Source organism: Pelistega sp. MC2 (assembly GCF_900099475.1).
In the GTDB taxonomy this organism is placed as follows: Bacteria; Pseudomonadota; Gammaproteobacteria; order Burkholderiales; family Burkholderiaceae_B; genus Taylorella; species Taylorella indica.
The window spans coordinates 385,034-615,719 of sequence record NZ_LT628275.1 but is presented as its reverse complement, the minus strand read 5'-3'; the positions used below and the strand labels follow the sequence as shown (position 1 = coordinate 615,719).

Genomic DNA, 230,686 nt, shown 5'->3' with positions numbered 1-230,686 from the left:
ATCCAACATTAAATCGCCAATCACTAGAATTTTTTTTTGTTTAATTTGTTCTAATGGATAAACACTCATGATAATTCCTCAAGACGCTTAGGTGCATAGGTCTCCCAAAGATTACACCCTGGACATTGCCAATAAAATGCCCTTGCTTGGAAACCACAATGACTGCAAGCATAACGATCTAAGCGCTGTGTATGTTTATTAATCATTTTTTTTAGCAAATCAATATCTAATTCTGCTAATACTTGTTTTTTTTCAGAATCTTCTGCTTTCAGCTCTGCTTCCAATAATTTATCTAAGCCTAATAAGGAAGGTGATAATAACAACGATTCACGAGCAAAATCCCATGCTGGTGTAGCACCTACATGATTTCTTAATGCCTTAAACACCACATTAAACAAGTCAAGGGAAGGATATTGACGATAATGTTTTTGTAGTAAATCAATCGCCTGCTTAATTTCATTAGATTGAGCATAATTATCCAATAAGGATTGAGCTATTAATCCTGCATATTCAGGTGCTAAAGTAAGAATAGTCTCTAATTGGGCCCTAGCCTCTGAGAGATTACCTGCAAGTGTAGCCAACTTTGCCTGCAACATGATAATCCTTGCTCTAGTAGCTGTAGAGTGGAAACTCGCTTCTTTTTCTAACTGAACCAAAGCATTTTCCGCTTGCTCAATCTCACTTTGTGCCACTTCTATTTTAGGAGATTTGCTAGACAAAGCTTGCTCAGCTAACTCACAATAATAATGTACTACTTGAGGTATGGGCTCTGCCAATAGCCCCTGTAATTGTTTGACTGTTTCAATTGCCTTAGGCCAGTCATGTGCTGCTTCATAAATCCTAATTAATGATCGCGTTGCCGCTAACACATGAGGCCCGTCAGAAATACTTTTAAATGCTACTTCGGCACGATCAAACATGCCTGCTTTCAAATAATCTTGCGCCAATTCAAAACGAGCTTGCTCTTGATCTTTGGCAGGCAGATCAGCACGATTTAAGAGACTTTGATGAACACGAATTGCCCTATCAATTTCCCCTCTACGTCGAAACAAACTCCCCAAGGCAAAGTGCAATTCAGTAGTTTCCGTATCTAATTTGGCTACCTCAACAAAAGCATCAATTGCCTTATCATGATCCTCATTTAATAAGAAATTCAATCCTTTGAAATATGAATTAGGCAAATGTTTAGACTCACTAACCATCTGACGTAAATCATAACGCGACGAAAACCATCCCAATCCAAAAACGATAGGAACAATAATTAACCACCAATTTTCAAAATCCAAAATATCACCTCAATCGCTTAGCGATTAGCTACAAAACCATCTGGAGGCACGACTGCTGTAACCGCCGTATTTGATTGACTTACATGCTGAACATTTTGCAAATTAGTTTGTAAATCTTGTACTTCACCTTTTAGACGACTAATTTCTCGACTACGGGTAAAACGGGTAGGTAAAGAAAGTAGATACATATAAAGTGCACCTAAAATAAAACTACCTAAAATTACTAAGATTAGGGGAATATCAATTGCCCAACTACCATAAAAACTCACGACGACAGTTTGCGTATTTTTGGTCGCAAATAAAACGATAAGTATAAAAACAACTAAACGTAGAGCCCAAATAATGTAGCGCATACAAAATCCTCTTTTTAAGAATTATTTTATTGTATAAGATTTTAACAAATATATCATTAGTGCAATGTCAAAAAACGTAGGCAAATAAAGAGTGACCACCCCTTCCGGTGATTTATTAGTGGGTGAGGTTATGCTGATAGCCTATCTACCGATAATATTTTTACTGCATTAAATGATGATGGCTTTCTCTGAAATCTTTAGACTGCTAAATTTCCACATACTAGCCTAGGAAATACAACAGACATGAAAAAACCCGAATATTCATCAATATCCGGGTTTGGTATTAAAGACAGCTCAAAGATAGTCCTAAGCGATAAAATCCATTAAGGTTATCCCTTGCTCTTAAATACAAAATCCACTCTTTCTCGTAACTCCTTACCTGCTTTGAAGTGAGGTACACGTTTTCCAGGTACTTCCACTTGCTCACCAGTTTTAGGGTTACGTCCTACACGTGGGGCACGTTGCGATAAAGAAAAGCTACCAAAACCTCTAATTTCAATACGCTGTCCCTGACTTAATGAGTCAGTCATCGCATCTAGCATTGTTTTGACGGCTAAATCCATATCGCGCACAGCGAGTTGTGGATAACTCGCTGCTAGGGCCTCAATAAGCTCTGATTTTGTCACAATTATTCGTCTTTAGCTTGATCTAATTTTGCTTTTAATAAAGCACCTAAATTAGTTGTACCAGAAGATGCTGCTGCATCATTTAGGCTTTCTAATTTATCTGCTGTTTCAGCATTATCACGAGCTTTAACAGATAATTGAATAGAGCGCGCTTTACGATCGATGTTTAAAATCATCGCTTCTACTTTATCGCCCTCTTTAAGAACTGTTGTAGCATCCTCAACACGACCTGAAGAGATTTCAGAAGCGCGTAAGTAACCATCAACATCAACGTCTAATGTAACAACAGCGCCTTTAGGTTCAACTGATTTAACCACACCAGATACTAAAGCACCTTTGTCGTTTGCCGCTGCATAGTTAGTGAATGGATCACCTTCTAGTTGTTTAACACCTAAAGAGATACGTTCTTTTTCAGTATTAATATCTAATACAACAGCCTCAATTTCATCGCCTTTTTTGTAGTTGCGAACTACTTCTTCACCTGGCTCATTCCAAGATAAGTCAGATAGGTGAACTAGACCATCAATACCACCATCTAAGCCGATAAATACACCGAAGTCAGTAATTGATTTGATGGCGCCTTTAATTTTGTCGCCTTTTTTGTAGTTATTAGCAAACTCTTCCCAAGGATTAGCACGAGTTTGTTTCATACCTAAAGAAATACGACGACGTTCTTCATCAATTTCTAATACAGAAACTTCAACTTCTTCACCTAGGCTAACAACTTTACGAGGATCAACGTTTTTGTTTGTCCAATCCATTTCAGAAACGTGAACTAAACCTTCGATACCTGTTTCAACTTCAACGAATGCACCGTAGTCAGTTAAGTTAGTTACTTTACCGAATAAACGAGTACCTTCTGGGTAGCGACGAGCTAAACCAACCCATGGATCTTCGCCTAATTGTTTAACGCCTAAAGAAACACGGTTCTTGTCTTGATCAAACTTAAGAACTTTAGCTTCAACTTCTTGACCAACTGTTAATACTTCTGATGGATGACGAACACGACGCCATGCCATATCAGTGATATGTAATAGACCGTCAATACCACCTAAATCAACGAATGCACCGTAGTCAGTGATATTTTTAACCACACCAGTAACCACAGAACCTTCTTGAAGATTGTCTAGAAGTTTTTGACGCTCTTCACCCATATTGTCTTCAAGCACTGAACGACGAGATAAAACAACGTTATTACGCTTACGATCAAGCTTAATAACTTTAAATTCCATTGTTTTACCTTCGTATGGTGTTGTGTCTTTTACTGGACGTACGTCAACCAAAGAACCTGGTAAGAAAGCACGGATACCGTTAGTCATAACAGTTAAACCACCTTTTACTTTACCAGTAATAGTACCTGTAATCATTTCGCCTGACTCAAGCGCTTTTTCTAATGATAACCAAGCAGATAAACGTTTTGCACGATCACGAGATAGAATTGTGTCGCCATAACCGTTTTCTAAAGAATCAATGGCTACTGATACGAAGTCACCAGCTTGAACTTCGATTTCGCCTTGATCGTTTAAGAATTCTTCACGAGGAATGTAAGACTCTGATTTTAAACCAGCGTTTACAACAACGAAATTGTGCTCAACACGTACAACTTCGGCTGAAATCACCTCACCTGATTTCATATCTTGATTTTTAACACTTTCAGAAAATAAGTCTGCAAAGCTTTCGCCACCTAAGGCGTCTTGTAAATTGATAGTTGACATTAAAAATATCCAACAGCATATGCTGTAAAAACACACCAACCATTGCATAATATCAAAAACGATAAGGCAATTATCAGTGGAGTTAAACAATACTCCCATCATCTATTACGTTTAGACAATGAAAGACCAATCCCTCTTTTAGAGGTAACTGTTGATTTTATATAAAAAAACTTGACAATTCAAGTGGTTATAAAAAGAATACTAAAAATATAAGTAACCTATTGACTATTCATACATAGCTTTTAGCACATACAGTACATTTACCAATCTTTTGCTACAATTCCAACATAAGTTAAAACCGACTAGAACAAATGAACTCGACTATCAAAGAAGCAAAGCCCTTTTTGAAATGGGCTGGTGGTAAGACACAATTAATTTCTGAAATTGCCAAGCTTATCCCTCAATCACTGACAGAGAAGCCTTTCACTTTTATCGAACCATTTGTAGGTAGTGGTGCTGTTTTATTTTGGATAATTAATAATTTCTCCAATCTCAAAAAAGCTATCATTAATGACATTAATACAGACCTAACTAATGTCTATGAAGTTATTAAACACACCCCACTACCTCTTATTGAAAGTCTACAAAAACACCAAGACTCATTTATCCTACTAGAAAAAACTGAGTCTAAAAAAGAATATTATTATGCTCAGCGGGAGCGTTATAACTCTCGCCAAGAAGATGCTATAGAACATGCTGCTTTATTTATCTTTCTAAATAAGACGTGCTTTAACGGACTTTATCGTGTTAATCGTAATAATGGATTTAATGTTCCTATGGGTGATTATCGTAACCCCACTATCTGCGATAGAGATAATCTCTTAGCTGTACATAATGCTCTTCAAAAAGTAGAAATTCTGAATGGTAGTTATGTGGATACACTGTCACGCATTGATGACAAGAATAATTTATTCTATCTAGATCCCCCATATAAACCATTGAGTACTACTTCAAGTTTTAATGCTTATGCAAAAGATGAATTTGATGATAATGCACAAATTCGTTTAGCTAATTTTTGCCATAAATTAAACTCTTTGGGACATCTATGGATTTTAAGTAACTCGGATCCTAAGAATTCAGATAGCGAAAATAACTTTTTTGATGATCTATATAGTAACTATCATATTCAACGAGTTGAAGCAACTAGAGCCATTAACTCCAAAGCATCAAAACGAGGAAAACTTAATGAGCTTCTCATTACTAATCAAATAATGGAGACAATGGAATGAAAAAAGAGTTCCCTGCTTTTATCTCTACATTTTCAGAAACTAATGCAACCCTTGGCTACTTTACCGATTTCGATAAAGTTAAAGAGAATGTAAAAAAAATTGAATTACATCTTAATCAACTAAACTACCTCTTAGGAAAAGAAAACTTAAACCAGGAGGTTCATTATCTATATGCTAGTAATCCAAAATGTTTTGAGGCGCTAGATATTCTTATTGCTGTTCGTCGTGAAGAAAAGAAGAAAACCCTCAACAATCAAGGACAGGCTGTAGAAGTTAGTTCCTATTTAACCTCGCCCGATATGATAATTGAATTTCTTGAAGAAACAGGTTTAGCAGGTATTTTTAAAGATCGAACCATTACAAACCTTGTTGATTACGTTTTTGGTATAGAAGTAGGCTTAGATACTAATACTCGCAAAAATCGAGGTGGAAAAAACATGTCCACATCTGTCTCTCTTCTTTTTGATAATGCAAATGTTTTTTATAGAAAAGAAGTTCGCAATACCACATTCCCTGAAATTATTAGTCTTGGGGCTGATGTTAAACAATTTGATTTTGTCATTAGAACACAAAAGAAAACTTATCTCATTGAGACCAACTATTACAACAGCGGTGGTTCAAAGCTTAATGAAGTAGCGCGTGCTTATTCAGATGTTGCCCCTAAAATCAACCAATATCCAAACTTTGAATTTATTTGGATTACGGATGGTCAGGGTTGGAATACGGCAAAAAATAAATTAGAAGAAGCCTATAATCTCATTCCATCAGTCTATAGCTTAGCTACTCTTCCTGATTTTATTAGCCAACTACAATCCGAAGGAATTATTACTAACTGGTAATGATTAACGTATCTATGCTAATACCATATTTCTCAGCAAAAGATAAAAAATTCTATCTTCTTCATGGCGATACAATGAAGGTATTACCACAGCTCAATCATAAATTCGATATGGTTTTTGCTGACCCACCCTATTTTTTATCTAATGATGGTTTGTCTATACAAAATGGTCAAATTGTTAGTGTCAATAAAGGAAATTGGGATAGATCACAAGGTTTCGATTTTATCAACCAATTTAATCGAGAATGGTTAAGCTTAGTCCGTAAAAACATGAAAGATGATGCAACGATTTGGATTAGTGGCACCATGCATAATATTTTTTCAGTGGGTCAAGTGCTAACTGAATTAGGGTTCAAAATTCTCAACATCATCACCTGGGAAAAAACTAACCCCCCTCCTAATTTTTCTTGTCGTTATTTTACCTATTCTACCGAACAAATTATTTGGGCAAGAAAATCCGAAAAAATACCACATTACTATAACTATGAGTTAATGAAACAACTCAATGGTAATAAACAAATGCGTGATGTCTGGACTTTACCTGCTATTGCTCCATGGGAAAAATCTTGTGGAAAACATCCTACTCAAAAGCCATTATCAGTCCTTACACGCCTGATCCTTGCATCAACTAAACCGAGCGCATGGGTTCTTGATCCTTTTACAGGTAGCTCAACAACTGGAATTGCCGCTAACTTAGCTAATCGTCGTTTTATAGGAATTGAACAAGAAATTGAGTTTTTAAAAATTAGTCAGGCAAGAAAAATAGAAATCGAAGACCCTTTGATTCAAGAGCAATATAAACAAAAAATTAAAGGATTTAACACAAAGAATGAACTTACCGATTATTTAATTAAAGAACCAAATACACTTTCAGATTTGAACAACTTTATATATGAGATTTAAAAAATAAGCTTATGGAAAGACTAGAAGCCATTGAAAAACTAAAACTTTTAACTGGTAAATCGTTGCAAGAATTAGCTAATGAACATGATATTACTATTATTAACCAAAATGGTCGTGTCAATAAAGGTTGGGCTGGACATGCAATAGAACGCTATTTAGAATTACCGTTAAACTCTGCTCAAGCTCCAAATTTTGGATCATGGGAATTAAAAACCATTCCTCTTCAATATCGCAACGGGCGACTCACTATCAAAGAAACTATGGCTATTACAATGATAGATCCTATCAATATTTGCCAAAAAGAGTTTGAAAATAGTCACCTATTATCTAAACTTAAGAAAGCCGTTATTGTTACGAGAATTGTAGGTCAAACTTACCAGGATTCTAGTGTTGTACACGATATTATAGAAGTGAATATTAATGAAGATACAGAACTCTATCAAATCATCAAAGCTGACTATAATCTAGTCAGAGAGGCTTTACTTAATAACAATAAGAACTTGAATTGTCTAAGTGGAAGAATGGGGCAATATATTCAACCTCGGACAAAAGGTAGTGGACATGGCTCCAATTCTCGTGCTTTCTATGCTCGAAAAATACTGCTACAGCAACTGATTAATCAAAATCAGTCATAATATAACGTTCATCTATATCCTAGCTAATTCATAAAAAGACTCTCTTACCTTGATGCACTTAACTGCTGTAGAAAATTTATTACTAGAAACTCACCCTTTCCCACTCACCTAGAACCCTATCCACCACTTCTTGAATTCCCATATAACTAGAATCAATCACCACAGCATCCTCTGCTGGTTTTAGTGGGGCTACTGCTCTATTCATGTCTTGTTCATCACGACGTTTGAGGTCTACCAAAATTTCATCAAAGTTCGCTTCAATACCTTTATCCACCAATTGTTTATAACGGCGGTTGGCGCGTTCATTGACATCAGCCACAAGGAAAATTTTCAAGGGTGCTTGAGGAAATACCACCGTACCCATATCGCGACCGTCAGCGACCAATCCAGCGACGCCATGGATAAAGTTACGTTGTCGATCTAATAATGCTTGGCGTAAGGTTGGATAGGTTGCGATTTTTGATGCCATTTTGCCTGTAGACTCTAGGCGCAAAATATCACTGACTTCAACACCGTCTACAAAAACTTCACTCGTTTTAAACTGAATATCCAAATCGGATACTACTGCTGCCACTGCTCCCTCATCTTCTGGATTAATACCTTTTGTCTGTACAGCATAGGCACTAATACGATATAAGGCACCAGAATCTAAAATTGCCCATCCTAGTTTTTTTGCCACTAATGCACTTATTGTGCCTTTACCAGAAGCACTTGGGCCATCAATAGTAATTAAATTCATGCTACCAACCCTTTATAAACGTCAAAATACGTTGGGAATGTTTTTGCCACACAGTTTGGATCCATAATACGCACACCAACAGGACCAAATACCGCCAGTGAAAAACACATTGCCATACGATGATCATCATATGTATCTATACTCGCTGTACGCCAGTGTTTTGGTGGTTCAATACGTAGCCAATCAGAACCTGACGATACGATTGCGCCTAGTTTTTCTAACTCTTTATGCATTGCCTCAATACGATCAGTTTCTTTGACTCGCCAACTAGCAATATTCCGTAAAGTACATGGACCATCAGCATATAATGCAAGCACTGCCGCTGTCATTGCGGCATCTGGGATTAAATTAAAATCCATATCAAAGGCCTTTAACAGCCCTTTATGTCCACGAACTTCTATACTGTTATCTTGTAGTTGAATATCAGCCCCCATATGCACTAATACATCAGCAAATTTGATATCGCCTTGTATACTAGATTTACCTACACCATTAATACGAATAGGTCCACCACCAACAAGTCCCAATGCCATAAAATAGGATGCTGATGACGCATCACCCTCTACAGCAAGATGGGAAATAGCCTGATATTTAGCATCCTTTGCAACAATAAAATGACTCCAATTATTGTTTTCAACTTTTACGCCAAAACGCTCCATCAGATTTAAAGTAATCGCAATATAAGGTTTAGAGATCAACTCTCCTTTAACCTTAATTTGGATATCTTGTTGGGTTTTACGAGTTATTAATGGTGAGACTAATAATAATGCTGTTAAGAATTGGCTCGACACTGAACCTTCTATCTCAATTGGAGCAGAAACGTTTAAATTTGAAGTATTAATTTGTAAGGGTGGATAGCCATCATTAAGCTTATATTCAATATTGCAACCAATGCTTTGAAGCGTCTCCACTAAATCTTTAATAGGACGTTCGTGCATTCTAGGAACACCATGTAAATAATAATCGCCCCCCATCACTGCCAATGCTGCCGTAAGCGGTCTAAAAGCCGTACCTGCATTTCCTAAGAAAATATCTGCTTTTGTTTGAGGAAATTGTGAATGATCAAATGCATTAATCCCCTCAACTTCATACTCGTCATGATTAAGTTGAACAATACGAACTCCTAACGTTTTTAATGCAGCAAGCATTACATCTGTATCATCTGACTTAAGTACACCTGTCAGACGTGTCTTACCTTCAGCTAAAGCCGCTAAGAGCAATACTCTATTTGAAATGCTTTTAGAACCAGGCAACGTCACCTCTCCTTTTGCCTGATTCACTTGATTCAAATCTAGATAATCATCAGCCATTTTCCCTCTCCCTTCATTCACGCCTTCTTTAATTCTTTATGACTTTCCAATTTTGTCTTGCCTTTGCGGCGACAGAAAGCCATTGATAGAGCTGTTCAGCATCTTTATTTTCTAATAACTGCTTAAAATAATTAAATTCTTTTTCAAAATCTCGCATCTGCGAAAGCATGGCTTCTTGATTACTTAAAAAAATATCACGCCACATTTCCGGAGAACCTGCCGCAATGCGAGTAAAATCTCTAAAACCAGTACCACCCATATTCAATGCTTGTTTACGAATAGGATCTGACTCCATAAATGACATATAACAAGCCGCTAAGAAATGGGGAAAATGGCTAACTGCCGCATAGATATCATCATGGTCTTTAGCTTGTTTTAATAACTGTACCGTTGCCCCACAACTTTCCCATAAAGATTGAATTAATGCTACCGATTCAGATGAATTCTCTGGTAACGGTGTAATAATGACGTTTTTATCCTGAAATAAATCAGAAATCGCCGCTGTTGGTCCCGATGCATGAGAACCTGCAATAGGATGTGCCGGTATAAATTGATGAATTTTATTGTCAAAAACCTTGCGTGCAATTTCAATAATTTTGGCCTTGGTACTCCCTACATCACTAACTATCGTATTGGCAGGCAATAAGGGGGCTAATACATTAGCGATTCCCTCAAATGCATTAACAGGCGCTGCTATCACTATCACATCAGCAAGCGTAGCCATCTCAGCAATTGTGACGACTTCATCAATAATACCCAACGCCTTAGCTAGACCCAGACTATTATCATCTTTTCCTGCACCAAGTACTTTCTCTACGAGTCCTTGGCGTTTCAATGCTAATGCAAAAGATCCACCAATTAAACCAACGCCAATAATACCTAGAGTTTTAATTTTTTTCACTCTCACTAGTCTACTCGCTTACTGCATAGGGTATGAGCCTAAAATTTTAAAGAAAGCTGATTGTTCTTTTAATTCATTAAGCGCTAACGAAACTGACTCATCATTTTGATGGCCTAAAACATCCACATAGAAATAATATTCCCATTGCCCTGTACGTGCGGGTCTAGACTCAAAACGAGTCATAGAAACACCATGTTTAGCAAATGGCGAAATCATATCGTAGACAGCACCTGCGCGGTTAGGTACAGCAAAGATTAAACTTGTCTGGTCTTTACCACTTGGTAACGCCTCAATCTTACCAATAGCTAAAAAGCGCGTTTTGTTATTGGCATCATCTTGAATGCCTTCTGTGACAACAGTTAAACCATAAATACGAGCAGCTTGCATCCCCGCAATTGCCAAGCACGATTCATCTTCAGCAGCAATTTTAGCTGCTTCCGAATTACTTGCTGCTGGCACACGCTCTAGATGAGGATAATTCACCATCAACCATTGATGACACTGTGCCAAGGCTTGCGGATGACCTAATAAACGATTAACTTTAGATAAATCTCCCGTTTTATGTAATAAGCAATGACGAATTGGTAATGTTCTTTCACCATGTACTTTTAACATACTACTCAATAATAAATCTTGAGTACGGTTAACAGCACCCTCGGTGGAGTTCTCGACAGGTACCATCCCAACATTTGCACGCCCTGTTTCAACTGCTCTAAATACTTCATCAAAAGACACACAAGGTAATTTTTGAATAGCATGGCCATAATATTCCAATGCTGCTTGTTCAGAAAAAGAACCTTCTGGCCCAAGATACGCTACCACCAAACCTCTTTCTAACCCTCTACAAGCAGAAATAATTTCCGTCCAAACAGCACCCACCGCATCAGAAGGGAAAAGTTTTGACTTATTCGCTTCTTGTAATCGTCGAATAATTTGTGCTTCTCTCTCAGGCTTTAAAATGGTTTCGGTTTCTCCAAAAGTCTGTTTCACCTCTCCCACACTAACGGCCAATTGCGCTCTTTCGTTGAGTAAGGTTAATAATTGCTCATCTACAGCATCAATGCGCTGACGCAAAGGCAGTAATGCTTCTTGTAAAGTTTTAGCCATGTGATTGCTCAAATTCTTTTAAAAATTCAACTAACGCACGTACGCCGTCTATAGGCATAGCATTATAAATAGAAGCTCTCATGCCTCCAACTGATTTATGCCCTTTGAGACCAAGTAGCCCTCTTTGCTTTGCTTGTGCTAAAAATTCTGTATTTAAATTATCATCGGATAACACAAATGGTACATTCATAAGCGAACGATTTGCAGGATAAATCTTATTGTGATAAAAATCACTTTGATCCAATGCCGCATACAATAGTGCTGCTTTTTCTTGGTTACGTTTTTCTATAGTCGCTAAACCACCTTGTTTTAACAGCCACTTAAATACTAACCCACAAATATAAATACTATATGTCGGTGGTGTATTAAAACGAGACCTTTCTGCCGCCACATTAGCATAATCAAAGGCTGATGGACAATGTGGCATCGCTTTACCTAACAAATCACGCTTAACAATAGTTACCGTCACACCTGCGGGACCAGCATTTTTTTGTGCACCCGCATAAATTAAACCAGTCTTGGTGACATCAAACGGACGTGATAAAAAATGAGACGACATATCTAAGGCAAGAGGTACCTCAGGTGCACCAATTGCTTGCATATCAGGCAAATCAAATAACTCTAAACCACCAATAGTCTCATTAGTACAAATATGGAGATAAGAAGATGCTGGATTCACTTTCCAGTCAGAATAATCGGGAAACCAACAAAATTTACCATATACTTTTCCATCAATTTCTTTTTCTTCTTGGCTTGAAGCAGCAATATTGACGTCGCCATATCGAACAGCTTCTTTATATGATTTTTGTGACCAGCTGCCCATCACCGCGTAATCTGCTGTTTTCGCCTCTCTTGTCCACAATAGATTCATTGGAACAATCGCATTTTCAGCCGTTGCCCCACCCTGCATAAACATGACAGCATAATCATCAGGAATAGATAATAACGCTCTCAAGTCATCCTCTGCTTCATCACAAATTTGAGTAAATTCTGCTCCGCGATGACTCATTTCCATCACAGACATCCCACTACCATGCCAATCCAACATTTCTGCAGCAGCTTGCTCTAATACCTCAGTAGGTAATTTTGATGGACCAGCAGAAAAATTCCATACTGTCATAGACATTCCTTCTTTAAATTTAAAATGGGTGAAAAATATTCACCCATTTCTGATTATTAATAAACCTTCATTTTTAATGTTAATGTGCAGTTTTTCAAGCGTAATTCAAACAAACTTAATACATTACAATTCATTGTGAAAACCTGCACACCAAAAACACCACATTATCAATCAATATCACTAGCATTTTCTTCTGCTGATGGGTCGCTAGTATCAGCTTTTGATGCCAACTCCACCTCTTCATCAGTCTCATCATCTGCATCGGATTCAGCTACTCGACGAATACCTGAAAGCACAGTGCCCTCATCAACCCTGATTAAAGTCACACCTTGAGTGGCACGGCCCATTTCACGAATTTGGTCGACTTTGGTACGAACTAATACACCACCAGTAGTAATTAACATAATTTCATCACTTGGCTCAACCAGAACAGCAGCAACAACCTTACCATTGCGTTCAGATGTTTGAATGGCAATCATACCTTTTGTGCCTCGGCTATGACGCGTGTATTCAGTAATTGATGTACGCTTACCGAAACCATTTTCAGTTGCTGTCAAGACACTTTGTTCTTCATCACCAGCGACTAATAATGAAATAACTGATTGTCCCTCTTCAAGGTTCATCCCTCTGACACCTCTAGCCGTACGTCCCATCGAACGCACATCGTTTTCATCAAAGCGAACTGCTTTTCCTGCATCAGAGAACAACATTACGTCATGTTTGCCGTCAGTCAACTCAGCGCCGATGAGGTAATCTCCCTCATCTAAATTCACTGCAATAATACCGGCTTTACGTGGATTAGAAAAATCTGATAGTGGTGTTTTCTTAACAGTACCTTGTGCTGTTGCCATAAACACATATTGATTATCAGAAAACTCTTTAACCGCTAAGACAACAGTAATTCGCTCACCTTCTTGTAAGTTAAATAAATTCACAATTGGTTTACCACGCGAGTTACGTGTACCTTGTGGAACTTCCCAAACTTTTAACCAATATACTCTACCATGGTTAGAGAAGCATAGTAAGTAGTCATGAGTATTAGCAATAAAGAGCTGATTAATCCAATCATCCTCTTTCATAGCTGTTGCTTGTTTACCCCTGCCACCACGTTTTTGCGCACGGTATTCAGATAACGGTTGACTCTTAATATAGCCGCTATTAGACATAGTTACGACCATATCTGTTGGCGTAATCAAATCTTCTGTATCTAAATCACCACCATGTAAATCAATAGAAGAACGACGCACATCCTTAACTTTGTCAGAAAACTCTGCTTTAATTTGTAAAAGCTCTTCTGTAATAATTGTAGTAACTCGTTGTGGATTAGCTAAAATATCTAGAAAATCAGAAATGGCTTTCATTGACTCTTCATATTCATTGATAATTTTATCTTGCTCTAATCCTGTTAAGCGACTCAAACTCATCGCTAAAATGGCATTTGTTTGCTCACGGCTAAGTTGATATAAACCACTTGTTACTTGTAAACCAAACTCTTTACCTAAATTTTCTGGCTTAAAGGCAATCATGCCACCTAATGTATTTTCTTGATCAACTCGTTCAAGTAAACCTCTCACCAATGCTGAATCCCATTGACGTTCCATTAAACGCTCTCTTGCCATATCTACATTAGCAGACGAGCGAATAATAGCAATAAAGTCATCAATATTAGCTAAAGCTACCGCTAAACCCTCTAGAATATGCCCACGGTTTCTCGCTTGTCGTAGACGATAAACAGTTCGGCGAGTCACTACTTCACGGCGATGCTCTAAGAAATACTCAACTAATTGTTTTAAGTTTAATAATCTAGGCTGACCATCAACTAGTGCCACCAAGTTCATACCAAAGGTATCTTGTAATTGCGTATGCTTAAAGAGATTATTTAATACAACCTCTGGTACTTCACCACGTTTCAATTCAATTACAACACGCATACCTTTTTGGTCAGACTCATCACGTATATCAGCAATACCTTCAATACGTTTTTCACTTACCAATTCAGCAATTTTGACTTGCAACGCTGTTTTATTTACTTGATAAGGTAACTCATCAATAATAATAGCTTGACGGTTAACCTTCTCTAAATCCTCAAAATGCGTACGAGCTCTCATGACCACCCGGCCACGTCCAGTACGATACCCTTCCCTTACACCTTGGATACCATAAATAATGCCACCTGTAGGAAAGTCTGGTGCTGGAATAAGCTCAATCAAATCATCGACCGTGCACATAGGATTCCGCAAACAATATAAACACCCATCAATTACTTCAGCTAAATTATGAGGAGGAATATTAGTTGCCATCCCAACGGCAATACCAGAACTACCATTAACTAAAAGATTAGGTAAACGTGTTGGTAATAATTTTGGCTCTTGCTCACTACCGTCGTAGTTAGGTCCAAAATCAACGGTTTCTTCTTCGATATCTTCTAGCAATTGATGAGCAATTTTAGATAAACGAATCTCGGTATAACGCATTGCTGCAGCACCATCACCGTCTACCGAACCAAAGTTACCTTGGCCATCAACAAGCATATAGCGTAAAGAAAAATCTTGTGCCATACGCACAATAGTGTCATAAACAGCTTGGTCACCATGAGGATGGTATTTACCGATAACATCACCCACAATACGTGCTGATTTTTTGTAGGCACTATTCCAACTATTGTTAAGTTCATTCATCGCATAAAGAACGCGACGATGTACAGGCTTCAAACCATCACGGACATCAGGCAATGCACGCCCCACAATAACACTCATGGAATAGCTTAAATAGCTACGGCGCATTTCTTCTTCTAGTGAAATAGGCAAGGTTTCTTTTGCAAATGAATCCAAGTTACTCATTTATCATTAATTCCTATATGGTAAAACGGAGTTTTACATGGTAATTAGTCATAGCTTTCGATTTTAACACCGTTCCATCAGCATAATGGGGGTAGACTACGATAATCAAAAAATTAGCCTAACGCCTCTTTAACCCCCTTACTGAGAATCTCCAAAAAAATTGCAATGCACAATTTTTTTGTCCTTTTAAGAAAAAACATTTAACTAAAATCCTTTAATTAGGCTTTGAACAAAATCAACTCATAAGCAACCAACTTCTAGAAATCACTTTAGCATTTCATTTATCATTTGTTGCTATGATACAACAAGTATGGTATAAAAACCACAATCTCATAAATTCATTCGAAAAACTAGCATTAATACTCAACAAAAACCCTAGAAATCACTTAATATAAACAAGAGAACACAGGGAATATGAACAAAAGTTTTGAAACAAGCCGAAAGGATTGTTATACTAACCCTGATTTCCATTCTGCGGCGTTATCGCTGCGAGTCAATTTTTTAGCTATTTAGCTCATCGAGGAGAAATATGAACAAGCCCTCTAAATTCGCATTAGCAATCGCCGTTGCTTTATCTGCATCTGCTGGCGTTGCTTCAGCTCAAACAATCGACAACTGGGTTAACCCTTACGGTCTAACTTGGATGAACGGTACAAATGAACATTGCTGGCGTAATAACTTCTGGACACCAGCTACTGCAGCACAAGGTTGTGGTGCAGCAGCTCCAGCTGCTCCAGAAGTAACTGCTAACAAAGTAACTTTCAATGCCGATACATTCTTCGACTTTGACCGTGCTACTTTAAAACCAGAAGGTCGTAACATTCTTGACCAAGTTGCTGCTCAAGTTCAACAACTTAACCTAGAATCATTAATCGCTGTTGGTCATACTGACTCAATTGGTTCTGATGCATACAACCAACGCTTATCTGAGCGTCGTGCTGCCGCTGTTAAGAACTATTTGGTATCTAAAGGTGTTCCAGCTGATCAAATCATCGCGTCTGGTCGTGGTGAGACTCAACCTGTAGCTGACAATGCTACTCGTGAAGGTCGCGCTAAAAACCGTCGCGTAGAAATCGAAATCGTAGGTTCTCCACGTCAATAATCTTTTTTAGATTATTTCGGTTTCTCAAGACCCCTATCAAAGGGGTCTTTTTTTATGCCTATCCGATTTATGCTAAAATCCTCGTATTGATTAAATGACACTTAAAGAGCAAATGCTATGCAAGAAAATAATGTAAATCCCGCCGAAATTGATAAATTTAGTGCACTTGCTTCTAAATGGTGGGATCCCGACAGTGAATTTAAACCTCTACACGAAATCAATCCTTTACGTTTACAATGGATTGAAGAACAAGTTGGTGGTAACTTAACTGGTCTACGAATTGTAGATATTGGTTGTGGTGGTGGTATTCTTGCCGAAAGCATGGCCAAAAAAGGGGCTCAAGTATCTGGTATTGATCTTGCCCAAAAATCCCTTACCGTCGCTAAACTTCATGGTCTTGAAAGTGGTATTAAAGTTGATTACCAATGTATTAGTGCAGAAGATTTTGCTGCACAACATGCTGGAGAATTTGATGTAGTGACATGTATGGAAATGCTAGAGCATGTGCCTAATCCTGCGTCCATTATTCATGCTTGTTATCAGTTAGTTAAACCTGGTGGTTATGTCATCTTTTCAACCATCAATCGCAACCCTAAATCTTATGCGTTAGCCATCGTAGCCGCAGAGTACATTATGAACATGGTTCCTAAAGGCACCCACCATTATGAAGGCTTCCTAAAGCCCAGTGAAGTTATGCGTGCTGCTCGACAAAGCGGTCTCTATCTGCAGGAACTCAAAGGTTTAGAATATAACCCTTTACGCAAAGTGTATTTTTTATCTAACGATACCAGCGTTAACTATATGCTTTCTACTAGAAAATGATAAAAACTGTTTTTTTTGATTTTGATGGCACTTTAGCAGATACAGCACAAGACTTAGTACAAGCTGCCAATAAACAGCGGATTCGTGCAGGTCTGCTGTCTCTACCTTTTGAGAGTTTGCGTGGTTATGCCTCACAAGGATCACCCGGATTACTCAAAGCAGCATTGAATTTGTCTACTGAGGATGCTAACTATCCTAGTATCAAAGAGCAATTTTTAGCTGACTACTTTGACTGCATGACTGATAAAACGGTGCTATTTGAAGGAATTGCGGAATTACTTGATACATTAGAATTACAGCAAATAAGCTGGGGAATTGTTACCAATAAAGCCGAAAACTTATCTTTTCCTATTTTTGACTATCTTGGTCTAACTCACCGTAGTATTGCCAATATCTGTGGTGATACAGCTGCTCGCCCCAAACCTTATCCTGATCCATTATTACTAGCCGCACAAAAAGCACAAGTTAGCCCTCATGAGTGTATATATGTAGGTGATGATGAAAGAGATATTATCGCAGGCAAAGCAGCTGGTATGAAAACAATTGCTGTCGGTTATGGCTATGGCCCTGATTTAAAAACAATTAGCCAATGGAATGCTGATAAAGTAGTAACCAGTCCATGTGAACTATGGGATACTATCAATACTCTAAGATAAAAAGATACAAAAAAGGCAGCCGAAGCTGCCTTGATTCGTTCTGTTGCCAAGTGAATCACACTCCTAGCGGCCTGTTATTAGGCGGCTAATGCGTAACTTTCATCGTTTGCATTTATAAGTTTTGCTTGATTTACGGTCATCGCCTACCGGCTGCCAATCTTCCTATTTACCCCTGTCGAAACCAATACGTCCCCATCAGTAAGATACTGTACCAATACCCTATTGGTGGAGACGGCGGGAGTTGAACCCGCGTCCAGAAATCCGTCAGTCGACTAGATATACAGCTTAGTGTTTATTCTAACACATATTTAGCTAACTGCGAATATTTTTTACTAATTTCTCCTTCCATTTGCATCAGCTCCATCCACTTTTCTCGTCCAATTAATTGTAATCGTTGAATATTTTTCTCGAAGATAGTTTCTGGGTTAGGGAATTGTGCCACTGCCCTATCAATGCTATTTTCACGTAATAAATGCAAAATAGGATACGGCGAACGGTTGGTATAATTCCTAAATCATCTTTTTGTGTTCCTGCAAATTGATAATCAGGATGAAAATCAGCTATTTGGAAAATACCTATTAAATTCATTGACTCAAGGACTGAATCCATTACCCCTAAATAGTCATTAAAGGCAAGGTAATCTTGGAGTAACTGTGGCAATACTATCAATGTTGTATCTGTAATCGTATCAGGTGTGTTATACAGATACAATAATTCTTCTTGGACAAACTGAGGTAATCCTTCTAGGTCATCATCATAAATAACTATTCTTACCTGATTTTTAATATATACACTTTTTGCAAAAGGACATAAATTTAAACCAATCACGATATTTTCCAACCATTGCCTGGTCAATTGTTCTATTTGTTCGATTTGTGAAGACGATAAATATTGCATACGAAACTGTCTGAAGCTAACGAGCCTAATTAAAGATTGTCAATTGTATTTTTATTCATTCATCTTTAAGGTAAAATGAACGAACTATTTTACTATGTTTAGATATATGAACACGGCATTTATTATTCCAACAGCAATTAGCGATTCTTCAGTTCCTATGCATGCTACTGAGCAATGCTTACAAACAATCAAAAGCATTGAAGCGCTTCCTACTCTCTGTGGAATTGGCATTGTCGAGTATTCTGCCCAACCTATATTGGCAGAATTTCAAGAAAAGCTCTTAGATCGTACTAGCTTCATTGCTGCCTATCAGCGTGATGATAAAATCAATGCCTTAGCGAACTCTATCACCCCTCTTCAATCTACAACGTTAAGCCATATTGCCGGGTTAGCATGGTTCTTTGGTGTTTGTGCCGTCAACAATATTTTCCCTCAAAAGACTCAAATTATTGTCATTGAGCCCGGGATGACTATTGATCAAACAATTTTTGAACAAATCACATCCCTTCAACATCAAGATAAATATATTTTTGCTCCACCCAAGTCTTCTACTTTAAGTAAAGATCAAACTGGTGGTATTTTCCTACAACTCAATACACAAATTTGGAGTTTGACTAGCGATAAATTAGAAGACATAGCTGACGTATTGAATAAATCAGTGCATTATACCTACGAACGATTGCTAGAACATGGTCATGCAGACCTATCACATACCTTATTTAAATTCATTAATTCAAGTGATATTTTCTTTTTAAAACAACTTGAACAATCGTAACTCATTCTCGAATGCTAACGTCCAATCAGGTATTTTTTTTGCCAATAGCGTGGCCAATTTTGTATTACTCAAAATAGCATACCGTGGACGTTCAGCGACCTGATATTTTTCTTGCTGTAACTTAGCATAATCACGACTAGAAATAGGCTCTATACTCGCTAATGTTAGCTCCGGATATTGTTTAGACATCATCAATCTAATCTTTAAAGCAAACTCATACCATGACGTATAACCACTCGGTACGACATGATAAATGCCTTGTTGCTGTGCCTGTAATAACTGTAAGGTATATCTACTTACAAATGTCGCACTCGTTGGTACACCCCATTGATCATCTACCACAAAAACATGTTGCTTGTAACGTAAAAGATGAGCCATCGTTAAAACAAAGTTAGGAGAATATTGACTGTATAACCAACTAGTTCGAATAATTAAAAACTCACAGCCACTTTGTTGGATATACTGTTCAGCTAAGGATTTAGTGTACCCATAATAATTCATGGGCTGATGGGGGTAACTTTCTATCAGCGGCTCTCTAGATAGACCTGACATCACATAATCTGTCGAAAAATGACAGAGCCTGGCATGATTCTGTGCTGCCCACTCTGCCATCACTTTCACAGCTTCTGCATTCACTACGTTGGCCTTCTCACGATCTATTTCAGCCTTATCTACATTAGTATATGCCGCTGCATTGATAATCAACGATGGCTGATGTTGATTTAATACTTGGCATAATTGTGCTAAATCAGCAATATTCAGACCATCAGTAACAGAGGGTCCAGGATAATTAATTAAGGGTTTGTCCAAACGCAAACAGTCAAGTGAATATTCACTTGACTGTTCTTGATAGTGAGCAATTAAAGTCTTCCCTAATTGCCCATTAGATCCAAATAACAGAGCCTTAGCCACCATTCCTTATTTTTGCTGTAAGCTAACTAAGTCAGCGGCAATATTGGCAGACTCTTTGGCAATCGTATCAAGATTTTCTTTGCGCTTTTTCTCATCTTCCAATTCTTCTTTGAGATTGCCCTCACCCATAGCTAAACCATCATCTAATTTGAATGTAGCCAAATCACTCTCACCCAACGCTTTACGACGCTTCTCGAAATCTTGATATGTTTCGTTCATTTTTTTACGTTCATTTTCACGTTGTTTTAAGTTTAAAGAATAAGTTTTACGTTGAGAAAGTTTTAACGCATAGTCAGTCTCATCGGTCATTAACTGCCAACTATCTGATGCTTTCACTCGTTTTTCATGCTTTGAAGCTAACTCTTTTAGCTGAGTACTTAACCAGCCAGCTGGTTTGTATTCTGCTTTTTCAATTTTTGTCCACGGCATAGCATTATCATAACTTGATTCACCCAGTTCTTTTGGATCAAATCCAGACGGGAATTGGATATCTGGTGTAACCCCTTTTACTTGAGTTGAACTACCATTAACACGGAAAAATTTCTGAATAGTCCATTTCAATGCACCTAGAGACTCACCTGCTTCCGGTTTTTTTAAGAAATCTGATAATGGACGGAACGTCTGAACAGTTCCTTTACCCCATGTTGGATCACCGACAACAAGACCACGGCCATAATCTTGTATTGCTGCGGCAAAAATTTCTGACGCTGAAGCAGAGATACGATTAACAATTACAACCACTGGTTTATCCCAGATCTTCTCAACTTGGCTATCCACGTTTGAAACACTACCATCTGCTGAACGTACCTGTACAACATTTTGATGATGGCCTAAAAATAATCCACTTAAATTAGCTGCTTCATTTAAAGAACCGCCGCCATTACCACGCAGGTCGAGTACAACCGCTTCAACATTTTGTTTATGATAATCTTCAAGAATCTTATTTACATCACGAGTAACGCTTTTATAATCTGAGATCCCCTTAGATCTACCCTCAAAGTCCTCATAAAACGAGGGAACAGTGATAATACCTATCTTACGTTTAACATTGTCAACATTAGTTTCGTAAATTTTTGAGCGCGCAGCTTGGTCTTCCATCGTAACTTTTTCACGAACAATTCGAATTGTTCTATGTTTACCATCTAACCCACCGTCAGCAGGAATCACTTCGATACGAACTACGCTACCTCGCTTACCACGAATTTTTTTAACAATATCATCTAATCGCAGATCAACGACATCCTCCATAGGCCCGTTTTCACCTTGACCCACCGCTACAATACGATCACCAGGTTGCAACTGTCCTCCTCGTGCCGCAGGACCTCCAGCAACAACCTCACGAATTTGTCCATACTCATCACGTTTTTGTAAAACAGCACCAATACCCTCTACTGATAAACTCAATTGAACATCAAAATTCTTAGCAGAGGTTGGACTGTAATAACTTGTATGTGGATCCGTACTATCCGTATAAGCATTTAAAAACATCTCTGCGACATCTTCACTTTTCATACGAACGATTTGGTTTCTATTATTGGTATAACGTTTACGCAATGTTTCACGAATCTTATCGTCATCCATATTAGCTAGTTTCAGACGTAAGAAATCATTTTTCACCCGGCGACGCCATAAATCATTTGCTTCATCATCAGTCTTAGGCCATTGTGCTGTTTTACGACGATCTACATTAAACTCTTCCTGAACCGTAAAATCAAACGGTTTATCTAATAACCCAATTGCATATTTATATCGTTTATCAGCAACTTCACGATAACGACTATAAACATTAAAGGCAAAACGCAGATCACCCTCTAAGAGCAAACGATTAATTAAAGACTGACCCGGTTTAAAATACTCTAAATCCTGTGAGGTAAAAAACATTTTTTGAGGATCTAGCGCCTTAAAATAAGCATCATAAACCTCATGACCCATTTTGACGTCAAGAGGTCTTTTGTCATATTCAAATCTGGTTAGCACATTAGCAACAATGACTGAAGCACGTGCAAAGTTAATCTCTGGCTTCAGTGGTGGGAAATCTTGATTTTTACCCGTAGAATTATTCTCTATTGATTTTGCATCCGCTTTTGTAAGTACAACAGACGAAGCTTGAGGATTGTGGATAGAATCAACATCTACTGCTTTATCAGCATAAACACAACCTGTCATTAAGGAAAACGAAAGTGCAAATACTAAATTTTTTAACTTCGTTTGTGGTCTATTCATTATTAAAAGCCTTCAAAAAAATTCTTTATCGTTAACTCGTCATTTTATCCGTTATTTGAAACAGATAGCTAAAATTAATCTCATATTCTATTCTTTTTTAGAATAACCACGAATGAAAACTATTAAAATAGATAGAATTACTTATTACTACTGATTTCTTTGAACAATGAAATTCTTAAATACGCTATTAATCTCTGGATTTTCTACATTGCTAACTCAAGTGGTTTTTGCCCAAGATGCCCAATTTCAACAATGTTTAGCAGGACTTGAGAGTCAAGCGATACGATCAGGTGTATCTAGCAATACTTTTAGAGAAAATACTCGCCATTTAGTACCAGATACCTCTTTACTCGAAAAACTTAATTATCAACCAGAGTTCCGTACACCTATTTGGGACTACATAATGTCTTTGGTCGATGAGGAGCGTGTCGCTGATGGGCGAGCACAAATGCTTACCCACCAAAAAACCCTTAATCGGATTGCCCAACAGTATGGCATAGATCCAGCCGTAGTGGTCGCAGTCTGGGGCGTTGAAAGTAATTTTGGTAAAAATCAAGGAAAATATTCTCTTGTAAATGCACTTGGCACATTAAGCTGCATGGGAAGACGCCAAGAATTTTTCCGCAAAGAATTCTTTGCTACATTAAGAATTATCCAGTCGGGCGATATTGCTGCTGATCGTTTAAACGGCTCTTGGGCCGGTGCCTTTGGTCATACTCAATTTATGCCAACTACGTTTGAGCGTTTAGCCGTAGACTTTGACAATGATGGACGCCGTGATTTAATTGATAACTCGGTAGATGCTTTAGGTTCAACAGCCAATTATTTGAAGAAAAATGGTTGGGTGACCGGGCAGCCTTGGGGGTTTGAAGTCAAACTCTCTACCAACATCACTGGTGCTGGTGAAAGCCGAACTAACAAAAAACCAATCAGTTATTGGCAAAGCATAGGCGTAACACGTGTGGATGGCTCTCCTCTAACCGACACAGTGAATGCTAACCAAAAAGCTGGCTTATTAATGCCTGCTGGACGCCAAGGACCAACATTTCTTGTATTCAAAAATTTTGATGTTATCTATAGCTACAATGCCGCTGAAAGCTATGCCTTAGCTATCGCTCATTTAGCAGATCGCATCAAAGGTCAAAAACCTTTTGTTACCCCTTGGCCTACTGATGATTTAGGTCTTTCTCGAGAAGAGCGCAAAGTCCTACAGCAGCGGCTAATTGATAAAGGATATAACATTGGTGAAGTAGATGGCTTACTCGGAGGAAAAACCAAAGAAGCTATTAAACAGGAGCAAGCACGCCTAGGAATGCCGGTAGATGGTAGAGCGGGTCAAAAACTACTTAAGGCATTACAAAAATAATTTATCATGGCAGAACAAACTCTCGTTACTCTAAGCAATATTCAATTGGCCTTTGGACACCATGCCTTACTAGACCATGCTAATTTCAGCATACAAGCTGGCGAACGCATTGGTTTAATTGGACGCAATGGTGCGGGTAAATCCTCTTTACTCAAAATTATTGATGGTCGCATCCAGGCAGATGATGGAGAAGTCGCCCGCATCAGTTCACTCCATGTGATAACTGTTATTCAAGAGCCTGAGCTAGATGAAAACAAAACTATTTTTGAAAATCTAGTAAGTGATTATCTTGAAAAAGAAGACTGGGGAAGACCCGCTCGTGCACAAGCAATGATGGATAAACTCAAGCTACAAGGTAACAATCTAACCACGGGCTTATCAGGAGGAACTCGTAAGCGTATTGCTCTCGCGCAAGCCATATTACAAAACCCTGATTTATTATTACTTGACGAACCCACCAATCACTTAGACTTTGAGGGTATTTTATGGCTAGAAGAGTTAATCAACAATAGCTCTTGTGCCTGCCTCATTATCACTCATGATAGACTCTTTCTAGATGAAGTAACCACCAGAATTGTAGAACTTGATCGTGGTATATTGCATAGTTTCCCTGGTAATTTTTCACAATGGCAAACCCAAAAAGCTGCTTGGTTAGCTGCTGAGCAGCTACAAAATGAACGCTTTGATAAATTTCTTGCACAAGAAGAAGTGTGGATTCGCAAAGGTGTTGAAGCAAGACGCACACGAAATGAAGGACGTGTCAAACGCCTAGAATCATTACGAAAAGAACGTGCTGCTCGTAGAGAACGTATCGGCAATGTGAACTTTGCTATTGATACTGGTGAGCGTTCAGGTAAACTGGTTGCTGAGCTCAACGATATTAGTCATTCGTTTGGCGACAAAGTCATCATCAGCCACTACTCTACTACTATTATGCGTGGAGATAGAATTGGGCTTATAGGACCCAATGGTGCTGGTAAAACTACACTATTAAAAATTATTCTAGGTGAAATTAAGCCAAATGAAGGTGACGTTAAATTAGGTACAAATTTAAACATTGCCTATTTTGATCAAATGCGTGAGCAATTAGATGAAAATGCACCTCTGACAGATGTCATTAATCCAGGTAGTGAATGGATTGAAATCGGTCAAACTCGCAAACATGTCATGAGTTACCTTGGTGATTTTTTGTTCTCTCCTGCTCGTGCACAGTCACCCGTGAGTAGCCTTTCTGGTGGTGAAAGAGCACGTTTGCTATTAGCACGCCTTTTTGCTCGACCTGCCAATGTTTTAGTCATGGATGAACCCACTAATGACTTAGATATTGAAACATTGGAATTACTTGAAGAGTTACTCCAAAACTTTGATGGGACAGTATTATTAGTTAGTCATGATCGTAGCTTTTTAGACAATGTCATTACCCAAACAATCGCGTATGAGGGAAATGGTAAATGGCGGGACTATGTGGGTGGATATGAAGATTGGTTACAACAACGCCCTCGTAATATAGACAGTACTGTATTAACGTCACCAACACCATCTTCAGATAATGCCAATGCAACAAAATTGGTCAATACGACTCCAAATGAGAAAACAGAGCGTAATAAAAGTTCTAGTAAGTCAAAACTTAGTCCGTGGGAAGCCAAAGAACTAGAGAATATTCCAGAAAAAATTTCTGTATTAGAGGCGAAACAAGCCGAACTCACTGAAAAACTCTCTTCCCCAGAACTCTACCAATCCGGCAACGCTCAATTATTGGAGGTTCAATCAGCTATTAGTGAAGTAGAAGAACAGCTAATGTCACTATTTGAGCGTTGGGAATTATTAGAGAGTAAAGTGAAGTAAATGCGTTGAAACATATAGCAGACTAGCCGGAGTTATATTACTACGGCTAATAGTCTAGGATTAGATAAAAACAAGTATAATTTATCCGGTAATTGAGGAAGGATTACACAAAATAAAGTGTGTAAAAAGTGTGTAAAATCTTTAAATTTTTAGGTTAAAACCTTTTTATTTTTGTGGAGCAAGATTTTATTATTCTTGATTTTAATAGTGTTTTTGGTGGCTCTTCCCCGATTCGAACGGGGGACCTGCGGATTATGATTCCGTCGCTCTAACCGACTGAGCTAAAGAGCCACTTGCTAAAACAAGAATATAACTATAAAACGCATTGATTTATTTGTCAATTCAATATTTAATATTAGTTGAAAAAAAGCTTAATTAGCTATTCTCGTTGTAAAAAAATAACAACAAAAACTTAGTATTCTTAGGAAATGACGGCTACCTGAGGATATTTAGAGATTTTTATAAGCACCTACTCTATGTCCTTATCGCCACATTCTTTGTGGTTTTGAACACTATCGGATTCTGGCTCTAATAGAAAACGAAAATCATCTCGTTCTTCCTCAACACTAGTAAATAAATCTATTAATGTTTCAAAAAGCTCATTCCCCAATAGGTAACGGCTCTCTGTCGCATCAAACCACTGAATCGTAATAGGGCCTGGTAAATCAGTACTGAGAAAATCATATAGAGCATCTAAGTTTTTAGAGAAATAACTTGGAAGCTCAACAGCTTGATCCAAGGCAGTATAAATATCATCTATGCGTTGAATATTCTTTAACTCTATTTGCATGCTGGCACCTGATAAAAACTTTCATAATGGTCAATTGTCACGTAACGCTCACCTTCTCGATTAAAAACTATGCGCTTGGCATTACGCTTTTTGCCTCTATAATCTAAATCAGCTTCTTGCCATTGACCTAAAGGTAACCGTTTTTCAAAATTACCAAACTTATCTCCACCAATAGATTTACCTCTTAACTCATCAATTTTATTAAACTCCATACCCGGTCTCCAACCAAACTCATTGGCACGTTTTTTGGTAATAAAATAATTGGGTAATTGATTATTAGCATTTAATGAACGGATAATATCGACCAACTGATCAACATTAATTTGTCCCTTTAGCTTCTCTTTATTAAATTTCTCAATCACTACTTCGCAAGATGAGGAAGAGGACTGATTGAGTACTGATACATCTTGGCTAGATGGTTTCTTAGCAAGTGACCATGCCACTCCACTCTGTAGAACACTTAAAGACATCAGTGATACAAAAATCACATTACGAACAGTTAACATTATCGCTAGCTCCTCACAAAACTTTTTTATTGTAATATGAAAAAGTATACTGAATTTTCTTTGAACGTGACACAACGAAACAAACTTTTCTATAGTAGTAAATGAAAAAATTTTAATTTCACTAGCGTGTTTTTATTTAACCATGTAAACTTAATGAATAAGTATTATTAAGGTTACAAATAATGAAAGCAATTATTAAAGTTCTCATGGTGCTAGGTATTTTAGGGCTCGTGACTTTCGGTGCTTGGAAAGTATTAGATTCCACTTTATTCGCTGAGGAAGACACTGATACCTCTACACCAGCAATTACCGCTGATGCCAATATTAATAATGAAGCACAAAATAAGCCTAAAACTATGTCAAAAGATGAGGCATTTTCTCAAACATCTGACGATGATAATGGAAACGATACTAACGAGCAGCTCACATGTGAAGCCGCTAATGATACGATTCAAAAGCTATACGATATGCGTATGAAAGATAAACCCGTGTCTGACGCATTGACATATATTGAGGATGAAGCAACCATTCCAGAACAATATCTTGAGGCTTTTAAAACATTCTCCAATCTGTTATGGTCAACATCAAAGGATCACATCAAACCTTTATCAGAGTTACGTGAACAGTTTTCCGAAAAATGTTTAAATGCTGAAAAATAGCTAATAAATAACTATTTTTCTCTTGACCTTTCAAAACTATAAATCCCTCGATAGTATAAACACTCCGAGGGATTTATCTATTATTGATTATATCTTATGAAGGTAATGGAGAACTTTACGCCTTAGCGTATCACTAGATAAATAGATATCTTATCCTTGCTATTCCCCATCCGTAACTTGTTCATAACAAACAAAACCATTAACTAGCCGTAACCCCTTCTTCTGAAGTCTGAAGATGCTCAGAAGCAGTCGCTGTAGGACTTGCATTGGCTGGTCTATACACCTGATTTAAACTTTCCATTAATGCTTCAGTAGTCAATTCAGGCTGGAATGATTTAGCTGTCGCTGCAGGCCAAGCCACTTCATATAATCGGAAAGTATAATTACCTTTTAGTAAATCGTTTTCTTTAATTTCAGGATAAATAGCTGATAGCAATCTAACCTCTGTTGGCGAAATTCGTCGCGCAATATGATGCGCTTTCAACTGATTAGGATGACTTAACCCTGCTGCACCAACTAATTCGGCTAATGCATGCATCGTATTTTTGTGATAGTTATAAACGCGAGAGGATTTATTATCTACATCTAAACCACGTTGGCGCTTAGGATCTTGTGTAGCCACACCCGCTGGGCATTTGTCAGTATGACATACTTGCGCTTGAATACAACCAACAGCAAACATATAGCCACGGCCAGCATTACACCAATCCGCCCCTAATGAAAGCATACGGGCGATATCAAAAGCAGACGTAATTTTACCTGCTGCACCAATTTTAATATGCTTTCTTAATCCAACGCCTACTAACGTATTATGCACTAATCGCAAGGCTTCACGTAGCGGTGTCCCCACGTGATCAGTAAACTCTACTGGTGCCGCACCCGTTCCCCCTTCTGCGCCATCAACAACGATAAAGTCTGGATAAATACCTGTTTCTAGCATCGCTTTAGCAATCGCAAAAAACTCCCATGCATGCCCCACACAAATCTTAAAACCAGTTGGTTTACCACCAGATAAATCACGCATACGTTTGATAAACTCCAACATACCTATTGGATTATCAAATTCTGGATGAGTTGGCGGAGAGTTACAATCCACACCAATAGGAATACCTCGAGCTTCTGCAATCTCAGCAGTCACTTTTGCGGCAGGTAAAATACCGCCATGCCCCGGCTTAGCACCTTGTGAAATTTTTAATTCAATCATTTTCACATTAGGCATACGAGCTTTTTCAGCAAATTTTTCATCACTGAAACGACCGTCATCATTACGACAGCCAAAATAACCTGAGCCAATATTCCAAATTAGATCACCACCTTTCATATGATACTTACTGATACCACCCTCACCCGTATCATGAGCAAAATGTCCTCTTTGTGCACCAATATTTAGTGCTGAAATAGCATTAGCAGATAAAGCACCAAAACTCATCGCTGAAATATTGAATAATGAAATACTATAAGGTTGTGTACATTGCGGACCACCTACCGTTGTTCTAAAGTCAGTATCGCTGATATGGTAAGGATGCATAGAATGGTTAATCCATTCGTAATCTTTTTCATAAACATCTTTAATCGTACCAAATGGGCGTTTATCCACTTGTTGTTTAGCCCGTTGATAGACAATAGATCGTTGCAGTCTCGAAAAAGGTAAATTATCGGTATCACTTTCAATAAAATATTGTCGAATTTCAGGACGAATATTTTCAAATAAAAAACGTAGATTACCAATCACAGGATAATTACGACGAATTGAATGTCTTGTTTGTTTTATATCATATATACCAAGAATGCTTAATGCCAAACTAGGAATAAAAAGCCACAACCATCCTGCATCAACAAACAGTAAAAAGAAGGAAAGTACACACAATACTAGTATCAAGACAAAAACAAGATTTCGGGTGAAAAAAGGAATTCGCATAAATTGTCTCTAATTTAATTTATTTGATTTGATTAATACGCAATCATACCACTATAACAATAACATACCTATAGTAAGTAAAGAAAAAGCTTCAGGAAACACTTCCTGAAGCTTTTATACGAATCTAAAAAATCTAATTATTTAGATGTAGTTGTTCTACCAGCTACAGCATCAACAATGCTAGTTGCTACTTTTTCGTCACGCACTGGAACGTATAAGTAATTTTCTTGTGCAAAAGCACCAACAGCAGCTAATTGACCGTCAACAGTTGTTACGTAGTTTTGACCTTTTGGTGTTGCTTTTAATGCAGCTAAACCATCTTTGTTCAATGCTAAACGTACGAAAGAACGACCTTGGTTATCTTTAACACTTTCCAAAGCAGTTAATTGGTTACGAGTAATAATTGGTTTAGTTGTGTTAACGTAAATAGTTTGTTTATCAGTAATTTTAACTGCTTGGTAACCTTTTACCGCTTTTTGGCTAGCTAAGAAGACGTCAATAGAAGCTTGTTTTGCAGGAGTAACTGCATCAGCTACTGCACCAGCAGCATTTGATACTGTATTAGCTGTAGCATTAGCTGCATCTTTTACAGTTGAACAACCGGCTAAAATAACTGCTAAAGGTAATACAGCAACAGCTAATTTGCGAGATAATTTCATATTTCTTCCTTTATAAATATAATTAACGATAATTATATTATATCAAAATAAAGTATAAATGCACGCCCCACTATGCATAAGAATTGTTAAGTCGTGCATTCTATATTTCAAATTATTACACAGCCTCAGCTGTGAATTTAATTATTTTTTACGTAATAAATCAGCTAAATCACGCGCATCATTTAAAGATTTCATTGGAATTAGTAATACGCCGTCTTGTAATTTTGCGTCTGCATTGTTCACTTTGGCAAATACTGAGTTATTTAAACTAGCTAATACTGTATTAGCCATATTAGCTCTTAATGCACTAGATAAACGAGCATTAGCTGCATCAGTTAAACGAACACCTAAAGCAGGCTCACCAGCAACTGTTTTTGCAACGAATGCATTACGTACATCTGCATTGCTAACAATAGCACCAGAAGTGTAGTAAGTTACGTTGTCAGACATTACTTCTACTGTAGCAGCAGGAGTTTCTGCTACTGCTTTTGATTTTTTAGATTTTTTTGTTTTTTTAGCAGCTTTTGCAACTGTTTTTTGTGTAGAACCTACATAAAGGTTAAATGACTTAGCGTGTGCTGCCTCTTTAGCTAACGCATCTCTTAATGTAGTATCAGTTTTAGCTACTGTTGTTGTAGTAGATGAAGAACCACCTGTAGCAAAACATGCTGTTAATGCTAAAGCTAATGTTGAGCTAACTAAAATACGAGTAATTTTCATTATGCCTAATCCTCAGAAAATAATAAAACAAGCTTACTATATAGAATTTACTTGAAATAGTCACTAAAAATCTTTGTTTTTTAAAAGAAAAAATGTAAATTTTGGTAAAATGACCAAGTTTTTAGTGATAATAACCTGGACATTTATCAATTTGACTCAAATCAATTGTCTGTGCCCCAGGTTGTAAGTTGATTTTTTTAGCCAATAAACCACCATATTCAATCGGTCCGCTTCTAGGTGCTTCATCTAACCAATAGATACGAGTTGATAAATAGTATTCTCCCGAAGGGACATTAGGAAATGCAAACTGACCATAATTATTGGTTTTCGTTTGAATCAATGCTTGTTGATATAAGGCATCTGGTTGCCCTTTTAACACTTTGCCATGACGACACACTTCAGTAAACCATTGCGTACTAGCTTTAGAGACGGGATTTAACACAACATCAATAAAACCACCTACTCTTTCTTGAAAACTCCTGTTATCACGTAAATACGCTCGACCAACTAAATGTGAAATTCCCGTATGACCACCTATATCATTAGGATTAAATGGAACTCGTTCAACTTCTGTGCGTTTTGGATGAGAAATTTGTCCATAACGATACTCAGTCACTGTACCACACGCAGTTAGCACCATCGCTAAAAGACTAATGAATCCCAAACGTAAATGCTTCAACGTCATTTATGATTCTTCCTTTGCAAATAGAAATAGGCAGCTTTAAATAAAAGCTGCCTATAAAATAATTTAGAACTACATTGGATATTATATAACCCGTATTTTATTAACAAATTTCAAAGAGGTTAAATATCCGTAAACTATTTCATAAGTTGATTGATTATATCACTTACCCTATAGAATATAGACCAATTACTTTACAATAATTAACTACCGTCTACCTCGTCCAAAAATAAACGAAAGAACAGCTACAATTAAAAACACGACAAATAAAATTTTTGCAATACTTGCAGCAGTCCCCGCAATTCCACCAAAACCTAATACGGCAGCAATTAAAGCAATCACTAAAAATACGACAGCATAATGTAACATATCAGCTCCTTTTCTTTAATTTATATAAGTCTCTTTCATTGTAAAGAATATGATAAATAAAGATATACGTATTCACGTATTTTTTGTATGTATTTGCTGGACAGTGTAAAAATATATTACAAAACAAAAGCCACTATAGGAACAACCATAGTGGCCTGAGAGTCTTTATCAACTATCTCTGACAGTTTTTACTTAATTGATTTAGCTAACTTATGAGCATGTCCAATATAAGAGCGTGGTGTCATTTTGAGTAGGCGTTGTTTAGCGTCTTTTGGCAAATCTAGATTCGCAATAAACTCTCTTAAAGCCTCTTCTGTAATCCCACGACCGCGAGTTAATGCTTTCAATTGTTCATATGGCTGTGGTAAACCATAACGACGCATAACTGTTTGCACTGGCTCTGCTAAAACTTCCCAACAGCTATCAATATCAGCATCAATAGCGGCAGCATTTAATTCTAGCTTACCAAGACCTTTTAAGTGTGAATCCCAAGCAACCAAACAGTAACCGAGTGCAACACCTAAATTTCGCAATACAGTAGAGTCTGTCAAATCACGTTGCCAACGAGAAACAGGCAATTTCTCTGACAAATGACGTAATACCGCATTAGCTAAGCCAATATTTCCCTCTGAGTTTTCAAAATCAATCGGATTTACTTTATGAGGCATCGTTGAAGAACCTACCTCGCCTTCTTTAAGTTTTTGCTTGAAATAACCTAACGAAATATAAGCCCAAATATCACGATTAAGATCTAATAAAATAGTATTTGCTCGAGCAATAGCATCAAAAAGTGCTGCCATCCAATCATGAGGCTCAATTTGAATCGTATATTCATTTTGCTTTAAGCCCAAACCTTTTAACACGTTTTTACTAAAGCTTGCCCAATTAATATCTGGATAAGCACTTAAGTGGGCATTATAGTTACCTGTGGCACCATTCATTTTCGCCAACGCTTCTACTTTACGAATCGCTTCTATGGCATTTTTTAAACGCGCTGCCACATTAGCAAACTCTTTACCCATAGTACTTGGGCTTGCGGGCTGACCATGCGTGCGAGATAGTAAAGGCTGATTAGCATATTGTTTTGCATAAGTAATCAACTTCGCCAAAATTTCTTCTAATTTAGGCAATACAACTTGGTCACGTACTCTTGTTAGCATCAACGCATGAGACGTGTTATTAATATCTTCTGAAGTACATGCAAAATGGATAAATTCAGCCGCTTTAGCCAATGCTTTATCATTTGCAATCTTTTCTTTTAAAAAATACTCAACCGCCTTAACGTCATGATTAGTCGTACGCTCAATTTCTTTGATACGTTGAGCATCTTGTTCTGAGAATTGACTAACAATTTTATTAAGTACCTGTTTTGATTTGGCACTAAATTTAGGCAATTCAGGTAAACCTGCCTCAGACAAAGCGATTAACCAATTGATTTCTACCTCAACGCGGTGAGCCATAAATCCTGCTTCAGATAGAAAAGGACGTAACTCATCACAACGAGAGGCATAACGTCCATCTAGGGGAGACACAGCATTAAGCGCTGTCAATTCTTTTGCAATTTTCATCATGTTATCTAATTTCAACTATTAATAAATAATTCCTCCACCCAAGCAAATATCGCCGTCATACAATACAGCTGATTGCCCCGGTGTGACTGCCCATTGAGCTTGCTCAAAAGCCAACGTAAATTTTTTATCATCCGCACTAACTAGCTGGCACTGAGCATCTTGCTGTCTATAACGTGTTTTTGCACCATAATTACCTAAAGCAGGTGTATAACCAGCAATCCAACTCGCATCTTCTGCTTCCAATTCCGGTTTCAATAACCATGGGTGATCATGACCACTAACCACGTATAACACATTATTCTTAAGATCTTTATGTGCAACATACCATGCATCTGCTGTACCGTCATCAGCCTGATAACCTTTGACGCCACCAATGCCTAAACCTTTACGTTGCCCTAAGGTATAAAAAGCTAAGCCTGTATGTTGACCAATTTCTTTTCCTTCATCTGTCAAAATAGGACCTGGCTTAGTAGGCAAATAGCGATTTAAAAACTCTCTAAACGGTCTCTCCCCAATAAAACAAATCCCAGTCGAGTCTTTCTTCGTAGCATTGGGTAACTTCAATTGTTGTGCAATTTTTCTGACTTCAGTTTTACAAATTTCACCAAGAGGAAAAATCGCTTTACTCAACTGGGCTTGGTTTAATCGATGCAAGAAATAACTTTGATCTTTAAGCGGATCCAAACCCTTTAATAACTGATATTCGGTATTGCCATTAACCTCAATGGAGCGTACTCTGGCATAATGCCCTGTGGCGATAAAATCAGCGCCAAGCGTCATCGCATGGTCCAAAAATGCCTTAAATTTAATTTCTGCATTACACAATACATCTGGATTAGGTGTTCGTCCAGCAGAGTATTCTCGTAAAAATTCTGCAAATACTCTATCTTTATACTCAGCAGAAAAATTAACTGCCTCAATATCAATCCCTAATACATCTGCTACGCTTGCCGCATCAATCCAATCTTGTCGCGTTGAACAGTACTCTGAGTCATCATCGTCTTCCCAATTTTTCATAAACAGACCAACAACATCATAGCCTTGCTCTTTGAGCAACCAAGCACTCACCGACGAGTCAACACCGCCAGACAGACCAATCACAACACGAGGTTTTTTTAAAGTAGTATTCATAATGACGTATTGTAACCGATTTCCCTATGACACACGCCCTTTACAGCAATGCAAATACAAACTCTTTTAAAGCCAAAAATAAAGAGATTAAATGCAGTGTATACACTTAATCTCTTAAAAAATGTGGTTAAGAATTGCTTTTTTCGCTTGTTCTAATTATCTCAAGAATACTTATGCTGATAATTGTTAAGCAGATAGCTTCTGGCGACGATTTTCAACAGCTTTCGCCAGACGTGCTAACACTTGCTCAGTTGTTGACCAATCAATACAACCATCAGTAATACTTTGACCATAAACAAGTGCTTGCCCTTCAACATAATCCTGACGACCAGCAACCAAATGAGATTCAATCATCACACCAAAAATACGCTTATCACCCGCCTCCATTTGTTGTGCTACATCTTCCATCACTAGTGGTTGGTTTTCTGGTTTCTTACTGCTATTAGCATGACTAGCGTCAATCATAATTTTAGGCGTTAATCCCGCTTTTTCTAAGTCAGTACTCGCTGCTTGGACAAACTCGGCTTGATAATTTGGTGTTTTACCACCGCGTAGAATAATATGACAATCGTGATTACCTTTGGTTTTTACAATCGCTGAATGCCCCCCCTTAGTCACCGACAAAAAATGATGGGGTGAAGAAGCTGCCTTAATGGCATCAATCGCAATTTTAGTATTGCCATCTGTTCCATTTTTAAAGCCTACCGGACAAGATAGTCCTGAAGCCAATTCTCGATGCACTTGACTTTCTGTTGTACGTGCACCAATAGCGCCCCATGAAACTAAATCAGCAATATACTGTGGCGTAATCATATCAAGGTATTCACAACCTGCTGGCAATCCTTTTTCATTAATACTTAACAATAATTCACGCGCAATGCGTAAACCCTTATTAATATTAAAACTATGATCTAAATCTGGATCATTAATCAAACCTTTCCAACCTACTGTTGTACGTGGTTTTTCAAAGTAAACACGCATAACTACTTCTAATTGATCTTTATACTTTTCACGCAGTACTTGTAAGCGATCAGCATACTCCAGTGCGGCTTTCGTATCATGGATAGAGCAAGGTCCAACAACCACTACCAAACGATCATCTTGATCAGTCAGAATATTATGAATAGCTTGTCTAGCATCATGTACGACATTTGAAACTCTGATAGAAATAGGAAATTCACGCATCAGGTGAGATGGTGGACTTAACTCTCTAATTTCATGAATACGAATATCATCGGTATTGTATGACACGTTAATTTCTCCTATTTATTACATTAGTTAACTACTTAAAACATAAATTAAAAAAGCCACCTAGTTTTTTAGGCGGCTTCTGGATGGCATTTTGATTAGCTACACAGTATCCTTCTCTCCGCTCTAAGGCTTTGAAAATCCAAAAAAATAAAAATAAGATACTGTTTTCATTAGCATATTCATGTTTTCTATGCTAACACAACTATTGTCAGAACCTAAAGAATTTTGGCTTTTGCTTTTACTTCGTTGTTTCATTGCTACATTTAAACTAAAAAGTCCGTTTAGCCGCACCTGATAATTCTTGTAAATAAGCCAAATCTAACAAGACCCAGTCTTTTCTTTTACCTTCAATATAGTTTTTTTGTTGCCACTCACCAAGCAACCTATTCAACGTTTCTGCACGAATCCCTAACTGTGCAGCTAATTGCCTTTGCGTTACTGGAATACTAACCTTTTGCTGATTTCCTTGTTTTTTATTTAATTCAACAAAGTAATGCGCTAATCGCTCTTGTGCAGAACTTGACGTTAACCAATGTACTTGATTAAGTTGCTGATAAACATTAACACTCAAGCCAGATAATAATCGAATAGCCAATTCGGGGTAGTCATAACAAGCCTGATGTAAGGATTGGCGATTCAAACAATACAAATACGCATCATTTCTTGCTCTCGCATTCATTGGGTATTTACCATGCTGCATAAACATAGCTGCATGAGCAATTAATTGGCCCTTACCAAAAATATTGAAGACCCTTTCATCACCTTCTATAGAATACCGAAACATTTCTATTTCACCCTCTGCCACCAACATATATTGCTCAGCAGCATCGCCCTCATTAAACAAAATATCGCCAGCAACAACATTGACATATTTGGCTTCTTGAGTCACAACATCATATAAGCCATCCGGGAAATTCGCAAATAATGGATGTTGTTTAAATAAAGAAATTAAATCTGTTTTATCAGTGACTGGGTATAAATTGATTTTTATCATTTGTAAATAATTTTGTTAATGACAAAATTAACTTGGGGATAAGTATCTATTGCAACAGCGATATTATATTTTATGTTACTCACTATCTGCAATGTGATATTTAATTCCTTAACTAATAATAACTTTATAACTTTTTGGTATCGCAATGGGTCTACTATGATTTACCCTCTTCTACTCATTTTGCATTTATTATGTGCCTTTATTTTTATCGGTACTGTTTTCTTTGAAGTGCTATTTTTACGAAAAATTAGCAAGCAAATCACGCCAGAAATAATGCAACCCGTCAGTAAAGCTATTGGTGGTCGAGCAAAAGAATTAATCCCGTGGGTGCTACTTATTTTATTCAGTACGGGATTGAGTATGGCATGGTTTCATAGAGAAGCTTTAGCTCATCCTTTTCTATCCAGTTTTGGCTTACTTTTAAGTATAAAAATACTCTTAGCCACCAGTATACTTTTTCACTTTATTACGGCCATGACATTACGAAAAAAAGGGAAACTTCAAGGTAAAGTTTCCCGCTTCATTCATACTAGTATCTTTTGCCATATGATTGTATTAGTCATTTTAGCGAAAGCCATGTTCTACATTCATTGGTAAAAGAGTAATAATATCCTAAATTTATGCTTGCGTACCACCCACAGTCAACCCATCGATACGAATCGTTGGCATGCCAACACCGACTGGTACACTTTGTCCATCCTTACCGCATGTGCCAACGCCTGAATCCAAGGATAAATCATTACCTATCATTGCCACTTTATTCATTGTTTCGGGACCATTACCAATTAAAGTTGCTCCCTTAATTGGGTAAGTAATTTTACCATTTTCAATCATGTATGCCTCTGACGCAGAGAATACAAATTTCCCACTAGTAATATCAACCTGACCGCCAGAAAAATTCGCCGCAAAAATACCTTTCTTTACAGAGGAAATAATTTCTTCTGGTGCTTTATCACCACCAAGCATAAACGTATTAGTCATGCGTGGCATAGGTAAATGTGCATAGGATTCCCGTCGACCATTACCTGTTATTGCCGTTTTCATCAGGCGAGCATTCATAGTATCCTGCATATAACCACGTAAAATACCATCTTCGATTAATACGTTACGTTGCGTTGGATTGCCTTCGTCGTCAATATTCAATGAACCACGTCGATCCGGAATAGTCCCATCATCAATGACGGTTACTCCTTTTGAAGCAACTCGTTCACCTACACGACCAGAGAAAATACTTGAGCCTTTGCGATTAAAGTCACCTTCTAAACCATGACCCACAGCTTCATGCAATAAAATACCAGGCCAGCCAGCCCCCAACACCACCATCATTTCACCAGCAGGAGCCGCTTTGGCATTTAAATTAGTTAACCCCTCTTTGACTGCTTTATCGACATAGCTTTGTAAGAGGTCTTCTGTAAAATAATTTAACCCATAACGACCACCGCCACCTGTATGACCGACCTCACGACGTCCTTCTCGTTCTACAATAACAGTTAAAGATAATCGAACTAACGGTCTAATATCTGCTTGCAAACGGCCATCTGAACCCACAATTAGCACTACATCATACTCAGCACTTAATCCAGCCATCACCTGTGATACGGCAGGATCAGCCGCTCTTGCTAATTGTTCAACTCTTTCAAGTAAGGCAACTTTCTCAACAGTATCCACACTTCCCAATGGATCAATAGGAGCATAGAGCTGATGTGGCGCTACAGCTTTTGATTTAATTTTAGTCTTACCTTCGCCCTGTCTTGCAATAGTCTTTACTGTACTCGCTGCATCCAGTAGCGCTTTTGATGAAATATCATCAGAGTAAGCAAAAGCTGTTTTATCACCAGACACAGCTCTAACCCCAACTCCTTGAGAAATATTAAAACTACCCGTTTTAACAATACCTTCTTCTAATCCCCAACTTTCACTACGCGTATACTGAAAATATAAATCAGCATAATCAACTTTATGTGTGAAAATTTCCCCAAGTGCCTTAGCCAAATGCTCTTCGTGTAAGCCATATGGCTCTAATAACAACGATTGAGCGTGATTTAATGCTTTTGCTTTATCTATTAATGTCATATAGTTAGCTTATATAAATTATTTCTTATTCGGATCGTATTTAACAGGTTTTTGTTGCTCAATACTTTTATCAATATCAAATTCTACATGTCTTACTTGACCATTATCACCTGGGAAATTATCAAAAACAGATGCCGCTAAATATGGAAAGACTTGCATCAAACTCGCTTTATTCGAATCAGCTAAAGCAGTAGCCTGATAAATAGGATTACCACTTTTAGATTTGATCTCTAACGCAAGGGTATAACGGTTAAACTGTACAGGATAAGTTGCCACTCTTGGTGCATAGCCAATATTAAAACCACCAAACATGCTATTACTATATCCCCAGCCATAATCACCAAAACCAAAGCCAAAGCTTGGATAAATGACTGGCTCATCATAATACTCTTGTACAAGCTTTTCTTTAAGCTCCGTATTAAGTTTGAAATCAACAATATATTGTGCTTGTGCTCTTGTTGTAGCTGGTACCAAACCTGTTTTCCACATTTCTTTGGCGATAGCATCAGCATAAGTTTTATACTCTAAATTTTTGCTACTATCTTGAGCAAATACATATTTTTTACCCGTAGCATCACTAGGCCAGTTCTGGAAAGAATTAAGCTTTGTAGTGAATGTATTGGTAGACGAACAAGCCGCCAAGCCAATAGTAGATAAAAATGTAGTTAGTTTTAACGTTTTAGCAAAAAACGACATAATCGTCTCCTGTCAGAAAAACAGCTTGAAACAAACTCTCGCTGCGATTACCCTATAATATTACCTGTTTTTCTTTCTGAGCTCATCAAAATGTCAACTCTATCCAAAACCATTTACCGAAAAGATTACAAACCATTTCCCTTTACTATCCATCAAGTTAATCTACACTTTTATCTAGAAGAACAACAAACAAAAGTAACAAATACTCTTATTGTAGAAGCTAAGGAAACTAAGCAACCTTTATGTCTAAATGGAGAGGATATTGAATTAGTCTCCATTCACATTGATGATCAACCTCATACTGACTATGAGTATAAGGATAATTTGCTCTTTATAAATACCCCCTTAACAAAATTTAAACTTACAATTGTTTCTATCTGCAACCCTAGTGCTAATAGCACCTTAATGGGGTTATATGTATCTGGCAAAAGTTTCTTTACTCAATGTGAGGCCGAAGGTTTTCGCCGTATCACATTCTTCCCTGACAGACCTGATGTCATGAGTGAATACTTTGTCACATTAAATGCTGATAAGACTCGTTTTCCAATGTTATTGTCTAATGGCAATTTACTTGAACAAAAAGACTTAGAAAATAATCGCCATGAAGCAAAATGGCATGATCCCTTTAAAAAACCGTGTTATTTATTTGCTCTTGTCGCTGGTGATTTTGATGTGCGAGAGAAAACGAGTACAACACGCTCAGGGCGTGAGGTATTACTACAAGTATATAGCGACAAAGGTAGTGGTGAGCAAACCTTATGGGCGCTTGATAGCCTAGAACGTGCTATGTTTTGGGATGAAAAGCGGTTTGGCTTAGAGCTTGATTTAAACCGTTTTATGATTGTCGTGGTACGTGACTTTAATATGGGTGCGATGGAAAATAAAGGGTTAAATATTTTTAATGCCTCTTATGTTCTTGCAGACCCAGAAACAGCAACAGATACAAACTACACAGGAATTGAAGCCGTTGTAGGGCATGAATATTTCCATAACTGGACAGGTAATAGAGTCACTTGTCGAGACTGGTTCCAACTAAGTCTAAAAGAAGGTTTAACAGTTTTTAGAGATCAAGAATTTACAGCTGACATGATGGCTAGAAATCTTCCTGAACAAGCTGCTCTAAGCGCACGTGCAGTTAAACGTATCGACGATGTAACACGTTTACGCACAGCACAATTCCCTGAGGATGCTGGTCCAATGGCTCACCCTATTCGCCCAGACAGTTATCAGGAGATTGGTAATTTCTATACATCAACTGTCTACGAAAAAGGTGCAGAAATTATTCGTATGCAACATACTCTGTTAGGTGAACAAGGCTTCCGCACAGGGATGGATGAGTATTTCAGACGCCATGATGGACAAGCGGTGACTTGTGATGACTTTGTCAATGCGATGGAAAGTATTTATACCAAGCAATACCCACAAAAAGACTTTGCTGTGTTTCGTCATTGGTACTCTCAAGCGGGTACACCCAGAGTGAAAGTAGAGATAATCTATGATGAAGTGAAACAAACTTGTGCTGTCACCCTAACACAATCATGTGAAAAAGTAGGTGTTGAAAAACTACATCCTGAATTAGAGAAAAAGCCTTTCTTCATTCCTTTCCACATTGGTATGATAGATGCCGAAGGAAATAGCATTGCTTTAGATGTTAGCTCATTAGAAAATGTGACAACTACAATTAATGACGGCGTCATTTTAGAGCTTAAAGAGCCTTCCCAGACTTGGATATTTCAGCGTATCTCCAGACGTCCTTTCTTATCTTTATTGAGAGACTTTTCTGCACCTGTCTACGTGGACTATGACTATAGCATTGAAGAACTAGCTATTCTATGTGCTCATGATAAGAATCCATTTGCACGTTGGGAAGCCGCACAAGAATTGTCTTCCAGAGAAATTCTACGACTATGCCAAGTATTCGAACATGATGAACCAGCCTCCCTAAATCCAATCATTCTAGATGTATGGAAACATAATTTAACAGATCGTTCTTTGGACTCTGGTTACCGTGCATGGTTATTAACACTTCCTGCAGAAAAAATTCTATTTGAAAAATTATCACCTATTACGCCTTTATCGCTCTATCAAGCACGTGAGTTTGTCCGTCAAACGCTAGGATCTGCACATGAAAAATTATGGCTAGAGACTTATCAGCAAAATCACCACCAAGGTGAATATAGCCCTGATCCAATTAGTGCAGGTCAACGTAGTTTAAAAAACCTTGCCCTTGCTTATTTAATCAGTAGCCAATCCAAACAAGGGATTAAGCTTGCTCTGCAACAATATCAGTCTGCCCAAAATATGACGGATCGCATGGGTGCATTGTCCCCATTACTAAACTACGCACCAAGAGAAATCAGCCAACCGCTATCTCAAGACTTCAATCAACGTTTCCAAGATAATCCTTTAGTCATGGATAAATGGTTTACCTTAGAGGCATTAGCAGCAAAAGATTTACAGCAAATTAATGGCTTAATGCAAACACCATTATTTACACTACGTAACCCAAATCGTGCGCGTGCCCTATTATTCCAGTTCTGCATTAATAACACTTTAGTGTTCCATGCCAAAGATGGCAGTGCTTATCAGTTCTGGGCTGATAAAGTATGTGAGCTTGATCGTTTAAATCCAGAAGTAGCCGCTCGTTTTGCAAGAATTATGGACAACTGGCAACGTTATGCCAGTCCTAATAAAGAATTTATGCAAAAGGCATTACAAACAGTGGCACAATATCCTAAACTATCAAAAAATACGACTGAAATTGTTAGTAAAGCATTAAATATTTAATTATTAGTTGGAGAATTTTTCGTGAATAAAACCTTAACCCAATATTTGGTTGAGCAACAACGTCAAAATAAGCTGATCCCTTCTGAAGTACGTTTATTAATAGAAGTAATTGCTCGTGCTTGTAAACGTATCGGTCATACCGTCGGAAAAGGTGCTCTTGGAGGAGTCCTTGGAAATCAAGGGACAGAAAATGTACAAGGTGAAGCTCAAAAAAAATTAGATGTGATTTCTAATGAAATTCTTTTGGAAGCTAATGAATGGGGCGGGCAACTTGCTGCTATGGCATCAGAAGAGATGGAAACAATTCATAAAATCCCCAATCGTTATCCAAAAGGTGAATATCTACTATTATTTGATCCATTAGATGGTTCTTCTAATATTGACGTCAATGTTTCTATCGGCACTATTTTTTCAATTTTAAAAGCGCCTGAAAATGCTACTGGTCGTGAAATTACTGAAGAAGATTTTTTACAACCAGGCAGCAAACAAGTTGCTGCTGGTTATGCCCTCTATGGCCCTCAAACCTTATTGGTGTTAACTATTGGTAACGGTGTAGTCGTGTTCACACTGGATCGTGAACTAGGTTCATGGCTACTGACACAGGAAAATGTACGTATTCCAGAAGATACTAAAGAGTTTTCTATTAATATGTCCAATAGCCGTCACTGGGATCAACCTATCCAACACTATATTCAAGATTGTTTAGCAGGATCTACTGGTCCTAGAGGTAAAGATTTTAATATGCGTTGGGTAGCCTCAATGGTTGCAGAAGTACACCGTATTTTACAACGTGGCGGTATTTTTCTATATCCTTGGGACAAACGTGATCCAAGTAAACCAGGTAAACTTCGCCTCATGTATGAAGCTAACCCAATGAGTATGTTAATTGAACAAGCTGGTGGTGCTGCTGTTGATACTGTTAACCGCATTTTGGATATACAACCTAGCCAAATCCACCAACGTGTAAGTGTGATTTTAGGCTCAAAAAATGAAGTAGAAACTGTTAAAAAATACTTTCAATAAGTAGAAAACTTTTTTCTCTTTCACTACACACCCTGAGCATCTCTCCAATAGAGCTCAGGGTATTTTTTATCTAATTTCATCCTACCTGTATCTAAAAAAAATGACTATTCTTTCTTCTTTATTTAGATTTTAAGTATTAATAAATCACGCACCAACTGTTATTCATCTTATTACTGCATGGTAAAAAATTTTATATTTAAACTAACAAAATAACAACAAGAACTAGTAATGGCGCATATCTTAAGAAAACATGTATGTTATGATACCTAGCATAAGAGGCAAATTTTACACATTTTATTTGGAGTTTTATCTTAAAAAAATACCTATTATTTCATTTTTAAAATTTATCACTATGGACGCTCTTTTCTTTTGACATCATGAGCCATATCCATAGTGCTTTCAAAATTTATTTTTTAAGGATTAAACATGTTAAAACGTATTAGTTTGTCAATTTGCAGTGCTCTACTGTTATTTTCTAGTTCTCAAGTTTCCGCACACAACGCATGGGTAGCCCAACAGCAAGATAAATGGGTAGTCATCTATGGACATGGTGCAAGCAATTATGCATATAAACCTGAACAAGTGACACAAATCAAAGGAATTGGTGGAGATAAAACTGTCGATTTAACTCGCAAAAATTATGAGGACTTTGTGAGTTTTGATCCAGCAAAATTAGGTATGGTTGCTATCACTCTTCACGGTGGTTACTGGGCTGTATTGAAAAATGGAGAATGGGTCCAAAAAGCCAAAGCCGACTCACACGTAGACGGTGACGTCAAGTTCACAACAGAGTCAGTCAAATATGCTGTTTCTGTTATGGATAATTCTATTATGCCAAAAGCCGTAGGCTATCCATTGGAAATCGTACCAGAAAAGAACCCTGCGTCCCTGCATCAAGGAGATAACGTTACTGTAACAGTCCTTTTAGACGGGAAACCATTAGCAGGTGCCAAAGTCATTAATGATTATATCGGTGCGGACGATAATGCTCGTAAAGAAACTGATGCAAATGGTAAAGTGAATTTAAGCATTCGTAATGCAGGTTTAAATGTTTTTGAGGTGAGTTATCGTATTGATCATCCCACAAAAAAAGCTGATAAGCTTTCTTTAGGTGCAACATATTCATTTAGAACCCATACCCATCATCACTAATAGCAATTTGATATCTAAATAATTTACCCACCTTATCTATCGGGTAAATGAAAGAGGACTGCTTTCACAAATAAAAGCAGTCCTTAATTTACTGAGGAACTTTATTCCACTGTTAATACTGTTGCTCCTGTCGTTTTTCTAGCGGCTAGGTCACGGTGCGCTTGTGCTACATCATGTAAAGGATAACGCTGTTCAATAAGGATTTTAATATCACCAGCTAAAACATGGGTAAATAACTCATCCGCCGCTTTTTGCATTTTTTCTAAGGTATTCACATGAGTACCTAAGGTTGGGCGAGTGACATATAACGATCCCTTACTCGCCAAAATACCTAGGTTTACTCCCTCTACAGCACCTGAGGCATTGCCATAGCTGACCAATAAACCTCGAGGTCTTAGACAATCCAAAGAAGTCTCAAAAGTATCTTTCCCTACACCGTCATACACTACAGGTAACTTTTCACCATTTGTCAATTCCTTAACTCTCTCAACAACATTTTCTTTTGTATAGTTAATTGTTTCCCAAGCACCCATTTGTTTAGCTAAAGCCGCTTTTTCATCGCTTGACACCGTACCAATCAGTTTTACACCTAAAGCCTTTGCCCATTGGCACGCAATTAATCCCACACCGCCTGCTGCCGCATGTAATAAAACTGTTTCTCCTGCTTTTAATGGATAGGTTTGACGGAATAAATACTGTACAGTTAAGCCTTTCAACATCATCGCTGCACCTTCCTCAAAACTAATCTCATCAGGTAATTTCACCACTTGCTTTGCTGGTACATTCCGTACATAAGCATAAGCACCCAAAGGACTTTGTCCATAAGCGACACGATCACCTTCTTTGAGATGACTGACGCCCTCTCCTACCGCCACAACAATACCTGCCCCTTCAAATCCCAAACCATGAGGGAGTGGAGCTTGATATAAACCTGTACGATAATAAATATCAATAAAATTTAACCCAATAGCCTTTTGCTGAATCTGTACTTCACCTGCTGCTGGTTTATTCAAAGAAACCTCTTCAAATTTCATTTGATCCACATTACCATGAGCATAAACTAGAATAGCTTTTGTTAAGATAGTCATTAAATTCTCCTTCCTGAATACTCTCATTGTAGCGAAAATTTGGTAATAAGCGTACAATATAAGTATCTGCCTAGGCAACATCTGATTTTCAATACTATTAATACTATTTCATCATGCAAGAATTTTATAATCACAAAAAAAATCCAGAGCATATTGAACGTGCATTCGATAATATTGGTTATTTAATCAAGTTACTAAATGAATCTATGACCAATAGCATAGAACAGTATATGCAGGAGTTTGAATTAACCGCCTCACAATGGCATCCTATTGTGTTGATTGGTCTAGGTAAAGCCGATACTCCAGCAGAAATTGCTCGTCTAGTTGATGTAGATACTGGTGCGATGACTAGAACCTTAGATAGACTAGAAAAAAAAGAATTTATTTATCGCGAACGTAGTAAAACTGATAGACGAGTAATTCATATTAAGATCACTCCTAAAGGTTATCGTGTCACGGATAAACTCATGCCTGCCGTAGCTGAGGTCTTGAATCAGTCACTTAAAGGATTTTCTTATGAGGAATTCGTATTGTTCAGAAGTTTATTACTACGTCTACTGAGTAATATTGATCCAGAAAAAGTCACTCAAATTCGTCATATGGATGAATAGGAATAAAAAATCTGCACCTTACTTGGTTGAATAGTAATCCAACTTTTGTGGTGCAGAACATTTCTAAAGTGAGGCTTCTTACGCTAATGACTATAAAAAAATCACTCTCTTGAGACTTATTAAAAACTATCTTGGTTAACATTAAATTCTGTCGCAGACGACACAGACTTAGTTGTTGCAACATTACTTTCCTGCAATGCTTTACGGCTTAGAATCGTTAAATGATCATTAATTTTGAACATAACCACCATTAATTCACAATAAATACGACCAATAATAACACCAGCAAGTAAAGCAACTAAACCACCAAAAAATTGTCCCTTCATTACACCAGAAATAAAAGCAATCACTGAGCCAAGTAAAATTAGCCAATAAATAAATGTAATAACTTTCGGAAACAAAAACTTATCAAAATAGAATAAATCTCGAAAATTCATAATATAGTGTTCCTTTGAAAAATTCACTCATCATAGTGAGTAATAAAATTATGTAGAAAAACTGTAACAAACTAATATGTATTTTTTATGACAATCCATATATCAAAAGAACACTACCAGTACGAGTTCTCTTAGCGTTTACCTATCAAAGAACCTAGAACACCTCTGATTAATTGACGTGTCATACTACGTGCTTGCTGTTTAACCATTTGCTGCACAATACCGTCTTTGCGCCCTCCTCGAGGCCCTGTACTCCCTATCATCATATCTTTAACAGCTCCCCAAATACCATCATCTTGGGCGTTAGTTTGTGACACTGTTTTGCCCATAGCTTGATTCCCTTTATCAGATACTCGTTTTTGCAATACTTCAAACGCTGACTCTCGATCAATCACACGGTCATATTTTCCACTAAACATAGATTGAGCTCTAATCGTTTGACGTTCTGCTTCTGTTGCTGGTCCAATACGACTCGCAGGTGGCATCATCCATACTCGTTGTGTAATAGAAGGAGAGCCTTTTTCATCTAAACAAGACACTAATGCCTCTCCCACTCCTAGCTCAGTAATCGCCGTTGCAATATTCAAATCAGGGTTAGGTCGCATAGTATCAGCCACTGTTTTAACGGCTTTTTGATCACGTGGAGTAAAGGCTCTTAATGCATGTTGAATACGGTTACCTAATTGCCCTAATACTGTATCAGGGATATCAATAGGATTTTGAGTGACAAAGTAAACACCCACACCTTTTGAACGTATTAATCGCACAATTTGTTCAATACGCTCAAGCAATACCGTTGGTGCATCATTAAATAGTAAATGCGCTTCATCAAAAAAGAAGACAAATTTTGGTTTTTCTAAGTCGCCTACTTCAGGTAGTAACTCATATAACTCTGCTAATAACCAAAGCAAGAATACTGAATATAATTTTGGCGATTGCATTAATTTATCTGCTGCCAAAATATTGATATAACCTTGACCATTGCTATCTACTCGCATTAAATCAAAAATATCTAGCATTGGTTCACCAAAAAATTGATCTGCTCCTTGACTCTCTATTGTTAATAATGCACGTTGAATAGCCCCTACCGAAGCCGCTGAGACATTACCATAAGTTTGACGTAATTCAGCAGCTCGTTCTGAAACATGCTGTAGCATTGCACGTAAGTCTTTTAAATCTAAAATAAGTTGACCTTCATCATCTGCCACTTTAAAGACTAGATTTAATACACCTGTCTGTGTCTCATTTAAGTTCAACACACGCGATAATAATAATGGTCCCATATCACTAATTGTTGCCCGAATAGGATGGCCTTGCTCTCCAAAGACATCCCACAATACAGTAGGACAACCAGCAAAATTTGGCATAGGTAAATTATATTTTTTTAGACGCTCCTCAAATTTAGGATTTGATGCCCCAGGCTGAGAAATACCAGTAAGATCCCCTTTTACGTCTGCCATAAACACAGGCACTCCTAGTTGAGAAAACGCCTGCGCCATTACTTGCAAAGAAACTGTTTTCCCTGTACCAGTTGCTCCTGTAATACAACCGTGACGATTCGCTAATTTAGGTAATAAAAATACGTCTTGTTGAGCATTTCTTGCTAAAAGAATAGGATTTGCCATAAAAAATACCTTTGAGAGAGAGGAAATGAATAATTAATCACATTCATTAAAACTATTTAGCCTATATTCTATAAAAGAAATCATAAGTCTTGGTAAAATTACACTTTTCCTTAATGTTATTTAAAGTTTTTAGTGCAACAATTTTTGACTAAAAACATTATTCCAATAATTTTTATTTAAAGAGTATTAATATGGCCGGTCATAGTAAATGGGCAAATATTCAACACCGCAAAGGTCGCCAAGATGCAAAGCGTGGCAAAATTTGGACAAAAATCATTCGCGAAATTCAGGTTGCGGCTAGAGCTGGCGGGGGTGATTTAAATGCCAATCCCTCGTTACGTTTAGCATGGGATAAAGCGATGGCAGCAAATATGCCAAAAGATAATATTATGCGTGCAATTCAGCGTGGTGCTGGTGGTGCTGACGGTGAAAACTATGAAAGCATTCGTTATGAAGGCTATGGTCCAGCAGGAGCAGCCGTGATTATTGATTGTATGACAGATAACCGTACTCGTACCGTTTCTGACGTGCGTCATGCCCTAAGCAAGTTTGGCGGTAATCTTGGTCAAGATGGATCTGTTGCATTCATGTTTAAACATTGTGGTCAATTTATTTATGCACCAGGTAGTGACGAAGATAAAATCATGGAAATTGCCTTAGAGGCTGGTGCAGAAGACATTATTACTGATGAAGAAGGTGTTATTGAAGTAATTTGTGCACCGAGTGACTATACACAAGTGCGTGACGCCTTACATGAGGCTGGATTAGTGCCAGAAGTAGAAGCTATTGTCATGAAACCACTAAATGAAACAGTACTTGAAGGTGATGATGCCATCAAGATGCGGAAAATCCTAGATATGCTTGAGGGTTTAGACGATGTTCAAGAAGTACATACCACAGCTGTATTTGATGAAGCAGATTAATCAATCATTTAAATAGAGAGTAACACATGAAAGTATTGGTTGTTGGAAGTGGTGGTCGAGAACATGCCATCGCATGGCGTCTATCCCAGTCACCAAAAGTTTCTGAGGTTTTTGTCGCACCTGGCAATGGGGGAACAGCCTTAGAGAAAAATCTAACGAATATTCCTCTAACAAAAAAAGAGGATTTACTAAAATTTGCCCAAGAGCACCAAATTGCACTGACAGTAGTAGGTCCAGAGGCTCCATTGGCAGATGGTATTGTAGATTTATTCCGCGCCCACCAATTAGCGATTTTTGGGCCTACTAAAGCCGCAGCTCAATTAGAAAGCTCAAAGGATTTTGCTAAAGCATTTATGGTTCGCCACCATATTCCAACAGCAGCTTATGCAACCTTTACCAATGCAGAACAAGCACATGCTTATATTGATCAACAAGGCGCACCTATCGTGATTAAAGCAGATGGCCTTGCGGCAGGCAAAGGTGTTGTAGTAGCTGAAACACTTGAACAAGCTCATCAAGCCGTTGCCGATATGCTAGGTGATGGTAAATTAGGTGATGCGGGTGCTAGAGTAGTCATTGAAGGTTTCTTACATGGAGAAGAAGCAAGCTTTATTGTGATGGTAGATGGTAAAAATGTTTTACCTTTAGCGAGTAGCCAAGACCATAAACGACAACTTGATAATGATCAAGGCCCTAATACAGGCGGTATGGGCGCCTACTCTCCCGCCCCTATCGTAACCCCTGTTTTACACGATCGTATTATGAAAGAGGTCATTTATCCTACCGTACAAGGCATGGCGGATGATGGGATTAACTACACTGGCTTCTTATACGCAGGACTAATGATTGATGACGGTGATGACGAAACACGCCCTATCAAAGTATTAGAATTTAATTGCCGCATGGGTGATCCAGAAACACAACCCATTATGATGCGTATCAAAAATGACTTCGTAGAAGTTGTGCAGAAAGCGACTGTGGGTCAATTAGATCAAGCTCATATTGACTGGGATCCTCGTACTACGTTAGGTGTTGTTATGGCAGCAGAACACTATCCAGCCACACCTCGTACAGGCGATATTATTACAGGAATCCCTGCCTCTACTCCAGACTGCGTGACTTTCCATGCAGGTACTCGTCTGGAAAATGGCAATATCCTTACCAGTGGTGGTCGTGTTTTATGTGTAACAGCAATTGGCGATACCGTTCAACAAGCACGTGCAACAGCTTATAACACTGTCGAACAAATTAAGTTTGACGGCGCACAATACCGCCATGATATTGCTTGGCGTGCATTAAAAGGTTAAGTGTCATTGATGCACAAAAAGAAAATTGGCTTATTTGGTGGAAGTTTTAATCCCTTCCACTTAGCACACTTACGTCTCGCTCTCACCGCCTTAGAGGAATTGTCTTTAGACGAAGTACAGCTTATTCCTGCAGGACAACCTTGGCAAAAACAACCTTTATCCGTTAATGCGGAGCATCGGCTTAAGATGTTAAAATTAGCGATTAAGGATTATCCTAAAATTAGAATTAATACCATCGAACTTGAGCGAGAAGGACCTAGTTATACTATAGATACTGTAAGTAGCCTACCTAAACAACACAATTATTATTGGTTAATGGGCAGCGATCAATTGAATAATTTTGCTACATGGAACGACTGGCAATCTATTTTACTCTATGTACAATTAGTGATTGTCAAACGCCCACATTATGATATAAGCCCTCCCCCTGAATTGCTTAATGAACTTAAAAAAATCAATAAATCATTGATTTTTATGAATTTTGATGAAATAGATTTATCATCAACAGAAATAAGGCATAAAATAAACCAAGGGGAAGATGTATCTAACCTCATTGAGGCAAAAGTCTATCAATACATTAAACAGCACGGTCTATACCGTTAATTAATACTCTATGAATATTCAAAAACTACAACGTATTGTCATTGATGCTTTAGAAGACGTTAAAGCTCAAGATATTAAAATATTTAACACAACACATCTCACGAGTCTATTTGATCGTGTGATTATCGCTAGTGGTACATCTAATCGTCAAACTCGAGCATTGGCTCGTAGCGTGATTGATGCAGTTAGAGAGCACAAGATTGATATTGTTGCACTAGAAGGTGAGGAAAGCGGTGAATGGGTACTGCTAGATATTGGTGATATTGTCATTCACTGTATGCAACCTGCTATTCGGGCTTACTATGACTTAGAGTCAGTATGGGGAGGGAAACCTGTTCGTGTAAAACTTCTACCTCAATCAACTCAACCCATATCTCCTCATAGCTTTTATGATGAACAAGAGATTGAAAACGAAGACTAATAGCACAATAGTAGTAGAGTAGGCGATGAAAATTTATATTATTGCCGTTGGTAATCGAATGCCTAAGTGGGTCGAAGACGCATGGGATGACTACGTTAAACGTATGCCAAATGATTGTTGTATCGAGCTCAAAGAAATAAAACCTGAACCTAGGACGTCTGGCAAAACACCCGCTCAAATGATGCAAGCTGAAGCCAAGCGAATTGATGCTGCAATTCCGACACAAGCATTACGCATTATCTTAGATGAACACGGCAAAGATATCACTACGGTTCAACTTGCTAAACACTTTGAACAATGGAAAACAAGTGGTAATGATATTGCTATTGTGATTGGTGGGCCTGATGGTTTAGATAGCCAAATCAAATCGTCTGCCCATACCTTGCTGAGGCTATCTTCATTAACATTACCTCACCCTATGGTGAGAGTTTTGTTAGCAGAGCAACTCTACCGTGCATGGAGTATTACAGTCAATCACCCCTATCATCGTGCATAAATACCTATCATAAGCTCTTACTTTAAAATCAGTTTATATGAAAACAAATTCGCTTAACCACTCTCCTTTTCCCACTATCTATTTAGCCTCTGCGAGCCCAAGACGTCATGAAATTCTTAATCAAATAGGCATAACACATGAGGTATTAAAAGTACCTTCACCACCGGGCGAAGATGAACCTCAGCACGAAGGAGAACGTGCAGAAATTTATGTTCAACGAACTGCCCTTGAAAAAGCACAACGTGCTCAACAGTTTATCCAAACTCAAGAAATGTGGGTACGCCCAATTCTAGCTGCTGACACTGCCGTTATTCTAGATGGACAGGTATTAGGTAAACCTAACGATGCCTTTGATGCGACCAAAATACTATCAAAATTATCAAATAAAGTTCACGAAGTACATACCGCTATTGTCTTATCTTATCGTGATAAGGTCTATACGGATGTATCCATTACCAAAGTTTATATGCGTGCCATCACTATGGGCGATTTACAAATGTATATTGAAAGTGGTGAATACGAAGGTAAGGCTGGTGCTTATGGTATCCAAGGACTAGCCTCGATTTTTATTGAAAAAATTGAGGGCAGTTATAGTGGCGTAATGGGTCTACCCATTTTTGAAACTTGGCGTTTACTCAAAAATCTACACTAGGTATATTAAAAAGATTACCTAGCTATTTATTAGCCAAAAGAGCATAGTAAAAAAGGAAGATAGTCACTAGCTTCCTTTTTTATTTCTAACTAATCTACTTAATAAGCATTCAATAATTCATAGAACAGCTATATCACTAGTATCCTATTTATACGACACTATACTGCATCAGCTTGATTCTCTGGCAATGCTTTTACAAAAGCCTCTTCTTTAAGACACGCATTATAGATACGTTGAATGGTAGGAAATGGCTTTAAATCCATACCAGCTTGAAGAGCATTATAAACTTGAGGAATCAAATAAATATCAGCCAAAGAAATCTCATCCCCCTGACAAAAGATACCTGTTTCAATACTTGATGCTAAGATTTTTTCAATTGAACTAAAACCCTCTTGCATCCAATGAATATGCCATTCATTAACTTGTTCGTCAGAAAAGCCCGATTTTGTAGATAAATACTCACGAACTCTTAGGCTATTCAATGGATGAATTTCACATGCAACAGCCTGTGCAATAGAACGGGCACGAGCCCTATCAGCAAATGTCTTAGGTAAAATAGCAGGCTCTGGATATCGTTCATCTAAATATTCAATAATAGCTAAAGATTGTCCAACACTCACCATATCATCTACAAAGAAAGGCACTAATGCCATTGGATTGATGCTTTTATAAGAATCTGTTTTATGCTCTGCTCTTCTGAGCTGAATAGGAATAGATTCATAATTAATTTTCTTTAGGTTTAAAGCAATTCTCACTCTAAATGCAGCCGAACTTCTAAAAAAGTTATATAGTGTTGACATAGTCCTCTATCCCTCTAATTTTTTACGTGATAATTCTTTAGGCAAAGGAAAAGCCACATTTTCCTCAATACCAGCTATTTTACGCACAGATAATGCACCAAGTTCTTTTAGGCGATTAACCACATTTTGTACTAATACTTCAGGAGCAGAGGCACCAGCAGTAATACCAATAGAACGTTTACCTTCAATCCATTCTGGTTTAATCATTGCAGGATCATCCACCAAATATGATGGACAACTTAAGCGCTCAGCCACTTCTCTTAAACGATTAGAGTTAGAACTATTAACACTACCTACAACAAAGAATACATCACACTGTGGTGCGATTAGCTTTACTGCATCTTGCCTATTTTGCGTAGCATAACAAATATCCCCTTTTTTCGGTGCCACAATATTAGGAAAACGCTCATGCAACGCTCGTGTTACTACAGCAGCATCATCCACTGATAATGTCGTTTGAGTAACATACGCTACATTATCTGGGTTCTGTACCTGTAGATTTTCAACATCCTCTATCGTTTCTACTAAATACATGCGACCAAGTGCTTGTCCAAGCGTACCCTCCACTTCTGGATGTCCCTTATGACCAATCATAATAATTTCATGACCTGCCTCATGCATTTTTTTGACCTCAACATGCACTTTAGTCACTAATGGACATGTAGCATCAAATACTTTTAATCCTCTTTTCTCTGCTTCATCTCTAACTGAAAGCGATACGCCATGAGCTGAAAATACAACGATACTTCCCTTTGGTACCTCATCTAATTCAGCGACAAAAATCGCTCCCTTATCGCGCAATGATTGAACAACAAAACGGTTATGTACAATCTCATGACGCACATAAATAGGAGCCCCATACAACTCAAGTGCGCGCTCTACTATATCAATCGCACGATCCACGCCTGCGCAAAAACCTCGTGGCTCCGCTAACAAAATTTCAGCATTTTGCCCCATTAAAGTACCCCAATAATAGACACATCAACTTGCAAATCTACTCCAGCCAGTGGATGATTAAAATCAAAAACAGCATTATCGCCTTCAAATCGCTTGAATAATCCTGAAAATTTCCCACCATTAGGGGCAGTAAACTCAACTAAATCATTTTCTTCAAACGTAGCATTTTCACCTGCATTTTCTGCCAGCATTTTTTTAGTCACTGCTTGAACCAGCTCAGGGTTACGCTCACCAAAAGCATTAGCAGCCTCTAAGTAATAGGTAAATGATTCTCCCTCTTGCCTTCCAAGTAGAGGTTTTTCCAATGATTCTGGCCATTGACCAATACCTAACTGTAAAGTAGCTGGTTTACCGTCATAGGTATCAATAAAAATCGACCCCTTGCCTTGTCCTGAATTTAGACTAATCCGATAGTTCAAAGTTAAAAACGAATCAGGGTGGACAAATTTCTGCATAGTACTATTTTTTTCACTCATTTTCAGGCACGCTTATTATCTATTAATGATTAAAAGAGTATTGTAACGATTATGGACATTTCACGCATGGATTCTCAACAACTACGCCCAAGAGAACGTTTATTAAAACATGGACCTAAAATTCTCACCACATCAGAATTATTAGCTATTATTCTTAATACAGGCACCAAAGGCAATGATGTCATTACTTTTTGTCAGCAATTATTAAGTAATTTCGGTGGCATTCGCGCTCTTCTTAATACAACTAATGAAGAACTACAGCTTGTCAAAGGACTAGGTAATACTAAAATTGCTCAATTACTTGCTTTAAAAGAGTTAGCAGCCCGATCTCTAGAAGAGCCTTTGCGTGAAAAAACTATCTTGCACCAATCAACAATTGTAAAAAAATACTGCATCCACAATTTGGGTCATCTGGAAATTGAGCATTGTCATGCTTTAATGTTAAATAAGGCATTCAAACTTATGCATACTGAAACTGTAGCTCAAGGAACCATTGATCAAGCACAGATTTATCCTCGAGAAATGGTCAAACTAGCTCTGCGTTTTAATGCTTCCTATATTATTCTGGCGCATAATCATCCTTCTGGAAATTTAACTCCCAGTGATGCTGATATCCAAATCACCAGCATCTTAAAAGATGCTTTAGCGTTATTAAACATTAAACTTCTCGACCACCTCATTATTGCGAATGGACAAGCCATCTCAATGGCAGAACAGGGATTAATGTAGGCGTGTCTGGCATAAAATTAATAAAGAGTCTCGTACAATTACGACAATTGCCTTGGAAGGATCTTAGCAATATAAGCACTAAAAAGTCACCAATATGACATTTACTCTACTATAAATATGCTAAATCTACTACTTCCTACAATATTCTTTGCTTAGGCCTACTACATATGAAAAGTGACGTGACAATAATTTTTAACCCTGGCGAACTCAAAAATTATGAAATCTTTCATAAAGATTTTAGTGACTCCGCACAAGAAGCGGCACGTGAGTGGATTGTGAATAAATGGGTAGAGTTAGAATGTGAGCCTACTCGTCAAAGTGGTAAAGTGCTTCTACTAGATCGCATCCTAAGCGTTGCAGATGAGCTAGGTTACTACTGGTTTGATGAGCATCCAGATCAAGCAGAAGAGTTTGCAAGACAATGCTCTCTTGCACTAGACTCACCCGTTGTTATTATTGATATTCCAGGTGCTTCTATTAGTTCTAACTAATAAGGCTTGTGGCTACAATACAACTAAAAAATGTCTTTTTTTAGATTTTTTAGCCAGAAACAGTTATATAAGGGGTTGAATTCGTTATAATTTTGAATTCAATCTTGGATACGTTGCTGAAAATTAGTTTTTAGCTGGCGACCCACTATATCTTTAAGGACAAATCATGAAAGAAGGCATTCACCCAGAATACCGCGAAGTTGTATTTTTAGATCAACAAACTGGTAATAACTACATCATTCGCTCTACAGTACAAACTCGTGAAACAATTGAATTAGATGGCAAAACATACCCACTATTCAAATGTGACGTAACAGCAGAATCTCACCCATTCTACACTGGTGCTCAAACACGTGTTGTTGAAACTGGTCGTGTTGAAAAATTCCGTGCTCGTTTCGCTCGTACTGCTGGTACTATCAAAAAATAATCATAACCACATCGGTTTTGAATCAAGCAGCTTTTATAAGCTGCTTTTTTATTTTCCGTTATAGCCATTACTGTTCATTAACCAGTAGTAAATATTGTTTATAATAGCTCTAAATATAATTGCATCAAATCTAGCCAATTTAAATGAATGCTTCATTAACACAACGAAAGACACCTGCTCGCCTAGCGAGTCCAGCTGCTCGCAAGTTACCTCGAAAAATCCTGTTTTTTGTCATGTTTACTTATATTTTGGCAGGACTTTTTGGGCGTGATCCATGGAAAACAGATGATGTTGTTGGTCTAGCAACAATGTTATCAGCTCTTAATGAAGGGCATTGGCTAACAGCTTACATTGGGACGTCTCCCTACCCTGAAATCGGCCCTTTAACAGGCATGATTGGGGCAACCTTTATCAAATTATTCACCCCTCTCTTTGATATATTTGTGTCTGCAGAACGGGCTCATGTATATGCAGCACGCTTGCCTAATTTTTTCTATTTTTTTGGCATGCTTTGGGGGATTTGGTATGGTACTTATTTATTGGCTAGACGACTAGAAGCACAACCCTTACCATTACCCTTTGGTGGTGAGCCTAACCCCAGAGATTATGGTCGTATGATTGCAGATGTAGCGTTATTATTCACAATTGCTACTGTCGGTATTATCATTAAAATGCATGAAACTAGCTACTTTCCTCTTCTTATGGCTATTCATGCTTTATGCTTCTATGGGCTCGTACGCCTATTAGACCACCCTACACAAGGATTCTTAGTCATTGGAAGCATGCTTACCGCTGCTTTTTTAACTAGAGGTATTCTTGGAATATTACCATTACTTATTGTTGTCTTTTTATTGTTTATCGGTAAGATTTATCATTACAAATTAAAATTTTTCCTCTTTCTCAGTCTTGTCCTTGCAATTTTGCTATCTACTATTTGGCTAGTTAGCACTTACAATATTGACAGTTATTGGACAACATTGTGGATTAATGAGCAAGTTCAAGTGTTTTCATCTTCACAGTGGAAAAATTTTTTAAGGGCACTAAGAGATCTCGCTTGGTTCCTATGGCCCACCTGGCCCTTTGCATTTGTTGCCCTTTGGAACTGGCGTAAATGGTTTGATACCGCCCATATTTATATCCCTTTTGCTTTTATATTCGCTAATCTAGTCTTAATTATAATAGCCAATAATGCTTTTGAACCTGAGTATGGTCCATTAGTGATTGGTTTTACTCCGTTAGCTGCTATGGCTATTCCTACACTTAAACGTAGTCAAATTAATTTGTTAGACTGGTATTCCATTATGGTCATTACTCTTAGTATTGTAGCCACATGGGTAGGATGGATTGCCCTCTATTTTGGTTGGCCAGCACAGATTCATAAAAATATTATGCGATTAATTGTTGGTTTTGATACGACTATTAACTGGATAGCAGTGGCTGCTGCCTGCATTATTTGCATACTTTGGTATAAAACAGTCAAATGGCGTCTTGGCTCTAATCCACAAGCAATGTGGCGCGGTATTACCCTAGCAGCAGCAGGTGCAACATTAGCATGGATGCTACTTGCTGTATTATGGCTACCAGCAATTGACTACAATCGTTCATATCGTGAAGTAGGTCAGTCCTTAGCTAATGCATTACAAAACCATGTACCTGAAAATGCTTGTATCAATGGTGCCAACGTAGGACAAGGTCAACAAGGTGCTTTTTATGTTTTTGCACAATTAAGTTTAACAAATCAACAATATTGCCCTTTCTTATTTGTACAAACTACAGTGGATAGCCTAAGAAATCATACTGTCGCTCATCAAGATACAGCTAAAGTTATTTGGCAAGGAAAACGTCGCAGTGAGCGTCATGGAGAAACATTCCTCCTATTAGATTTACGTGATGAAGATTAAGTTACCATCACTTAATCATTTTTATTGATGCTTTATGAAAAATACCCTACTTTCTAATGATAAAAATACAATTAGAAAAAATCTAATTAGCCAAGCATGGCCAATTCTCATTGCTCAATGGGCGGGGGTATCTTTCGGTGTTCTTGATACCATGATGCTAGGCAACTTTAATGCTGAAGCACTACAAGCGATGAGTCTAGCTGCATCAATTTTTATTACCGTAAGTGTCAGCATGATGGGAGTTGTTCATGCATTAATCCCCATCTTCTCACAACTCTTTGGGGCACAGAAATTAAGACAAATAGGTATATTATGGGGACAAGGGATTTGGCTAGCCATCTTTACGTCATTTACCTTAGGGGCATTATTACTTTTTCCTGATGTATGGCTAAGTATTTCTGGCGATATTTCAGACGAAGTACGTGCAGAAGTCAGTCATTATCTACGAATTACCTATTTTTCACTACCCGCAATTTTAATGTTTAGGGCTATTTACTCATTGTGTACATCAGCCGGTCGCCCTAAACATGTGATGTACATTAATGTAGCGAGTATTTTTGTCAAAGCATTCTTCAATTGGGTTCTCATTTTTGGACAATTTGGCTTACCTGCCTTAGGTAGTGTTGGTGCTGGTATATCGACCATGCTAGTAAGCTGGTTTACCTTTTTATTTGGACTATGGATTTTATTAAGAGACCCATACTACACAAAATTTGGACTTATTCTTGGTGTTCCTTCTATTAAACATTTATGGGAAATTCTTAAATTAGGATTGCCTATGGGAGGATCTTACTTAGTCGAAGTCAGTTCATTTACCTTTATGGCGTTACTTGCTGCACGTGAAGGTATTAATGTGTCAGGTGGTCACCAAATTCTTGCCAACTTAGGGGCTTTTTTATATATGATGCCCCAATCCATTGGGATTGCAACTGCAGCACTATCTGCTCAAGCAATTGGTGCTACTAAATACCATCTATCCCACTCGATCAGTTTGCAAGGGTTTTTAATAGGTTTTATTGGTGCACTCATCAGTATCACTCTTATTTACTTCGGTAAATCCTGGGTAATTTACCTATACACCAACGATCTACATGTTGCGGCAATGGCTGCTAGCTTATTGACAATTGTACCTGTCTTTCATTTATTGGATTATTTCCAATGTGTAGTAACCTATGTTCTGAGAGCACATAAAATTGCTACATTACCCTTTATTATTCAAACCGTCTTGCTTATTGGTTTAGGTCTAGGCGGAGGCTATTATTTTGGTTATGGCAATGGTAAAGGTGCTCTAGACGGTATAGCAAGCATTCTAACACCTGGAGCAACTACGGGAATATCAAGTCTCTGGATTATGTGCTGCTCTGCCCTTTTTTGCTGTGGATTGATTCTCGCCATCTGGTACACAATCATTACTCGACCACTCTTACGTCAAGCATCTAATCAATAAGAGAGAGAAGAAACTAAGCCTAGCTTACCAAAGATAATAATAAGCCTTATCTTCTGTCTATCAATAGATTTTTTTACGATAGATAGCCTTTTCGAAAAGTATCTTATTAACGACAAACTAATTATTTCCAATCAAGAACCCTTTGATTTTCTTGCATTTTTTTATTTTTTACTCTAGAATTATAGATTAACTCTTTAAAGGGTTACTTTTTACTAAGGCAGATCTGGGCCAAAAATCAGATCTTTAACTTAATGAGGTGTTTATATGGCAAAAGTATGCCAACTAACCGGCAAGCGCCCAATGTCCGGTAACAATGTTTCTCACGCGCACAACAAAACAAGACGTCGTTTCTTACCTAACCTACAAAGCCGTCGTTTCTGGGTTGAAAGCGAAAACCGTTGGGTTCGTCTACGTGTTTCTACAAATGCGTTACGTACAATTGATAAAAAAGGCATTGATGCAGTTATTGCTGAAATGCGTGCTAACGGTCAAACAGTTTAAGCCTTTGCTTAAATTTAATCATTCCTTAGGAGCTTAAAATGGCAAAAGGTATTCGTGAAAAAATCAAATTAGAATCAACAGCTGGCACTGGTCACTTTTACACTACGACCAAAAACAAACGCAATATGCCTGAAAAAATGTTGATCAAAAAATATGATCCAGTTGCTCGTAAACACGTTGAATACAAAGAAACTAAATTAAAATAGTCTCGCATTCATTGTCTAGAGTAATAAAAAAGAGTGGCTTTGACCACTCTTTTTTTATATTTGATAAAGCTCTCTATTTTACTAACTTAAAAACTCTCGATTTTTATCAGAGATAAAACTCTCTATTTTACTAACTTAAAAACTCTCGATTTTTACTAACTTAAAAACTCTCTTTTTTACTAACTTAAAAACTCTCTTTTTTACTAACTTAAAAACTCTCGATTTTTACTAACTTAAAAACTCTCGATTTTTATCAGAGATAAAACTCTCTTTTTTATATTTTGACGTGCATGCTTTTACATATCATCGCATCAAAAATTAGTAACACAGTAACGTCCATACGACATAAAAGCCTGCACGCCGAAATCCCCCTCCCAAAATAGACTAAGATGACAATTTTCTTTTATATTTTGCCGAAAACGAGATTTTATCACCCCTCACAACACTCTTTAAATTGCTTGGGTGCGTAATTTTAACCAATCTAATGCTTCACCTTGGACTCTCGGTGATAAGCGTTTATACACGTCATTGTGATAATTATTTAACCAATTTTTCTCTTCTTGGGTTAATAAATCTGGCTCTATACAACGTGTATCAATTGGACATAAGGTTAATGTTTCAAATTTCAATGTATCAACAAATTCTGTTTTTTGTGCTGGAACATTGGCAACTAAATTCTCAATTCTTACTCCCCATTTTCCTGCACGATATACTCCCGGTTCGTTAGATGTAATCATTCCCTCTTTCATCTCTGTATAAGGGAATGTATATGCTCGATGAGAAATGACTTGCGGTCCTTCATGCACATTTAAAAAATAACCTACTCCATGGCCTGTACCATGACCATAATCTAAACCTGCCTGCCAAAGAGGGGTACGTGCAATAGTATCCAACAAGGGGGATGGATAGTTACGAGGGAATACTGCTTTTGATAACTGAATCATTGCTTTTAACACATAGGTATAATCTCGCTTTTGCTCAGCACTAACATCACCCACCGGTACTACACGAGTAATATCCGTTGTACCATTTAAATATTGCCCACCAGAATCAATTAATAGCAAACCATTTCCCTTAATATAAGCAAACGACTCTTCTGTTGCTCGATAATGAGGCATAGCACCATTACCATTAAAACCAGCGATAGTCGCAAAACTAGGACAAATATAATAATCTTGTTTAGCTCTCGCCGAACAAATTTTCTCATCAATCGTTAGTTCGCTGATAGTTTCCCCTGTTGATAGTGCTTTTTCAAACCATGCAAAAAATTCACATAAAGCCGCCCCATCTTGTTCCATTGCTTCACGCACATTTGCCAAATCAGCAGCAGATTTGCAAGACTTCAATAACCGCGAAGGATTTACCTGTTCGATAACAGTCTCACAACCATAATGACTTAAGCCCAGCGTAATACGATCTGGATCAACCAATATACTATCTTGTTTTGGTAATTGTTGAAGTACGTTAGCTACTTCATCATAGCCACGAATGGTAATGCCATCTTTTGCTAATGCTTGTACTAATTCACTATTTACTTTTCCATCATGGATAAATAGCATAGCCTCCTGTTGAGATAATAAGGCATGCCCTAGAAATACTGGATTATATTGGACATCTGCACCACGCAAATTAAATAGCCAAGCAACATCATCTAAAGACGAAATAAAATGCCAATCAGCTGATATAGCTTGCATTTGTTGACGGACTAACGCTAGTTTTTCGGCACGTGTTTGGCTCACAAAAGGTGGGGTATGCTCAAATATAGGAGCATTTGGCAACGCTTTCCGATCTTGCCACAAGTCAGCGATAAGGTCAGTATCTGACACAAAATCAACGTTAAGCATGGCTAGGTCTTTTTCCAATTGTCGAGCCTGTTTTAGTGCCATCATCAAGCTATTAAACCCAATTCGTGATTTCTCATTTATATGATTTACTAACCACATATTTAAACTTGGCACACCCTCTTCACCCAGTTTCATCAGCACAATACCTGTCCCTGATAATTGAACTGTTGCTTGCTCCCAATAACGACTATCGACCCATAAACCTGCAAATTCTTGTGTTACCAATACAGTACCGACAGACCCTGTAAACCCACTTAACCATACACGTTGTTGCCAAAACTCAGGTAAATATTCAGACAAATGTGGATCGGCAGAAGGAACAATCCATGCCTCTATATCCGCATTTTTCATCGCTAAACGAAGAACAGATAAACGTTCACTAACACTCATTATTGACATAAAGAAACCTTATAGAAAATGTATTATGCTAAACATATCTTAGCGATCTTTAGCATAGGCGAAGATAATCTCTTTCCAAATACTATATTTAACATACAATAGAATTTTAGTATTGTATAACCAAACCACACTATGTTTCGAACTTCAATTATTTTTGCTGCGTTCTCTGGACTTATTGCCGTTATATTAGGTGCTTTTGGTACACATGCCCTCAAAAATCAATTAGCACCGGGATTAATTGATGTCTGGCATACAGCTGTTTTATACCAATTTATTCATACATTAGCACTATTAATTGTGGCAAACCTTGGAGACAAATTGCACCCATCATGGACTCGCTACAGTCTTTATTTATTTATGTTTGGAATTATTCTATTTTCAGGTAGTTTGTACTGTCTGGTGCTGATTGGACTAGGAAAATTAGGTATGGTTACCCCTATCGGAGGTTTATGTTTTATTCTTGCTTGGCTATGCCTTGCTATAGCTGCACTAAAAAAATAGTCTATCTAAGTATGGTCCCTAATGCATCCGTTCGAAGATACCTATACTAAGTAAGCAAAATAACTGAGGATTGTCATTTAAACAATGACAATCCTCTTTTTCACTGCTCTTTCTTTTTTAATTTTGACGCACACTCTTTTAGCTAACGCAAAAAGACTGAGCGCCGAAATCCCACCCTAAATAACTTAAGATTGTCATTGAACAATGACAATCCTCTTTTTCACTGCTCTTTCTTTTTTAATTTTGACGCACACTCTTTTAGCTAACGCAAAAAGACTGAGCGCCGAAATCCCACCCTAAACAACTTAAGATTGTCATTGAACAATGACAATCCTCTTAGGCTTAAAATGTTTACATGCCGTTATAGACTGGTCCTTCTCCACCTTGTGGTGTTACCCAAATAATATTTTGGGTGGGGTCTTTAATATCACAGGTTTTACAATGCACACAGTTTTGAGCATTAATTTGTAATTTATCTGCCCCGGTATCATCTTTGATAAACTCATAAACACCAGCTGGACAATAACGTTGTTCTGGGCCCGCATATTTCGCTAAGTTAACATTCACAGACACAGTTTCATCTTTTAACGTTAAATGGATTGGCTGATCTTCTTCATGGTTAGTATTGGAAATAAATACTGAACTTAAACGATCAAACGTAATTACTCCATCTGGTTTCGGATAATTAATCTTAGGCATTTCAGCAGCAAGTTTTAAACATTCATGGTCTGCCTTAGTACGATGGATTGTCCAAGGCATTTTTCCCTTGAATAATTTTTGTTCAATACCTGTCATGATGGTAGCCACGGTGCGACCTTTCTTGAACCATTGTTTGAAATTACGTGCTTTGTTTAACTCTTCATATAACCATGAATTCTCAAAAGCAATTGGATAGTCACTTAAAACATCACGCTGTCTATTTGCAGATAAAGCTGTAACAATCGCCTCAGCAGCTAGCATGCCTGTCTTGATTGCTGCATGACTTCCTTTAATACGAGAAGCATTTAAAAAGCCTGCATCACAGCCAACTAATGCCCCCCCTGGGAATACAACTTTAGGCAATGACAACAATCCACCTGCTGTTAAAGCTCGTGCACCATAAGCTAAGCGTTTACCATTCTCAAAATAGGGTTTAATGCTAGGATGTGTCTTATAGCGTTGAAATTCTTCAAAAGGTGATAACCATGGATTAGCATAATCAAGACCTACTACCATACCCACAACAACTAAATTATTATCTAAATGGTATAAAAAAGTACCACCATATGTATCTGCATCCAAAGGCCATCCTGCTGTATGAATAACTAAACCAGGCTTAGATTTGGCAGGGTCAATTTCCCACATTTCTTTGATACCAATACCATAACTTTGAGGATCACGATCATGATCCAAATTGAATTTTTTAATTAATTGCTTACCTAGATGACCTCTCGCCCCCTCAGCAAAAATAGTATATTTAGCATGTAACTCCATACCTGGTTGATAGTGTGGGGAATGCGAGCCATCTCGGCTTACCCCCATATCACCAGTAGCCACGCCTTTGACTGCTCCTGTCTCATCATATAATACTTCAGCAGCTGCAAAACCAGGGAAAATTTCAACACCTAAACTCTCTGCTTGCTCACCTAACCACTTCGTTACCTCACCTAAGCGCACAATATAATTACCGTCATTTTTAAAGCAATCAGGTAATAACCAGTGTGGTGTTTTTCGAGAACCAGTTTCAGATAAAAATAAAAACTCATCCTCTTTGACTGCCGTGTTTAACGGTGCCCCCTTCTCTTTCCAGTCAGGGATAAGTTCAGTTAGCGCTCCTGGATCCATCACCGCACCAGAAAGGATATGCGCCCCTACTTCACTACCCTTTTCCAAAATACAGACGGAAATGTCTTGATTATTTTTTGCGGCAAGTTGCTTCACTTTGATGGCAGTCGATAAACCCGCTGGTCCTGCACCAACAATGACAACATCATACTCCATTGATTCGCGTTCTGACATGCTAACCTTACTCCTTGTAATCTTAGAAAGGTACTAAGAAAATAATTATCGATAAATAGTTATTTCTTGATTGTAAAACTTAATCGTAATAAAAACTATCCAAAGATGACAATCTAAGTGTTTTCATCTAGTAAACCTAGCTTTAATTTAAAAAAAACATATTCTCTTTAAAAAACAAATCCTCTTAACTCTTGCACAAAAAAGCTGATGCATATTGGCATCATCCTGTCTAATATTTTAACTTTTCCTCAAGTTTTGATAAGATAGTAAGAATGTGTTGTTATTTTTTAAGGAGACAACTTTAATGAATAAGGTCTATGCAAGTGCTAGCGAGGCTTTAAAAGACATCGTTGCTAATGGGCAAACTATTGGCGTGGGTGGATTCGGTTTATGTGGTATTCCAGAAGCCTTGATTGCTGCTTTACGTGATTCAGGTGTAAAAGACCTAACTTGCGTGAGCAACAATGCGGGTGTTGACGGTTTTGGTTTAGGACAGTTATTAGAAACTCGTCAAATCAAAAAAATGATTTCCTCATACGTAGGTGAAAACAAAGAATTTGAACGTCAATACCTTTCTGGTGAATTAGAACTTGAGTTTACCCCTCAAGGTACATTAGCAGAGCGTTTACGTGCTGGTGGAGCTGGCATTCCTGCTTTTTTTACCAAAACAGGGGTAGGTACTATTGTTGCTGAAGGTAAAGAAACAAAAGAGTTTGATGGCGAGACTTATGTTATGGAACGTGCCATTGTTCCTGACGTTTCTTTAGTAAAAGCCTATATCGCTGACAAGAGTGGCAATTTAATCTTCCGTAAAACTGCACGTAACTTCAACCCTAACGTTGCAGCAGCAGGCAAAATTACAGTCGTTGAAGTAGAAAAAATTGTCGAATTAGGCGAACTTGATCCTGATTCTATCCATCTACCTGGTATTTTTGTTCATCGTATTGTGTTAAACGCAAATCCCGAAAAACGTATTGAACAACGTACTACTCGTACAGCATAAGGAGAATAACATGGCATGGAATCGTGATGAAATGGCTGCTCGTGCAGCAAAAGAATTACAGGACGGGTTTTACGTTAACTTAGGTATTGGTTTACCTACACTTGTCGCTAACCATGTTCCTGAAGGCGTGGAAGTTTGGCTACAATCTGAAAATGGTCTTTTAGGTATCGGTCCTTTTCCTACTGAGGAAGAGATTGATGCTGATATGATTAATGCAGGCAAACAGACCGTTACTACTCTACCTGGCTCATCTATTTTCTCCTCTGCGGACTCATTTGGCATGATTCGTGGCGGCAAAATTAATCTAGCTATTCTTGGTGCAATGCAAGTTTCAGAAAAAGGTGACTTAGCTAACTGGATGATTCCAGGTAAAATGGTTAAGGGCATGGGCGGTGCCATGGACTTAGTCGCTGGCGTTGGTCGTGTAATTGTTCTTATGGAACATGTTGCTCGCAAAAAAGACGGCACCGAAGACCTTAAAATTCTTCCGGAATGTACATTACCTTTAACTGGTCTGAAAGTAGTTGACATGATTATTACCGATTTAGGTGTCATGGAAGTAACTTCTAGTGGCTTAAAAGTAGTAGAACTTGCACCAGATGTAACCAAAGAAGAAATTCAAGCCAAAACAGGAGTCAAACTTGACTTTTCTTGCTGCAAATAAAAACTCTTTTATTTGAACAAGCAATAAACAAAGGGGCTAATTCATAGCCCCTTTGTCCATACAAATCGACACCATCGCTTATTCGTCTATTTTTCCCTTCTTACTAACTTTCCTCTCTTATCTTTATTTGTGCTTTAAATTTGTACTTTAATCTTAATCCTCTCAACAACCATTATCTGATTCAAACCCAAAAAACAATTAAACTATTTATTAAAAAAGCAATAGATTTACCCTTTTTTTAATAAAAAATTATTTTTTTGTTGTTTTTTATTCACAAATAAAATTTTTATTGTAACAGACAAGTATGCTATTTTTTACATCTAATTTTGTTAGTTATTCGCATTTTTATATGATTTTGTTATTAACTTTCTTTAACTATCGTTAATTTCTGTTAAGTCCAAAGGAATGTTAATTTTTCTGTCAAATAAGTTTGATATTTTTTGATTTTAATCAGAAAAATCACTAAGAATTTTACTTAATAATCCTTGAGAAGTGCTTGATTATTAAGTAAACTCTAACCAGGTCAAAACAGTGACCCGTAGAGCATACAAACCTATTACAATTTATATTATATGACTATGAAAACAACTCTTTCTTTTTTCACAAAAGGATTAGGTGCCGTTTGGCAGCGTCTTTTCCTTGGAGCAGCACTGGCGAGTACGCCTGTACTTTTCTCCGCAGCTCAAGCACAAAACCTAGATTTAATTGGTTCTTTAATTAACAAATCTTCAGCAAATTTATCACAAAGCTCTTGGTCAGCAGATGTTAGCGATCCTATTGGTTCATTAATTGCTGATGCCAAACTTGACCGCTCCAAGCGTGATGCGTCGATTTCTACAACGTCTAAGTCATCAGCAAGTGCGTTAGCACAAGCGGCACTTAACTATGTTGGTGTGAGATACCGTTTTGGTGGTGCAACTCCTCAAGGTTTTGATTGTTCTGGTTTAATCTACTACACAGCCAGCAAATACATGGGTGTACAATTACCCCGTGTTAGCTCATCAATGGCAAACGTAGGTCAATCAGTATCTCGTGATGAACTACAACCAGGCGATTTAGTATTCTTTAATACTCGTGGTTTCCGTAATTCACATGTAGGTATTTATTTAGGGAATAATGAATTTTTACATGCACCTCGTACAGGTTCAAGTGTTCGTGTAGAAAAATTAAGCAATTATTGGTCTCAGCGTTATAACGGTGCTCGTCGCATACCAATGAATCAGATTGCGAAAAATTAATTACTCTTTTTTATAGACAAAACAAACAAAGCAAAAAGGTACACTATTGTGTACCTTTTTGCTTGAATAACTAGCGACTCCTTAGCGATAATTTTGGCGTACAGGTTTTTCAAGTCTTAAATTCTTAGTTACTCTTTTTCAATTTATGTCTATTCTCTATATCTAAAAAGCTACCAATACAGAGAATTTTTTAGTTACAAAAATTGATATTTTCAGTATATTACTTGCCACGTTGGTGCCGGCTTAATAAACAATGAATAATTTGTTTGTCCCGCATTAGTCGAAACAGAAACACCAACCAATGACCACACAACCACCACTGCGATTAGCCCCATCAATAAACGATGCACTACTTGCATATTCCCCCCTCTTATTCTACGGAAAATTCACTATCCCCTTTTACTAGGACAGTTTGCACAGCGCACATGAGGACATTGCTCTAGTGCTTGCTTCATGCTACATACCGAGCGTTTACACGCCACAATAGGAATATTTTGCTTTTCTGCCGCCGCCCGAAATGATTTCATGACGTTATGCCCTAGAAAGTCTGTTAATAAGATTAAGATTTCAGTACCACTAGGCAAAGCAAGATTCTTTTTTTGATGCGAAGGATCACGCCCCGAAATATGTTTATTGATCTTAATATTGTGCTCTTTTAGCACATCTGGTAGATTACCTAGACGATCAGCACCCACCACTACGGCATTCATTGATAAAGATAATTCCATAATTAATCTCCTATTTTTTTATATTCTAAATGAGAATTATTATCATTACAATAAATTTATGCTTTTTCTAAAATTTTTTTCAGATAATCATACATTTCATCATATTCATATATAATCACTGTATTAAACAACTGTTCGTTTTTAAGATATAAACAAAATGCGTAAAGCCGAAATTACTAAAAAAGCTATTCTGGATGCTGCTGAGCTCCTATTTGTTGAAAAAGGCCATGAGAATGCATCTATGCGTGATATTACGCAAATGGCAAATGTAAATTTGGCGGCTGTCAATTATCACTTTGGTAGCAAAGATGAACTTATTATTGCGGTCATGAAACGCAGATTAGGTGCAATTAATAATGAACGATTACGCTTACTTGACGAATTAGAGGCTAAAGCAAATGGCCGCCCTCTTAAACCCTCTCTAATTGTCAACGCATTTTTTGGCTCGTTATTAGAGCATGCCGGTGATGAACACCACGATGGAGGCATTTTTTTGCGTTTACTTGAGCAAACAATGGTGAACCCGAGTGGTTTTATTAGCGCAATTGTGGCAAAAGAAAATGAAATCGTATTTGAACGCTACAAACAAGCTTTTTTCAAAGCTTTGCCAGGCGTCCCCGAAGAGGAAATTATTTGGCGTTTCCAATTTATGCTAGGTGCTACGTCTTATGCTATTTCTGGTGTAAAAGCACTTTTAGAAGTAACTGATCATCAGCCCATCAATGCAGCCAAACTATATGATCATTATGACAATAAATTAAAGCCTCGCTTATTAAGCTTTATTCTTGGAGGACTACGAGCACCCTTACCAAGATTCCCAGACACACATCAAACCAATCAATTATCTGCTGAACCACATTGAAAATAGCATGCACCAAACCTCTTTTCTCTTTGTAAAAAGCGTAAAACGTCTCTCATATACAACACTCTAGTAGTATTGCTGATAATAATTATTCCGGAAAAGCGACAAAATAGCCTTGTTTGTCACAAAAATGAAAACAGATTTCAAATAACGTTTAAAATTCTGTTTTTACTGGAGAGAAAATTGAGATTTTTTAATTTACATACCCTAGCTATCAGTTTAAGTTTAGCTGGTCTTTCTAGCCTAGCCCATGGTGCAGGTTTTAATCTATTAGAACAATCGAACAGTGGTTTGGGCAATGCCTACGCTGGATCTGCTGCCATCGCCGAAAATGCTAGCACTATTTACTATAACCCCGCTGGCATGATGAAACTTGATGGGCTCAATATTTCAGGAGGAGTCTCTGCCATTGGTCCTTCTTTCAAATTCACGGATGATCAACAATCAACAGTCCCTCTAGCGCTAGCTGGTAAAGTACCTCCCGGTGGTAACGGTGGTGAAGCTGGTAGCTGGGCTTTAGTACCAAACCTCTACACTAGTTATAAAATTAATGAGAAAATGGCTGTTGGTTTGGGTATCAGCGTACCTTTTGGACTAAAGACTGAATATGATGATAACTGGATAGGTCGCTACCACTCACGTTCATTCGATATCAAAACAATCAACATCAATCCATCAGTCGCTTTTAAACTAACACAGGGTGTTAGTCTTGGTCTTGGCTTAAATGTGCAACACATTCAAGCCACTTACAAAAAAGCAACACCAGTACCTATTCCACACCCTATAACAGGACAAATTATTGGTGTCACTACTGGTGATGTAAAAACAAAAGTAAGCAATACTGGCGTTGGCTTTAATGTCGGTCTATTATTTGAACCATCTGAAGATACACGTATTGGTATCTCCTATCGTTCACGTATCAAGCACAAAGCTAAAGGTGATACGGATTTAGATTTCACTGTACTTAACCCTGCCACTGGTGCACCTATGTCCGTACATAGAAGCTCTGACGCATCAGCGACAGTATCATTACCTGATTTAGCCATTTTATCTGGCTATACCCGTCTGAATGATAAATGGGAATTATTAGGTGATATTTCTTGGACTGGTTGGAGTAGCATTCCTGAGCTCACGATTGAAAATAAAACTTTGCCAACAGCTAGTTTAAACTTACGCTTCAAGGACTCTTGGCGTGTTGCAGTCGGCGCTAATTATCAGCTTAACGATAGTTGGAAATTAAAAGGTGGCTTAGCATGGGATCAATCACCAGTCCGCTCAACAGAAAACCGCCCTGCTTCATTGCCTGACAAGGATCGTTTCTGGCTAAGTGTTGGTGTGCAATATAAACCTGCTACCAATACAACCATTGATGTAGCCTATACTCATCTATTTGCCTCAAAAGCAAAAGTAAATAATACTAATGATGATATTGCCAAATACGGTCGTCTAAGTGGCTCATACAAAGCAGATGCCAATGTAATTGGTATCCAAGTATCTCATCGTTTCTAATTTAGAACGATTCATATGACTTGTGGGTGGATTTTGGCTTCTGCCTCCACCCCTTTTCTTTTAGTGCAGTTATTTTAAATAGTAACTAATTTACTTCCATAATAAAGCGAATTACTTAGTATTTAAAAGAAGAAAGATATAAAATAGCACATATTTTTTCTAATAGACAGCCCACTCCGGAGATAAAAAGAATGGAAAGAATCTGGTTAAAAAGCTATCCTGAAGGCATTCCTGCCGATATTGATCTCAATCAATATCAATCTTTAGTTGATATTTTTGAAGACTGTGTAAAGCGTTTTGCTGATAATACCGCCTTTATTTCATTAGGCGTTAAACTCACTTACAGGGAGCTGGATAAATATACGCGTGATTTTGCTGCTTGGCTACAAAATCAAGGGGTTAAACCAGGATCTCGCGTTGCCTTAATGATGCCCAATATACTGCAATATCCAATTTGTTTATTTGGCGCTTTACGTGCTGGTTGTGTAGCTGTTAATTTTAACCCTATGTATACCTCGCATGAGGTAGAAAAACAACTCAATGATTCTGGTGCGGAAGTCATTGTTGTGGTTGAAAATTTTGCTGCAACACTACAAGCCGCCTTGCCCAATACACCAACCATAAAAAAAGTGGTGGTATGTTCAATTGGGGGTATGCTTGGTGCAAAAGGTAAGATTGTCAACTTTGTAATTCGACATGTTAAAGGCATGGTGCCTAATTGGCATATACCTCACCATATCCGCATGAATACGGTTTTCGAAGAAGGAAGTAAATCAATTTTTACGCCTCTCAAACTTACTCATGATCATCATGCCTTCTTACAATACACGGGTGGCACAACAGGAATTCCCAAAGGAGCTATTCTCACTCATGGCAATATTGTTGCCAATGTATTACAAGCCAATGCATGGGTCCGTGCATATACCACAGAAGGTAAGGATCTTATTATTACTGCCCTTCCTCTCTACCATATTTTTGCCTTAACCGCGAATTGTTTAACCTTTATGTGCTTAGGTGCAAGTAATTTATTAATTATTAACCCCCGTGATCTTAAAGGTTTTGTTAAAGAGATTGCTCAATACAAATTTACAGCATTTACAGGAGTAAATACCTTATTTAATGCATTAATCAATAATCATGATTTTAAGAAAATAGATTTTAGCTCACTAAAATTGACACTTGGTGGTGGCATGGCTGTGCAACAAAATACAGCAGACAAGTGGAAAGCATTAACTGGTGTACCTTTAGCGCAAGCTTATGGATTAACAGAGACAAGTCCTGCCGCTACTATTAATCCATTAGATGCACAAGAGTTCAATGGTTCAATTGGTTTGCCTATTCCTTCTACTTACGTCAAAATCGTGGATGATCATGGGCAAGAATTACCTCTCAATGAAGTGGGAGAGATTCTCATCAAAGGACCACAAGTGATGAAAGGTTATTGGGAACGTCCAGAGGAAACAAGTAACGTCTTTGATGCTGATGGTTATTTATGCACAGGTGATATGGGATACATGAATGAAGATGGCTATGTATTCCTCGTCGATCGCAAAAAAGATTTGATTATTGTTTCTGGCTTTAATGTCTATCCAAACGAAGTTGAAGATGTAGCCGCCAAACATCCTGGCGTATTAGAAGTGGCAGCGATTGGCATTGATAATGGTGCAGCTGGTGAATTAGTCAAATTATTTGTGATACGTAAGGATCCCAATTTAACCGAAGAGGAAATCATTAATCACTGTCGCGCAGAGCTAACCAACTACAAAGTACCTAAAAAAATTGCGTTTGTTAATGATTTACCTAAAAATAATGTAGGTAAAATTTTAAGACGAGAGCTACGTAATAAAAAATCTAATTACGTCTAACTTCTTAATGGCTACGATTAAACTCCCTTTGGTAAGCACTTATCAGAGGGAGTTTTTTTATATGACTTATTTAGGCGGATTTAATAATTCTTCTATTTGTTTATGCGTATATCCTGGCGAACACATTTTGATAAAAGCATAGATATAATCACGTGCAAAGACACCTTTTCGTAAAGCCAGACGAGAAATATGTGTTCCAAATAAATGCCCTACAGGAATACCAACTAAATTTGTATCCCGACGAGGATTAAACGCTACGCCAGAAATAATCCCTACACCTAAATTAACATCCACATATGTTTTAATCACATCTGCATCAATAGCCTCTAAAACAATATCAGGTTTAATATTTGCCTTGGCGAAACAAGCATCAATCGTACGTCTACCAGAATAAGCACTATCATAGGTAATCAAAGGATATTGGGCGATTTGTTCAAGTGTAATATTCTTAGCTTGACTTGACGTTAATTCTGTTAATGGATGATCAGGTTTAACCACTACAGTATGAGACCACTCATAACAAGGGAATGTTACCAGACCTGATACTTGTGCTAATGTCTCTGTTGCCACCGCTACATCAGCCTCCTCAGACAACAGCATATTAGCCAGATGCTGTGGACTACCCTCAGCTAAAGATACACGAACCTTAGGAAACAGTTTTTTGAAATTTAAAATAATTTCTGGTAAAAAATAACGTGCTTGAGTATGGGTACATCCAATAATTAATTCCCCCTCATCTTGCCTTGCATATTCATCACTGACTCTTTTTAAGTTATCAACCTCTCGCATAATGCGATCAACAACTTCAGCCACTCTCTGACCAGGTTTAGTTAAACCTTTGATGCGTTTACCATGACGCTCAAAAATTTGTAACCCTAACTCATCTTCAAACTCAATAATTGCTTTGGACACACCTGGTTGGGAGGTATATAACGCCAGTGCTGTTTCAGTTAAATTAAACTGATGACGAATAGTTTCTCTAATATATCTAAATTGTTGTAAATTCATACGTAGCCTCTTAATATGCTTATTATTATAATGAATATCAACCATTTCTAATATAACTTATTTTTATATTCATATATAAAAAATTGTGGCTTTATATGTTTGCAATCTACTACCAAGAATCATGCTCTAGTAGTCGTTCGGTATAATTTGATGCACTAAATGGTCTATAATACGCACATGACTCCCTGTAGTTCAACTGGATAGAACAAGTTCCTCCTAAGAATTAGACGTCGGTTCAAGTCCGGCCGGGGAGGCCATCAGCCTTTTTCTCATGCCAATAAAATTTAAATTTTATTAAATATCAATTGGTTATCAAAAAAATTTATTACTAATCTTCTCTTATAACACCTACCTAGCACTACAATTTGTAGGTATGAAAATTCGACCTTTGAAAATAAGTATGAGTGTAGGTACTACTTTATCCATGAGCATTGGCCACTTCTACTGGTTTTGCACCGAGTAAGTCAACCAAGCATTTAGGGTTAAGACTTAGAATATATCCTCTTTTCCCACCATTAATATAAATTTTATCCATAGCCAAAATACCTTTTTCTACCCAGACAGGCATTTTTTTTCGTGTACCAAAAGGAGACGTACCACCTATCTGATAGCCAGAATGTTTAGGCGCATTAGTGGGATTTGCTACTTGGATTTTTTTCACATTTAATTGCCGTGCTAAATTTTTGGTAGAGACCTCACAATCTCCATGCATTAACACTACATGAGGTTTACCTGCATCATCCTCAAAAATCAATGTTTTAACAATCCGATGTTCTTCTACACCTAACTGCTTTGCTGTTTCTGAAGTTCCTCCATGCTCAACATACTCATATTGGTGCTCTGCATACGCTACTTTATGCTGTTTCAGAAATTGAGTTGCTGGGGTTTCAGATACGTGTTTATTTTTACTCATAATCAAGCTCTTGGATGATGTTTTTGGTGTAATTGCTTTAAGCGCTCTCTAGCAACATGGGTATAAATTTGTGTTGTGGAAATATCGGCATGTCCCAATAACATTTGTACAACACGTAAATCTGCTCCATGATTTAATAAATGGGTAGCAAATGCATGGCGTACCACATGAGGAGAAAGTGGAATCTTGATACTCGTTTGGGTCGCGTATTTTTTGATAATTTGCCAAAATGCTTGGCGTGTCATACTGGTCCCAAAGCGAGATAAAAACAACTCATCATTCACCTTATTTCCCAACAGTTCAGGCCTAGCTTTTGTCATGTATTCACGCAAATAATATTCGGCTGTTTCCCCCATAGGTACAATTCTATCCTTTCCCCCTTTACCCATAATTACTCGGATAACACCTTCATCAATATTAATATGCAATGTTTTAAGGGTTACCAATTCGGTCACTCGTAAACCTGTCGCATAAAGCGTTTCCAGCATGGCTCTATCACGTAACCCTGCTATTGTCTCTGTATTGGGTGCATTCAGTAATTCCTCTACTTGTGATTCACTAATACTTTTAGGTAAACGCAAACCTTGTTTAGAGGCGATTAACGATAAGGTCGGATCTTCCTTCAAATAATGCTGGCGTAATGCCCATTGACAGAATCGTTTTAGCGTAGCTAAGCGGCGATTTGAGGTGCTCGCTTTAACCTCAGCATTCATATGGATAAACCAAGCTCGTGCAACATCCGCATTAATATCTGTCAATGACAACTGCTTTGTCGTTAAAAAATCATAGAAATCATTTAAATCTTGTCGATAAGCACTTAAGGTATTTTTAGCTAACCCATCTTCAAGCCATAATGAATCAATAAAATTATCTATTAACTCTTTATTCATAGAGAATACTAGACTGTAAAATTTTAATCATATACTATTGTAACTATTGCATAAATACCTTCACACTCTCTTATGCAATAAGATATTAATTTAACCACACAAACTACTTCTTACTATGGAACTCGCGTATTTAATTTTGCCAGATTGTATCTTGGTGACTATAGGTTGGCTTTTAAAAAATAAATTCAAATTTACCGCTGAGTTTTTTACTGGTTTAGAAAAGTTAGTCTATTTTGTGTTGTTTCCCGCGCTGATGATTCGCTCTCTAACCATGGCACCAATTTCATTTGCTAAAGCGAGTAATTTTTTAATCATCTGTTTATTGCTGGCATTTACTGGTTTATTCTTCTCCTATCTCTTAAAAAAATATTTACGAGTTGACCCAAAATCTATTGCTTCATCAGGTCAATGTGCCTATCGTTTCAATACCTATATTGGCCTATCTTTAGCGCCTGCCATTGCTGGCTCTGATAGTGCCGCAGTCATGGCCATTCTTATCGGTTTCTCTGTCCCGATTGTCAATGTGATTGCTGTTAATAGTATGGCAAAACATCAAGGCAACAACCCACTGATTGAGGTTCTCAAAAATCCTCTTGTTCTCTCGACGATTTTTGGTTTAATGTTGAACTTTAGTGGCATCACTATTCCAGCACCACTCAATGCAACCTTAGCTAAACTATCACAAAGTACCGTACCTCTTGGTTTAATTTGTGTGGGTGCTGCCTTAATTCTACAAACAGGAACTCAACAATTTAGCCTTATTTCTTGGTTAGTTGGCATTCGTTTATTAATTATGCCTATTGTTGCTATCATTTTAGCGTTTATCTTTGGGCTCAACTCAATTTCGAGCCAAACCTTAATTCTATTTGCCGCCTTACCAACCGCATCAGCCGCCTATATCTTAGCGGTACGTATGGGTGGTGACGGCCGTACCGTGGCATCAATTATTTCAATCGGTACAGTAATATCGGTCTTAACCCTGCCATTATGGATATTTATTAGTCAGCAATTATTTCCCATAGTGCCTTAGCGAACAGTATACAATAGTTTCCAGTACTGTCGTATGCTCTTGTAAAAGCTGAATATTCGGCAAGATACTTTTTACCAAAAACTTATAGTTAAAACGCTTAAAATAGAGGGAAATAGTTCAAATTTAGAATTATTTACATTTTAATTATTTCGCTCTACTACAGCAAATTATTTTTTTGCCCTAAAAAAACCAACGATATGCATACTAACACTCTCGAAAAACAGACATTGTTTCTTGCTGATGAGGAAGCTACTATTCGATTGGCCACCGCAATGGCAGAGCCAATAAAGCAAAGATTATCAACTACTTGCGATATATTAGATACGTCATATCATATCCATTTGAAGGGTGATTTAGGTGCTGGTAAAACATGTTTTACGCGTGCATTTTTACAAGCATTAGGCGTCAAAGGACGAATTAAAAGCCCAACCTATACCTTAGTTGAAAGCTATAAAGTTTCTAGATTATACTTATATCACTTTGATTTTTATAGATTTAATGAGTCGAGTGAGTGGCAAGAAGCCGGTTTCCGTGAAAATTTACTTGAAAATGCAGTAGCAATTATTGAGTGGCCAGAAAAAGCCGATAAATCTTTACCTGCGCCAGATGTTTTATTACATCTACATTATCAAGAGTCAGGACGAATCGCCGAACTCAACGCTTATTCGGAAAAAGGAAAGTTATGGATCGCACAGTTAAGCAATCATCAGGAACTACAACGCATAGAATAACTCGTCGCCAAATTTTAGGCACTGGTATTGCTATGCTATCTTTACCAGTAGTTTCCAAAGTTGCTCATGCCGCTGCGGCACAAATTCTTGCTGTTCGCACATGGCCAGCTGATGAATATACTCGTGTTACATTAGAATTAAACTCTCCTATTAAGCACGAGCACTTTACGCTTGATAGCCCGGACCGTTTAGTCGTGGACTTAGAAGGTCTTGATATGAGTGAAGCCTTAAATTCACTCATCTCGAAAATTAAACCTAACGATCCTTATATCTCTAAAGTACGTGTGGCACAAAACCGTGCTGGAGTCTTGCGTTTAGTTATGGACTTAAAACAAAGTGTAGTACCTCAAGTATTTACACTAAAGCCTGTAGCCAACTATCAATATCGTTTGGTACTTGACTTATATCCCAAAGTAGCCAAAGACCCTTTAGCGTCATTAGCGAGTAATATAGCTAGTAGCGATGATCCACTAGCTGGTATTATTAGCAACATCAATAGTTCTCGTCCAACAGCATCAGTCCCTAAAGTCTCTGGTCAAGTGACTCCTAGCGCTCCTGCTATCGTTAGCACTCCCCCAAGACAATCAGGATCAGGGGCATCTAGACCTATCCTAATCGCTATTGATCCTGGTCATGGTGGCGAGGATCCAGGGGCAACAGGTCCTCGAGGTACGCGCGAAAAAGACGTCGTATTATCTATTGGTCATCAATTAAGAAACCTAATCAATTCACGCTCTAATATGCGTGCTTATATGACGAGAGATTCTGATTTCTTTGTCCCTTTACAGGTTCGTGTACAAAAAGCGCGTCGAGTCAAAGCAGATATTTTCGTTTCTATCCATGCAGATGCGTTTACTAATCCAAACTCACGAGGGACATCAGTATTCGCTCTATCACGCAAAGGTGCCTCAAGTGCAGCGGCTCGTTGGCTAGCACAAAAAGAGAACTCGGCGGACTTAATTGGTGGTCTAGATATTGGTCAGCATGATAAAAATACGGCAAGTGTCCTACTGGATATGTCCACCAATGCTCAAATTAATGACTCTCTAAAAATTGGACATCGTGTATTAGAGCAACTTTCACGAATTAATGGTTTACAAAGTCGCCGAGTAGAGCAAGCTGGGTTTGCTGTATTAAAAGCACCCGATATTCCTTCCATTCTCATTGAAGTAGCATTTATCTCTAACCCTCAAGAGGAAAATTTCCTGCGTCAATCGTCTAACCACTATACCGTTGCACAAGCGATATTGTCAGGACTAGATGGTTACTTATCTACTAATCCTGCCTTGGCTCGTGGTTAATACATATAACGATAGCATGTAAGCAATAAGTGGCTCGCTAAACTCAATAACTGTTTTACCTCAAAAATAGTAAAGAGTTAGCGAGTTCCCTATTGACTATGCCTATTGAGTTAAATCAGGCTACAATAACGATTTAGTTGCTAGCTAATGTCGTTATGAGTGATCGCCATCATATCCATCTATTACCTGATCAATTAATCAGTCAGATTGCAGCAGGTGAAGTTATTGAACGCCCTGCTTCGGTGTTAAAAGAGCTAATTGAAAATTCTATTGATGCTGGAGCAACGGCTATTGAAATTCGTCTAGACGGTGGAGGTATTCGACGCCTATGTATTATTGATAATGGTTCAGGCATTCCAAAAGATGAATTAGCTTTAGCCTTAACACGTCATGCAACAAGTAAAATACGCTCTCTCAATGACTTAGAGTCTGTACGCTCTATGGGATTTAGAGGTGAGGCACTTGCATCAATTGCCTCAGTATCACGATTAAGCCTAAGTTCCCGCACACAACACCAAAAACATGCTTGGAGTATTGATGGAACTCATGGTGTCATTGAGCCATCATCAGGAACTCAAGGCACTGTAGTAGATGTACATCAATTATTTGATGAGATTCCTGCTCGCCGTAAATTTTTAAAGTCTGAACAAACAGAGTTTTCTCATTGCGTTAATGCTATTGAAAGAATTGCCCTAGCTCACCCACAGATAAGTTTTAGAATTTTTCATAATGATAAACCCTATAAACAATGGTTAGCAAATGATATTCATCAACGAATTCGAGATGTTTTGGGACAAGAATTTGCGAATGAGAGTTTAACTGTAGAAAACAGTACCGCTGTATGTTCTATTCAGGGGTTAATTATTCAGCCAAGTGCTGCCAAAGCCAAAACGGATATGCAATACTTGTATGTTAACCATCGTTTTGTCAAAGATAAAACCGTTTCACATGCAATTCGCACTGCCTATAATGATGTATTACATGGTGATCGTCAACCAGCATACGTTTTATTTTTAGAAATTAATCCTATGCTAGTGGATGTGAATGTCCATCCTGCTAAAAGTGAAGTTCGCTTTAGGGATAGTGGTGCTGTTTATCGATTTATCCATCACAGCATTAGTCAAGCATTAGCGAAATTAGGCGGACAATCCTCACCTCTATCAATAGATACTCAACCTGCAAACGAACACCCTTCGCCTCTTTCTGCCACAAGCTACAGTGGTAATCAAGCAAACCCTGCTATAGGCGCTAAGAGTAATCCCAGTTATAAACCTGCCCAACATTCTTTAGGCTTTAACTATGATAGCTCTTGGAAAGATATTTACGCACCATTATCAATTCCATCAAAAAACCCTACTGAATCTATACAAGATCAACCTATCCCTGACAGAAGTAATATATCTACTGTTGGCAGTAGTTTCGGTGGTGCAGTTTCCTCTTCGACTATTCCCTCATCAGAGAATACTGATGACTTCCCTCTAGGTATGGCTATTGGTCAATTGCATGGTATCTATATACTGGCACAAAACAAAGAGGGGTTAATTCTGGTTGATATGCATGCAGCTCATGAACGTGTTTTATATGAACAATTAAAAAACCTTCTTGATCAACAAGAGATTGTTTCCCAAGAATTATTAGTACCATTGACCTTACAAATATCTACAAAACAACTCGCCCTAATTGAAGAATATAACGATAAACTCACTGAGATTGGTTTATTACTTAAGGCAACAGGCCCCACTTCCATTGCGGTCAGAGCTATTCCTAGCCTATTAGCAAAAGGCGATATCGAAACAATGGTCAGACGCATTTTATATGATATGGAACAAGTTGGTAGCTCAAGTATTTTTACCGAACATCGTAATGAACTATTAGCCACAATGGCATGTCATGGATCTGTTAGAGCCAATCGCTTACTTAGTATTGATGAGATGAATGCCTTATTACGTCAAATGGAAAAGACAGAGAGAGCGAATCAATGTAATCATGGCCGTCCAACATGGTTTACATGGTCTCTAAACGATTTAGATAAATTATTCATGCGAGGACAGTAATATGTCTGTAGCAACCAAGACACCGATTATTTGTATCGCTGGCCCTACCGCTTCGGGGAAGTCTGCAAGTGTTCTAACGCTTGCTGAGCATCTTCCCATTGAAGTCATCAATGTAGACTCTGCAACCATTTATAAAACAATGGATATTGGTACAGCCAAACCCAGCCTAGCAGAGCAACGTATGGTACGACAGCACTTACTGGATATTAAAGATCCTTTAGAAAGTTATAGTGCCGCTGATTTCTATCAAGATGTCCATCGTTTAATTAAAGAAATTCAAATACGCCAACGAATTCCTATTCTCGCTGGTGGCACCATGATGTACTATAAAACGTTACGAGAGGGTTTACATGATTTACCCACAGCGAATGCAGAACTTCGTCAAGAGATTGAACAACAAGCAGAACAGCATGGTTGGACTCATCTGCATAATCAACTCAAACAACTAGACCCAATCACTGCAGAACGACTATCTCCTAATGATAGCCAACGTATTTCTCGTGCTATAGAAGTAATTACTCTTACAGGTCGACCACTTTCTGAACTCTTTGCTGAACAAAAAACTCATGACAGCGAATATCACTTTATCACTATCAGCTTAGAGCCAAGCGAGCGCTCACATTTACATCAACGCATTCATGAGCGCTTTATGCAAATGATGGATAAAGGTTTTTTAGAAGAAGTTCGCCACCTTTACCAACGAGGAGACTTATCGCCTGATCTTCCGTCAATTCGTTGTGTGGGCTATCGTCAATTATGGGGCCATCTCGCCGGAGAAACAGACTACACAACAGCAGTTGAACAAGGCATTGCCGCGACTAGACAACTAGCCAAGCGACAACTCACCTGGCTACGTAGCCAACCAGATAGAGTTATTCTCAATTGCTTTGACCCTAAACTACCTCAGCAAGTATTGGAGACAGTAAAGCCTATTTTAGGGATATAGCGATTAAATGGCAATCTAACATACTATATTGTGTTAAGTAACTCCCTAATGATTGCTTGAATTTTTTCTCCTTGGAACTGTGTTGTAAATGTCACCGTTGTTTCTTGCCCAATTTTAGTAAACAGTTGTTCAGCATGTTTAATTTTTTTTGCTTCTTCTTTTCGCAAGGAGTCAGAATCTTCTACATTTTTGGTTTCTAGCAATAAATTGAGTGTTTTACCTTTTTCAGTTTTAACAATATACGCAAAATCAGGAGAATACGACCCACCACCTGCAACAGGTATTTTGATTGAGTTTTTGGGAATTTTAGTAAATACAATCACTTCCTGAACCTGATTATTGATGATATTTTCATGCTCTAATTCACTATCATAAAATACACTATCAAACAAAAACGCTTCCAATGGCTGCTGGTTTTTATCATACAGAACGCCCAAATCGGCAGCACCCACTTCTTTTAAAACATTGCCTTGACTATCCGTAAACTTTGTCGGATGGATACTACTTGACACGCAACTATAATCGATGCCAAATACTGTAAATGAATTAAGCAATAACCATCGATCAAAACCTACATTTATCGTGTGAATAGTACGTTCATTCAGATATTTTGAAATATCCAACTTATTACTAACTTCTACAAAAGCACGGTGCAAAGTTTGTATTTGAATTAACGCCGTTTGTGACAATTTCAACAAAAATTCACGGTAATTCATGGTATTAATCGGCTCAAACATTTCATCATGCAGACTGCTTGTTTCGGTTGCAGTCAATAAATTATTGCTGACCCTGATTTCACTTTGCACAGTGCGAATGCCTGTCGGTATAAATCTATCCGTACTATCATATAAATACTGAATGAACAATTGCAAAAATTTTTCTTCATTCTCAATCTTGTATTGCAACAAGGCTTTTTGATTGATAGTCTCCCACAGGGCTTTGAGTTCATCGTATTTGCCCACACGCATTTTGACCTTGGTCGCTTTATCGCCCGAACGCATGATTTTGCCGTTTTTCAGTCCACCTGAAACTTCAAAGGCTTTAGGGAACAATTTTTTGGTTTCAGCAAAACCGTTTTCCACAAAAACATCATCGTCATCAGTTAAATCCGCCAATTTATTGCGAATACTCTTTTTGCTTTCATCGGGATAAGCAATCCGAATTTTCTCAATTAATTCATCGGTTAAAACAGTAAATACCATTGGTTTTGCCACCGCACTATTCACTTCATCGTTCAATGTTTTGACGAAATCAGTTTCACTGCTGTCCACAAAATAATTCAGGAAAAACGCATGGTCTTTAACCCGCGCCATGTATTCATTCACAGGCAAACGCAAACCGCGCCCGACTTCCTGCAATTTACTGGTTTCACTACCGCTAGAACGCAATTTGCAAATCTGAAACACATTCGGATTGTCCCAACCTTCGCGCAAGGTCCATTTGGAAAACACAAAACGGCGTGGATTGGCAAGCGACAACAAGGCTTCTTTGTCGTGCAAAATTTCGTTCACTTCCTGCTCAATATCGCTATCTTTATCGCTGTTATCTTGCGAAAAATAACCACCATGCGTGCGTGAAACATCGTTTAATGCCGTTTGCCAATATTGGCGTAAAAATTCATCGCTTTCATTTTTCAGGCAGCTTTCTAATTCCGCTTTTACCATTTGCTCAAACACGGTTTTCAGGCTACCTGAAAGTTGATTTTGTTCATCACGATAGCCAGCAATATCATCAATAAAAAACAACGTGAGGGGTTTAATCCGTCCGCCATTGCGTGTGAGCAATTGTTTTTCCAAAATAAAATGCTGTCTCAAGGCTTGTCGTATCATCTTGTCACGGACAGTATCACTGTAAGAATAAGGGTTTAAGCTATCGCCTTTTTTCAATTCAATCCCATTACTCAACACCAACACCGACTTGTTCATTTCTGCCACAAACAAATCAGAAATAGCTTGATGAACACGACTTAAGTTCTCATTTTTTCCTAGCTTAAACTCTTGCTTATTTAACGTAAACGTCGCTTCTTTACCATCTAAATCAATCAACTTAAGCCGATCACCATTATCACCATCAATCTGTTCAGTAAATGCTCGAATACCTTTTACCAAGTCGTCATTAAATGCATCAATCGCTGTCAATCGGTAAACCAAATTTTCAAATTGATTGTTAAACGTTGCTCCATAACGCAAAATAAATTGGGCATTGAATTTCAACAAATTTTCCCACGTCTTTTTGTCTTTGGGGAATTTATGCGGTTCGTCCACAATCACAACCGGCTTAACCGCCGCCAATGCCTCAAACGGTACATGATATTTGTCTTTAATCAGACGGCTGCCATCATTGCTTTTATCTTTGCCTGCCATCGTATCTGAATTAACCATACCAGCATTAATCAGTAAGACGTGAATTTTCTGCTTATCGTCCGCTTGCACAAAACGCACAATTTCAGACGGCATAAAGGATTTTTTTGCCTTGGATTTTTGGCTTTCAACCACATACAGCTTGATTTCTTTTTCGCCATAGCGCCCTGCAAAATCCTTGCGAAAATGCTCGGCAAGCGCGGGGCTTTCTAGAAAATTTTTTGTGCCTGCCTTAATGGAAAGGGTCGGCACAACCACAATAAATTTAAACACGCCCAACGTCCGATTTAGCTCAAACATGGTTTTGGTGTAGGTATAAGTTTTACCTGTTCCTGTTTCCATGGCAATATCAATGATGTTGTTGTTTGACAATGCAATATCAGACACGCCATTAGCTTGTTGGATTTTTTGTAAATTATCTATTTTCAGGCTACCTAAAAATTCAATTACTGGATTTTCATCATGTCCACTCGCTTTTAAATGCACACGATCAAACACCGCTAAAACCGACTCAACAGCTCGCTCTTGGTGCGGTAAATTTTTTTCGTAAGTAAAACCAGCCATCTCAATATCTCGCCAATACGCTTAAATTATTCAAGCCTTTCTTATTGGCATATGTTTTTACCGCTTGAGCAAGCTCTTTTTGCATAGCACTTTCCATATTTTCGCCAAATAACACAACGCGTTCAGGGATAAATTTTGGCTCGTTATCCAAGCGTTCAATCAAGGCTTTTACATTGTCAGAACCAAAACCACTTTCCAATAAATACAAATGCTGACGGCAGTAATAAGCCGTATAGCCTGCCAAATCAATGGTTTGTACATTTTCAGTCAGCCGTGAGCCGTCATAAACGCGCCAAGTGGTTAAAAGCGTGTGTAATTGTTCATCGCTCAACATGGCGTTTTGTGTATTAGGCAATTCAGTCTGTGTCGGGTTAAAATCGGTATCCAATGCCGTCTGAAAACCGTCGATTTCAGCGAAGCTAAAATTCGGCTCGGTTTGGAAAATTTTAAAGCCGAAATCGCCTGAATAATTGGGGTTTTCCGCTTGGATTTTGGCAGTGGCTTTTTCAATACGCGCTTTGGTAATGTCAAAAATGGTTGGATAGCCAGCTTTGATAGCTTCTGCTTTAGATTTTTCTGGAATTTGAATACAAATAAAACGGCGGTTGCCTTTATCATCTTTATTCATATCCATCACAGAATGAGCTGTTGTACCTGAACCTGAAAAAAAATCTAAAATCAAATGATTGTCAGTAGATGAAGTAGCTAATTGTAAAATTCTTTTTAATAAAGTAATTCCTTTAGGGTCATTAAAAATTCCTTTTCCCAACAAATCAGCAACTTCTTCATTATTTCCATGTGAATGCCCAACTTCTTCATATCCCCATAACGTTCCGCAAGTTACACCATTGCGAACTTCGCTAAGATATGTTTTTTTATCTACTCCTCCATTCTTATTAAAATATAAAGCTCCTTCTTCATATAATTCTTGTAATCGAGCTTTTGAATATCTTGGATAGCGACCTGTTGGAGCTGTCCATGTTATTCCATTTGAAAATTCAATAGTATAAATTCCATTTTCAGTTCCACTTCGTGCATGAATTGGAGTTGCTTTCCAAGCACCTTTCGGGTCATTATCACGATTTTTATAATCTTTATTCTGTTTTTCTGTTCTTTCTAATAAATTTAGAGAGAAAATCGTTCTACTTTTTGAATAACACAGAATGTATTCATGTTGATATGAAATGTCCGTATCATTGGAAACGGTATATTTATTGTTCCAAATAAAACTGCCAACAAAATTCTCCTCCCCAAACACCTCATCACACAATAACTTCAACTGCGCCTGTTCATTATCATCAATGCTGATAAAAATCACGCCATCATCACGTAATAATTCACGGGCGATATACAACCGTGGATACATAAAGGTCAGCCATGCACTGTGGGAATTGGATTTTTTAGACGTAAACTCCAGCACTCGCTGGGCTTCTTCTAAATCCATACATCCCAACTCTACCAACTGTTCAGGTGTAAATTTACGATCATCTTGATACACAAAGCCGTCCGAACCTGTGTTATAAGGCGGATCAATGTAAATCATCTTAATCTGATTTTTATAGGCGTGTTTCAAGTATTTCAGCACTTCCAAATTATCACCTTGAATCAGCAGATTTTCGCTATTGGCATTTTCAGGCTTTTGATTGTGCTCAATATTTTCAGCCAGCAACGTTTCAGGCAGCGTGTCTTTCAACATTTTGGCATAGGATTTACCCAACCAATTTAGGCTGTAACTTTCTTTTTGCGCTTTAATACCGTCTGACTGTAAAATTTCTGCCATTTTCTCAGGCAAAAATGCACCATGCTTATCAAAACAATTTGGAAAATGTTGCTTCAAGAGTGCAAGCCGTTCGTTTTTATTTGTCAGAAACTCTTGATTTTCAGGCTGCGTATTTGATGAAAACAAAACTTTGGTGGTAATCTCACTCATGAAATCACCTTTTGTTTTCTATGAAAATTATCTAATTTAGTGTATAATTGCGTGCGTGCGTGCGTGCGTGCGTGCGTGCGTGCGTGCGTGCGTGCGTGCGTGCGTGCGTTGCTATCATTTCGTCTCTATCCTAAAAAAATATTATCAAACTTTCCGTGTTATCCAAGCCATTTTATTTTTATTACTCGATTTTTGCTTTTATGGCAATGCCCCAAGAGCAGAAATCCACTTATGGGGCACACTTTTAATTCAAACCTCTTATGAGATTTTTTAATCTTCTATATAAAAAAGAATAACCTAAATCACCACTGTTTGTGCTTGACCGTCTTGTTGAGCAACAATTTCACCTAGTGAATAAACCGTTTCACCTTGTTCCGCAAGCGTAGTTTTAATCGCCTCTTCTTGATCAGCAGGCACAACAATTACCATACCAATGCCACAGTTGAATACACGGTACATTTCTTCTTGAGCAACATTACCTTGCTCTTGTAACCATTGAAATAACGGCGGGAAAGTCCAAGCTGATTGCTTAATTTGCGCCGTTAAGCCTGACTCCAAAATACGAGGAACATTATCCAATAAACCACCACCCGTAATATGAGCCAGTCCTTTAATGGCTGCACCATGCTTATCTAAGGCGGCAAGTACAGATTTCACATATAACTTGGTCGGTGCCATCACCACATCTACTAATTTTTGACCATGAAAATCATCATCTGGTTTAGCGCCAGCTCGTTCAATAATTTTACGAATTAACGAGAAACCATTTGAATGTGCACCACTTGATGCTAAACCAATGATTTTGTCACCTACATTAATTGATTTACCATTGATAATCTTAGACTTCTCAACCGCGCCAACAGCAAAGCCAGCTAAGTCATACTCACCTTCTGGATACATACCAGGCATCTCAGCAGTTTCACCACCGATCAAAGCACAACCTGATAACTCACATCCTTTGGCAATACCACCAACCACGGCAGCAGCTGTATCTACACTTAGTTTGCCACAAGCAAAATAATCTAAAAAGAATAAAGGCTCTGCACCTTGCACCAAAATATCATTGACACTCATCGCCACTAAGTCAATACCTACAGTATCATGACGATTCCACTCGAAGGCAAGACGCAATTTTGTGCCTACACCATCAGTACCTGACACTAACACTGGCTCTTGGTATTTTTTGGGAACTTCGAATAAAGCACCAAAGCCACCAATACCAGCCATTACGCCATCACGCATTGTTTTTGCGGCTAAAGGTTTAATACGATTCACTAAAGCATCGCCTGCATCAATATCAACACCCGCATCACGGTATGTTAGAGAGTTTTTTTCATTTGTTGTCATGAAAGTCAGTCCAAACTAGGTAAAATAAACGTAATGTAAAAGCGTCAACCATCAAAGATGAACGTAAACTACTATTTTATTCATCATTTGTATAGAAGAAAGTATAATTTTACGCTGAATACAAGAATTACGTTGTAGTTTTCAAATGAAAGAACAATTATTTTTAGCCGATTTACTTATAAAACCAGCACCAAACATTGATAATTTTGTCGTTGGTAACAATGAAGAAGTCTGCTCTCTATTTAAAAATTTACCTTTAGGACAGTCTATCTATTTGTGGGGAGAAGCTGGCTCTGGCAAAACACACTTTTTAAAAGCATTATCCACACCAACAGCAATTTTTTTCAATCACCAGAATTTTCCTAGCAACCATTTAAATGCACCTATTATTAGTAAAAATACTCGCATCCTAATTGATGATGTCCATTTATTTTCACCTGAACAACAAACATTACTCTTCAATCTTTATAACGAGTGGCAAGCACGTAAATTACAAGAAGATGCCTTCACACTAGTCGTAACAGGGGAACATCCCCCTTTACAAATGCAAATTCGAGAGGACTTACGTAATCGTTTAGGTTGGGGATTAGTGTATCAATTACAAATGCTGAACGATGAAGATTGTAAAAATGCACTTAATCAGAGAGCCTCTGAAAAAGGGATTCCCTTAAGTCCAGAAGTTTTACAATGGATTTTCACCTATTGTCCACGCGATATTCGTTTACTATTTGGTTTATTAGAATCACTGGATGCTTACGCTTTACGTCAACAGCGACAAATTACTATTCCACTCCTAAAAAGTCTTCTTCAATCTAATAAGGATCTTTTTGATGACAAGTAAAAATCTGGCTTTATTTGACCTTGACCACACACTTTTACCCATTGATAGTGATCATGAATGGGTTGAGTTTTTGATCCGCCATCAGTTAGCCGGCGATCCTCATGAAGTAAAGCGTAAAAATGATGAAATTTATGCAAAATATGCTGCAGGTAACCTAACAATTGAAGAGTCAGCCAACTTTATGTTGAGTTTTCTCACCTTACATAATCAGTTTGATTTAGCTCGTTATCATGAACAGTATATGCATGAAGTCATTCGACCCAACATTAAACAACAGGCCCTAGATTTGGTTAACCAACACTTGGAAGCTGGTGATTTATGCTGTTTGGTGAGTGCTACCAATTCATGGGTTATTGGTCCAATCGGTCGTGCTTTCGCTTTTGAACACATCATTGGCACAGTACCAGAAATAAAGAATGGTCAATTTACAGGTCAATTTACTGGTGTTGCCAGTTATAAAGAAGGTAAAATTACACGAACTGTTACTTGGTTAGAAAGTTTAGGACTTAATTTTGATAGTTTTGAAAAATCCTATTTCTACAGTGACTCGATTAATGATGTTCCTCTTTTAGAACATGTCACACATCCAATAGCCACCAACCCTCAAGCATCATTGCGTCAATATGCACAGGATAAGACTTGGACGATTTTAGATTTATTTTAATTAACGACTATTCATGTTAAAAGAAACCATCCACAAGTATGTAGGAAAATTATTTTCCTCTGGCAAAACTAAAGCACCAAAGGCTAAAGTCTATACCTTACCAGACCATAAGATTGACCTACGTCTAGTCTCTAGGAATGCTATCAAAGTCTGTGAAGTCTTACAAGAAAAAGGCTATGAAGCCTATATTGTAGGTGGTGCAGTCCGTGACTTAATTTTAGGTTATGAACCTAAAGACTTTGATGTAGCAACAAATGCAACGCCCGAAGAGGTTAAAAAAGCATTTCGTCGCGCTCGTATCATTGGTCGACGCTTTCGATTAGTACATGTTGTGTTTGGTAATGAAATTATCGAAACATCTACTTTTAGAGCACCAGGTGAGCAAACACGCGATGAGCATGGCAGAATTCTCAACGATAATATCTTTGGGAATCTACAAACAGATTCGTTACGTCGTGACTTTACCTTAAATGCTCTTTATTACAACCCTATCAAGCAAGAAGTTATTGACTATCATAACGGTGTCGGTGATATTCGCAAGAAAATCATTCGTATTATAGGTGATCCAGAAACACGTTATCGCGAAGACCCCGTTCGAATGCTACGTGCTATTAGATTTGCGGCAAAACTTGATGCTACTATCGAAAAAAATACTCAAGCTAGCATTAAGCCGTTAGCCTCACTAATCTCTAATGTGCCTGACTCTCGCTTATTTGATGAAACACTTAAGCTACTCACTTGTGGAAACGCCTTAAACTGCCTGAAAAAACTACGAGAAGAAGGCTTAGACAAAGGGATTATTCCCCTTTTAGATATGGTGTTAGAGCAAAAAGGAAGCCGACAATTTATTGAGTTGGCACTTGATCGCACCGACCATCGAGTGCGCAGTAATCGCCCCGTGAGTGCGAGTTTTTTATATGCAGCGATCTTATGGCCACTAGTTCAACGCTACTACCAAAAAAATATGGCATCAGGCCATATGCTGCCCGTACCTGCATTAGTAGCTGCGTCAAATCAAGTCTTAGACGAGCAGGTACAACGACTTGCTTTACAACAGCGTCATAAATCTGAAATACGTGAAATTTGGTTAATGCAACCACGTTTTAATAAGCGCGCACCTAAATATATTTGGCGTATGATTGAGCAACCCTATTTTCGTGCTGCATGCGACTTTTTACAAATTCGAGCAGCCGCACATGAGTTTGATAGCGTCTTGGCTCAATGGTGGATGGATTTAGCCAATGCACCAGACTCAGAAAAAGCTCATATGATTAATGAGCTATTAAAAACATCATCCTCAAGGAATAACCATCGTCAAAAATCCGATAAGAAACCGTTTATAGACTCTCTTGCTATAGAAGGAACACCCCCTACTCGTAAGCGAAAAACCCGTCGTCGCTCTACAAAAAAGAAATGGGCAAACGAATCAAGTACATCACCGGTATCATCCAATGACTAAGACAGTGAATAACGCTTATATTGCACTAGGCTCTAATTTGGGAGAATCTAGCAATTACCTTGGAAAAGCATTACACGACTTATCTACTACGCCAGATATTTTAAGTATAAATTGTTCTTCTTTTTATCGTAGCTCACCAGTAGATAGTCATGGGCCAGACTATGTGAATGCAGTTGCTCAACTTAGCACCACCTTATCATCACAACAATTGCTAGCTTTACTACAATCTGTTGAATTAAAGTATGGCAGAGAGCGTCCTTATAAAAATGCACCTAGGACATTAGATTTAGATATTTTATTATTTAACAACGAAGTTAGTAATACGACCACCCTAACCATACCTCACCCACGTATGCATCTAAGAGCATTTGTATTAGTGCCTCTAAAAGAAATCGCTCCAGAGATAACCTTACCTCAAGGAGCGATTGATGATCTGATTGGTGCCGCCTATGCTAATGGTCAAACACTAACAAAAATGCCTTAAAGTATCAAGAGGTCTAACATTACCTAAACTAACCTCCCACTTCACTTATACCTTAACTTTATTTTTTATTAATCATCATGACGGTGACGTCGATGATGACGTCTTTCATAATAACGCTCTCTCTCCATCATTCGCCGTAAGTAATAATGCCGATTTAACAACCGCCGTTGTGCATAAAAAGGATAATCATCATAGTAGTTATGATAGAAACGACTACTAGGAAATTCATAGTTAATTCCAAAAGATCCTCCCGTACCATAATAAACAGAGGCTCTCGGTACTACAGCAATAGTTGGCTCAGCAATAACAGCTCCACCGGTACTATACACAACATCATCTGAATATGCACCATAACCATCACGATTTACCACACAAGCTGATAAACTCACTGAGGCTAATATCACCAAAAATAGACGTTTCATTTCACCTAACTCCTAAATAAGATGAAAATACAGGCGTTATACCTTATGTATGGATTGTCGGTGATAACTCAATCATATTCAATATTCTTGAAATACATGGACATATTTTTATGACACTAAATAAAAAATGATTGTTAAGGCCTCCTTCTTATACAAAAGTCTTAGCCATTCGCAAGCTTTTTTGTGTTAATTTCACAACAAATAATTATTCTTGTTTATGCATTTTGATAAAAAACTAGACATAATTTAGTAATCAGCGTATAGTTATATTCTTCACACAACGCACTCGTGGTGAAATAGGTAGACACAAGAGACTTAAAATCTCTCGGGCATTGCGCCCGTGCCGGTTCGATTCCGGCCGAGTGCACCACTCTTTGGAGTATTGTTGCGTGATGGAAGCTTGGCAGAGCGGTTGAATGCACCGGTCTTGAAAACCGGCGAGGGTTTGTAGCCCTCCGTGAGTTCGAATCTCACAGCTTCCGCCAATCAAAATAGTCGTCGGGGCATAGCGCAGCCTGGTAGCGCATCTGGTTTGGGACCAGAGGGTCGTAAGTTCGAATCTTACTGTCCCGACCACTAATCGATTTCTTTAAATTCCCCCCATTATTGCACACGCTTGATCCTATCAATTATTTATAATAAAAACTAATTAAACAGTTAAAATCTCACAAACTATCCATAAATCAAAAATAGGAAAAACTTTAGAGTTCCCGTAGCATTAACAACAAGAGTGACAAACTCTCTGATTCATTTTTTGCCTGAACGACTATTCTTTTTACTTATGTTTTGAATTAAGGTTTGAATACCCGTCTGCTGTATTATTTTAAAGCAATAAGCAATTGGTAATTCCAAGCCATCCATTGGGGCTCTTTCATCACGAATAGTATACATAGTCGTGTGAGCAATCGCTTTTTTAATTGCCTTTTGCATTGGCAACATAACTTCTTCAAGACTAAATTCAATGTTTTTTTGGACAAGAGCATTTGCCCACGCATATCCAGTCTTCTGCAAGTAGGGGTCTTTCTGTTGAGCAAGACAAGATGCATTAGCAAATGCATTTAAATCATTGATGAGATCTTGTTGAGTAGCAATATCACTCGTGGGTTGTGCCCAAACGCTTAAAGGCAGACTTAATATTAGCGTAACGATAGTTTTTTTCAACATGATTTTTCCCTAGTTAAACTCAAAAAATATGCTTTTTTGTGTACGCACAGTTGGGTTGCTTGGTTTTATATAATGCGAGAACCATCAACCGCCTTTAACGTGCGAGCACCAATTTTGAGTTAATGTGTTTCACGTAAAGTTTATATAAAAAACAGCCTTTTTAGACGGTTAAGTTTTAATGATTAACACTATATTAATTTGGTTTTTTACCTAATCGACTATACTTTTTACTTAACTCTCGAATTAACGCTTGAACATTAGGTTGATGAATAACATCAAAACAATAAGCAATTGGTAAGGCCTGACTTTTAAGCGGTGGCTGCTCAGAAGGAACGGAATACATAGGTGTATTAGCAATTGCCTTTTCAATAGTGGCTTTCATTGGCAAAATAACAGTCTCAAGATTAAACTCCATATTTCCCTCTGCAAGTGAGTTTGCCCAGATATACCCAGCATTCTGCAAGTAAGCATCCTTCTGTCTTATAAGGCAAGACGCATTAGCTAAAGCATTTAAATCATGGATAAGCTCTTGTTGAGCAATAGCTCCTCCCTTAGGTTGTGCCCAGACACTTAAAGGGAGACTCAAAATTAGCGTGATGATAGTTTTTTTTAACATGATTTTTCCCTAGTTAAACTCAAAAATATACTTTTTTGAGTGCGTATTAAAGGCAATACTCAATCGACTGACATAAGTGTTACCGTTTGGACCAAAACCTCTTGCATAAATATTTATTTACTTGTCCCACCCTGCCAAGTAAATAAATCCTTCATCGTTGGATATTTCATATGATTAGGAAAGAGATTCCAAATCCTCATAAAATTAGGTTTACTGACGTCATTTCTCCTAAAAAATGAGATAGCAGTGACCAGTATAATCGCTAATATATTTCAATATTATTTTATGTGACAAGAATAATTGTTATTTTTATTTAGCCCTTACCAAGACAACTAACTCAACATTAAAGTGAGACAACAAAAGCTTTTAAAGAGTCTTGATTCAATTTTTAATAAGTTGCTAATTTCTTCTTTCCCATAGATTCATTTAAGAAACGCAATAACAAGACCATAAACAGCCTAAACGACCACTTATAAATATAACTGCTTTGTATTTCTTGGTATTGATTTTTAAATACACCGCTATCTTTCAGCTACAATAGTTGGATAATATAGATTTAAAATTATGAGACTTTAAGAGCCAACCATGTCAGCAAAAGATGCCTCTTTCTATTTTCCTGCTCCCATTAAACAATCATTTTGTACACAATGTGGCAGTAAATTAACGAGAATGTGTCCACCTATGGATAACCGTGAGCGTGATTGTTGTGAGAATTGCGGTGCCGTCCATTATCGCAATCCTTTAATTGTTGCTGGAACACTTCCCTATTATCAAAATAAGATTTTGTTATGTAAACGTGCCATTGAGCCACAATACAATAAGTGGACGTTACCTGCTGGTTTTATGGAGCTCAGTGAAACCACCGCACAAGGTGCTTGTCGCGAAACACTAGAAGAAGCAGGAGCAAAAATTCAATTAGGGCAGCTTTTTACCGTCATTGATGTTCCTAGAGTTAGCCAAGTTCATATGTATTATCTCGCAGAGCTAACTAGCTTAGAATTTGAGCCGGGTGAAGAATCATTAGAAGTAGCCCTATTTGATATGGATGATATTCCTTGGCAACAAATTGCGTTTACTACCGTTCAAGCGACCTTAAAAACATATATTGAACATCGACAAAAAAATATCAGCTTTAAAACGCATCATATTATTTTGGACTAATCTCATCCACTTACTCATCATATTAAAAGCATTAACATTGTTATTTGTTTAGAACTATAGCGATTATAACTACAATCAAATCTACTACCATAACCATCAAACTAGTTTCAACATTAAGCTTAGGTATTTACCCTAATAAACAAAATAATTAACCCTTTTAAAAAAAATTACTCTAGAATTATTTTTAAATAACAAACCAATGGTTCGACTAATAAACCAATGAAAAATACTATTGATAGCCTTGCACAAGCATTAAACCTCTTACAAATCATTGCTGAGAATCCTAATACAGGATTGAGTGAACTTGCTCGGTTAAGTCAGCTTAATAAGTCACGAGCCTATCGTATGCTATGTACACTTGAGGAGCATAATTATGTTGTACAGCAAACAGACTTTTCATATCGATTAGGACATGAGCTACTTGTACTAGGCCAACTCGCTAAATCACATTCACATTGGCTAACAATTGCAGAAGCTGTAATAGATCCTCTTGTTAACGAGTTTAATGAAAATTTACAAATCCGTATTCGTGAAAATTTAGAAATAGTCCAAGTTTGGAGAAGAGTCTCCTCTCAACCTTTGCAAGTTCGTAGTGAAATTGGCAATCGCCGTTTATTGGGTGCTGGAGCTGCTGGGAAAATTCTTCTTGCTTTTGCACCTACTCCCATTCAACTTGAATTTCTTAGTACAAAGACACCCACACAAGTAGCCATACTCAAGGAACATATTACACAAATAAAACATCAAGGTTTTTATGTGTCTAAAGGTGAACTAACAGAGGGTGTTTGTGCCATTGCTCTTCCTCTCTATGATATGAAAAAAGAATGCATTGCTTGCCTAAGTTTAAGTGCACCAATTAATCGTATGCCTGAAGAAAGAATCCAACAAATTTTACAACGTTTACAAGAAGTCTCTAACGAATGTTTTATTCGTCTAGGTGGACTGAATCCCTAAAAATGCCAGTATCTCACATAATGTAGGAGATTTTCATGACAGATGTCGTCCCCCAAAAAAGCAAAAAAACAACCAATCCTATGATTGTGATGCTTAGTATTGTTATATTAGCCACGCTACTTACCTTTTTACTTCCATCTGGTCAATACCAAATGAAAGATAAACTGGTTGTTCCTGGTAGCTACACACAAATTGATAAACCCATACAAGCTAGCAATATTATTTCTTCAACATTCACCACAGTCTCCAAAGAGCAAGCAAGTCCTGTTGGTATCGCAGAAATGCTAGAAGCCATACCTGAAGGAATAGCGAAGCAAAGTGGTCTGATTTTCATGGTACTTTTTATTGGTGGAATGTTTGGTATTCTGAATAAGAGTGGTGCTATTGAGGCGGGGTTGGAGCGTGCATTAGGGCTAACTAGAGGGAATATATATATCCTGATTCCTGTCTTAATGTTAATTTTCTCTGCTGGTAGTACCTTTATGGGGTTAGCTAAAGAATATCTCTTAGTGATTCCTATGGTAATTGCATTAACAACTCGTTTAGGTTTTAGCCGAATACTTGGTCTAGCCATTGTAACTCTTGCTGTCAAAGTAGGTTATCTAGCTTCTATCACAAACCCTTATGCCCTTTCTGTTGCACAACCACTACTTGGTCTGCCTGTTTTCAGTGGGTTAAATATGCGGATACTTACCTACGTTGTTATGATGACCCTATGTATTATCTTCTTATTCTGGCGTGTACGCCAAGAAATTGCTGGAGGGGTTTCGACACAAACAATCACTTTTGATAGCAAGCCTCTTTCAAAACAGCATTTCCTAATGGTGTTAGTACTGATCATTGGTATTATTTTTCTTGTGTACGCTGCTCACACATGGAAATGGAAAAGTAGCTCTTTATCTGCTTATTACCTGTTTCTAAGCATTATTTTCGCGGCTATCGCTCGCTTCAGTCCTAGTGAAGCAGCAGATGCTTTTATTAGTGGAATGAAAAAAGTTCTTATTGCCGCAATACTGATTGGCTTGGCTACAGCAGTGGCCATAGTACTTGAAAAGGGTAAAATCATGGATACGATTATTTACCATTTCGTATCTTTTGTGGGAGAGTCTAACTCCTATGTCTCGGCATATAGCATGTTTTTATCTCAATTATTACTAGATTTGGCTATCCCCTCCACTTCTGGACAAGCCGCTGTGACCATGCCAATTATGGGACCTGTTGGTCAGCTATCTGGCGTATCGGCACAAACAACCGTGCTAGCTTTCTTAATGGGTAATGGTCTTACAAATGTCTTCACACCGACATCAACAGGATTATTAATTTTTCTTGCTACGGCTGAAATTGGATGGGGACAATGGGCTCGTTATGTGTGGCCTCTAGTTATTATTCTAGCTATTGCTGCAATTGCCTTATTATCAATTGCAGTGAGCATCGGTTATTAATTTTTTCACTATAAAAGGGTTATTTAATTATTTAAATAACCTCTCTCTAAAAATATGCAACTAGACTCATATAAATTAATTAAAAATCAGATGATTAGTATGCGTGATGGTATTCGTTTAGCGACGGATATTTATCTCCCAACTAGTGCAGAAAAGGCATGGCCTGTCATTATTGAACGTACACCTTATAATAAAAATGCCCATTCACGATCAGAAATTAATCTGGATGGACACAAAATTAGTCGTGAAGAAATGGCTACCCTATTTTGTCGACAAGGATTCGTAGTCATTTTTCAAGATTGTAGAGGACGCTACCAATCTGAGGGAGAATTCATCAAATACATCAATGAAGGACAAGATGGTTTTGATACATATACATGGATTCTTCAACAACCATGGTGTAATGGCAGTATCGGTAGCATGGGATTATCATATGCCGCTCATACACAGATGGCTGCCGCTTGTTTAAATCCCCCTGGTTTAAAAACGATGGTTTTAGATTCAGGTGGCTTTCATAATGCTTTTCGCTGCGGCGCTAGACAAGGAGGTGCTTTTGAACTTAAACAAGCAACTTGGGCATTTAAACAAGCTCAATTAAGCCCTCTTGCACAACAATCATCCATTACCAAAACAGCTCTGTCACAAGAAAACATTCATGACTGGTTTGCCAAAATGCCATGGCAACCTGGCCATTCACCACTACGTCATCACCCTGAATATGAAAACTATTTATTCGAACAATGGCAAGAAGGATTTTTTACTGACTTTTGGAAACAGCTTGGTATCTATGCCGAAGGATACTACGATACATTACCGGATATCCCCGTACTTTTTATGTCTAGCTGGTACGATGCCTATGTTCCTTCCACATTAGCTAACTTTAATGCCTTTAAAGCAAAAGACCGAAAAGCGCCACAACGTCTCATTATGGGACCATGGTTGCATGGCGATCGTAATACTACATACAGTGGTAATGCAGAATTTGGCTATCAAGCTTCTTTTGATAAAAATGTGAGTGACAACTGGTTGACTTGCCGATTAGATTGGTTTAATCAACACTTAAAAGAACATGCTTCGACAACACAAAAAGATTCTGTTTCACTCTTCATTATGGGTGGAGGTAGTGGTAAGCGTAATGCAGAAGGACGTATTGAACACGGAGGATATTGGATACACAGCAATTGCTGGCCTCTAACAGGTACATCTACACAACAATGGTTCTTACATGACAATATGTCATTAAGCCAAGCACAATCTTCCTCTGGAGCACTAAGTTTTCAATCTAATCCTCATCATCCAGTACCAACCATTGGAGGATCTATCACTTCTGGGCTACCTATTTTTGCTGGTGGAGCATTTGATCAACGGGAATCAGCAGAGTTTTTTGGGACTGATGGCAGTAATATGCCTCTGGCAGCTCGAGCAGATATTCTTGTTTTCCAGACAGAGCCTCTTAAAGAAGACCTTATCGTAGCAGGTAAAGTAAAAATTAAACTATGGGTTGATAGCGATTGCCCTGATACAGATTTTACGGCAAAGCTTGTGGACGTTTACCCTCCAAGTGAAGACTATCCTCAAGGCTATGCCATGAATATCACTGATGGTATTTTTCGGGCTCGTTATCATAAAAGCTGGACAGAAGCGTCTTGGCTAGAAAAGGGACAAATTATTCAACTAACGATAGAGCCTTTTGAAACATGTAATATCTTTAAAAAAGGCCATCGTTTGCGTTTAGATATCGCTGGCAGTAACTTCCCACATTTTGATTGCAATCCTAATAGTGGAGAACCAGAGGGACAAGCAAGAAGAAAACAAATTGCGACTAATCATGTCCATGTAGGAGGAATATATGCTTCTGTACTTGAAATTGATGTACTAACTAATAATTAGTAAAAGTCCCAATATCCGATAAATCTGTTAAAGTATCTATGCGACTTTATATCGAAGCCTACATAGATACTTTGCAGCCACCTCTTCTTTTATTCTTCAATAAGAAAAAATGTCATCTACCCAAAGGACAGATTCTCTTTCACATTCCGCCAAAATGATGAAAAATAGAGTTTTTAATATCAATTTGCGTTAAATTAACTAGTCATTTGAAAAAATATCGTCATGAGTAATATCTTTCTACCCCAGCTTGGTCCCAGTATTGCTTTTCCAGATGTAGAGTCAGCCTTAACTGATCCCGATGGCTTATTAGCATGGGGAGGCGACCTAAGCTTTCAGCGTTTGCTCAATGCCTATGCTCATGGTATTTTTCCTTGGTGCAATCCTGATGAACCATTGCTATGGTGGTCCCCCTCTTTACGAATGGTTCTGCAATTTCAGCACCTCAATGTATCACACAGTATGCACAAGCTTATCAAAAAAATTAAACGAGACCCAAACTCACCTTGGGAAATTAGAATTGATACTGCTTTTGAAAAAGTAATGCGCTCTTGCGCTGCTACCCCTCGTCACGATCAAACAGGAACATGGATCGCTGAAGACATTATTCAAGCCTATAGTCATTTACACCAAAAAGGTTATGCTCACTCAGTGGAAACATGGTATGACAAGCAACTAGTCGGTGGACTTTATGGTGTTAGTTTGGGAAAAATGTTTTTTGGTGAATCTATGTTTTCTCATCTAAGTAATGCATCTAAACTAGCCTTAATTTTTTTAATGAATTACCTCGCAAAACAAGATGTTTTTTTAATTGACTGCCAACAAGAAACTGCTCATTTAACAAGTATGGGAGGAGCATGTATTTCACGACAACTTTTTTCTGAGCATCTAAGAATACATACACCTCAAGAAAAAATTATTTGGCAAATAGGCAAACAATCTTTCGATATCATCACATAATATGTCTGAAACAGAAATCACTTTTGGCTTGTATTTATCTGCACCCTATCCTTGTAGCTATCTTCCTGAACAGCAAGCTCGCTCGCAAGTAGTCGTTCCAAGTCATTTGGTTAATACGACTATTTATGCACAATTAATTCAGCAAAATTTTCGCCGTAGTGGAGAACAAGTCTATCGTCCTCGTTGCGATAATTGCCAAGCCTGTATCTCTGTCAGATTGCGCACCACTGAATTTGTTGCAAATAAAACCCAACGTCGTTTATATAAGCGTCATCAACAAGAGTTAACCGCAAAACTTATTCACTCACCAAGCTATAGTAATGAGCATTTTGAGTTGTATAAGCATTATCAGCAAACCCGACACCCAGAAACCTACGAACCCACTAATAAAGCAGATTATGAAAACTTTTTAATCCGTTCCTATGTTGATACTCGCTTTATTGAATTTCGATCAAGTGATAACGTGCTACGTATGGTATGTATTTTTGATTATTTAACGGATGGGTTATCTGCTGTCTATACATTTTATGATACAGAGTATCAGGGTAGTCTAGGTACTTATGCCATTCTTTATCTTTCTCAGCTATGCCAGCAGTGGCAACTTCCTTATTTATATTTAGGGTATTGGGTTAAGAATAGCCCTAAAATGAACTACAAAAATAAATTTGCACCTCTTGAGTATAATTGGCATGGACAGTGGTTATCTAAACAACCAAATATGGCTAATAGCTTATAATCTACTCTACAAGTTTAGTTTATTACTTACATAACCCATCCTCTCTATACCTATTTGCTATCCAACCATGTCTAGCCTATTTAATCCTTATCCACTTATCAAACCATTACTATTTCGCATGGACGCAGAAACAGCCCATGAAAACGTCTTAGCAACATTAAAAAAATATTATCAAAATCCATTACTCAAACCATTCATCAGCAATCAGATTAACGATAATCCTATTCAGTTAATGGGTTTGACTGTGCGCAATCCTATAGGTTTAGCCGCCGGTTTAGATAAGAATGGAGAATTTATTGATGCCTTAGCTAGTTTTGGTTTTGGTTTTGTAGAAGTAGGAACCGTAACACCTCGTCCGCAAGCAGGTAACCCTAAGCCACGTATGTTTAGAATTCCTGAAAAGCAATCACTTATTAATCGTATGGGATTCAATAATCATGGTTTAGATATTTTCCTGAAAAACGTACAAGAAAGTTCGTTTAGAAAAAATGGTGGAATTTTAGGTTTAAACTTAGGCAAAAATGCCGATACCCCTATTGAAAATGCCACTAGTGATTACCTCAAAGGGTTAGAAGGAGTCTATCCTTACGCTGACTACATCACTATTAATATTTCTTCACCAAATACTAAAAACTTACGTGCCTTGCAAGGTGAAGATGAATTAAATGCATTACTAGGACAATTACAAAATAAACGTCTTGAATTAACTGATAATCACCAGCGCTATATCCCTATTGCCATTAAAATTGCGCCTGATTTAGATGATAATCAAATTATTTCTATTGCCCAACTTGTACAAGCTCATAAAATGGATGGAATCATTGCTACCAATACCACGCTTTCTCGTGACTATGTCAATGGTTTAGAACATGCCAATGAAACTGGTGGCCTATCAGGGCCTGCTGTTCATGAACTTTCGTTAAATGTCATTCGTAAATTACGTCAGCATCTTAGCTCTGAAATAGCTATTATTGGTGTAGGAGGTATTTTGAGTGGTAAACAAGCTAAAGAGAAAATCCTAGCCGGTGCAAATGCTATTCAACTTTATACAGGCCTTATTTACAAAGGTCCTGCTTTGGTCAAAGAATGCGCTGATGCCTTAGCCTCTTAAAGCTACAAACCTGCATAGCAATATTAAAAATAAAAGTTATCCATAATCTGAATAATTTTGTTTTTAATATTGCTCTGCTTTTCTCGAATTCTCTTATAAAAGCAAAAAGCCAAACTAATTTTACAGTTTGGCTTTTTCTTTATTTAATGCTGTTTTTTATACAACAAACAGCATCTGTTAGCAGAGCTAAGTAAGCTTAAGCTTTACGTGAACGAACTGCTGATGCTGCTTGTGTAGCAGCTTTAGTTGCTTGTTCTGTCGCTTGTACAGTTGCTTTAGTTGCTGCAGCTAAATTGTTCTCTGCTACTTCAACCGCCTGTTTAGCGGCTTTGTTTAACGAATCATACGCATTGTTAGCAGATGCTAATGTTGATTTTAATAAAGCTACTGCTGATTCAGAACCTGTAGGCGCATTTTTAGCGATTTGATCAATTGATTCTGAAAGATTTTTTTGAACTTCTGCTACTTGTGTTTCAGAAAGTTTTAATAATTCATTGCTAACTTGAGAAACGATATCGTAAACATTTTTAGAGTAAGCAGCTGCTTTTTCTGCTGTAGGTTGAGCTAAACCACTCACTAATGCAAAAAGCTCTTGAGGTTCTTTTACTGAAGTTGCTTGTTGAGAAGTCTCAGCTACATCACCTAATGCTGCTTTAATAACCTTCAAATTCAAGTCAACTAATTGTTCAAAACCACCAAATAAAACATTTTGAGCAGCAACAATGTTATTAACTGCTGCTTTTTGTTGATCTAATAACTGTTGAGGTACTACTGACATAATATTCTCCTAGATGTTTGATAAAAAGCAACCTATGCTGCGTTGCACAAATACTATTATACTCACATATATTATTTTTTCAACTCTTTTTATTGCATTGCACAAAAAAACAACTAAAAGCTATCTTATTGATTTTATTAAACTTATCTTTTTCCGTAACCTAACGAAGTGGAAATAGAAGCGGCTGCTTGCATCAACAGGCTTGCCCAGCTATCTTGCATACGCTCTACAGGTGCAGAAATTGATAGCCCTGCGACAAGATTACCTGAATAATCATAAATGGCAGCTGCAATACATCGTACCCCCAACTCAAGCTCTTCATTGTCACGAGCATAGCCGTATTGATGCACAAATTTTAAATCTTTTTGTAAATCCTCAATAGCTGCTAGACTATTTTTTGTTTTGCCTGGCAAGCCTGTTCTTAAAGCATAGGACTCAATAAGGCGTGGATCAGCTGCCGCTAAATATAATTTACCCACAGATGTTAAATGAAGCAATGCCCTTCCGCCTATTGGTCGTAATACATGCATACCAGAGCGAGCACTTTCTGTCCGCTCTATATAAACAATCTCATCACCTTGCCGTACTGATAAATTAATCGTTTGCTGTGTTTGCTCGTGTAACCACTGCATCATAGGAGCAGCTACTTGGCGAATATTTAAGCGATCTTTAACAATGGCACCTAATTCTAATAAGCGCAATCCCAATTGATATTTCCCATTATCCAAATGCTCCAGTACCCCACCTATACATAAATCACCTAAAATACGATGTGCAGTAGACGTGTGCAACTGGCAACTCTCAGCAATTTCCTTTAAGCTTAAAGGTTGTGGTGTAGCCGCCAATAAATTTAAAATCGTATAAGCACGTTCAAATACCTGTGCTGATACTTTATTGGCTGGTGGAGCAGTTTTCGTACTTAAGCGTACTCTTGATTTAATTTTTTGTTGGCTCATAGTCAAGCACTTATCGTGTGATTAATCCTTATTTCACTGATTAGGACGATTGCAATATAGCAACAATAGTAAGTCACTAAATTACTCAGGTTTATCCATAAAATGCCCACCTACTCTTAAAATAGCTCCACGCAAATAATCATAAGCTTCTTTTAAGTCAGCCGTATTTTTTCCTTTAACCCCTAAATCAATAAAGGCTGGTTTACCTTCTCTTGATACTGTCGGCAAACTAAATGTACGAATACCTGGCCATTTATTTTCAATAAATTCTAAAGCGGGGGTAATTCTAGATTCTGGTAGCGTATGGATAATCACCGAATACGACTGTTCTTCTTCGATATGATGTAAATGCTTATAACGAGTATCCAATGTCCATTCAATCATAGGCCACGCCATTTCAGGAAACCCAGGTACAAAAGTATGATTTTTGATAAAAAAACCAGGGATCTGATTAAATGGATTGGGCACAATTTCAGAGCCTTCAGGAAAAAGTCCCATCGCCAAACGACGCTGATTTTCTGGAGTACCCATATCAGCAGAAGCTGACCCTTCAGTTGCCATTCGTTGCGTGCGTTCCGTAATCAGTGCTGCTGCCTCAGGATGTAAATGTAAGGGCAAGCCTAATGCTAGACCTGCTGCATCACGAGTTTTATCATCAGGCGTGGATCCAATTCCGCCACTAGAAAAAACAATATCACCACTAGCAAAAGATTGCTGATACTCTTTGACTAGACTATCTAAATCATCAGGGACAAAATGTGCCCAAGATAAACTCAATCCTCTTTCATTCAATAACGCAATCACTTTTTCTAAGTGAGCATCTTTACGGCGACCCGATAAAATTTCATCTCCGACAACAATTAAGCCGATTTTTACTTGTGATGGCATTTTTATCTCCAAACATGAGAAATACTTTTATACTTGACTATGTTTTAATTATAAAGCTCAATGAGTACTACTTCACTATGCTTATTACCAATGTGAATGAAGACATTACAACTGTCAAAAACCTTCTCAAAAAAGCGACTGGCTTGACTATTGCTTGCTATTGCGCACAATGGTGTGGAACTTGTAAAACGTATGCTAATGATTTTAAATCATTAAGTGAGCAATTTCCTGAATATACATTTATTTGGATAGATATTGAAGACAATCCAGAGTTATTAGATGACTTAGATGTTGAAAACTTCCCTACTATTCTCATTCAGCAATCTCAGCAAAATTATTTTTTTGGAACAATGCTACCGCATATCCAACACTTAGAACGACTAATCCGCTCTATACAAAAAGATATTCTTGAGCAAAAAATAACACCTATCCAAGATGGTCCAAATAATTTATATGAACTATTAAGCAATTAATCTCGCTGACTTTTTAACTAAGTGAGAAGATTATCTACCCATAATAGGTCAACACTCTACCACCTATTTTTTATATCCTTTAGGTCTGCCACCTAATAAGACAGCCAGCGGAGCGGTTTGTATTTCTGGATAATCTCTTTTTTCAACAGCCGCTAAAATAACGTCTTTGTCTTCTTCTGGGTCATATGGGCGATAAAAGAAAGCATCTATTGGGGGTAAATTAGATTTCTCAGACGATGTGTAATAATCTTTTTTACGTGACTGAAATTGAAATCTATCTAGGAAAATGCTTGGAATAACAAGATTCTCTTTAGGAATATCTGTTTTAATTAATTGCTGAATATCATTGAGTAATTTATCATCCTCATCAGAATAAAAAGCAATTGCTGTACCAGAAGCTCCCGCACGCCCTGTTCTACCAATCCTATGCACATAGTCTTCAGCATTGTATGGTAGATCAAAATTAATCACACCATCTAAACCAGCCACATCCAACCCACGTGCAGCAACATCAGTTGCCACTAAAACATCTACTTTACCTTCTTTAAACGCATCTAAAGTCCGTGTACGTTCAATCTGGGATTTATCACCATGAATGGACTCTGCTTTAATACCTTCTTTATTCAAATCACGTGCAATCTGAGATGCCGCAATTTTAGTATTGGCAAATACAATTACCTGTGCAAGATTCCGTGTTTTTAATAAAAACAACAACGCCGCTTTTTTCTGTGCTGGCGCTACATGATAAGCAAGCTGTGTTACTGTTGATGCTGTAGCATTGTTCGCCGCCACACTAATTTCAACAGGGTCTTTTAGAAAGGTACGTCCCAATTGACGAATCTCAGGGCTAAAGGTGGCTGAAAATAATAAACTCTGACGTTGTGCAGGCAACTGTTTCAGAATACGCTCTAGGTCAGGCATAAAACCCATATCTAGCATTCTATCGGCTTCGTCCAATACCAATACACTAACTTGGTTCAAAGACACCGTCTTTTGCTCAAGATGGTCAAGTAAGCGTCCTGGCGTAGCAATGAGAATTTCACATCCTCGACGTAACTCTGCTTTCTGAGGATTAATATCGACACCACCGTAAACCACACTAGCACGTAGTGGTGATATTTCTGAGTACCGTTTGACATTCTCTGCAACCTGATTAGCTAACTCTCGTGTTGGGGTGAGAATAAGGGCTCGTACAGGGTGCTTCGCTGGCGAAGTACTTGTGCTAGCAAAAGGCATCATACGATGCAATACTGGCAAAGTAAATGCCGCTGTTTTACCCGTCCCTGTCTGAGCAGCACCCATTACGTCTAATCCATCCATAACTGGACCAATAGCTCTCGCTTGAATCGGGGTGGGTTTGGTATATCCACTAAGTTCAATTGCTTTTAAAATATCTGGATGCAATCCAAACTCGGCGAAACTACTTATCTGCTCATTATCAATCATACATTACTCAACTAAGGGTTAATCTATCATTTTACTCCTTGTCATAGTTGCATGTTCTTGCATTCTACTGATTGACCAAAATAATTTGTCTGATTTACATTTATAACAATAAGACAGAAACTTTATCCATAAACTTACTTAATCCGCTGTAATTTCTTGTACAATACCGTCAGTATTTAACGAGAAACGGGTCATTATGTGAGACTTGAATTGGCTCCTAGACCTTATTATTTTTAACGACATTTTTCTTTTCAATGGAGAAAAAATGGAAAACAAACCAACTATTGAACCTATTGAAGTTACTGCCAAAGATTTACCTTTATATTGTCCTGGTCCTAATTCACCAAGATGGAGCATGCATCCTAGAGTTTTCCTAGATATCACTCACTCTGAGGATCATACAGCAACCTGTCCATACTGCTCTAGCAAATATGTACTAAAAGCAGGTGAAAAAATTACAGGTCACTAATCCATGTCAGGACAACTAGATACGTCTGAGTTTAATCATCCTTTTTGGTTACCAGAAGGACAAAGTCAAACTATTATCGGCTCAAAATTTGCTACATACGCCAAAATAACATTTGCTCGCGAGCGCATTCGTACCCCCGACCAAGATTTTATTGATTTAGATTGGCATATCCCTCATACCGCTAACCAAGACTATCTAGATGCTCCCGCTCCCGCTATCCCACACTTTACTGGCAAGGCATTGCTCTTTTTTCATGGGTTAGAGGGTTCAAGCCAAAGCCACTATGCACAGTCCATTTGTCATGATTTTCGAGCTCTAGGATGGGCTGTTGTAGTCGCTCATTTTCGTGGCTGTTCGGGCGAAGCCAACCTCTTAGCACGCTCTTATTTTTCAGGTGATATCCAAGATGTAGAAACTGTTATGCAAGCCGTAAAAAATCGCTTACCACATGCTCAATGGTATGCTGCTGGGTTTTCTATGGGAGGAAATGTATTACTAAAATATGCTGGTGCTAGAGGTGCTGAATTAGCATCGTTTAACGCAATTGCTAGTATTTCTGCTCCAACAGATTTGTACGCAACAGGATTACAGTTGGGCAAAGGGTTCTTTGGTAAATATGTCTATACGCCTTATTTTCTGACCACTATGAAGAAAAAAATGCAGCAAAAACATAAGGCATTTCCTGGCTCGATTGAGATCACTCGTTTAGCAAAGGCTAAAACATTGAAAGATTTTGATGATATTTACACAGGTCCTATTCATGGCTTTAGAAATGCGGAAGACTACTGGAAAAAATGCTCTTCAAAACCTGATTTGATTCATATCCTTGTACCTACATTAATCCTTAATGCTAAAAACGATCCTTTTATTCCTAGAGAAAGTTTACCAACCATTGAGCAGGTATCTGACGTTGTTACCTTACATCAGCCTGAACATGGTGGTCATGTAGGTTTTTCTCAGGGCACATTTCCCTCTCGTTTGGGATGGTTAAGTCAACGCCTATGGCAATTTTTCCAAGGTTATTAATAATCCTTTTGAACAGAACACCATCTTACTATTTAAGACAACACTTAATTAATCTAGCTTCAAGAATCCACCACTTTGGTGATTCCACAAGCGAGCATAGACACCATTTAAGGCAAGAAGTTCTTGGTGTGTCCCTTGCTCAACAATTTGCCCCTTATCTAATACAATCAAACGATCCATCGCTGCAATCGTAGATAACCGATGGGCAATGGCAATCACTGTTTTATTTTCCATCAATAAACTTAAACTATCTTGAATCGCAATTTCAACTTCTGAGTCTAAAGCACTGGTTGCTTCATCAAGGATTAGGATAGGCGCATCTTTTAACATTACTCGAGCAATGGCAATACGTTGTCTCTGTCCCCCCGATAATTTAACACCACGCTCACCGACATAAGCATCATAACCTCTACGCCCTTTTGAATCTAATAATTCAGGTATGAATTCTGCTGCCTGTGCACGCTTAGCCGCATCAATCATCTCTTCATCCGTTGCATCCATACATCCATATTTGATATTTTCACGGACAGAACGATGAAGCAACGAGGTATCTTGTGTCACTAAACCAATATGTCGACGTAAACTTTCCTGCTGTACAGTTTTGATATCTTGACCATCAATACGAATAGCTCCACTATCAATATCATAAAACCGTAGCAGTAGATTAGTGAGCGTTGATTTCCCTGCCCCACTTCTACCAACCAAACCAACTTTCTCACCTGCTTTAATATGTAAATTAAAGTCTTGTAGTAATTGTTTATTCTCGCTATACGAAAAATTCACATGCTCAAACACAATGTCGCCTTTACTCACCTCTAAAGGAATGGCATTAGGGATATCAAGTACTTTGCGAGGTTTACTTAAAGAAATCATCCCGTCTTGAACAGTGCCAATATTTTCAAATAGCCGTGCGGACTCCCACATCATCCAATGAGATAAACCATGTACTCTTAAAGCCATTGCCGTAGCAGCAGCAATCGCACCGACAGTCACTTGATTATTCATCCACAACCAAAGACCAATACCAGCAATACCTGCCAATAACAACATATTAATAGTTTGACTCACCGTTTCCATCAACGATACTAAACGCATTTGTTTATGCACGGTTTGCATAAAATCTTGCATAGCTGATTTCGCATAACGAGCTTCACGCTTATCATATGAAAATAATTTAACTGTTTGGATATTGGCATAAGCATCTGTGATACGCCCCGTCATTAAACTACGTGCATCAGCTTGTGCTCTTGCTGTTTTACCAAGCCTTGGAACAAACCAAATTAAGGAGATGATAAAAAATAAAATCCAGATAACGAAAGGTAGCATTAACCAACCATCAAACTGGAATAAAATCACCCCGACAGTAGTAAAATAAACAACAATATAAACCATCATATCGCAGATAGACATGACTGTATCGCGTACTGCCAAGGCGGTTTGCATAACTTTTGCTGATACTCGTCCTGCAAACTCATCTTGGTAAAAAGCAAGACTTTGACTTAGCATTAACCGATGGTAATTCCATCGTAGGCGCATAGGAAAAATACCTTGTAATGTCTGAAAACGTATACCACACTGCAATGATACCCATAGTGGAAAAATCATAACCAATATGAGCATCGTAATAATAGCTCCTGACTTTTCTGTCCAAAGCTCATGGACATTGTATTTACCCATCCAATCCACTAATGAGCCGACAAACTTGAATAAGACGGCCTCAAAAACACCCACACCAGCCGTTAAAATGACGAGAAAAAATAAATATATTTTTAACCCATCTAAGCCTGAAAAAATAAAAGGTAACAAGCCCTTTTTCGGCGGTACTGGATCTGTCTCAGGATATGGATTAATACGGTTCTCAAACCATTCAAATAGTCTATTCATTACGCTTCACACAAAAAAGTCGGGTAATAAGCCCGACCCTAGATTGGCTAACAACTCTTTTTTAGTAATGTTGGTGTGTATATTGCTACTAAAGCGTTTATGAATGATCAACACTTTCCGATGCTTTTTTCATCAGTAAAGTAACAATACGCACAATTTCTTCTTTCATATCTTTACGTTTTACCACCATATCCACTGCGCCTTTTTCTAATAAGAACTCAGCACGCTGGAAACCTTCTGGTAATTGCTCTCTCACTGTTTGTTCGATAACGCGAGGGCCCGCAAAGCCAATTAAAGCATTAGGCTCAGCAATGACAACATCACCCATAAAAGCAAAACTTGCTGACACACCACCCATTGTTGGATCCGTCAAGACACTGATAAAAGGTAAGCCTTTCTCAGAAAGACGAGTCAACATAGCATTTGTCTTAGCCATTTGCATTAATGAAAACAAGCTCTCTTGCATACGAGCACCACCAGAGGCGGCAACACAAATAAATGTAGTGCGATTATCAATGGCGGCTTTAACACCTCTAACAAAACGTTCACCAACAACAGACCCCATCGATCCGCCCATAAAGTTAAATTCAAATGCAGCAACGACTACTGGTACTGATGCCATTGTACCTTGCATCACCACTAACGCATCTGTCTCATCTGTCGCTTTCATCGCTTCGGAAATACGTTCTGGGTATTTACGAGAATCTTTGAATTTAAGCGGGTCTGTAGAGCGAACAGCCGCACCAATTTCTACACGATCAGTTTCGTCCAATAATGTATTAATTCGCTCACGGGCGCTAATTCTCAAATGATGACCACAATTTGGACATACATTTAAATTTTTACTTAAATCTTCATGATAAAGAGCCGTATCACATGATGGGCATTTTACCCATACACCTTCTGGTACACGACGATTACTGTTCTCTGAACGTTTAATTTTAGGAGGGAAAACTTTATCTAACCAACTCATTTTTTATCCTTTATTTTTGTAGTGCTTCAGCAATAGTCGCAATCCAATCTCCTGCTGCTTGTTCTACAACAGAAGACACACCCTCTGGTATTTGACCATTTAAGGACTTATGCATTGTATCAACTAATTTACTACCTATAACAACAGCATCCGCAACACTAGCTATTCTTTTAGCCGTTTCAGCATCAGAAATGCCAAAACCAACACCAACAGGAATATCTACAAATTTCTTAATGGTTTGAACACGTTGTTCAACTTCTGCTACATTGAGTGCTGAGGAGCCTGTTACTCCTCTTAAAGACACATAATACAAATATCCACTAGCTATTTTTGCTACTTGTTGAATACGTTCATCCGTTGAGGTTGGGGCTAACAAGAAAATAGGATCAATACCTTTTGATTTTAACAAATCACCAAAATCGTCATACTCTTCTGGTGGATAATCAACAATCAATACCCCATCAACGCCTACTTTTTCGCATGCTTGAGCAAACTCTGCACGTCCCATTGCCTCGACAGGATTGGCATACCCCATTAACACCACAGGCGTAGTGGTATTTACCTTTCTAAAATCAGCCACAATGGCTAATACTTTTTTTAGTGTCATCCCTGCAGCAATGGCACGCTCACTCGCATATTGAATCACTGGCCCATCTGCCATTGGATCAGAGAAAGGCATACCTAACTCAATAATATCCGCTCCATTTGCCACTAATGCATGCATTACAGCTAAACTGGTTTTAGCATTGGGATCACCGGCGCAGATATAAGGAATTAATGCAGCTCGACCTGATAGTGATTTAAATACGCCATCTATTCTTTTATTCGACATCGTCTGCCCCTATAATTCCATATTTAGATATTGTGCAACAGTATGCATATCTTTATCACCACGCCCAGATAAATTCACTAAAATTATCTTGTCTTTATCTAAGGTAGGAGCCAATTTTGCTGCATAAGCTAATGCGTGAGAAGACTCCAAGGCAGGAATAATACCCTCTAAACGACAGCAATGTTGGAAAGCCTCTAAAGCCTCGTCATCATTGATTACTTTATATTGTGCGCGTCCAGTATCGTTTAACCATGCATGCTCTGGACCAACGCCAGGATAGTCAAGACCCGCAGAAATTGAATGTGTTTCTTGAATTTGCCCATCCTCATTTTGCATAATATAGGTACGATTGCCATGTAGCACACCAACTTGTCCTGCATTAATAGAGGCTGAGTGTCTACCTGTTTCAATACCATCACCACCTGCTTCCACGCCACGTAGTGCTACATCAGTATAAGGAATATAGGGATAGAATATGCCCATAGCATTTGAACCACCACCCACACAAGCAACCACATAATCTGGTTGTCTACCAACATATTCCTGCATTTGTTCAATACATTCTTGCCCAATAACTTGCTGAAAATCACGCACCATCATTGGGTATGGATGAGGGCCTGCCACTGTACCAATAATATAAAATGTATTGTCAACATTAGCTACCCAATCACGCATAGCATCATTTAAAGCATCTTTTAGCGTTTTTGAACCAGACACGACAGGAACGACTGTAGCACCTAGTAATTTCATACGATGCACATTAGCGGCTTGACGACGAACATCCTCAGCTCCCATATAAACCACGCATTCAAGACCATAGCGTGCAGCTACTGTTGCTGTAGCCACACCATGCATACCAGCACCTGTCTCTGCAATAATACGTGTTTTACCCATGCGTTTAGCCAATAACATTTGACCAATACAGTTATTGATTTTATGTGCACCAGTATGATTTAAGTCTTCACGTTTTAACCAAATCTGTGCACCACCTAATTCCTGTGACCAACGCTTAGCATGATAAATTGGGCTTGGTCGACCAACAAAATGCTTCAGTTCATATTGAAACTCAGCAATAAAGTCTGGGTCATTTCGATATTTTTCGTAGGCTTTATTCAATTGATCAATAGCATGCATCAGCGTTTCAGCTACAAAAAGCCCGCCATATTGATCAAAATGTCCCTTTTCATCTGGTAGGTTAGCCATTAAAGAAGACTCCTCACAATCGTTTATTCAGATAATTCGCTATTGTAACGTAAATTAAACACGTCTCGCATTGGTAACACCGTGCACATCAAGAATAGATTTCAATGCTTTATTCAATTGTTCACCATTGCGTACCTCAACAGTAAAATTTAAATAAGCATTGGACTCTTTGCTTTGCGTATTAACACCTACCACATTGAGTTTCATCTTGGCAAAAATCTCGGATATATCACGTAACAAGCCATTTCTATCTAAGGCAATTACAGCAATATTGACAGGATACACTGTTTCATCTGTCTCTCCCCAAGCCACTTCAATCACACGTTCAGGATTTTTTTGTTCCATGACTTTAAAAGAAGGACAACTTTTACGATGAATAGATACACCACGACCTCTAGTTACAAATCCAGCAATGGCATCAGGAGGTGCTGGATGACAGCAGCGAGCAAGTTGAGTTAACAAAGACTCTACTCCTACGACTAACACGCCACTCTTTCCTGTTTTTACCGCACTAGTTGCTGCTGCCTGACGTGGTAAAAATGGCTTATCCTCTTCATCTTGCTCTGGCTCTACAAATGCCTGTGCAATCTGTCTGAGACTAAATTCATCTTTTGCAACAGCTACATATAAATCATCAGGATGTGCAAACCCTAATTTCGACGCGAGTTGCTCTAAATTTACTGACGTTTTGCCCAATCGCTGTAATTCTTTTTCTACCTGTTCCTGACCAGAATTAATACGCAGTTGTAACTCAATCGCATTAAACCATAATCTCACTTTTGCTTTCGCACGTGGGCTATGCAAATAACCAAGCTGTGGATTGAGCCAATCTCGTGAAGGACCACCTGATTTTGCGGCAATAATTTCCACTGTTTGTCCCGTTTTTAACGGTGTATTCAAAGCCACTAATTGCCCATCAACCTTAGCCCCTCGACAACGATGCCCCAAATCGGTATGTAATAAATAAGCAAAATCTACTGGCGTACTTCCTTCTGGCAACTCCAACAATCTTGCTTGTGGCGTCATTACGTAAATACGATCGGGCTGGGATTGTGCAGGTTTGGACTTTTGTAATTTCTCAGCCTCTTGTTTTAGTGCTGTTTTTTTACGTTCTAAATCCTCTTGAGAAACACTTTGATTTTTTTCTGCTTGCTCTGTAATACCAACTTCTTTACGCCATGACAATAATTGTCGCATCCAAGAAATTTGTCGATCATATAGACTAGAAGCCGATACTTGCCCTCCTTTGGCTCCTGCTTCCTTATAACGCCAATGTGCTGCCATACCATACTCAGCAAATTGATGCATTTGTTTAGTACGAATTTGTACTTCGAATGCACGTCCTGCGCTATCTCTCACAACAGTATGTAAAGAACGATAACCATTAGGTTTAGGACGAGCGATATAGTCATCAAATTCTTCCATCACTGGTGTCCATAAGGAGTGGACAAGTGACAAGGCTGTATAACAATCTCGTTCATTATTGACAATAATACGAATAGCTAATAAATCATATAAATCCTCAAACTTTAACGACTTATTTCGCATCTTGTTATAAATACTATAGATATGCTTCGCACGTCCAGCCACATCAGCAGTAATCTTTTGCTCAGCTAATGCTTCTTTTAATGATTGAATAAATTGATTTACCAAGGCTTCACGCTCTTCACGTTTAGCCTCTAATTTATTAGCAATATCACGGTATACATCAGGCTTTAAGAATCTGAGTGACAAATCTTCCATTTCCCATTTGATTTGCCAAATACCTAAACGATTAGCTAACGGAGCATAAATATTACTTGTTTGCAAAGCAATATCTGATGGGCATGGTAATTTTGATTCTGCAAACCAACGTAATGTTTGTAATCGCGCTGCCAATAAGATCAACACAATACGTAAATCTGTTGCCATAGCTAACAACATTTTTCGCAACATTTCTTGCTGAAACTTCTCTTGTTCTGCCGTAGGTAACGTCGCTTGTGAAACAACCGTACCGATACGTATCAACGCTTGTGCTCCCTCCACAAGCTCAAATACCTCTACACCAAAACGATCCATCATTTCCGTTTTGAATTGACTTTCAGAAATATTATTTTCAGCTAAAGTATAAGTAGCTGTCGCCATTAAAGCAGCAGCCATAGTCAGTGCATCTAGCTCTAACAACGCCAATACTTTAATCATTCCTTTGACATGATGAATCGCTTTTTCTTGGCTAAACAACACTTTACCTTCCAAAAATGGACTAGTCCAAGCAATTACTTGATCAAGATATTCTTTATCGGCTTGATTGAAATCCTCAAAAACAGTATCTTTCCATTCTTGATCAAAAGCCTCATCTTTCAACTGAGTAGTATTCATACACGTATAATAGGCAAGAGAATATTAGATTAATATCCTATTGTATCCTTAGTTGAGGTTCTTCGTGAATACATTAATGATTATTTGGCATTCTCGTACATTAGCCTCAAAACAAGCGGCTAATTGCGCCTATCAAGGTGCATTACATGTGCAACGAGAGCTACAACAAAATCACTCTATTTTATTTATCCCTGCAGAAAATGTTCAAGCACAACAGCTCTTACAAGCAAATGCATATCTATTTTGTGCACCTGAAAATTTAGGTAGCCTAAGTGGTATCATGAAAGAGTTTTTTGATCGGCATTACTATACTGCCTTGGGAAAAATTGAAGGCCGTCCATACAGTGCCATCATTTCAGCAGGTACTGACGGTCAAGGAGCGCTTACTCAGCTTAAACGTATCTGTACGGGATGGCGTCTCAACGAACAAATACCAAGTCAAATTTTTTCCTTTCGCGCGGAAACAGAAAAAGATATTCTTACATTAAAAACGCTAACTGAACAACAACAGCAAATAGCATGGGAAATGGGGGCAACACTATATGCTTTAATATCTGATTAGATAGCGTAATCAACACAGAAATCACTATTGTCGGTTGTTGAACTTATATATTTTTTATACCAGTTCACATCTCTATTAATAAAAAACCTTGTTTATCCATAGGAACAAACAAGGTTTATAACTCAATTAAACAACGTATCGCTTAAACGGCTGCTGTCACTACAATCTCAACTTTGTAGTTTGGATTTGCTAAACGTGTTTCAACTGTTGCACGTGGAGGCGCATTAGTTTTTGATACCCATTCATCCCATGCTTTATTCATTTGTGGGAATTCGGCCATATTAGGGATAAAAATTTGTGCCATTAAAATGCGCTCTTTGCTAGTACCCGCTTCTGCTAATAACTTATCAATTGTAGCAAGCACTTGTTTTGTTTGGCCTTCCATATCTAGGCTAGGATCATCAGGAACTTGACCTGCTAAATAAGCCACACCATTGTAAACAGCCATATCAGATAAACGAGCACCTACATTTGTGCGTTTAATATCACTCATAAAAACTCCTTCAAATTTAAAATAATCGGCTATATTTATACCATATTATTACAATTTAGGTAAATCAAATACATGACGTAGATAACTTAAATACTCTGGATCCACACTCATTGTTTTACCCGGTTCATCAGATACTTTAGCGACAGGCTGCCCATTGCAACGAACCATTTTCATTACAATTTGCAATGCTGGCACACCCATATCATTCGTTAAATTAGTTCCTATACCAAATGAGGTTTTACAACGACCCTCAAAACGTCTAGCAATATCAAGAGCAAGATTAAAATTCAACCCATCAGAGAAAATCAATGTTTTCATGCGAGGATCGACACGATTTAGCTCATAATGACGCAATAATCTTTCACCCCATTCAAAAGGATCGCCAGAGTCATGTCGTGCACCATCAAATAGTTTGCAGAAGAACATATCAAAGTCACGTAAGAACGCATTTAAACCATATACATCTGATAATGCGATTCCTAAATCTCCACGATATTCTTTTGCCCACATCTCAAGAGCAAATACTTGTGAATCTCTTAAACGAGGTCCCAATGCTTGGCAAGCCTGTAGATACTCATGTGCCATTGTACCTAATGGCGTTGTATGAAACTGTTTTGCCAACAATACATTGCTCGTCCCTACAAAATGATTAGGTAGTTTTTCCACCATTGTATTGACAACTTCAGCATGCCAATCCTTAGAGAAACGACGACGTGTACCATAATCAGCAAATTTGAACGATGGAACGTCCGTAGCGGCTAGCACTGTTTCAATTTTTGAAGCCAGACGTTTGCGTCCTTCCGTCCAATCTAAATCTTTGTATTGATTACGGAAATAGACTTCATTAACAATCGCTAAAACAGGAATTTCAAATAAGATGGTATGTAGCCAGGAACCTTTTACTTCAATACTGATTTCACCGTCCTCTTCGCCTTCAGTGATTTGAATACATTTCTCAGGCAAATGAAAAATCCCTAAGAATTCAATAAAATCACCCTTAATAAAACGTAAATTACTAAGGTAATTTAATTCATCCTCAGTAAATTTTAACTGACAAAGATGATGAATTTCCTCACGAATCTCATCCATATAAGGCCTAAGATTCGCTCCTGGCGTGCGACATTTGAATCGATACTCAACTTGAGCACTCGGGAATTGATGCAATACCACTTGCATCATACTAAATTTGTATAAATCTGTATCTAATAATGAAGTAATAATCATAAAACGTTCCTATTTTTTAATACCTTATCATAGCTTTAGGGTTTTAAGCACTTTATTCTCAAAGATTGGTTAAAATTAAGAATTATTTATTAGAAATTTTTTTGGAATCCAAACAAAATGACTCATGTAGTAACCGAAAACTGCATTAAATGTAAATATACCGACTGTGTTGACGTCTGTCCTGTTGACTGTTTTAAAGAAGGTCCAAATTTTTTAGTGATTGACCCTGATGAATGTATTGACTGTGGTGTTTGTGTGCCAGAATGTCCAGCAAATGCTATTTTTGCTGAGGAAGATGTTCCTAGCGACCAAATACATTTTATTAAAATCAATGCAGAATTAACACCTACTTTTGGAATGATTAATCGTTCTAAAAAACCACTTGAAGATGCCGACAAGTGGAACAATGTCCCAGATAAACTTCAATATTTAGAAAAACCATAACTTTGAGTATGACCACTGAACAACGCTATACAAAAGAACATGTAACGCATATTAAACATTGGGCGAATAATAAGCTTTTCTCTATTACTACGACACGTTCGCCTGAGTTTACATTCAAACCGGGTCAATTTACTCGTTTAGGTTTACCTGAAAATGCAGGGGATGAACCTAGCATCTGGCGTGGTTTTTCTATGGTAAATGCTGTTGATGCACCACATTTGGAGTTTTATGCAGTAGTTGTTCCTGATGGTCAATTCAGCCCTAGGCTAGCTCAGTTAAACGTAGGAGATACCATTTATATTGATAAATCCCCTATTGGTTTTTTAACCCTAGATAATTTTCCTAATGGTGGAAAAAGTCTATGGCTATTAGCAACTGGAACTGGTCTTTCTGCCTATTTATCTATTCTGCAAGATCCAAAAACATGGCAACTATTTGATAACATCATTCTTTGTCATGGTGTACGTTTTGTTGATGAGTTAAGCTACCAAGAATTAATCCATTCATGGCAACAAACATGGGGTAAGCGTTTTGTATATTTACCTTTACCAACTCGTGAAGCTTATCAGGACTTACCTCAACAGCGCTTAACGACTCTTATTGAACAGGATCAGCTAGCCAACCTTGCTGGGATTAACTTGGATCCACAAAATAGTTGTGTCATGCTATGCGGTAATCCCGATATGTTAGCTGAAGCCAGAAAATTATTAGGTGATAGAGGATTTGCCACTGGTCGACGTGGCAATATTGGTAACCTTGCTGTCGAAAAGTATTGGTAAACCATGCAACCTCCTCTTAATATTTGTGCTGCCAACAAAGTTATCACTATTCAATAACGTCTTAACTTTGTTTAATATTTTGTACAAATTTTTGGGTTAATATTTAACAATCGTATTCTTTTTAAGGAATCTAAATGCTTTATACATTGCATGAAATGGGTAAACAAGGGATGGCTCCTTTTGTTGCACTATCAACATGGTGGTCTCAATTATTCTCTAGCCCATTTAGCCCATATTCCTATATACCAAATGCTCGTCAAATATCAGCCGGATTTGACTTACTCTATCGTTTAGGCAAAGATTATGAAAAACCCGCCTGGGGAATTTCAGAAGTGACTGTTGGTGATACAACCGCACAAGTGACTGAAGAAGTAACGATTAACCGACCTTTCTGTCGCCTTGTTCACTTTAAACGCAGTGCCACCAAAAATCCAAATGGTGATCCTATTGTTATCGTGGTAGCACCATTATCTGGTCACCATGCTACTCTACTACGTGACACTGTGCAAACCATGTTGCAATCATTTGATGTGTATGTGACTGACTGGGTTGATGCACGTATGGTGCCTCTTTCTGCAGGTCCTTTCCATCTTGATGATTATGTCCAATACATCATTGATTTTATCCATGCATTGGGTCCTAATACACATATCATGTCTGTATGCCAACCAACGGTTCCTGTATTAGGTGCTGTATCTCTAATGGCTAGCAATAATGATCCTATTCAAGTCAAAAGTATGGTGATGATGGGAGGTCCTTTGGATGCTCGCAAATCACCAACATCTGTAAATGGTCTTGCTAACGAAAAATCATACACATGGTTTGAAACTAAACTAATCCACCGTGTTCCATCACGCTATCCCGGTCATGATCGCTTAGTTTACCCAGGTTTCTTACAACACGCTGGGTTTGTCGCCATGAACCCTGACCGTCATATGCAATCACATTACGATTATTATCTAGACTTAATGAAAGGTAATAATATGGGTGCCGACCATCACCGTAAATTCTATGATGAATATAATGCTGTTCTCGACTTACCAGCTGAATTTTACTTGGATACTATTAAAGTCGTTTTCCAAGAATTCCAACTTCCTTTAGGTACATGGCACGTCAAGGGTCAACTAGTTGAACCAGCCAAAATTACTCGAGCTCACTTACTTACTATTGAAGGTGAACTAGACGATATTACAGGAAAAGGTCAAACTCAAGTAGCATTAGATATGTGTCAAGGTATTCCTGAGGATCATAAACAAAGTTTTATTGTAGAGAAAGCTGGTCACTATGGTATTTTCTCCGGTGGACGTTGGCGTAATAAAGTCTTTCCTGTCGTGGAGGAATTTATTAATAAAGCTGATCAGACTGTTAAATAAATCTATAGGACTTGTTTGTCACAATGAGTCAATCACCTAAGATTCTGATTCAACAAATTGATGCGATCTTACCACAAACACAATGTACAAAATGTGGTTACGACGGCTGTTTACCTTATGCCACCGCCATCGCCAATGGAGAGGCAGCGATTAATCGTTGCCCCCCCGGTGGTGAAACAGGTATTGAAAAATTAGCGAATTTATTACATCAAGCCCCTATCCCACTAGATTCTAGCTGTGGAGAAACAACTCCTCTACACTGGGCGGTTATTGATGAAGCTCACTGTATTGGCTGTACATTATGTATTCAAGCTTGTCCTGTAGATGCCATTATTGGTGCTAATAAATTCATGCATACTGTTGTTTCAGACCTTTGTTCTGGTTGTGAGCTATGTATTCCAGTCTGTCCTGTAGATTGTATTCAATTAGTACCTGCGCCCAAAGAATGGTCAAGCCAAGATTCAGCAGCCGCAAGAATCCGTCATCAACAACGAGCAAAACGTCTCGCAACTCTTCATGAAGAAGAGGAACAACGCTTAAATCAACATTCGTCACGGCCTGCTGATATTTTAGCGACAGCTGATGCAGCATCTGAGAAGCTACACGCTAATGATAAGCAATCGGGCATTCTAGAGAACAATCAAAATGCGAGCTCTGCCAAATCTGCTGCAATTGCCATGGCTTTGGCCCGGGCTAGAGCTCGTCGCCGTCCTGAGTAACGTATGAATAAGCAAAAACGTGCTGAAATCTTTGCTCGCTTTCAAGCGGCTAACCCAAACCCAACAACAGAATTAGAATATGAAAATCCCTTTCAGTTGTTGATTGCCGTCATTCTATCGGCACAGGCTACCGACAAATCAGTAAATATCGCTACCCGTCCCATATTCGCCACCTGTAAAACTGCACAAGATATACTGGATATGGGGCTAGAAAAATTTACGGAAGCCATTCGCCGAATTGGTTTATATAAAACCAAAGCAAGCAATGTGTTAAAAACGTGTGAAATCTTAGTGCAGCAATATCATGGTGAAGTGCCGCACACGAGAGAACAGTTGGAAGCACTACCAGGTGTAGGACGAAAAACAGCCAATGTAATACTAAATACTGCCTTCGGACAATTAACAATGGCAGTAGATACTCATATTTTTAGGGTATCTAATCGAACAGGTATTGCGCCCGGTAAAACTGTACTAGAAGTCGAAAAGCAATTACTCAAATTTGTTCCAAAAGAATATTTGCTAAACGCTCATCATTGGCTAATTTTACACGGACGCTATATTTGTCTTGCTCGTAAGCCTAAATGTCCTAATTGCTCTATTAACGACTTATGTGACTACAAGCAAAAAACCGTTTAAGACTTACCTAAGCCTAAATAACTTTCAATAACAGCAGGGTCATTGATTAAGTTTTTGCTCGGTCCTTGCAGCGTCACCTCTCCCATTTCAAGTACATATGCATAATCTGCCACTTGTAAGGCAGAGCGTGCATTTTGTTCAACCAATAAAATGGATACACCTGTCTCACGTAATCGCATAATGATATGGAAAATTTCACGTACGATTAATGGAGCAAGACCTAAACTTGGCTCATCTAGCATTAATACCTTAGGTTTAGCCATCAAGGCACGACCAACTGCCAGCATCTGGCGTTCGCCACCAGATAAGGTGCCTGCCAATTGTTTTTGACGCTCTTTAAGGCGAGGGAATAATGCATATACCTCATCCAACGTATCTTGCCAAGAACAATCACGTTTTAAATAACGACGAAAACCACCTAATAAAAGATTGTCTTGCACACTCATACTAGAAAATAACTCTCTTTTTTCGGGTACTAGACTAATCCCATTTATCATCCGTGTTTCAACGCGATCAATAGTAATATCTTCACCTTGATAAAATACCTGTCCTTCGGTCTTACCCGCTGAGGCTAATGAACCCATAATAGAATTCAATAAAGTAGACTTACCGGCACCATTAGCCCCAATAACAGTAACTACTTGCCCCTCATCTAACCGTAGATTGACATCACTCAGTGCATGTATCTTGCCATATTGAGTAGAAAGACTTTTAGTCTCTAATAACACCTTACTCATTACTTGGCCTCCATATCTAATACATCATCCATACCACCTAAGTAAGCCTCAATAACAGCTGGATGTTTCTGAATTTGTTCTGGTGTACCGTCAGCAATATATGTACCAAAATCCATCACAACTAAATGATTAGTGAGTTTCATCACAAAATCCATATCATGCTCTACAAGAAGAATACTCATCCCCTCTTCTCGCAATACTTTTAAAACAGCCGCTAAATCTTGCTTTTCTTTGTAGCGTAGCCCCGCTGCCGCCTCATCTAATAATAACAACACAGGGTCTAAAGCTAACGCACGAGCAATCTCGACAATACGTTGTTTACCAAGCGCAAGATTACCGGCTTTTTCATATAAACAATCAGCCAAGCCCACACGTTCACATTGACGTTTTGCCTCATTTAACAATGCAGATTCACTTTCTCTTTCAAGATGTAATAAGCTACTCACCACACCAGAATTTGCTCGTAAATGCGCTCCTAAAGCAACATTCTCAAGTACGGTCATGTTTGGCAATAATTGCACATGTTGGAAAGTTCGTCCAATACCTAATTGAGAAATCTGACGAGCAGATAAAGCAGAAATATCCTGCCCCATAAAACGTACTGCACCAGATGTTAGCGGTAGTACTCCTGTGACCAAGTTAAATGTTGTACTTTTACCTGCTCCATTAGGACCAATTAATCCAACAATTTCACCTGCTTTTACTTTAAAACTAATATCATTAACGGCAACTAGTCCACCAAACTCTTTACGTATTTTATCTACATCAAGTACCACATCTCCTTTTTCAGGACGTGGGCGTTGCGTTAACGCTGGTGCTTGCTCATTAAAACGTAAATTAGTATTGACTGACGCGGTTTTATCACCAAAGATTTTATTCACACCACGAGCCAAGATTGGCCATAAACCATCTCGAGCATGATGCAAAATCAGCACCATCATAATTCCAAAAATAACAATTTCAACATTAACCTTTTCATCAAAGAAATAAGGTGTATATGCCTGAATTTGATCACGTAAAATAATAACTAGCGCAGCTCCTAAAATAGCTCCCCAGATACTAACAGAACCTCCAATAACGGCCATAAATAGATATTCAATGCCATAATTCAATCCAAATGTACTAGGGCTCACAGCACGTTGTTCATGTGCATATAACCAACCAGCAATACTTGCCAATAGGGCAGCATAAACGAAAGAAATCATTTTATAGTGTTGCGTATTAACACCGAATGACTCTGCCATTGACGCCCCACTTTTTAATGACCGAATCGCTCGACCAGTACGTGAATTCAACAAGTTCAAACTTAAACAAATAGCAATCAGAACTACAATCCAAATAAGATAATAAATAGAGCGTGCTTTTAATAATGAGTAGCCAAATACCTCTATGGAGACAATACCAGGAATACCGTCATGACGGCCTAAAAAGTCCATATTACCAAATAAGTAAAAGAATATTAGTCCAAGTGCAATCGTACCTAATGGTAAAAAATGACCTGATAATCGCAATGTAATTTGTCCCAATACATAAGCCACTACAAAAGCGATACATAGCCCCGCCAACAATCCTATCCAAGGTGAATAACCAAGGATAGTGCTTAAATAAGCAGTTGCATAAGCCCCCATCCCAACAAAGGCAGCTTGACCAAACGAAGTCATCCCCGCCACACCTGTCAAGATGACTAATCCCACCACGACCAAAGAAGCAATACCGATAGTATTTAACTGATTAATCCAGAACTCCGGCGTAGCTGGTATCAATGGAATAATGGCTAATAGTGCAATAAAAATCCCTATAACTAGTCGTTGCATCACTTACTCCTCCTCGTCATGATGAGTAATAGACAATGAACGCACTAACAGCACTGGCAATATTAATGTAAACACAATCACTTCTTTATAATCTGATGCCCAAAATGTACTAAAGGCCTCAATGATACCAACACCTATCGCACCCACAGCAGCAATTGGATAGCTTACCAATCCCCCAATAATTGCACCAACAAAACCTTTTAATCCAATCATAAAGCCTGTTTCATAAGTAATTTGAATAAATGAAACAAGCATAATCCCAGCCAAAACACCGACAAAAGCTGTTAACCAAAATGTCAGATGCCCAGACAAAGAGGTACTAATTCCTAATAGCCGAGCACCTCGACGATTTACAGCCGTTGCCCTTAATGCCTTACCTATCAGCGTAAAACCAAATAGTGCCCATAGGCCAAAAATTGTCACTAATGCCATACCAATAACAAATAAACTTTGATAACGCCAAGTGAGCCCTAAAAAGTCCACTTCACCATCAAAGAATGGCTCTGATACTAACCATCCCTCGGCACCAAACAACACCAAACCTGTTCCCACAAAGGCAAAATGTAAAGCAATGGAAATAATCAATAAAGTCAATACACTCGCTTCGGCCACTGGCTCATACACTAAACGATATACCATAGGACCGAGAGGGACGACAATAATTAAGGTCAATAACGCCTTAATCCATAAGTTAGGCTCTTGCGCTAGGATAAGCGGCGTCACATACATGATAAGTAACGGGAGAGCCACAAAAAACAAAAAGCTTTGCCATAGTTTTAAACCATGCTTACCTTTGAAGTAAAAATAAAGCTCTTTGATAAAAATAATTCCCCCCATTATCGGTAATAAATAAATCGTTTGGGGGACTTGATTACTTGCCATCATGGCAAATGATAAAGCACCAAAGGAAACAAACTCGCCTTGGGCAATAAAAATAATTCGGGTTACTGCAAATACTAACACTAGTGCAACTGCCATCAACGCATAAATGACACCAGTGACCAGACCGTCTTGTATTAAGATTTTTGCTATCGACCAATCCATGGGTTTCTCAAATAAAATAACAATCTTAGGCACTATATGGCGTCATAAGCACCTAAGATTGTTTAATCACATCAAAAAATTATTTCAATAAGTCAGGCTGGTAAATCCATTTACCGTCTTTTACTTTTACTATTACACGAGCTCTTTCATCCAAGCCTGCATGATCCTTATCTGACATATTAAAGATACCATGAGCGCCTTTGACGTTTTTAATTTGCTCTAAAGCATCACGTACAGCGGCACGGAATTCTGGTGTTCCAGGTTTTAAACCAGCCTTGATTGCATTAGGTACTGCGGCATTAATTAAAGCAGCAGCATCCCACATATGACCACCAAATACATTCACTGATTCAGCACCAAATTTATCACCATATAATTTTGTATATTCTAAACCAACATCTTTAACTGGGTGAGAATCCTCTAATTGTGCCGCTACCATCATTGGACCTACAGGAAGAATAACATCTTCACACGCTTTAGCACACACACGTAAAAAATCATTATTAGCAGAGCCATGAGTATGGAACACTTGGCCTTTGAAGCCACGTTGTTTTAATTCACGTTGTGGTAAAGCGCCGGGTGTACCAGCAGTGGCTACTAGCACAGCATCTGGTTTAGCCGCAATAATTTTCATTACTTGGCCAGTTACACTCGTATCGGTACGAGCAAAACTCTCAGAGGCTACGATTTTAATATCTGTGCCTTGTAGGGCGGCTGTCATTTCTTTTAACCAACCCTGTCCATAAGCATCAGCAAAACCAATGATACCTAATGTTTTTATACCTAATTTAAGCATAGACGCTTTAAGCGCAGCTGCCATTAAGCTATCGTTTTGAGCCGTCTTGAAAGCCCATTTTCTAGCACCTTCTAAAGGTGTAACCACTACAGCATTACCATTTAAGCTAATTAAAGGAACTTTTGTTTCTGCGGCTACATCTACTAACCCTAAAGAAGCGGCTGTAACAGTACTACCTACCATAATATCGATATTGTTTTCGGAGATAAGTTTACGCATATTACGTACTGCATTTGCTGTATCTGTCGCATCATCTAGCACAACATAGTTAATCGTGACGTCACCGTCTAATTTCTTAGCCACAACATCCACTGTATTTTTTTCTGGAATACCTAAAGATGCTGCTGGACCCGTTGCGGACACAGAAACGCCCACATTAACTGTCTGCTGAGCATATACTGCACTCACCAAAGCCATCATTGATACGGCACTAAAGGCACGTAATGTAAATTTTTTCATACTTATACTCCGATACTATAGGTAAATTAAGTAACAATAGTTTGAATTTAAAAAATGCTTAGTTATAACTATAGCTATTTTTTTCATCTGTTGCTAATAGTGAAACTACTAGGAAAAAATAATGACAATCTTTTTATAATAACAACAATTTATAAACAAGACGGTCAAACATATTCTGAAACAACTATACCAACCTTTCAAACGGCAGTACATACTTTTTGTTTATAATGGTAAATTATTAATATAAAAAGCTATTTGTTCCTATGAAAAAACTGTTATTTGATTTTTTACCCCTTGTGCTATTTTTTATCGCCTTAAAAGTAGGCGATATCTATCTCGCCACATGGGTAGCCATAGGAGCAGCTATTGCACAGATTATTTGGTTAAAGCTTACCAATAAAAATATTGAAGGCTCAACATGGTTAAGTCTATTTATTATTGTCATCTTTGGAGGAGCTACTATTTATCTAAAAGATGAGACTTTTATCAAATGGAAGCCAACCGTTCTTTATTGGTTATTTGGACTAATTCTGATTTTTGGTAAATTACTATTCAATAAGAATTATATTCAAACACTGATGAAATCACAGATTACTATGCCAGAGATTGCATGGACAAAAATGAATTACAGTTGGGCTATTTTTTTCATCATAGTTGGCTTACTCAATCTTTATGTCGCTTTTTCAGGCCACTTTACTACTGATCAATGGGGAACCTTTAAAGTATTTGGCACAACAATTTTATTAATCATATTTGCCGTTGGTCAATCACTGTGGTTAAACAAATATATGCAAATACCTGATAGTTCCCAAAAAGGATAATGCTTAAAAACGCCATAAAATCTAGTGTTTAGCCAGTAAGGATAGTTATATGAACAAAATTTTTTTAGTGATTGCATTATGTTTAAGTAATTCTGTATTTGCTCAAAATGTTGCTACCATTAATGGCAATCCTATCACCAAAGATGAATTAGATAGCACCTTAAAATCCTTGCGCTTAAAAAATGCTAGTGCCGAACAACGTCAAGCAGTCCTTAATGAGTTGATTAGTAGAGATGTTCTTGTTCTAGAGGCTAAAAAACAAGGAATTGACAAAAAAGAATCCATTAAAATGGCGATTGAAACCGCTCGCAAAGAGATTCTCATCAATAGTCTCTTGCAAGACTGGAGCGAGAAAAACAAAATCACGGCTGATGACATCAAAAAAGCCTATGATGAAACCATCAAATCACAAGAAGGCAAGAAAGAATATAAAGTCAGACATATCTTAGTGAAAGATGAAGCTAAAGCACTAGAGCTTAGTGAGAATATCAAAGCAAACAAAATAAGTTTTGAAGATGCTGCTATCAAAGAATCCATAGACCAAGGATCCGCTAAAAAAGGCGGCGACCTAGGATGGGCTAACCCTGAAATGTTCTTACCTGAATTTGGTCAGGCTATTCAAATGGCTCACAAGGGAGAGATGACCGCTCCGGTAAAATCTCAATACGGTTATCATCTTATTATTGTGGATGATTTACGTCCAATAGCGTTACCTTCTTTACAAGAAGCCACACCTGAAATTCAACGTATTCTAACGCAAAAGAAAATGCTGGAATATGTCGAAAAATTACGTAGTAAAACAAAAATCGTTATTTCCGATGAAAATTAATGTTGTGCCAATAACCCTCTAAGCTCAGCTTCATCAATAACCTTGATACCTAGGGTTTGTGCTTTTTCTAATTTAGAACCTGCATCACTACCAGCTACAACATAATCCGTTTTCTTTGAAACAGAGCCACTCACTTTACCCCCTGCTTGGATAATATACTGAGACGCCTCTTCACGCTTCCATGTGGGTAATGTTCCGGTAATGACAAACGTTTTCCCTACTATCGCATCATTGGTATTACTTGCCAACTGCACATCTTGTACAGTTAACCCTGCTTCAAACAAGGCAGCTATAACATCTTTATTATGCTGTTCGGCAAAAAACTTAGCAATTGATGCAGCCACTATAGGACCCACATCATTAACAGCTAGTAAGTCGTCCATACTAGCACTAGCTAAATTATCCAATCGCTTAAAGGCATTGGCTAAATCTCGAGCAGTAGATTCTCCAACATGTCGAATACCCAAAGAGTAAATTAATCGTTCAAGGCTAGTATGCTTACTTTTCTCAATCGCTGCAATTAAATTCTCTGCCGATTTTCTCCCCATTCTTTCCAAGAGAATTAGCTTTTCAACAGATAATTTATAAACATCAGCAATAGAATGAATACAATCAGTATCAACCAACTGTTCAACCAATTTTTCACCTAGACCATCAATATTCAACGCTTTTCGGCTGACAGCATGGATAATGCTTTGTTTACGCTGTGCTTCACAAAATAGCCCGCCAGAACAACGCGATACAGACTCATCTGGTAAACGCTCAACGGCTGAACCACAAACAGGGCAATGCGTAACCATCACAAATGGTTGAGCAAAAATAGGGCGATACTCTGGTAATGAACGTACTACCTCAGGAATTACATCCCCTGCACGCCTCACAATAACAGTATCACCTATCCATACATCTTTTCGTTTGATTTCATCTTCATTATGCAATGTTGCATTGGTAATGGTAACACCACCTACAAAAACCGGTCGAAGACGTGCCACAGGTGTTAATGCACCTGTTCTACCTACCTGAATATCAATACTTTCAACAATAGTTTGAGCTTCTTCAGCAGGAAATTTATGTGCAACAGCAAATCGTGGCGCACGTGACACAAAACCCAACGTCTGCTGTTGCAACAAACTATTTACCTTATACACTACACCATCAATATCAAAAGGCAATGTGTTACGTGTTTGTGCAATATGCTCAAAAAACTGGTATAGACCTTCGCTACCCTTAACAACTCGTCTTTCTTTGGCAACAACAAAACCAAGACTAGCTAAATAATCTAATCTTTCGGATTGTGTCTGACCTATATCAAGATCTCCTTTAATTTCACCCCAGCCATATGCAAAAAAACGCAATGGCCTTTTAGCAGTTAATCGTGGATCTAACTGGCGTAAACTACCTGCAGCGGCATTACGAGGATTAACAAAGGTCTTTTCTCCCAATGATAATTGCCGTTGATTTAACATTAAAAAATCTTGGCGATTCATTAATATTTCACCACGTACTTCCAACACATCTGGAGAGACATTATTTAAGACTAAAGGCACTGATTTCATGGTTCGTACATTAGCTGTCACATCCTCGCCCACAAAACCATCACCACGAGTCGCAGCATGAATTAATTTACCCTTCTCATAACGTAAACTAATCGCTAATCCATCAAATTTTAATTCACAGTTATATTCAACCTCTTGAGCATTGCCTAATAAACCAGCATCAACCAAGCCATCACGTACTCTTTTGTCAAAACTATTTAATTCTTCACGTGAAAAAACATTACCTAGCGAAAGCATTGCTTGTGCATGCTTGATTTGAGCAAATTCACTTAAAGGTGCGCCACCTACCCTTTGTGTAGGTGAATCAGGTGTAACTAATTCTGGATGAGCCTTCTCTAACTCAATTAATTGACGCATCAATGCATCATACTCAAAATCAGAGATAGTAGGCTCATCTTTTACATAATAGGCATAATCATGGCGACGAATTTCTTGTCGCAATTGTTCCAGTTGAAATTGAATATCCATGCTTAATTAGCTAAATAATCGCATTGCTCTTTCTGAACCAGCTGCAAAACCTTTTCTTTCTAAATCAGCATATACTTCAGCTAATTGTTTATCCATCACTTCAATCACAGGATTGTTTGGCGTTAATGGTTGCCCCTGATCATCAACCACTTCAGCATTTAAGGCTTTTGCTAATTCAAAAGCCGCTTTACTTAGTCTAGTAAATGGTTGATCGACTGGTTGACTATTTGGTACGTCAATCAATAATTCTACAAAATCTACGCCTGCAGAACGCACTTCTGAACTTAACTCACCACCTAACAGCAATAAGAATAAAGGCTTACCATTTTCATGTAAACGCACATGACCCGCACCATATTCTACATAACCTAGACGGTGTGCAATTGCTAAAATAGCTTTAACTGGTTGTGCACCTTCTAAACGTAATCGCATCCCTACTTGAGCTTCAGAACTACCACACAACTCATCTAAATCAACTGCACGACGTAATGTTTCTTCTTTATTAGCAAGCTCAATTGTTCCATCAAACGCTTGTGCAATATTGTCTGCAAAGACCACTGCCCTATCCCATTCTTCAAGACGAAGAGGACCACTACGGTTAGCTAATAAAATAGCCATTTGCAATGAGCTATAAATCTCGTTGGGTTGTAAACGTACACGATTATAGCCGTCTGATGTTTCTGCGAAATAACGGATAGGCTTTTGACCCGTAACTTTTAAGGGCTGCAGATGGCTAATTAACTGAGAACCTAAGACAGGCGTGTGAAAACGGATATCAAACACTGCCTCACATAATGGGTCAGGCGACTCATCATCATGTGTTTGCGACGCTGAGGTAACAGTCATATTATCAACATTAAATACAGGCTCATCATATTCAGTTGGATTAATAGCATGAATACCCTGCATCAGAGCGTCATGCTCATTTGTCGGAAATTGCTCTTTTATGCGCTCTTGAGCTTTTTTCTCTTGCCACCAGTTATAGCCTATAACACCTAAAATTGCTAATAACCCTAATACTACAATACTAATCTGCAGACTTGACATATCATTCCTAAATACTAATTACGCATCACCCATTAGTTTAACAGCAGAATCAATATCTACTGCAACAATTCGTGAAACCCCTTGTTCTTGCATAGTAACACCAACCAATTGTTTTGCCATTTGCATAGCAATTTTATTATGAGAAATAAATAAAAACTGTGTTTGATCACTCATACTTGAAACTAAATTTGCATATCGCTCTGTATTTGCATCATCTAATGGTGCATCTACCTCATCTAGCAAACAGAAAGGTGCAGGGTTTAGTTTAAATAGTGCAAATACTAATGCTGTCGCTGTTAATGCTTTTTCACCACCAGATAACAAATGAATAGTACTATTACGTTTTCCTGGCGGTTGTGCCATTACCTGTACCCCAGCATCTAATATTTCATCCCCTGTCATTCTCAGTTTTGCTTCCCCTCCTCCAAATAGACGAGGGAACATTTCACCAAAATGAGCATTCACTTGGTTAAAGGTGTCTTGTAACAATTCTCGTGTTTCTTTATCAATTTTACGTATCGCTTCTTCTAATGTATGAATAGCTTCTCGTAAATCATTATGTTGCTCATCCAAGAATGTTTTACGCTGACGTGCTTCATTAAGCTCATCCAAAGCAGCTAAATTGACAGCACCTAACGCATCAATTTGTCGCGTAATTCGTTGAACTTCTGATTGTAACCAAGTTACTTTTTGCCAATTATCATCTAATTCTTTCAATTCTGCTCGTAAAGTATCACGATCAACTTCTTGAATATTTAACTGTTCTGAGAATTGCTCTACCGCTAAACGTGCTGCCTGCTCTTCCAGTTGCAATTGCATAATTTTAGCGCGGAAAGGATCTAAAGACTGTTCAATTTTTAGACGTCTCTCATCACTTTCACGTAAACTTGCCGCCAAATTATCTAAATTAACTCGCGCATCATTAAGTAAGGCACTTTTTTCTGCCTGAATAACTAATGCATCTTGCAACCCAGAACGAGTCGCCTCTTCATCAAATTCAAACAATTCAGCTTCTAAGTTTTCTAATTCAAATTTAGCTTGATCTGTCTGGCTTTTTGACAAATCTCGGTTACGCCTTAATTCCTCTTGGCGAGATTTTAAACTTCTTTGGCTAAATTCAATTTCTTGTATTTGACGCTCAGATTCTCTAATTTTGTTTCTTAAGGCGTCTGTTTTAGCCGAGATATCCTCTCCTTGCAACTGAACTTCAGCGTATTTTTCTTGCTCTTGAGCCAAGGTTGTGTCTAGCGCTTCAAACTTTTCTTCACACTCAAGCAAAATAGCATTTAACTCCTCTGTCTGAGTATGAATATCTTCTAAATCTTGAGAGAGTCGTTTTGCTAATGTAGTAGATTGATCTACACGACTTTGCATCTGTGTATACGCTAATTGAATATCATGCACAGAACGCGTCAATGTAGCGACTTGTTGCCTAGCCGGAACCAAGGACTGATTCACTTGTTGATAGGTTTGTTCAGATCTCAAAGAGGCATCAAAAGATTGATCAGCCTTTAATTGAGCCGCACGGATTTCTTTTTGAAGATTCTCAATTTCTTGCTGACGAGCTAGCATGCCTGCTTGTTCAGACTCTGCTGCATAAAAATATACGCCATAGGCGTCTACCATATGCCCCTCTTTAACCACAAAATGACAACCATCTTTCAGTTGTGAACGCATTTTTAGGGCTGTTGATAAATCATTCGCAATATAGACCCCATCTAACCATTGATTGAGCAATAATTTAAGATCAGTATCATTCACTTTAATCAATGATGCTAAATTCGTCCAATTTGTCGAAAAATTAACCGTCTGAATTGAGCCATTCTTACTATAAAACGCTAAGCGTGCTGGAGGTGAATCAGTAGCAAAACCGGCTACCATATCCAAATTATGAACTTGCAAAGCCGTCATTTTTTCACGCAAAACAGCTTCCAAAGCCGTTTCCCATCCTGACTCAATATGAATGGCTTGCCATAATCGATTAAATCCAGTCAGCTCATATTTTTTAAGCCATGGTTCTAAAGTACCTTTGGACTGCACATCCTCTTGAAGAGCAACCAAAGCATTTAATCGTGCCTCTAATTTGGCTAAATGTTGTGCCTCTTCTTGTGCATGTTGCTGCATACTGGCACGCTGTTCATCTGCGCTTTGTAACGCCGCTTCAGTTTCAATTAATTTTTCCTGTGCAATCGCTAAGTTTTCTTGGGCGATTTCTCGCTCCGACTCTAACTCTTCTAATTTGTCATGTTCAGGTACATCTAAACTACGTTTTTCTTGTTCTAAACGCTCTTTACGAACATCTAATGCTTGCAATTGACGACTTACATCTTGTTGTTGTTGTCCAATAAGGGCTAAATTTTGTTCAATACCAGTCAAGGCAAAACGCATCGCTTCTCTTTCTTTATTCGCTATCTTTACCTCATCCTCTAAGGTAGGCAAGGAAGCACGCAGTTCATCTTCTTGATATTTTGCCTCTTCAAGACGCTCTACACCAACGGCTAACTCCTCTTCTATTTGTGTAATTTGCTCATCACAGTGATTATATTGGTCTTGCCATTCCTGAATTTTGGCATTCAATTGAGTCTTACGTGAGCCTAAGCGATTTCGTGAATCCACTACATGCCGTATTTCTGTTTCTAGACGACTAACTTGGGTATTCGCTTCATAAAAATGTGTTTGCGCTTGATGCACCAAATCACTCGCCTGATAATGAGCCTGCCTGCGGGACTCTACTTCACTTTCAATAGCTCTTAACTCTGCCATTGATCCCTCAAGCTCTGTTTGTGCCGCTTCAATTTCTAAGGCTTTACGTTGCTGATCCTGTTTGGCATTTTCCTCTCGGTTTAACCAAAGAGCAAATTGCTTTTTCTCTCCTTCTTGCTGCAACTGTCGGTAGCGTCCTGCTACTTCTGCCTGTGACTCTAATTTTTCTAATTGTTTTTCAAGCTCGGTCTGAATATCCTCTACACGTAATAAATTTTCATGTGTATCTGCTAAGCGATTTTCTGTTTCGCGACGACGTTCTTTATAACGAGACACACCAGCTGCCTCTTCTAAATACACCCTTAACTCTTCTGGCTTTGCCTCAATCAGACGATTAATCATGCCTTGCCCGATAATAGCGTAACCTCTGGCACCTAACCCAGTACCCAAAAAGATATCATGAACATCTCGACGACGGACTTGTTGATTATTAATAAAATAACTGCTTGTTCCGTCTCGAGTAAGCACACGCCTTACAGCAATTTCAGAATAAACACTCCATTGCCCAACCGCTCTTCCTTCAGAGTTATCAAATACTAATTCAACTGCAGCCCTACCGGCAGGTTTACGATTTCCAGACCCATTAAAAATAACGTCTTGCATGGACTCACCACGCAACTCGGACGCTTTGGTCTCTCCTAATACCCAGCGTACAGCATCTATAATATTCGATTTACCACAACCATTAGGTCCCACAACACCAACTAACTGACTAGGGACAGGAATGACTGTAGAATCCACAAAGGATTTAAAACCAGATAATTTAATTTGAGTTAAACGCACAACAAACCATTAAAATAAGTAGCAAATTTCAGATAAAAGTGATTTATATCTCACTAGAGGAACCGAAAACAATATAATAACCTAGCTAAAGGAAGAATAAGTCAATAAAAGACCCTCCCTTAAAACAATTTACATTCATTTTTTTACGTTACTCATTAACATACAAAAACAACAGTGGGGAAGTTTTGAAAAAAGGTTTTTTTACAGTAATGATCGCACAGGCATTATCATCTCTTGCAGATAATGCTTTATTTATTGCGGCAATCGCATTGATTCATCAACTTTCCGGACCTGCTTGGTTAGACTCTGCTCTCAAATGGGCATTTGCCGCCTCTTACGTCGCACTGGCTGCTTTTGTAGGCGCTTTTGCTGATACCTTCCCAAAAGGTAAGGTAATGTTCTTTACCAATTCTATCAAAATTCTTGGCTGTATGTTGATGTTTGTTTCTGGGCATTTAGCCAATCAAGACCCAGCATTACAAACATTTATTATTTGTTTAGCCTATGCTCTAGTAGGTATTGGTGCTGCCGCCTATTCTCCGGCAAAATATGGCATTGTAACTGAATTACTGCCACCCAAAGATTTAGTCAAAGGCAATAGCTGGATTGAAGGTCTCACCGTATTATCTATTATTTTTGGATTTGTCTTAGGGGGATTTTTGATCAAAGACCAAGTTGTAGATTGGTTTTTACAATTCCCTGCGTTCCAACCCTTTAAAGATACGCCTGCTGAAATTGCCATTATTATCATTGGTTTTATTTATATTGCAGCAGCAGTGACAAATTTACTCATCCCTAAAACAAATTTTATTTATCCGAAACAGCCTAAAAACCCCATTATCTTATTAGGTTCTTTTGCTAACTATGTTAAAGTCCTATGGCAAGATAAGTTAGGACAAATCTCACTAGCAGTTACCACTCTATTTTGGGGAGCTGGCGCTGTCATTCAATTAGTTGTTCTCAAATGGGGAACAGACCATTTAGGACTCGATGTCTCTGCTTCTGCCAATTTAATGGGGGTTGCAGCAATAGGTACTATTATAGGTGCTGTCCTTGCTGGTAAAGTTCCATTAGATAAAGCAATTTCCGTTCTTCCCATAGGTGTTGTCATGGGTTTTGCTGTTATGTTGATGGTACTTGTAAAACAAACATGGGCTGTTTATGGTGTCTTAATTCTTATTGGAGGTCTTTCTGGCTTCTTTGTCGTACCCATGAATGCCTTATTACAACATCGTGGTCATGTATTACTCTCAGCAGGTCACTCAATTGCCGTACAAAACTTTAATGAACAGTTAAATATTCTGTTCATGGTGCTAGTCTATGGTTTTATGGTGAGTTTAGGATTACACATTAATACCATTATTATTTTATTTGGTCTCTTAGTAGCAGTATTGATGTACTTACTTATCTTGTTATGCAAATACAATCAACGCAAATATCCTCAAGCATTTGATGAAATTGGAGAGTCTTGCCACGGTAAAGCGACTCATTAACTCACTAATATCGCCCTTCCCTAACCATATCAATAAATAAAAAAAGCTATTTCTATATCCAATAGAAATAGCTTTTTTCTTGGATAGCCCTAACGGTATTATTGTTGACAGTCTAAGACAACGACTTGTTAGCGATATCGCTGATTCATGTTAATGATATAACTTATTAAACTAATGCATAAAACTGATGCAAATCTTGCCAAATATCTTGTTTTAAACGCGCATTGCTTAACGCTAAACTTGGGTGACAACTAATAAAAACAGGGATGACCCTATTCTCTAACGGAAAGCTCCATTGCTGTTGCCGTAATGTTTCAATCGCTGTCTGTGGTTGATCTAAAAATGATTGTGCAGTTCTTGTACCTAGTAGCCAAATACAACTTGGTTGAACTAGCTGAATTTGTGCTTGTAAAAACGGAGCTAACTGTGTATAGCGTTCTGGGGCAACTTCATCTCGTGCATGATATTTTAATAAACTAGTAATAGTTACATTATGCTTATCTAAACCAATTGATTGAAGAATATTTACTAAGAGTTCACCACAAGCACCCGAAAATACTTGTTTCTCAAGAACATCATTGATACCTGGCATTTCCTCAATAATCATCAATTTGGAAGAATTATCTCCCAATTGACCAAAAAGAATATCTGCCTCACTAGCGACAACTTGCTTCTCTATATAAAAAGCACTTAACTCTGCTTGCAAAGCATCCCATGTTTTTGCATGAATTAATGGTGCTTGATAATCTTTTAATGCTTCATTTTCTTGAACTCTGCGGCGCGATTGTTGATGAATACGCTTTTGTAATGAAGACTGAATTTCACTTAACACTTTTGATTGTTCATTATGTTGCCGCCCAGATTTCGTCTGGTTTTCAGCAGATGCTCTTTTTATCAAAGGAACCGCACTTGTTTGCTCTAACGGCACTGAGTTATGATCAGCCTTATCATGAATAACACCAACTGCGCCCCCTTCCATTGCTTTATCTTTTGCTAAACCTGTAGTACTCGGTGTTACTACTTGAGCGCTTGTTGGTGTTAAGTTTTTTCCCCAAAGCATGGAAATACCAAGCTCTTGTATCCATAATGATTGCAAATGTGTAATGGGAACTTCAGGATTCATGGACATACCTTATCTTAACGTTTTTTGCAGTACTAAGGCATTTTCTTTTTGATTGGATGCCGTTGAATAATAATTTTTACGCATACCGATTTGTTCATACTCAAATTTTTGGTATAAACGCTGAGCATGCGTATTTGATTCCCTAACTTCTAATAATTGCACCTTGGGCATCGTATCTTGGTATTGTATATAAATTTCTAACCATTCTAATAATAGACTACCAATCCCTTTTTGTTGCAGAGTTGGTGCTACAGAAATAGTCATTAGATTCACTACTTCTGGGTCAACCAATTGAATAGCATAAGCTAAGAGTTCATCCTCTGAATTAATCAATGCCCAAAGTCTATAGTTTAGGTGCAAAAAACCCGCCATAAACATACCTTCAGTCCAAGGATTACCTTGTGTTTGATTTTCGATTGCTATCACGGCTGGCAAATCACTTCTTAATAACGGGCGAATCCAATAATTATTCTCTTTCAATTGCTCAACGAGTCTAAATAATCGTTGTTGTAATGGCGTAAATTCTGGTAGGGCTATTTTGGGATTACCCCCCATCCCAGCTTCCCTTTCCTCTGTCGTAAACGCCACTTTATCGCGCAAATAGAGAGGAACAAGCTCAGTTAATGATAGCCCCCCCTGTGTTTTTAATTTTCTTGCACCTAACCTCACCAATGTATCGGCTGTTGCCCATTGTGCATTACCTTTTAACCAACGACCACCTATCTCCCATAAAAAACTGTCTGGATAAGCTTCCATAGCATTACCCGCTAAACAAATTTTAGTGGCTTCTGGTTTTTTTTGATAAAGCAAACACCATGCATCGAATTGTTGATTAATCCACTCCTGTACATCAGTCACCTGCATAAGTGTTGCAGAAACAATAGGATTTTCTTGAACTTGTTTTGCTTTAACATCATAAACAGCTAAATAGACCTCATGCATACGAGCATCTAAAGCAACTACCATAAAGCCATCATCAATATAAGGCAAAGATAATTCCGCAGTAGCCTCCAACGAAGAGACAGGGACAACTGGTATATCCAACCCTAACGCTAACCCTTGAGCTAAACCACAAGCCACTCTAAGACCTGTAAATCCTCCTGGCCCTTGGGAAAATACGATGCCATCAATAGACTGCCTATCTAAAGAAGCCTGTGCCAATAACTCATCTAACATAGGTAAAATTTGTTCTGAGTTATTTCTTTCTAGATCAGAAATACGCTGATATATGACATTTTTTTGATTATTATCAATCAACAAAGCGACACTAGCACTAGTATTAGCGTTATCAATTGCGATATAGTTTGTCATATTCTCTCATTACTTATTGCATATAAAGCTTTATTTTATCAGATAGCACTGAACAAGAGCTTGGTTTTATGGTGCTTATCTGATGAATAGCAAAATTTATTAGGCTCAAAAAATAAGCACCTCTAATAATGATTTTCATTTATAGCAATAGCATAGTAGAATAAGCGAATTTTAAGCAAAATAGACTGCAATAGAGATATTTTACAAGCAAATTAACTAATTTAATCATTAATAGAACAAATAAATTTCAGATTTCAGACTATTACGATAATCTGATATTTAACTTTTAGGGATAGCAAATAAATTTTTTTTTATGTAACATTGTATCAGTTACATATTTGATACTTTCGAAATATACATTATGCAAAATACTACAACTGTTCTACCTCGAAAACTTCTTGTAATTGATGATGACCCTCGTTTAAGAGATTTATTACGACGTTATTTATCAGAACAAGGATTTGCTGTTCAAATTGCAGAGGACGGCAAAGAAATGTTAAAAGCGACACAGCGTGAACATTTTGATCTTTATATTTTAGATGTTATGCTTCCCGGAGAAGACGGTCTCTCCATATGTCGTCGAATCCGTGGAGCTGGAGATACCACTCCTGTCATCATGCTAACTGCCAAATCCGAAGATATCGATCGAATTCTTGGCTTAGAGATGGGTGCTGATGATTATCTAACGAAACCTTTTAATCCTAGAGAATTATTAGCTCGTATCAATGCCGTTTTACGTCGTCAACAAATTGAAGAGCACCCTGGCGCACCTAGCCAAGAATCCGAAATTATTAATTTTGGCCCATATACTCTTAACTTATCCACAAGGACACTAACCAAAAGTGGAGAGCTTATTCCTATTACCACTGGTGAGTTTTCTGTTCTAAAAGTATTTGCCCGTAATCCTCGTGAACCTATGTCTCGAGATAAATTAATGGAATTAGCACGTGGTCGCGAATATGAAGCTTTTGACAGAAGTTTAGACGTACAAATCTCGCGCCTTCGTAAGTTATTAGAGCCGAACCCAGCAAAGCCAATGTATATCCAAACCGTCTGGGGGCTAGGTTATGTTTTTGTGCCTGATGCTGATGTTGGTATCACTCAAGCATAGCTATGTCCTCCAGATTTTGGTCTCATTCATTTCAAAAAATCGTCTATAAATTAAGGCTTGGTCTTTTCGGTCGAGCCTTTCTCATCCTATTCACAATTTTATTTGGAAGCATTTCTCTCTGGCTATTTTTTTTCCTACTTGCTCAACAAGAACCAAGAGCAATCCAACTAGCCGAAAAAGCTGCCACCGTCTATCGCTTAACAGATCGAATTTTTCGCTCTTCCTCTCCAGAACGGATTCCTACGTTACTTGAGGAACTATTCACCATTAGTGATACCAAAGTCAATACTTATCATAAGCAAGATAACTATACTCCCTTACCTCCAATACAATTTTGGAATATTGTGGCATCTCATCTTAATAAAGATCTTGGTCTAAAAGACAATTTAGTACTAGCTTATGAGGTTAATGGTGAACAAGACTTATGGATAAAATTTCAGACGGAAAATGGGCTTAACTATTGGCTAAGAATTGACACCTCTCATTTTAAAACAGATTTGGCTGGTGAATGGCTCTATTGGACACTCCTTGCTGCCTTTTTATCACTTATTGGCTCTGCATTCATTGCCTTTTTTGTTCATACACCAATTAAACGAATTACTGAAGTTGTAAAAGACGTTAGTTATGGAAAAATACCTGACGAACTCCCCGAAGACAAAGGTCCAGCCGAACTACGTCTACTATATGGCGATCTCAACCGTATGGTGAGAGAATTGCAACAAGCAGAAAGCGATAGACAGTTAATGCTTGCTGGGATCTCTCATGATTTACGCACGCCATTAGCACGGATTCGTTTAGAAATAGAGCTAAATAAAGTAAGTGAGGAATCTAAACAAGCCATTGATGCAGATTTAGATCAGATTCATCAATTTATTAATCAAATTATTGACTATGCACGCCCTATTAATATTGAGAATATTTCTCCCATAAATGTGAGCGAGGCATTAAATCAAATATGCAGCATTGAGAAAGTCTATACCGAAGAACTAAAAGGACAATTTAGCTATCATATAGCAGATAATTTATTTGCTCGCATTTCTGAAATAAATCTAAAACGTATTGTTGGTAATATCATTGAAAATGCTCGACGTTACGGTCGAGATCATGATGGCAAACTAGATATTCAAGTAAAAGCTTTTAGTCGACATTTTATGTTATACATTGATATAAAAGATCAAGGTAAAGGCATTGATGCCAAAGATATAAAAAAGATTTTAAAACCATTCTGGCGAGGTAACCAAGCACGCACAGGTGTCAATGGCTCAGGTTTGGGCTTACCTATCTGTGAACGCTTATTATCTGCTGTTGGTGGGAAGTTACGTTTTTTGCAAAATAAGCCAAATGGGCTAATATGCAGGATAGAAATTCCCTTAACCATTAATAAAAATAATCAATTAGACAATCATTTACAATAGCTATAGAATATTAAACATCAACTAAGTCATAACGACTTTTTTTTAATTAACCGATAAAGGACTTAAGATGAAAACAGTTGGCGATAAATTAGAAGCATTTAAAGTAATTGGTGTTAAACCAGGCTTTAATAATCACGAAGAAAATGGTGTTTCCGCTTTTGAAGACATTACTGAGAGCTCATTCCCAGGCAAATGGAAAATCATTTATTTTTACCCTAAAGATTTCACATTCGTTTGCCCTACAGAAATCGTAGGGTTCAACAATCTTGCTAAAGATTTTGAAGATCGTGATGCTGTATTAATGGGTGGTTCAGTAGATAACGAGTTTTGTAAATTAGCATGGCGTCGTGATCACAAAGATTTAGATCGTTTAGGTCACTACCAATTCTCTGATACAACAGGTTCTTTAATTGACCAATTAGGTATCCGTGAAAAAAGTGCTGGTGTTGCTTTACGTGCAACTTTCATTGTTGACCCAGACAACGTTATCCAACACGTTTCTGTAAATAACCTAAACGTTGGCCGTAGCCCTGAAGAAGTTTTACGTATTCTAGATGGTTTACAAACTGACGAATTATGCCCTTGCAACCGTGCTGCAGGTGGTGAAACTCTATAATTAGCTTTATAGATAGACATATAGCTATGGGACCCAGCTTGCTATATGCTGGGTCTTTTTGTATCTAATGTGAACTCAAACATCTAAGAGGTAGGTAAAATGGAATTTTTAACAGCAATCAAAAATGAAGTCCCCGACTGGGCAAAAGACATTCGTTTGAATATTGATGGTACCATTGCTCGTTCTTCTTTAAAACCAGAAGATGCTATTGGTGTCGCGTTAGCAGCCGCTTACGCAGCTAAAAGTACATTTTTAGTGGAGCAATTCAAACAGGGTCTCAGCCCAGAAGATATTAATGGTGTCTTAACAGCAGCCGCATTAATGGGCATGAATAATGCTTACTATCCCTTTACGGAAATGAGTGGGGATGAGCAATTACGCACACTACCCGCTAAATTGCGCATGAACGCTTATGCCAGCCATGGCGGTATCGAAAAAGCGCGTTTCGAAATTTTTGGTTTAGCGGCTTCTATTATTGGTAAGTGCCATTTCTGCGTAAAATCACATTACGATGGTGCAAAAGCTGCTGGCCTTACAGTTGAACAATTACAAGATGTCGGCCGTATTGCTTCTGTAGTAAATGCAACGGCACAAGTACTAGCAGCACAAGGTAAATAATTTACGGAACTTACGCTTACTTCGCTCGCTCATTTATTAGTTCGAGCGAAGTAATACTCCCTCAATGACCTATAATCTCTCAGGATAAAACGGCATTATTCCTGCTGTTTCAACATTTAAGATAGATTTTAGTCCCAGCAAACGATTGACAATTTCTGCCGTCACCTCTTCAGCTTTTTCCAAATCATTCTTGCTCACCCGTTGTTCTACCTGATTAAACAAAGCGGTATCTAATAAATACAAAGCATGCGCTTAAGAATGACAAAGATGCTTAACTCCGGGTTCCTGCTCTCCAAAGAGTGTTCCGACAACACTGCAACGTGTAAATGCAATACCTAGAGCTCCATCTTCACCCCCAAGACGACGGAACAGTTCATGGTGAGGGAAACCTCCTGCTGCTATAAAAGCACTACGTCGGAATACCATATTCCCTCCCACTGTCATTTCTAAAGTTTGCCAAGCTTTAGCAAAATTAGGATGTGTCTGATAATGTGTTGGCAAATTGATCGGATATAGTTTTAAACGAACTAAACTGATATAAGCATATTTCTGAAAAACCATGTATGCAGCACTTAAAGCTCCATAATCATATTCATCATCTGCATCTAAGAACGCTAGTATATCCGCATCACTTTGCATGGCTCCCCAGTTCCGTGCTTGTGCAACACCACTATTTTTAGGCATTGATAATAAACGCACCTGTGTATATTGATGAGCCAGTTTTTGCATGATCAATGAACTGTTATCTGTTGAACCATCATCCACAATAATAACGTGACGCACTTCTTTTTGCTGTAGTGCACTAGACACAGCTTGTGCCAAAGTCACCTCATCGTTATAACAAGGAATTACAACATCTAACGTTAATTTATTCATATTGCATCACTTACTCAAAAGCACAACAGCATTAGCCGCAATCCCCTCTTTTCTTCCTAAGTAGCCAAGCCCCTCATTTGTTTTTCCCTTGACATTGACACAATCCTTATCCAAGCCTAAATCATCAGCAATATTCGCCACCATTAGCTCTGCATATGGCATAATCTTAGGTGCCTGTGCGTGAATCGTACAATCTACATTTATCACGCTCCACCCTATTTTTTGTACACGAGAATATGCCTCTCTCAATAATTTCCTACTATCTGCACCTTTGAATTGAGGGTCATTATCAGGAAATAATCGACCAATATCCCCTAAACTAGCTGCCCCCAAAAGCGCATCAGTAATAGCATGTAATAAAGCATCTGCATCAGAATGCCCTTGTAAACCATGCGTATGGGGAATTTTTACACCACCTAGAATTAAGTCTCTCCCCTCCACCAAAGCATGTACATCAAAACCTTGACCAACCCTTAATCTCATAAACACTTCTCCATTAACTCAAAATCACTCGGCCAAGTCACCTTCAGATTACGCCAATGACCTTGCACTAATAACACTGGATAGCCCATAAACTCCATCGCACTCGCTTCATCAGTCGCCTCAAACTGATTTTGTTTAACTTGCTGTAAGGCTTTTTGTAAGAGCTTAGCTCTAAACATCTGTGGCGTTTGTGCTAACCATAACCCACAACGCGGGATAGTTTTTTCAATGCTCGGAATATCTTCGCTTGTTCTCGCTTGTTTAACGGTATCTCCTACAGGCAAAGCTAAAATACCACCTTGTTTTTTTTCTAAACATGTGCGAATAAGCTTATCTAATACGTCAAAAGGTAAACCAGGACGAGCCGCATCATGAACCAATACCCAATCGAGTTCAGTAATATCAAGTGCGTTTAGTGTATTTAATACCGTATCTGCCCTCATTTCACCGCCTGTCTTATGTACTGAGCATTGTTCAGGCAAATTTAATTGATTAATCCATGTATCAGAAGCAGAAACCCCAATGTGAATAGAATGCACCATTGGATGAGCTAATAAGGCATTCACACTATGCTCTAGCATCGTCTTATCGGCAATTTTGCGATATTGTTTGGGATAATGATTATTCTCTGTCTGTGCTCTAGACCCTATTCCTCCTGCAGGAATAAGCACTAAAATTCTTTGTTGTTGCATATATAGGTAAACTCTTAACGTCTTTGCTAAGTTATTGTAAAGTAAGCTCACTATTTAAGACAGTCTTTTTGAAAATACGATATATAAAGTCGATTGTTAAATACTGTCTAATCAGCGATATAATAAAACTTTTTCCTATTAAGTAATCATCGTGACTGTAGTTTCTTCCGTTTTAAACCAATCATTACAGCTTCCATCTACGCTCAAAGCAGGGCAAAAATATACTGTTGCAAAACCCACAGGATCTGGAGATGCTTTATGGTTAGTTCAACTCGCCAAATCATCTAAAAAATGCTTGGTAATTTTCTGTGCTGACCCATTAGAAGCACAACGTCTAACGGAAGAAATGCGACTATTTGATCAACAGTTAAATATTCATCTATTTCCCGACTGGGAAACCCTACCATACGATGCATTTTCTCCCCATCAAGACCTCATTTCAGAACGTCTACAAACCCTAAACAAACTCTCTCAACATAATGTCGATATTCTTGTGCTACCCGTGACAACCGCCTTATATCGATTATCTCCCCCTAGTTTTTTAGCTGCTTATTCTTTTTCCTTTAAAAAAGGTGAGATACTAAATGAACAAGCCCTTAAAGATCAACTGATATTGGCAAACTATACTCATGTTAGTCAGGTGAGTAGTTCAGGAGAATTCAGTGTTCGGGGGAGCATTATTGATTTATTCCCTATGGGATCTGCTCTTCCTTATCGTATCGACTTATTAGATGATGAAATCGACTCTATTCGCTCTTTTGATGTAGACACACAGCGCAGTATTTATACAGTAAACGAAGTGAACTTATTACCGGGACGAGAGTTCCCAATGGATCCCGAAGCGAGACAATATTTTAGGGCTCGCTTTAGAGAAACATTTGAGGGTGACCCATCACGTTCACTCCCCTATAGGGATGTTGGCAATGGGATTAATTTTGCGGGAATTGAATATTATTTACCACTATTTTTTGAACAAACAGCGACTATTTTTGATTACTTACCAGCCGATAGTCTAAGCGTTACGCTTGGTGATATCGAAAAAACCATTCAGGGGTTTCATGATGACACCCAAAAACGTTACCAATTCTTAAGTGCAGACAATGAACGTCCTGTTCTAAAACCAGAATTATTATTTTTAAGCAATGAGCAATTTTATTTAAATTTAAAGCAATTTATTCGCTTAACATTTGATGAAAAAAATCCTTCGGTAATTTCAGATCCTCCTACAGTGGCTGTTATACGACGTACTGATGAGCCTTTTCAACACTTAAAGACGCTAATCCATAGCGAGCAATATCAAATTCTTTTATGTGCAGACTCTGCCGGTAGACGAGAAACATTATTACAACTCTTACAAGAAAATGGTTTACGTCCTAATACCGTTGTATCGTCTATTGACGAGTTTTTTAATCAACCAAATCTATTTTCTTTGGTTGTTGCACCTCTTACCAAAGGCTTTAGTATTGAAGCGGCTAAGATCATCATTATCACTGAAAATGATTTATATCCAGAAAGTGCATCAGGCTCTCAACGCCGAAGAAAACAACAAGAAAAACATAGCGATGTTGACGCTATGGTACGCGACCTATCGGAGCTACAAATAGGTGATCCCATTGTCCATTTCCAACATGGTATTGGACGCTATCAGGGGCTCACTCATATGCAAATCAATGGTGATTTAGTTGAAATGTTGCAAATTGATTATGCTGGTGAAAGCAAGCTTTACGTTCCTGTTTCACAACTGCATGTCATTTCTCGTTATTCTGGCTCTAATCCAGAAACGGCCCCTTTACATAAATTAGGATCAGGTCAATGGGAAAAAGCACGAAAAAAAGCTGCCAAACAAGTAAGAGACACAGCGGCTGAACTATTGCATATCTACGCACAACGCGCGTTGCGTCATGGCTATAGCTTTAAACTAGACCTACAAGACTATGAACAATTTATTGAGGGTTTTGGTTTTGAAGAGACCCCTGATCAAGCACAAGCCATCAATGCTGTCATTCATGATATGACTAGCGATAAACCCATGGATCGGCTAGTCTGTGGTGATGTTGGTTTTGGTAAAACAGAAGTAGCATTACGTGCTGCATTCCTTTGTATCGCTAATGGTCAGCAAGTGGTTATGCTTTGCCCTACCACATTATTAGCCGAGCAACATGCACAAACATTCATTAATCGTTTTGCTGACTGGCCAGTGAAAATCGCAGAACTCTCCCGTTTTAGAACCAGCAAAGAAGTCACTACTACCCTCAAAGGCTTAGAAGATGGGACTGTTGATATGGTTATTGGTACACATAAAGTCCTTTCTAAAGAGATTAACTTTAAACGTTTAGGACTAGTCATTATTGATGAAGAACATCGCTTTGGAGTGCGACAAAAAGAAGCATTAAAAGCATTACGCTCTGAAGTGGATATATTAACGCTGACAGCAACACCTATTCCTCGAACCCTAAGTATGTCTCTGGAGGGAATTAGAGACTTCTCTGTGATAGCTACTGCACCTCAAAAACGTCTAGCCATTAAAACCTTTGTTCGTCGAGAAGATAACAGCACGATTCGAGAGGCGGTATTACGTGAATTGAAACGTGGTGGACAAGTATATTTTTTACATAATGAAGTCGATACTATTTACAATCGAAAAGCTCGTTTAGAAGAGCTTATTCCAGAGGCTCGTATTGGTGTGGCTCATGGACAAATGCACGAACGCGATCTAGAAATTGTGATGAAAGACTTCTATCACCAGCGCTGCAATATACTATTGTGTACCACCATTATTGAAACAGGTATTGATGTTCCTAGTGCCAATACTATTATTATTCATCGTGCGGATAAACTTGGGTTAGCTCAATTACATCAATTAAGAGGTCGTGTAGGACGATCTCATCATCAAGCCTATGCCTACTTACTCATTCCTGGTGAAGAAGCTATTTCTAATCAAGCGAAAAAACGCTTAGAAGCCATTCAATCTATGGAAGAATTAGGATCTGGTTTTTATCTTGCCATGCATGATTTAGAAATTCGAGGCACTGGAGAAGTTTTGGGTGACCAACAATCAGGCAATATCCAAGAGGTTGGATTTACCATGTATGCAGATATGTTAAATCGAGCGGTTAAGGCACTAAAAGAAGGAAAAGAGCCTGACTTAGAGTCACCCTTTGATTTAAGTACAGAAGTCAATTTACATACCTCTGCACTGCTACCTAACGACTATTGCCCTGATATCAATATGCGTTTATCTATCTATAAGCGTCTTTCTCATGCAGAAACAGAAGCCGATTTAATCACTATTCAAGAGGAATTAGTGGATCGGTTTGGTAAACTTCCTGAAGCCGCAATAATGCTAATGGCAACACATCGTCTCAGAATACTTGCTGAAAACGTTGGTATCCTCAAAATTGATATTAGCGAAGACTCTGCTCTCTTGGTATTTAATGCTAACGATAATAAAATTGATCCTGTTATGATTATTGAATTAATCCAACAAAATCGTCATGTCAAATTACAAGGACCTGATAAGCTAAGAATTGAATTAAAAAATATGAGTGATATTGCCCAACGAATTGACTCTATCAGGCAATTGATAAAAACACTATCACCTCAAAAGGTGTTAAGTCAACATTAAATGACATAAAAAAACGTTACCCTACAGAATAACTTGTATAATTTTGCCTATGCTGTTTTAAGCTATTCAACTAGTTTTATATGCTTTAACATATTCCCAAAGGTTATCCATGTTTACACAACCTAGTATCATTATTCAAGCTCCTCGCCTAAATTTATCCTTAATGGAACAAGCAGCCGCTACTGCCAATGCTAATCAATTAGTGTTACTAGGTGCTCATGGTGGCTTGCTTTATGATATCGATACCACTTCAATAAGTGATATTCAACAATGGGCAAAAAACAATCTCATTGATTTTGCTTATTTTGAACAAGGTTTACAGGATTGGAAAAATATGAAAATTCTTGCCATGGATATGGATTCAACCTTGATTAATATTGAATGTATTGATGAAATAGCGGCAATAGCTGGACGCAAAGAACAAGTAGCAGCAATCACTGAGGCAGCTATGCGAGGTGAAATCAAAGATTTTTCTGAAAGTCTACGCAGACGGGTAGCAATGTTAAAGGGTGTACCAGCGACAGCACTAGAACAAGTCTATACCGAAAAGCTCTTCTTAAACCCAGGAGCTGAACATTTATTACAAAAAGCACATCAAGCAGGAATTAAAACCTTGCTAGTTTCTGGCGGATTTACTTTTTTCACAGAACGTTTAAAACAACGCCTAGGACTTTATGAAACTCATGCCAATACTCTAGAGATTGATAGCAATGGTTATTTAACTGGTGAAGTTTTAGGTGATATTGTCGATGCTCAAGCTAAAGCAAACTATTTAAAAACACTAGCAGAAAAAGAAGGAGCAAGCATTCATCAATGTATCGCTATGGGTGACGGATCGAATGATTTATTAATGATGGAGAATGCCTATTATTCGGTTGCCTATAGGGCAAAACCTATCGTACAAGAACAAGCAAGATTTAGTATTAATCATTCTGGCTTAGATGCTATCCTAAACTGGTTTAACCCATAATTTTAGACAACTACCGCTTTTATCAAGCAACCGCTTTTTTAGGCTTTGGTGGATGGGCATGGCGTCCCATAATAAAGCTAAAAATAACTTTACACCATATTGTGCTACCTGCTACTGCTGTCCAATCATTGTAATGCCACCCCTCGATAACGACACCATAAATCGCATAAACAATCATCAGACCAGCTAACAAATGCAAAATTGTGTCCGCAAGAATAAATTTTCTAGGATTGATGGCAGGTACGCCTCGTTTTAATGCCACTAAGGAATAATCCTTTTTTACACCCATACGATACGCACGATATAACCAAAACCCAGCAATTGGAAATAATGATAAAAATAATAACCAAGTCAGTGCTATATCAACATACTCTGCCATTGTCTTCTCCTTTCTGATACTAGGTTGATAAGATAACTTACCAACCTAGCCATTGCTTAATCAACCACTATAGTCTAGTGATCATGAGCAGCACCCGCGCCACGAGGGATACGGATTGACTCTACTAACTGCTGAATATTAGCAGGAACAGCTGGTGTAACTTTACTTACAATGAAGGCAACCACAAAATTGACTAGTGCACCAATAGCACCAATTCCTTCTGGTGAAATACCAAAGAATGAATTTGGCCCACCGATTAAATCGGTATATGTGGTTCCTTGAATGAAGAAGATACCTTTGTGAGCAAACACATAGAATAGCGTCACAAATAGACCAGTAATCATTCCCCATATTGCCCCTTGCTTATTAATCTTAGTACTAAAAATACCCATCATAATAGCAGGGAACAAACTAGATGCAGCAATACCGAAAGCCAGTGCCACAGTACCTGCCGCAAACCCCGGAGGATTTAAGCCCAACCAACCTGCAAATACAATCGCTACAGCCATAGAAATCTTACCAGCCAATAGCTCGTTTTTCTCACTAATATTTGGATTGATCACACTCTTAATCAAGTCATGGGATACCGCTGAAGAGATAGCCATCAATAGCCCTGCTGCGGTAGATAATGCCGCTGCTAGACCACCAGCCGCAACGAGAGCAATTACCCAGTTTGGTAGCATAGCAATTTCAGGGTTAGCCAATACTAGGATATCGGGATTAACATCCATTTCCGATCCTTTCCAACCAGCTGCTTCTGTCTTAGCAACAAACTCAGGGTTTTTGTTCTTATCATTATAGTATTGAATGAGACCATCACCATTCTTATCATTGAATTTCAATAGTCCAGTATGCTCCCAACGTACCATCCATTCAGGTTTAGCAGAATGACTTAATAATGCAGAGTTATCAAATAAATCTCCGCCTTTTACAACATTAGCATTGACTGTTGCATGGACATTATAACGGGCCATTGCACCAACAGCAGGAGCCGTTGTATAAAGAATCGCAATAAACACTAACGCCCATCCAGCTGATTTACGTGCATCTGATACTTTTGGCACAGTGAAGAAACGCACAATAACGTGAGGTAAACCTGCCGTACCAATCATAAGAGATAAGGTAAAGAAGAAGGTGTTGAGTTTACTACCACCGGCAAATTCGGTTGTATACTCTTTGAAACCTAAATCAAGAATGATTTGATTTAAACGCTCTAATAAAGGTTGACCTGATTCAACTAAATTACCACCTAGACCAGTCTGAGGTAATACATGTCCCGTTAATTGTAATGAGATAAAAATAGCAGGAATCGTGTAAGCAAGAATTAACACAATAAATTGGGCTACTTGTGTATAAGTGATACCCTTCATACCACCAAATACAGCGTAGAAGAATACGATACCCATACCGATATAAATACCAGTTTCGTTAGATACATCTAGGAAACGAGAGAACGCTACACCCACACCAGTCATTTGACCAATAACATAGGTAACAGAAGCTAATAATAAACATACTACCGCTACGGTACGCGCACTATTACTATAGAAACGATCACCAATAAACTCAGGCACAGTGAAACGACCAAATTTACGTAGATATGGTGCTAATAACATCGCTAATAGCACATAACCACCTGTCCAGCCCATTAAGAATACGGTACCACCATATCCCATATTGGCAATAAGACCAGCCATACCAATAAATGAAGCCGCAGACATCCAGTCTGCACCTGTTGCCATACCATTTACAATAGGATGTACACCGCCACCAGCTACATAGAACTCTTGGGTGCTACCAGCGCGAGACCACCATGCAATACCGAGGTAAAGTGCAAAACTGAGTCCAACGACTATATACGTAATTGTTTGTAAATCCATACTGAACTCCTATTCCTCGTGTACATCGAAACGTTTATCAATATCACCCATTTTCTTGGTGTAGTAGAAAATCAGGATAATGAAGATATAAATAGAGCCCTGTTGAGCAAACCAGAATCCTAATGGATAACCTCCAATATGGAATTGGTTAAAGAACTCGACGAACAAAATACCCGCACCATAAGAGCATAAAAACCAAACAACGAGAATGGACAATAACAACCTTTTAGTTGCTTTCCAGTACCCGCCATGGTCGATTTGTTGATGATTGTCGCTCATTTTTGTCTCCTCTTTTAGATTATAAGAATGTAATAGATTAATGCTTCATAAACGACTGTTTCAGTATATTTTCATCCATTAAAAAGGCAAAGGTTTTTTTCTAAAAATTAGGGAAATCTCTAATAAATTAAGATATTTTTTATTTAAAAATAAGTAGTTATACTAGGTACATATAGTCACTATTTTCGATACAGTAACTGGTATGCCTATAAATTTTTTTGATTTAAATTAAATTCAAATCAGCTTTGTTACATATTTTTATTTTGCCTAATCTAGCAATCAACAGGGTCTCGTTATGGAAGCTATCCGCTCAACCATTAGTCATTTACAACAATTCTTACCTTTCCAAAAAATGGATATTTCATCAATGACACTATTAGCGGAGCAAGCAGAAATCAATTACTTTTCCGAAGGGGAAATTCTTCTAGATAATAAAAAAGATACGCCACCTGATGTGTTTTTTATTATGAAACAAGGCGTTGTCCAAAGCCAACGAGAAGCAAAAGAAAACCAATTCTATAAGAATGCCTTTGAATTTGAAGAAGGCGAAGGTTTTCCATTTGGACCACTCATTTCTAATACCCCAAATACTAGCCAATTTATTGCACTAACGGATTGTTTTGTTTATCAAATTCCTAGCTCAGTGTTTTACCAGTTAAGAGAGCAAAGTACAGAATTTCGTGCGTTCTGTGAAACTCGTGTGGCTTCATTATTAGAGGAATCAAAACGTATTATTCAAAATCAATATACCAATAGCACCACCTCTCAACAGACCTTATCTCTTCAACTAGGAGAGTTACTCAACAAAGAAGCATTTTCATGTAAAGCCGATAAGCACATTCGTGATGTTCTAGATATGATGGATAAAACTGGTATTGGCTCTATGGTAGTCGTTAATGAGCATATTCAGCCTATTGGTATATTTACCTTACATGATGTTTTACGTCGAATTACCATTCCGCAAGCATCCCTTGATCGACCTATAGCTGATTTCATGACGACTGACCCTATCTGTTTAAATAAAGAGGATATGGCTTATGAAGCTGCTTTATTAATGGCGAAATATGGCTTTAGACATATTCTCATTATTGATCACCAGCATACCTTTTTAGGTGTAGTGTCTGAGCGAGACTTATTTTCTTTACAACGTATTGGACTACGCGATATTAGCCATATGATTCATCATGCAACACATTTAGAAGAGCTCAAGCTATCACTTGTAGAGATTAAAAAACTGGCTCAAAACATGATGGCTCAAGGTGTGGCAATTGGACAACTCACCCATATTATTTCAACCTTAAATGATTTAATTACCGAGAAAGTTATTGAGCTACAACAAAAAGCACATCCAGAATTAGCAAATATTGATTTTTGTTGGATTGCCATGGGGTCAGAAGGCCGTATGGAACAAATGTTTTATACAGATCAAGATAACGGTATTATTTATAAGGATAGTCAAAACAACCATGCACATAAACAAGTACTATTGTCATTTGCTCATGCTGTCAATCACGATTTAGATAAGCTTGGCTTTCCACTATGCAAAGGTAATATCATGGCAATGAATCCTGAATGCTGTTTGAGTGAAAAAGAATGGCAGCAACGATTTACTAAATGGATTGATGTACCTGATTCCAAAGCTTTATTAAATAGTACGATTTTTTTCGATTTCCGAGCCATTTCGGGCGACTTTTCCCTAGCAAATGATTTACGTACTTGGTTGCAAGAATATGCCTCAATACAAAAAATGTTCTTCCGCTTTCTCACGCAAAATGCCTTAAATAATCGCCCTCCTCTTGGATTACTCAAGGATTTTAATACTAATAGCCATAATGCGATTGACTTGAAAATAAATGGTTCTGCCTTATTGGTTGATATAGCACGTATTCTTGCGCTTGAACATGGTTCAAATAGTACCAACACTGTTCAACGCTTTAAAGATATTATTAACAAAGCTGGCTTTACTGAAAAACAAATTAATGGGTGTATTGAATCTTTCTTGTTTATCCAACTATTACGTATGCAACATCATTTTGAGTTGGATAAAGCCAATCTACCGCTAAGTAATGAAATAAAACCAAGCGAGCTAAACTCTCTAAATACCCGTGTATTAAAAGAAGCTTTTCGCTTAATCCGTGAACTCCAAAGTAGCCTTGCTCATCGTTTCCATTTATAGAGGCGAATATGTCACTACCCCGATTCATTAAATCTTTCTTTAATCCTAGTCCTGTCATAGATGAACATATTCAACAACGTCTTGAGCGATGGAAAGCTTTACCTGAACCAGACTTAGCACAACCATTCACCAATATAAAATTTATTATTCTTGATGTAGAAACAAGTGGATTTAGTTTACGCAAAGACCAATTAATTGCCATTGGTGCTTGTCAATTAATCAATGGAAAAATTCCTCTATCGCAAACACTAGATGTTATTCTGAGGCAAGAACAAAGTAGTAGCAAAAAAAATATTTTAATCCATCGCATTAGCAGACAAGCGCAACTCAATGGCATAGATCCGGCTGAAGCACTAATGCAATTTTTAGAGTTTATTGGTAAACAACCTCTTGTTGCCTTTTATGTAGGGTTCGATAAACCAATGCTAAATAAAGCATTAAAAAAATACCTTGGCATAGATTTAAATAATCGTACTTGGCTAGATATTGCTTTTGTTGCCCCCTTATTCTTTCCTGAACATGCCAGACAGCATCGTAATCTAGATTATTGGATGAATTTATTTGCTATTCAAAATAGCAATAGACATAAAGCCATCTCTGATGCCATTGCAACAGCTCAAGTCATGCAAGTGATTATGAAATCAGCGCCAGAGAATCTTAAAATAACTGAACTAAAACGAATGGAAGCAAAAGCCATGCGTATTCATCAAGAATTACACGGACAAAAATAATAGTCTTATTGGCAAATATATAAAGAGATTTTCAACTCTTCTTCAATATACTAGGAAGCAGATTTTGGATGACGCATCAAATGTCGCCACACAAATCCTGGAAAAGATAGCACCAAGAAAATACAAATACCTATAGCGTAAAATTGCCAGCTTTGTGTATATTTATTGGCATAGTAAGATTCAATAAAGAAGCCCACAGCAGCGACAAAACAGATAGCAAGAATCAACTCTAGCAATTCAATACCAATATTTTTATACGAAATATATTTGCCATAAAAATAGCCTGGTGCCATAAAAATCAATATATATACAAATAGCGCAAAGAGTTTAGCACTAAGAGGAAAAGCAGGTTCAGATAATAGATAAAACGTGAACCCCATCAACACATATGATATTAATGCTCTTGCCGTATAAAACCCAGCAAATTTTTCTGGCTCACCCTTAAGTTGATAAGGGACAAAAGCAAATATCCGCTTGGTCAAAAACGGCAAATTAGCACAAACAATCGCCAACAATATAATTAACCAAACGGATATTTCTGGATACATACTACTTATTCAAAAAAACTAATTATTGTCCAAATTTAAGTGAAGCATCAATCACTTGGACACATAGTGTTAATAAAGCGCCAGGTAAAATACCTAGCAACACAATTAAGAAACCATTCACTGATAATACACCACTACGGAAACTTACTTGGTTACCGATAGCAGGTGCATTTACTGGTGGCTCATCAAAGTAGACTGTTTTCACTACTCTTAGATAGTAAAAAGCACCAATTAATGAGAACAGTACAGCAATCACTGTTAGTGCAATATGACCCGCTGCTAATGCGGCTTGAAGCACAACCAATTTAGCATAGAATCCTACTAATGGAGGAATACCTGCTAACGAGAACATCAAGATTAAGATAGCAAATGCCAGTAATGGATTGCGTTTATTTAAACCTGCTAAATCGCTAATCTCTTCACTTTCGAAATGATTACGGCTAAGGATTAACACCACACCAAATGAAGCTAATGTTGTTAACACATAGGTAATCATGTAGAACAATGATGCACCATAGGCTCCACTAGTCAATTTACCATCAGAAACACCCGACAATAAACCTAGCAACACAAAACCAATATGTGAAATAGTCGAGTAGGCAAGCATACGTTTAAAGTTAGTTTGCATAATCGCTGTCAAGTTACCAATCGCAAGTGATAACACTGCTAAGATAATTAACATTGGTTGCCAACTGATTGACACAGCATTCATCGTCTCAACTAATAAGCGTAATGCCATCGCAAAAGCCGCTAATTTTGGAGCCGCAGCAATAGTCAACGTAACTGCTGTTGGTGCTCCCTGATAAACGTCAGGAATCCACATATGGAAAGGCACCGCTCCAAGTTTGAAGGCAATACCACCTACGACAAATACAACACCTAATACAAATGCCATTTGCTCATATTTACCTGAATGTAATGCTTGCGCGACATCAGCTAAATTTACATAGCCAGTCGCACCATACACCATTGAGATACCATAGAGCATAAAGCCAGAAGCTAAAGAGCCAAGAATATAGTATTTCATCGCAGACTCAATGCTACCTAAATGGTCACGGCGGACAGCAACTAGCGCATATAACGCCAATGACATTAACTCTAAACCAAGGTAAATAGTTAACATGCTTGACGCAGAAATCATCACCATTTGACCTAGTAAAGCATAAAGTGTTAAGGCATAGTACTCACCACCTTTCACCATAAAACGCTCGACTAAATACGTGCGGCTATAGATTAACGTAACAAGTACAGCAATGTATGAAAATACTTTTAATAGGTGTGCTAATGGATCAACTGTAAATTGTTGATAAAAAGTCGTTCCATCTACCCCACTATTCCATTGGAATAAAGAGATAATACACACAACAACTAATGAGACTATTGATAGTGTGTAACTTAATGCACTATCTTTCGATTTCGCAAAAGCCTCTACAAGTAGAATACCGGTTGCCAAAATACAGAGAACAATTTCCGGTAATGCGAGTACAAAATTAAATTGATTATCCATTATTGTCCTAGCCTACAGTTTAGATTGAGCAACATGCTCAAGTAAGTTTTGTGCTGAAACGTGAATAACATCTGTAAATGCTTGTGGATATACACCCATAAATAATGTAAATACAGCTAAACAAGCGAGGACAGCAAATTCACGTTTATTAATATCACTCATTTCTGCTACATGTGGATTTTTGACTGAACCATACGCAACACGTTTAACCATCCATAATGAGTAAGAAGCACCCAAAATTAATGCGGTTGCCGTTAATAGACCAATCCAGAAATTATATTCCACCGCACCTAAAATCACATAGAACTCACCAACGAATCCACTTGTCGCTGGTAAACCACTATTTGCCATAGAGAACAATACAAAGAAAGTCACAAATTTTGGCATCACATTAATCACACCACCGTAATCAGCAATACGACGTGAATGTAAGCGATCATAAAGTACACCGATACACATAAACATCGCACCAGAGACGAAGCCATGTGAAATCATTTGGATAATAGCACCCTCAAGACCTGTTGTATTAAACATAAAGAAGCCTAAGGTCACAAATGCCATATGTGCCACAGAAGAATAGGCAACCAATTTTTTCATATCGTCCTGAACAATTGCTACAAGACCAATATAAATCACCGCAATTAATGATAATGCAATCATTAAACCTGCCATGCTTTGTGATGCATCAGGAGCGATAGGTAAAGAGAAACGCAAGAAACCATACGCACCTAATTTCAACATAATCGCTGCAAGTACAATTGAACCACCTGTAGGCGCTTCAACATGAGCATCAGGCAACCAAGTATGAACTGGCCACATCGGTACTTTAACAGCAAAGGCTGCAAACAAGGCAAAGAAAATGAATAGTTGTGGCGTCATACCTAAAGGCAATTTTTGCCATGTCGCAATATCAAACGTGCCTGTTTGAGTATACAAATAAATAAACGCAATCAGTGTTAGTAAAGAACCTAGCAATGTATATAAAAAGAATTTGAAGGCGGCATAAACACGATTTGGTCCCCCCCAAACACCAATAATAATATACATAGGAATAAGCGTTGCTTCGAAAAATACATAGAAAAGCAAGCCATCTAATGCGACAAACACACCTACCATTAATCCAGAAAGGATTAAGAAAGCGGCCATGTATTGCGCTACTCGGCTAGTGATAACCTCCCAACCAGCTACTACCACCATAATGGTAATAAATGCGGTTAGGATCACAAACCATACACTGATACCGTCCACACCTAAATGGTAAGATACATTAAAGGCATCAATCCAAGCTACTTGCTCTACAAACTGCATATCTGCTGTAGATGCGTCAAAGCCCGCGATAATAGGTAACGTTACTAAAAAACTGACTATTGCACCAATCAATGCCATTTTTCTCGTATAGTCTGCGCGATCATCTCGCCCAAAAACTAATACTAAAATACCAGCAATAATGGGTACAAAAATCGATAAGGAAAGCCATGGAATAGTTGATGTCATTTCGCCGCCCTTATTTCACCAAAACAAAGAAAGAAATTAATACGATTAAACCCGCAATCATTGCAAACGCATAATGATAAATATGACCTGATTGTAGTACTCGGCTAATTGCCGCTACTAAACCGACTAAACGGGTTGAACCACCAATAAGGATGCCTTCAATAATACCTTTATCGCCGACATTCCAGAATAACTTACCTAAGCTACGTGCTCCTCGTGCAAATACATTCTCATAAATCCAATCTACATAGTATTTGTTTTCAAGAACACGATTCACGCCAGAGAATGCTTTATAAATCTTAGGAGGTAATGAAGGATTAATCACATACCCATATAAGGCTACAACTAAACCTGCTACCATTAACCAGAATGGTAACGTAGTAAATGCGTGAATACCATACTCTACCCAACCGTGGAAATGTTCTGCTAATGCAGGCATTGCTGTGCTATGTTCGCCACCAGTAAAGATAACATCTTTAAAGTAACCACCAAATAACAATGCATCAACTGCCCAAGCACCAATGCCGACTGACGGAATAGCTAATACCACTAATGGCAAGGTTACGACCCATGGTGACTCGTGTGGTTTACCACCATGATGTCCATGATCATCATGTCCGTGATTATCGTGATGATCATTATGTGCATGGTCTGTCGTATCAAATCTCTCTTTACCATGGAACACTAAGAAGTAAACACGGAAAGAGTAAAGAGATGTCACGAATACACCGATCAGAGTTGCATAATAAGCAAAGCCGGAACCCCAAACACTTGCATGGTGGGCAGCCTCAATAACATGCTCTTTCGAATAAAAACCTGAGAAGAACGGTGTACCAACTAGTGATAATGTACCAATTAAGAAAGTAATCCAAGTGATTGGCATATATTTGCGTAAACCACCCATATTACGAATATCTTGGTCATGATGCATACCAATAATGACTGAACCAGCTCCCAAGAACAATAATGCTTTAAAGAAAGCATGTGTCATTAAGTGGAATACTGCCACTGAGTAAGCAGATGCTCCTAGTGCTACAGTCATATAACCAAGTTGCGATAATGTTGAGTAAGCCACAACGCGTTTAATATCGTTTTGGATAAGACCCAAGATACCTAAGAATAACGCACCAATTGCGCCCACCACAATAATCAATGATAAAGCACTAGGAGCTAACTCATAGATTGGAGAGAAGCGTGATACCATAAAGATACCTGCTGTCACCATGGTTGCCGCATGAATTAACGCTGAAATAGGAGTAGGACCTTCCATTGAGTCAGGTAACCATGCATGTAATGGCACTTGAGCTGATTTACCCATAGCACCAATGAATAGGCAAATACATGCGAGAGTCAGCATATGCCAATCACCTAAAACAGTGACCTGATTTAATTCTTGCGTTTTTGCAAAAATTTGATCGTAATTCATTGAACCAGTGAAAGCAAAAAGTAAACCAATACCTAGGATAAATCCAAAGTCACCCACACGGTTTACCAAGAATGCTTTCATGTTCGCAAAAATGGCGGTATCTTTGGTATACCAGAAACCGATAAGTAGATAAGAGACTAAACCTACTGCTTCCCAACCAAAGAACAATAGCAACATATTATTACCCATCACTAGCATTAACATAGAGAAGGTGAATAATGAAATATAGGCAAAGAAGCGTTGGTAGCCGGGATCATCAGCCATATAGCCAATCGTGTAGATATGTACCATCAATGAAACTGATGTGACTACAACCATCATTAATGCACTTAAAGGATCAATTAAAAATCCTATATCAATCTTAATGTTGCCAATCATGCTCCACGTATAGATTGAGTCATTAAAATAGGCATCATGCATAATGACTTGGTACAGTACAAAAATTGAGGCAATCGCTGAGAAAGCAACTAATGCAATCGTCACCATATGCGATCCTCTACGGCTCACACAATTCCCCAAAAAGCCTGTACCAAATAAGCCTGCCAAAATTGCACCTAGCAATGGTGCAAAGGCAATGCATGCTAAGAGAATAGGAGAAAATGTTGTCATTCTTAATCCCCTTACCCTTTTAGACGAGCTACGTCGTCTACATTAATAGAATTAATCTTACGGAATAGTAATACTAAAATCGCTAAACCAATTGCCGCTTCAGAGGCAGCCACCGTAAGAATAAAAAACACAAAAATTTGACCCGCTGTATCAGGTAAGCCATTTACAGGATGCCATACAGAAAATGCCACAAAATTTATATTGACAGCTAATAACATCAATTCAATTGACATTAGCAAGCTAATCAAGTTGCGACGATTAAAGAAAATACCAAAAATACCTAATGCAAATAAAATTGCACCAAGAATAAGGTAATGCGCTAGAGTAATAGTCATTATTTTTCACCCCCATCAACATTAGGAGTGTCCACTTCTGATTTCATATCCACTAAACGTACACGATCTTTTGCTTTGACATATAACTGATCACTAGCAAGAATATATTTACGGTTCTTACGATCACGTAATGTTAAGGCAATCGCTGAAATCATACCCACTAAAAGAATCAACGCACCCACTTGAATTGCAAATGAGTATTGAGTATACATCGCTATACCTAACTCTAGTGTATTGTTATAACCTTCAGGCAAGGTAGCAGGTGCTGGTGTATTTAAATAAGCTGACCCTAATACAAAGGCCACTTCAGTCACCATAATACCTCCCACAACGATACCGATAGGCAAGTAAGTTCTAAAACTACTACGTAATGATTCTGGAACGACATCAATCATCATCACTACGAATAAGAACAGCACCATCACTGCTCCTACATATACCACAATCAGTAATAGCCCGAGAAATTCTGCGCCAATCAAAATCCACAGCATTGATGCTGTAAAAAACCCTAAAATAAGGTGTAATACAGCAACTACTGGATGGCGTGCTAATATGACTCGCACCGATGCATAAATGAGCACTACCGCTAAAATATAAAATAACACAGTTGAAAATATCATGTTATTCACCTGCCCTATCGATAAGGCGCATCAGCTTCACGACGCGCTGCAATTTCTGGTTCATACTTATCACCAACGGCTAAAAGCATATCTTTAGTGAAATATAAATCACCACGTTTTTCTCCGTGATATTCGTGAATATGTGTTTCCACAATCGCATCGACAGGACAACTTTCTTCACAAAAACCACAGAAAATACATTTGGTTAAGTCAATGTCATAACGCTTAGTACGGCGACTACCGTCTGCTCGTTCTTCAGACTCAATACTAATTGCCATTGCTGGACAAATAGCTTCACATAATTTACAGGCAATACAACGCTCTTCACCATTAGCATATCGGCGTTGTGCATGTAAACCACGAAAACGTGGTGACATCGGTGTCTTTTCATATGGATAACGTAAGGTAAATTTTGGCTTGAAGAAATATTTACCTGTTAATGCCATACCCTTGAGTAACTCAGTCAAGAATAGGCTTCCAAAGTGATTTTTAAAACTCATCTTACCTACTCCTTAGTTATGGGTCCAAATATTAAATGGTGTTTGCATCCAAATCGCCACAACTACTAACCAAATACCTGTTAATGGGATGAAAATTTTCCACCCCAAACGCATAATTTGGTCATAACGATAACGTGGGAATGATGCACGGAACCAAATAAAGAACGACACAACAACAAAAGCCTTGATGCCTAACCATAGCCAACCTGGAATCATATTAAATGGCGCAAAGTCTAAAGGACTAGACCAACCACCAAGGAATAAAATTGATGCCATTGCTGATAAAAGAATCATATTGGCATACTCTGCTAAGAAGAACATTGCAAAGCCCATACCAGAATATTCCACCATATGACCAGCTACGATCTCAGACTCACCCTCAACCACATCAAATGGATGACGGTTTGTCTCCGCAACTGTTGAAATCACATAAATAACGAACAATGGTAATAATGGTAACCAGTTCCAAGAAAGGAATGTTAGTCCTAAATCAGCAAACCAACCCTTTGTTTGTGTTGTCACGATACCATTCATATTTAGCGTACCAGACACAAGCAACACAGTTAGTAATACAAAACCCATCGCCAATTCATATGAAATCATTTGCGCTGATGCACGCATAGCGGCAATAAATGGATATTTGGAGTTTGATGCCCAACCTGCAAGAATCACACCATATACACCTAATGACGTCACAGCCATCACAAACAATAATCCTGCATTGATATTAGCCAATACAGCTTCAGGACCAAAAGGTATCACAGCCCAAGCCGCTAATGCGGGAACTAATGTCAAGATTGGAGCCACAATATACAAAATTTTGTTTGACTTTGAAGGAACAATAACTTCTTTTGTTAATAACTTTAGTACGTCCGCAAATGGCTGTAGAATACCACCAGGCCCCACTCTATTTGGACCGCGACGGATATGCATATAACCAATCATGCGACGTTCCCATAATGTTAAGAAAGCCACACAGATAATAATTGGCAATGCAATCACTAAAATTTTAATGATTGACCAAATGACTAACCACGCTGTTTCACCAATAAGGTTAATACCCCAGGTATTAAGCGCAGCTATACCATCTGTGAACCAAGACCAAATATCCATTTTAGATTCGCTCCACAGTTAAACGGGCATAGGAATTACCTAATACCGCAGTTTCATCAAATCCTTGAGCCAAACGAATAGTTCCGTCAGCAAGGTCGTTGTCTGCCTCAACAACAAACTCTGCAGAACCATTAGCAGACTTCACTCTTACCTTATCACCAATTGCCACTTGCATAGAAGCTAATGTATTAGCATTCAACCGTGCTTTTGGCGCTTTACTGATCTCAGTTGCTTGTAAAGATTCAGCACGTCTTACTACAGCATCTGTACGATAAATAGATACTTCTGCAACACGCTCTAAACCTGTTTCAGCTTCACCACGACGAACTTCTTGACCAATGACATTGACTTTATTATTAAGTTTAGCTGCTACACTAGTACCAACTAACTCATCACGAACTTGCTCTGATGACTCTTGCTCAAAACCAGAGAATTGTAAAAGATTACCCATCACACGCAAGACTTTCCATGCTGGACGTGATTGACCTTGAGAAGCAACAACTCCTTTAAAGCTTTGTACACGACCTTCTGCATTAATAAATGTACCTGATGTTTCAGTAAATGGCGCTACAGGTAACATCACTTTAGCCCAAGAAGATGCGGCTGACTTATAGGAAGTTAGTGCAATACCAAATGCATTGGCTAATGTTTTCTCTGCTTGTAAGCCATTTTCAATATCAAACTTAGGCTCAGCATGTAAGACCACATAAGCTTTTAACTGGTTATCAACCATTTGTTTAGCACTCAATCCATCACCTTGAGCAACAGCACCAACGATATAAGCACCCACAGTATTTGCTGCTGCAGTTAGGAAGCCTAATGTTGCATCATAGGCTTGTGCTAAATCTTGTGCCTTAGCTACAATTTGAGAAGCATCAGGTGCCGCAACTGCTGCATTACCTAAGAATACAGCAGGCTTAGTACCACCTACTAGATGGCTTGCCAAGACTTGTACTGGATCTGCCATATCCACTTGCTGACCTGCTTTTTGAGCAACTACTGCCTTAGCCACAGCATCAACTGTATTAGCTAATTGACTAGGCGCAACTGTTAAACGAGCACTAATAGGGAATAAAGGATCTTCACCATAACTATCAATTAAAACGATACGAGCTCCACGTTTTGCTACTTGACGTAAACGTTGTGCCATTAATGGATGATCTTTACGTAAATATGAACCGATTACTACAACACCGTCTACTGTATCTAAATCAGCGATTGGCATGCCTAACCAAGGAGCTCCCTGGAATGCACGCGCAAAGTTCGCATCGTTATTACGCAACAATGAATCCACATTAGCAGACCCTAAACCATTGAATAAACGTTTTAGTAATGCTAACTCTTCTAATGTAGATGTTTCACTAGCTAACGCACCAATATATTCTGGACCGTCATGAGTAGCAATTTGTTGTAACGCATCAGTAGCCACTTTGAGTGCATCTTGCCAAGAGGTCTCACGCCAAACATTGTTCTCATCTCTCACCATTGGTACTGTGAGACGATCTTCGACATTCAACCCTTCGTATGACCAACGATCTTTATCGCTAATCCAGCACTCATTTACCTCTTCATTTTCAAAAGGCACTACACGCATCACTTGATCGCCTTTGACCTGAACAACGAGGTTAGTACCTAAACTATCATGAGGACTAACAGAGCGACGACGAGCTAACTCCCATGTACGTGCTGAATAACGGAAAGGTTTTGATGTTAAAGCCCCCACTGGACAAATATCAATCATATTGCCAGATAGTTCAGACTCAACAGCCTTACCAACAAATGAAGTAATCTCTGAGTGCTCACCACGATTTAACATGCCAAGTTCCATTTGACCAGCGACTTCCTGACCGAAACGAACACAACGAGTACATTGAATACAACGCGACATTTCCTCAGCAGAAACCAAAGGTCCCATTGACTTATGCATCACTACACGTTTTTCTTCTTTATAGCGCGAAGCAGATTTACCATAGCCAACAGCTAAGTCTTGTAACTGGCATTCACCACCTTGGTCACAAATTGGGCAATCTAATGGGTGATTAATTAATAAAAATTCCATCACCGCTTCTTGAGCCGCTTTTGCTTTTTCTGAGTTTGTATGAACCACCATACCTTGTGTCACTGGTGTTGCACAGGCAGGTAATGCTTTAGGAGCCTTTTCCACTTCCACTAAACACATACGGCAGTTAGCTGCAATAGATAACTTCTTGTGATAGCAAAAATGTGGCACATAAATACCGAGTTCGTTGGCTGCATGCATTACCATGCTACCGTCAGGAACTGATACTGTTTTACCATCAATAGTCAATTCAACCATTTTTGACCTACTTATAAGGAGCTACAACACATTTTTTATGTTCAATGTGGTGCGCAAATTCATCACGATAATGTTTTAAGAAACCACGTACTGGCATTGCAGCGGCATCACCTAGCGCACAAATCGTACGCCCCATAATATTACCCGCTACTGTATCTAGCATGTCTAAATCTTCTTGACGACCCTGTCTATGCTCAATTCTATTCACAATCCGATATAGCCAACCAGTACCCTCACGACAAGGAGTACATTGACCACAGCTTTCTTCATAATAGAAATAAGATAATCTCAATAATGATTTGACCATGCATCGTGTATCATCCATCACGATTACAGCACCAGACCCTAGCATTGAACCTGCTTTTGAAATAGAGTCATAATCCATGGTTAAATCCATCATAATATTGCCTGGAATCACTGGTGCACTTGATCCACCAGGAATAACAGCTTTTAGGTTAGCTCCATTTCGCATACCGCCAGCCAACTCCAACAATGTAGAAAATGGAGTACCTAAAGGAATCTCGTAAGTTCCTGGACGCTCTACATCACCGGTGATAGAGAATAATTTTGTACCACCATTATTTGGAATACCTACCTCAGCATACGCTTGACCACCATTGCGAATAATCCATGGTACAGCCGCAAAGGTTTCAGTATTATTAATCGTTGTTGGTTTACCATATAAACCAAAGCTTGCTGGGAACGGTGGTTTAAAACGTGGCTGACCTTTTTTACCTTCTAATGATTCTAAAAGACCAGTTTCTTCACCGCATACATAAGCACCATAACCATGATGAGCGTGAAGCTGAAAGCTGAAATCTGTTCCTAGAATATTAGCCCCTAGGAAACCAGCTGCTCTCGCCTCTTCTAATGCTTGTTCAAAACGTTGATAGATTTCGAAAATTTCACCGTGGATATAGTTATAACCGACACTAACACCCATAGCAAAACCAGCAATAATCATACCTTCAATCACTGCATGAGGATTAAAACGTAAAATATCACGGTCTTTGAATGTTCCTGGTTCACCTTCATCCGAGTTACAAACAATATATTTTTGACCCGGGAAAGAACGAGGCATAAAGCTCCACTTTAGACCTGTCGGGAAACCTGCACCACCACGACCACGTAAACCAGATGCTTTTACTTCAGCAATCACTTCTTCTTGAGTCATGCCTGTTGTGAGAATTTTACGAACAGCTTCGTAACCACCCCGTTTAATATAATCCTCAAGATGCCAGTTATCACCATTCAAATCAGCAAGAATTTGAGGCTTAATATGGCGTCCGTGCAGTGCCATACTATTGACTAAATCATTGCCTGGATTTGGTGCTAGACCATGAGAATACTTATCTAAAAAACTCATGCTTGCCCCTCTTTGCGAATATCAGCTAACATCTCATCAATGCGCTCTTTTGACATGCGAACACACATATGATGGTTATTGACCAATAAAACAGGTGCATCACCACAGGCGCCCATACATTCACCCTCTTTAAGAGTAACTAGCCCATCTGGTGTTGTTTCATTCACATCAATACCCAATTGTTCTTTTAGGTAATCCAGTGTTTTTTCACCGTCTCTTAAAGCACACGGCAAGTTTGTACAAACAGTAATTTTGAAACGACCCACTGGTTTAAGGTCATACATATTATAAAATGTCGCTACCTCTTGTACCGCAATAGGAGGCATACCAATATAGTTAGCGACATCATCAATGATTTCTGGAGAAACCCAGCCTTTCTCAGTTTGCGCAATACGCAATGCTGACATGACTGCTGACTGACGCTGATCGGCTGGATATTTCGCCAATTCAATATCAATCAATTTATAAGCCTGTTCTGAAAGCAACATAGTTATTGTTCCAAATAATTTGCTAGTACAACGCTAGCGGTCAATTTCACCAAACACAATATCTTGAGTACCGATAATCGTGACTGCATCTGCCAACATATGTCCACGTGACATTTCATCTAATGATTGCAAGTGCACAAACCCTGGCGCACGAATTTTCAAGCGATAAGGCTTATTCGCACCGTCAGATACCATATAAATACCAAACTCACCTTTCGGATGCTCAACTGCAGAATATACTTCACCTGCAGGAACTGAATAGCCTTCAGTGAAAAGTTTGAAATGGTGAATCAAATCTTCCATCCCTGTTTTCATATCTGCTCTTTTTGGTGGAGCAATCTTATGATCATCTGTAATTACAGGGCCTGGATTATTTTTCAACCATTTAACACATTGGGCAATAATTCGATTACTCTCACGCATTTCGGCAACACGCACTAAGTAACGATCATAGCAGTCACCATTTACACCAACAGGAACATTAAACTCTAGTCGATCATAAACTTCATAAGGTTGTTTGCGACGTAAATCCCATTCAACACCCGAACCTCGTAACATAACACCAGAAAAACCTAATTGTTTAGCACGTTCAGGTTCAACAACACCAATACCCACTAAACGTTGCTTCCAAATACGATTATCTGTTAAAAGCGTTTCATACTCATCCACACATTTAGGGAAACGCAATGTGAAGTCTTCAATAAAGTCCAATAAAGAACCTTCACGATTTGCATTTAAGCGTTTTAATTCTCGAACACTACGATATTTTGAGTCAATCTCGTGTTTTGGCATTGTATCTGGCAAATCACGATATACACCACCAGGACGATAGTAAGCTGCATGCATACGAGCACCTGATACCGCTTCGTAACAGTCCATTAAATCCTCACGTTCACGGAATGCATAAAGCATTACTGCCATCGCCCCGACGTCAAGTGCATGCGTACCCACACTCATTAGGTGATTAAGGATACGAGTAATTTCATCAAACATAACTCGGATATATTGAGCACGAATAGGCACCTCAATACCCATTAAACGCTCAATTGCCATCACATAAGCGTGCTCATTACTCAGCATAGATACGTAGTCCAAACGATCCATATAAGGCAAGGCCTGCAAGAACGTTTTAGATTCAGCTAATTTTTCAGTACCACGATGCAATAAACCAATATGTGGATCCGCCCGTTGAATAACCTCACCATTTAATTCCAGGATTAAACGTAACACACCATGTGCTGCAGGGTGTTGAGGACCAAAGTTCAGGGTATAACTTTTAATATCTGACATAATCTTATCGTCCTGCTCCATAACCCTCTTCACGAATTACACGTGGTGTAATCTCACGAGGCTCAATAGTGATTGGTTGATAAATAACACGTTGACTCTCTTGGTCATAACGCATTTCTACGTAACCAGATAATGGGAAATCTTTACGGAATGGATGACCGATAAAACCATAGTCTGTCAAAATACGACGTAAGTCTGGATGTCCCTCAAACAGGATACCAAACATATCAAACGCCTCTCTTTCAAACCATCCTAAACTCGGCCATACATCTACCAATGAAGGCAACATTGGCAAATCATCATCCGTTGCAAATACACGCACACGCAAGCGCCAGTTATGTGTAATTGATAGCAGGTGTACGACAGCAGCAAAGCGACCAGGAAAAGGAGTCTTCGGACCATTACCAGGCAGACCATAATTTAAATAATCCACGCCTGCCAAATCAATCCCCACTTCAAATTTAAGAGAAGGATGATCTCTAAGCTGCGTACAGGTTTTCACCCATTGTGCGACAGGAACTTCTAAGGTGACTTCACCATGCTTGATAGTCAACGGAAAAGACTCACCAAATTGTTCACGTAATCTATTTTCTAAAGTTTCTAAATGCGTCATTTCGATACCATTTTAAGTTAGCTCGCCAATTCTATGCTTCTCGAGCAATAGTATTAGTACGACGGATTTTATTTTGTAATTGCAACAAACCATAAACAAGTGCCTCGGCTGTTGGAGGACAACCAGGCACATAAATATCTACTGGAACAACTCGATCGCATCCACGCACGACAGAATATGAATAGTGATAATAACCACCACCATTAGCACAGGACCCCATCGAAACTACCCAACGAGGCTCTGCCATCTGATCATATACTTTACGTAGAGCAGGCGCCATTTTATTGCATAATGTACCAGCCACAATCATGACATCAGATTGGCGAGGACTTGGGCGGAAAATTATACCAAATTGGTCTAAATCGTAACGTGCGGCACCTGCATGCATCATTTCCACCGCACAACAGGCTAGACCAAAAGTCATCGGCCACATAGAACCAGTTTTTACCCAGTTCATTACTGCATCAGTGCTAGTAACTAAAAAACCTTTATTATTTAATTGTTCTTCCATAATAATCGACTTCCTAAGAGTTTAATCCCAGTCTAAAGCACCTTTTTTCCACTCGTAGATAAAACCGACTGTCAAAATCACTAAGAACAGCATTGCTGTACCAAAGCCGACCAAACCTACATGACCATTAGCAATTGCCCATGGGAATAAGAAAGCTAACTCTAAATCAAACAAAATAAAAAGAATAGCCACTAAATAATAGCGCACATCAAAACGCATACGCGCATCTTCAAATGCTTCAAAACCACACTCATAAGGAGAATCTTTTTCAGTACCAGGCTTACGGGGACCTAAAAAAGAACCAGCAAAGAGCAAGAAACCACCCAATCCCGTTGCAACAAGGATGAACAGTAACACAGGGAAATATTCAGCAATATTCATGAATAGCCGCCTATTTTAAAAAGATAAAAAAGTTTATAAACTTGTAGATTGTAGCATTTTAGCTAAGCTTATGAGGAGCTTGTTTCAAATTAATTAAATATTTCAGTCAATTTGTTGATGACATAGCACACTTAATCATTTGTCTTTACAAAAAACCTTTTTTGTGTACTACATTTACACAATAATTTTCATGAGACGCACTGGTCTGCCAAAATACACACTTAACCATTGTGCAGCTAAGTCACCTTCACTCACCATTCGTTTTGAGCCCAATCTCTCATCAGCAATCGTTTCAATAGCACTCTCATCATCCTCAAGGACATCCATGGGAATATCTAAGCGTAACATTCCTGGGGCACGGATAACCAAATAACCAAATTTGATATCAAGAGTCATATCTACTATTTTTGGATGGTCTTTAGATAATAATTTATTATCCTCATCAAGCAAAACCCACCGATTTTGATAATCCTCAACTACTTCCTTATTCTGCACAGCAGGACACTGCATAATGGGCGTATACATTCTTTAACTCTCTCCCTTTTCTCTTCTTCTAATATTTTTTACCGATTCAATGACGGAACCACTAAGGTACCAACATCAAGTTGTGCCTTCAAATCAGATAACTTACCCTCAATCAAGATAGGTAACGTCGCTTTTTTAACCTGCACAGTTACCAATCCCTTTTTAACCTTTAGAGGAACTTTTGTTTCAATGACCCCTGGTACATAAAGGTAGTCACTTGCCAATTGAAAATTGGCTTCTCCTTCTTTAGTTTTAAAATCAACAGCCGAGGAATTTATGATTCCCTGCTGGATAGTCAGCAATTCATTTTTAATCTTACCCACCAACTTAATCTTATTAAACGCCATTTGTTCATCAGGATTATTTACCAGAGGCACTTTTAAATTCCACGGATTCATATAGTCTTCAGGATTTTTAAGAATTGATTCAAGATTCAGTCCTTTTAGTGTCCCTTGTCCCGACTCTAAATCAATATCAGCCACCATATTTTTAATTAGCTCATCATCAGAACTACCTTGAGAAGAAAAAAGGATTTTTGCCTTCACCGGTGTTTCTATAAATGAATCTCTATGAAAGTAATCAAAAATTTTCTGCGACTGAATATCTGATAAATTTATATCACCCTCTAAGTACTGCTGATCGACTGTATAAGCCCCGTTAGCATAAACAGAACCCCCAAACAAATTCGCTCTCACAGACTTGACATTGACATTGTTATAATCAAAATTTAATGTTGCCCCTAAATCATCTAAGATAAGATTATCATAGGTAACTTTTTGAAAATTGAAGGTCCCCACACCACTTAATCGCGACAACAACAATTGTTTAACCGTTAATGCTTGTTTTTGTTCTACATTAGCATGAGACGTTTCACTCGAAGGTTTTACTTGTTTGGCTGCAGTAACAGGCGCCACTTCTGTGCTCGGCTTATCCTTAACCAATTCTTTAAGAGGAGCACTCAGATCATTTAAAAAAGCTTCCAAATCAAATTCTTTTGCCTGAACATCAAAAGTAACTTGTGGTTTAAAAAGATTTTTGACAGATCCAGTGACACTAATATCCCCCTGAGATAGCAACGCATTCAATAAGAAATTGGTTTGTTGTTTATTGAAAAAAGTTTGTATATTACCTGTCAGAGGAATAACCTGACGTCCCTTTGGCTGCTCATTAAGTTCAATATTTCCTAAGATAGTAGGTAAATCTATTGATTGTTCAAATAGACTTATAGAGCCTGGCGATTCCAAATTGAGTTTTAAAGAATGGCTTTTATCGACATTATATAAGCCCTTAACCTGTACATTTTTTACACGCAAGGACGAGGCAGTTCCAGAAATTTTATCCAAAAGAATTTCTAAATTCAGTTGTTGCTGTAACGTATTAACTGACACTTTACCTTTAACTGGTTCACCCCCTGCAACCTCAGGTGAAATATTAAGCTCAGGCGCACCAAAATTAATATCTACTGTTTGCTTATCTTTTCTGATAACATTTGCTTTAACATTAAAATTATTTAAAGCTAAACTAATTTTAGGAACATCATAATTCAAAACAGGTGCTTCAAATCCTGCGCTCAACGTATCAATCGTTGATTTTTCTAAACCGTTACCCTGAATAGTTAATTCTAAATTTTTGCCCACCAAGGCATTTAAATTAGAATCAAATACAACAGACCCCTCAGCTGTGGTTTCCGTTAAGTCTAAATCATTCCACCTACCCTTTAAGTCCGCTTTTAAACGATTAAACTCATATTTATTATCTTGAGGATTCAATAGCATAAGCCCGTTTAACACCAACTTACTGTCTACATCGGGTTTATCACCTTTAACATCGGCATTCAAATTTAAATCAAATGCCTGTCCTGCCGTAATACGCCCTGTTCTTACACCCATATTTTGAAGCTGGACGTTATAATCCCGTTGCTTATCTTGTAGGGTAACCTGACCATTATTCAGTGTAAGACCAGCAATATCAATTTTAAAATCTGTTTGTTCAACTCGCTCTGATACCGTTTTATTAAGTGAGTGAATATTTGGAATAATAGGAACCGATTTTGCTAAAGAGAAGTCCAATAGATTATCAAAATTAAACTTACCATTTTCGTCTTTCTCAATATGCATATTAAAACCATCAATATCTAAATGATCTACTAAGAATCGATTAGACATTAACGGCCACAATGCCACAGCCATTTTGGCATGCTTGATATCAGCAAAAACAGTAGAACTTCCCTGTTCAGATAAAGAAACGTCTTCAAGAGACAACCCTATTCTAGGGAAAAGTGATAAATTAATATCCCCATCAACGACTAATTCACGGTTATATTGTTCTTTTATCAATTGAGCTAATTTATTTTTATATGCGGTTGGATCCAAATTTAAAATAAAAACAGCTACCCCAATAAAGGCTACCACCAATAAAACGACACAGCTCACTACTATGCGTTTAAACCACTTCTTCATTATCTAGTCCTATCAATATCGGCGGTGTCAAATTCACTTATACATTAAATAAGAAATTTAAAACATCACCGTCTTTCACGATATAGTCCTTACCTTCTGCACGCATTTTACCGGCTTCCTTAGCACCTTGCTCACCCTTATATTGGATAAAATCTTCAAAGGCAATTGTTTGGGCACGAATAAAGCCGCGTTCAAAGTCGGTATGAATCACACCTGCTGCTTTAGGAGCTGTATCACCGATCTTAATTGTCCAAGCACGAACTTCTTTAACACCCGCAGTAAAGTATGTTTGCAGCCCAAGTAGTTTGAACCCGGCACGAATCACGCGATTTAAGCCTGGCTCTTGCATACCCATATCAGCCAAAAACATTTCTTTATCCTCATCTTCCAAATCAGCAATCTCTGCCTCAATCGCTGCGCAAACGGCAACAACAGGGGAATTTTCAGATTCAGCATATTTTTTGACTGCATCAAGATGGGGATTATTGTCAAAACCATCTTCTTTTACATTGGCCACATACATAGCAGGTTTTGCTGTAATAAATCCATAAGGTTTGATAATAGCAAGTTCTTCATCATCTAATTGTAACGAACGGATAGCTTTAGCTTCATTAAGTACAGGAACAATTTTTTCTAATACTGCCGTTAATTTCTGCGCCTCTTTATCTCCTGCACGAGCAACTTTTTGAGATTTTAATAATGCTTTTTCTGCTGATGCTAAATCCGCTAAAGCCAATTCAGTATTAATCACTTCAATATCATTAATCGGATCTACTTTGCCAGCAACATGCACCACATTAGGATCTTCAAAACAACGTACCACATGCACAACGGCATCTGTTTCTCTAATATTTGCTAAGAATTGGTTGCCCAAGCCCTCTCCTTTTGAAGCCCCGGCTACTAGACCAGCAATATCCACAAACTCAACCGTGGCAGGCAAAATACGTTCAGGTTTTACAATTTCTGCTAACTGTTTTAAACGAGTATCTGGTACCTCAACAATACCAACATTAGGTTCAATAGTACAGAAAGGATAATTTTCTGCAGCAATACCCGCTTTGGTCAATGCATTAAAAAGCGTTGATTTTCCAACATTAGGTAATCCAACAATACCACACTGTAAAGCCATAACAATCCTTAAAAAATTTTATTTAAACAAGAAACACTCTCGTTCATTTATCTCAATATTTCTATAATACACTTGCCATTATGGAAGGATTTATCCACCATAAAATCGCTAAAAGCAAAGCAGGAACTCCATTAAACATAGCGTGCATCACCACTGGAGTCACAAAACTATCTCTTACTCTCATCCATGCCAAAACACTACCGGTTAACCATTGAGGCAAAATCAAAAATGGCAATAAATACCATTCTTTTTGTGCACTACCCGGTGTTAATTCATAATTCCATAAATGCATACTTGCAAAAATAAATACAGAAATATGAAATACAAATGGAAAAATCTTAATATAAACTTTTCGCCATCTATACGGTAACGCCTGTTTTTCTGTGGTCAGATTAAATAAATCAAACAGTAGAAACAGGGCTAATAATACCATAACCACAGCTAAACTCATGACTCTGATACCATTACTAAACACATAAATCATTGCACCGACATAGAGAATGATTAATTTTGGTCGTCGCAAGCTATAACGAAATAGTAATTCTTCTACCAAAGGCGCCCATATTGCTGCCATAAAAAATAGGATGGGAACATATAAACTATGAAGTTTATGATTGGCCCCCAATGAACCAGAGACTCCCATCGCAATAGGGGCAAGTACAAAAACATTCATTCCCCATAAAAAAATTAACCATTTAAATAATAGTGTAAACGGTGTATGTATTTTTAGGTCACTCCACCAACCACTACCACGACGCCCCTCTATACGCACATTGAGCGTAGGTTTTTTCATATATTGCCAATACTCTAGCAAGTCTTGTTTAAACGTACGCATTACTTATCCTTATGCTCAGACAATGCTCGAGAGGCTAAATTTTTATCACCTCGCAACAAAGCATCAATAGACACCCTCGCCCGCATCAAACTATCTTCCAAAAATGGCATATCTTCTTTTCGCGGCGGATGCAATACATAATCAGCCACCTGTTGACTTAAGCCCAACTTACGTGGATGCCCAACGCCAATTCTAATACGCCAGAAATCCGGACTACCCAGTTGGGCTTGTATATCTCTTAAACCATTATGACCCGCATGCCCCCCACCTTTTTTTAATTTTACCTCACCGGGCATCAGATCAAGTTCATCATGTAACACCAAAATCTGTTCTGTAGTAATTTTATAAAACTGAGCCAAGGCTCTTACGGCTTGACCAGACCTGTTCATATAGGTAGATGGCTTTAATAAGTATATATTACCTTCTAGTGTTTTAAATTTTGCGACCAAACCAAAAAAACCAGGCTCAACATTAAAACTAGCCTTATAACTCTCAGCTAATTGATCTACTAACCAAAACCCAACATTATGACGAGTAGCCTCATACTCTATTCCTGGATTTCCAAGACCAACAATTAAACGAATAGGTTCCATGCAAAATCTCCTTATGAACAAAAACCCCCGCAGTTAGGAACAACGGGGGTCAGATAGATAATTCGTTAAACTATATTAACAAATACCTAATTATTCAGCAGCAGCTTCGCCTTCATTTTTATCAGCAGCTGCATCACCTTCTTCTGCTACTTCAGAACCACCTGCAGGAACAACGGCAGAAGCAATCACAGGGTCATCACCGTGAACGATAAATTCAACGCCTTTTGGTACTTTAACATTGCTCAAGTGTACCACGCCAGCATTATCTAACTCACTTAGATCTACTTCGATAAATTGTGGTAAATCTTTTGGTAAGCAAGAAATTTCTACTTCGGTTACGATACGAGAAATATTATTACCGTGCAATTTAACGGCAGGAGAGTTTTCTTCATTAACAAAGTGTAAAGGCACTTTTGTATGAAGTTTTTGAGAGGCATCAACGCGTTGGAAGTCAACGTGTAAAACTTGTGGTTTGTAAGCATGCCATTGAACAGCACGTAATAATACTGTTTCAACTTTACCGTCTAAATGCATATCTAATACAGAAGCATGGAACTCTTCTTTACGAACTGCATGATAGATTTCATTGTGATCTAGCTCAATGCTTAATGCTTCACCTTTACCACCGTAAACGATACCTGGTAAACGACCAGCACGGCGCAGGCGGCGGCTCGCACTCGATCCCTGTACGCTACGTGAAGTTGCTGTAAATTTCATGGATAACTCCGATTAAAAAAATAAAAAAGCCTTGAATCAATCAAAGGCAAGGAAAAAGGTTGTCACCGCGACCAGCAACAACCCAATAAAAATTATTCTGCAAACATTGAGCTCACTGACTCTGCTGTAGAAATACGAGAGATAGTTTCACCCAATAAAGCAGCCGTTGATAATTGACGAATTTTACCACAGTTTGCTGCTGCTTCAGATAAAGGAATCGTATCTGTCACAACTAACTCATCAATCTCAGAAGCCGTAATACGTGGAATTGCCTCACCAGATAATACTGGATGCGTACAGTAAGCATAAACAGCTTTCGCACCTCTTTCTTTTAAGGCAGCAGCCGCTTTAGTTAGCGTACCTGCTGTATCCACCATATCGTCCATAATTAAACAAGTACGACCTTGAATATCACCAATAATATTCATCACTTCAGAGACGTTTGCTCTAGGACGACGCTTATCAATAATAGCCAAGTCTGTTTCTAATTGTTTTGCCAATGCACGAGCTCGCACCACACCACCAATATCAGGAGAGACAACGACTAAATCTTCATATTTACGACTAGCAATATCTTCTAATAAAACAGGGCTTGCATAAATATTATCCACGGGAATATCAAAGAAACCTTGGATTTGATCTGCATGTAAATCCATCGTCAATACACGATTAACACCAACCGCTTGCAACATATTCGCCACAACCTTTGCGGTAATTGCCACACGAGCAGAACGTGGGCGACGATCTTGTCTTGCATAACCAAAATATGGTATAGCTGCCGTAATTGTTCCAGCAGAGGCACGACGCAAAGCATCAACCATTACCATAATCTCCATCAGATTATCATTGGTCGGTGCACATGTCGGTTGTAAAACAAACACTTCTCTACCACGCACATTTTCTAAAATTTCTACCATCACCTCGCCATCAGAAAAACGACCAACCGTCATTTTACCTAGAGGCATACTTAAGTGATTAGCAACATCTACAGCCAATTTTGGATTAGCTGTCCCCGTAAAAATCATGAAGTTATTCGTAGGCATGGTAGTAATAGAATATAGAGGCGTGAGATTTTAAATAAAAAAACCGCTTATCCCAACAACCAAAAGGATGTAGCATAAACGGTCCAATAAGTGTTGGCTGGGGCGGAAGGATTCGAACCTTCGCATGCCGGAATCAAAATCCGGTGCCTTAACCAGCTTGGCGACGCCCCAACACTGTATCTTTATCAAGACTGCTTAGATTGCTTGCCTGACAAGAACTAAATTATGAACCATTTCTTAATTGTTGCATAGTGTTTTACACTAAATTTTCAGAAAAAGTTAAAAAAAAACAACAAAACAATATTTTTCAGATAACAAAAAAATCGTTCCTTTTAAAAATCGTTCCTTTTAATGTTGCTCTCTCAGTTTTTTGCGTAACTATTTATTAAAAATTAATCTTCACTGAATACTTAACGGTTCTTCATGCTTGTATTGGATGAGTCCTTAAAGTACGCACAAGGAAAATATTTTCAATTGGCAATGCCAAAGACGACTGCGACAATAGGGTTAATAATTTTTCTTTCGCCATTAACCCCTCTTGTTCATTACCACATGGCATAAAAAAACATGACCCAGACCCTGTCATACGAAACGTAAAGCCTTGTTGCTTAAGCAAAGAAATCATCGTTTGTAAATCGGGATACAGCTTAAAGGCTATAGGCTCCAAGTCATTATGCCCCACCAATCTTCCCTGTTCAATCTCTACCTTTAACGTTTGTAATTGCTGATCGGATAAAACTGTAGTGTCTCTTTTTAAGTCACTATCTTTAAAAATCAATGCCGTGGGAATCGAAAGTGCTGGTCTTAAAATAAGATAGCATTGAGACTTCAATTCAAAGGCTGTTAATTGCTCACCAACACCACTTGCAATAGCTGATTGTCCAAAAATAAAAAAAGGAACATCGGCCCCCAATTCCAACCCAAGCTTAGCTAAGGTTTGCTGAGACAAGCCACATTGCCATAAGTGATTTAATACCATTAAGGTCGTTGCGGCATCACTAGATCCCCCTCCCAAGCCTGCACCACTAGGAATAGTTTTATCTACATAAATATCTACCCCCAATTTACATTGACTATACGTTTGGAGAAGTTTTGCGGCCTTAATCACCAGATCAGACTCTTCTGGAATACCTGCAAGATGGTTAACACGCCGAATGACCCCGTCAGTACGGACAGTAAAATCCAATTTATCGCACAAATTCACCATCACAAATAGTGATTGCAATTGATGATACCCATCGGCTCGACGCCCATTAACATGCAAGAACAAATTTAATTTAGCAGGTGCTAAGGCTGAATAATCATTCATGATAAAGTTTCTAAGAAGTCAATCATGTTAACCATTAAAACTATTAAGGTGGTTAAACCCTATTGAACAATCAAACGAATCTTAATTCTTTCTGTCGTTTGGTTACGGATAAGATTAAACTTAGTCGGACCGATACTATCGTAGTCACTCATAGTGACATCCCAACCTGCTTGTTTAAAAGAAGTTAATTTACCAGCGTTATCATGAGATTCTTCGATCAACGGCTGATTAGGAATCTTTTGGCCTTTAATCCAATAACGTAAACCACTCACTGGAATTTCTTGCCCTATCACTTGTGCCACTAACGCATCTGGATTGGGAGCTTCAAACACTTCGCCAGAAGATCGTGTTAATTTTGAATATCCTGGCAATACCTCGACTCTGGCTAAGGTCTGTCCTAGTGGGCTACTCAAGTCAAGAACAACGTTTTCACCTACACCATTCCATAAGAAATTACCTTGCACAGAATCTGTATTTTTATCTTGTGTTTTATCAAATACCAATAACGCAAATTTACCTGTTCTTTGTATGGCGTTTTGTGCATTCACACCAGTTCCTTGGCTAGGCTGTTGTGGTGCTAAACTCGAACAAGCCGCCAATGTAGCTACTGTAAGAACACTCATTAATCTGATTAATTTTTTCATCATTTCTTATCCAAATTCAATCGTTTACTAGTTTCTAGCAAAATTGGGTCTGAGGGGTAATTAGACAAGCCATAATCAAGGATATCCTTAGCTCTTTTTTGTTCCCCTAAGGTATTGTAGACATCCGCTAAGTGAGCGGCAATAATGGGCTGTTGTTCAATATCGTATGCTCGCTCCAAATATTGCATCGCAGAGTCATAGTTTTTTAACCGATATTGTAACCACCCCATACTATCAAGAATATAAGGATTTGATGCATCTATACGCAATGCTTCCGTGAGTAATTGTTCTGCTTCTTCTAAATTATAGTTTCTGTCTGCATAAATATAACCTAGCGCATTATAACCATCAGCCATATTTGGCTCTGATTTAATCACTTCCCTCAGCAATTTTTCTGCTGGCCACACCTCACCTCTTTTTTCATAAAGCATCGCCAAGGCATATTTAATATCAGCACTTTCAGGCAACTCTTTGAGTGCATCGTTGTAATATACAACAGCCTGATCAGTACGACCCGACTCATTTAACAGATTTCCTCCAAACCAAAGAATATTTCCTCTGCTTTCTGGAAACGCAATCGTCGCATTTTCTAATACGGATAAAGCCTGACGCACATCACTCAAATTTGCTAATAGCTGGGCTTTTTCCATCAGCATGTTAGCATCTAATTTATCCGCCTTAATTAAGTCGATTTGATTTAAGGCTAAACGATATTTTTTTTCTGCTTTTAAAATAGATACCATTAACTTACGAGCATCTAACAATGAGTCTTCTAATGAAGAAGGACTAGTGACATTTGCAGAGTCGCCATTGTTCGCTTTTATACTATCGCTTTCCTCGCCACTAATAGCCGTGTCAATATTTGTATCGTCATTAACCTTTTCGGTAACTTTCTTATTAATCTGTTTTTTTACTTTTTCGGCGGCAAGTTTTTTTACCGTTAAGTCAATAAATTGACTTAATACCTTACGTGCATGAGTCCAATCTTGTGCATCGTAGTGGATTAATGCTTGGAAATACAATAACTCACTATCTTTAGGGTTACGCTTTTGCAATTTACTTATTTCAGCAATTGCCTCATCATAAGCGTTATCCTTACTAAGTTCATTAATATAACTCAGTGATAAAATACGATTGTCAGGATTTTTTTTCAGAAATTCTTTGACAAATGCCATGCCCTGCGCTCGTTTTGGACCTTGTGCAAGGCTTAACACTCGAATTGCTGCATCCTCAGAGGTTGGATTCGTATCAATGGCTTTAAATGTTTCCTGCCATGCCAAATCGTCCTTATCAGCTTCTATCGCAAAATCAGCATATAAAAGGTGATAATTTGTTGAGGAAAATGCAAATGGTTTAATACTATCTTCAAATAATTTTAACGCTTTATTCTTATCTTTTAACTCACTCAAAATAGCAGCATTATCACTTAATTTATCCTCAATTTTATCCTTAGCTGCTGTTTTTAAATTCTGTTGCAATACCTGAACTAACTCATCTTCTTTACCTGTTTCACCCAGTAATAGCATATATAGATTAGCTACTTCCTCATTATCAGGATCTTCTTTATACCAATATCTAACCGCTTCATAAGCCTGTTCATATTTGCCTTCGGAATAATAATAACTAGTGGCAATTTCAGCAATCCAAGGTACTACTTCATATGACTTAGTAAAATTCAACGCTTCCTGAGCGGCATAAGCATAGTTCCCATCTACCAAAGCAGTTTCTATCGTCAAAATACTTTGAATTTTGTCCGGATCTACATCATTTTCTTGATTTTTTTTATTCACAGAAAAAGAATGCGCATGCTCATTGACCGTCATGTGCATCGGTGAATTGTTTTCACCGACCGACTCAACTGTGGTATTTTGTGCTAACACACTTTCAACAAGAAAGCTTGCGACAAGACTAATGAATAACCTACGTTTAGCTATATTCATACTGTACTAATATAATTCCACACTACTAATTACCTTGCCCGGGTTCAAAATAGCATTAGGATCTAAGGCTCTCTTAATTTTCCTCATTAATGCCAACCCAATCTCATCTTTATAATCAGGCAAAATATCTTTCTTCAATTGACCAATACCATGTTCAGCAGAGATTGATCCATCAAACCGAGCAACACTATCATAGACAATTGTGTTCATCTCTTTTTGTAAGTCTAAGAAACCTTCTTCCTGTCCATCAGGTGCTCCAACATTATAGTGTAAATTACCGTCACCTAAATGACCAAATACAATATGTTGTACCCCTGGAAAACGCTCTTGAAGTAACGCATTAGTTTGCTCAATAAAAGCACTTACTTGCGAAATTGGAATAGCAATATCATGCTTAATCCCCTTACCCACTTTGATTTCAGCAAAAGGAATACTCTCACGGATATGCCATAAGTCATTACTTTGTTGAACTGTTTGAGCAATAATAGCATCCTGCACAACTCCTTGCTCGATAGCGTTACCAATCACCTTTTCTACTAATTGATTAGCATGATCTTGGTCTTCATGATCAGAAATTTCAATCAATACATACCATGGTGATTTATTGACCTCAAAAGGAATTTTAACCGTCGGTAAATGCTGCCTAACACTCTCTATACAAAATGATGAAATCAATTCAAAGCCTGTCAACAATGACCCAAAACCTTGTTTCAGTACTGACAATACGTGAACGGCCGCATCAACATCCTTAATAGCTAATAACGCCGTGCGAATAGCTTGAGGTTTTGGAAATAGTTTTAAGGTAGCTGCTGTAATAATTCCTAAAGTTCCTTCACTCCCAATAAATAAGTCGCGCAAATCATAACCAGTATTATCTTTGCGTAGTCCTTTTAGACCATTCCAAATTTCACCCTCTGCTGTCACTACTTGCAATCCTAGCGTTAAGTCTCTGGCATTCCCATAGCGTACTACTTGTGTTCCACCAGCATTAGTCGCTAAATTACCACCGATTGTACAACTCCCTTCAGACGCCAAGCTTAAAGGAAAAAGTCGTCCAACCTCCTCAGCTGCTGTCTGAATAGTCTGTAAGATACAACCTGCTTCTACTGTTATGGTGTCATTATCTGTATCAATGGCGATAATATTATTTAAGCGATTAGTGAGTAGAACTACAGCATCCCCCTTATTACCAGGCGTTGCTCCTCCGCATAAGCCAGTATTCCCACCTTGTGTCACAATGGGGGTAACATATTGTTGGCACAGGCGCACCACATCAGCAATCTCTTCTACATTAGCCGGACGGACGACTGCCAAAGCTTTTCCTGTAAAACGACCTCGCCAATCTGTCAAAAATGGTGTAGCTTCTTCACCACTTAGCACAAACTCCTCACCCACAACTTGCTGCAGATCTTCAAATAAAGACATATTTTTCCCTTGCACATACTATCACAATGTTTAAATTTTGTGATTTTTAATCTATGATGATTCATTCTACCTAAAAAACAGGTCATAATATTCTAATCTTATTTATTTTTTCAAATACACCATGACACAGATTAATCCTAACGTTTTTAAGGCATATGATATTAGAGGAATTTTTCCTACACAAATTAATACTGAGTTTGCCCTACTTCTCGGTAGAGCATTAGGCGCCAGAACCAAACAACTTGGTCATACACAATTTGTAATAGGTTTTGATGGTCGTCACAGTAGCCCAGAATTAGCCAAAGCATTATCTACCGGTCTTCAAGATCAAGGGTTAGAGGTCATCAACATTGGCATGGTACCCACACCATTAGTTTATTTTTACACTTATGCTCACCATATTGGTGCTTGTGTAGCGATTACTGGTAGTCACAATCCTCCCGATTATAATGGTTTTAAGATGATGTTAGATGGTAAAGCTATCTACGGCGAAGCAGTCATCTCTTTAAAACAAGAGATGCTCTCTTTAGACCAACAGCCACTATTAAAAGCATCAGGATCAGAAAAAAATATTAATATAATCCCCGATTATATTAAACGCATTTGTTCCGACATCAAACTTGCTCGTCCTATGCATATTGCCATTGATGCTGGTAATGGTATTGGTGGTAAAGTAGCCCCTGAATTATTCCGTTCGCTAGGTTGTACTGTTGATGAGCTTTTCTGCGACGTAAATGCCGATTTTCCTAATCATCACCCTGATCCAGCTGACCCTCATAATTTAGAAGATTTAATCAAACACGTGAAGGAATCTGATTGTGAAATTGGTCTAGCATTTGACGGTGACGGTGATCGTCTAGGTGTCGTCACCAAATCAGGAGAAATTATTTGGCCTGACCGTCAATTAATTTTATATAGCCAAGACGTATTAAAACGTGAGCCTGGTGCGACCATTGTATTTGATGTGAAATGCAGTCGTCATGTTGCCGAACAAATCGAAGCCGCTGGTGGTACTGCCTTAATGTGGCAAACAGGTCATTCTTTAATCAAACAAAAAATGAAAGATGTCAATGCTGCTCTTGGCGGTGAAATGAGTGGGCATACATTCTTTAAAGAGCGTTGGTATGGGTTTGATGACGGCTTATATACAGGTACACGTTTATTAGAAATTCTCTCTGCTTATAATAATCCGTCTACCGTATTAGAGGCTTTACCTCAAGATAAAAATACGCCTGAGATTAAAGTAGAAATGCAAGAAGGTCAGCCACATGCCTTGATTAAAGTATTACAAGAAAAGGCTTCGCTACCGACAGCCAAACGCCTGATTACGATTGACGGCATTCGTGCAGAGTATGAGGACGGTTTTGGACTGGCTCGTGCGTCTAACACCACGCCTGTTCTTGTGCTTCGTTTTGAAGGTCGTAATGAAGAAAGCTTGGCACGTATTAAAGCCGAGTTCAAGGCGATGCTAAAAGAACACGCCGGAATTGATGTGGTGATTTAAATTCAGACTTTATCGGGACTTATAGCACCATATCTGCTACCTTTTACTGTGCACAAAGTGCCCGATAAACCTCTAGGTGTTTTTCAATAATAATGGGCATGGCAAATTCTTGCTCTGCCAAAGCTCTCCCCTCTTTACCCATTGATTGGCGTAACTCAGGATTATCGGCTAATTGTTGTACCGCCTTGAAAATAGCCTCCCCATCTTTTACGGGCACAAGTAAACCACTTTTATTTGGCGTAATTGTATCACGACAACCTGGCACATCTGTTGTTACTATCGGTCTACCTGCCGCTGCAGCTTCTAATAATGACTTAGGAATCCCTTCTCTATACGATGGCAACACTATGATATGTGACTTTGCATAAAGCGTTGCAATATCGTTTACTTCCCCTAGCAAGGTAACATATTTACCTATAGCTTGGTACTCTTCTTCTGTTAATGAAGCAGGGTTTCCTTCATCAATACTGCCTGCTAATTGCCAGACAAATTGTTTTTGTGTGTCTAATTTAGCCGCTTCCACAAACTCAAAAACCCCCTTATCCTTAAGCAATCGAGCTGCCATAGTAATGGTGATTGGCTCATTGGGCTCTGGTGTATAGCGAAACTCTTTCATATCCACACCAGCACCACGGATTAATACCACTTGCGTTGGCGTGACGGCACCAATACCCGTCAAGAGTTGTTGGTCATCCCTATTTTGAAAAATCGTTCGACTATGTTTATGCCCTAGCGCAAATTGATAGAGTCTAGATACCACCAATTTCAAAATATCTAGCCCTTTTCGCTGGCGCGTAAAAATATAACCTAAGCCCGAAATAGCATATACCACTGATGGTATCCTTGCTAAGCGTGCAGCAATACCACCATATAGTACAGGCTTAATTGTCACTAAATGGACTAAATCAGGTTTGACTTTTTTGAGTAAACGATACAAACCTATAATTGTTTTTAGTTCACTCAAGGGATTGGTACCACTACGTGACATCTCAATGGGATAATGCGTAAAACCTAATTGTTTAATCTTAGCGACTGACTCTCCATCCATTGTGGCGATTTCTACTTGATAACCTTGTTGTTTAGCCGCTAACGCAATCTTTACACGATGTGACAGAAAAAAAGCAGGGTTATTTACGATAAATAAAATTTTTTTCATCTCTCTTTTCCCTATCGCTTAGCCATCGCGTGCCAGATACTTTCATAATGGCTTACCATCGTTTGCAAGCTAAATGACTCAAGAACACGTTGACGACCTTGTTGTGCGAATGCTAACCAGTGCTCTGCTTGCTCCTTGCTTTGATGTGGCTTAGCTAATAAATCTAAGGCTTGATTCATTTTTTCTGCCAAATCCTTAGGATTAGCTGGTTGTGCTACCCATCCATATTGATCCACAATTAAAGCAGCATCACCCACATCAGTAACGACATTAGGGCTTAAACAAGCCATAGACTCTGAAACCACATTAGGAAAGCCCTCTGCAATACTTGAAAGTACATGAATATCTATTGCTGACATAATCTCTGGAATATCAGCACGTAGTCCAAGCAATAAAACATCTTTATCCACCATTAAGCTCAGTTCAGCCAATAACTGCATTAATTCAGCATTATCTCGATCTAAACCTTTACCCACTAATACCAAAACCGCATCAGGATGACTCTTCTTAATTTCCTGAAATGCGATTAATAAACCCTTATGATCTTTTAAAGGATTCCAACGTGCTACAAATCCTAATACGGGTATTTGCTCACTAATATGCCAACTTTCTCTGAGTGCTTGTGCAGCAGCTACATTTATTTGCCATTTAGAAAAATCATAGCCATTTTGAATGACGTGCATTTTGCTTTTTTGATAACCCCAAGAAGCATGAATCAACGCAGCCTTTTCTCCACATACAATAATTTTTTCAGGAATAAAACGAGAGAAAAAAGCACTGATACGTGCCAAATAATAATTCATTTTTGAGGTATTTTTTAAGCTATCACCAGAGTTACGAATCCCCCAAGCAATATGCTTATAGCCAGCTACTCTCGCTGCAATACCACCAAAGAAGTCACCATGATACATCCAAGTCTGGATCACATCACCCCGAAGCTGTTTCAATAACTTTACTAATTTCCAAAAATCACCCAAACCTACTTTACCTGATTGCATACCAATCGTATAAACAGCCACGCCAGCTTGTCGTAACACCTCACCAAAAACACCCTCATCAGAAAAACTAACGACAATATTTTCTACTGATGAATGGGTTACCAAACGACTTAATACCGTTTCTGCACCGCCTTGACCGAGTCCACTAATTAAATGAATGACTCGCAATGTCATGCCATCACCTCTTTGAACAATTGATCCCATTGTTCTAATACACAAACTTCAGAATATCTTTCAAACACACTTTCTTGGGCTATCATCGCCAAACGATTTCTTTCATCTGCATTTTGCATTAATTCTTTAAGTGCTTGCTGATAAGCTATCTCATCACCTAAAGGAATAAGTTTAGCTATTTTGCCATCAAGACTAAGCTCTCTAGGTCCACTTGGACAGTCATAACAAACAACTGGCAAGCCATTCGCCATTGCCTCAAGCATTACATTTGGAAAACCCTCTAGCCGGGAACTCATCGCCAATATAGAGGCTGATCTCATCACATCCCAAGGAGTTGTTGTTTTACCCATCAGAATAATTTGATCACCCATATCATGCCATTGGATTAAATCATCTAATTTATCTTTTTCTGGACCATCACCATAAATATGCAAATCCCAACCAGGGAATTGTTTAGCAATTGTAGCGAAATTTTTAATCAGTACATCAAACTGTTTGCTGGCTACCAAACGCCCCATAGCGACCACTACTTTTTGATTTTTGGCGGTTGGAGAGAGTTTTTTCAATGCAGATGGTAAAGGATTGGGAATAACAGATAATTTTTTTAATCTAGGTAATTCTTGTTGAAAACGCTTTGCCGCCTGTTCAGTTTGTAGCATAACCACATCTGCCCATGGATAAGTTAGTTGACGCAAACGTTTTAAACTTGAACTAATTTGTTGAAAGCTAGGATCAGAGCGTTCACACACAATAATAGGACAAGAAAGTCCTTTATGAGCTAATAAAGCCATCACATTGACATTCGTCAAAAATGATACCACGACATCTGGTTGATACTCTTTAATTACTTTTCGTAAAATAAATGGTTTAGTAACTCGTGCTAATAATGGATTTTTGGATAAACGTTGACTTAACCAATCAACTTTTATATGAGCATTTAATGGGTAAAAAGACTGCCCACTACCTTGACTATAACAAGGCACTAGAATAACTTCATAGCCCTTAATCGACCACGCATTCGCTAATGTACTAGCAACACGCTCTGCTCCCCCCGCATTTAAAGAGCTGACTAAAAATAATATTCTCATCCGTTAGACCTCAATAGCGTAAGCATCAATCCATGCTTGAAGCATTAAAATACCCCATAAATGAGCACTCCAATCCCCTTTTTTATTCAGATGAGCTTGCCATGTTTGCTGAATAATATCGCTATTTAATAAGCCCTGTTGTTGCAACCGACGATTGTCTAATAACTGATTAGCCCATTCTCGTAATGGTCCTCGCAACCATTCACCTAGCGGAACAGAAAAACCTTTTTTAGGTCTATCTAATAGAGCCTTAGGAACATAGCGATAGAGTAACTCTTTCATTAACCATTTTTGCTGTCCATCACGCTCTTTATACTTCCAGTGAATATCCCAAACAAATTCAAAAAGTTGATGATCTAACAAAGGGACTCGAGTTTCTAAAGAATAATACATTGCTGCTCTATCTACTTTCACCAAAATATCATCAGGAAGATAAGACAAGGTATCTACAATCATCATACTCTCTTTTAGACTACGCAAAGCCGATAGTGAAAACGTCGTTACAGGCTCTTTAGCTCCCAACACCAATTGCTCTGGATGTTTCCAATATGATACAAAAGGTTGATAAAATTCGACTGCATTTTCAGCTTGTAGTAATTGTACTGATTGCTCTAACTTAGCCCGGTGAGAAATATCACTTGTTTTGTCCGCTAAAATTTGTGCTGTTTTGGCTAAGGGTTTATGTAGAAAATAAGGTAATTTTTCATAGTAATTCCACCATTTTTGTGCACGTTTATAGCGATTATAACCACCAAATAGCTCATCCCCAGCATCACCTGACAAAGCTACTTTGACATGTTGAGAGGTTAATTTCATCATCGTCAATACAGGCAATTGTGATGAATCTGCAAACGGTTCACTATAAGCTTGCGGTAACTCTGGCACCATATTCAACGCATCATTAGCATTCATGTATAACTCAATATGATAAGTTCCTAAATGCTTGGCGACTGCTTTAGCATATTCCGCTTCATTATATTGTGACTCTTCAAAACCAATAGAAAACGTATTAATCGGTATCGCGCTTTGTTTTTGCATCATCGCAACAATTAACGATGAATCTGTCCCACCTGATAAGAAAGCCCCTAAAGGAACATCGGCAAGCATTTGCCCTTTTACAGCTCTTGATAATTCAAACTCAAATGCATCTACCGCACTATTATCATTCGTAAAGACACGATCACTCGTTCGTTTCGCATGCTCATACGCTGACCAATAATTAGTGGCGCTAGGCCAATCCATCCCTGTTTCAAGCTGCTGCTTAGTAAAAACAATATAATGCGCTGGCAATAATTTTTGCGTAGTTTCAAAAATAGTATATGGAGCAGGGATATAGTTATGTCTTAATAATAGTGCGACAGCATGACGATTAATTTTTTTGGAAAATCCCTTCATTGGCATGATTGCTTTTAGATCAGAAGCAAAAAATAAACCTCCGTTCTCACCTTTAGCAAAATATAATGGTTTTTCACCAAACCGATCTCTTGCTAATGTCAAGGTTTCTTGTTGCTTATCCCATAGAGCAAATGCAAACATTCCTACTAATTTTTTTAATGTTGCATCCACTCCCCATGATTCAATGCAAGCTAACAATGTTTCTGTATCAGAGTGTCCTCGCCAACTGTCTTTGTCAAGCTCATTTCTTAACTGCAAGTGATTATAAATTTCACCGTTAAATACAATGACGAATCGATCGCTGTCACTAAACATGGGTTGATGTCCATGAACCGACAAATCCTGAATGGCAAGACGCACATGAGCAAAGCCTACTGTCTCATCCTGACTTAACCAGACGCCTTGACTATCAGGACCTCTTTGTTTAATTCGCTCACAAGCTTGCTGTAGCAAACTATTTTTGTTTTCTAATGCTCCAATGACACCAACAATACCGCACATAAGCGTTACCTCTTTTCATCTATTAATTCATGAAATAAATTGTCCCATTGGACACTAATTGTTTGCATAGAAAAACGTTCTAGCACTTCAGGCGCTTTGGCTGCAAGATCTGCTCTTTTTTCTGGATGTTGCATCAAATCCCGCAACTGTTCCGCTAGTGCATTAACATCTTCCGCTGGTCTGACGAGCACACCATCAACACGGTCTCGAATAATTTCTCTTGGTCCCGTATCACAATCAAATGAGACAACACACAAGCCACTCGCCATTGCTTCTTGAAGACTATTCGATAACCCCTCATTGCGTGAACTTAATACAAACAAATCTGCTTGCTCGTACCACTGTGCTAAATTCCCAACTCGCCCAGGCACGATAACTTTTTCTTTTAAATTTAAACTATCTATTTGTACTTCTAACTTATGACGCTCTGCACCTTCCCCTAAAATAACTAAACGCCAATCAGGGCAATCAGTGGCTATTTGAGAAAACGCATTAAGTAATAAATCAAACCCTTTTTCGTAATGCAATCTACCCACAGCGAGTAGCATTTTGCTTCCTGATGGCTTATCTATCGGTACCACTGGTTTAGAGATTTTAAGTGGCCACTGAACAGCATTCTGAATAATAGTAACATCAGACCCCGGCACATTTTGTTTCAACCAATCGGCACTCATTTGGGTTAATGCAATGACTTTATCTGCTTTTGGATAAGCGAATTTTCTTAACTTTAGCCAAAAGTTGGATAGTTTTTGAGAAGGAGGGTACGCATGTTCTGTTGCAATGACTTTACTGCGTAAACCCATATTTGCTAAAACCGAGTAAACGGATGAGCTTGTCATAAAGCCTATAACAATATCGGGACGATATTGACGAATTTTGCGTCTAATCGCCTGTATTTTTTTAAACTGTGCAAATAGACCTACCTCACCATGCTGATGAGTACTCAGTCGCATCACTCGATCATCTGCTACGTATAAATCTGTTTTGGGATCTGATTGTGTCAGTATAGAAACGTCATACCCTTTATACGCCCAATAATTAGCCAAATCAACAGCCACCCGTTCAGCACCTCCACCATGAATGGAAGGGATGACTAGCATAATAGATAAGATTCTTTTACTCTGTATCATACTTAATCGGTGAGCGCCATGCCATTAAAAAATAACATAAAAATGAGCAAAGATACATACTTGCAGTGGCGAGCATAATACCTTCTATACCGTAGATAGGTACTAATAAATAATTCATTAAAAACTTAACAGCAAAATTAGTCAATGCAATGATAGCCATCCAACGATAACGATTTTGACTTGCTAATAACTGCACTAAAATCAGCACACCAAAATAAAATGGCACTTGCAATAAACCAAAGCGAAGTACTTGCGCAACTGCCTCAGTATTTTCTGCTGTAAAAGCACCTCGCTCAAAAACAATTTTGACCATGTAAGGTGCAATAAACCACGCAATAAATAGGGCAATAACTCCTAAACCCACCATGGCTAATGCCCATTTTAACGCAATATTTCGTGCCTGTAGTGGGTTACCTCTATGCTGCACATCCGCTAATACGGGTAACGCAGCTCTCCCCACAGAGGCAGCACCGATACCAATCACTACAGAAATTAGTCTAGTAGCATACCCCATAGTGGCATTGGCATTATTCCCAATATGAGCCGCATACATTTGATCTAATGGCTGCACAAAACTCAACGCTATTTGTCCTACAAGCATTAACCCTGCGGCACTCATTAAACTAGACCATTGATTAGACGTAAAACGCCATGAAGGAATAACTACTCTTTCGTCATCTAGCTTATTTGCCATATATTGCAATAATACTGTTTGTAATAGATAGCCTGCTAGGGTTCCTAAGGCTATCGGCCAAACAGATACATCGCCAGGAGAAAGCATTACCCATGCAAAAATAAACAGTGCAGGTAAACTATCTAATAAATTATTGATATGACGCTCATGTGATCTTAAACGAGCTGTGCTCAAGCCAATGAATAAAATCAATAACCCAACTGGCGCAAATACCCAAATCATTTGCTCACTAAATGCTTTAGCGTGAACACTTAACTTACCAGCCATATGTTCCAATATGATAGGCCAAGCCAACCAAATGACGACAGTACTCACTACCCCTATGGTCAGCACCCATGCCTGTAACTCAGCAATGAAACGGTATCTCTCTTGTTTATCTAAATGCTTAAGTTTAACTAGCACAGGAATAAGCACAATAGAAAAGGCACCCACTATCGTTAAAGGTAACCAATTTGCCATGCTCTGAGTAAATTGATAGGCATCCACAACATCGCTAACGCCATAGCGATTCGCCAATGCCATTTCCTTGATAGCACCGGCTAATTTACCCACAATTAAGAAGAAAGCGACCCGCATCGCACCTGAAATAATGCGCATATGGTCGCTTTTGTGATCTTTTTTATTTTCCAAAATTTACTTTAAAAATTGAATATACCAAGGCATGGCTTTAGCTAAGCCTTGAACAATTGAATACGCTGGCTCATACCCCAGCTGTGTTCTTGCTTTATCAATATTCGCAAATGAATGGCGAACATCGCCTGCCCTAAAATCAGCATACTGAGGTGCCAATGAATAATGCACACCATTTTCTGCCAACGTTTCTTTAATATACTTAAACAAGGTATTTAACGTTGTTTGGGCATGATAAGCCACATTGTATACTTCAAAACCTGTCTCCGGCATATGTGTAGCTGCCAATATATTCGCTTGAATCACATTTTCAACAAAACAAAAATCTCGACTGGTCTCTCCATCACCATTGACTGTGATAGTTTGCTGATGGATCATCGCCGATGTCCATTTTGGAATCACTGCCGCATACGCACCATTCGGTGTTTGACGCTTACCAAAGACATTAAAGTAGCGCAACCCTATTGATTTGAACCCATAGGTACTCGCAAACACTTTCGCATACAACTCATCCACTAATTTAGTAATCGCATACGGTGATAAGGGATTACCAATTTTATGCTCTACTTTTGGCAGATCAGGGTGGTCCCCATAGGTTGAGCTAGACGCCGCAAAGACAAACGCCTTAACTTGTTCATCTCTTGCTGCCACCATCATATTGAGAAAACCACCAATATTGACATCATTACTCGTGATGGGATCATTAATTGAGCGAGGCACAGAGCCTAATGCCGCCTGATGCAACACATAGTCCACGCCTCTTAAAGCTTCTCTACAAGTATCTAGATGACGAATATCTCCTTCTATGAAGCGAAAACGCGCCCATTGTTCAGGGGTAACTTGCGCTTTTACCTCATCTAGATTATGTTGAAAACCTGTTGCAAAATTGTCTAGCCCAACAACAGTTTGATCCATCCCCAACAAGGCTTCTAATAAATTAGAACCGATAAACCCTGCACAACCAGTAACCAACCAGGTCTTTGGATGATGCTTTAACGATTCACATACTTGTTCAAATGCTTTACTCATTTCTATCCTAACTTATAAGCGAATATCAGCTTCTTGTGCGCTTAATACGTATTTCAAGTCATACAATACATGCTCTGGCTTACCTAATGCACGTATTTTCTGTACACCCATCTCTACAAATTGATGATGAGCTACGCCTAGAATAATACCGTCATAAGCACCCTGCTCTGGCACTTTCACTGGTGTAATACCATATTCATGCTGTGCTTCTTCTGCATCCACCCATGGATCATAAACATCCACGTGAATACTGTATTCACCCAATTCTTTGACAATATCAACAATGCGTGTATTACGAATATCTGGACAATTTTCTTTGAACGTTAAGCCCATCACTAACACACGAGCACCTTGTACTTGAATCTTACGCTTAGTCATCGCTTTGACCAATTGTGATACCACATATGACCCCATACTATCGTTTAAACGACGACCCGCTAGGATAATCTCTGGGTGATAGCCAATCGCTTGCGCTTTATGAGTTAAATAATATGGATCCACACCAATACAGTGACCACCCACAAGACCCGGACGGAATGGTAAAAAGTTCCATTTCGTACCTGCTGCCTCTAATACCGCTTGCGTATCAATGCCTAAACGATTAAAAATTAATGCCAATTCATTAATCAACGCAATATTCACATCTCGTTGCGTATTCTCAATCACTTTAGCTGCCTCTGCGACACGGATGCTAGAGGCTTTGTGTGTGCCTGCGGTAATAATAGAACGATATAACTCATCCACCACATCTGCTACTTCTGGGGTTGAACCTGACGTGACTTTCTTAATTGTTGAAACACGGTGCTGTTTATCCCCCGGATTAATACGCTCTGGACTATATCCCGCAAAGAAATCTTTGTTATACGTTAAGCCAGAAAATTTCTCAAGTACGGGAACACAAACTTCTTCTGTGGCACCAGGATAAACTGTTGATTCATAGATGACAATATCACCTTTTTTAAGTACTTTACCAATGGTCTCACTAGCTTTAACAAGCGGTGTTAAATCTGGTTGCTTATAGTCATCAATTGGCGTAGGCACAGTCACAATAAACGTATTTGATTTGCCTAGCTCTTGATTATCTGCACTAAAACGTAGATGACTCGCTTCTTTTAATTCTTCTGACGATACCTCTAACGTATGATCTACCCCTGATTGGAGTTCTGCGATACGTTTCTGATTAATATCAAATCCTAATGCGTCCCTCTTTTTACCAAACTCTACGGCTAAGGGCAAACCAACATAACCTAAGCCTACAATGGCTAGCTTAATGTCTTCTAATTTCATTTCCTATAAACTCCTAAAGAGCAAAAATTTATTTTATCAAATTCAACTCAACTAAAAAGATAAAAATCGTAAAGCAGTAACAAGCTGAAAAATTCTCCTACGACCTACTATATAAATAAAGTACTCTTATCTTTTCTGAAAAATCGATGGTAATAATAACCACCTAGGACAACGCCATTTTACTAATCGTGAATACAACCAAATATAAACACTGGAAAATAACAACATCCCCGCACATAACAGCAAGGCATTATCCCAAAACAAAGTAGCAGGCACTAAATTTACTAATGTTAATACCCATAGATATGGTGACGTCAGTGCATTACATAAATAAGGTGCCGATGCTCGCCCTTCACGATCAAACGCCGAACGTACCAATCGTCTAAAAATCAATTGATGCAAATGTAATGCATCAGGCTGATCAACTGGCACTCCTCGCTTAAATTTACGACGCCAGATAGAAAATAATGTTTCAAATACTGGATAAAACAATACCGCTAATGCATAAAACGGTGAAACAGATGGATTACGCATCACTAATAACACCGCTAACTCAGCGAGAATAAACCCAATAAAATAAGCGCCTCCATCCCCAAGGAATACTCGACCAAAAGGAAAGTTCCATACAAAAAAGCCCACTATCGCAGATGCCATTGACAACGCGATAGTAAAGACAGCCATATCTCCAACTTGATAGGCTACCAAAGCAAGAGAGATGGACATAAGCACAGATACCATAGAAGCCAAACCATTCATGCCATCCACTAAATTAAGTGCATGCGTACAGCCACCAACGGCGACGACTGTAAAGATGAGGGAAATAGGCCAAAAGCTAAAAATATAGTCAAGCCACTCCACATCTACTCGACTCACTCCACCAAAAAACCACCATGCCATTGCGGCAGAAATAAAAGCAGCGATTAAACGCTTACCAGCGCCAACGTCTTTAGTAATATCCTCTAAGATCCCTGCCCCAAACACTGGCAACGAAGCCACAAATAGAGCAGGCCAAAGCCAATGTAATGTCATATTATCTGGCTTACCCCAGACCAAAAGACCTGCCAACGTTCCAGCAAATACTGCCAATCCACCCACACGAGGAGTAGATACTTTATGCGAAGCTTGAGGTTTGTTTAAATCATAATCACCTGTAAAACGACCATGCCATCGTTCAGAAAAGACAATCAGACCGCCTACAGTAAAGGCTGTTAGTACTACGTAGAGATAATGAAGCGAAATAGACACTTTATTCCAATATATAAACAGTCAACTAAATAAATATACAGTAAATACAGTCAACAAGACTTTTGTTTTGCTATCTTAGCCCGAATTCACTATAAGTTTACTGGTAATCCAAAGATTAACCTAATAGTGTCCTATTACGGCAACAGAATTTGATATTTTTAACACTTTATTAGGGTTTTTACTTAATTTTTCTTGCAATGCACAAAAAAAACTGCCATAATGACTTCATTGATGGTTAGTAACCATCTTCAGTTGTCTCCTCCACCCTCCTCCTTTGGTGGATTTAGCCCAAAGTTGCAAAACTTTGGGCTTTTTTTTATCTATTCAGTTTTAGTGTCTTTAATATTAATTATTCTCTTTCGTACACAACAAAATCAAACGCTAAACCATTTTGTTCAGGCTGAGGAGCACGTGATACTTCTTTCCAATGAGCTTTTTCTAATACAGGAAAATAAGTATCTCCATCCATATCAGAATGAATTTCTGTCGCATATACTCTGTGGACGAGAGGGAGAGCCTCCTGATAAATCTGCCCACCACCAATCACAAAAATATTTTCGGCTTGGCTAGCTTTTGCTACAGCAATAGCCTCCTCTAGAGAAGTTACTGTCTGAGTGCCTTCTGCCTGAAAATTCTTATCCCGAGATATCACAATATTAAGGCGACCAGGCAAAGGTCTTCCAAGTGAATCCCTAGTTTTACGCCCCATAATAATAGGACACCCCATAGTCGTTTGTTTAAAATACGCCAAATCAGCAGGTAACTTCCAAGGCATGGTATTGTCCTTACCAATCACGTGCTGCTGATTATAGGCAACGATAATATTTAATCTACTCATTGAACAACCTATCCATTGTTTATTGATGGAATATTAACCTAAATAGCACACCACACCTAAACTATTACTAATTACTAGCAAATAAATACTGTAACCTACTGCTAAATAATGTTGCTGTGCTACCATATTTGTTAATATTTCCTAACTAGCCATTTGATACACTAGCTATATTTTAAAATTCTTATATCCTATATAATACCCCACTAAGTATTAATGCTAAAAAAATCTTGGCGATTAAGGGCGCACAAGAGTAACAAAATAACAGAGTGATTACATGAAACAATATCTTGAGCTATGTCAACGTATTATCGATGAAGGTGTATGGATCGAAAATGAACGCACAGGTAAACGTTGCTTAACGGTGATTAACGCTGATTTAACCTATGATGTAGGTGCAAATGAGTTTCCTCTTGTTACTACTAGAAAAAGTTACTGGAAAGCGGCTATCGCAGAACTACTTGGTTATTTGCGTGGTTATGATAATGCTGCACAATTTCGTGCGATTGGTTGTAATACTTGGAATGCCAATGCTAATGATAACCCGGCATGGCTCGCTAATCCATATCGCAAAGGCGAAGATGATATGGGACGAGTATATGGCGTACAAGGTCGACATTGGCGTAACTCACAAGGTGAAGAATTTGACCAACTTCAAAAAATTTATCAGGATTTAAAAAATGGTATTGATGATAGAGGTGAAATCTTAAGTTTTTATAATCCAGGTGAATTTCATATGGGATGCTTACGTCCATGCATGCATACGCATAATTTTTCACTATTAGGTGATACGCTGTATTTGACTTCTTATCAGCGCTCTTGTGATGTCCCTCTTGGACAAAACTTTAATCAAATTCAAGTCTTTACGTTGCTAGCTCTTATGGCTCAAATAACAGGACATAAGGCTGGTAAGGCATATCACAAAATCGTCAATGCGCATATCTACGAAGACCAATTGGCGTTAATGAGAGACGTTCAACTCAAGCGTGAACCGTACCCTGCGCCCAAATTACATATCAACCCGAATATCAAAACACTTAATGATATCGAAACATGGGTGGCACTAGATGATTTTGAGGTGGAAGGCTATCAATACCATGAGGCGATAGCTTATCCATTTTCTGTCTAGTGATTCAATAGCTTAGAAGTTTATTTGAATCTGCCATAAAACTAACAGATTTAAATAAACTTAAACTAACTATAGAACGCCTGAAACTTAAGACATCTCAAATACTGTAATTTCATGACTAAATGTCGCTGTTTTCTCTAGCATGGCAATTGCAGAACAATATTTATCATGTGACAATTGCACCGCACGCTCAACTGTTTCAGGTTTTAATTGCTTACCACCCACTTTGAAATGAAAGTGAATTTTGGTAAATACTTTTGGATCTGTGTCTGCTCGCTCTGCCGTAATATCCACCGTGCACTGCAATACTTCTTGGCGGCTTCTTTTTAAGATAAGAACCACATCATAAGCACTACAACCGCCAGCACCTGTCAGCATTAACTCCATAGGTCGAGGTGCTAAATTATTACCACCACCTTCTGGCGCTCCATCCATAGCAACGACATGACCACTACCCGTTTTGGTCACAAATAGCATACCCTCTGGACCATTCCATTGCACAGTACACTGCATAGTTATCCTCTCTTATATTATCTTGATAAACAGAATCTCACTAAAGAGGTTCTTTTCTTTAAAAGAACTCTCCTATTGTAAACATAGTAAGCTATGATAAGGTCTAGAATCTTATCAACAAATAAAAAAGACTAAGCCATTTTATCTGACTTAGTCTTTTACTGTATAAGCTTAGCTGTCACCGAAGCTCAATCAGAACACCTTGATAAAAGAACTAATCTCTTATACAAATTGCTCTGCCAAATGACATGCTACTTGACGCCCATCAACCTCTCGAAGTGATGGCTCTTCTTTACTACAGCGCTCTACGGCATGAGGGCAACGTTTATGGAAAGAACAACCTGGAGGTGGATTAATCGGTGAAGGTAACTCACCTTTAATCTTGATTTTCTTATAACGTTTTTCTGGTTGAATTGAAGGCGTTGCTGATAACAAAGCCTGTGTATAAGGATGTAACGGCTTAGTATAAAGTTTCTTTTTATCACTAATTTCTACCGCTTTGCCTAAATACATTACTAGCACATCATCTGCGACATGTTCAACTACAGCTAAGTTATGCGAGATAAATACATACGCAATCTTTAGCTGCTCTTGCAAATCCATAAATAAATTGAGGACTTGTGCTTGAATGGACACATCCAACGCAGAAGTAGGCTCATCAGCAATCACTATTTTAGGATTTAAAATCATCGCACGCGCAATAGCAATACGTTGTCGTTGTCCACCAGAAAACATATGAGGATAACGATAATAATGTTCTGGACGCAAGCCAACAATCTTCATTATTTCATCGACTTTTTGTTTGCGTTCCTGAGCATTTAAATTGGTATTGATAATTAATGGCTCAGATAATTGATCGCCAATCTTTCTACGTGGATTTAGTGATCCATAAGGATTTTGGAACACCATTTGTACCTTACGACGCAAAGATTTTATTTGTGCATGATTATCATAATCCACTGCTTCACCGTCAATAGAAACAGTACCTGCACTTGGGTGCTCAATTAAGGTTAACTGTCTAGCTAATGTAGATTTACCAGAGCCAGACTCTCCTACAATAGCTAATGTCTTGCCTTCTTCTAGATCAAAACTAATGCCATTTAGTGCTTTAACTGTGGCTTTGGGTTTAAGAAAACCACGTGAAACATCATAAAAACGTGCTAAATCGCGCACACTTAACACTATATTACCCATGTGGTTTCTCCATCGCGATTAACGGTTTCAAACAACGAACAGCACGTTCAGCAAAATACTCTAGAGGAACTTTATTTTGCTGGCATTTGTCATCCACATAAGGACAACGTGGCGATAACAAACAGCCTTTGGGGCGGTCATATTGTCCCGGTACGATACCAGGGAGAGTTTTTAAACGAGACTGCCCATGGCTAGATTCTGGAATAGAGGCAAGTAATGCCTCAGTGTATGGATGTGCAGGTCGCATAAAAATTTCTGGGATTTTACCTATTTCTACCCCTTGACCTGCATACATTACACAGACTCTATGTGCCACTTCAGTTACGACAGCCAAATCATGAGTAATCATGATTAATGCCATATTTTTTTCTTTTTGCAAGTTCACTAACAAATCCATAATCTGTGCTTGAATTGTCACGTCTAATGCTGTTGTTGGTTCATCTGCAATTAATAATTTTGGCTCACAGGCAATCGCCATAGCAATCGCAACACGCTGACTCATACCACCTGATAGTTGATGTGGATAAGCCTCCAAACGAGATTCAGGCTCAGGGATTTCTACAATTTTAAGCAACTCAATGGCTCGCTCACGTAATGCTCTCCCTTTTAGACCAATATGGACTTTTAACACTTCCTCGATTTGGAAACCTACGGTAAAACTAGGGTTTAACGCCGTCATCGGATCTTGGAAAATCATAGAGATATCTTTACCGATAATTTTACGACGCTCTTTCGGACTGATATTCAACATATCTTTGCCGTCAAAGACTAACTTATCCGCTGTGATCTTACCTTGCCCACCTAAAAGTCCCATCAATGCCATCATAGTAACTGACTTACCAGAGCCAGATTCACCCACGATACCTAGGATTTCTCCCTCGTCAACATTAATAGTTAAACCATCAACCGCATAAAAAGGCTTTTCATCTGTGCCAAAACGGACTGATAGATTTTTAATTTCTAATAAACTCATACCCGTTCTTTCCTTATGCTGCTTGTTTTAACTTAGGATCTAAAGCATCGCGTAGACCGTCACCCATTAGGTTAATCGCCAATACGGTTAATAAAATTGTTAACCCTGGAAAAGTAACTACCCACCATGCACTAGAAATATAATCACGAGCTGTCGCCAACATCGTTCCCCATTCTGGTGCTGGTGGCTGTACTCCTAAACCTAAGAAGCCTAAAGCAGCAATATCCAAAATCGCAGATGAGAAACCTAATGTCGCTTGTACAATAATAGGTGCCATACAGTTAGGCAAGACAGCGACAAACATTAAGCGTAATGTACTTGCCCCCGATACACGCGAAGCAACCACGTAGTCTTTATTTAACTCACTCATCACTGAGCCACGAACAAGACGAATATATGCAGGTAAACCAACTACCGCAATCGCAATCATAGCATTCATAATACCAGGCCCAAGAATAGCCATAATCGCAATAGCCAATAATACCGATGGTAATGCCAGCATAATATCGGCAAAACGCATAATCACCTTGCCTAAAACGTTAGGATAAAACCCAGCCAGTAACCCTAAAATAATACCAGGGATTAACGTTAAGATGACGGAGGAAATACCAATAAATAACGACAAACGCCCACCGTGCATAATACGCGATAATATGTCACGTCCCGCCTCATCAGTCCCCAGTATGAACTGTGACGTACCATTTTCTTGCCACATAGGTGGTTGCAACATATGGTCTCTAAACTGCTCTACTGGACTATAAGGGGAAATAAATGGCGCAAAGATTGCCACTAATACCATAAAAATGAGAAAAACTAACCCAGCCACAGCACCTTTATTACGGGCAAAGTGTGATACAAACTCTTTGAATGGTGATGGGTATTTAATTTCTACCTTATTCTCTGTTGTCATCATAATTCCTTAACGAGAATGGCGAATTCGTGGATTCACAATACCATAAACCACATCGACCAATAAGTTAACAATAATAATCATAGTTGCCACTATTAGCAGACCATTTTGAACAACAGGATAGTCCCGACGGAAAATAGAATCCACTAACCATTTACCAATCCCCGGCCAAGAGAAAATGGTTTCAGTCAATACAGCACCTCCGATTAAGGTTCCTATTTGTAAACCAATCACAGTTACCACAGCAATCAAGGCATTTCTTAACGTGTGAATAAAAATCACTCTTCTAGGTGACAACCCTTTTGCTTTTGCTGTTCTAACATAATCCTCACCCATTACCTCTAGCATTGATGAACGTGTCATACGAGAAATAACCGCTAATGGAATAGTACCTAGCACTATTGTCGGCAGAATTAAATGGTGTAACGCATCTAACCAAGCACCTTTATTAAATTCTGGATCTTCTAACTCTGCCATCCACGCATCAATTAACATAAAACCTGTATGGGGTTGCACATCAAAATTTAGGCTAATACGACCAGAGACAGGCGTCCATCCTAACATACTTGAAAACAACATGATAAGCATTAACCCCCACCAAAAAATTGGCATAGAATAACCAGTCAAAGACAAGCTCATCACACTATGGTCAATCCAAGAACCACGCTTAACCGCTGCAAGAACCCCTAATAAAATACCAAACACAACACCAAATAATAAGGCCATTAAGCCTAGTTCTAATGTTGCAGGGAATAGTGCCTTAAACTCAGACCAGACACTAGTACTGGTTACAAATGATTTACCTAAATTACCATGGGCTAAACTAGATAAATAGTTGAAATATTGTTCATATAAAGGCTTATCCAAGCCTAATTTTTGCATCATACTGGCATACACTTGAGGATCATTTGATCGCTCCCCGATCATAATTTGGACCGGATCACCAGGAATCGCGTGAATTAATAAAAACGTTAGTAATGTAATCCCAAAGAACGTGGGGATCAATACTAAAATGCGTTTTAGCAGAAATAGAAACATTATAATTATCCTGTCTGCTCAGTTTATTCATTTATAGTCATCGAACTATAAATATAACCACCAAGAAAAAAACCAAAGGAGTAGAGCAAGCCATTGCTCCACTCCCCCATCCATTCAGCATTAAACTTTATTTAACACTGACACCTGTAAACTCAAAGGCGCCAAAAGGACTAATTTTGAAACCCTCTACATTTTTAGTCGTAGGCACATTCACAATTGACGTCCCCATTGGCGAACCAGGCATTTGCTCATGGAAAATAACTTGTGCTTGTTCATACAATTTAGTTCGTTGAGCCACATCATTAATTTGACGAGCTTCAGTGATTACTTTTTCAAAAGGCTCATAACAGAAGCGGGAATAATTACTGCCTCCCACAGCTGAACAACTAAATAAGTTGCCTAACCAGTTATCTGGGTCACCATTATCACCTGTCCAACCCACCATAGCAATTTGATGTTCACCTGCTTTAGCTCGTTTTAAATACTCACCCCATTCATACGTGGTGATATTTACTTTTACACCAATCTTCGCCCAGTCGGCTTGTAGCATCTCTGCCATTAAACGGCCATTTGGGTTATAAGGGCGTTGTACCGGTAAAGACCATAAGGTTGCTTCAAAACCATTAGGATAGCCCGCTTTAGCTAATAACTCTTTGGCTTTGGCGATGTCCGTTTCACGAGATTTAATCTCTTTATTGAATGACCATTGTGTTGGCGCCATTGGATTAGGATTGAGCTCACCTTGTCCGCCATAAACCGCTTTTAAGATAGCTGGTTTATTCATTGCCATATCTAACGCTACGCGCACATCCGCCTTATTAAATGGCTCTTTTTCAGTATTATAGTAAACAAAGCCGACATTAAAGCCAGGCTGTGAGAGTACTTTTAACTTAGCGTCTTTTTTCATATTTTCAACATCGGCCGGCAATGGGTAAGACATGATATGACACTCACCTGCTTTTAATTTTTGATAACGAACAGACGCATCTTTGGTAATCGCAAAAATTAAGTTGTCCACCTGTGGCATATCATCTTTATTCCAATATTCTTTATTCGCTTTATAACGAATTGAGGCGTCTTTTTGATAGCGTTCAAAAATAAATGGTCCTGTCCCTACAGGTTGCTGATTAATCATTTCTGCTTTACCGTCAGCTAATAATTTATCCGCATACTCTTTGGAATAAATAATACCGATAGGCATCGCTAAGGTTTGCGTAAATGAGGCGTCATTTTTGTTTAATGTGATTTTGACTGTGTAATCATCCACCTTTTCCACAGATTTAATATTCTTGTCTAGACCCATATCCGTATAATATGGAAACTCCACTGGATACGCTTTATTAAAGGCGTTATCCTTATTGCCTAGGCGATCAAAGGTATATACCACATCATCCGCATTAAATTCACGTGTTGGTGTAAAGTATTTAGTCGTATGCCATTTCACCCCTTTGCGTAGGTGGAATGTATATACCAAACCATCATCCGACACATCAAAACTTTCTGCTAATGCTGGCGCTGCTTTGGTTTCACCACGTGGAAACTTTAAAAGGCTGCTATATACGTTTCTCGCGCTCGCATCAAAGTCTGTACCAGCTGTAAACTGAGAAGAATCAAAACCTGCTGGACTACCTTCCGAACAGTAAACTAATGTACCTGCTGCATAAGCAGAACTAGCAAATACAGTCAGTAGCGCTGCCCCTAAAACTTTTTGTGCTACTTTTTTCATAAATCGTTTCCTTTTAATAATTGTTAATATATCTTACAGTTATAAAACAATTATGCCTCATGAGCAACTAGTGATTTCCCTTGTTTTCTATGCACGATAAAAGTAATTTGCACAGAATAAAAGCATTTTATGCATAACATTAAAGAGAATTGCTCAAGAGGAGCTATGCTTACATAGTTAAAAAACCGCTAATGATGCTAAACACTAACTCTAAGCGATAACCAACAATTATTAATCACCATTGCTATACCACTAAGCGATATTTTTAAACATAAAAGAAAAGAGTGGGTGCAATAATTACTCCCACTCTCTATTAAAAGTTAAAAATTAAACAAATAACATTAATTACTTAACACTAACACCAGTAAATTTAAATGCGCCAAATGGACTGATTTTGAAACCATCTACATTTTTACCCATTGGCACATTCACAATAGAAGTACCTATAGGAGACGCTGGCATTTGCTCATGCCAAATGACTTGTGCTTGTTCATAGAGTTTTGTACGCTCATTAGCATCTCTAAGTTCACGTGCCTGAATAATGATTTTTTGATATGGTTCATAGCAAAAACGAGAGTTATTATTTCCACCCACGCCCTCACAACCAAAGAGACCATTTAACCAGTTATCGGGATCACCATTTTGCCCCGTCCAACCAGACATCATCACTTCGTGCTCACCATCTCTAGCGCGCTTCAAATATTCACCCCATTCATACGTGGTGATATTCACTTTCACTCCAACTTTAGCCCAATCCGCCTGTATCATCTCCGCCATTAAGCGACCATTTGGATTATACGGACGCTGTACAGGTAAAGCCCATAAAGTTGCCTCAAACCCATTAGGATAACCCGCCTTGGCTAATAATTCTTTGGCTTTTTCAACATCCATATCACGTACCTTGATATCTTTGTTATAAGCCCATTGCGATGGAGGCATAGGATTAGGTGCTAGCTCCCCCTGCCCTCCATAAACTGCTTTTAAAATCGCCTGACGATTAATCGCCATATCTAGTGCCACTCTTACTTCCGGCTTGCTAAATGGTTCTTTTTCAGTGTTATAGTGGACAAAGCCTACATTAAAACCTGGTTGGGAAAGTACTTTAATATTTGCATCATTTTTCATGCTTTCCACATCAGCTGGCAATGGATAAGACATAATATTGCATTCACCCGCTTTTAATTTTTGATAACGCACAGCGGCATCTTTCGTAATCGCGAAAATTAAGTTATCCACCTGCGGCATATCGTCTTTATCCCAATACGCTTTATTTGCCTTATACCGAATCAATACGTCTTTTTGATAACGGTCAAAAATAAATGGTCCCGTTCCTACTGGTTGCTGATTAATCATTTCCGCCTTACCGTCAGCCACTAATTTATCCGCATATTCTTTAGAATAAATTGAGCCAAAAGGCATCGCTAGACTCTGAGTAAATGACGCATCATTCTTGCTTAATGTCATTTTCACTGTATAGTCATCAACTTTTTCCACAGACTTAATATTTTTATCTAATCCCATTCCCTTAAAGAGTGGAAACTCTACTGGGTAAGCTTTATTTAATGGATTATCTTTATTGGCTAAACGATCAAAAGTAAACAATACATCATCCGCATTGAACTCTCGTGTTGGTGTAAAGTATTTGGTCGTATGCCATTTTACACCCTTGCGTAAATGGAACGTATAGACTAAACCATCATCAGACACATCAAAGCTCTCAGCTAATGCAGGCGCTACCTTAGTTTCACCTCGAGGAAATTGAAGTAATGGGTTATATACATTAATTGCACTCACATCAAAGTCGGTAGCTGATACATATTGAGCAGAATCAAAACCAGCAGGACTTCCCTCTGAACAATAAACTAGTGTGCCTGCTGCATAAACTGAGCTTGTACATATACTAAGTAATGCTACATTTAAAATAGTGTTAAACCGTTTTTTCATCAATATATTCCTTTACTTCAAATTAATAATCAAGTGCTACTTATAAAAACATATATACCTAATAAATAACTAGCAATCCCCCTTCATCTATTGATAGTGGGAATTTTGACAATGAATTAAGCCACTCCTCTAAATTTTTGATAAAAAAGAGTGAAACAAAAATATTTCATTCTTAAAATATTTAGAATTGATTGTCTAAATCATCGAATAATTATTTGATACTTACGCCTGTAAATTCAAAGGCACCAAATGGACTAATTTTGAACCCTTCTACATTACTGCTCATAGGCACACTAACGATAGAGGTTCCTATTGGTGAAGCAGGCATTTGCTCATGGAAAATAACTTGTGCTTGCTCATACAATTTAGTCCGTTGAGCGACATCATTGATTTGACGAGCTTCAGTTAATATTTTCTGAAATGGTTCATAGCAGAAACGTGAATAATTAACGCCACCAATTGCCTCACAGCCAAATACATTACCCAACCAATTGTCGGGATCTCCATTATCGCCAATCCATCCTGCCATCACGACTTGATGCTCTCCTGCTTTAGCACGTTTTAAATACTCACCCCATTCATACGTGGTGATATTTACTTTGACACCAATCTTCGCCCAGTCGGCTTGTAGCATCTCTGCCATTAAACGACCATTTGGGTTATAGGGACGTTGTACGGGTAAAGACCATAAAGTGAGATCGAACCCATCTGGATAACCTGCTTTGGCTAATAACTCTTTGGCTTTTTCAACATTAGTTTCACGAGATTTAATGTCTTTATTGAATGACCACTGGGTTGGTGGCATAGGATTTGGCGTTGATTCACCTTGACCGCCATAAACTGCTTTAATAATGGCATCTTTATTCATCGCCATATCTAAAGCCACACGTACATCTGCTGTTTTAAGTGGCTCTTTTTCGGTATTGTAATAAAGAAACCCAACATTAAAGCCTGCTTGTGAAAGCACTTTAAGTTTAGTATCTTTTTTCATACTCTCAACATCAGCAGGCAATGGGTAAGACATGATATGACACTCACCTGCTTTTAATTTTTGATAACGAACAGACGCATCTTTCGTAACCGCAAAAATCAGATTATCCACCAAAGGTTTGTCATCCACATTCCAATATTCTTTATTCGCCTTATAACGAATAGAGGCATCTTTTTGATAACGCTCAAAAATAAATGGACCAGTTCCTACTGGTTGCTGATTAATCATTTCCGCTTTACCGTCAGCTAATAATTTATCGGCATACTCTTTGGAGTAAATTGAGCTAAAAGGCATCGCTAGGGTTTGCGTAAATGATGCATCATTTTTGTTTAATGTGATTTTGACTGTGTAATCATCTACCTTTTCAACCGACTTAATATTCTTGTCTAGACCCATATCTGTGTAGTATGGAAATTCCACGGAATAGGCTTTATTAAAAGCATTTTCTTTGTTACCTAAACGATCAAAGGTAAACACTACATCATCCGCATTAAATTCACGTGTTGGTGTAAAGTATTTAGTCGTATGCCATTTCACCCCTTTGCGTAGGTAGAATGTATACACCAAACCATCATCAGACACATCAAAACTTTCTGCCAACGCAGGTGCTACCTTGGTCTCACCTCGTGGAAACATTAACAAGGCGTTATAAACAGGTCTAGCACTCGCATCAAAATCTGTCGCGGCAGTGTATTGTGCTGAATCGAATCCTGCTGGACTACCCTCTGAACAAAAGACCAAGGTTCCTGCTGCATTAGCCGTACAAGCAAATACACTCAATAAAGCACCACATAAAACCTTTTGTCTGATACCTTTCATACGTTACTTCCTTTTGATGACTAAATTATTCAATAGTTATAAAACATCTATTGATACTTAAAAACTAGTAATTTCCCTTGTTTAAAAATTATTTTGTTCAATTTTGGAGCCTATGACTCATACAAAAAACGAACTTATCACTATCAATAGGTACATCATACCTACTAAAAAATAATAGGCTAAAAAATTAAACAACTATGATTTTGGTCACCACTGAAGTACCTTAAATATAGTTTGAACGTCTATTCTGCCTAATCAATTTCACTGCTAATAACAACAAAAAACCCTAAAACAATGCTTACACATCATCTTAGGGTTATCATCAAACAGAAAAAAATGATTAGTCTGTCACTGGTAATTTACCAATTTTGACTTTCCACTCTTTAGGACCTGTTGTATGAACAGAGGTTCCTGTTGAATCCACAGCTACTGTGACAGGCATATCTTTCACCTCAAATTCATAAATGGCCTCCATACCAAGATCTTCAAAACCAACTACCTTAGCGGAACGAATAGCTTTAGACACCAAGTAAGCTGAACCACCTACCGCCATTAAATAGGCAGATTTATGTTTTTGAATAGACTCAATGGCGGCAGGGCCACGCTCTGCTTTACCAATCATCGCAATCAAACCTGTTTTTTCCAGCATCATATCTGTAAATTTATCCATACGTGTTGCTGTTGTTGGACCTGCTGGGCCCACTACTTCATCACGCACAGGATCCACTGGACCAACATAATAAATAACACGATTGGTAAAATCGACAGGAAGCTTTTCGCCTTTAGCTAGCATATCTTGAATACGCTTATGTGCCGCATCACGACCTGTTAGCATTTTTCCTGATAATAATAGGGTTTGACCTGGTTTCCAGCTCACTACTTCTTCCTTAGTCAAGGTATCTAAATTCACTTGTTTAGATTTATTGTAATCGGGTGCCCAGTGAACATTTGGCCATAAATCCAGAGACGGGACTGGTAAATCAGCTACACCACTACCGTCTAAGACAAAGTGCACATGGCGAGTTGCCGCACAGTTAGGAATCATCGCAATGGGTTTAGAAGCTGCATGAGTTGGGAATGTATTAATTTTTACATCTAGTACGGTTGTTAACCCCCCCAAACCTTGAGCGCCAATACCAAGCGCATTCACTTTTTCATAAAGCTCAATACGTAGTTCTTCGAGTTTATTTTGTGGTCCTCTCGCCAACAACTCATACATATCGATATCATCCATTAAAGCCTGTTTTGCCATCAACATTGCTTTTTCAGCTGTACCACCAATACCGATACCTAACATGCCTGGAGGACACCAACCCGCTCCCATTAAAGGCACTGTTTTTAATACCCAATCTACAATACTATCGCTTGGATTTAGCATGGCGAATTTTGTTTTGTTTTCAGAACCACCGCCTTTAGCAGCGACTTGCACATCAACTGTATTACCAGGAACAAGCTCTACCGACACAATACAAGGCGTATTATCACGTGTATTTTTGCGTTCAAAAATCGGATCCGATAGCACAGAAGCACGTAATTTATTATCAGGATTTAGATAACCACGACGCACCCCCTCATCACATGCTTCTTGCAAAGTACCTTTGATATCTAATTTAACATCCATCCCAATTTTCAAAAATACATTAACAATACCTGTATCTTGACAAATCGGACGATGTCCCTCTGCACACATACGCGAATTAGTTAAAATTTGTGCGATAGCGTCCTTAGCAGCAGGACTCTCTTCACGTTCATAAGCACGAGCCAGATGTTGAATATAGTCTTGTGGATGATAGTAGCTGATAAACTGAACAGCATCTGCAATTGATTGCACTAAATCAGCCTCTTTAATGACTGTAGTCATAAAAACTCCCAATAAATCCAGTTAGATAAAATTAGTTTAATCATACTGTAATTATTGGGAATCCTAAGCCTCTCAAGCCATTGCTGAGTTTATTGTAATTGAGAATTATTATTAAAAACTATTCGCCTTTCCATACTGGTGCACGTTTTTCAGCGAATGCTGTAGCCCCCTCTTTAGCATCCGCAGAGGAGAAGATATGTGCCATGCGAGGCTGTTGCAAGGCGAACATGGTTTCTGGTGTCCAGCCTTGTGACTCTATCACTACTTGCTTAATCACTTTGAGCGATAAAGGACCGTTGGCAGCAATACGTTGTGCCAATGCTAACGCGGCATCTAATGCCCGACCTGGTTCAACTAGCTCATTAACTAATCCTAACTGATGTGCACGCTCTGCCGTTAACATATCGCCTGTTAATAGCAACTCCATCGCTACATGGTATGGCACTCGTTGAGGTAAGCGTAACATCCCCCCAGAACCTGGTACTAGCCCTCTTTTTGCTTCAGGTAAACCAAACTTAGCCGTATTTGATGCCACAATCAAATCACAAGCAAGTACTAATTCAAAACCACCCGCTAACGCATAACCTTCTACCGCTGCAATCAATGGTTTTTTAGGTAACGCTTCGCATAAACCACCTAAACCTCGTCCAGGTACAACAGCACGCCGTTGAGTTCTTGCAAACTCTTTTAAATCCATGCCTGCACAAAAATGCTCTCCTTGTCCTCTTAAAATAGCCAAAGACAATTCAGGATCATTATCTAATTGATCTATCGCATCTGCCAAAGCAAATGAGGTGTCATATGTTAAAGCATTGCGTGAATCAGGTCGGTTAATTGTAATTACTAACACCTTCCCAATTTTTTCAGATAAAACTAAAGATTCAGCTGTCATCATACTTCCTTAAGCACTATATATTTTCTAAGTCTGTCTTGTATTGTATAGTCTTTTCCAAATCTTAAAAAATCGTATTAACCCTGTATTTCTTTTTTATTGGCAAAATTTTTTTAATTTACATAAAATAAAAACAATTATCATTACCAATTAGGAGCAAAAATGAACACTAGAATTGAACACGATACGATGGGAGACGTCGCAGTTCCCGCTGATGCTTATTGGGGGGCTCAGACACAACGTAGTCGGGAAAATTTTAAAATCGGTGGCGAAACGCTTCCTATCCCTCTTATTCACGCCATGGCATTAGTAAAAAAAGCAGCGGCTATTACCAATGCACGCCTAGGACGTATTAAACAAGAACAAGCCACATTAATTGTACAAGCAGCTGAAGATGTTCTTGCTAATAAGTTTAATCATCAATTTCCACTGGTTGTATGGCAAACAGGTTCAGGTACTCAGTCTAATATGAATATGAATGAGGTATTAGCTAATCGTGCCAATGAATTAGCAGGTACAGGCTTAGCTGCCTATCATCCTATTCATCCCAATGATCATGTAAACCATGCTCAATCAACAAATGATTCTTTTCCTACAGCTATCCATGTTGCTTGCGCTCTTGAAATCAATCGACAACTTATCCCTGCACTAACACAACTGAGAAATACCTTACATCAAAAAGCCGAGGAGTTTTCATCCATTGTAAAAATTGGTCGTACCCATTTGCAAGACGCAACACCACTAACTCTAGGTCAAGAGTTTTCTGGTTATGTCAGTCAATTGGATCATGGACTTCAACGCTTACAAGATGCCTTAACAGGTTTATACGAACTACCTCTAGGCGGTACAGCAGTAGGAACTGGTTTGAATAGTCACCCTGACTATGCTCACGATGTTGCTCAAGAACTCAGTCAATTAAGTCAATTGCCTTTTGTGACAGCACCAAACAAATTTGAAGCGTTAGCGGCTCGAGATGCTTGCGTCTATACTTCTGGTGCATTAAAAACAATTGCTGCGAGTCTCAATAAAATTGCTAATGACATTCGCTGGTTAGCCAGTGGTCCTCGCTGTGGCTTAGGAGAGTTGCGTATTCCTGAGAATGAACCTGGATCTTCAATCATGCCTGGCAAAGTTAATCCGACTCAATGTGAAGCAATGACAATGGTTTGCTGCCAAGTTATCGGTAATGACACCACCATTACTATGGCAGGTGCATCTGGTAATTTTGAACTTAATGTATATATGCCTGTTATTGGCTATAACTTACTTCAATCTATTCGTTTACTGGGAGATGCTTGCTTAAGTTTTGATCGTAATTGTGCGGTAGGTATTGAACCAGTCAAAGAGAAAATTGATTACTTTCTACACCACTCGTTGATGCTAGTTACCGCTCTTAACCGTAAAATTGGTTATGAGAATGCCGCTAAAGTAGCCAAAACTGCCTTTAAAAACAATAGCTCCCTAAAAGAAACAGCCATTGCTCTCAATCTCTTAAGTGGTGAAGAATTTGATGAACTTGTCAAACCAGAGGATATGATAGCACCGAAATAGTTGAATTGTTTCTAGTCATTGATTATTAAGCATTTCTCAGGCTAGACCTATGATAGAATTAGACGTTTATATCTGTCATTTTTTAGCCTGAGTTAATTTCATGCTTACATTCCAACAAATCATCTTAACTTTACAGAACTACTGGGGCGAGCACGGTTGTGCGCTTCTTCAACCTTATGATATGGAAGTTGGTGCGGGTACTTCGCATACAGCAACTTTTCTGAGAGCAATAGGTCCAGAGCCTTGGTTTGCTGCTTATGTTCAGCCATCGCGCCGTCCTAAAGATGGTCGCTACGGTGAAAACCCAAATCGACTACAACACTATTATCAATTTCAAGTCGTTCTTAAACCTGCTCCACCAGAAATTCTAGATTTGTATATTGGCTCACTTAAAGCGTTGGGCATTGACCCTGCTGAGCATGATATTCGTTTTGTCGAAGATGACTGGGAAAATCCAACACTAGGTGCGTGGGGACTTGGCTGGGAAGTCTGGCTAAATGGCATGGAAGTGACTCAGTTTACTTATTTCCAACAGGTCGGAGGATTAGACTGTCCGGCAACAACAGGTGAAATCACTTATGGTCTAGAACGTATTGCCATGTATCTACAAAATGTAGAAAGCGTGTATGACCTTGTATGGACAGTTCGCCCCAACGGTGACAAAATTTATTATCGTGATGTTTTCCATCAAAATGAAGTTGAGCAATCAACCTATAACTTTGAATATGCAGATATTGATGTTCTTTTTGCTCATTTCAATGACTATGAAGCACAGGCTAAGAAACTGATGGAACTTGAAAATCCATTAGCCTTACCTGCTTATGAACAAGTCTTAAAAGCAGCACATACCTTTAACTTGCTTGATGCACGCAATGCTATTAGCGTAACAGAACGAGCAACCTATATCGGACGTATTCGTAACTTATCACGTGCTGTTGCGCAGTGTTATTACGATTCACGTGAAAAATTAGGTTTCCCTATGTTAAAGGAGAATAAATAATCATGACGAAACCTTTATTAATCGAATTAATTACAGAGGAATTACCTCCTAAAGCCTTACGCAATCTTGGGCAAGCATTTGCTGAGTCCATAGTAAATGGTTTACTCAAAGCTCACCTTATTGCTGGAGATAACGCTTCTAGTCAATTCAAAAGCTTTGCTACACCTCGTCGCTTAGCCGTTTGTGTTGATAATGTGATTGAACAAGCTCCTGATCAGGATTTTGCTGAAAAATTAATGCCTGTTAAAGTGGGATTAGATGCTAATGGCGAAGCCACGCCTGCGTTAATTAAAAAATTAGCAAGTAAAGGTTGGCAATCTCTTTCGGTCAAAGACTTAAGCCAGGAATCTGATGGAAAACAAGACTATTTAATTGCCAAAGGTACAGCACCAGGTGCTCAATTACACACTCAATTACAAGATATTTTGACTAATGCCATTGACTCATTACCTATTCCTAAAGTGATGCGTTATCAACTAGCAGATGGCAAGACAACGGTTAAATTTGTTCGTCCTGCTCACGCCTTAGTCGCTTTATATGGCAACGATGTTATCCCTATTCATACACTTGGTTTAACAGCTGATAACACCACCCATGGACATCGTTTCATGGGCAAAACGAGCTTTAAACTTACTTCAGCTCAAAGCTATGATGAGCAATTAAAACAAGAAGGTTTTGTGATTGCCTCTTATGACGAGCGTCTTGAAACAATCAAAGCAGCACTAAACAGCAAGGCAGAGGAGTTAAACCTAACTATTGGCGATGACCCTGCCGTTAATGACCTGTTAGAAGAAGTAACTTCATTAGTTGAACACCCAACTATTTATGTTGGTAAATTTGAGGAAAAATTCTTATCTGTACCGCAAGAATGTTTAATTCTCACCATGAGACTTAACCAAAAATATTTCCCTCTATTTGATAAAACAACTGGTAAATTAAGCCATCAATTTTTAATTGTTAGCAATATGCAAGTGCAAGACCCTCATAATATTATTGAGGGTAACGAACGCGTGGTTAGACCTCGCTTGGCTGATGCCGAGTTCTTCTTTAATACCGATAGAAAACAATCTTTAGCCTCTCGTGTCCCACAATTAGGAACAATTGTTTATCATAATAAACTAGGCACACAATTAGCTCGTGTAGAACGCGTTCAATTACTCGCTAAATACATTGCCCAAAAACTGAATGCTAATGTAGAGCATGCGGATCGTGCTGCTTATCTAGCTAAAGCTGACTTGACCTCTAATATGGTTGGTGAGTTTCCTGAGTTACAAGGTGTGATTGGTTCTTACTATGCACAAGGTGACAATGAACCTGCTGATGTAGCTCAAGCCATTGCTGATCAATACTTAGTAAAATTTGACCATACTATTACTTCAAACAATTTAACAAGTGTAGTTCTTTTTATTGCTGAGCGTATTGAAACTTTGGTGGGTATTTGGGGTATTGGTCTTTTACCAACTGGCGAACGTGACCCTTATGCACTACGACGAGCAGCATTAGGTATTATTAGTGCTTTTGATGCTCTTAATAAAGCTAACTACTTCTCCCATACCGATAAATTAACATTGAGTGATTTATTAAATTATGCTCAAAGCTTATTTGCACAAAACGGTATTACTATTTCAAGTAACACAGCAAGAGAAGTACAACAATTTATTTACGAACGCCTACGCAATCAGTTACAAGGACAATATAATCGTTCTGTAGTTGATGCCGTACTAGCACTTAACCCTGAATTGGATGAAGTACTCGCCCGAGTAGATGCTGTTGGACATTTTACTAGCCTCCCAGAAGCAGAATCCTTAGCGGCAGCAAACAAACGTATCGGCAATCTCCTTAAAAAAGTAGACGGTGAAATTGGTGCAGTAAATACTAGTTTGCTCACTGACCCTGCCGAAATCGCTTTAAATGAGAGCATCAATAAGGTTGAGCCTATTGCTCTTCAACACTTTGAAAAAGCAGAATTCACTCAAGCACTACAAAGCGTAGCGGTCACCAAAGTAGCTGTGGATGCTTTCTTTAACGATATCATGGTGATGGCTGACGATATCGCTATTCGTCAAAACCGTTTAGCACTACTCAACCGGCTACATAAAACCATGAATCTTGTTGCTGATTTGTCTAAGTTAGCCCAATGAAGCTCATTGTACTTGATCGAGATGGCGTGATTAACCATGAAAGCGCTGAGTTCGTGAAAACGGCAGATGAATGGATTCCTCTGCCTGGTAGCATCGAGGCGATAGCAAACTTATATCATGCTAAATATAAAATTGTTGTCGCCACCAATCAATCAGGCTTGGGACGTGGATTATTTGATATTCACGCTTTACATGCTATGCACAAAAAACTCCAAAATCTCCTAAAGCCCTTAGGTGCTGCGATTGATGCTTTTTTTATTTGTCCTCATGCACCAGATGAAAACTGTACTTGCCGTAAACCATTACCAGGGATGTTTAATGAGATTAAACGTCGCTATAACATTGAACCGAATGGTATTATCGCCGTAGGTGATTCTTTACGTGACTTACAGGCATCAGCAGCCGCAGGATTTACTCCTCACCTAGTATTAACAGGTAATGGTGAAAAAACCCTAGCAAATGGTGGCTTACCCGAACACACCAAAATAAGCAAAGACTTATTCACGCTTGCCACTGAATTAATCGGGGAAAATTCATGATTTTTTTACGTTCACTCGTATTCGCCATTTATCTGACGATTCTAACGATTATCTTTGGTACATTATCAGGCTTACTTTTTCTTGTTCCGTTCCACTGGCGTTGGAAAATTATTACCCTATGGAACAAAAGCATTATTTGGGGAGCCAAAGTTATTTGTGGGATACGTTATCAACTGAAAGGCACAGAGAATATCCCAGATTATCCAGCCGTTTATTTAGCTAAACACCAATCGGCATGGGAAACGATTGCTCTCCCTATATTTTTAAAGCGCACCAGTACATATGTTCACAAAAAAGAACTAAACTATATTCCTTTTTTTGGTTGGGGATTAGCGAGTGTACAACAAATTGCCATTGATAGGTCTGCACGACGAGATGCTATGCAACAAGTTATGAGCATCGGATCGCAACGTTTCAAAGAGGGTCGTAATATTATTATGTTCCCTGAAGGAACTCGTATACCTGTTGGACAACAAGGACGTTATAAAACAGGAGGCTCTCGATTAGCCACTCATCTTAGCGCTGATGTGATTCCTATTGCCTTAAATGCGGGAATGTGTTGGCCTAGAAATGCATTTATTAAACGACCTGGTCTCATTACGATCTCCTTTGGTCCAGCAATTAATTCAAAAGGACTAACAGCTGACCAATTAAATAAACAAGTGGAACAGTGGATTGAGACTGAAATGCGAGTACTAAATCCAGAAGTCTACACCACCTCTAATCCTTGATTTAATTTTTTTCTATTGAATTATTAGATTTAATGCAACAATTACCCTTTCGCATCAATACCAAGCATGGTGACTTTGAGTATATTATCAAACGCCGCAGATGGCAAAAACTCAGTATAAGCGTAGGGCACAATGGCATTATTGTACGAGCAGCGTTAAGTGAGCCATTAAGTAATATTGAAACTATGTTACGTTCACTCAGTGAATGGATTGCCAACAAAAAAGCTTATTATGAAAGCATTCGCCCTGAAAAAATTAATCACTGGCAAATTAACAATACCATTCAATACCTAGGTAAAACTATTCTACTCAAACCTCATTTCAGTAATACCCCCCCTATTTTTTTAGGTGATATATTAGCCCCTCAAGACAACGATATTTTATTAATTGATATTCACACATCAGCTACCTCTATTAAGCTCGCTTGTCAACAATGGTTGCAAACACAAGCTTTATCTTGGTTTTCCAAACGTTTAATTGCCTTATCTACCCCTCTTCGATTAGAGTATTCACGCTTACGCTTAAGTTATGCCATGAGAAGTTGGGGGCAATGTAATAGCAAAAAGGTTATTGGGCTTAATTGGCGACTCATCCACCTCCCAACGAAACAGATTGATTATGTGATTGCTCATGAGCTAGCACATCTAAAACATATGAATCACAGCAAAGCGTTTTGGCAAGAAGTCGGCAGAATAATGCCTGATTATGAGATACATAAAAAAGCACTTAAACAACAATCATTATTCTTTTTAGAGTAATATCATTTACTATAACTTCATTATTGATAAACAAGTAAAGATTAAACAACAAGACGATTAAGGAATGACTATGCAATTTTTACATACTATGCTTCGTGTGGGTAATTTAGAACGCTCTATTGATTTTTATACTCGTGTACTAGGTATGAAAGTTCTACGCACCTCTTCAAATCCTGAATATAAATATGACCTTGCTTTTTTAGGCTATGCGGCCAATCCAGAGCAAGCAGAGCTTGAACTCACTTACAACTATGGTGTTGATAGTTATGATTTAGGAACGGCTTATGGTCATATCGCTATTGGCGTACCTGATGCCTACGCAGCTTGTGAAGCAGTCAAAAAAGCAGGCGGCACGGTAACTCGTGAAGCTGGTCCTGTTAAAGGAGGATCTACTGTGATTGCTTTTGTGCAAGATCCCGATGGTTATAAAATTGAATTTATTGAAAGAAAAGACATGAACGCTACTGGTAAAGGTTTACACGACTAAATTTACCCAGCAGTCAATCATATAATTATTTAAATATAAACAAAACGATAGCGATTAAGACGATTATGATTATTGTTGTTGCTCCTGATTCTTTTAAAGAAAGCCTTTCTGCTGTTGATGCCGCTACAGCTATCAAAAAAGGTATTTTAATGGCTCAACCTGATGCCGAAGTCTTTTGTATTCCCATGGCGGATGGGGGAGAAGGAACAGTAAAAGCCATTGCTGAATGCACAAATAGTGAGCTCAAATCAGTGAGCGTATGCAATGCTTTAGGAGAAAATATCATTGCCGAATGGGCTCTCATCGACGGCGATACGGCAGTGGTTGAGATGGCATCAGCAGCAGGTTTAGAGCAAATCAGCAAAGACAAACGTAATATCTATACATCGTCAACATATGGCGTAGGGTTATTAATTAAAGATGTTCTAAACTATCCTATTAAGAAACTCATTTTAGGGCTAGGTGGATCCGCCACTAACGATGCTGGTATTGGTATGTTAAATGCCCTTGGTGTTAAATTTTACGATGAACATAATCAGCTTATCCAGGCCTGTTGCCCGAACAATATACACAATATTAGTCGCATTGATATATCTGAACTAGATGAACGTTTAAAAACGGTAAATGTAGTTCTCGCCTCTGATGTACGTAATCCTTTATGTGGAAAAAACGGTGCTTCTCATATTTTTGGCCCACAAAAAGGCGCATCGCCAGAGCAAGTCCTTGAACTAGATGAACGTTTAAATAATTATGCTCAACTAGTGCATCATACATTGCACATTGATTGTCGAGAATATGCTGGAGCAGGTGCTGCTGGCGGACTCGGTTTTGCTGCACTAAGCTTCCTAAATGCCACCTTTAAACCAGGTATTGAGGTTATTGCAGAATACTCCAATCTTGAACACCATATCAAAGAGGCTGATTTAGTCATTACTGGAGAAGGTTGTATTGATGAACAAACTCTGCAAGGCAAGACTATTGCAGGGATTGCTAATCTTAGCAAACGTTATCATAAGCCCCTAATCGCTCTAGGGGGAGCCGTTCGAGGTAATTATCAAGACCTTTATACTCATGGTTTAAGTGCCGCATTTAGTATCAGTAGTGGTCCTATGACCCTTCAAGAATCCATGCATAACTGTTCAACATTACTCACTCAGAAAGCGAATGATTTAATGAGACTTTGGTCAATAGGTAGACAAGTTTAAGCATTAACTAACAGGGTTGAGGATAACTACAATTATTACTCTTACCTATTGATTTACACTAATTTTATTATTACAGTATTCAAACTATTTTTTATTTACCAAAGGAAGGTCTTTTATGGTTTTAATTCTTATTCTGGTGGCATTGATTGCCTTTATTGTGCTTGCCACAACAAAACTTAAACTACACCCTTTTCTAGCCTTACTAGCAGCTGCCTTTATTGCTGGCTTTGCTTATGGTGTGCCTAGTAAAGAAATTGTCAAGCTGATTACTACAGGCTTTGGTGGTTTATTGGGAAGCATTGGTATTGTTATTGCTATTGGTACCATTATTGGTGTCATTCTTGAACGCACTGGTGCGGCTATTACCTTGGCAGAAACAGTCATTAAGGTGATGGGAAAACGTTTCCCAACATTAACCATCTCAATTATTGGTTATCTTGTCTCTATCCCAGTATTTTGCGATTCTGGCTTTGTCATTTTAAACTCACTTAAGGAAGCATTAGCCAAACAAATGAAAGTGTCTCTAGTGGCAATGAGCGTTGCTTTAGCGACTGGTCTATATGCTTCTCATACATTTGTCCCCCCTACTCCTGGCCCAATTGCAGCAGCAGGTAATCTTGGTTTAGAAAATAATTTAGGTCTAGTTATCATCGTCGGTTTGATCGTAGCATTAATAACGGCTCTAGCAGGGTTATGGTGGGCTAATCGTTTTATGAACAAAGACATAGAACTACTCCCTGAAATTCAAGCAGAACAATTAGAAAAAACAGCTCAATTACGCCAAAGTTATGGTGAATTACCCAGTGCTAGCAAAGCATTCACACCAATTCTTTTACCTATCTTATTAATTTGTTTAGGCTCTATCGTTGCCTTCCCAAGCAAACCACTAGGAACAGGTATTCTTGCACAAATATTAGCATTCTTAGGTCAACCTGTAGTAGCCCTCATCGCAGGCTTAATTTCTTCATTCTTCTTATTAAAAAGTAGCTCAAAAGCTGATGAATTTAATAAAGTGGTGACTGAAGGGATTATTCATGCTGCACCGATTTTATTAATTACGGGCGCTGGTGGTGCTTTTGGTGCCATTTTAAAAGCAACCCCTTTAGGTGCTTATTTAGGCGAAACCTTATCCGCATTAGGCATTGGTATTTTTATGCCATTTATCGTAGCTGCAGCACTAAAAACAGCTCAAGGATCTACTACAGTAGCCCTAGTTACCACCTCTGCCTTAGTTGCACCTATGTTAGGTCAATTAGGACTTGATTCTGAAATGGGTCGTGTTCTCACAGTAATGGCTATTGGTGCTGGCGCAATGACTGTCTCACATGCTAACGATAGCTTCTTCTGGGTAGTTAGTCAGTTTAGTCGTATGAAAGTAGCCACAGCTTATCAAGCTCAAACGCTAGCAACCCTTGTTCAAGGTATTGCCGGTATTATTACGGTATGGCTATTAAGTCTAGTATTACTCTAGACTAGACCAATTATGAACTTACTCGTATTTGTTAGCCATGCTGTAAGCTTATAACCTTTGAGTTATACATGATAAAAAAGCAACGAAATTTCGTTGCTTTTTTATTAACTATCCTAGCTATTAATGTAACCTAGAGATTCTAGTGTTCCAATTTATGATCCACACAAAAATCAGCGATACGAATAAAGTCTAATACGCTTAACTCTTCTGCCCTTGCAGTCTCTGGGATACCTAAACCAGTCCAATCAATTTGCCATGCCTTTAGACTTCCTCTTAGCATTTTACGTCGTTGGGCAAATGCCTGACTAACTAATTGAGCAAATAATTTCTCGTCTTTGGCGATAGGCCTATCCTCACTAAGTGGAATCATTCTGACTACAGATGACATTACTTTCGGAGGTGGATCGAAACATTCAGGAGGCACGTCAAATAATGAGTACATTTTATAGCGTGTCTGTAACATCACAGACAGTCGTCCATAATCTGCACTACCTGGTTCTGCTACCATACGATCAATCACTTCTTTTTGTAGCATAAAATGTTGATCTCTAACCTTATCAGCAGCTCCCATTAAATGAAACAATAAAGGACTAGAAATATTGTAAGGTAAATTACCCACAATACGAACCCCTTGCTCGAACTGATTAAAATCCACCGTTAACGCATCTGCCTCAATCACGGTTAATTTCTTGGGACTATACGTATTACGTAATCGAAAAGCCAAATCCCTATCGATTTCAATAACAGTGAGATGATTTAATTTCTCAAGCAATGGTAATGTTAACGCTGAAAGCCCTGGACCAATTTCCACAACAGTATCATCCTCACTCAAATTAAGTGAACGGATAATATTGTCAGGAATACTTTGGTCAGTCAAAAAATGCTGACCAAATCGTTTACGTGCAATATGTGCCATATTAGCGAGTCGTTTTTTCACCCGTTAAGCGATTATCGATATATGCTTGTGATCTAAGTTGTTGCACCCAATCCCTCAGCACATTTTCTGCTTGTTCTTGATACAATGTTTCATGTGCCAAGTCTCGACGAATACTGGCTTGTTTATCCTCAGTGCGGCGATCTAATACTTCAATAATATGCCAACCAAACTGACTACGAACTGGTGCACTAATTTGTCCTGGCTGTAAATTTGCCACGGCTTGCTCAAACGCTGGGTCTGCTTGTCCTGGTGAAATCCAACCAATATCCCCTCCAAGTGATGCAGAAGAATCTTGAGAATATTTCAGAGCAACATCTGCAAAAGGCTCGCCAGCATTAAGTTTAGCGGCAATCTCATCAATACGAGCTTTGGCTTGAGCATCAGAAAACACAGGCGTAATACGTACTAAAATATGACGCACATTAGACTCTGTCACATTAACAGGACCTGCCTGTTTAGCGGCTTGTTCTCTTGGTGTTAATTGAGGTTGTGGTGGATCAGGTAAACGAACACTCACTACACGGCGTGTTTCATTAATTACACCACGTCGTTCTAATACTTTCAGGATATGAAAACCATTCGGTGCTTTAAACACTCCTGTCGTACTACCATCCCTCACTTTTTTAGATACACTCATAAACAAAGCCGGCCAATCCTCATTCATCCGAATACCTAGATTACCACCTTGCGATGCTTCTGGAGCGTCTGAGTATTGGCGAGCAACACTTGCAAAACTTTGACCACCACGAATCTTAGATAATGCTTCATTGGCTTTTTTACGTGCTGCCTCTACAACCTCAGCACTTGAACCGTCAGGGACTCGAATATAAATATGTTGGAAAGCTATCGCTTTTGCATCAAAACTTCTTTCAACAACTTGGCGTTTTTCGTAGCGCGGCTCATAGGCGACAGGTTTCTTATAATCAGCATATAGCCCTGTTGGATGCTGAATTAAAAATGCATCAACATCTCGTTCTGTCACATTCACACGTGCACGCACAACCTGAGAACGAAGCTCTTCCATTTTCATTTGTTGTTTTATGTTAGCCACGTACTCATCCCAATTGATACCATGCTGCTTAGCTGCTTGCTTCAATTGCTCAACAGTCAAATTATTATCTTTTGCGATTGATTGCAGGCCTTGCTCAAGCTGCTGATTGGATATCTTAATATTCATTTGATCGGCATGAGCATTCATAAGATGTTCATCTATCAATAATGATAGTACTTGCTCTGGTGTTGCTTGATTACCCGACACCCTCATCGCTGCCATACGATTATTTAACTCTCTTTGTGTAATCACATCTGTATCTACAATAGCAGCAATACCATCAACAAAATTCCCTTGTCCTTGCTTATTGCTATGAACCTGTTTAGTAGAATGGTTTTTTTTAGCCAAAACTTCTGGAGAGCTTAGAAAAAAACCTGGTATTGCCATTAAGGCAATTCTTAACCAAGTATTATTAAATTGCATTTTTATTCATACCTTTCAAATGGTGATTTAACCGTTTCAGGGGTTTTAACATTCTGATATCCTGGGATGCTGTTTCTTAAGACACTCAATGGATCTGAGCCAATACCACCTAGTCCATTTAATTCTACTTGTAAAAATACTGCAGAATTTGATTTTGTCTTAGAGACAGCATACCGCTGGAAAACAACCCTAGCTGTTGTACAGCATTTATCGTTATATTCTAACCCAATGATAGATTGCGTTGAACGTTTTTCGTAAAGAGAATAATCATGCCTCCCTACGAGATAATATTTATCCGTAATCGGCCACTGACCAGCAATACTAATATTTTCCTTACCATTAAGTTGATAACTATACTGTTGATCTGTTCCCTCAATCAAATAAGGCTCTCGTTGATAGCGATAAGTCAATGATAAAGAAGTAAAGTTTTTAGGAAACCAACGCAATGAAGCATATGTCTGGGCTAAACGATTATCATAGGTATCCAACTGAGCTCCTACCTCGGTATTCAATGTGTCTGTGAGTGCAACTGACATATTCGCTAAGAACTCAGAGCGACTCTTCTCCGCATATCGTTCTCTAACACGCTGTGTATCAATATAATCATACCCACCCAAGAATACTCGGGGTTTCGTAAAATAGAATTTCTGTGCGACTTGAATTGCCATGCGCTCCTTGCCTGTGTCTTCATCCAACCAGCGTGAGGTCAATCCCAATGTCACTTGATTGGCATCATTAATACGATCCCATCCCCCCACATATCTATTTTCACTAAAAGCAGTACCAAAATTAAAGTTACTCACACTAGTATCATAAATAGGAATATCTGACTGATATCTATAAGGAATGTACAGATAATAGATGCGTGGCTCTAGCGTTTGAGTACGAGACTTACCAAATAAGGCCGTTTTACGTTCAAATGTCATTCCTGCATCTAAAGACATAATAGGTAAGACTCGAGATTGATTTTTGTACTGCGTTCCTGCTTGGCTTCGAATAAAAGGAGTACCATTAGGATAGGTATATTGTGTATACCAATCTGTTGTGTAATGTGATGCATGTAAACCAATTTTAGGCTTAATATACCACCCTGGTCTAATAATGGGATAAGTCACCTGTGTATAAGAAGAGTATCTCACCCCATCCGCTTTGTAGTGACCTCCAAAATCATAATTCGGGTTCCAAGAGGCACGATAATACTTCTCATGTGTTGGATGAACAAAACGTGTAACAGTAGCTTGTGTGGTCACATCAAATCCACCCCAATCATAACGTTCACCTTTCAACGAAAGCTCTGGCACTCTTTCGTACTGATAATAATAAATAGGATTATCTGGATTGGTTAGATCGTGCAATGATTGATATTTCTGTACACTCAAATAGCCCGACCAATAGTTATAACCACCAAAAGACAAGGTAATATTCTTATCCAAAAATGTTTCTTGAGCGCGATTAATTGCAACAGCACTAAAATCACGATAATAATCACTATCCGATACGCCTGAATAATTTGCCGTTAAACCAAAATTTAATCCAGCAAATTCACCTAATTTTTGTCTATGTGTCCAATTAATTGACCATCTGTTTCGGTGTAATTTACTATCAGAAGGCATATACGTTCCAGATAATTGTCCACTTAGTGATGGTCTTAAATAACGGAACTCTCCTCCTAGCATAAAACCTCGTTTACTATAATACGATGGCGTGAAAGTTGCATCATAATTGGGAGCAATATTCCAGAAAAATGGTAAGTTCCAACCAAAACCTGACCTTGAGGTCATAGAAAATGTAGGAAATAACCATCCTGTTTTACGCTCTTTTTTAATTGTAAACTCTAGATGAGGTGACCAAAATACTGGCACCCCTTTAATATAAAGCGTACCGTCCTTAGCGATTCCCTCATTTTCATCATCGTAAATATTAACTTCTGGTGATTTGATATACCATAACTTATTATCGCAACTACAGCCAGAGTAGAGAGCATCATCCATTCTCAAGTGATTTTCATCTACAATTTCGGCAAATCTTGCTTCACCTACACCACCACTTAGAATACGATACACTGGAGAATTAATCTCACCTGTTTTTTTATCCACATTATATTTTAAGCCTTCTCCCACTACTCTTGAGCCATCCCGAATCAACCGAGCATTGCCTTCTGAAACAACTTCCCCTGTTAATCGATTATAAGTAATACGATCTCCTTTCAGAATAGCGTCAGGACGGCGCACTTGAGCATCACCAGTCAAAATAATGTCATTATTGTTATTAGTAACTTTAAACGTTGCACTATCCGTAAACGTTGTCTGATTATTCTTATCTTGTTTAATAAGTTGTAAGCGTGGACTTTCTTGCAAACGCAGACCATTATTATTTGCAATGCCAAATGTGGTCACTTGTTCAGCATATGAACTCACCACAGGCAAAAACAGTAGAAACGATAAGGTCAATTTTTTTCGCACAACACAAATTCCAAATAAAGAATTATTAAAAAACTCATAATTTTATTTTCTATCTAAGACAAAAAGCATTTTCACGTCTAAAATAGCAATTAATTTAATCATTTTATTCAATTTCTACGCCATTATAAAATAGTTTTATGACTACCCTTATTGACCCTCGTCTAGATTTACTAAAAAGCTGGCTTTCTACTCTATCTGAAAAGTATCATCTTCATATCGATAGCTTATGTCCTGCCTCAAGTGACGCTAGTTTTCGTCGTTATTTCCGTATAGATACCGACACTGGCACACTGATTATTATGGATGCACCGCCTGTACATGAGGATTGCAAACCATTTATTCAAATTGCAAACAAATTATCAGCTATCGGACTTAATTGCCCAAAAATTTTAGAACAAAATCTAACTGATGGAATTCTTATTCTTAATGATCTAGGTAACCAAACCTACTACCAACGCTTACAATCCCCTATTGAAGATAAAGAGTTACAAACGATTTATCGCGATGCTATCGCCGCCATGGTCACTATGCAAAAGGTTGACGCCAGTGACTTACCTGCTTACGATGCAGAACGCCTCATGACTGAACTCACTGTTTTTCCTGAGTGGTATATCAATCACTACCATCAGATGACACTATCCGATGATGAAAAAAATCAACTAGCGAGTATTTTTAATCTATTAGTAGAGCATAATACCAAACAAGCAAAAGTGTTTGTCCACCGTGATTATCACTCTCCAAATCTCATGCTATGTGATCCAAATTTACATGGTACAAATCCTGGTATTATTGACTTTCAAGATGCGTTGTTAGGTCCAATCTCATATGACGTTGTTTCTCTTGTGATGGATGCTCGTACAACTTGGGAGGAACCTCAACAATTAGATTGGGCAATTCGTTACTGGGAAATGGCAAAAGCTCAGGAATTACCTGTACCTGCTGATTTTGCTGACTTTCATGTTGACTATGAATTTATGGGGTTGCAGCGTAATTTGCGTATCCTAGGCGTATTTGCTCGTTTAGCTCTACGCGATAATAAAAAACACTATTTAAACCATATGCCTCGCATGAATACTTATGTTAGACAAGTAGCCAATCGTTATAATAGTTTCAAACCTCTAGTTCGCTTACTTGATAAGCTAGACAATGTGGAGACAAAAGTGGGGTATACGTTTTGATTCAAGCCATGATTCTCGCTGCTGGACGAGGCGAAAGAATGCGTCCCTTGACGGATACCTTACCCAAACCGTTGCTTGAGGTTGGCGGGAAGCCTCTGATTGTTTGGCATATTGAACGTCTTGCAAGTGCAGGAATTAGTGATATTGTGATTAACCACGCTTGGTTGGGCTATAAACTCCCGGAGATACTAGGCGATGGGTCTCAATTTAATGTCAATATTGAATATTCTGCTGAAGGTGAGACTGGCTTAGAGACAGCTGGTGGCATTGCTAATGCTCTCCCTTTACTAGGTTCACAACCTTTTTTAGTCATCAATGGTGATATTTGGTGTGATTGGAATCCATTAGAAGCAATGGAAAAAGTAACACATATCGAAAATCATCCAGAAAAAGCGTGGCTATTGATGGTGAATAACCCTACACACAACCCTGAGGGTGATTTTCACATAAATAGTTTTGGTAAAGTCTATGACGAAGGTGTTCCAAAGTTAACATTTTCAGGTATTGGCGTCTACCATCCCTCACTATTTATGCATATCGAAAAAGGAAAAATAGCCAAATTAGCCCCTCTTTTAAGAGAAGCCATGGCAAATAATAGTGTCTTTGGACAACATTACAAAGGAAAATGGACGGATGTTGGCACACCAGAACGATTGGCACAATTAGATAAGGAATTAAGGACTTTAAAATAGTCCTTTCTGAATAGTTTCTACTAGGGTAAAATAATAATTTAAAGGTTTTATATGTTTGGTTCTTCAAATAAACAAGTGGTTTTTAATCCTTCTGTCTACGGTAATACTCGCCGCAATCGCCGTATGCCACGATGGTTAATAACTTTTTTAGCGGGTGTCATCATCGGTGGCGGTGGTTTTTGGTTTTTACAAACCAATTACGGACCTCCTCGTCTTAGTATTGAGGAGTCCAATCGCCTAAACTCAACGATCAGTCAATTAAATCAAGAAAAAAGTTCATTACAGCAACAACTATCTGACTCACAACAAGCACTTAGCCAGGCTCGCGATACTATCAAACAACTAAGCCCAGTAACTACAACACAAACAGAAAATTCTGCCGTGGCTGTAAACAATGACCCCAGCTTAAATCCTATTACCCCTATTAAAGAAGGCACTTCAGGGGTAAATATGGAGGAAGTGCTTAAAAACCTCCCCCCTGACCCATCAAACAATCCTATTGGTATTCGTATTGGTAATTTCCAAGGAGAAATAGGACAGTTATCGTATGAGTTAATACTCACAAAATCAGATTTATCTTCTCCTAACGTTCCTGCTCGTGTAGAAGTTCTAGCTACGGGTCGCTATAAAAATGGCAATAAAGGTTTTGATCATATTCAACCAATCAATATCACTGCCAATGAATATGTCCGACTTCAAGGCAAAGTAGAACTTACCAAAAAAACCTTAACACCTAATGCTGTTGAAGTTAAAGTAATTAATACTCAAACTCGTAAAGTATTAGGTTCACGTACTTTCGAGGTGAGACCAGCAGAAGCTGGTACTACGACAACGGAGACAACAACAGCTCCAGCAAATTAATTTCAGATGATTTCCTATTATTAAATTTATAGGTTTTATTTGTTATGATGGAAGCACTATGAATAATAAACCACTGACTAAAATTATGGTCGTTGATGACGACCCAGACTTACGCCAATTACTAGCTCAGTATCTTAACCGTCATGGCTATGATACCTTGCTAGTTGATGACTGTAATGATCTTTTCCAGCGTATCACTAAGTTTACGCCTGACTTAATCGTGCTTGATCGTATGTTACCAAGTGGTGACGGTGTTGAAGCATGTCGCAATCTACGTGCTCACAATGAGGATATTCCTATCATTTTATTGACGGGACGTGATGAAACCGCTGATCGTATCATCGGTCTTGAATCAGGTGCTGATGACTACATTGGCAAGCCTTTCGATCCTCGTGAATTATTGGCACGTATTGAGACAGTATTACGTCGCAAAAAAGGTCCTTCTAGTCTTGTTAAAGAGGTTCCTATTCATTTTGGTCCGTTTACATTTGATCCCGCCAAACGTCAATTACTTAAGGGTGATACCGTAGTCAAATTGACGGGAGGGGAAATTAACCTACTAGAAGCATTTGTTAAAAACCCTAGTAAACCTCTTTCTCGTGAAAAACTATTAGCGTTAGCACGTGATGATGATGAGGGCGAACGCAATGATCGAGCTATTGATATTGCCATTTTGCGTTTACGCCGTGCATTAGAAGATGATCCTAAAGATCCTAGATGGATTCAAACAGTATGGGGAATTGGATACCGTTTTTCACCAAATGCCTAAGGTATGAATAATCTTAAGAATTTTCTTTTAAGTATCCGCGCTCAAATCTTGTTAATGATGTTTGGCACTATTATCTTAGTACAGAGTGCGGTTTTTTATGTAGGGAACTACCTAAAAGAAAAAGTCATGGAGGATGTTGTCTCTGGACAAATCACGACTACGATTAAAATTATTCGCAATGCGATTACCAATATCCCTCCAGACATGCGAGCAGCCTTTATTCACGATGCGTCCGAAGGTAAATGGCAGCTTAGAACTATAGAAACCCCAAAAAGTGGGGGACCTATTTTTTCCATCCGTCGAGATGATGATGAAGAGGATGACCTAGATGATTTACCATCAAATCGTCCCCCTCCTCCTCATGCGTTAGATCAAATTTTTCCTCATTTAAAAGAACATATCTATAGGCACTTAAATCCTGCGACTTTTTCGCGTTTTTCTGATAAAAAAGTCACCGAAACGCCTGTTAAATCAGCTCTTAGACAAGATATTCAAAAACTCATTAGTAGCATTAATAGAAAGCTAGATGACGGTACGCGTATCAGTCTTATTGAAGAAAAAAAGACTCCCTTACTCTTTCTATCACTATTACCTGAATACAATCCATTTAATGATACGGTGATACGTGAATGGTTAGTTATCCCAGTTGCAAATATAGAACCTGATAAAAATGGTATTTTCTTCTTGGCTTGGTTAACCATGACCACTCTATTATTAGTATTTGCTGGTTACTTTGCTTGGCGCATTACTAAACCTTTGCATTTATTGAGCCAATCTACTGACTATTTGGCTAAAGGAGACTTCCGTAAAGTGACTCCTTCAGGCCCATCTGAAACACGTATCTTGGGAGAACGTTTTAATGCCATGCTATCATCGCTGGAGCAAGCTAAAACAGTACAACAAACCTTGTTAGCAGGCTTACCTCATGACCTTAAAGGGCCGCTAGCACGCATGAAGTTACGCCTTGAAATGTGTGATGATCAAGTATTACAGAGCGGAATGAGCAACGATGTACAAGAAATGCAAAACATTGTTGAACAATTTATTTCCTATGTTCGTGGAGCCGATCCTACTCGTTATCGTTTTGAACCGATCAACCTTACTAATTGGATTGATGAACGTGCACATGCATGGAGTGCTAGTTCTGACGTTATGCTAACAAGTAACACTAAACACCCTGTGTTTATTTCAGGCGATACCTTGGCATTAGGCAGACTATTGGATAACCTTATCAGCAATGCCCTTAAGCACGGCAAACCACCAGTGGAAATTTCCTTAAGTAAGCATCATCAATTTGCTAAAATCTCAGTTGCAGATCACGGTAATGGAATACCTGCAGACCGAAGAGAAGAAGCTTTAAGAGCCTTTTCTCGTTTGGACTCTGCTCGGACGAAAACCGGTAGTGTAGGATTAGGTCTTGCCTTAGTAGATAATATTGTTCAAGCTCATCATGGCAAACTAACATTAGGAAGTCATAGTTCGGGAGGATTATTGGTTGAGATTGAGCTCCCTTTAATCGCTGCAAACAAGCATTAAGTCAATAAGCACCTCTCAACATATATTATAATAAGCGCATATATTATGTGTATTTACCCACAATTTTTCTCTTATATATCGAATGACAAGTCATAATACTGAAACACCCGTTTCTAATTTTTTACGTACTATTATTGAAAATGATTTAAGTGCTGAGCGCTTTCAAGGCAAACGTTGGGCGGGCGTTCCAGGCCCAGCTAAAATTCAAGAACAAGGGCCGAAGGA

210 protein-coding genes, 6 tRNA genes, 1 other RNA gene and 1 pseudogene (2 of these 218 cut by a window edge) are annotated in these 230,686 nt (G+C 38.4%); 93 read left to right on the top strand and 125 right to left on the bottom strand.

All coding sequences use genetic code 11. From position 1 onward, the window contains the following. From rfaE1 to rpsA, 5 genes are all read right to left on the bottom strand, one after another. A protein-coding gene (gene rfaE1, locus BQ4443_RS08430; RefSeq protein ID WP_071058564.1) for a D-glycero-beta-D-manno-heptose-7-phosphate kinase crosses the window boundary here: on the bottom strand, window positions 1–69 show its beginning. Its footprint begins 864 nt before the window's first position; 69 of the gene's 933 nt are visible here — the first part of the coding sequence; the start codon lies at window positions 67–69; the stop codon falls past the left edge of the window. Continuing rightward, the gene (lapB, locus tag BQ4443_RS08425) at window positions 66–1,286 is read right to left on the bottom strand and encodes a lipopolysaccharide assembly protein LapB (protein WP_023953242.1); all 1,221 of its coding nucleotides are present in this window, start codon (window positions 1,284–1,286) and stop codon (window positions 66–68) included. Before lapB ends, rfaE1 begins: the two co-directional genes overlap by 4 nt. Before the next feature lie 17 nt (window positions 1,287–1,303). Further along, complete coding sequence (locus BQ4443_RS08420) at window positions 1,304–1,639, bottom strand: LapA family protein (RefSeq protein ID WP_071058563.1); 336 nt, start codon at window positions 1,637–1,639, stop codon at window positions 1,304–1,306. 329 nt (window positions 1,640–1,968) lie between these two features. After that, entirely contained in the window at window positions 1,969–2,265 is a 297-nt protein-coding gene (locus BQ4443_RS08415) for an integration host factor subunit beta (RefSeq protein WP_023953246.1), read from the bottom strand. A 2-nt stretch (window positions 2,266–2,267) separates the two neighbouring features. Further along, on the bottom strand, window positions 2,268–3,980 hold the full coding sequence (gene rpsA, locus BQ4443_RS08410; protein WP_071058562.1) for a 30S ribosomal protein S1: 1,713 nt from the start codon (window positions 3,978–3,980) through the stop codon (window positions 2,268–2,270). Between the two features lie 311 nt (window positions 3,981–4,291). Between rpsA and BQ4443_RS08405 the strand changes: the two genes are divergently transcribed. From BQ4443_RS08405 to BQ4443_RS12195, 4 genes are read left to right on the top strand one after another with little or no spacing between them, the layout of a single operon-like run. Then, window positions 4,292–5,209 carry a DNA adenine methylase gene (locus BQ4443_RS08405; protein WP_071058561.1) on the top strand — a complete coding sequence of 306 codons (918 nt, stop codon included), beginning with the start codon at window positions 4,292–4,294 and terminating at the stop codon, window positions 5,207–5,209. Further along, window positions 5,206–6,048, top strand: a complete 843-nt coding sequence (locus BQ4443_RS08400; protein WP_071058560.1) for a type II restriction endonuclease — start codon at window positions 5,206–5,208, stop codon at window positions 6,046–6,048. Before BQ4443_RS08405 ends, BQ4443_RS08400 begins: the two co-directional genes overlap by 4 nt. After that, window positions 6,048–6,950, top strand: coding sequence for a DNA-methyltransferase (locus BQ4443_RS08395; protein ID WP_218118039.1), 903 nt, complete (start codon window positions 6,048–6,050; stop codon window positions 6,948–6,950). The genes BQ4443_RS08400 and BQ4443_RS08395 overlap by 1 nt, the downstream gene beginning before the upstream one ends. 11 nt (window positions 6,951–6,961) lie before the next feature. Then, entirely contained in the window at window positions 6,962–7,585 is a 624-nt protein-coding gene (locus BQ4443_RS12195; RefSeq protein WP_083331899.1) for a MutH/Sau3AI family endonuclease, read from the top strand. A gap of 82 nt (window positions 7,586–7,667) precedes the next feature. On the opposite strand, the gene cmk is transcribed toward BQ4443_RS12195, so the two are convergent. From cmk to gyrA, 6 genes are all read right to left on the bottom strand, one after another. Then, entirely contained in the window at window positions 7,668–8,324 is a 657-nt protein-coding gene (gene cmk, locus BQ4443_RS08385; RefSeq protein WP_071058559.1) for a (d)CMP kinase, read from the bottom strand. Next, window positions 8,321–9,634, bottom strand: a complete 1,314-nt coding sequence (gene aroA / locus BQ4443_RS08380) for a 3-phosphoshikimate 1-carboxyvinyltransferase (RefSeq protein ID WP_023953221.1) — start codon at window positions 9,632–9,634, stop codon at window positions 8,321–8,323. The genes cmk and aroA overlap by 4 nt, the downstream gene beginning before the upstream one ends. Before the next feature lie 28 nt (window positions 9,635–9,662). Continuing rightward, complete coding sequence (locus BQ4443_RS08375; protein WP_176752461.1) at window positions 9,663–10,535, bottom strand: prephenate dehydrogenase; 873 nt, start codon at window positions 10,533–10,535, stop codon at window positions 9,663–9,665. A gap of 18 nt (window positions 10,536–10,553) precedes the next feature. Further along, a complete protein-coding gene (gene pheA / locus BQ4443_RS08370; protein WP_023953223.1) occupies window positions 10,554–11,642 on the bottom strand; it encodes a prephenate dehydratase in 1,089 nt (362 codons plus the stop codon). Beyond that, on the bottom strand, window positions 11,635–12,762 hold the full coding sequence (gene serC / locus BQ4443_RS08365) for a 3-phosphoserine/phosphohydroxythreonine transaminase (protein WP_143000576.1): 1,128 nt from the start codon (window positions 12,760–12,762) through the stop codon (window positions 11,635–11,637). Before serC ends, pheA begins: the two co-directional genes overlap by 8 nt. Window positions 12,763–12,929: 167 nt before the next feature. Continuing rightward, on the bottom strand, window positions 12,930–15,593 hold the full coding sequence (gyrA, locus tag BQ4443_RS08360; RefSeq protein WP_071058961.1) for a DNA gyrase subunit A: 2,664 nt from the start codon (window positions 15,591–15,593) through the stop codon (window positions 12,930–12,932). Window positions 15,594–16,131: 538 nt separating this feature from the next. Between gyrA and ompA the strand changes: the two genes are divergently transcribed. The 3 genes from ompA (at window position 16,132) to BQ4443_RS08345 (ending at window position 18,182) form a co-directional block, all read left to right on the top strand. Then, complete coding sequence (gene ompA / locus BQ4443_RS08355) at window positions 16,132–16,704, top strand: outer membrane protein OmpA (RefSeq protein WP_023953227.1); 573 nt, start codon at window positions 16,132–16,134, stop codon at window positions 16,702–16,704. 117 nt (window positions 16,705–16,821) lie between these two features. Then, a complete protein-coding gene (gene ubiG / locus BQ4443_RS08350) occupies window positions 16,822–17,526 on the top strand; it encodes a bifunctional 2-polyprenyl-6-hydroxyphenol methylase/3-demethylubiquinol 3-O-methyltransferase UbiG (RefSeq protein WP_023953229.1) in 705 nt (234 codons plus the stop codon). Further along, the gene (locus tag BQ4443_RS08345) at window positions 17,523–18,182 is read left to right on the top strand and encodes an HAD family hydrolase (protein WP_071058556.1); all 660 of its coding nucleotides are present in this window, start codon (window positions 17,523–17,525) and stop codon (window positions 18,180–18,182) included. Before ubiG ends, BQ4443_RS08345 begins: the two co-directional genes overlap by 4 nt. A 9-nt stretch (window positions 18,183–18,191) precedes the next feature. Here the strand turns inward: BQ4443_RS08345 and ssrA are convergent. Both ssrA and BQ4443_RS08335 read right to left on the bottom strand, forming a co-directional pair. Further along, window positions 18,192–18,518: a transfer-messenger RNA gene (gene ssrA / locus BQ4443_RS08340) on the bottom strand. Continuing rightward, a pseudogene (locus tag BQ4443_RS08335) lies at window positions 18,475–19,079 on the bottom strand (DUF1415 domain-containing protein). The gene ssrA and the pseudogene BQ4443_RS08335 overlap by 44 nt, the downstream one beginning before the upstream one ends. A 106-nt stretch (window positions 19,080–19,185) precedes the next feature. On the opposite strand from BQ4443_RS08335, the gene BQ4443_RS08330 reads away from it, so the two are divergent. Next, window positions 19,186–19,854, top strand: coding sequence for a hypothetical protein (locus BQ4443_RS08330; RefSeq protein ID WP_023953235.1), 669 nt, complete (start codon window positions 19,186–19,188; stop codon window positions 19,852–19,854). On the opposite strand, the gene rfbD is transcribed toward BQ4443_RS08330, so the two are convergent. Together rfbD and BQ4443_RS08320 are read right to left on the bottom strand one after the other, a co-directional pair. Beyond that, a complete protein-coding gene (gene rfbD / locus BQ4443_RS08325; protein ID WP_023950660.1) occupies window positions 19,831–20,769 on the bottom strand; it encodes a dTDP-4-dehydrorhamnose reductase in 939 nt (312 codons plus the stop codon). The two genes, BQ4443_RS08330 and rfbD, sit on opposite strands and share 24 nt — an antisense overlap. A 3-nt stretch (window positions 20,770–20,772) precedes the next feature. Beyond that, window positions 20,773–22,989, bottom strand: coding sequence for a carboxy terminal-processing peptidase (locus BQ4443_RS08320; protein ID WP_256330954.1), 2,217 nt, complete (start codon window positions 22,987–22,989; stop codon window positions 20,773–20,775). Between the two features lie 166 nt (window positions 22,990–23,155). Between BQ4443_RS08320 and BQ4443_RS08315 the strand changes: the two genes are divergently transcribed. After that, window positions 23,156–24,355: a lytic murein transglycosylase gene (locus BQ4443_RS08315; RefSeq protein ID WP_071058555.1), complete on the top strand. Its 1,200-nt coding sequence runs from the start codon at window positions 23,156–23,158 to the stop codon at window positions 24,353–24,355. A gap of 6 nt (window positions 24,356–24,361) precedes the next feature. Continuing rightward, window positions 24,362–26,200: an ABC-F family ATP-binding cassette domain-containing protein gene (locus BQ4443_RS08310; protein WP_023950663.1), complete on the top strand. Its 1,839-nt coding sequence runs from the start codon at window positions 24,362–24,364 to the stop codon at window positions 26,198–26,200. A gap of 214 nt (window positions 26,201–26,414) precedes the next feature. Here the strand turns inward: BQ4443_RS08310 and BQ4443_RS08305 are convergent. The 3 genes from BQ4443_RS08305 to BQ4443_RS08295 form a co-directional block, all read right to left on the bottom strand. Continuing rightward, window positions 26,415–26,491 (bottom strand) — tRNA-Met (locus BQ4443_RS08305). Between the two features lie 178 nt (window positions 26,492–26,669). Next, window positions 26,670–26,990, bottom strand: a complete 321-nt coding sequence (locus BQ4443_RS08300; RefSeq protein WP_023951479.1) for a barstar family protein — start codon at window positions 26,988–26,990, stop codon at window positions 26,670–26,672. Further along, entirely contained in the window at window positions 26,981–27,496 is a 516-nt protein-coding gene (locus BQ4443_RS08295) for a ribonuclease domain-containing protein (protein ID WP_023951477.1), read from the bottom strand. Before BQ4443_RS08295 ends, BQ4443_RS08300 begins: the two co-directional genes overlap by 10 nt. Before the next feature lie 182 nt (window positions 27,497–27,678). On the opposite strand from BQ4443_RS08295, the gene BQ4443_RS08290 reads away from it, so the two are divergent. Further along, window positions 27,679–28,155, top strand: a complete 477-nt coding sequence (locus BQ4443_RS08290) for a hypothetical protein (RefSeq protein WP_023951474.1) — start codon at window positions 27,679–27,681, stop codon at window positions 28,153–28,155. A gap of 199 nt (window positions 28,156–28,354) precedes the next feature. Here BQ4443_RS08290 and BQ4443_RS08285 read toward each other — a convergent pair whose 3' ends face one another. From BQ4443_RS08285 to BQ4443_RS08245, 9 genes are all read right to left on the bottom strand, one after another. Further along, the gene (locus BQ4443_RS08285; RefSeq protein WP_023951472.1) at window positions 28,355–30,073 is read right to left on the bottom strand and encodes an FMN-binding glutamate synthase family protein; all 1,719 of its coding nucleotides are present in this window, start codon (window positions 30,071–30,073) and stop codon (window positions 28,355–28,357) included. Between the two features lie 137 nt (window positions 30,074–30,210). Beyond that, the gene (locus tag BQ4443_RS08280; RefSeq protein ID WP_023951470.1) at window positions 30,211–30,732 is read right to left on the bottom strand and encodes a hypothetical protein; all 522 of its coding nucleotides are present in this window, start codon (window positions 30,730–30,732) and stop codon (window positions 30,211–30,213) included. Window positions 30,733–30,873: 141 nt separating this feature from the next. Beyond that, window positions 30,874–31,452 carry a hypothetical protein gene (locus BQ4443_RS08275; RefSeq protein ID WP_071058554.1) on the bottom strand — a complete coding sequence of 193 codons (579 nt, stop codon included), beginning with the start codon at window positions 31,450–31,452 and terminating at the stop codon, window positions 30,874–30,876. 121 nt (window positions 31,453–31,573) lie between these two features. Beyond that, window positions 31,574–32,137 (bottom strand): hypothetical protein, encoded by a 564-nt coding sequence (locus tag BQ4443_RS08270; RefSeq protein WP_023951468.1) that lies wholly within the window; start codon window positions 32,135–32,137, stop codon window positions 31,574–31,576. Window positions 32,138–32,341: 204 nt separating this feature from the next. After that, window positions 32,342–32,503: a DUF1328 domain-containing protein gene (locus BQ4443_RS08265; protein WP_023951464.1), complete on the bottom strand. Its 162-nt coding sequence runs from the start codon at window positions 32,501–32,503 to the stop codon at window positions 32,342–32,344. A 188-nt stretch (window positions 32,504–32,691) separates the two neighbouring features. Next, window positions 32,692–34,071, bottom strand: a complete 1,380-nt coding sequence (gene purB / locus BQ4443_RS08260; protein ID WP_023951463.1) for an adenylosuccinate lyase — start codon at window positions 34,069–34,071, stop codon at window positions 32,692–32,694. Between the two features lie 21 nt (window positions 34,072–34,092). Beyond that, on the bottom strand, window positions 34,093–35,205 hold the full coding sequence (mnmA, locus tag BQ4443_RS08255; protein ID WP_023951460.1) for a tRNA 2-thiouridine(34) synthase MnmA: 1,113 nt from the start codon (window positions 35,203–35,205) through the stop codon (window positions 34,093–34,095). A 186-nt stretch (window positions 35,206–35,391) separates the two neighbouring features. Continuing rightward, on the bottom strand, window positions 35,392–36,456 hold the full coding sequence (aroG, locus tag BQ4443_RS08250) for a 3-deoxy-7-phosphoheptulonate synthase AroG (RefSeq protein ID WP_023951459.1): 1,065 nt from the start codon (window positions 36,454–36,456) through the stop codon (window positions 35,392–35,394). A gap of 268 nt (window positions 36,457–36,724) precedes the next feature. Beyond that, window positions 36,725–37,450, bottom strand: a complete 726-nt coding sequence (locus tag BQ4443_RS08245; RefSeq protein WP_023951457.1) for a Crp/Fnr family transcriptional regulator — start codon at window positions 37,448–37,450, stop codon at window positions 36,725–36,727. Window positions 37,451–37,606: 156 nt separating this feature from the next. Here BQ4443_RS08245 and BQ4443_RS08240 point away from each other — a divergent pair, with 156 nt between their 5' ends. Continuing rightward, a complete protein-coding gene (locus BQ4443_RS08240) occupies window positions 37,607–38,047 on the top strand; it encodes a CopD family copper resistance protein (RefSeq protein WP_023951455.1) in 441 nt (146 codons plus the stop codon). Between the two features lie 21 nt (window positions 38,048–38,068). On the opposite strand, the gene tldD is transcribed toward BQ4443_RS08240, so the two are convergent. After that, window positions 38,069–39,523 carry a metalloprotease TldD gene (tldD, locus tag BQ4443_RS08235; RefSeq protein WP_071058553.1) on the bottom strand — a complete coding sequence of 485 codons (1,455 nt, stop codon included), beginning with the start codon at window positions 39,521–39,523 and terminating at the stop codon, window positions 38,069–38,071. Window positions 39,524–39,541: 18 nt separating this feature from the next. After that, entirely contained in the window at window positions 39,542–40,219 is a 678-nt protein-coding gene (locus BQ4443_RS08230) for a DUF4136 domain-containing protein (protein ID WP_023951452.1), read from the bottom strand. A gap of 90 nt (window positions 40,220–40,309) precedes the next feature. Between BQ4443_RS08230 and pepN the strand changes: the two genes are divergently transcribed. The 3 genes from pepN to BQ4443_RS08215 all read left to right on the top strand — a co-directional run bounded on the left by pepN (window position 40,310) and on the right by BQ4443_RS08215 (window position 45,181). Further along, window positions 40,310–43,006 carry an aminopeptidase N gene (pepN, locus tag BQ4443_RS08225; RefSeq protein WP_071058552.1) on the top strand — a complete coding sequence of 899 codons (2,697 nt, stop codon included), beginning with the start codon at window positions 40,310–40,312 and terminating at the stop codon, window positions 43,004–43,006. Between the two features lie 21 nt (window positions 43,007–43,027). After that, window positions 43,028–44,029 (top strand): class 1 fructose-bisphosphatase, encoded by a 1,002-nt coding sequence (locus BQ4443_RS08220; RefSeq protein WP_071058551.1) that lies wholly within the window; start codon window positions 43,028–43,030, stop codon window positions 44,027–44,029. Between the two features lie 426 nt (window positions 44,030–44,455). Next, a complete protein-coding gene (locus BQ4443_RS08215) occupies window positions 44,456–45,181 on the top strand; it encodes a DUF4198 domain-containing protein (protein ID WP_023951448.1) in 726 nt (241 codons plus the stop codon). Between the two features lie 101 nt (window positions 45,182–45,282). On the opposite strand, the gene BQ4443_RS08210 is transcribed toward BQ4443_RS08215, so the two are convergent. Beyond that, window positions 45,283–46,269, bottom strand: coding sequence for a quinone oxidoreductase family protein (locus tag BQ4443_RS08210; protein ID WP_023951446.1), 987 nt, complete (start codon window positions 46,267–46,269; stop codon window positions 45,283–45,285). A 113-nt stretch (window positions 46,270–46,382) separates the two neighbouring features. On the opposite strand from BQ4443_RS08210, the gene BQ4443_RS08205 reads away from it, so the two are divergent. Beyond that, on the top strand, window positions 46,383–46,880 hold the full coding sequence (locus tag BQ4443_RS08205) for a MarR family winged helix-turn-helix transcriptional regulator (protein WP_023951445.1): 498 nt from the start codon (window positions 46,383–46,385) through the stop codon (window positions 46,878–46,880). A 119-nt stretch (window positions 46,881–46,999) separates the two neighbouring features. Here BQ4443_RS08205 and BQ4443_RS08200 read toward each other — a convergent pair whose 3' ends face one another. Together BQ4443_RS08200 and BQ4443_RS08195 are read right to left on the bottom strand one after the other, a co-directional pair. Next, the gene (locus tag BQ4443_RS08200; protein ID WP_023951443.1) at window positions 47,000–47,317 is read right to left on the bottom strand and encodes a DUF4282 domain-containing protein; all 318 of its coding nucleotides are present in this window, start codon (window positions 47,315–47,317) and stop codon (window positions 47,000–47,002) included. Between the two features lie 131 nt (window positions 47,318–47,448). Next, a complete protein-coding gene (locus BQ4443_RS08195; RefSeq protein WP_023951440.1) occupies window positions 47,449–48,942 on the bottom strand; it encodes a helicase HerA-like C-terminal domain-containing protein in 1,494 nt (497 codons plus the stop codon). A 191-nt stretch (window positions 48,943–49,133) separates the two neighbouring features. On the opposite strand from BQ4443_RS08195, the gene BQ4443_RS08190 reads away from it, so the two are divergent. Genes BQ4443_RS08190 through BQ4443_RS08165 form a run of 6 tightly spaced genes read left to right on the top strand, consistent with a single transcriptional unit; the run spans window position 49,134 to window position 53,344 of the window. After that, entirely contained in the window at window positions 49,134–49,865 is a 732-nt protein-coding gene (locus tag BQ4443_RS08190) for a YebC/PmpR family DNA-binding transcriptional regulator (RefSeq protein ID WP_071058550.1), read from the top strand. Between the two features lie 26 nt (window positions 49,866–49,891). Then, complete coding sequence (gene purD, locus BQ4443_RS08185) at window positions 49,892–51,172, top strand: phosphoribosylamine--glycine ligase (RefSeq protein WP_023951439.1); 1,281 nt, start codon at window positions 49,892–49,894, stop codon at window positions 51,170–51,172. A 9-nt stretch (window positions 51,173–51,181) separates the two neighbouring features. Then, window positions 51,182–51,775 carry a nicotinate (nicotinamide) nucleotide adenylyltransferase gene (gene nadD, locus BQ4443_RS08180; RefSeq protein WP_023951437.1) on the top strand — a complete coding sequence of 198 codons (594 nt, stop codon included), beginning with the start codon at window positions 51,182–51,184 and terminating at the stop codon, window positions 51,773–51,775. Window positions 51,776–51,785: 10 nt separating this feature from the next. Then, window positions 51,786–52,196, top strand: a complete 411-nt coding sequence (gene rsfS / locus BQ4443_RS08175; RefSeq protein WP_023951435.1) for a ribosome silencing factor — start codon at window positions 51,786–51,788, stop codon at window positions 52,194–52,196. A 25-nt stretch (window positions 52,197–52,221) separates the two neighbouring features. After that, window positions 52,222–52,692 carry a 23S rRNA (pseudouridine(1915)-N(3))-methyltransferase RlmH gene (gene rlmH, locus BQ4443_RS08170; RefSeq protein WP_023951433.1) on the top strand — a complete coding sequence of 157 codons (471 nt, stop codon included), beginning with the start codon at window positions 52,222–52,224 and terminating at the stop codon, window positions 52,690–52,692. Between the two features lie 37 nt (window positions 52,693–52,729). Further along, window positions 52,730–53,344 carry a Maf family protein gene (locus BQ4443_RS08165; protein ID WP_023951431.1) on the top strand — a complete coding sequence of 205 codons (615 nt, stop codon included), beginning with the start codon at window positions 52,730–52,732 and terminating at the stop codon, window positions 53,342–53,344. Window positions 53,345–53,502: 158 nt separating this feature from the next. Here the strand turns inward: BQ4443_RS08165 and maiA are convergent, their stop codons facing one another. From maiA to BQ4443_RS08150, 3 genes are read right to left on the bottom strand one after another with little or no spacing between them, the layout of a single operon-like run. Further along, window positions 53,503–54,144 (bottom strand): maleylacetoacetate isomerase, encoded by a 642-nt coding sequence (gene maiA, locus BQ4443_RS08160; RefSeq protein WP_023951429.1) that lies wholly within the window; start codon window positions 54,142–54,144, stop codon window positions 53,503–53,505. 6 nt (window positions 54,145–54,150) lie between these two features. Then, entirely contained in the window at window positions 54,151–55,101 is a 951-nt protein-coding gene (ispH, locus tag BQ4443_RS08155) for a 4-hydroxy-3-methylbut-2-enyl diphosphate reductase (RefSeq protein ID WP_071058549.1), read from the bottom strand. Continuing rightward, entirely contained in the window at window positions 55,101–55,577 is a 477-nt protein-coding gene (locus BQ4443_RS08150; protein WP_023951425.1) for an FKBP-type peptidyl-prolyl cis-trans isomerase, read from the bottom strand. Before BQ4443_RS08150 ends, ispH begins: the two co-directional genes overlap by 1 nt. A 51-nt stretch (window positions 55,578–55,628) precedes the next feature. Here BQ4443_RS08150 and radC point away from each other — a divergent pair, with 51 nt between their 5' ends. The 7 genes from radC to rpmG all read left to right on the top strand — a co-directional run bounded on the left by radC (window position 55,629) and on the right by rpmG (window position 61,279). Next, window positions 55,629–56,306: a RadC family protein gene (gene radC / locus BQ4443_RS08145; RefSeq protein ID WP_023951423.1), complete on the top strand. Its 678-nt coding sequence runs from the start codon at window positions 55,629–55,631 to the stop codon at window positions 56,304–56,306. Between the two features lie 167 nt (window positions 56,307–56,473). Beyond that, window positions 56,474–56,797, top strand: coding sequence for a hypothetical protein (locus BQ4443_RS08140; RefSeq protein WP_023951421.1), 324 nt, complete (start codon window positions 56,474–56,476; stop codon window positions 56,795–56,797). Window positions 56,798–56,963: 166 nt separating this feature from the next. Then, entirely contained in the window at window positions 56,964–57,224 is a 261-nt protein-coding gene (locus tag BQ4443_RS08135) for a type B 50S ribosomal protein L31 (protein ID WP_023951419.1), read from the top strand. Window positions 57,225–57,367: 143 nt separating this feature from the next. Beyond that, window positions 57,368–59,125, top strand: coding sequence for a hypothetical protein (locus BQ4443_RS08130; protein WP_071058548.1), 1,758 nt, complete (start codon window positions 57,368–57,370; stop codon window positions 59,123–59,125). Between the two features lie 34 nt (window positions 59,126–59,159). Beyond that, a complete protein-coding gene (locus BQ4443_RS08125) occupies window positions 59,160–60,572 on the top strand; it encodes an MATE family efflux transporter (RefSeq protein ID WP_023951414.1) in 1,413 nt (470 codons plus the stop codon). Window positions 60,573–60,836: 264 nt separating this feature from the next. Continuing rightward, window positions 60,837–61,073 carry a 50S ribosomal protein L28 gene (gene rpmB / locus BQ4443_RS08120; protein ID WP_023951412.1) on the top strand — a complete coding sequence of 79 codons (237 nt, stop codon included), beginning with the start codon at window positions 60,837–60,839 and terminating at the stop codon, window positions 61,071–61,073. A 38-nt stretch (window positions 61,074–61,111) separates the two neighbouring features. Beyond that, entirely contained in the window at window positions 61,112–61,279 is a 168-nt protein-coding gene (gene rpmG, locus BQ4443_RS08115; protein ID WP_023951410.1) for a 50S ribosomal protein L33, read from the top strand. Between the two features lie 449 nt (window positions 61,280–61,728). On the opposite strand, the gene BQ4443_RS08110 is transcribed toward rpmG, so the two are convergent. Continuing rightward, window positions 61,729–63,522 (bottom strand): aminopeptidase P family protein, encoded by a 1,794-nt coding sequence (locus tag BQ4443_RS08110; protein WP_371128780.1) that lies wholly within the window; start codon window positions 63,520–63,522, stop codon window positions 61,729–61,731. A 132-nt stretch (window positions 63,523–63,654) separates the two neighbouring features. Here BQ4443_RS08110 and BQ4443_RS08105 point away from each other — a divergent pair, with 132 nt between their 5' ends. After that, window positions 63,655–64,023 (top strand): DUF423 domain-containing protein, encoded by a 369-nt coding sequence (locus BQ4443_RS08105; RefSeq protein WP_023948805.1) that lies wholly within the window; start codon window positions 63,655–63,657, stop codon window positions 64,021–64,023. A 351-nt stretch (window positions 64,024–64,374) separates the two neighbouring features. Here the strand turns inward: BQ4443_RS08105 and BQ4443_RS08100 are convergent, their stop codons facing one another. After that, window positions 64,375–66,021, bottom strand: coding sequence for an electron transfer flavoprotein-ubiquinone oxidoreductase (locus tag BQ4443_RS08100; protein WP_071058547.1), 1,647 nt, complete (start codon window positions 66,019–66,021; stop codon window positions 64,375–64,377). A gap of 304 nt (window positions 66,022–66,325) precedes the next feature. Here BQ4443_RS08100 and BQ4443_RS08095 point away from each other — a divergent pair, with 304 nt between their 5' ends. The 3 genes from BQ4443_RS08095 to BQ4443_RS08085 all read left to right on the top strand — a co-directional run bounded on the left by BQ4443_RS08095 (window position 66,326) and on the right by BQ4443_RS08085 (window position 68,926). After that, on the top strand, window positions 66,326–67,024 hold the full coding sequence (locus BQ4443_RS08095; RefSeq protein ID WP_071058546.1) for a CoA transferase subunit A: 699 nt from the start codon (window positions 66,326–66,328) through the stop codon (window positions 67,022–67,024). 10 nt (window positions 67,025–67,034) lie between these two features. Then, window positions 67,035–67,688, top strand: coding sequence for a CoA transferase subunit B (locus tag BQ4443_RS08090; RefSeq protein WP_023948809.1), 654 nt, complete (start codon window positions 67,035–67,037; stop codon window positions 67,686–67,688). Between the two features lie 578 nt (window positions 67,689–68,266). Next, window positions 68,267–68,926, top strand: a complete 660-nt coding sequence (locus BQ4443_RS08085) for a C40 family peptidase (protein ID WP_256330949.1) — start codon at window positions 68,267–68,269, stop codon at window positions 68,924–68,926. Between the two features lie 212 nt (window positions 68,927–69,138). On the opposite strand, the gene BQ4443_RS12440 is transcribed toward BQ4443_RS08085, so the two are convergent. After that, entirely contained in the window at window positions 69,139–69,285 is a 147-nt protein-coding gene (locus BQ4443_RS12440; protein WP_023948813.1) for a hypothetical protein, read from the bottom strand. Between the two features lie 30 nt (window positions 69,286–69,315). After that, window positions 69,316–69,654: a DUF2325 domain-containing protein gene (locus tag BQ4443_RS08080; RefSeq protein ID WP_023948815.1), complete on the bottom strand. Its 339-nt coding sequence runs from the start codon at window positions 69,652–69,654 to the stop codon at window positions 69,316–69,318. Window positions 69,655–69,802: 148 nt separating this feature from the next. On the opposite strand from BQ4443_RS08080, the gene BQ4443_RS08075 reads away from it, so the two are divergent. The 3 genes from BQ4443_RS08075 (at window position 69,803) to BQ4443_RS08065 (ending at window position 73,890) form a co-directional block, all read left to right on the top strand. Continuing rightward, window positions 69,803–70,516, top strand: a complete 714-nt coding sequence (locus BQ4443_RS08075) for a TetR/AcrR family transcriptional regulator (RefSeq protein ID WP_173391495.1) — start codon at window positions 69,803–69,805, stop codon at window positions 70,514–70,516. 183 nt (window positions 70,517–70,699) lie between these two features. Then, the gene (locus BQ4443_RS08070) at window positions 70,700–72,025 is read left to right on the top strand and encodes an OmpP1/FadL family transporter (RefSeq protein ID WP_071058545.1); all 1,326 of its coding nucleotides are present in this window, start codon (window positions 70,700–70,702) and stop codon (window positions 72,023–72,025) included. A 191-nt stretch (window positions 72,026–72,216) separates the two neighbouring features. Continuing rightward, window positions 72,217–73,890, top strand: a complete 1,674-nt coding sequence (locus BQ4443_RS08065) for an AMP-binding protein (protein ID WP_023948820.1) — start codon at window positions 72,217–72,219, stop codon at window positions 73,888–73,890. A 66-nt stretch (window positions 73,891–73,956) separates the two neighbouring features. Here the strand turns inward: BQ4443_RS08065 and BQ4443_RS08060 are convergent, their stop codons facing one another. Continuing rightward, window positions 73,957–74,898: a CysB family HTH-type transcriptional regulator gene (locus BQ4443_RS08060; RefSeq protein WP_071058544.1), complete on the bottom strand. Its 942-nt coding sequence runs from the start codon at window positions 74,896–74,898 to the stop codon at window positions 73,957–73,959. Between the two features lie 181 nt (window positions 74,899–75,079). Here BQ4443_RS08060 and BQ4443_RS08055 point away from each other — a divergent pair. Continuing rightward, a tRNA-Arg gene (locus tag BQ4443_RS08055) sits at window positions 75,080–75,155 on the top strand. A 161-nt stretch (window positions 75,156–75,316) separates the two neighbouring features. Here BQ4443_RS08055 and BQ4443_RS08050 read toward each other — a convergent pair. Together BQ4443_RS08050 and xerD are read right to left on the bottom strand one after the other, a co-directional pair. Then, window positions 75,317–75,811: an aminoacyl-tRNA deacylase gene (locus BQ4443_RS08050; RefSeq protein WP_023948824.1), complete on the bottom strand. Its 495-nt coding sequence runs from the start codon at window positions 75,809–75,811 to the stop codon at window positions 75,317–75,319. Window positions 75,812–75,813: 2 nt separating this feature from the next. Then, a complete protein-coding gene (gene xerD / locus BQ4443_RS08045; RefSeq protein ID WP_023948826.1) occupies window positions 75,814–76,701 on the bottom strand; it encodes a site-specific tyrosine recombinase XerD in 888 nt (295 codons plus the stop codon). Between the two features lie 115 nt (window positions 76,702–76,816). On the opposite strand from xerD, the gene BQ4443_RS08040 reads away from it, so the two are divergent. The 5 genes from BQ4443_RS08040 to miaA all read left to right on the top strand — a co-directional run bounded on the left by BQ4443_RS08040 (window position 76,817) and on the right by miaA (window position 82,763). Beyond that, window positions 76,817–77,731 (top strand): AEC family transporter, encoded by a 915-nt coding sequence (locus BQ4443_RS08040; RefSeq protein WP_023948828.1) that lies wholly within the window; start codon window positions 76,817–76,819, stop codon window positions 77,729–77,731. A gap of 197 nt (window positions 77,732–77,928) precedes the next feature. Beyond that, the gene (gene tsaE / locus BQ4443_RS08035; protein WP_023948830.1) at window positions 77,929–78,462 is read left to right on the top strand and encodes a tRNA (adenosine(37)-N6)-threonylcarbamoyltransferase complex ATPase subunit type 1 TsaE; all 534 of its coding nucleotides are present in this window, start codon (window positions 77,929–77,931) and stop codon (window positions 78,460–78,462) included. Further along, complete coding sequence (locus BQ4443_RS08030; protein ID WP_052019170.1) at window positions 78,414–79,763, top strand: N-acetylmuramoyl-L-alanine amidase; 1,350 nt, start codon at window positions 78,414–78,416, stop codon at window positions 79,761–79,763. Before tsaE ends, BQ4443_RS08030 begins: the two co-directional genes overlap by 49 nt. 155 nt (window positions 79,764–79,918) lie before the next feature. Continuing rightward, the gene (mutL, locus tag BQ4443_RS08025) at window positions 79,919–81,817 is read left to right on the top strand and encodes a DNA mismatch repair endonuclease MutL (RefSeq protein WP_071058543.1); all 1,899 of its coding nucleotides are present in this window, start codon (window positions 79,919–79,921) and stop codon (window positions 81,815–81,817) included. A 1-nt stretch (window position 81,818) separates the two neighbouring features. Next, window positions 81,819–82,763 (top strand): tRNA (adenosine(37)-N6)-dimethylallyltransferase MiaA, encoded by a 945-nt coding sequence (miaA, locus tag BQ4443_RS08020; RefSeq protein WP_023948837.1) that lies wholly within the window; start codon window positions 81,819–81,821, stop codon window positions 82,761–82,763. Between the two features lie 23 nt (window positions 82,764–82,786). Here miaA and BQ4443_RS08015 read toward each other — a convergent pair whose 3' ends face one another. The 3 genes from BQ4443_RS08015 to purM all read right to left on the bottom strand — a co-directional run bounded on the left by BQ4443_RS08015 (window position 82,787) and on the right by purM (window position 88,964). After that, the gene (locus BQ4443_RS08015; RefSeq protein ID WP_071058542.1) at window positions 82,787–85,687 is read right to left on the bottom strand and encodes a type III restriction-modification system endonuclease; all 2,901 of its coding nucleotides are present in this window, start codon (window positions 85,685–85,687) and stop codon (window positions 82,787–82,789) included. A gap of 1 nt (window position 85,688) precedes the next feature. Continuing rightward, window positions 85,689–87,617, bottom strand: a complete 1,929-nt coding sequence (locus BQ4443_RS08010; protein WP_083331897.1) for a site-specific DNA-methyltransferase — start codon at window positions 87,615–87,617, stop codon at window positions 85,689–85,691. Between the two features lie 297 nt (window positions 87,618–87,914). Then, the gene (gene purM / locus BQ4443_RS08005) at window positions 87,915–88,964 is read right to left on the bottom strand and encodes a phosphoribosylformylglycinamidine cyclo-ligase (protein ID WP_071058541.1); all 1,050 of its coding nucleotides are present in this window, start codon (window positions 88,962–88,964) and stop codon (window positions 87,915–87,917) included. A 145-nt stretch (window positions 88,965–89,109) separates the two neighbouring features. Here purM and BQ4443_RS08000 point away from each other — a divergent pair, with 145 nt between their 5' ends. Genes BQ4443_RS08000 through folK form a run of 4 tightly spaced genes read left to right on the top strand, consistent with a single transcriptional unit; the run spans window position 89,110 to window position 92,412 of the window. Further along, entirely contained in the window at window positions 89,110–89,805 is a 696-nt protein-coding gene (locus BQ4443_RS08000; protein ID WP_071058540.1) for an HdaA/DnaA family protein, read from the top strand. Further along, window positions 89,795–90,469 (top strand): HAD family hydrolase, encoded by a 675-nt coding sequence (locus BQ4443_RS07995; protein WP_023948843.1) that lies wholly within the window; start codon window positions 89,795–89,797, stop codon window positions 90,467–90,469. Before BQ4443_RS08000 ends, BQ4443_RS07995 begins: the two co-directional genes overlap by 11 nt. A gap of 13 nt (window positions 90,470–90,482) precedes the next feature. Then, window positions 90,483–91,928 carry a polynucleotide adenylyltransferase PcnB gene (gene pcnB / locus BQ4443_RS07990; RefSeq protein WP_023948845.1) on the top strand — a complete coding sequence of 482 codons (1,446 nt, stop codon included), beginning with the start codon at window positions 90,483–90,485 and terminating at the stop codon, window positions 91,926–91,928. Further along, on the top strand, window positions 91,921–92,412 hold the full coding sequence (gene folK, locus BQ4443_RS07985; protein ID WP_071058539.1) for a 2-amino-4-hydroxy-6-hydroxymethyldihydropteridine diphosphokinase: 492 nt from the start codon (window positions 91,921–91,923) through the stop codon (window positions 92,410–92,412). The genes pcnB and folK overlap by 8 nt, the downstream gene beginning before the upstream one ends. Window positions 92,413–92,480: 68 nt before the next feature. Here the strand turns inward: folK and BQ4443_RS07980 are convergent, their stop codons facing one another. Further along, entirely contained in the window at window positions 92,481–92,834 is a 354-nt protein-coding gene (locus tag BQ4443_RS07980) for a hypothetical protein (RefSeq protein WP_023948849.1), read from the bottom strand. 282 nt (window positions 92,835–93,116) lie between these two features. On the opposite strand from BQ4443_RS07980, the gene BQ4443_RS07975 reads away from it, so the two are divergent. The 3 genes from BQ4443_RS07975 to BQ4443_RS07965 all read left to right on the top strand — a co-directional run bounded on the left by BQ4443_RS07975 (window position 93,117) and on the right by BQ4443_RS07965 (window position 93,410). Then, window positions 93,117–93,204, top strand: a tRNA-Leu gene (locus BQ4443_RS07975). Window positions 93,205–93,228: 24 nt separating this feature from the next. Beyond that, a tRNA-Ser gene (locus BQ4443_RS07970) sits at window positions 93,229–93,319 on the top strand. A 14-nt stretch (window positions 93,320–93,333) separates the two neighbouring features. After that, window positions 93,334–93,410: transfer RNA gene (locus tag BQ4443_RS07965), tRNA-Pro, on the top strand. 171 nt (window positions 93,411–93,581) lie between these two features. Here BQ4443_RS07965 and BQ4443_RS07960 read toward each other — a convergent pair. After that, the gene (locus tag BQ4443_RS07960) at window positions 93,582–93,998 is read right to left on the bottom strand and encodes a hypothetical protein (protein ID WP_023948851.1); all 417 of its coding nucleotides are present in this window, start codon (window positions 93,996–93,998) and stop codon (window positions 93,582–93,584) included. A 193-nt stretch (window positions 93,999–94,191) separates the two neighbouring features. Next, window positions 94,192–94,614, bottom strand: coding sequence for a hypothetical protein (locus BQ4443_RS12670; RefSeq protein WP_023948853.1), 423 nt, complete (start codon window positions 94,612–94,614; stop codon window positions 94,192–94,194). Between the two features lie 585 nt (window positions 94,615–95,199). Between BQ4443_RS12670 and BQ4443_RS07950 the strand changes: the two genes are divergently transcribed. The 7 genes from BQ4443_RS07950 (at window position 95,200) to BQ4443_RS07920 (ending at window position 102,865) form a co-directional block, all read left to right on the top strand. Then, on the top strand, window positions 95,200–95,775 hold the full coding sequence (locus BQ4443_RS07950; RefSeq protein ID WP_031274598.1) for an NUDIX hydrolase: 576 nt from the start codon (window positions 95,200–95,202) through the stop codon (window positions 95,773–95,775). 219 nt (window positions 95,776–95,994) lie between these two features. Next, window positions 95,995–96,729, top strand: coding sequence for an IclR family transcriptional regulator (locus BQ4443_RS07945; protein WP_023951160.1), 735 nt, complete (start codon window positions 95,995–95,997; stop codon window positions 96,727–96,729). A gap of 35 nt (window positions 96,730–96,764) precedes the next feature. Then, entirely contained in the window at window positions 96,765–98,171 is a 1,407-nt protein-coding gene (locus BQ4443_RS07940; RefSeq protein ID WP_023951158.1) for a YfcC family protein, read from the top strand. A 99-nt stretch (window positions 98,172–98,270) separates the two neighbouring features. Then, on the top strand, window positions 98,271–100,061 hold the full coding sequence (locus tag BQ4443_RS07935; RefSeq protein ID WP_218118038.1) for a CocE/NonD family hydrolase: 1,791 nt from the start codon (window positions 98,271–98,273) through the stop codon (window positions 100,059–100,061). 222 nt (window positions 100,062–100,283) lie between these two features. Continuing rightward, window positions 100,284–101,018: a leucyl/phenylalanyl-tRNA--protein transferase gene (aat, locus tag BQ4443_RS07930; protein WP_071058538.1), complete on the top strand. Its 735-nt coding sequence runs from the start codon at window positions 100,284–100,286 to the stop codon at window positions 101,016–101,018. Window position 101,019: 1 nt separating this feature from the next. Beyond that, window positions 101,020–101,754, top strand: coding sequence for an arginyltransferase (locus tag BQ4443_RS07925; RefSeq protein ID WP_071058537.1), 735 nt, complete (start codon window positions 101,020–101,022; stop codon window positions 101,752–101,754). Window positions 101,755–101,821: 67 nt separating this feature from the next. Next, window positions 101,822–102,865, top strand: a complete 1,044-nt coding sequence (locus tag BQ4443_RS07920) for a quinone-dependent dihydroorotate dehydrogenase (protein WP_071058536.1) — start codon at window positions 101,822–101,824, stop codon at window positions 102,863–102,865. A 196-nt stretch (window positions 102,866–103,061) separates the two neighbouring features. Here BQ4443_RS07920 and phaP read toward each other — a convergent pair whose 3' ends face one another. From phaP to BQ4443_RS07905, 3 genes are all read right to left on the bottom strand, one after another. Further along, entirely contained in the window at window positions 103,062–103,643 is a 582-nt protein-coding gene (gene phaP, locus BQ4443_RS07915; protein ID WP_071058535.1) for a TIGR01841 family phasin, read from the bottom strand. A gap of 143 nt (window positions 103,644–103,786) precedes the next feature. Further along, window positions 103,787–104,599, bottom strand: coding sequence for an IclR family transcriptional regulator (locus BQ4443_RS07910; RefSeq protein WP_071058534.1), 813 nt, complete (start codon window positions 104,597–104,599; stop codon window positions 103,787–103,789). An 81-nt stretch (window positions 104,600–104,680) separates the two neighbouring features. Then, on the bottom strand, window positions 104,681–105,493 hold the full coding sequence (locus tag BQ4443_RS07905; RefSeq protein WP_371128785.1) for a competence/damage-inducible protein A: 813 nt from the start codon (window positions 105,491–105,493) through the stop codon (window positions 104,681–104,683). A gap of 71 nt (window positions 105,494–105,564) precedes the next feature. Here BQ4443_RS07905 and BQ4443_RS07900 point away from each other — a divergent pair, with 71 nt between their 5' ends. Continuing rightward, window positions 105,565–105,960, top strand: coding sequence for a thioredoxin family protein (locus tag BQ4443_RS07900; RefSeq protein ID WP_023951145.1), 396 nt, complete (start codon window positions 105,565–105,567; stop codon window positions 105,958–105,960). Between the two features lie 63 nt (window positions 105,961–106,023). On the opposite strand, the gene BQ4443_RS07895 is transcribed toward BQ4443_RS07900, so the two are convergent. Continuing rightward, window positions 106,024–107,406 (bottom strand): DEAD/DEAH box helicase, encoded by a 1,383-nt coding sequence (locus BQ4443_RS07895; RefSeq protein ID WP_071058533.1) that lies wholly within the window; start codon window positions 107,404–107,406, stop codon window positions 106,024–106,026. A 265-nt stretch (window positions 107,407–107,671) separates the two neighbouring features. Between BQ4443_RS07895 and BQ4443_RS07890 the strand changes: the two genes are divergently transcribed. Next, window positions 107,672–107,875, top strand: coding sequence for a zinc-finger domain-containing protein (locus BQ4443_RS07890; protein WP_071058532.1), 204 nt, complete (start codon window positions 107,672–107,674; stop codon window positions 107,873–107,875). Between the two features lie 3 nt (window positions 107,876–107,878). Next, window positions 107,879–108,901, top strand: coding sequence for a YheT family hydrolase (locus BQ4443_RS07885; protein WP_071058531.1), 1,023 nt, complete (start codon window positions 107,879–107,881; stop codon window positions 108,899–108,901). A gap of 48 nt (window positions 108,902–108,949) precedes the next feature. On the opposite strand, the gene BQ4443_RS07880 is transcribed toward BQ4443_RS07885, so the two are convergent. The 5 genes from BQ4443_RS07880 to BQ4443_RS07860 form a co-directional block, all read right to left on the bottom strand. Beyond that, window positions 108,950–110,785 carry an ABC transporter ATP-binding protein gene (locus tag BQ4443_RS07880; RefSeq protein ID WP_071058530.1) on the bottom strand — a complete coding sequence of 612 codons (1,836 nt, stop codon included), beginning with the start codon at window positions 110,783–110,785 and terminating at the stop codon, window positions 108,950–108,952. 97 nt (window positions 110,786–110,882) lie between these two features. Then, window positions 110,883–111,758 carry an acetyl-CoA carboxylase, carboxyltransferase subunit beta gene (gene accD, locus BQ4443_RS07875; RefSeq protein WP_023951137.1) on the bottom strand — a complete coding sequence of 292 codons (876 nt, stop codon included), beginning with the start codon at window positions 111,756–111,758 and terminating at the stop codon, window positions 110,883–110,885. 10 nt (window positions 111,759–111,768) lie between these two features. Then, entirely contained in the window at window positions 111,769–112,590 is an 822-nt protein-coding gene (gene trpA, locus BQ4443_RS07870; protein WP_023951135.1) for a tryptophan synthase subunit alpha, read from the bottom strand. Between the two features lie 9 nt (window positions 112,591–112,599). Continuing rightward, the gene (trpB, locus tag BQ4443_RS07865) at window positions 112,600–113,793 is read right to left on the bottom strand and encodes a tryptophan synthase subunit beta (RefSeq protein ID WP_071058529.1); all 1,194 of its coding nucleotides are present in this window, start codon (window positions 113,791–113,793) and stop codon (window positions 112,600–112,602) included. 54 nt (window positions 113,794–113,847) lie between these two features. Continuing rightward, the gene (locus BQ4443_RS07860; RefSeq protein WP_071058528.1) at window positions 113,848–116,151 is read right to left on the bottom strand and encodes a RelA/SpoT family protein; all 2,304 of its coding nucleotides are present in this window, start codon (window positions 116,149–116,151) and stop codon (window positions 113,848–113,850) included. A 64-nt stretch (window positions 116,152–116,215) separates the two neighbouring features. Between BQ4443_RS07860 and BQ4443_RS07855 the strand changes: the two genes are divergently transcribed. Further along, window positions 116,216–116,713, top strand: a complete 498-nt coding sequence (locus BQ4443_RS07855) for an NAD(P)H-dependent oxidoreductase (RefSeq protein WP_023951131.1) — start codon at window positions 116,216–116,218, stop codon at window positions 116,711–116,713. A gap of 142 nt (window positions 116,714–116,855) precedes the next feature. Here BQ4443_RS07855 and BQ4443_RS07850 read toward each other — a convergent pair whose 3' ends face one another. Both BQ4443_RS07850 and pncB read right to left on the bottom strand, forming a co-directional pair. Next, the gene (locus BQ4443_RS07850; protein ID WP_023951129.1) at window positions 116,856–117,206 is read right to left on the bottom strand and encodes a RidA family protein; all 351 of its coding nucleotides are present in this window, start codon (window positions 117,204–117,206) and stop codon (window positions 116,856–116,858) included. A 48-nt stretch (window positions 117,207–117,254) separates the two neighbouring features. Then, window positions 117,255–118,430: a nicotinate phosphoribosyltransferase gene (gene pncB, locus BQ4443_RS07845; protein WP_023951127.1), complete on the bottom strand. Its 1,176-nt coding sequence runs from the start codon at window positions 118,428–118,430 to the stop codon at window positions 117,255–117,257. A gap of 117 nt (window positions 118,431–118,547) precedes the next feature. On the opposite strand from pncB, the gene fdxA reads away from it, so the two are divergent. The 5 genes from fdxA to nth all read left to right on the top strand — a co-directional run bounded on the left by fdxA (window position 118,548) and on the right by nth (window position 122,381). Beyond that, the gene (gene fdxA, locus BQ4443_RS07840; RefSeq protein ID WP_023951125.1) at window positions 118,548–118,874 is read left to right on the top strand and encodes a ferredoxin FdxA; all 327 of its coding nucleotides are present in this window, start codon (window positions 118,548–118,550) and stop codon (window positions 118,872–118,874) included. A gap of 8 nt (window positions 118,875–118,882) precedes the next feature. Beyond that, complete coding sequence (locus BQ4443_RS07835; RefSeq protein WP_023951123.1) at window positions 118,883–119,653, top strand: ferredoxin--NADP reductase; 771 nt, start codon at window positions 118,883–118,885, stop codon at window positions 119,651–119,653. Window positions 119,654–119,787: 134 nt separating this feature from the next. Further along, window positions 119,788–121,026, top strand: coding sequence for a polyhydroxyalkanoate depolymerase (locus BQ4443_RS07830; protein ID WP_023951121.1), 1,239 nt, complete (start codon window positions 119,788–119,790; stop codon window positions 121,024–121,026). Window positions 121,027–121,049: 23 nt separating this feature from the next. After that, window positions 121,050–121,745: an electron transport complex subunit RsxB gene (locus BQ4443_RS07825; RefSeq protein ID WP_023951119.1), complete on the top strand. Its 696-nt coding sequence runs from the start codon at window positions 121,050–121,052 to the stop codon at window positions 121,743–121,745. A 3-nt stretch (window positions 121,746–121,748) separates the two neighbouring features. Then, complete coding sequence (nth, locus tag BQ4443_RS07820; protein ID WP_023951117.1) at window positions 121,749–122,381, top strand: endonuclease III; 633 nt, start codon at window positions 121,749–121,751, stop codon at window positions 122,379–122,381. Here nth and BQ4443_RS07815 read toward each other — a convergent pair. The 4 genes from BQ4443_RS07815 to BQ4443_RS07800 all read right to left on the bottom strand — a co-directional run bounded on the left by BQ4443_RS07815 (window position 122,378) and on the right by BQ4443_RS07800 (window position 127,231). Beyond that, on the bottom strand, window positions 122,378–123,118 hold the full coding sequence (locus tag BQ4443_RS07815; protein ID WP_023951115.1) for an ABC transporter ATP-binding protein: 741 nt from the start codon (window positions 123,116–123,118) through the stop codon (window positions 122,378–122,380). The genes nth and BQ4443_RS07815 overlap by 4 nt on opposite strands. After that, window positions 123,118–124,932: a branched-chain amino acid ABC transporter ATP-binding protein/permease gene (locus BQ4443_RS07810; protein ID WP_071058527.1), complete on the bottom strand. Its 1,815-nt coding sequence runs from the start codon at window positions 124,930–124,932 to the stop codon at window positions 123,118–123,120. The genes BQ4443_RS07815 and BQ4443_RS07810 overlap by 1 nt, the downstream gene beginning before the upstream one ends. Window positions 124,933–124,935: 3 nt before the next feature. Continuing rightward, a complete protein-coding gene (locus BQ4443_RS07805) occupies window positions 124,936–125,976 on the bottom strand; it encodes a branched-chain amino acid ABC transporter permease (protein ID WP_023950092.1) in 1,041 nt (346 codons plus the stop codon). Window positions 125,977–126,055: 79 nt separating this feature from the next. Continuing rightward, window positions 126,056–127,231, bottom strand: coding sequence for an ABC transporter substrate-binding protein (locus BQ4443_RS07800; RefSeq protein ID WP_023950093.1), 1,176 nt, complete (start codon window positions 127,229–127,231; stop codon window positions 126,056–126,058). 263 nt (window positions 127,232–127,494) lie between these two features. Between BQ4443_RS07800 and BQ4443_RS07795 the strand changes: the two genes are divergently transcribed. Then, complete coding sequence (locus tag BQ4443_RS07795) at window positions 127,495–128,052, top strand: septation protein A (protein ID WP_071058526.1); 558 nt, start codon at window positions 127,495–127,497, stop codon at window positions 128,050–128,052. Between the two features lie 49 nt (window positions 128,053–128,101). Then, window positions 128,102–128,881 carry a peptidylprolyl isomerase gene (locus BQ4443_RS07790; RefSeq protein WP_071058525.1) on the top strand — a complete coding sequence of 260 codons (780 nt, stop codon included), beginning with the start codon at window positions 128,102–128,104 and terminating at the stop codon, window positions 128,879–128,881. On the opposite strand, the gene ligA is transcribed toward BQ4443_RS07790, so the two are convergent. Genes ligA through smc form a run of 3 tightly spaced genes read right to left on the bottom strand, consistent with a single transcriptional unit; the run spans window position 128,878 to window position 135,498 of the window. Then, complete coding sequence (gene ligA / locus BQ4443_RS07785) at window positions 128,878–130,905, bottom strand: NAD-dependent DNA ligase LigA (RefSeq protein ID WP_071058524.1); 2,028 nt, start codon at window positions 130,903–130,905, stop codon at window positions 128,878–128,880. The two genes, BQ4443_RS07790 and ligA, sit on opposite strands and share 4 nt — an antisense overlap. Window positions 130,906–130,911: 6 nt before the next feature. Then, on the bottom strand, window positions 130,912–131,952 hold the full coding sequence (locus BQ4443_RS07780; RefSeq protein ID WP_023950096.1) for a cell division protein ZipA C-terminal FtsZ-binding domain-containing protein: 1,041 nt from the start codon (window positions 131,950–131,952) through the stop codon (window positions 130,912–130,914). A gap of 18 nt (window positions 131,953–131,970) precedes the next feature. Further along, window positions 131,971–135,498, bottom strand: a complete 3,528-nt coding sequence (gene smc, locus BQ4443_RS07775) for a chromosome segregation protein SMC (protein WP_023950097.1) — start codon at window positions 135,496–135,498, stop codon at window positions 131,971–131,973. Between the two features lie 185 nt (window positions 135,499–135,683). On the opposite strand from smc, the gene lplT reads away from it, so the two are divergent. Beyond that, window positions 135,684–136,991, top strand: a complete 1,308-nt coding sequence (gene lplT, locus BQ4443_RS07770; RefSeq protein WP_071058523.1) for a lysophospholipid transporter LplT — start codon at window positions 135,684–135,686, stop codon at window positions 136,989–136,991. A 166-nt stretch (window positions 136,992–137,157) separates the two neighbouring features. Here lplT and BQ4443_RS07765 read toward each other — a convergent pair whose 3' ends face one another. Together BQ4443_RS07765 and tsaB are read right to left on the bottom strand one after the other, a co-directional pair. Continuing rightward, the gene (locus BQ4443_RS07765) at window positions 137,158–138,120 is read right to left on the bottom strand and encodes a uracil-DNA glycosylase (RefSeq protein WP_081710647.1); all 963 of its coding nucleotides are present in this window, start codon (window positions 138,118–138,120) and stop codon (window positions 137,158–137,160) included. A gap of 3 nt (window positions 138,121–138,123) precedes the next feature. Then, window positions 138,124–139,425, bottom strand: a complete 1,302-nt coding sequence (gene tsaB, locus BQ4443_RS07760) for a tRNA (adenosine(37)-N6)-threonylcarbamoyltransferase complex dimerization subunit type 1 TsaB (protein WP_071058522.1) — start codon at window positions 139,423–139,425, stop codon at window positions 138,124–138,126. 361 nt (window positions 139,426–139,786) lie between these two features. Here tsaB and ompR point away from each other — a divergent pair, with 361 nt between their 5' ends. The 4 genes from ompR to BQ4443_RS07740 all read left to right on the top strand — a co-directional run bounded on the left by ompR (window position 139,787) and on the right by BQ4443_RS07740 (window position 143,185). Then, window positions 139,787–140,536, top strand: a complete 750-nt coding sequence (gene ompR, locus BQ4443_RS07755) for an osmolarity response regulator transcription factor OmpR (protein ID WP_023950101.1) — start codon at window positions 139,787–139,789, stop codon at window positions 140,534–140,536. Window positions 140,537–140,538: 2 nt separating this feature from the next. Then, complete coding sequence (locus BQ4443_RS07750; protein ID WP_023950102.1) at window positions 140,539–141,951, top strand: ATP-binding protein; 1,413 nt, start codon at window positions 140,539–140,541, stop codon at window positions 141,949–141,951. Window positions 141,952–142,018: 67 nt separating this feature from the next. Next, on the top strand, window positions 142,019–142,567 hold the full coding sequence (locus tag BQ4443_RS07745; protein WP_023950103.1) for a peroxiredoxin: 549 nt from the start codon (window positions 142,019–142,021) through the stop codon (window positions 142,565–142,567). Window positions 142,568–142,666: 99 nt separating this feature from the next. After that, window positions 142,667–143,185, top strand: a complete 519-nt coding sequence (locus tag BQ4443_RS07740) for a carboxymuconolactone decarboxylase family protein (protein ID WP_071058521.1) — start codon at window positions 142,667–142,669, stop codon at window positions 143,183–143,185. Between the two features lie 69 nt (window positions 143,186–143,254). On the opposite strand, the gene BQ4443_RS12540 is transcribed toward BQ4443_RS07740, so the two are convergent. From BQ4443_RS12540 to ispD, 4 genes are read right to left on the bottom strand one after another with little or no spacing between them, the layout of a single operon-like run. Further along, the gene (locus BQ4443_RS12540) at window positions 143,255–143,428 is read right to left on the bottom strand and encodes a hypothetical protein (protein ID WP_218118037.1); all 174 of its coding nucleotides are present in this window, start codon (window positions 143,426–143,428) and stop codon (window positions 143,255–143,257) included. A 9-nt stretch (window positions 143,429–143,437) separates the two neighbouring features. Then, window positions 143,438–144,061, bottom strand: coding sequence for a glycosyltransferase family 2 protein (locus BQ4443_RS07735; RefSeq protein ID WP_218118036.1), 624 nt, complete (start codon window positions 144,059–144,061; stop codon window positions 143,438–143,440). 6 nt (window positions 144,062–144,067) lie between these two features. Further along, window positions 144,068–144,544 (bottom strand): 2-C-methyl-D-erythritol 2,4-cyclodiphosphate synthase, encoded by a 477-nt coding sequence (ispF, locus tag BQ4443_RS07730; protein ID WP_143000575.1) that lies wholly within the window; start codon window positions 144,542–144,544, stop codon window positions 144,068–144,070. Further along, window positions 144,541–145,236 carry a 2-C-methyl-D-erythritol 4-phosphate cytidylyltransferase gene (gene ispD, locus BQ4443_RS07725; RefSeq protein ID WP_071058520.1) on the bottom strand — a complete coding sequence of 232 codons (696 nt, stop codon included), beginning with the start codon at window positions 145,234–145,236 and terminating at the stop codon, window positions 144,541–144,543. Before ispD ends, ispF begins: the two co-directional genes overlap by 4 nt. Before the next feature lie 148 nt (window positions 145,237–145,384). Between ispD and mfd the strand changes: the two genes are divergently transcribed. Continuing rightward, window positions 145,385–148,861 carry a transcription-repair coupling factor gene (gene mfd, locus BQ4443_RS07720; protein ID WP_071058519.1) on the top strand — a complete coding sequence of 1,159 codons (3,477 nt, stop codon included), beginning with the start codon at window positions 145,385–145,387 and terminating at the stop codon, window positions 148,859–148,861. Between the two features lie 109 nt (window positions 148,862–148,970). After that, window positions 148,971–149,831, top strand: a complete 861-nt coding sequence (gene serB, locus BQ4443_RS07715) for a phosphoserine phosphatase SerB (RefSeq protein ID WP_071058518.1) — start codon at window positions 148,971–148,973, stop codon at window positions 149,829–149,831. 22 nt (window positions 149,832–149,853) lie between these two features. On the opposite strand, the gene BQ4443_RS07710 is transcribed toward serB, so the two are convergent. The 3 genes from BQ4443_RS07710 to BQ4443_RS07700 form a co-directional block, all read right to left on the bottom strand. Continuing rightward, window positions 149,854–150,210 (bottom strand): hypothetical protein, encoded by a 357-nt coding sequence (locus tag BQ4443_RS07710; RefSeq protein WP_023950500.1) that lies wholly within the window; start codon window positions 150,208–150,210, stop codon window positions 149,854–149,856. Window positions 150,211–150,284: 74 nt separating this feature from the next. Beyond that, window positions 150,285–152,090: a sodium:solute symporter family protein gene (locus tag BQ4443_RS07705; protein ID WP_023950498.1), complete on the bottom strand. Its 1,806-nt coding sequence runs from the start codon at window positions 152,088–152,090 to the stop codon at window positions 150,285–150,287. A 9-nt stretch (window positions 152,091–152,099) separates the two neighbouring features. Beyond that, complete coding sequence (locus BQ4443_RS07700; RefSeq protein ID WP_023950493.1) at window positions 152,100–152,369, bottom strand: DUF4212 domain-containing protein; 270 nt, start codon at window positions 152,367–152,369, stop codon at window positions 152,100–152,102. 295 nt (window positions 152,370–152,664) lie between these two features. On the opposite strand from BQ4443_RS07700, the gene BQ4443_RS07695 reads away from it, so the two are divergent. Both BQ4443_RS07695 and BQ4443_RS07690 read left to right on the top strand, forming a co-directional pair. Further along, on the top strand, window positions 152,665–154,545 hold the full coding sequence (locus BQ4443_RS07695; protein ID WP_071058517.1) for a DUF294 nucleotidyltransferase-like domain-containing protein: 1,881 nt from the start codon (window positions 152,665–152,667) through the stop codon (window positions 154,543–154,545). A gap of 8 nt (window positions 154,546–154,553) precedes the next feature. Then, window positions 154,554–155,276: a 3'-5' exonuclease gene (locus BQ4443_RS07690; RefSeq protein WP_023950489.1), complete on the top strand. Its 723-nt coding sequence runs from the start codon at window positions 154,554–154,556 to the stop codon at window positions 155,274–155,276. 50 nt (window positions 155,277–155,326) lie between these two features. On the opposite strand, the gene BQ4443_RS07685 is transcribed toward BQ4443_RS07690, so the two are convergent. From BQ4443_RS07685 to BQ4443_RS07555, 27 genes are all read right to left on the bottom strand, one after another. Beyond that, a complete protein-coding gene (locus BQ4443_RS07685; RefSeq protein ID WP_031274421.1) occupies window positions 155,327–155,824 on the bottom strand; it encodes a DUF2818 family protein in 498 nt (165 codons plus the stop codon). A 22-nt stretch (window positions 155,825–155,846) separates the two neighbouring features. After that, window positions 155,847–157,331, bottom strand: coding sequence for an NADH-quinone oxidoreductase subunit NuoN (nuoN, locus tag BQ4443_RS07680; RefSeq protein WP_023950487.1), 1,485 nt, complete (start codon window positions 157,329–157,331; stop codon window positions 155,847–155,849). Between the two features lie 12 nt (window positions 157,332–157,343). Next, complete coding sequence (locus BQ4443_RS07675; protein WP_023950485.1) at window positions 157,344–158,825, bottom strand: NADH-quinone oxidoreductase subunit M; 1,482 nt, start codon at window positions 158,823–158,825, stop codon at window positions 157,344–157,346. A gap of 10 nt (window positions 158,826–158,835) precedes the next feature. Next, window positions 158,836–160,860: an NADH-quinone oxidoreductase subunit L gene (gene nuoL / locus BQ4443_RS07670; RefSeq protein WP_023950483.1), complete on the bottom strand. Its 2,025-nt coding sequence runs from the start codon at window positions 160,858–160,860 to the stop codon at window positions 158,836–158,838. Window positions 160,861–160,871: 11 nt separating this feature from the next. Further along, window positions 160,872–161,195 carry an NADH-quinone oxidoreductase subunit NuoK gene (gene nuoK / locus BQ4443_RS07665; protein WP_023950481.1) on the bottom strand — a complete coding sequence of 108 codons (324 nt, stop codon included), beginning with the start codon at window positions 161,193–161,195 and terminating at the stop codon, window positions 160,872–160,874. Beyond that, window positions 161,195–161,815 carry an NADH-quinone oxidoreductase subunit J gene (locus tag BQ4443_RS07660; protein ID WP_023950479.1) on the bottom strand — a complete coding sequence of 207 codons (621 nt, stop codon included), beginning with the start codon at window positions 161,813–161,815 and terminating at the stop codon, window positions 161,195–161,197. The genes nuoK and BQ4443_RS07660 overlap by 1 nt, the downstream gene beginning before the upstream one ends. Before the next feature lie 14 nt (window positions 161,816–161,829). Beyond that, a complete protein-coding gene (gene nuoI, locus BQ4443_RS07655) occupies window positions 161,830–162,315 on the bottom strand; it encodes an NADH-quinone oxidoreductase subunit NuoI (protein ID WP_023950477.1) in 486 nt (161 codons plus the stop codon). A gap of 12 nt (window positions 162,316–162,327) precedes the next feature. Next, the gene (gene nuoH / locus BQ4443_RS07650) at window positions 162,328–163,428 is read right to left on the bottom strand and encodes an NADH-quinone oxidoreductase subunit NuoH (RefSeq protein WP_023950475.1); all 1,101 of its coding nucleotides are present in this window, start codon (window positions 163,426–163,428) and stop codon (window positions 162,328–162,330) included. Between the two features lies 1 nt (window position 163,429). Further along, window positions 163,430–165,745: an NADH-quinone oxidoreductase subunit NuoG gene (gene nuoG / locus BQ4443_RS07645; RefSeq protein WP_071058516.1), complete on the bottom strand. Its 2,316-nt coding sequence runs from the start codon at window positions 165,743–165,745 to the stop codon at window positions 163,430–163,432. 7 nt (window positions 165,746–165,752) lie between these two features. Next, on the bottom strand, window positions 165,753–167,111 hold the full coding sequence (nuoF, locus tag BQ4443_RS07640) for an NADH-quinone oxidoreductase subunit NuoF (RefSeq protein ID WP_071058515.1): 1,359 nt from the start codon (window positions 167,109–167,111) through the stop codon (window positions 165,753–165,755). Further along, a complete protein-coding gene (gene nuoE, locus BQ4443_RS07635) occupies window positions 167,108–167,599 on the bottom strand; it encodes an NADH-quinone oxidoreductase subunit NuoE (RefSeq protein ID WP_023950469.1) in 492 nt (163 codons plus the stop codon). Before nuoE ends, nuoF begins: the two co-directional genes overlap by 4 nt. Before the next feature lie 33 nt (window positions 167,600–167,632). After that, the gene (locus BQ4443_RS07630; RefSeq protein ID WP_031274419.1) at window positions 167,633–168,889 is read right to left on the bottom strand and encodes an NADH-quinone oxidoreductase subunit D; all 1,257 of its coding nucleotides are present in this window, start codon (window positions 168,887–168,889) and stop codon (window positions 167,633–167,635) included. A 4-nt stretch (window positions 168,890–168,893) separates the two neighbouring features. Further along, on the bottom strand, window positions 168,894–169,502 hold the full coding sequence (locus BQ4443_RS07625; protein WP_071058514.1) for an NADH-quinone oxidoreductase subunit C: 609 nt from the start codon (window positions 169,500–169,502) through the stop codon (window positions 168,894–168,896). A 31-nt stretch (window positions 169,503–169,533) separates the two neighbouring features. After that, complete coding sequence (locus tag BQ4443_RS07620) at window positions 169,534–170,013, bottom strand: NuoB/complex I 20 kDa subunit family protein (RefSeq protein WP_023950463.1); 480 nt, start codon at window positions 170,011–170,013, stop codon at window positions 169,534–169,536. Between the two features lie 21 nt (window positions 170,014–170,034). Further along, complete coding sequence (locus tag BQ4443_RS07615) at window positions 170,035–170,394, bottom strand: NADH-quinone oxidoreductase subunit A (RefSeq protein WP_023950461.1); 360 nt, start codon at window positions 170,392–170,394, stop codon at window positions 170,035–170,037. Window positions 170,395–170,568: 174 nt separating this feature from the next. Beyond that, complete coding sequence (locus BQ4443_RS07610; RefSeq protein ID WP_071058513.1) at window positions 170,569–170,919, bottom strand: MOSC N-terminal beta barrel domain-containing protein; 351 nt, start codon at window positions 170,917–170,919, stop codon at window positions 170,569–170,571. Between the two features lie 38 nt (window positions 170,920–170,957). Beyond that, the gene (locus BQ4443_RS07605) at window positions 170,958–173,378 is read right to left on the bottom strand and encodes an AsmA family protein (protein ID WP_071058512.1); all 2,421 of its coding nucleotides are present in this window, start codon (window positions 173,376–173,378) and stop codon (window positions 170,958–170,960) included. 37 nt (window positions 173,379–173,415) lie between these two features. Further along, window positions 173,416–174,507 (bottom strand): redox-regulated ATPase YchF, encoded by a 1,092-nt coding sequence (gene ychF, locus BQ4443_RS07600; protein ID WP_023950455.1) that lies wholly within the window; start codon window positions 174,505–174,507, stop codon window positions 173,416–173,418. 61 nt (window positions 174,508–174,568) lie between these two features. Further along, window positions 174,569–175,342 (bottom strand): CPBP family glutamic-type intramembrane protease, encoded by a 774-nt coding sequence (locus BQ4443_RS07595; RefSeq protein ID WP_023950453.1) that lies wholly within the window; start codon window positions 175,340–175,342, stop codon window positions 174,569–174,571. Continuing rightward, window positions 175,342–175,935 (bottom strand): aminoacyl-tRNA hydrolase, encoded by a 594-nt coding sequence (pth, locus tag BQ4443_RS07590; RefSeq protein WP_023950451.1) that lies wholly within the window; start codon window positions 175,933–175,935, stop codon window positions 175,342–175,344. The genes BQ4443_RS07595 and pth overlap by 1 nt, the downstream gene beginning before the upstream one ends. Window positions 175,936–176,025: 90 nt before the next feature. Continuing rightward, entirely contained in the window at window positions 176,026–176,652 is a 627-nt protein-coding gene (locus tag BQ4443_RS07585; protein WP_023950449.1) for a 50S ribosomal protein L25/general stress protein Ctc, read from the bottom strand. 92 nt (window positions 176,653–176,744) lie between these two features. Continuing rightward, window positions 176,745–177,695: a ribose-phosphate pyrophosphokinase gene (locus BQ4443_RS07580; RefSeq protein ID WP_071058511.1), complete on the bottom strand. Its 951-nt coding sequence runs from the start codon at window positions 177,693–177,695 to the stop codon at window positions 176,745–176,747. Window positions 177,696–177,789: 94 nt separating this feature from the next. Further along, a tRNA-Gln gene (locus BQ4443_RS07575) sits at window positions 177,790–177,866 on the bottom strand. 250 nt (window positions 177,867–178,116) lie between these two features. Then, a complete protein-coding gene (gene ispE / locus BQ4443_RS07570; RefSeq protein WP_071058510.1) occupies window positions 178,117–179,004 on the bottom strand; it encodes a 4-(cytidine 5'-diphospho)-2-C-methyl-D-erythritol kinase in 888 nt (295 codons plus the stop codon). A 59-nt stretch (window positions 179,005–179,063) separates the two neighbouring features. After that, on the bottom strand, window positions 179,064–179,651 hold the full coding sequence (gene lolB, locus BQ4443_RS07565; protein WP_023950445.1) for a lipoprotein insertase outer membrane protein LolB: 588 nt from the start codon (window positions 179,649–179,651) through the stop codon (window positions 179,064–179,066). Continuing rightward, window positions 179,648–181,588 carry a tetratricopeptide repeat protein gene (locus BQ4443_RS07560; protein WP_071058509.1) on the bottom strand — a complete coding sequence of 647 codons (1,941 nt, stop codon included), beginning with the start codon at window positions 181,586–181,588 and terminating at the stop codon, window positions 179,648–179,650. The genes lolB and BQ4443_RS07560 overlap by 4 nt, the downstream gene beginning before the upstream one ends. Window positions 181,589–181,594: 6 nt before the next feature. After that, entirely contained in the window at window positions 181,595–183,013 is a 1,419-nt protein-coding gene (locus BQ4443_RS07555) for an FAD-binding oxidoreductase (protein ID WP_023950441.1), read from the bottom strand. A gap of 121 nt (window positions 183,014–183,134) precedes the next feature. Between BQ4443_RS07555 and BQ4443_RS07550 the strand changes: the two genes are divergently transcribed. Next, window positions 183,135–184,517 carry a phosphomannomutase/phosphoglucomutase gene (locus BQ4443_RS07550; protein WP_023950439.1) on the top strand — a complete coding sequence of 461 codons (1,383 nt, stop codon included), beginning with the start codon at window positions 183,135–183,137 and terminating at the stop codon, window positions 184,515–184,517. A gap of 43 nt (window positions 184,518–184,560) precedes the next feature. Here the strand turns inward: BQ4443_RS07550 and BQ4443_RS07545 are convergent, their stop codons facing one another. From BQ4443_RS07545 to BQ4443_RS07500, 10 genes are all read right to left on the bottom strand, one after another. Continuing rightward, on the bottom strand, window positions 184,561–185,673 hold the full coding sequence (locus BQ4443_RS07545) for a glycosyltransferase family 4 protein (RefSeq protein WP_031274408.1): 1,113 nt from the start codon (window positions 185,671–185,673) through the stop codon (window positions 184,561–184,563). 11 nt (window positions 185,674–185,684) lie between these two features. Beyond that, on the bottom strand, window positions 185,685–186,875 hold the full coding sequence (locus tag BQ4443_RS12665) for a glycosyltransferase (protein WP_256330945.1): 1,191 nt from the start codon (window positions 186,873–186,875) through the stop codon (window positions 185,685–185,687). Continuing rightward, the gene (locus BQ4443_RS12660; RefSeq protein ID WP_071058508.1) at window positions 186,842–187,933 is read right to left on the bottom strand and encodes a glycosyltransferase family 4 protein; all 1,092 of its coding nucleotides are present in this window, start codon (window positions 187,931–187,933) and stop codon (window positions 186,842–186,844) included. Before BQ4443_RS12660 ends, BQ4443_RS12665 begins: the two co-directional genes overlap by 34 nt. A 3-nt stretch (window positions 187,934–187,936) precedes the next feature. Further along, entirely contained in the window at window positions 187,937–189,829 is a 1,893-nt protein-coding gene (gene asnB / locus BQ4443_RS07530) for an asparagine synthase (glutamine-hydrolyzing) (protein WP_071058507.1), read from the bottom strand. A 5-nt stretch (window positions 189,830–189,834) separates the two neighbouring features. Then, entirely contained in the window at window positions 189,835–190,959 is a 1,125-nt protein-coding gene (locus BQ4443_RS07525; RefSeq protein ID WP_071058506.1) for a glycosyltransferase family 4 protein, read from the bottom strand. After that, window positions 190,946–192,250: a murein biosynthesis integral membrane protein MurJ gene (gene murJ, locus BQ4443_RS07520; RefSeq protein WP_023950435.1), complete on the bottom strand. Its 1,305-nt coding sequence runs from the start codon at window positions 192,248–192,250 to the stop codon at window positions 190,946–190,948. Before murJ ends, BQ4443_RS07525 begins: the two co-directional genes overlap by 14 nt. A gap of 36 nt (window positions 192,251–192,286) precedes the next feature. Beyond that, window positions 192,287–193,312 (bottom strand): SDR family oxidoreductase, encoded by a 1,026-nt coding sequence (locus tag BQ4443_RS07515; protein ID WP_023950433.1) that lies wholly within the window; start codon window positions 193,310–193,312, stop codon window positions 192,287–192,289. 12 nt (window positions 193,313–193,324) lie between these two features. Next, on the bottom strand, window positions 193,325–194,599 hold the full coding sequence (gene tviB, locus BQ4443_RS07510) for a Vi polysaccharide biosynthesis UDP-N-acetylglucosamine C-6 dehydrogenase TviB (RefSeq protein ID WP_071058505.1): 1,275 nt from the start codon (window positions 194,597–194,599) through the stop codon (window positions 193,325–193,327). A 126-nt stretch (window positions 194,600–194,725) separates the two neighbouring features. Beyond that, window positions 194,726–195,844: an MraY family glycosyltransferase gene (locus BQ4443_RS07505; RefSeq protein WP_071058504.1), complete on the bottom strand. Its 1,119-nt coding sequence runs from the start codon at window positions 195,842–195,844 to the stop codon at window positions 194,726–194,728. A 349-nt stretch (window positions 195,845–196,193) separates the two neighbouring features. Continuing rightward, window positions 196,194–196,682, bottom strand: a complete 489-nt coding sequence (locus BQ4443_RS07500) for a dihydrofolate reductase (RefSeq protein WP_023950429.1) — start codon at window positions 196,680–196,682, stop codon at window positions 196,194–196,196. A 274-nt stretch (window positions 196,683–196,956) separates the two neighbouring features. Between BQ4443_RS07500 and BQ4443_RS07495 the strand changes: the two genes are divergently transcribed. Beyond that, entirely contained in the window at window positions 196,957–197,808 is an 852-nt protein-coding gene (locus BQ4443_RS07495; protein ID WP_023950425.1) for a thymidylate synthase, read from the top strand. Between the two features lie 87 nt (window positions 197,809–197,895). On the opposite strand, the gene BQ4443_RS07490 is transcribed toward BQ4443_RS07495, so the two are convergent. From BQ4443_RS07490 to BQ4443_RS07445, 10 genes are all read right to left on the bottom strand, one after another. Next, window positions 197,896–198,321 carry an OsmC family protein gene (locus tag BQ4443_RS07490; protein ID WP_023950423.1) on the bottom strand — a complete coding sequence of 142 codons (426 nt, stop codon included), beginning with the start codon at window positions 198,319–198,321 and terminating at the stop codon, window positions 197,896–197,898. A gap of 222 nt (window positions 198,322–198,543) precedes the next feature. Continuing rightward, window positions 198,544–199,515, bottom strand: a complete 972-nt coding sequence (locus BQ4443_RS07485) for a peptide ABC transporter ATP-binding protein (RefSeq protein ID WP_023950421.1) — start codon at window positions 199,513–199,515, stop codon at window positions 198,544–198,546. After that, a complete protein-coding gene (locus tag BQ4443_RS07480; protein WP_023950419.1) occupies window positions 199,508–200,488 on the bottom strand; it encodes an ABC transporter ATP-binding protein in 981 nt (326 codons plus the stop codon). Before BQ4443_RS07480 ends, BQ4443_RS07485 begins: the two co-directional genes overlap by 8 nt. 13 nt (window positions 200,489–200,501) lie before the next feature. After that, window positions 200,502–201,401, bottom strand: coding sequence for an ABC transporter permease subunit (locus tag BQ4443_RS07475; protein WP_081710661.1), 900 nt, complete (start codon window positions 201,399–201,401; stop codon window positions 200,502–200,504). 6 nt (window positions 201,402–201,407) lie between these two features. Then, window positions 201,408–202,436 (bottom strand): ABC transporter permease subunit, encoded by a 1,029-nt coding sequence (locus tag BQ4443_RS07470; RefSeq protein WP_023950415.1) that lies wholly within the window; start codon window positions 202,434–202,436, stop codon window positions 201,408–201,410. A 127-nt stretch (window positions 202,437–202,563) separates the two neighbouring features. After that, window positions 202,564–204,162 carry an ABC transporter substrate-binding protein gene (locus BQ4443_RS07465; protein WP_071058503.1) on the bottom strand — a complete coding sequence of 533 codons (1,599 nt, stop codon included), beginning with the start codon at window positions 204,160–204,162 and terminating at the stop codon, window positions 202,564–202,566. A 345-nt stretch (window positions 204,163–204,507) separates the two neighbouring features. Continuing rightward, complete coding sequence (locus BQ4443_RS07460; RefSeq protein ID WP_071058502.1) at window positions 204,508–206,106, bottom strand: ABC transporter substrate-binding protein; 1,599 nt, start codon at window positions 206,104–206,106, stop codon at window positions 204,508–204,510. 211 nt (window positions 206,107–206,317) lie between these two features. Further along, on the bottom strand, window positions 206,318–207,916 hold the full coding sequence (locus BQ4443_RS07455; protein ID WP_071058501.1) for an ABC transporter substrate-binding protein: 1,599 nt from the start codon (window positions 207,914–207,916) through the stop codon (window positions 206,318–206,320). Between the two features lie 340 nt (window positions 207,917–208,256). Continuing rightward, a complete protein-coding gene (locus tag BQ4443_RS07450) occupies window positions 208,257–209,777 on the bottom strand; it encodes a fumarate hydratase (protein WP_071058500.1) in 1,521 nt (506 codons plus the stop codon). Between the two features lie 118 nt (window positions 209,778–209,895). Continuing rightward, on the bottom strand, window positions 209,896–210,672 hold the full coding sequence (locus BQ4443_RS07445) for a crotonase/enoyl-CoA hydratase family protein (protein ID WP_256330943.1): 777 nt from the start codon (window positions 210,670–210,672) through the stop codon (window positions 209,896–209,898). A 159-nt stretch (window positions 210,673–210,831) separates the two neighbouring features. Between BQ4443_RS07445 and fumC the strand changes: the two genes are divergently transcribed. The 9 genes from fumC to BQ4443_RS07400 all read left to right on the top strand — a co-directional run bounded on the left by fumC (window position 210,832) and on the right by BQ4443_RS07400 (window position 220,552). Next, entirely contained in the window at window positions 210,832–212,220 is a 1,389-nt protein-coding gene (gene fumC / locus BQ4443_RS07440) for a class II fumarate hydratase (protein ID WP_023951497.1), read from the top strand. Window positions 212,221–212,320: 100 nt separating this feature from the next. After that, window positions 212,321–213,220 (top strand): glycine--tRNA ligase subunit alpha, encoded by a 900-nt coding sequence (gene glyQ, locus BQ4443_RS07435; protein WP_023951500.1) that lies wholly within the window; start codon window positions 212,321–212,323, stop codon window positions 213,218–213,220. Between the two features lie 2 nt (window positions 213,221–213,222). Then, window positions 213,223–215,361 (top strand): glycine--tRNA ligase subunit beta, encoded by a 2,139-nt coding sequence (gene glyS / locus BQ4443_RS07430; RefSeq protein WP_071058498.1) that lies wholly within the window; start codon window positions 213,223–213,225, stop codon window positions 215,359–215,361. Next, window positions 215,358–215,900 carry a D-glycero-beta-D-manno-heptose 1,7-bisphosphate 7-phosphatase gene (gene gmhB, locus BQ4443_RS07425; protein WP_071058497.1) on the top strand — a complete coding sequence of 181 codons (543 nt, stop codon included), beginning with the start codon at window positions 215,358–215,360 and terminating at the stop codon, window positions 215,898–215,900. The genes glyS and gmhB overlap by 4 nt, the downstream gene beginning before the upstream one ends. Then, entirely contained in the window at window positions 215,897–216,631 is a 735-nt protein-coding gene (locus tag BQ4443_RS07420) for a lysophospholipid acyltransferase family protein (protein WP_071058496.1), read from the top strand. Before gmhB ends, BQ4443_RS07420 begins: the two co-directional genes overlap by 4 nt. A 32-nt stretch (window positions 216,632–216,663) precedes the next feature. Beyond that, a complete protein-coding gene (locus BQ4443_RS07415; RefSeq protein ID WP_071058495.1) occupies window positions 216,664–217,389 on the top strand; it encodes a M48 family metallopeptidase in 726 nt (241 codons plus the stop codon). 70 nt (window positions 217,390–217,459) lie between these two features. After that, window positions 217,460–217,876: a lactoylglutathione lyase gene (gloA, locus tag BQ4443_RS07410; RefSeq protein ID WP_023951511.1), complete on the top strand. Its 417-nt coding sequence runs from the start codon at window positions 217,460–217,462 to the stop codon at window positions 217,874–217,876. 65 nt (window positions 217,877–217,941) lie between these two features. Further along, complete coding sequence (locus BQ4443_RS07405; RefSeq protein WP_071058494.1) at window positions 217,942–219,081, top strand: glycerate kinase; 1,140 nt, start codon at window positions 217,942–217,944, stop codon at window positions 219,079–219,081. Window positions 219,082–219,196: 115 nt separating this feature from the next. Further along, window positions 219,197–220,552 (top strand): GntP family permease, encoded by a 1,356-nt coding sequence (locus BQ4443_RS07400; RefSeq protein WP_071058493.1) that lies wholly within the window; start codon window positions 219,197–219,199, stop codon window positions 220,550–220,552. A 139-nt stretch (window positions 220,553–220,691) separates the two neighbouring features. Here the strand turns inward: BQ4443_RS07400 and rsmA are convergent, their stop codons facing one another. The 3 genes from rsmA to BQ4443_RS07385 are packed head-to-tail and all read right to left on the bottom strand — an operon-like array spanning window position 220,692 to window position 225,425. Continuing rightward, window positions 220,692–221,468 carry a 16S rRNA (adenine(1518)-N(6)/adenine(1519)-N(6))-dimethyltransferase RsmA gene (gene rsmA / locus BQ4443_RS07395; protein WP_023951518.1) on the bottom strand — a complete coding sequence of 259 codons (777 nt, stop codon included), beginning with the start codon at window positions 221,466–221,468 and terminating at the stop codon, window positions 220,692–220,694. 1 nt (window position 221,469) lies between these two features. Then, the gene (locus tag BQ4443_RS07390; protein ID WP_071058492.1) at window positions 221,470–222,963 is read right to left on the bottom strand and encodes a peptidylprolyl isomerase; all 1,494 of its coding nucleotides are present in this window, start codon (window positions 222,961–222,963) and stop codon (window positions 221,470–221,472) included. Between the two features lie 2 nt (window positions 222,964–222,965). Then, window positions 222,966–225,425 (bottom strand): LPS-assembly protein LptD, encoded by a 2,460-nt coding sequence (locus BQ4443_RS07385; protein WP_256330942.1) that lies wholly within the window; start codon window positions 225,423–225,425, stop codon window positions 222,966–222,968. Window positions 225,426–225,562: 137 nt separating this feature from the next. Between BQ4443_RS07385 and BQ4443_RS07380 the strand changes: the two genes are divergently transcribed. The 6 genes from BQ4443_RS07380 to BQ4443_RS07355 all read left to right on the top strand — a co-directional run. Then, window positions 225,563–226,603 (top strand): aminoglycoside phosphotransferase family protein, encoded by a 1,041-nt coding sequence (locus tag BQ4443_RS07380; protein WP_071058491.1) that lies wholly within the window; start codon window positions 225,563–225,565, stop codon window positions 226,601–226,603. Continuing rightward, complete coding sequence (murU, locus tag BQ4443_RS07375) at window positions 226,603–227,295, top strand: N-acetylmuramate alpha-1-phosphate uridylyltransferase MurU (RefSeq protein WP_071058949.1); 693 nt, start codon at window positions 226,603–226,605, stop codon at window positions 227,293–227,295. The genes BQ4443_RS07380 and murU overlap by 1 nt, the downstream gene beginning before the upstream one ends. A gap of 51 nt (window positions 227,296–227,346) precedes the next feature. Then, window positions 227,347–228,156 (top strand): hypothetical protein, encoded by an 810-nt coding sequence (locus BQ4443_RS07370; RefSeq protein WP_023951529.1) that lies wholly within the window; start codon window positions 227,347–227,349, stop codon window positions 228,154–228,156. A gap of 58 nt (window positions 228,157–228,214) precedes the next feature. Further along, the gene (locus tag BQ4443_RS07365; RefSeq protein ID WP_023951531.1) at window positions 228,215–228,925 is read left to right on the top strand and encodes a response regulator; all 711 of its coding nucleotides are present in this window, start codon (window positions 228,215–228,217) and stop codon (window positions 228,923–228,925) included. A 3-nt stretch (window positions 228,926–228,928) separates the two neighbouring features. Further along, entirely contained in the window at window positions 228,929–230,461 is a 1,533-nt protein-coding gene (locus BQ4443_RS07360; protein ID WP_071058490.1) for an ATP-binding protein, read from the top strand. Between the two features lie 82 nt (window positions 230,462–230,543). Continuing rightward, a protein-coding gene (locus tag BQ4443_RS07355; RefSeq protein WP_023951533.1) for a glutamine--tRNA ligase/YqeY domain fusion protein crosses the window boundary here: on the top strand, window positions 230,544–230,686 show its 5' end (the start). Its footprint extends 1,618 nt past the window's final position; the window shows 143 of its 1,761 coding nt (coding positions 1–143); it begins with the start codon at window positions 230,544–230,546; its stop codon lies off the right edge, out of view.

What these genes read in the sequence shown, in the direction of transcription:
- BQ4443_RS07700 (WP_023950493.1), bottom strand. Translation starts at nt 152,369, where the DNA reads ATGAGCGACAATCATCAACAAATCGACCATGGCGGGTACTGGAAAGCA.
- BQ4443_RS07945 (WP_023951160.1), top strand. Translation starts at nt 95,995, where the DNA reads ATGAAAAATACTATTGATAGCCTTGCACAAGCATTAAACCTCTTACAA.
- BQ4443_RS07620 (WP_023950463.1), bottom strand. Translation starts at nt 170,013, where the DNA reads ATGGAAGAACAATTAAATAATAAAGGTTTTTTAGTTACTAGCACTGAT.
- BQ4443_RS07555 (WP_023950441.1), bottom strand. Translation starts at nt 183,013, where the DNA reads ATGTCTTTATTTGAAGATCTGCAGCAAGTTGTGGGTGAGGAGTTTGTG.
- BQ4443_RS07710 (WP_023950500.1), bottom strand. Translation starts at nt 150,210, where the DNA reads ATGGCAGAGTATGTTGATATAGCACTGACTTGGTTATTATTTTTATCA.
- BQ4443_RS07735 (WP_218118036.1), bottom strand. Translation starts at nt 144,061, where the DNA reads ATGAATAAATTAACGTTAGATGTTGTAATTCCTTGTTATAACGATGAG.
- BQ4443_RS08270 (WP_023951468.1), bottom strand. Translation starts at nt 32,137, where the DNA reads ATGACGTTGAAGCATTTACGTTTGGGATTCATTAGTCTTTTAGCGATG.
- maiA (WP_023951429.1), bottom strand. Translation starts at nt 54,144, where the DNA reads ATGTCAACACTATATAACTTTTTTAGAAGTTCGGCTGCATTTAGAGTG.
- BQ4443_RS07605 (WP_071058512.1), bottom strand. Translation starts at nt 173,378, where the DNA reads ATGAAGAAGTGGTTTAAACGCATAGTAGTGAGCTGTGTCGTTTTATTG.
- nuoK (WP_023950481.1), bottom strand. Translation starts at nt 161,195, where the DNA reads ATGACTATTACTCTAGCGCATTACCTTATTCTTGGTGCAATTTTATTT.
- BQ4443_RS07515 (WP_023950433.1), bottom strand. Translation starts at nt 193,312, where the DNA reads ATGAGTAAAGCATTTGAACAAGTATGTGAATCGTTAAAGCATCATCCA.
- BQ4443_RS07495 (WP_023950425.1), top strand. Translation starts at nt 196,957, where the DNA reads ATGAAACAATATCTTGAGCTATGTCAACGTATTATCGATGAAGGTGTA.
- BQ4443_RS08090 (WP_023948809.1), top strand. Translation starts at nt 67,035, where the DNA reads ATGGCATGGAATCGTGATGAAATGGCTGCTCGTGCAGCAAAAGAATTA.
- BQ4443_RS07835 (WP_023951123.1), top strand. Translation starts at nt 118,883, where the DNA reads ATGACCACTGAACAACGCTATACAAAAGAACATGTAACGCATATTAAA.
- BQ4443_RS07935 (WP_218118038.1), top strand. Translation starts at nt 98,271, where the DNA reads ATGCGTGATGGTATTCGTTTAGCGACGGATATTTATCTCCCAACTAGT.
- purM (WP_071058541.1), bottom strand. Translation starts at nt 88,964, where the DNA reads ATGACAACAAATGAAAAAAACTCTCTAACATACCGTGATGCGGGTGTT.
- BQ4443_RS08110 (WP_371128780.1), bottom strand. Translation starts at nt 63,522, where the DNA reads ATGTCAATAATGAGTGTTAGTGAACGTTTATCTGTTCTTCGTTTAGCG.
- BQ4443_RS07780 (WP_023950096.1), bottom strand. Translation starts at nt 131,952, where the DNA reads ATGTCAAGTCTGCAGATTAGTATTGTAGTATTAGGGTTATTAGCAATT.
- rpsA (WP_071058562.1), bottom strand. Translation starts at nt 3,980, where the DNA reads ATGTCAACTATCAATTTACAAGACGCCTTAGGTGGCGAAAGCTTTGCA.
- BQ4443_RS07830 (WP_023951121.1), top strand. Translation starts at nt 119,788, where the DNA reads ATGCTTTATACATTGCATGAAATGGGTAAACAAGGGATGGCTCCTTTT.
- BQ4443_RS07890 (WP_071058532.1), top strand. Translation starts at nt 107,672, where the DNA reads ATGGAAAACAAACCAACTATTGAACCTATTGAAGTTACTGCCAAAGAT.
- murJ (WP_023950435.1), bottom strand. Translation starts at nt 192,250, where the DNA reads ATGCGCATTATTTCAGGTGCGATGCGGGTCGCTTTCTTCTTAATTGTG.
- ychF (WP_023950455.1), bottom strand. Translation starts at nt 174,507, where the DNA reads ATGGCTTTACAGTGTGGTATTGTTGGATTACCTAATGTTGGAAAATCA.
- ligA (WP_071058524.1), bottom strand. Translation starts at nt 130,905, where the DNA reads ATGGATATTCAATTTCAACTGGAACAATTGCGACAAGAAATTCGTCGC.
- BQ4443_RS08135 (WP_023951419.1), top strand. Translation starts at nt 56,964, where the DNA reads ATGAAAGAAGGCATTCACCCAGAATACCGCGAAGTTGTATTTTTAGAT.
- BQ4443_RS07825 (WP_023951119.1), top strand. Translation starts at nt 121,050, where the DNA reads ATGAGTCAATCACCTAAGATTCTGATTCAACAAATTGATGCGATCTTA.
- BQ4443_RS08095 (WP_071058546.1), top strand. Translation starts at nt 66,326, where the DNA reads ATGAATAAGGTCTATGCAAGTGCTAGCGAGGCTTTAAAAGACATCGTT.
- BQ4443_RS07675 (WP_023950485.1), bottom strand. Translation starts at nt 158,825, where the DNA reads ATGACATCAACTATTCCATGGCTTTCCTTATCGATTTTTGTACCCATT.
- BQ4443_RS07790 (WP_071058525.1), top strand. Translation starts at nt 128,102, where the DNA reads ATGAACAAAATTTTTTTAGTGATTGCATTATGTTTAAGTAATTCTGTA.
- BQ4443_RS08050 (WP_023948824.1), bottom strand. Translation starts at nt 75,811, where the DNA reads ATGAGTAAAAATAAACACGTATCTGAAACCCCAGCAACTCAATTTCTG.
- BQ4443_RS08315 (WP_071058555.1), top strand. Translation starts at nt 23,156, where the DNA reads ATGAAATTCTTAAATACGCTATTAATCTCTGGATTTTCTACATTGCTA.
- BQ4443_RS08080 (WP_023948815.1), bottom strand. Translation starts at nt 69,654, where the DNA reads ATGGAATTATCTTTATCAATGAATGCCGTAGTGGTGGGTGCTGATCGT.
- BQ4443_RS07390 (WP_071058492.1), bottom strand. Translation starts at nt 222,963, where the DNA reads ATGCAATTTAATAATACTTGGTTAAGAATTGCCTTAATGGCAATACCA.
- glyQ (WP_023951500.1), top strand. Translation starts at nt 212,321, where the DNA reads ATGCTTACATTCCAACAAATCATCTTAACTTTACAGAACTACTGGGGC.
- gmhB (WP_071058497.1), top strand. Translation starts at nt 215,358, where the DNA reads ATGAAGCTCATTGTACTTGATCGAGATGGCGTGATTAACCATGAAAGC.
- BQ4443_RS07615 (WP_023950461.1), bottom strand. Translation starts at nt 170,394, where the DNA reads ATGAATATTGCTGAATATTTCCCTGTGTTACTGTTCATCCTTGTTGCA.
- rsfS (WP_023951435.1), top strand. Translation starts at nt 51,786, where the DNA reads ATGAATATTCAAAAACTACAACGTATTGTCATTGATGCTTTAGAAGAC.
- BQ4443_RS07455 (WP_071058501.1), bottom strand. Translation starts at nt 207,916, where the DNA reads ATGAAAGGTATCAGACAAAAGGTTTTATGTGGTGCTTTATTGAGTGTA.
- BQ4443_RS08100 (WP_071058547.1), bottom strand. Translation starts at nt 66,021, where the DNA reads ATGTCAGAACGCGAATCAATGGAGTATGATGTTGTCATTGTTGGTGCA.
- tsaE (WP_023948830.1), top strand. Translation starts at nt 77,929, where the DNA reads ATGCATACTAACACTCTCGAAAAACAGACATTGTTTCTTGCTGATGAG.
- ompA (WP_023953227.1), top strand. Translation starts at nt 16,132, where the DNA reads ATGAACAAGCCCTCTAAATTCGCATTAGCAATCGCCGTTGCTTTATCT.
- nuoH (WP_023950475.1), bottom strand. Translation starts at nt 163,428, where the DNA reads ATGGATATTTGGTCTTGGTTCACAGATGGTATAGCTGCGCTTAATACC.
- BQ4443_RS07805 (WP_023950092.1), bottom strand. Translation starts at nt 125,976, where the DNA reads ATGGATTGGTCGATAGCAAAAATCTTAATACAAGACGGTCTGGTCACT.
- BQ4443_RS07885 (WP_071058531.1), top strand. Translation starts at nt 107,879, where the DNA reads ATGTCAGGACAACTAGATACGTCTGAGTTTAATCATCCTTTTTGGTTA.
- ispE (WP_071058510.1), bottom strand. Translation starts at nt 179,004, where the DNA reads ATGAATGATTATTCAGCCTTAGCACCTGCTAAATTAAATTTGTTCTTG.
- BQ4443_RS08210 (WP_023951446.1), bottom strand. Translation starts at nt 46,269, where the DNA reads ATGACTATCTTAACAAAAGCTATTCTAGTTTATGCTCATGGTAATGTG.
- tsaB (WP_071058522.1), bottom strand. Translation starts at nt 139,425, where the DNA reads ATGACAAACTATATCGCAATTGATAACGCTAATACTAGTGCTAGTGTC.
- cmk (WP_071058559.1), bottom strand. Translation starts at nt 8,324, where the DNA reads ATGAATTTAATTACTATTGATGGCCCAAGTGCTTCTGGTAAAGGCACA.
- phaP (WP_071058535.1), bottom strand. Translation starts at nt 103,643, where the DNA reads ATGTCAGTAGTACCTCAACAGTTATTAGATCAACAAAAAGCAGCAGTT.
- rlmH (WP_023951433.1), top strand. Translation starts at nt 52,222, where the DNA reads ATGAAAATTTATATTATTGCCGTTGGTAATCGAATGCCTAAGTGGGTC.
- BQ4443_RS08240 (WP_023951455.1), top strand. Translation starts at nt 37,607, where the DNA reads ATGATTTACCCTCTTCTACTCATTTTGCATTTATTATGTGCCTTTATT.
- tldD (WP_071058553.1), bottom strand. Translation starts at nt 39,523, where the DNA reads ATGACATTAATAGATAAAGCAAAAGCATTAAATCACGCTCAATCGTTG.
- nuoI (WP_023950477.1), bottom strand. Translation starts at nt 162,315, where the DNA reads ATGAGTTTTAAAAATCACTTTGGAAGCCTATTCTTGACTGAGTTACTC.
- BQ4443_RS08205 (WP_023951445.1), top strand. Translation starts at nt 46,383, where the DNA reads ATGCAAGAATTTTATAATCACAAAAAAAATCCAGAGCATATTGAACGT.
- BQ4443_RS07795 (WP_071058526.1), top strand. Translation starts at nt 127,495, where the DNA reads ATGAAAAAACTGTTATTTGATTTTTTACCCCTTGTGCTATTTTTTATC.
- pheA (WP_023953223.1), bottom strand. Translation starts at nt 11,642, where the DNA reads ATGGCTAAAACTTTACAAGAAGCATTACTGCCTTTGCGTCAGCGCATT.
- BQ4443_RS07960 (WP_023948851.1), bottom strand. Translation starts at nt 93,998, where the DNA reads ATGTTGAAAAAAACTATCGTTACGCTAATATTAAGTCTGCCTTTAAGC.
- BQ4443_RS08345 (WP_071058556.1), top strand. Translation starts at nt 17,523, where the DNA reads ATGATAAAAACTGTTTTTTTTGATTTTGATGGCACTTTAGCAGATACA.
- BQ4443_RS12440 (WP_023948813.1), bottom strand. Translation starts at nt 69,285, where the DNA reads ATGCAAGTAGTGCATCGTTTATTGATGGGGCTAATCGCAGTGGTGGTT.
- BQ4443_RS07365 (WP_023951531.1), top strand. Translation starts at nt 228,215, where the DNA reads ATGAATAATAAACCACTGACTAAAATTATGGTCGTTGATGACGACCCA.
- BQ4443_RS07860 (WP_071058528.1), bottom strand. Translation starts at nt 116,151, where the DNA reads ATGAATACTACTCAGTTGAAAGATGAGGCTTTTGATCAAGAATGGAAA.
- nth (WP_023951117.1), top strand. Translation starts at nt 121,749, where the DNA reads ATGAATAAGCAAAAACGTGCTGAAATCTTTGCTCGCTTTCAAGCGGCT.
- pth (WP_023950451.1), bottom strand. Translation starts at nt 175,935, where the DNA reads ATGGAACCTATTCGTTTAATTGTTGGTCTTGGAAATCCAGGAATAGAG.
- pepN (WP_071058552.1), top strand. Translation starts at nt 40,310, where the DNA reads ATGTCAACTCTATCCAAAACCATTTACCGAAAAGATTACAAACCATTT.
- nadD (WP_023951437.1), top strand. Translation starts at nt 51,182, where the DNA reads ATGCACAAAAAGAAAATTGGCTTATTTGGTGGAAGTTTTAATCCCTTC.
- BQ4443_RS07450 (WP_071058500.1), bottom strand. Translation starts at nt 209,777, where the DNA reads ATGACTACAGTCATTAAAGAGGCTGATTTAGTGCAATCAATTGCAGAT.
- BQ4443_RS07500 (WP_023950429.1), bottom strand. Translation starts at nt 196,682, where the DNA reads ATGAGTAGATTAAATATTATCGTTGCCTATAATCAGCAGCACGTGATT.
- fumC (WP_023951497.1), top strand. Translation starts at nt 210,832, where the DNA reads ATGAACACTAGAATTGAACACGATACGATGGGAGACGTCGCAGTTCCC.
- BQ4443_RS07690 (WP_023950489.1), top strand. Translation starts at nt 154,554, where the DNA reads ATGTCACTACCCCGATTCATTAAATCTTTCTTTAATCCTAGTCCTGTC.
- BQ4443_RS07490 (WP_023950423.1), bottom strand. Translation starts at nt 198,321, where the DNA reads ATGCAGTGTACTGTGCAATGGAATGGTCCAGAGGGTATGCTATTTGTG.
- BQ4443_RS08030 (WP_052019170.1), top strand. Translation starts at nt 78,414, where the DNA reads ATGGATCGCACAGTTAAGCAATCATCAGGAACTACAACGCATAGAATA.
- BQ4443_RS07750 (WP_023950102.1), top strand. Translation starts at nt 140,539, where the DNA reads ATGTCCTCCAGATTTTGGTCTCATTCATTTCAAAAAATCGTCTATAAA.
- pcnB (WP_023948845.1), top strand. Translation starts at nt 90,483, where the DNA reads ATGTTAAAAGAAACCATCCACAAGTATGTAGGAAAATTATTTTCCTCT.
- accD (WP_023951137.1), bottom strand. Translation starts at nt 111,758, where the DNA reads ATGAGTTGGTTAGATAAAGTTTTCCCTCCTAAAATTAAACGTTCAGAG.
- serC (WP_143000576.1), bottom strand. Translation starts at nt 12,762, where the DNA reads ATGACAGTATGGAATTTTTCTGCTGGTCCATCAAAATTACCTACTGAG.
- ispD (WP_071058520.1), bottom strand. Translation starts at nt 145,236, where the DNA reads ATGCAACAACAAAGAATTTTAGTGCTTATTCCTGCAGGAGGAATAGGG.
- nuoL (WP_023950483.1), bottom strand. Translation starts at nt 160,860, where the DNA reads ATGACAACATTTTCTCCTATTCTCTTAGCATGCATTGCCTTTGCACCA.
- BQ4443_RS07705 (WP_023950498.1), bottom strand. Translation starts at nt 152,090, where the DNA reads ATGGATTTACAAACAATTACGTATATAGTCGTTGGACTCAGTTTTGCA.
- BQ4443_RS07485 (WP_023950421.1), bottom strand. Translation starts at nt 199,515, where the DNA reads ATGGGTAATATAGTGTTAAGTGTGCGCGATTTAGCACGTTTTTATGAT.
- BQ4443_RS07880 (WP_071058530.1), bottom strand. Translation starts at nt 110,785, where the DNA reads ATGAATAGACTATTTGAATGGTTTGAGAACCGTATTAATCCATATCCT.
- BQ4443_RS08405 (WP_071058561.1), top strand. Translation starts at nt 4,292, where the DNA reads ATGAACTCGACTATCAAAGAAGCAAAGCCCTTTTTGAAATGGGCTGGT.
- BQ4443_RS07475 (WP_081710661.1), bottom strand. Translation starts at nt 201,401, where the DNA reads ATGATGACAACAGAGAATAAGGTAGAAATTAAATACCCATCACCATTC.
- BQ4443_RS07625 (WP_071058514.1), bottom strand. Translation starts at nt 169,502, where the DNA reads ATGACGCATTTAGAAACTTTAGAAAATAGATTACGTGAACAATTTGGT.
- BQ4443_RS12195 (WP_083331899.1), top strand. Translation starts at nt 6,962, where the DNA reads ATGGAAAGACTAGAAGCCATTGAAAAACTAAAACTTTTAACTGGTAAA.
- lolB (WP_023950445.1), bottom strand. Translation starts at nt 179,651, where the DNA reads ATGATGAAAAAATTAATCAGATTAATGAGTGTTCTTACAGTAGCTACA.
- BQ4443_RS08400 (WP_071058560.1), top strand. Translation starts at nt 5,206, where the DNA reads ATGAAAAAAGAGTTCCCTGCTTTTATCTCTACATTTTCAGAAACTAAT.
- ispH (WP_071058549.1), bottom strand. Translation starts at nt 55,101, where the DNA reads ATGGGGCAAAATGCTGAAATTTTGTTAGCGGAGCCACGAGGTTTTTGC.
- BQ4443_RS08420 (WP_071058563.1), bottom strand. Translation starts at nt 1,639, where the DNA reads ATGCGCTACATTATTTGGGCTCTACGTTTAGTTGTTTTTATACTTATC.
- BQ4443_RS08265 (WP_023951464.1), bottom strand. Translation starts at nt 32,503, where the DNA reads ATGTTACATTATGCTGTCGTATTTTTAGTGATTGCTTTAATTGCTGCC.
- BQ4443_RS08195 (WP_023951440.1), bottom strand. Translation starts at nt 48,942, where the DNA reads ATGGCAAATCCTATTCTTTTAGCAAGAAATGCTCAACAAGACGTATTT.
- BQ4443_RS08125 (WP_023951414.1), top strand. Translation starts at nt 59,160, where the DNA reads ATGAAAAATACCCTACTTTCTAATGATAAAAATACAATTAGAAAAAAT.
- BQ4443_RS07950 (WP_031274598.1), top strand. Translation starts at nt 95,200, where the DNA reads ATGTCAGCAAAAGATGCCTCTTTCTATTTTCCTGCTCCCATTAAACAA.
- BQ4443_RS07465 (WP_071058503.1), bottom strand. Translation starts at nt 204,162, where the DNA reads ATGAAAAAAGTAGCACAAAAAGTTTTAGGGGCAGCGCTACTGACTGTA.
- nuoF (WP_071058515.1), bottom strand. Translation starts at nt 167,111, where the DNA reads ATGAGTTTTTTAGATAAGTATTCTCATGGTCTAGCACCAAATCCAGGC.
- BQ4443_RS07740 (WP_071058521.1), top strand. Translation starts at nt 142,667, where the DNA reads ATGGAATTTTTAACAGCAATCAAAAATGAAGTCCCCGACTGGGCAAAA.
- BQ4443_RS07380 (WP_071058491.1), top strand. Translation starts at nt 225,563, where the DNA reads ATGACTACCCTTATTGACCCTCGTCTAGATTTACTAAAAAGCTGGCTT.
- BQ4443_RS07810 (WP_071058527.1), bottom strand. Translation starts at nt 124,932, where the DNA reads ATGCAACGACTAGTTATAGGGATTTTTATTGCACTATTAGCCATTATT.
- BQ4443_RS07815 (WP_023951115.1), bottom strand. Translation starts at nt 123,118, where the DNA reads ATGAGTAAGGTGTTATTAGAGACTAAAAGTCTTTCTACTCAATATGGC.
- trpA (WP_023951135.1), bottom strand. Translation starts at nt 112,590, where the DNA reads ATGTCGAATAAAAGAATAGATGGCGTATTTAAATCACTATCAGGTCGA.
- BQ4443_RS07360 (WP_071058490.1), top strand. Translation starts at nt 228,929, where the DNA reads ATGAATAATCTTAAGAATTTTCTTTTAAGTATCCGCGCTCAAATCTTG.
- folK (WP_071058539.1), top strand. Translation starts at nt 91,921, where the DNA reads ATGACTAAGACAGTGAATAACGCTTATATTGCACTAGGCTCTAATTTG.
- BQ4443_RS07850 (WP_023951129.1), bottom strand. Translation starts at nt 117,206, where the DNA reads ATGAGTGATATTAAACGCACAAATGTAGGTGCTCGTTTATCTGATATG.
- BQ4443_RS08215 (WP_023951448.1), top strand. Translation starts at nt 44,456, where the DNA reads ATGTTAAAACGTATTAGTTTGTCAATTTGCAGTGCTCTACTGTTATTT.
- serB (WP_071058518.1), top strand. Translation starts at nt 148,971, where the DNA reads ATGTTTACACAACCTAGTATCATTATTCAAGCTCCTCGCCTAAATTTA.
- BQ4443_RS07405 (WP_071058494.1), top strand. Translation starts at nt 217,942, where the DNA reads ATGATTATTGTTGTTGCTCCTGATTCTTTTAAAGAAAGCCTTTCTGCT.
- BQ4443_RS08285 (WP_023951472.1), bottom strand. Translation starts at nt 30,073, where the DNA reads ATGCGAATTCCTTTTTTCACCCGAAATCTTGTTTTTGTCTTGATACTA.
- BQ4443_RS08130 (WP_071058548.1), top strand. Translation starts at nt 57,368, where the DNA reads ATGAATGCTTCATTAACACAACGAAAGACACCTGCTCGCCTAGCGAGT.
- glyS (WP_071058498.1), top strand. Translation starts at nt 213,223, where the DNA reads ATGACGAAACCTTTATTAATCGAATTAATTACAGAGGAATTACCTCCT.
- asnB (WP_071058507.1), bottom strand. Translation starts at nt 189,829, where the DNA reads ATGTGCGGTATTGTTGGTGTCATTGGAGCATTAGAAAACAAAAATAGT.
- BQ4443_RS07910 (WP_071058534.1), bottom strand. Translation starts at nt 104,599, where the DNA reads ATGAGCCAACAAAAAATTAAATCAAGAGTACGCTTAAGTACGAAAACT.
- ispF (WP_143000575.1), bottom strand. Translation starts at nt 144,544, where the DNA reads ATGAGATTAAGGGTTGGTCAAGGTTTTGATGTACATGCTTTGGTGGAG.
- BQ4443_RS08200 (WP_023951443.1), bottom strand. Translation starts at nt 47,317, where the DNA reads ATGAATTTTCGAGATTTATTCTATTTTGATAAGTTTTTGTTTCCGAAA.
- BQ4443_RS07460 (WP_071058502.1), bottom strand. Translation starts at nt 206,106, where the DNA reads ATGAAAAAACGGTTTAACACTATTTTAAATGTAGCATTACTTAGTATA.
- BQ4443_RS08395 (WP_218118039.1), top strand. Translation starts at nt 6,048, where the DNA reads ATGATTAACGTATCTATGCTAATACCATATTTCTCAGCAAAAGATAAA.
- BQ4443_RS08040 (WP_023948828.1), top strand. Translation starts at nt 76,817, where the DNA reads ATGGAACTCGCGTATTTAATTTTGCCAGATTGTATCTTGGTGACTATA.
- BQ4443_RS08000 (WP_071058540.1), top strand. Translation starts at nt 89,110, where the DNA reads ATGAAAGAACAATTATTTTTAGCCGATTTACTTATAAAACCAGCACCA.
- xerD (WP_023948826.1), bottom strand. Translation starts at nt 76,701, where the DNA reads ATGAATAAAGAGTTAATAGATAATTTTATTGATTCATTATGGCTTGAA.
- rpmG (WP_023951410.1), top strand. Translation starts at nt 61,112, where the DNA reads ATGGCAAAAGGTATTCGTGAAAAAATCAAATTAGAATCAACAGCTGGC.
- aat (WP_071058538.1), top strand. Translation starts at nt 100,284, where the DNA reads ATGAGTAATATCTTTCTACCCCAGCTTGGTCCCAGTATTGCTTTTCCA.
- BQ4443_RS07415 (WP_071058495.1), top strand. Translation starts at nt 216,664, where the DNA reads ATGCAACAATTACCCTTTCGCATCAATACCAAGCATGGTGACTTTGAG.
- BQ4443_RS07545 (WP_031274408.1), bottom strand. Translation starts at nt 185,673, where the DNA reads ATGAAAAAAATTTTATTTATCGTAAATAACCCTGCTTTTTTTCTGTCA.
- BQ4443_RS08015 (WP_071058542.1), bottom strand. Translation starts at nt 85,687, where the DNA reads ATGGCTGGTTTTACTTACGAAAAAAATTTACCGCACCAAGAGCGAGCT.
- trpB (WP_071058529.1), bottom strand. Translation starts at nt 113,793, where the DNA reads ATGGCTAACCTACCAGATGAAAAGGGACATTTTGATCAATATGGCGGG.
- BQ4443_RS08085 (WP_256330949.1), top strand. Translation starts at nt 68,267, where the DNA reads ATGAAAACAACTCTTTCTTTTTTCACAAAAGGATTAGGTGCCGTTTGG.
- BQ4443_RS07470 (WP_023950415.1), bottom strand. Translation starts at nt 202,436, where the DNA reads ATGTTTCTATTTCTGCTAAAACGCATTTTAGTATTGATCCCCACGTTC.
- BQ4443_RS07940 (WP_023951158.1), top strand. Translation starts at nt 96,765, where the DNA reads ATGACAGATGTCGTCCCCCAAAAAAGCAAAAAAACAACCAATCCTATG.
- BQ4443_RS08300 (WP_023951479.1), bottom strand. Translation starts at nt 26,990, where the DNA reads ATGCAAATAGAGTTAAAGAATATTCAACGCATAGATGATATTTATACT.
- BQ4443_RS07550 (WP_023950439.1), top strand. Translation starts at nt 183,135, where the DNA reads ATGACACAGATTAATCCTAACGTTTTTAAGGCATATGATATTAGAGGA.
- BQ4443_RS07525 (WP_071058506.1), bottom strand. Translation starts at nt 190,959, where the DNA reads ATGATACAGAGTAAAAGAATCTTATCTATTATGCTAGTCATCCCTTCC.
- BQ4443_RS08275 (WP_071058554.1), bottom strand. Translation starts at nt 31,452, where the DNA reads ATGAAAATTACTCGTATTTTAGTTAGCTCAACATTAGCTTTAGCATTA.
- BQ4443_RS07595 (WP_023950453.1), bottom strand. Translation starts at nt 175,342, where the DNA reads ATGCGTACGTTTAAACAAGACTTGCTAGAGTATTGGCAATATATGAAA.
- BQ4443_RS07400 (WP_071058493.1), top strand. Translation starts at nt 219,197, where the DNA reads ATGGTTTTAATTCTTATTCTGGTGGCATTGATTGCCTTTATTGTGCTT.
- BQ4443_RS08060 (WP_071058544.1), bottom strand. Translation starts at nt 74,898, where the DNA reads ATGAATTTACAACAATTTAGATATATTAGAGAAACTATTCGTCATCAG.
- aroA (WP_023953221.1), bottom strand. Translation starts at nt 9,634, where the DNA reads ATGGCTGATGATTATCTAGATTTGAATCAAGTGAATCAGGCAAAAGGA.
- BQ4443_RS08140 (WP_023951421.1), top strand. Translation starts at nt 56,474, where the DNA reads ATGAAAAGTGACGTGACAATAATTTTTAACCCTGGCGAACTCAAAAAT.
- BQ4443_RS07900 (WP_023951145.1), top strand. Translation starts at nt 105,565, where the DNA reads ATGCTTATTACCAATGTGAATGAAGACATTACAACTGTCAAAAACCTT.
- BQ4443_RS07685 (WP_031274421.1), bottom strand. Translation starts at nt 155,824, where the DNA reads ATGTATCCAGAAATATCCGTTTGGTTAATTATATTGTTGGCGATTGTT.
- BQ4443_RS07610 (WP_071058513.1), bottom strand. Translation starts at nt 170,919, where the DNA reads ATGTATACGCCCATTATGCAGTGTCCTGCTGTGCAGAATAAGGAAGTA.
- BQ4443_RS08290 (WP_023951474.1), top strand. Translation starts at nt 27,679, where the DNA reads ATGAAAGCAATTATTAAAGTTCTCATGGTGCTAGGTATTTTAGGGCTC.
- BQ4443_RS07420 (WP_071058496.1), top strand. Translation starts at nt 215,897, where the DNA reads ATGATTTTTTTACGTTCACTCGTATTCGCCATTTATCTGACGATTCTA.
- BQ4443_RS07370 (WP_023951529.1), top strand. Translation starts at nt 227,347, where the DNA reads ATGTTTGGTTCTTCAAATAAACAAGTGGTTTTTAATCCTTCTGTCTAC.
- BQ4443_RS08310 (WP_023950663.1), top strand. Translation starts at nt 24,362, where the DNA reads ATGGCAGAACAAACTCTCGTTACTCTAAGCAATATTCAATTGGCCTTT.
- BQ4443_RS07920 (WP_071058536.1), top strand. Translation starts at nt 101,822, where the DNA reads ATGTCTAGCCTATTTAATCCTTATCCACTTATCAAACCATTACTATTT.
- BQ4443_RS08010 (WP_083331897.1), bottom strand. Translation starts at nt 87,617, where the DNA reads ATGAGTGAGATTACCACCAAAGTTTTGTTTTCATCAAATACGCAGCCT.
- BQ4443_RS07560 (WP_071058509.1), bottom strand. Translation starts at nt 181,588, where the DNA reads ATGAATATAGCTAAACGTAGGTTATTCATTAGTCTTGTCGCAAGCTTT.
- BQ4443_RS07995 (WP_023948843.1), top strand. Translation starts at nt 89,795, where the DNA reads ATGACAAGTAAAAATCTGGCTTTATTTGACCTTGACCACACACTTTTA.
- BQ4443_RS07445 (WP_256330943.1), bottom strand. Translation starts at nt 210,672, where the DNA reads ATGATGACAGCTGAATCTTTAGTTTTATCTGAAAAAATTGGGAAGGTG.
- BQ4443_RS07660 (WP_023950479.1), bottom strand. Translation starts at nt 161,815, where the DNA reads ATGATATTTTCAACTGTGTTATTTTATATTTTAGCGGTAGTGCTCATT.
- BQ4443_RS07980 (WP_023948849.1), bottom strand. Translation starts at nt 92,834, where the DNA reads ATGAAACGTCTATTTTTGGTGATATTAGCCTCAGTGAGTTTATCAGCT.
- BQ4443_RS12665 (WP_256330945.1), bottom strand. Translation starts at nt 186,875, where the DNA reads ATGGGATCAATTGTTCAAAGAGGTGATGGCATGACATTGCGAGTCATT.
- BQ4443_RS07630 (WP_031274419.1), bottom strand. Translation starts at nt 168,889, where the DNA reads ATGTCAGATATTAAAAGTTATACCCTGAACTTTGGTCCTCAACACCCT.
- nuoN (WP_023950487.1), bottom strand. Translation starts at nt 157,331, where the DNA reads ATGGATAATCAATTTAATTTTGTACTCGCATTACCGGAAATTGTTCTC.
- gloA (WP_023951511.1), top strand. Translation starts at nt 217,460, where the DNA reads ATGCAATTTTTACATACTATGCTTCGTGTGGGTAATTTAGAACGCTCT.
- ubiG (WP_023953229.1), top strand. Translation starts at nt 16,822, where the DNA reads ATGCAAGAAAATAATGTAAATCCCGCCGAAATTGATAAATTTAGTGCA.
- rfbD (WP_023950660.1), bottom strand. Translation starts at nt 20,769, where the DNA reads ATGGTGGCTAAGGCTCTGTTATTTGGATCTAATGGGCAATTAGGGAAG.
- BQ4443_RS08065 (WP_023948820.1), top strand. Translation starts at nt 72,217, where the DNA reads ATGGAAAGAATCTGGTTAAAAAGCTATCCTGAAGGCATTCCTGCCGAT.
- BQ4443_RS07895 (WP_071058533.1), bottom strand. Translation starts at nt 107,406, where the DNA reads ATGATTGATAATGAGCAGATAAGTAGTTTCGCCGAGTTTGGATTGCAT.
- BQ4443_RS07800 (WP_023950093.1), bottom strand. Translation starts at nt 127,231, where the DNA reads ATGAAAAAATTTACATTACGTGCCTTTAGTGCCGTATCAATGATGGCT.
- BQ4443_RS08245 (WP_023951457.1), bottom strand. Translation starts at nt 37,450, where the DNA reads ATGATAAAAATCAATTTATACCCAGTCACTGATAAAACAGATTTAATT.
- fdxA (WP_023951125.1), top strand. Translation starts at nt 118,548, where the DNA reads ATGACTCATGTAGTAACCGAAAACTGCATTAAATGTAAATATACCGAC.
- tviB (WP_071058505.1), bottom strand. Translation starts at nt 194,599, where the DNA reads ATGAAATTAGAAGACATTAAGCTAGCCATTGTAGGCTTAGGTTATGTT.
- BQ4443_RS07580 (WP_071058511.1), bottom strand. Translation starts at nt 177,695, where the DNA reads ATGCCTACGAATAACTTCATGATTTTTACGGGGACAGCTAATCCAAAA.
- BQ4443_RS07925 (WP_071058537.1), top strand. Translation starts at nt 101,020, where the DNA reads ATGTCTGAAACAGAAATCACTTTTGGCTTGTATTTATCTGCACCCTAT.
- radC (WP_023951423.1), top strand. Translation starts at nt 55,629, where the DNA reads ATGGACATTTCACGCATGGATTCTCAACAACTACGCCCAAGAGAACGT.
- BQ4443_RS08165 (WP_023951431.1), top strand. Translation starts at nt 52,730, where the DNA reads ATGAAAACAAATTCGCTTAACCACTCTCCTTTTCCCACTATCTATTTA.
- BQ4443_RS07745 (WP_023950103.1), top strand. Translation starts at nt 142,019, where the DNA reads ATGAAAACAGTTGGCGATAAATTAGAAGCATTTAAAGTAATTGGTGTT.
- miaA (WP_023948837.1), top strand. Translation starts at nt 81,819, where the DNA reads ATGTCTGTAGCAACCAAGACACCGATTATTTGTATCGCTGGCCCTACC.
- mnmA (WP_023951460.1), bottom strand. Translation starts at nt 35,205, where the DNA reads ATGAATACTACTTTAAAAAAACCTCGTGTTGTGATTGGTCTGTCTGGC.
- purB (WP_023951463.1), bottom strand. Translation starts at nt 34,071, where the DNA reads ATGAAAATTGCAAAAGAATTGACAGCGCTTAATGCTGTGTCTCCCCTA.
- BQ4443_RS08295 (WP_023951477.1), bottom strand. Translation starts at nt 27,496, where the DNA reads ATGTTAACTGTTCGTAATGTGATTTTTGTATCACTGATGTCTTTAAGT.
- BQ4443_RS08105 (WP_023948805.1), top strand. Translation starts at nt 63,655, where the DNA reads ATGTTTCGAACTTCAATTATTTTTGCTGCGTTCTCTGGACTTATTGCC.
- BQ4443_RS08190 (WP_071058550.1), top strand. Translation starts at nt 49,134, where the DNA reads ATGGCCGGTCATAGTAAATGGGCAAATATTCAACACCGCAAAGGTCGC.
- pncB (WP_023951127.1), bottom strand. Translation starts at nt 118,430, where the DNA reads ATGATTATTACTTCATTATTAGATACAGATTTATACAAATTTAGTATG.
- BQ4443_RS12670 (WP_023948853.1), bottom strand. Translation starts at nt 94,614, where the DNA reads ATGTTAAAAAAAACTATCATCACGCTAATTTTGAGTCTCCCTTTAAGT.
- BQ4443_RS08330 (WP_023953235.1), top strand. Translation starts at nt 19,186, where the DNA reads ATGAACACGGCATTTATTATTCCAACAGCAATTAGCGATTCTTCAGTT.
- ompR (WP_023950101.1), top strand. Translation starts at nt 139,787, where the DNA reads ATGCAAAATACTACAACTGTTCTACCTCGAAAACTTCTTGTAATTGAT.
- BQ4443_RS07585 (WP_023950449.1), bottom strand. Translation starts at nt 176,652, where the DNA reads ATGAAATTTACAGCAACTTCACGTAGCGTACAGGGATCGAGTGCGAGC.
- BQ4443_RS08280 (WP_023951470.1), bottom strand. Translation starts at nt 30,732, where the DNA reads ATGAAATTATCTCGCAAATTAGCTGTTGCTGTATTACCTTTAGCAGTT.
- BQ4443_RS08150 (WP_023951425.1), bottom strand. Translation starts at nt 55,577, where the DNA reads ATGAGTGAAAAAAATAGTACTATGCAGAAATTTGTCCACCCTGATTCG.
- BQ4443_RS07695 (WP_071058517.1), top strand. Translation starts at nt 152,665, where the DNA reads ATGGAAGCTATCCGCTCAACCATTAGTCATTTACAACAATTCTTACCT.
- mutL (WP_071058543.1), top strand. Translation starts at nt 79,919, where the DNA reads ATGAGTGATCGCCATCATATCCATCTATTACCTGATCAATTAATCAGT.
- BQ4443_RS12660 (WP_071058508.1), bottom strand. Translation starts at nt 187,933, where the DNA reads ATGAGAATATTATTTTTAGTCAGCTCTTTAAATGCGGGGGGAGCAGAG.
- purD (WP_023951439.1), top strand. Translation starts at nt 49,892, where the DNA reads ATGAAAGTATTGGTTGTTGGAAGTGGTGGTCGAGAACATGCCATCGCA.
- nuoG (WP_071058516.1), bottom strand. Translation starts at nt 165,745, where the DNA reads ATGGTTGAATTGACTATTGATGGTAAAACAGTATCAGTTCCTGACGGT.
- rsmA (WP_023951518.1), bottom strand. Translation starts at nt 221,468, where the DNA reads ATGGCACATATTGCACGTAAACGATTTGGTCAGCATTTTTTGACTGAC.
- BQ4443_RS07765 (WP_081710647.1), bottom strand. Translation starts at nt 138,120, where the DNA reads ATGTCCATGAATCCTGAAGTTCCCATTACACATTTGCAATCATTATGG.
- BQ4443_RS08320 (WP_256330954.1), bottom strand. Translation starts at nt 22,989, where the DNA reads ATGAATAGACCACAAACGAAGTTAAAAAATTTAGTATTTGCACTTTCG.
- rpmB (WP_023951412.1), top strand. Translation starts at nt 60,837, where the DNA reads ATGGCAAAAGTATGCCAACTAACCGGCAAGCGCCCAATGTCCGGTAAC.
- BQ4443_RS08230 (WP_023951452.1), bottom strand. Translation starts at nt 40,219, where the DNA reads ATGTCGTTTTTTGCTAAAACGTTAAAACTAACTACATTTTTATCTACT.
- BQ4443_RS07480 (WP_023950419.1), bottom strand. Translation starts at nt 200,488, where the DNA reads ATGAGTTTATTAGAAATTAAAAATCTATCAGTCCGTTTTGGCACAGAT.
- nuoE (WP_023950469.1), bottom strand. Translation starts at nt 167,599, where the DNA reads ATGTTGCTTTCAGAACAGGCTTATAAATTGATTGATATTGAATTGGCG.